Annotated in this window: 217 protein-coding genes, 1 tRNA gene, 1 other RNA gene and 1 pseudogene (2 of these 220 running past the window's edge); 74 read left to right on the top strand and 146 right to left on the bottom strand. The window is 46.4% G+C overall.

Annotated elements, in window-relative coordinates:
• Together flhA and sixA are read right to left on the bottom strand one after the other, a co-directional pair.
• On the bottom strand, nucleotides 1-872 hold the 5' end (the start) of the coding sequence (gene flhA, locus ViNHUV68_RS04340) for a flagellar biosynthesis protein FlhA (protein WP_038177026.1). The gene continues 1,222 nt to the left of window position 1, outside the view; only the first 872 of its 2,094 coding nucleotides appear in the window; the start codon lies at nucleotides 870-872; the stop codon falls past the left edge of the window.
• 236 nt (nucleotides 873-1,108) lie between these two features.
• The gene (gene sixA, locus ViNHUV68_RS04335) at nucleotides 1,109-1,573 is read right to left on the bottom strand and encodes a phosphohistidine phosphatase SixA (RefSeq protein ID WP_038177027.1); all 465 of its coding nucleotides are present in this window, start codon (nucleotides 1,571-1,573) and stop codon (nucleotides 1,109-1,111) included.
• A gap of 363 nt (nucleotides 1,574-1,936) precedes the next feature.
• On the opposite strand from sixA, the gene ViNHUV68_RS04330 reads away from it, so the two are divergent.
• Nucleotides 1,937-4,711 carry an insulinase family protein gene (locus ViNHUV68_RS04330; protein WP_391089518.1) on the top strand — a complete coding sequence of 925 codons (2,775 nt, stop codon included), beginning with the start codon at nucleotides 1,937-1,939 and terminating at the stop codon, nucleotides 4,709-4,711.
• Here the strand turns inward: ViNHUV68_RS04330 and ViNHUV68_RS04325 are convergent.
• Nucleotides 4,703-5,302, bottom strand: coding sequence for a VOC family protein (locus ViNHUV68_RS04325; RefSeq protein ID WP_391089516.1), 600 nt, complete (start codon nucleotides 5,300-5,302; stop codon nucleotides 4,703-4,705). The two genes, ViNHUV68_RS04330 and ViNHUV68_RS04325, sit on opposite strands and share 9 nt — an antisense overlap.
• Nucleotides 5,303-5,549: 247 nt before the next feature.
• On the opposite strand from ViNHUV68_RS04325, the gene argS reads away from it, so the two are divergent.
• A complete protein-coding gene (argS, locus tag ViNHUV68_RS04320; protein WP_391089514.1) occupies nucleotides 5,550-7,283 on the top strand; it encodes an arginine--tRNA ligase in 1,734 nt (577 codons plus the stop codon).
• A gap of 160 nt (nucleotides 7,284-7,443) precedes the next feature.
• Nucleotides 7,444-7,872 carry an HIT domain-containing protein gene (locus ViNHUV68_RS04315; protein WP_391089512.1) on the top strand — a complete coding sequence of 143 codons (429 nt, stop codon included), beginning with the start codon at nucleotides 7,444-7,446 and terminating at the stop codon, nucleotides 7,870-7,872.
• Nucleotides 7,873-7,909: 37 nt separating this feature from the next.
• Here ViNHUV68_RS04315 and ViNHUV68_RS04310 read toward each other — a convergent pair whose 3' ends face one another.
• The 5 genes from ViNHUV68_RS04310 to znuA form a co-directional block, all read right to left on the bottom strand.
• Nucleotides 7,910-8,140: a FeoC-like transcriptional regulator gene (locus ViNHUV68_RS04310; protein ID WP_038177036.1), complete on the bottom strand. Its 231-nt coding sequence runs from the start codon at nucleotides 8,138-8,140 to the stop codon at nucleotides 7,910-7,912.
• Nucleotides 8,137-10,413, bottom strand: a complete 2,277-nt coding sequence (gene feoB, locus ViNHUV68_RS04305; RefSeq protein ID WP_391089510.1) for a Fe(2+) transporter permease subunit FeoB — start codon at nucleotides 10,411-10,413, stop codon at nucleotides 8,137-8,139. The genes ViNHUV68_RS04310 and feoB overlap by 4 nt, the downstream gene beginning before the upstream one ends.
• Nucleotides 10,413-10,640 carry a FeoA family protein gene (locus tag ViNHUV68_RS04300; RefSeq protein ID WP_038177039.1) on the bottom strand — a complete coding sequence of 76 codons (228 nt, stop codon included), beginning with the start codon at nucleotides 10,638-10,640 and terminating at the stop codon, nucleotides 10,413-10,415. Before ViNHUV68_RS04300 ends, feoB begins: the two co-directional genes overlap by 1 nt.
• A gap of 499 nt (nucleotides 10,641-11,139) precedes the next feature.
• Nucleotides 11,140-14,445 carry a helix-turn-helix domain-containing protein gene (locus ViNHUV68_RS04295; RefSeq protein ID WP_391089508.1) on the bottom strand — a complete coding sequence of 1,102 codons (3,306 nt, stop codon included), beginning with the start codon at nucleotides 14,443-14,445 and terminating at the stop codon, nucleotides 11,140-11,142.
• Between the two features lie 201 nt (nucleotides 14,446-14,646).
• Complete coding sequence (gene znuA, locus ViNHUV68_RS04290; protein WP_391089506.1) at nucleotides 14,647-15,528, bottom strand: zinc ABC transporter substrate-binding protein ZnuA; 882 nt, start codon at nucleotides 15,526-15,528, stop codon at nucleotides 14,647-14,649.
• Nucleotides 15,529-15,607: 79 nt separating this feature from the next.
• On the opposite strand from znuA, the gene znuC reads away from it, so the two are divergent.
• Both znuC and znuB read left to right on the top strand, forming a co-directional pair.
• Nucleotides 15,608-16,393, top strand: a complete 786-nt coding sequence (gene znuC, locus ViNHUV68_RS04285; RefSeq protein ID WP_391089504.1) for a zinc ABC transporter ATP-binding protein ZnuC — start codon at nucleotides 15,608-15,610, stop codon at nucleotides 16,391-16,393.
• Nucleotides 16,386-17,171: a zinc ABC transporter permease subunit ZnuB gene (gene znuB, locus ViNHUV68_RS04280; RefSeq protein ID WP_391089502.1), complete on the top strand. Its 786-nt coding sequence runs from the start codon at nucleotides 16,386-16,388 to the stop codon at nucleotides 17,169-17,171. Before znuC ends, znuB begins: the two co-directional genes overlap by 8 nt.
• 72 nt (nucleotides 17,172-17,243) lie before the next feature.
• On the opposite strand, the gene purF is transcribed toward znuB, so the two are convergent.
• From purF to fabB, 10 genes are all read right to left on the bottom strand, one after another.
• Nucleotides 17,244-18,758: an amidophosphoribosyltransferase gene (gene purF, locus ViNHUV68_RS04275; protein WP_391089500.1), complete on the bottom strand. Its 1,515-nt coding sequence runs from the start codon at nucleotides 18,756-18,758 to the stop codon at nucleotides 17,244-17,246.
• Between the two features lie 35 nt (nucleotides 18,759-18,793).
• Complete coding sequence (locus ViNHUV68_RS04270) at nucleotides 18,794-19,285, bottom strand: CvpA family protein (RefSeq protein WP_038177049.1); 492 nt, start codon at nucleotides 19,283-19,285, stop codon at nucleotides 18,794-18,796.
• Between the two features lie 63 nt (nucleotides 19,286-19,348).
• On the bottom strand, nucleotides 19,349-19,888 hold the full coding sequence (locus ViNHUV68_RS04265) for an SPOR domain-containing protein (protein ID WP_038177051.1): 540 nt from the start codon (nucleotides 19,886-19,888) through the stop codon (nucleotides 19,349-19,351).
• Entirely contained in the window at nucleotides 19,889-21,154 is a 1,266-nt protein-coding gene (folC, locus tag ViNHUV68_RS04260; protein ID WP_391089498.1) for a bifunctional tetrahydrofolate synthase/dihydrofolate synthase, read from the bottom strand.
• 44 nt (nucleotides 21,155-21,198) lie between these two features.
• A complete protein-coding gene (accD, locus tag ViNHUV68_RS04255) occupies nucleotides 21,199-22,125 on the bottom strand; it encodes an acetyl-CoA carboxylase, carboxyltransferase subunit beta (RefSeq protein WP_038177053.1) in 927 nt (308 codons plus the stop codon).
• Nucleotides 22,126-22,300: 175 nt separating this feature from the next.
• A complete protein-coding gene (truA, locus tag ViNHUV68_RS04250) occupies nucleotides 22,301-23,095 on the bottom strand; it encodes a tRNA pseudouridine(38-40) synthase TruA (protein ID WP_038177055.1) in 795 nt (264 codons plus the stop codon).
• A 99-nt stretch (nucleotides 23,096-23,194) separates the two neighbouring features.
• A complete protein-coding gene (locus tag ViNHUV68_RS04245; protein ID WP_391089495.1) occupies nucleotides 23,195-28,498 on the bottom strand; it encodes a FimV/HubP family polar landmark protein in 5,304 nt (1,767 codons plus the stop codon).
• A 203-nt stretch (nucleotides 28,499-28,701) separates the two neighbouring features.
• Nucleotides 28,702-29,715, bottom strand: a complete 1,014-nt coding sequence (locus tag ViNHUV68_RS04240) for an aspartate-semialdehyde dehydrogenase (RefSeq protein WP_391089493.1) — start codon at nucleotides 29,713-29,715, stop codon at nucleotides 28,702-28,704.
• Nucleotides 29,712-30,845: a DUF3410 domain-containing protein gene (locus ViNHUV68_RS04235; RefSeq protein ID WP_391089491.1), complete on the bottom strand. Its 1,134-nt coding sequence runs from the start codon at nucleotides 30,843-30,845 to the stop codon at nucleotides 29,712-29,714. The genes ViNHUV68_RS04240 and ViNHUV68_RS04235 overlap by 4 nt, the downstream gene beginning before the upstream one ends.
• 251 nt (nucleotides 30,846-31,096) lie before the next feature.
• Nucleotides 31,097-32,308 (bottom strand): beta-ketoacyl-ACP synthase I, encoded by a 1,212-nt coding sequence (gene fabB / locus ViNHUV68_RS04230; protein WP_038177059.1) that lies wholly within the window; start codon nucleotides 32,306-32,308, stop codon nucleotides 31,097-31,099.
• 128 nt (nucleotides 32,309-32,436) lie between these two features.
• On the opposite strand from fabB, the gene mnmC reads away from it, so the two are divergent.
• Nucleotides 32,437-34,452, top strand: a complete 2,016-nt coding sequence (gene mnmC / locus ViNHUV68_RS04225) for a bifunctional tRNA (5-methylaminomethyl-2-thiouridine)(34)-methyltransferase MnmD/FAD-dependent 5-carboxymethylaminomethyl-2-thiouridine(34) oxidoreductase MnmC (RefSeq protein ID WP_391089489.1) — start codon at nucleotides 32,437-32,439, stop codon at nucleotides 34,450-34,452.
• 59 nt (nucleotides 34,453-34,511) lie between these two features.
• Here the strand turns inward: mnmC and ViNHUV68_RS04220 are convergent, their stop codons facing one another.
• Together ViNHUV68_RS04220 and ViNHUV68_RS04215 are read right to left on the bottom strand one after the other, a co-directional pair.
• On the bottom strand, nucleotides 34,512-34,775 hold the full coding sequence (locus ViNHUV68_RS04220; protein ID WP_038177062.1) for a YfcL family protein: 264 nt from the start codon (nucleotides 34,773-34,775) through the stop codon (nucleotides 34,512-34,514).
• Nucleotides 34,776-34,945: 170 nt separating this feature from the next.
• A complete protein-coding gene (locus tag ViNHUV68_RS04215; protein ID WP_038177064.1) occupies nucleotides 34,946-35,476 on the bottom strand; it encodes an elongation factor P hydroxylase in 531 nt (176 codons plus the stop codon).
• A gap of 219 nt (nucleotides 35,477-35,695) precedes the next feature.
• Between ViNHUV68_RS04215 and ViNHUV68_RS04210 the strand changes: the two genes are divergently transcribed.
• Nucleotides 35,696-36,319, top strand: a complete 624-nt coding sequence (locus ViNHUV68_RS04210; protein ID WP_391089487.1) for a TRIC cation channel family protein — start codon at nucleotides 35,696-35,698, stop codon at nucleotides 36,317-36,319.
• Between the two features lie 53 nt (nucleotides 36,320-36,372).
• Here the strand turns inward: ViNHUV68_RS04210 and aroC are convergent, their stop codons facing one another.
• Nucleotides 36,373-37,458, bottom strand: coding sequence for a chorismate synthase (aroC, locus tag ViNHUV68_RS04205; protein ID WP_038177068.1), 1,086 nt, complete (start codon nucleotides 37,456-37,458; stop codon nucleotides 36,373-36,375).
• A 196-nt stretch (nucleotides 37,459-37,654) separates the two neighbouring features.
• The gene (gene prmB, locus ViNHUV68_RS04200) at nucleotides 37,655-38,587 is read right to left on the bottom strand and encodes a 50S ribosomal protein L3 N(5)-glutamine methyltransferase (RefSeq protein ID WP_391089485.1); all 933 of its coding nucleotides are present in this window, start codon (nucleotides 38,585-38,587) and stop codon (nucleotides 37,655-37,657) included.
• Nucleotides 38,588-38,650: 63 nt separating this feature from the next.
• On the opposite strand from prmB, the gene smrB reads away from it, so the two are divergent.
• A complete protein-coding gene (gene smrB / locus ViNHUV68_RS04195) occupies nucleotides 38,651-39,181 on the top strand; it encodes an endonuclease SmrB (RefSeq protein WP_038177070.1) in 531 nt (176 codons plus the stop codon).
• A 24-nt stretch (nucleotides 39,182-39,205) separates the two neighbouring features.
• Here smrB and flhB read toward each other — a convergent pair whose 3' ends face one another.
• From flhB to nrfB, 33 genes are all read right to left on the bottom strand, one after another.
• Nucleotides 39,206-40,336: a flagellar biosynthesis protein FlhB gene (gene flhB / locus ViNHUV68_RS04190; protein ID WP_038177071.1), complete on the bottom strand. Its 1,131-nt coding sequence runs from the start codon at nucleotides 40,334-40,336 to the stop codon at nucleotides 39,206-39,208.
• Between the two features lie 8 nt (nucleotides 40,337-40,344).
• On the bottom strand, nucleotides 40,345-41,127 hold the full coding sequence (gene fliR, locus ViNHUV68_RS04185) for a flagellar biosynthetic protein FliR (protein ID WP_038177072.1): 783 nt from the start codon (nucleotides 41,125-41,127) through the stop codon (nucleotides 40,345-40,347).
• Between the two features lie 8 nt (nucleotides 41,128-41,135).
• A complete protein-coding gene (fliQ, locus tag ViNHUV68_RS04180; protein ID WP_038177074.1) occupies nucleotides 41,136-41,405 on the bottom strand; it encodes a flagellar biosynthesis protein FliQ in 270 nt (89 codons plus the stop codon).
• Nucleotides 41,406-41,418: 13 nt separating this feature from the next.
• A complete protein-coding gene (fliP, locus tag ViNHUV68_RS04175; protein ID WP_391089482.1) occupies nucleotides 41,419-42,294 on the bottom strand; it encodes a flagellar type III secretion system pore protein FliP in 876 nt (291 codons plus the stop codon).
• Nucleotides 42,278-42,682, bottom strand: coding sequence for a flagellar biosynthetic protein FliO (fliO, locus tag ViNHUV68_RS04170; RefSeq protein WP_038177076.1), 405 nt, complete (start codon nucleotides 42,680-42,682; stop codon nucleotides 42,278-42,280). Before fliO ends, fliP begins: the two co-directional genes overlap by 17 nt.
• A gap of 13 nt (nucleotides 42,683-42,695) precedes the next feature.
• Complete coding sequence (gene fliN / locus ViNHUV68_RS04165) at nucleotides 42,696-43,106, bottom strand: flagellar motor switch protein FliN (RefSeq protein ID WP_038177077.1); 411 nt, start codon at nucleotides 43,104-43,106, stop codon at nucleotides 42,696-42,698.
• 20 nt (nucleotides 43,107-43,126) lie between these two features.
• Nucleotides 43,127-44,176 (bottom strand): flagellar motor switch protein FliM, encoded by a 1,050-nt coding sequence (gene fliM, locus ViNHUV68_RS04160; RefSeq protein WP_038177078.1) that lies wholly within the window; start codon nucleotides 44,174-44,176, stop codon nucleotides 43,127-43,129.
• 7 nt (nucleotides 44,177-44,183) lie between these two features.
• The gene (gene fliL / locus ViNHUV68_RS04155) at nucleotides 44,184-44,684 is read right to left on the bottom strand and encodes a flagellar basal body-associated protein FliL (protein WP_038177079.1); all 501 of its coding nucleotides are present in this window, start codon (nucleotides 44,682-44,684) and stop codon (nucleotides 44,184-44,186) included.
• Nucleotides 44,685-44,718: 34 nt separating this feature from the next.
• Nucleotides 44,719-46,743, bottom strand: a complete 2,025-nt coding sequence (locus tag ViNHUV68_RS04150; protein WP_391089479.1) for a flagellar hook-length control protein FliK — start codon at nucleotides 46,741-46,743, stop codon at nucleotides 44,719-44,721.
• A 248-nt stretch (nucleotides 46,744-46,991) separates the two neighbouring features.
• Nucleotides 46,992-47,432: a flagellar export protein FliJ gene (fliJ, locus tag ViNHUV68_RS04145; protein WP_038177082.1), complete on the bottom strand. Its 441-nt coding sequence runs from the start codon at nucleotides 47,430-47,432 to the stop codon at nucleotides 46,992-46,994.
• Nucleotides 47,433-47,438: 6 nt separating this feature from the next.
• Nucleotides 47,439-48,761: a flagellar protein export ATPase FliI gene (gene fliI, locus ViNHUV68_RS04140; protein ID WP_038177084.1), complete on the bottom strand. Its 1,323-nt coding sequence runs from the start codon at nucleotides 48,759-48,761 to the stop codon at nucleotides 47,439-47,441.
• Nucleotides 48,761-49,561, bottom strand: coding sequence for a flagellar assembly protein FliH (gene fliH, locus ViNHUV68_RS04135; protein WP_038177086.1), 801 nt, complete (start codon nucleotides 49,559-49,561; stop codon nucleotides 48,761-48,763). The genes fliI and fliH overlap by 1 nt, the downstream gene beginning before the upstream one ends.
• Nucleotides 49,562-49,582: 21 nt before the next feature.
• Nucleotides 49,583-50,638, bottom strand: coding sequence for a flagellar motor switch protein FliG (gene fliG, locus ViNHUV68_RS04130; RefSeq protein WP_038177089.1), 1,056 nt, complete (start codon nucleotides 50,636-50,638; stop codon nucleotides 49,583-49,585).
• On the bottom strand, nucleotides 50,631-52,376 hold the full coding sequence (gene fliF / locus ViNHUV68_RS04125) for a flagellar basal-body MS-ring/collar protein FliF (RefSeq protein ID WP_038177091.1): 1,746 nt from the start codon (nucleotides 52,374-52,376) through the stop codon (nucleotides 50,631-50,633). The genes fliG and fliF overlap by 8 nt, the downstream gene beginning before the upstream one ends.
• Before the next feature lie 17 nt (nucleotides 52,377-52,393).
• Nucleotides 52,394-52,705 (bottom strand): flagellar hook-basal body complex protein FliE, encoded by a 312-nt coding sequence (gene fliE, locus ViNHUV68_RS04120; RefSeq protein WP_391089475.1) that lies wholly within the window; start codon nucleotides 52,703-52,705, stop codon nucleotides 52,394-52,396.
• 96 nt (nucleotides 52,706-52,801) lie between these two features.
• A complete protein-coding gene (locus tag ViNHUV68_RS04115) occupies nucleotides 52,802-54,205 on the bottom strand; it encodes a sigma 54-interacting transcriptional regulator (protein ID WP_391089473.1) in 1,404 nt (467 codons plus the stop codon).
• A 2-nt stretch (nucleotides 54,206-54,207) separates the two neighbouring features.
• Nucleotides 54,208-55,266, bottom strand: coding sequence for a PAS domain-containing sensor histidine kinase (locus ViNHUV68_RS04110; RefSeq protein WP_038177098.1), 1,059 nt, complete (start codon nucleotides 55,264-55,266; stop codon nucleotides 54,208-54,210).
• 121 nt (nucleotides 55,267-55,387) lie between these two features.
• Nucleotides 55,388-56,854, bottom strand: coding sequence for a sigma-54 dependent transcriptional regulator (locus ViNHUV68_RS04105; RefSeq protein WP_038177099.1), 1,467 nt, complete (start codon nucleotides 56,852-56,854; stop codon nucleotides 55,388-55,390).
• A 266-nt stretch (nucleotides 56,855-57,120) separates the two neighbouring features.
• Complete coding sequence (gene fliS / locus ViNHUV68_RS04100; RefSeq protein WP_038177100.1) at nucleotides 57,121-57,531, bottom strand: flagellar export chaperone FliS; 411 nt, start codon at nucleotides 57,529-57,531, stop codon at nucleotides 57,121-57,123.
• A gap of 15 nt (nucleotides 57,532-57,546) precedes the next feature.
• The gene (locus tag ViNHUV68_RS04095; RefSeq protein ID WP_391089470.1) at nucleotides 57,547-57,870 is read right to left on the bottom strand and encodes a flagellar protein FliT; all 324 of its coding nucleotides are present in this window, start codon (nucleotides 57,868-57,870) and stop codon (nucleotides 57,547-57,549) included.
• On the bottom strand, nucleotides 57,860-59,878 hold the full coding sequence (fliD, locus tag ViNHUV68_RS04090) for a flagellar filament capping protein FliD (RefSeq protein WP_391089468.1): 2,019 nt from the start codon (nucleotides 59,876-59,878) through the stop codon (nucleotides 57,860-57,862). The genes ViNHUV68_RS04095 and fliD overlap by 11 nt, the downstream gene beginning before the upstream one ends.
• Before the next feature lie 19 nt (nucleotides 59,879-59,897).
• Nucleotides 59,898-60,326, bottom strand: coding sequence for a flagellar protein FlaG (flaG, locus tag ViNHUV68_RS04085; RefSeq protein ID WP_038177103.1), 429 nt, complete (start codon nucleotides 60,324-60,326; stop codon nucleotides 59,898-59,900).
• A gap of 71 nt (nucleotides 60,327-60,397) precedes the next feature.
• A complete protein-coding gene (locus ViNHUV68_RS04080) occupies nucleotides 60,398-61,531 on the bottom strand; it encodes a flagellin (RefSeq protein WP_100753284.1) in 1,134 nt (377 codons plus the stop codon).
• A gap of 228 nt (nucleotides 61,532-61,759) precedes the next feature.
• Nucleotides 61,760-62,893: a flagellin gene (locus tag ViNHUV68_RS04075; RefSeq protein WP_038177105.1), complete on the bottom strand. Its 1,134-nt coding sequence runs from the start codon at nucleotides 62,891-62,893 to the stop codon at nucleotides 61,760-61,762.
• Nucleotides 62,894-63,139: 246 nt separating this feature from the next.
• Nucleotides 63,140-64,273 carry a flagellin gene (locus ViNHUV68_RS04070; RefSeq protein ID WP_391089465.1) on the bottom strand — a complete coding sequence of 378 codons (1,134 nt, stop codon included), beginning with the start codon at nucleotides 64,271-64,273 and terminating at the stop codon, nucleotides 63,140-63,142.
• Between the two features lie 123 nt (nucleotides 64,274-64,396).
• The gene (locus ViNHUV68_RS04065) at nucleotides 64,397-65,299 is read right to left on the bottom strand and encodes a Dyp-type peroxidase (RefSeq protein WP_391089463.1); all 903 of its coding nucleotides are present in this window, start codon (nucleotides 65,297-65,299) and stop codon (nucleotides 64,397-64,399) included.
• An 82-nt stretch (nucleotides 65,300-65,381) separates the two neighbouring features.
• Complete coding sequence (locus ViNHUV68_RS04060; protein ID WP_391089461.1) at nucleotides 65,382-65,840, bottom strand: DUF2919 family protein; 459 nt, start codon at nucleotides 65,838-65,840, stop codon at nucleotides 65,382-65,384.
• Nucleotides 65,841-65,935: 95 nt separating this feature from the next.
• Complete coding sequence (nrfF, locus tag ViNHUV68_RS04055; protein WP_391089459.1) at nucleotides 65,936-66,400, bottom strand: heme lyase NrfEFG subunit NrfF; 465 nt, start codon at nucleotides 66,398-66,400, stop codon at nucleotides 65,936-65,938.
• Nucleotides 66,397-66,942, bottom strand: a complete 546-nt coding sequence (locus tag ViNHUV68_RS04050) for a DsbE family thiol:disulfide interchange protein (protein ID WP_391089457.1) — start codon at nucleotides 66,940-66,942, stop codon at nucleotides 66,397-66,399. Before ViNHUV68_RS04050 ends, nrfF begins: the two co-directional genes overlap by 4 nt.
• A complete protein-coding gene (locus ViNHUV68_RS04045) occupies nucleotides 66,920-68,815 on the bottom strand; it encodes a heme lyase CcmF/NrfE family subunit (protein WP_391089455.1) in 1,896 nt (631 codons plus the stop codon). Before ViNHUV68_RS04045 ends, ViNHUV68_RS04050 begins: the two co-directional genes overlap by 23 nt.
• Nucleotides 68,816-68,817: 2 nt before the next feature.
• Nucleotides 68,818-69,789, bottom strand: coding sequence for a cytochrome c nitrite reductase subunit NrfD (gene nrfD / locus ViNHUV68_RS04040; RefSeq protein ID WP_038177256.1), 972 nt, complete (start codon nucleotides 69,787-69,789; stop codon nucleotides 68,818-68,820).
• A 2-nt stretch (nucleotides 69,790-69,791) separates the two neighbouring features.
• Complete coding sequence (gene nrfC, locus ViNHUV68_RS04035) at nucleotides 69,792-70,478, bottom strand: cytochrome c nitrite reductase Fe-S protein (protein ID WP_391089453.1); 687 nt, start codon at nucleotides 70,476-70,478, stop codon at nucleotides 69,792-69,794.
• Nucleotide 70,479: 1 nt separating this feature from the next.
• Complete coding sequence (gene nrfB, locus ViNHUV68_RS04030; protein WP_038177116.1) at nucleotides 70,480-71,067, bottom strand: cytochrome c nitrite reductase pentaheme subunit; 588 nt, start codon at nucleotides 71,065-71,067, stop codon at nucleotides 70,480-70,482.
• Between the two features lie 473 nt (nucleotides 71,068-71,540).
• On the opposite strand from nrfB, the gene nrfA reads away from it, so the two are divergent.
• Nucleotides 71,541-72,962 carry an ammonia-forming nitrite reductase cytochrome c552 subunit gene (gene nrfA, locus ViNHUV68_RS04025; protein ID WP_391089451.1) on the top strand — a complete coding sequence of 474 codons (1,422 nt, stop codon included), beginning with the start codon at nucleotides 71,541-71,543 and terminating at the stop codon, nucleotides 72,960-72,962.
• Nucleotides 72,963-73,024: 62 nt separating this feature from the next.
• Here the strand turns inward: nrfA and ViNHUV68_RS04020 are convergent, their stop codons facing one another.
• Complete coding sequence (locus tag ViNHUV68_RS04020; RefSeq protein WP_038177257.1) at nucleotides 73,025-73,567, bottom strand: nitrite reductase; 543 nt, start codon at nucleotides 73,565-73,567, stop codon at nucleotides 73,025-73,027.
• Nucleotides 73,568-73,651: 84 nt separating this feature from the next.
• Here ViNHUV68_RS04020 and ViNHUV68_RS04015 point away from each other — a divergent pair, with 84 nt between their 5' ends.
• Together ViNHUV68_RS04015 and ViNHUV68_RS04010 are read left to right on the top strand one after the other, a co-directional pair.
• Nucleotides 73,652-73,993 (top strand): DUF2956 family protein, encoded by a 342-nt coding sequence (locus ViNHUV68_RS04015; RefSeq protein ID WP_391089449.1) that lies wholly within the window; start codon nucleotides 73,652-73,654, stop codon nucleotides 73,991-73,993.
• On the top strand, nucleotides 73,977-74,324 hold the full coding sequence (locus ViNHUV68_RS04010) for a DUF4156 domain-containing protein (protein ID WP_391089447.1): 348 nt from the start codon (nucleotides 73,977-73,979) through the stop codon (nucleotides 74,322-74,324). Before ViNHUV68_RS04015 ends, ViNHUV68_RS04010 begins: the two co-directional genes overlap by 17 nt.
• Nucleotides 74,325-74,384: 60 nt before the next feature.
• Here the strand turns inward: ViNHUV68_RS04010 and ViNHUV68_RS04005 are convergent, their stop codons facing one another.
• Nucleotides 74,385-74,672: a helix-turn-helix domain-containing protein gene (locus ViNHUV68_RS04005; protein WP_038177123.1), complete on the bottom strand. Its 288-nt coding sequence runs from the start codon at nucleotides 74,670-74,672 to the stop codon at nucleotides 74,385-74,387.
• A 204-nt stretch (nucleotides 74,673-74,876) separates the two neighbouring features.
• On the opposite strand from ViNHUV68_RS04005, the gene ViNHUV68_RS04000 reads away from it, so the two are divergent.
• From ViNHUV68_RS04000 to ViNHUV68_RS03985, 4 genes are read left to right on the top strand one after another with little or no spacing between them, the layout of a single operon-like run.
• Nucleotides 74,877-75,224 (top strand): ArsC family reductase, encoded by a 348-nt coding sequence (locus ViNHUV68_RS04000; protein ID WP_391089445.1) that lies wholly within the window; start codon nucleotides 74,877-74,879, stop codon nucleotides 75,222-75,224.
• 22 nt (nucleotides 75,225-75,246) lie between these two features.
• Nucleotides 75,247-76,383 (top strand): succinyl-diaminopimelate desuccinylase, encoded by a 1,137-nt coding sequence (dapE, locus tag ViNHUV68_RS03995; protein ID WP_391089443.1) that lies wholly within the window; start codon nucleotides 75,247-75,249, stop codon nucleotides 76,381-76,383.
• Nucleotides 76,383-77,057, top strand: a complete 675-nt coding sequence (locus ViNHUV68_RS03990; RefSeq protein ID WP_391089441.1) for a D-alanyl-D-alanine carboxypeptidase family protein — start codon at nucleotides 76,383-76,385, stop codon at nucleotides 77,055-77,057. Before dapE ends, ViNHUV68_RS03990 begins: the two co-directional genes overlap by 1 nt.
• 11 nt (nucleotides 77,058-77,068) lie before the next feature.
• Nucleotides 77,069-77,248 carry a DUF2897 family protein gene (locus tag ViNHUV68_RS03985; protein WP_038177132.1) on the top strand — a complete coding sequence of 60 codons (180 nt, stop codon included), beginning with the start codon at nucleotides 77,069-77,071 and terminating at the stop codon, nucleotides 77,246-77,248.
• A 58-nt stretch (nucleotides 77,249-77,306) separates the two neighbouring features.
• On the opposite strand, the gene ViNHUV68_RS03980 is transcribed toward ViNHUV68_RS03985, so the two are convergent.
• Both ViNHUV68_RS03980 and syd read right to left on the bottom strand, forming a co-directional pair.
• On the bottom strand, nucleotides 77,307-78,083 hold the full coding sequence (locus ViNHUV68_RS03980) for a DUF2310 family Zn-ribbon-containing protein (protein WP_391089439.1): 777 nt from the start codon (nucleotides 78,081-78,083) through the stop codon (nucleotides 77,307-77,309).
• A complete protein-coding gene (gene syd, locus ViNHUV68_RS03975; protein WP_038177137.1) occupies nucleotides 78,083-78,631 on the bottom strand; it encodes a SecY-interacting protein in 549 nt (182 codons plus the stop codon). The genes ViNHUV68_RS03980 and syd overlap by 1 nt, the downstream gene beginning before the upstream one ends.
• An 83-nt stretch (nucleotides 78,632-78,714) precedes the next feature.
• On the opposite strand from syd, the gene queF reads away from it, so the two are divergent.
• From queF to xni, 5 genes are all read left to right on the top strand, one after another.
• Nucleotides 78,715-79,560 (top strand): NADPH-dependent 7-cyano-7-deazaguanine reductase QueF, encoded by an 846-nt coding sequence (gene queF / locus ViNHUV68_RS03970; RefSeq protein ID WP_038177140.1) that lies wholly within the window; start codon nucleotides 78,715-78,717, stop codon nucleotides 79,558-79,560.
• A gap of 13 nt (nucleotides 79,561-79,573) precedes the next feature.
• Nucleotides 79,574-81,844 carry a tetratricopeptide repeat protein gene (locus ViNHUV68_RS03965; RefSeq protein ID WP_391089436.1) on the top strand — a complete coding sequence of 757 codons (2,271 nt, stop codon included), beginning with the start codon at nucleotides 79,574-79,576 and terminating at the stop codon, nucleotides 81,842-81,844.
• Nucleotides 81,845-81,943: 99 nt separating this feature from the next.
• Nucleotides 81,944-83,509 carry a GGDEF domain-containing protein gene (locus ViNHUV68_RS03960; protein ID WP_038177144.1) on the top strand — a complete coding sequence of 522 codons (1,566 nt, stop codon included), beginning with the start codon at nucleotides 81,944-81,946 and terminating at the stop codon, nucleotides 83,507-83,509.
• A gap of 266 nt (nucleotides 83,510-83,775) precedes the next feature.
• Nucleotides 83,776-85,140 carry a nucleotide 5'-monophosphate nucleosidase PpnN gene (ppnN, locus tag ViNHUV68_RS03955; RefSeq protein WP_038177145.1) on the top strand — a complete coding sequence of 455 codons (1,365 nt, stop codon included), beginning with the start codon at nucleotides 83,776-83,778 and terminating at the stop codon, nucleotides 85,138-85,140.
• Between the two features lie 60 nt (nucleotides 85,141-85,200).
• Nucleotides 85,201-85,977, top strand: a complete 777-nt coding sequence (xni, locus tag ViNHUV68_RS03950; RefSeq protein WP_391089434.1) for a flap endonuclease Xni — start codon at nucleotides 85,201-85,203, stop codon at nucleotides 85,975-85,977.
• Between the two features lie 116 nt (nucleotides 85,978-86,093).
• Here the strand turns inward: xni and rlmM are convergent, their stop codons facing one another.
• From rlmM to pomA, 7 genes are all read right to left on the bottom strand, one after another.
• On the bottom strand, nucleotides 86,094-87,185 hold the full coding sequence (gene rlmM / locus ViNHUV68_RS03945) for a 23S rRNA (cytidine(2498)-2'-O)-methyltransferase RlmM (RefSeq protein WP_038177148.1): 1,092 nt from the start codon (nucleotides 87,183-87,185) through the stop codon (nucleotides 86,094-86,096).
• Complete coding sequence (locus ViNHUV68_RS03940) at nucleotides 87,182-87,580, bottom strand: DUF423 domain-containing protein (protein ID WP_038177149.1); 399 nt, start codon at nucleotides 87,578-87,580, stop codon at nucleotides 87,182-87,184. The genes rlmM and ViNHUV68_RS03940 overlap by 4 nt, the downstream gene beginning before the upstream one ends.
• On the bottom strand, nucleotides 87,570-88,199 hold the full coding sequence (locus ViNHUV68_RS03935) for an alpha/beta fold hydrolase (RefSeq protein ID WP_391089431.1): 630 nt from the start codon (nucleotides 88,197-88,199) through the stop codon (nucleotides 87,570-87,572). Before ViNHUV68_RS03935 ends, ViNHUV68_RS03940 begins: the two co-directional genes overlap by 11 nt.
• Nucleotides 88,192-89,100, bottom strand: a complete 909-nt coding sequence (locus tag ViNHUV68_RS03930; RefSeq protein WP_038177152.1) for a transcriptional regulator GcvA — start codon at nucleotides 89,098-89,100, stop codon at nucleotides 88,192-88,194. Before ViNHUV68_RS03930 ends, ViNHUV68_RS03935 begins: the two co-directional genes overlap by 8 nt.
• Before the next feature lie 420 nt (nucleotides 89,101-89,520).
• Complete coding sequence (gene thiI, locus ViNHUV68_RS03925; protein WP_038177153.1) at nucleotides 89,521-90,969, bottom strand: tRNA uracil 4-sulfurtransferase ThiI; 1,449 nt, start codon at nucleotides 90,967-90,969, stop codon at nucleotides 89,521-89,523.
• Nucleotides 90,970-91,135: 166 nt separating this feature from the next.
• On the bottom strand, nucleotides 91,136-92,086 hold the full coding sequence (locus ViNHUV68_RS03920; RefSeq protein WP_038177155.1) for a flagellar motor protein MotB: 951 nt from the start codon (nucleotides 92,084-92,086) through the stop codon (nucleotides 91,136-91,138).
• Between the two features lie 10 nt (nucleotides 92,087-92,096).
• Nucleotides 92,097-92,861: a flagellar motor protein PomA gene (pomA, locus tag ViNHUV68_RS03915; protein WP_038177156.1), complete on the bottom strand. Its 765-nt coding sequence runs from the start codon at nucleotides 92,859-92,861 to the stop codon at nucleotides 92,097-92,099.
• A gap of 262 nt (nucleotides 92,862-93,123) precedes the next feature.
• Here pomA and xseB point away from each other — a divergent pair, with 262 nt between their 5' ends.
• Genes xseB through dxs form a run of 3 tightly spaced genes read left to right on the top strand, consistent with a single transcriptional unit; the run spans nucleotide 93,124 to nucleotide 96,158 of the window.
• A complete protein-coding gene (xseB, locus tag ViNHUV68_RS03910; RefSeq protein WP_038177157.1) occupies nucleotides 93,124-93,366 on the top strand; it encodes an exodeoxyribonuclease VII small subunit in 243 nt (80 codons plus the stop codon).
• Nucleotides 93,367-93,387: 21 nt separating this feature from the next.
• Nucleotides 93,388-94,272 carry a (2E,6E)-farnesyl diphosphate synthase gene (gene ispA / locus ViNHUV68_RS03905; protein WP_038177258.1) on the top strand — a complete coding sequence of 295 codons (885 nt, stop codon included), beginning with the start codon at nucleotides 93,388-93,390 and terminating at the stop codon, nucleotides 94,270-94,272.
• A 20-nt stretch (nucleotides 94,273-94,292) separates the two neighbouring features.
• Nucleotides 94,293-96,158, top strand: a complete 1,866-nt coding sequence (gene dxs, locus ViNHUV68_RS03900; protein ID WP_391089426.1) for a 1-deoxy-D-xylulose-5-phosphate synthase — start codon at nucleotides 94,293-94,295, stop codon at nucleotides 96,156-96,158.
• Between the two features lie 87 nt (nucleotides 96,159-96,245).
• Here the strand turns inward: dxs and truC are convergent, their stop codons facing one another.
• Both truC and ViNHUV68_RS03890 read right to left on the bottom strand, forming a co-directional pair.
• Entirely contained in the window at nucleotides 96,246-96,968 is a 723-nt protein-coding gene (truC, locus tag ViNHUV68_RS03895) for a tRNA pseudouridine(65) synthase TruC (protein ID WP_391089424.1), read from the bottom strand.
• Nucleotides 96,968-97,282 (bottom strand): YqcC family protein, encoded by a 315-nt coding sequence (locus ViNHUV68_RS03890; protein ID WP_038177160.1) that lies wholly within the window; start codon nucleotides 97,280-97,282, stop codon nucleotides 96,968-96,970. The genes truC and ViNHUV68_RS03890 overlap by 1 nt, the downstream gene beginning before the upstream one ends.
• A 75-nt stretch (nucleotides 97,283-97,357) precedes the next feature.
• Here ViNHUV68_RS03890 and ViNHUV68_RS03885 point away from each other — a divergent pair, with 75 nt between their 5' ends.
• Both ViNHUV68_RS03885 and ViNHUV68_RS03880 read left to right on the top strand, forming a co-directional pair.
• The gene (locus ViNHUV68_RS03885) at nucleotides 97,358-98,395 is read left to right on the top strand and encodes a DUF3549 family protein (protein ID WP_391089422.1); all 1,038 of its coding nucleotides are present in this window, start codon (nucleotides 97,358-97,360) and stop codon (nucleotides 98,393-98,395) included.
• A 2-nt stretch (nucleotides 98,396-98,397) separates the two neighbouring features.
• On the top strand, nucleotides 98,398-98,697 hold the full coding sequence (locus ViNHUV68_RS03880; RefSeq protein WP_038177162.1) for a DUF3301 domain-containing protein: 300 nt from the start codon (nucleotides 98,398-98,400) through the stop codon (nucleotides 98,695-98,697).
• On the opposite strand, the gene ViNHUV68_RS03875 is transcribed toward ViNHUV68_RS03880, so the two are convergent.
• Complete coding sequence (locus tag ViNHUV68_RS03875; protein WP_391089420.1) at nucleotides 98,645-99,163, bottom strand: GNAT family N-acetyltransferase; 519 nt, start codon at nucleotides 99,161-99,163, stop codon at nucleotides 98,645-98,647. The genes ViNHUV68_RS03880 and ViNHUV68_RS03875 overlap by 53 nt on opposite strands.
• Before the next feature lie 784 nt (nucleotides 99,164-99,947).
• On the opposite strand from ViNHUV68_RS03875, the gene ViNHUV68_RS03870 reads away from it, so the two are divergent.
• A complete protein-coding gene (locus tag ViNHUV68_RS03870) occupies nucleotides 99,948-100,232 on the top strand; it encodes a hypothetical protein (protein WP_038177164.1) in 285 nt (94 codons plus the stop codon).
• 126 nt (nucleotides 100,233-100,358) lie between these two features.
• Here the strand turns inward: ViNHUV68_RS03870 and sucD are convergent, their stop codons facing one another.
• The 8 genes from sucD to sdhC form a co-directional block, all read right to left on the bottom strand.
• Complete coding sequence (gene sucD / locus ViNHUV68_RS03865; protein WP_038177165.1) at nucleotides 100,359-101,231, bottom strand: succinate--CoA ligase subunit alpha; 873 nt, start codon at nucleotides 101,229-101,231, stop codon at nucleotides 100,359-100,361.
• Nucleotides 101,231-102,397 carry an ADP-forming succinate--CoA ligase subunit beta gene (gene sucC, locus ViNHUV68_RS03860; protein WP_038177167.1) on the bottom strand — a complete coding sequence of 389 codons (1,167 nt, stop codon included), beginning with the start codon at nucleotides 102,395-102,397 and terminating at the stop codon, nucleotides 101,231-101,233. Before sucC ends, sucD begins: the two co-directional genes overlap by 1 nt.
• Before the next feature lie 209 nt (nucleotides 102,398-102,606).
• Entirely contained in the window at nucleotides 102,607-103,806 is a 1,200-nt protein-coding gene (gene odhB, locus ViNHUV68_RS03855; protein ID WP_038177169.1) for a 2-oxoglutarate dehydrogenase complex dihydrolipoyllysine-residue succinyltransferase, read from the bottom strand.
• 28 nt (nucleotides 103,807-103,834) lie between these two features.
• The gene (gene sucA, locus ViNHUV68_RS03850; protein ID WP_391089417.1) at nucleotides 103,835-106,660 is read right to left on the bottom strand and encodes a 2-oxoglutarate dehydrogenase E1 component; all 2,826 of its coding nucleotides are present in this window, start codon (nucleotides 106,658-106,660) and stop codon (nucleotides 103,835-103,837) included.
• 168 nt (nucleotides 106,661-106,828) lie between these two features.
• Nucleotides 106,829-107,539, bottom strand: coding sequence for a succinate dehydrogenase iron-sulfur subunit (locus ViNHUV68_RS03845; protein WP_038177171.1), 711 nt, complete (start codon nucleotides 107,537-107,539; stop codon nucleotides 106,829-106,831).
• Nucleotides 107,540-107,557: 18 nt separating this feature from the next.
• Nucleotides 107,558-109,324, bottom strand: a complete 1,767-nt coding sequence (gene sdhA, locus ViNHUV68_RS03840) for a succinate dehydrogenase flavoprotein subunit (RefSeq protein WP_038177172.1) — start codon at nucleotides 109,322-109,324, stop codon at nucleotides 107,558-107,560.
• Nucleotides 109,325-109,669: a succinate dehydrogenase, hydrophobic membrane anchor protein gene (sdhD, locus tag ViNHUV68_RS03835; protein ID WP_391089414.1), complete on the bottom strand. Its 345-nt coding sequence runs from the start codon at nucleotides 109,667-109,669 to the stop codon at nucleotides 109,325-109,327.
• Nucleotides 109,663-110,055, bottom strand: coding sequence for a succinate dehydrogenase cytochrome b556 subunit (sdhC, locus tag ViNHUV68_RS03830; RefSeq protein WP_038177174.1), 393 nt, complete (start codon nucleotides 110,053-110,055; stop codon nucleotides 109,663-109,665). Before sdhC ends, sdhD begins: the two co-directional genes overlap by 7 nt.
• A gap of 395 nt (nucleotides 110,056-110,450) precedes the next feature.
• On the opposite strand from sdhC, the gene ViNHUV68_RS03825 reads away from it, so the two are divergent.
• A complete protein-coding gene (locus ViNHUV68_RS03825; protein ID WP_038177175.1) occupies nucleotides 110,451-111,740 on the top strand; it encodes a citrate synthase in 1,290 nt (429 codons plus the stop codon).
• 129 nt (nucleotides 111,741-111,869) lie between these two features.
• On the opposite strand, the gene ViNHUV68_RS03820 is transcribed toward ViNHUV68_RS03825, so the two are convergent.
• Nucleotides 111,870-112,628, bottom strand: coding sequence for a Nif3-like dinuclear metal center hexameric protein (locus ViNHUV68_RS03820; protein WP_038177176.1), 759 nt, complete (start codon nucleotides 112,626-112,628; stop codon nucleotides 111,870-111,872).
• 125 nt (nucleotides 112,629-112,753) lie between these two features.
• On the opposite strand from ViNHUV68_RS03820, the gene ViNHUV68_RS03815 reads away from it, so the two are divergent.
• The gene (locus tag ViNHUV68_RS03815; protein ID WP_391089411.1) at nucleotides 112,754-113,509 is read left to right on the top strand and encodes a DUF1853 family protein; all 756 of its coding nucleotides are present in this window, start codon (nucleotides 112,754-112,756) and stop codon (nucleotides 113,507-113,509) included.
• Nucleotides 113,510-113,564: 55 nt separating this feature from the next.
• Here ViNHUV68_RS03815 and pgm read toward each other — a convergent pair whose 3' ends face one another.
• Both pgm and seqA read right to left on the bottom strand, forming a co-directional pair.
• Nucleotides 113,565-115,211 carry a phosphoglucomutase (alpha-D-glucose-1,6-bisphosphate-dependent) gene (gene pgm, locus ViNHUV68_RS03810; RefSeq protein WP_391089409.1) on the bottom strand — a complete coding sequence of 549 codons (1,647 nt, stop codon included), beginning with the start codon at nucleotides 115,209-115,211 and terminating at the stop codon, nucleotides 113,565-113,567.
• 87 nt (nucleotides 115,212-115,298) lie between these two features.
• Nucleotides 115,299-115,838, bottom strand: a complete 540-nt coding sequence (gene seqA, locus ViNHUV68_RS03805; protein ID WP_038177179.1) for a replication initiation negative regulator SeqA — start codon at nucleotides 115,836-115,838, stop codon at nucleotides 115,299-115,301.
• A gap of 93 nt (nucleotides 115,839-115,931) precedes the next feature.
• Between seqA and ViNHUV68_RS03800 the strand changes: the two genes are divergently transcribed.
• The 3 genes from ViNHUV68_RS03800 (at nucleotide 115,932) to fldA (ending at nucleotide 117,587) form a co-directional block, all read left to right on the top strand.
• Nucleotides 115,932-116,696 carry an alpha/beta fold hydrolase gene (locus ViNHUV68_RS03800; RefSeq protein ID WP_391089407.1) on the top strand — a complete coding sequence of 255 codons (765 nt, stop codon included), beginning with the start codon at nucleotides 115,932-115,934 and terminating at the stop codon, nucleotides 116,694-116,696.
• Nucleotides 116,697-116,789: 93 nt separating this feature from the next.
• A complete protein-coding gene (locus ViNHUV68_RS03795) occupies nucleotides 116,790-117,011 on the top strand; it encodes a DUF2788 domain-containing protein (protein WP_038177182.1) in 222 nt (73 codons plus the stop codon).
• 42 nt (nucleotides 117,012-117,053) lie between these two features.
• A complete protein-coding gene (fldA, locus tag ViNHUV68_RS03790) occupies nucleotides 117,054-117,587 on the top strand; it encodes a flavodoxin FldA (RefSeq protein ID WP_038177183.1) in 534 nt (177 codons plus the stop codon).
• A 37-nt stretch (nucleotides 117,588-117,624) separates the two neighbouring features.
• Here the strand turns inward: fldA and ViNHUV68_RS03785 are convergent, their stop codons facing one another.
• A complete protein-coding gene (locus ViNHUV68_RS03785) occupies nucleotides 117,625-118,125 on the bottom strand; it encodes a DUF4442 domain-containing protein (protein ID WP_038177185.1) in 501 nt (166 codons plus the stop codon).
• 203 nt (nucleotides 118,126-118,328) lie between these two features.
• Between ViNHUV68_RS03785 and fcrX the strand changes: the two genes are divergently transcribed.
• Nucleotides 118,329-118,775, top strand: a complete 447-nt coding sequence (gene fcrX / locus ViNHUV68_RS03780) for a ferric iron uptake transcriptional regulator FcrX (protein WP_038177186.1) — start codon at nucleotides 118,329-118,331, stop codon at nucleotides 118,773-118,775.
• An 83-nt stretch (nucleotides 118,776-118,858) separates the two neighbouring features.
• Here fcrX and glnS read toward each other — a convergent pair whose 3' ends face one another.
• Together glnS and nagE are read right to left on the bottom strand one after the other, a co-directional pair.
• Nucleotides 118,859-120,529, bottom strand: coding sequence for a glutamine--tRNA ligase (gene glnS / locus ViNHUV68_RS03775; protein WP_038177187.1), 1,671 nt, complete (start codon nucleotides 120,527-120,529; stop codon nucleotides 118,859-118,861).
• A 287-nt stretch (nucleotides 120,530-120,816) separates the two neighbouring features.
• Nucleotides 120,817-122,391, bottom strand: a complete 1,575-nt coding sequence (gene nagE, locus ViNHUV68_RS03770; RefSeq protein WP_038177188.1) for an N-acetylglucosamine-specific PTS transporter subunit IIBC — start codon at nucleotides 122,389-122,391, stop codon at nucleotides 120,817-120,819.
• 480 nt (nucleotides 122,392-122,871) lie between these two features.
• Between nagE and nagA the strand changes: the two genes are divergently transcribed.
• The 6 genes from nagA (at nucleotide 122,872) to ViNHUV68_RS03740 (ending at nucleotide 131,553) form a co-directional block, all read left to right on the top strand.
• Entirely contained in the window at nucleotides 122,872-124,008 is a 1,137-nt protein-coding gene (gene nagA, locus ViNHUV68_RS03765) for an N-acetylglucosamine-6-phosphate deacetylase (protein ID WP_038177191.1), read from the top strand.
• A 2-nt stretch (nucleotides 124,009-124,010) separates the two neighbouring features.
• Nucleotides 124,011-125,225, top strand: coding sequence for an ROK family protein (locus ViNHUV68_RS03760; protein WP_391089403.1), 1,215 nt, complete (start codon nucleotides 124,011-124,013; stop codon nucleotides 125,223-125,225).
• 85 nt (nucleotides 125,226-125,310) lie between these two features.
• Nucleotides 125,311-126,894: a cation:proton antiporter family protein gene (locus tag ViNHUV68_RS03755; RefSeq protein ID WP_038177197.1), complete on the top strand. Its 1,584-nt coding sequence runs from the start codon at nucleotides 125,311-125,313 to the stop codon at nucleotides 126,892-126,894.
• 214 nt (nucleotides 126,895-127,108) lie between these two features.
• The gene (gene asnB / locus ViNHUV68_RS03750) at nucleotides 127,109-128,773 is read left to right on the top strand and encodes an asparagine synthase B (RefSeq protein ID WP_038177198.1); all 1,665 of its coding nucleotides are present in this window, start codon (nucleotides 127,109-127,111) and stop codon (nucleotides 128,771-128,773) included.
• 251 nt (nucleotides 128,774-129,024) lie between these two features.
• Entirely contained in the window at nucleotides 129,025-130,416 is a 1,392-nt protein-coding gene (locus ViNHUV68_RS03745) for a peptide MFS transporter (protein WP_038177199.1), read from the top strand.
• Between the two features lie 267 nt (nucleotides 130,417-130,683).
• Nucleotides 130,684-131,553, top strand: a complete 870-nt coding sequence (locus ViNHUV68_RS03740) for a TraB/GumN family protein (RefSeq protein WP_038177200.1) — start codon at nucleotides 130,684-130,686, stop codon at nucleotides 131,551-131,553.
• 246 nt (nucleotides 131,554-131,799) lie between these two features.
• Here ViNHUV68_RS03740 and ViNHUV68_RS03735 read toward each other — a convergent pair.
• Nucleotides 131,800-131,876, bottom strand: a tRNA-Pro gene (locus tag ViNHUV68_RS03735).
• 358 nt (nucleotides 131,877-132,234) lie between these two features.
• Here ViNHUV68_RS03735 and ViNHUV68_RS03730 point away from each other — a divergent pair.
• The 3 genes from ViNHUV68_RS03730 (at nucleotide 132,235) to rluF (ending at nucleotide 134,232) form a co-directional block, all read left to right on the top strand.
• The gene (locus ViNHUV68_RS03730) at nucleotides 132,235-132,375 is read left to right on the top strand and encodes a DUF3149 domain-containing protein (protein WP_391089400.1); all 141 of its coding nucleotides are present in this window, start codon (nucleotides 132,235-132,237) and stop codon (nucleotides 132,373-132,375) included.
• A gap of 157 nt (nucleotides 132,376-132,532) precedes the next feature.
• Nucleotides 132,533-133,114, top strand: a complete 582-nt coding sequence (gene smrA, locus ViNHUV68_RS03725; protein WP_391089398.1) for a DNA endonuclease SmrA — start codon at nucleotides 132,533-132,535, stop codon at nucleotides 133,112-133,114.
• Nucleotides 133,115-133,209: 95 nt separating this feature from the next.
• Nucleotides 133,210-134,232 (top strand): 23S rRNA pseudouridine(2604) synthase RluF, encoded by a 1,023-nt coding sequence (gene rluF / locus ViNHUV68_RS03720; RefSeq protein WP_391089397.1) that lies wholly within the window; start codon nucleotides 133,210-133,212, stop codon nucleotides 134,230-134,232.
• 60 nt (nucleotides 134,233-134,292) lie between these two features.
• Here rluF and upp read toward each other — a convergent pair whose 3' ends face one another.
• Nucleotides 134,293-134,919, bottom strand: a complete 627-nt coding sequence (gene upp / locus ViNHUV68_RS03715) for a uracil phosphoribosyltransferase (RefSeq protein ID WP_038177204.1) — start codon at nucleotides 134,917-134,919, stop codon at nucleotides 134,293-134,295.
• Between the two features lie 177 nt (nucleotides 134,920-135,096).
• Between upp and purM the strand changes: the two genes are divergently transcribed.
• The 4 genes from purM to ViNHUV68_RS03695 all read left to right on the top strand — a co-directional run bounded on the left by purM (nucleotide 135,097) and on the right by ViNHUV68_RS03695 (nucleotide 137,401).
• Nucleotides 135,097-136,137 (top strand): phosphoribosylformylglycinamidine cyclo-ligase, encoded by a 1,041-nt coding sequence (gene purM, locus ViNHUV68_RS03710; protein WP_038177205.1) that lies wholly within the window; start codon nucleotides 135,097-135,099, stop codon nucleotides 136,135-136,137.
• A gap of 2 nt (nucleotides 136,138-136,139) precedes the next feature.
• Entirely contained in the window at nucleotides 136,140-136,781 is a 642-nt protein-coding gene (purN, locus tag ViNHUV68_RS03705; RefSeq protein ID WP_038177207.1) for a phosphoribosylglycinamide formyltransferase, read from the top strand.
• Between the two features lie 222 nt (nucleotides 136,782-137,003).
• Nucleotides 137,004-137,210: a YaeP family protein gene (locus tag ViNHUV68_RS03700; RefSeq protein ID WP_038177209.1), complete on the top strand. Its 207-nt coding sequence runs from the start codon at nucleotides 137,004-137,006 to the stop codon at nucleotides 137,208-137,210.
• On the top strand, nucleotides 137,210-137,401 hold the full coding sequence (locus tag ViNHUV68_RS03695; protein WP_038177210.1) for a DUF4250 domain-containing protein: 192 nt from the start codon (nucleotides 137,210-137,212) through the stop codon (nucleotides 137,399-137,401). The genes ViNHUV68_RS03700 and ViNHUV68_RS03695 overlap by 1 nt, the downstream gene beginning before the upstream one ends.
• Before the next feature lie 64 nt (nucleotides 137,402-137,465).
• Here the strand turns inward: ViNHUV68_RS03695 and ViNHUV68_RS03690 are convergent, their stop codons facing one another.
• The 3 genes from ViNHUV68_RS03690 to purL form a co-directional block, all read right to left on the bottom strand.
• The gene (locus ViNHUV68_RS03690) at nucleotides 137,466-137,813 is read right to left on the bottom strand and encodes a DUF3622 domain-containing protein (protein ID WP_038177211.1); all 348 of its coding nucleotides are present in this window, start codon (nucleotides 137,811-137,813) and stop codon (nucleotides 137,466-137,468) included.
• Nucleotides 137,814-137,967: 154 nt separating this feature from the next.
• Entirely contained in the window at nucleotides 137,968-138,507 is a 540-nt protein-coding gene (locus tag ViNHUV68_RS03685) for a DUF3332 family protein (RefSeq protein WP_391089393.1), read from the bottom strand.
• Nucleotides 138,508-138,650: 143 nt separating this feature from the next.
• A complete protein-coding gene (gene purL / locus ViNHUV68_RS03680; protein ID WP_391089391.1) occupies nucleotides 138,651-142,565 on the bottom strand; it encodes a phosphoribosylformylglycinamidine synthase in 3,915 nt (1,304 codons plus the stop codon).
• Between the two features lie 315 nt (nucleotides 142,566-142,880).
• Between purL and mltF the strand changes: the two genes are divergently transcribed.
• Nucleotides 142,881-144,425 carry a membrane-bound lytic murein transglycosylase MltF gene (gene mltF / locus ViNHUV68_RS03675; protein ID WP_391089389.1) on the top strand — a complete coding sequence of 515 codons (1,545 nt, stop codon included), beginning with the start codon at nucleotides 142,881-142,883 and terminating at the stop codon, nucleotides 144,423-144,425.
• Between the two features lie 212 nt (nucleotides 144,426-144,637).
• On the top strand, nucleotides 144,638-144,772 hold the full coding sequence (locus ViNHUV68_RS03670) for a hypothetical protein (RefSeq protein WP_281170151.1): 135 nt from the start codon (nucleotides 144,638-144,640) through the stop codon (nucleotides 144,770-144,772).
• Between the two features lie 82 nt (nucleotides 144,773-144,854).
• On the opposite strand, the gene tadA is transcribed toward ViNHUV68_RS03670, so the two are convergent.
• Together tadA and ViNHUV68_RS03660 are read right to left on the bottom strand one after the other, a co-directional pair.
• A complete protein-coding gene (gene tadA, locus ViNHUV68_RS03665; RefSeq protein WP_391089387.1) occupies nucleotides 144,855-145,385 on the bottom strand; it encodes a tRNA adenosine(34) deaminase TadA in 531 nt (176 codons plus the stop codon).
• Nucleotides 145,382-146,263 (bottom strand): LysR family transcriptional regulator, encoded by an 882-nt coding sequence (locus ViNHUV68_RS03660; RefSeq protein WP_038177217.1) that lies wholly within the window; start codon nucleotides 146,261-146,263, stop codon nucleotides 145,382-145,384. The genes tadA and ViNHUV68_RS03660 overlap by 4 nt, the downstream gene beginning before the upstream one ends.
• A 173-nt stretch (nucleotides 146,264-146,436) precedes the next feature.
• On the opposite strand from ViNHUV68_RS03660, the gene ViNHUV68_RS03655 reads away from it, so the two are divergent.
• Together ViNHUV68_RS03655 and fghA are read left to right on the top strand one after the other, a co-directional pair.
• On the top strand, nucleotides 146,437-147,561 hold the full coding sequence (locus tag ViNHUV68_RS03655; RefSeq protein ID WP_038177218.1) for an S-(hydroxymethyl)glutathione dehydrogenase/class III alcohol dehydrogenase: 1,125 nt from the start codon (nucleotides 146,437-146,439) through the stop codon (nucleotides 147,559-147,561).
• Nucleotides 147,562-147,616: 55 nt separating this feature from the next.
• Nucleotides 147,617-148,462: an S-formylglutathione hydrolase gene (fghA, locus tag ViNHUV68_RS03650; RefSeq protein ID WP_391089385.1), complete on the top strand. Its 846-nt coding sequence runs from the start codon at nucleotides 147,617-147,619 to the stop codon at nucleotides 148,460-148,462.
• A 66-nt stretch (nucleotides 148,463-148,528) separates the two neighbouring features.
• Here fghA and ViNHUV68_RS03645 read toward each other — a convergent pair whose 3' ends face one another.
• The 5 genes from ViNHUV68_RS03645 to ViNHUV68_RS03625 form a co-directional block, all read right to left on the bottom strand.
• Nucleotides 148,529-150,088, bottom strand: coding sequence for an AbgT family transporter (locus tag ViNHUV68_RS03645; protein WP_391089383.1), 1,560 nt, complete (start codon nucleotides 150,086-150,088; stop codon nucleotides 148,529-148,531).
• A gap of 263 nt (nucleotides 150,089-150,351) precedes the next feature.
• Nucleotides 150,352-150,780, bottom strand: a complete 429-nt coding sequence (locus ViNHUV68_RS03640) for a prepilin-type N-terminal cleavage/methylation domain-containing protein (RefSeq protein WP_038177222.1) — start codon at nucleotides 150,778-150,780, stop codon at nucleotides 150,352-150,354.
• Nucleotides 150,770-151,204 (bottom strand): hypothetical protein, encoded by a 435-nt coding sequence (locus ViNHUV68_RS03635; RefSeq protein ID WP_391089381.1) that lies wholly within the window; start codon nucleotides 151,202-151,204, stop codon nucleotides 150,770-150,772. The genes ViNHUV68_RS03640 and ViNHUV68_RS03635 overlap by 11 nt, the downstream gene beginning before the upstream one ends.
• Nucleotides 151,204-151,839 carry a pilus assembly protein PilW gene (locus ViNHUV68_RS03630; protein ID WP_391089379.1) on the bottom strand — a complete coding sequence of 212 codons (636 nt, stop codon included), beginning with the start codon at nucleotides 151,837-151,839 and terminating at the stop codon, nucleotides 151,204-151,206. Before ViNHUV68_RS03630 ends, ViNHUV68_RS03635 begins: the two co-directional genes overlap by 1 nt.
• The gene (locus tag ViNHUV68_RS03625; protein ID WP_391089378.1) at nucleotides 151,830-152,327 is read right to left on the bottom strand and encodes a GspH/FimT family pseudopilin; all 498 of its coding nucleotides are present in this window, start codon (nucleotides 152,325-152,327) and stop codon (nucleotides 151,830-151,832) included. The genes ViNHUV68_RS03630 and ViNHUV68_RS03625 overlap by 10 nt, the downstream gene beginning before the upstream one ends.
• A 151-nt stretch (nucleotides 152,328-152,478) precedes the next feature.
• Here ViNHUV68_RS03625 and ViNHUV68_RS03620 point away from each other — a divergent pair, with 151 nt between their 5' ends.
• Entirely contained in the window at nucleotides 152,479-152,862 is a 384-nt protein-coding gene (locus ViNHUV68_RS03620) for a type IV pilin protein (protein WP_391089377.1), read from the top strand.
• Nucleotides 152,863-152,921: 59 nt separating this feature from the next.
• On the opposite strand, the gene dnaJ is transcribed toward ViNHUV68_RS03620, so the two are convergent.
• From dnaJ to grpE, 4 genes are all read right to left on the bottom strand, one after another.
• Nucleotides 152,922-154,067, bottom strand: a complete 1,146-nt coding sequence (gene dnaJ, locus ViNHUV68_RS03615; protein ID WP_038177228.1) for a molecular chaperone DnaJ — start codon at nucleotides 154,065-154,067, stop codon at nucleotides 152,922-152,924.
• 213 nt (nucleotides 154,068-154,280) lie between these two features.
• Entirely contained in the window at nucleotides 154,281-156,191 is a 1,911-nt protein-coding gene (dnaK, locus tag ViNHUV68_RS03610) for a molecular chaperone DnaK (RefSeq protein WP_038177229.1), read from the bottom strand.
• Nucleotides 156,192-156,426: 235 nt separating this feature from the next.
• The gene (locus ViNHUV68_RS03605; protein ID WP_391090260.1) at nucleotides 156,427-157,701 is read right to left on the bottom strand and encodes a cation:dicarboxylate symporter family transporter; all 1,275 of its coding nucleotides are present in this window, start codon (nucleotides 157,699-157,701) and stop codon (nucleotides 156,427-156,429) included.
• A gap of 288 nt (nucleotides 157,702-157,989) precedes the next feature.
• Entirely contained in the window at nucleotides 157,990-158,592 is a 603-nt protein-coding gene (gene grpE / locus ViNHUV68_RS03600) for a nucleotide exchange factor GrpE (RefSeq protein ID WP_391089375.1), read from the bottom strand.
• 143 nt (nucleotides 158,593-158,735) lie between these two features.
• Between grpE and nadK the strand changes: the two genes are divergently transcribed.
• From nadK to bamE, 3 genes are all read left to right on the top strand, one after another.
• A complete protein-coding gene (gene nadK, locus ViNHUV68_RS03595) occupies nucleotides 158,736-159,620 on the top strand; it encodes an NAD(+) kinase (protein WP_038177232.1) in 885 nt (294 codons plus the stop codon).
• Between the two features lie 156 nt (nucleotides 159,621-159,776).
• On the top strand, nucleotides 159,777-161,441 hold the full coding sequence (gene recN, locus ViNHUV68_RS03590; RefSeq protein WP_391089373.1) for a DNA repair protein RecN: 1,665 nt from the start codon (nucleotides 159,777-159,779) through the stop codon (nucleotides 161,439-161,441).
• A gap of 172 nt (nucleotides 161,442-161,613) precedes the next feature.
• Nucleotides 161,614-161,973: an outer membrane protein assembly factor BamE gene (bamE, locus tag ViNHUV68_RS03585; protein ID WP_038177235.1), complete on the top strand. Its 360-nt coding sequence runs from the start codon at nucleotides 161,614-161,616 to the stop codon at nucleotides 161,971-161,973.
• A gap of 93 nt (nucleotides 161,974-162,066) precedes the next feature.
• Here bamE and ViNHUV68_RS03580 read toward each other — a convergent pair whose 3' ends face one another.
• Both ViNHUV68_RS03580 and ViNHUV68_RS03575 read right to left on the bottom strand, forming a co-directional pair.
• Nucleotides 162,067-162,414, bottom strand: a complete 348-nt coding sequence (locus ViNHUV68_RS03580; protein ID WP_391089371.1) for an RnfH family protein — start codon at nucleotides 162,412-162,414, stop codon at nucleotides 162,067-162,069.
• On the bottom strand, nucleotides 162,404-162,847 hold the full coding sequence (locus ViNHUV68_RS03575; protein WP_391089369.1) for an SRPBCC family protein: 444 nt from the start codon (nucleotides 162,845-162,847) through the stop codon (nucleotides 162,404-162,406). The genes ViNHUV68_RS03580 and ViNHUV68_RS03575 overlap by 11 nt, the downstream gene beginning before the upstream one ends.
• A gap of 117 nt (nucleotides 162,848-162,964) precedes the next feature.
• On the opposite strand from ViNHUV68_RS03575, the gene smpB reads away from it, so the two are divergent.
• A complete protein-coding gene (gene smpB, locus ViNHUV68_RS03570) occupies nucleotides 162,965-163,450 on the top strand; it encodes an SsrA-binding protein SmpB (protein WP_038177239.1) in 486 nt (161 codons plus the stop codon).
• Nucleotides 163,451-163,516: 66 nt separating this feature from the next.
• Nucleotides 163,517-163,883, top strand: a transfer-messenger RNA (tmRNA) gene (gene ssrA, locus ViNHUV68_RS03565).
• Nucleotides 163,884-164,119: 236 nt separating this feature from the next.
• Here the strand turns inward: ssrA and ViNHUV68_RS03560 are convergent.
• Entirely contained in the window at nucleotides 164,120-164,242 is a 123-nt protein-coding gene (locus tag ViNHUV68_RS03560) for a hypothetical protein (protein ID WP_391089367.1), read from the bottom strand.
• Nucleotides 164,243-164,716: 474 nt separating this feature from the next.
• Here ViNHUV68_RS03560 and ViNHUV68_RS03555 point away from each other — a divergent pair.
• The 3 genes and pseudogenes from ViNHUV68_RS03555 to ViNHUV68_RS03545 form a co-directional block, all read left to right on the top strand.
• Nucleotides 164,717-164,938: pseudogene (locus ViNHUV68_RS03555) on the top strand (serine/threonine protein phosphatase); the annotation flags it as partial.
• A gap of 475 nt (nucleotides 164,939-165,413) precedes the next feature.
• Complete coding sequence (locus ViNHUV68_RS03550; protein WP_391089365.1) at nucleotides 165,414-166,775, top strand: HipA domain-containing protein; 1,362 nt, start codon at nucleotides 165,414-165,416, stop codon at nucleotides 166,773-166,775.
• Entirely contained in the window at nucleotides 166,760-167,242 is a 483-nt protein-coding gene (locus tag ViNHUV68_RS03545; RefSeq protein WP_391089363.1) for a helix-turn-helix domain-containing protein, read from the top strand. Before ViNHUV68_RS03550 ends, ViNHUV68_RS03545 begins: the two co-directional genes overlap by 16 nt.
• A gap of 446 nt (nucleotides 167,243-167,688) precedes the next feature.
• Here the strand turns inward: ViNHUV68_RS03545 and ViNHUV68_RS03540 are convergent, their stop codons facing one another.
• Both ViNHUV68_RS03540 and ViNHUV68_RS03535 read right to left on the bottom strand, forming a co-directional pair.
• The gene (locus tag ViNHUV68_RS03540; protein ID WP_391089361.1) at nucleotides 167,689-167,811 is read right to left on the bottom strand and encodes a hypothetical protein; all 123 of its coding nucleotides are present in this window, start codon (nucleotides 167,809-167,811) and stop codon (nucleotides 167,689-167,691) included.
• A gap of 559 nt (nucleotides 167,812-168,370) precedes the next feature.
• Nucleotides 168,371-169,015 carry a methyltransferase domain-containing protein gene (locus ViNHUV68_RS03535; RefSeq protein ID WP_391089359.1) on the bottom strand — a complete coding sequence of 215 codons (645 nt, stop codon included), beginning with the start codon at nucleotides 169,013-169,015 and terminating at the stop codon, nucleotides 168,371-168,373.
• A gap of 141 nt (nucleotides 169,016-169,156) precedes the next feature.
• Between ViNHUV68_RS03535 and ViNHUV68_RS03530 the strand changes: the two genes are divergently transcribed.
• Together ViNHUV68_RS03530 and ViNHUV68_RS03525 are read left to right on the top strand one after the other, a co-directional pair.
• Nucleotides 169,157-170,056 (top strand): LysR substrate-binding domain-containing protein, encoded by a 900-nt coding sequence (locus ViNHUV68_RS03530; RefSeq protein WP_391089357.1) that lies wholly within the window; start codon nucleotides 169,157-169,159, stop codon nucleotides 170,054-170,056.
• Between the two features lie 219 nt (nucleotides 170,057-170,275).
• Nucleotides 170,276-170,770 (top strand): peptidylprolyl isomerase, encoded by a 495-nt coding sequence (locus ViNHUV68_RS03525; RefSeq protein ID WP_391089355.1) that lies wholly within the window; start codon nucleotides 170,276-170,278, stop codon nucleotides 170,768-170,770.
• Nucleotides 170,771-171,261: 491 nt separating this feature from the next.
• Here ViNHUV68_RS03525 and ViNHUV68_RS03520 read toward each other — a convergent pair whose 3' ends face one another.
• The 4 genes from ViNHUV68_RS03520 to ViNHUV68_RS03505 form a co-directional block, all read right to left on the bottom strand.
• Nucleotides 171,262-172,188, bottom strand: coding sequence for a methyl-accepting chemotaxis protein (locus ViNHUV68_RS03520; protein ID WP_391089353.1), 927 nt, complete (start codon nucleotides 172,186-172,188; stop codon nucleotides 171,262-171,264).
• Nucleotides 172,185-172,445, bottom strand: coding sequence for a nitrate/nitrite transporter NrtS (gene nrtS, locus ViNHUV68_RS03515; RefSeq protein WP_038174836.1), 261 nt, complete (start codon nucleotides 172,443-172,445; stop codon nucleotides 172,185-172,187). Before nrtS ends, ViNHUV68_RS03520 begins: the two co-directional genes overlap by 4 nt.
• Nucleotides 172,446-172,516: 71 nt before the next feature.
• Entirely contained in the window at nucleotides 172,517-172,939 is a 423-nt protein-coding gene (locus ViNHUV68_RS03510; RefSeq protein WP_038174838.1) for a DUF417 family protein, read from the bottom strand.
• Between the two features lie 15 nt (nucleotides 172,940-172,954).
• Nucleotides 172,955-173,488 (bottom strand): carboxymuconolactone decarboxylase family protein, encoded by a 534-nt coding sequence (locus tag ViNHUV68_RS03505; protein WP_391089351.1) that lies wholly within the window; start codon nucleotides 173,486-173,488, stop codon nucleotides 172,955-172,957.
• Nucleotides 173,489-173,595: 107 nt separating this feature from the next.
• Here ViNHUV68_RS03505 and ViNHUV68_RS03500 point away from each other — a divergent pair, with 107 nt between their 5' ends.
• The 4 genes from ViNHUV68_RS03500 (at nucleotide 173,596) to ViNHUV68_RS03485 (ending at nucleotide 178,165) form a co-directional block, all read left to right on the top strand.
• Complete coding sequence (locus ViNHUV68_RS03500) at nucleotides 173,596-174,405, top strand: AraC family transcriptional regulator (protein ID WP_038174841.1); 810 nt, start codon at nucleotides 173,596-173,598, stop codon at nucleotides 174,403-174,405.
• A 308-nt stretch (nucleotides 174,406-174,713) separates the two neighbouring features.
• Entirely contained in the window at nucleotides 174,714-176,324 is a 1,611-nt protein-coding gene (locus ViNHUV68_RS03495) for a BCCT family transporter (protein ID WP_038174843.1), read from the top strand.
• 163 nt (nucleotides 176,325-176,487) lie between these two features.
• Nucleotides 176,488-176,916, top strand: a complete 429-nt coding sequence (locus tag ViNHUV68_RS03490; RefSeq protein WP_038174844.1) for a VOC family protein — start codon at nucleotides 176,488-176,490, stop codon at nucleotides 176,914-176,916.
• 97 nt (nucleotides 176,917-177,013) lie between these two features.
• Nucleotides 177,014-178,165: an amidohydrolase gene (locus ViNHUV68_RS03485; protein WP_391089348.1), complete on the top strand. Its 1,152-nt coding sequence runs from the start codon at nucleotides 177,014-177,016 to the stop codon at nucleotides 178,163-178,165.
• Here the strand turns inward: ViNHUV68_RS03485 and lhgO are convergent, their stop codons facing one another.
• On the bottom strand, nucleotides 178,166-179,380 hold the full coding sequence (gene lhgO / locus ViNHUV68_RS03480) for an L-2-hydroxyglutarate oxidase (protein ID WP_391089346.1): 1,215 nt from the start codon (nucleotides 179,378-179,380) through the stop codon (nucleotides 178,166-178,168).
• Between the two features lie 219 nt (nucleotides 179,381-179,599).
• On the opposite strand from lhgO, the gene ViNHUV68_RS03475 reads away from it, so the two are divergent.
• Nucleotides 179,600-180,562 (top strand): L-threonylcarbamoyladenylate synthase, encoded by a 963-nt coding sequence (locus tag ViNHUV68_RS03475; protein WP_038174848.1) that lies wholly within the window; start codon nucleotides 179,600-179,602, stop codon nucleotides 180,560-180,562.
• A 17-nt stretch (nucleotides 180,563-180,579) separates the two neighbouring features.
• Here the strand turns inward: ViNHUV68_RS03475 and ViNHUV68_RS03470 are convergent, their stop codons facing one another.
• The 3 genes from ViNHUV68_RS03470 to ViNHUV68_RS03460 form a co-directional block, all read right to left on the bottom strand.
• A complete protein-coding gene (locus ViNHUV68_RS03470; protein ID WP_038174849.1) occupies nucleotides 180,580-181,296 on the bottom strand; it encodes a DUF429 domain-containing protein in 717 nt (238 codons plus the stop codon).
• 104 nt (nucleotides 181,297-181,400) lie between these two features.
• Nucleotides 181,401-181,739, bottom strand: coding sequence for a hypothetical protein (locus tag ViNHUV68_RS03465; RefSeq protein ID WP_038174850.1), 339 nt, complete (start codon nucleotides 181,737-181,739; stop codon nucleotides 181,401-181,403).
• Between the two features lie 9 nt (nucleotides 181,740-181,748).
• Entirely contained in the window at nucleotides 181,749-184,103 is a 2,355-nt protein-coding gene (locus tag ViNHUV68_RS03460) for a S8 family serine peptidase (protein WP_391089344.1), read from the bottom strand.
• Nucleotides 184,104-184,504: 401 nt separating this feature from the next.
• Here ViNHUV68_RS03460 and ViNHUV68_RS03455 point away from each other — a divergent pair, with 401 nt between their 5' ends.
• Entirely contained in the window at nucleotides 184,505-185,263 is a 759-nt protein-coding gene (locus ViNHUV68_RS03455; protein ID WP_391089342.1) for a 1-acylglycerol-3-phosphate O-acyltransferase, read from the top strand.
• 48 nt (nucleotides 185,264-185,311) lie between these two features.
• On the opposite strand, the gene ViNHUV68_RS03450 is transcribed toward ViNHUV68_RS03455, so the two are convergent.
• Nucleotides 185,312-186,169, bottom strand: coding sequence for an MBL fold metallo-hydrolase (locus ViNHUV68_RS03450; protein ID WP_391089340.1), 858 nt, complete (start codon nucleotides 186,167-186,169; stop codon nucleotides 185,312-185,314).
• Between the two features lie 111 nt (nucleotides 186,170-186,280).
• On the opposite strand from ViNHUV68_RS03450, the gene ViNHUV68_RS03445 reads away from it, so the two are divergent.
• Both ViNHUV68_RS03445 and ViNHUV68_RS03440 read left to right on the top strand, forming a co-directional pair.
• Nucleotides 186,281-187,162, top strand: a complete 882-nt coding sequence (locus ViNHUV68_RS03445) for a LysR substrate-binding domain-containing protein (protein WP_391089338.1) — start codon at nucleotides 186,281-186,283, stop codon at nucleotides 187,160-187,162.
• A gap of 57 nt (nucleotides 187,163-187,219) precedes the next feature.
• Complete coding sequence (locus ViNHUV68_RS03440; protein ID WP_038174857.1) at nucleotides 187,220-188,752, top strand: bifunctional GNAT family N-acetyltransferase/carbon-nitrogen hydrolase family protein; 1,533 nt, start codon at nucleotides 187,220-187,222, stop codon at nucleotides 188,750-188,752.
• 47 nt (nucleotides 188,753-188,799) lie between these two features.
• Here the strand turns inward: ViNHUV68_RS03440 and ViNHUV68_RS03435 are convergent, their stop codons facing one another.
• Nucleotides 188,800-190,068, bottom strand: a complete 1,269-nt coding sequence (locus ViNHUV68_RS03435) for an O-acetylhomoserine aminocarboxypropyltransferase/cysteine synthase family protein (protein ID WP_038174858.1) — start codon at nucleotides 190,066-190,068, stop codon at nucleotides 188,800-188,802.
• A gap of 256 nt (nucleotides 190,069-190,324) precedes the next feature.
• On the opposite strand from ViNHUV68_RS03435, the gene ViNHUV68_RS03430 reads away from it, so the two are divergent.
• Nucleotides 190,325-191,050 carry a DUF3581 family protein gene (locus ViNHUV68_RS03430; RefSeq protein WP_391089335.1) on the top strand — a complete coding sequence of 242 codons (726 nt, stop codon included), beginning with the start codon at nucleotides 190,325-190,327 and terminating at the stop codon, nucleotides 191,048-191,050.
• 122 nt (nucleotides 191,051-191,172) lie between these two features.
• Here ViNHUV68_RS03430 and ViNHUV68_RS03425 read toward each other — a convergent pair whose 3' ends face one another.
• The 18 genes from ViNHUV68_RS03425 to ViNHUV68_RS03340 all read right to left on the bottom strand — a co-directional run bounded on the left by ViNHUV68_RS03425 (nucleotide 191,173) and on the right by ViNHUV68_RS03340 (nucleotide 207,104).
• Nucleotides 191,173-192,042: a metal ABC transporter solute-binding protein, Zn/Mn family gene (locus ViNHUV68_RS03425; RefSeq protein WP_391089333.1), complete on the bottom strand. Its 870-nt coding sequence runs from the start codon at nucleotides 192,040-192,042 to the stop codon at nucleotides 191,173-191,175.
• Between the two features lie 16 nt (nucleotides 192,043-192,058).
• Nucleotides 192,059-192,934, bottom strand: coding sequence for an iron chelate uptake ABC transporter family permease subunit (locus ViNHUV68_RS03420; protein ID WP_391090258.1), 876 nt, complete (start codon nucleotides 192,932-192,934; stop codon nucleotides 192,059-192,061).
• Nucleotides 192,934-193,668 carry an ATP-binding cassette domain-containing protein gene (locus tag ViNHUV68_RS03415; RefSeq protein WP_391089331.1) on the bottom strand — a complete coding sequence of 245 codons (735 nt, stop codon included), beginning with the start codon at nucleotides 193,666-193,668 and terminating at the stop codon, nucleotides 192,934-192,936. Before ViNHUV68_RS03415 ends, ViNHUV68_RS03420 begins: the two co-directional genes overlap by 1 nt.
• Complete coding sequence (locus ViNHUV68_RS03410; protein WP_391089329.1) at nucleotides 193,668-194,594, bottom strand: metal ABC transporter solute-binding protein, Zn/Mn family; 927 nt, start codon at nucleotides 194,592-194,594, stop codon at nucleotides 193,668-193,670. Before ViNHUV68_RS03410 ends, ViNHUV68_RS03415 begins: the two co-directional genes overlap by 1 nt.
• Before the next feature lie 24 nt (nucleotides 194,595-194,618).
• Complete coding sequence (locus ViNHUV68_RS03405) at nucleotides 194,619-195,173, bottom strand: DUF6162 family protein (protein ID WP_391089327.1); 555 nt, start codon at nucleotides 195,171-195,173, stop codon at nucleotides 194,619-194,621.
• Nucleotides 195,170-195,490: a hypothetical protein gene (locus ViNHUV68_RS03400; RefSeq protein ID WP_391089325.1), complete on the bottom strand. Its 321-nt coding sequence runs from the start codon at nucleotides 195,488-195,490 to the stop codon at nucleotides 195,170-195,172. Before ViNHUV68_RS03400 ends, ViNHUV68_RS03405 begins: the two co-directional genes overlap by 4 nt.
• A 44-nt stretch (nucleotides 195,491-195,534) precedes the next feature.
• Nucleotides 195,535-196,365: a DUF4198 domain-containing protein gene (locus tag ViNHUV68_RS03395; protein ID WP_038174869.1), complete on the bottom strand. Its 831-nt coding sequence runs from the start codon at nucleotides 196,363-196,365 to the stop codon at nucleotides 195,535-195,537.
• Between the two features lie 14 nt (nucleotides 196,366-196,379).
• Nucleotides 196,380-196,919, bottom strand: a complete 540-nt coding sequence (locus tag ViNHUV68_RS03390) for a DUF2271 domain-containing protein (protein ID WP_391090257.1) — start codon at nucleotides 196,917-196,919, stop codon at nucleotides 196,380-196,382.
• Nucleotides 196,920-196,941: 22 nt separating this feature from the next.
• The gene (locus tag ViNHUV68_RS03385; protein ID WP_391089323.1) at nucleotides 196,942-197,571 is read right to left on the bottom strand and encodes a PepSY-associated TM helix domain-containing protein; all 630 of its coding nucleotides are present in this window, start codon (nucleotides 197,569-197,571) and stop codon (nucleotides 196,942-196,944) included.
• Nucleotides 197,572-197,779: 208 nt separating this feature from the next.
• On the bottom strand, nucleotides 197,780-198,952 hold the full coding sequence (locus tag ViNHUV68_RS03380; protein ID WP_391089322.1) for a tetratricopeptide repeat protein: 1,173 nt from the start codon (nucleotides 198,950-198,952) through the stop codon (nucleotides 197,780-197,782).
• The gene (locus ViNHUV68_RS03375) at nucleotides 198,949-199,569 is read right to left on the bottom strand and encodes a TonB family protein (protein WP_391089320.1); all 621 of its coding nucleotides are present in this window, start codon (nucleotides 199,567-199,569) and stop codon (nucleotides 198,949-198,951) included. Before ViNHUV68_RS03375 ends, ViNHUV68_RS03380 begins: the two co-directional genes overlap by 4 nt.
• Nucleotides 199,569-199,973, bottom strand: a complete 405-nt coding sequence (locus ViNHUV68_RS03370) for a biopolymer transporter ExbD (protein WP_038174877.1) — start codon at nucleotides 199,971-199,973, stop codon at nucleotides 199,569-199,571. Before ViNHUV68_RS03370 ends, ViNHUV68_RS03375 begins: the two co-directional genes overlap by 1 nt.
• Nucleotides 199,970-200,524 carry a MotA/TolQ/ExbB proton channel family protein gene (locus ViNHUV68_RS03365; protein ID WP_038174879.1) on the bottom strand — a complete coding sequence of 185 codons (555 nt, stop codon included), beginning with the start codon at nucleotides 200,522-200,524 and terminating at the stop codon, nucleotides 199,970-199,972. Before ViNHUV68_RS03365 ends, ViNHUV68_RS03370 begins: the two co-directional genes overlap by 4 nt.
• On the bottom strand, nucleotides 200,524-201,912 hold the full coding sequence (locus ViNHUV68_RS03360; protein ID WP_391089318.1) for a MotA/TolQ/ExbB proton channel family protein: 1,389 nt from the start codon (nucleotides 201,910-201,912) through the stop codon (nucleotides 200,524-200,526). Before ViNHUV68_RS03360 ends, ViNHUV68_RS03365 begins: the two co-directional genes overlap by 1 nt.
• On the bottom strand, nucleotides 201,913-202,680 hold the full coding sequence (locus tag ViNHUV68_RS03355; protein WP_391089316.1) for a DUF3450 family protein: 768 nt from the start codon (nucleotides 202,678-202,680) through the stop codon (nucleotides 201,913-201,915).
• 74 nt (nucleotides 202,681-202,754) lie between these two features.
• A complete protein-coding gene (locus ViNHUV68_RS03350; protein ID WP_391089314.1) occupies nucleotides 202,755-204,845 on the bottom strand; it encodes a TonB-dependent siderophore receptor in 2,091 nt (696 codons plus the stop codon).
• 220 nt (nucleotides 204,846-205,065) lie between these two features.
• Nucleotides 205,066-206,439: a histidine kinase sensor domain-containing protein gene (locus tag ViNHUV68_RS03345; RefSeq protein WP_391089312.1), complete on the bottom strand. Its 1,374-nt coding sequence runs from the start codon at nucleotides 206,437-206,439 to the stop codon at nucleotides 205,066-205,068.
• Nucleotides 206,436-207,104 carry a response regulator transcription factor gene (locus ViNHUV68_RS03340; RefSeq protein ID WP_038174886.1) on the bottom strand — a complete coding sequence of 223 codons (669 nt, stop codon included), beginning with the start codon at nucleotides 207,102-207,104 and terminating at the stop codon, nucleotides 206,436-206,438. Before ViNHUV68_RS03340 ends, ViNHUV68_RS03345 begins: the two co-directional genes overlap by 4 nt.
• A 223-nt stretch (nucleotides 207,105-207,327) precedes the next feature.
• Between ViNHUV68_RS03340 and ViNHUV68_RS03335 the strand changes: the two genes are divergently transcribed.
• Complete coding sequence (locus ViNHUV68_RS03335) at nucleotides 207,328-207,864, top strand: hypothetical protein (protein ID WP_391089310.1); 537 nt, start codon at nucleotides 207,328-207,330, stop codon at nucleotides 207,862-207,864.
• Nucleotides 207,865-207,899: 35 nt separating this feature from the next.
• Here the strand turns inward: ViNHUV68_RS03335 and ViNHUV68_RS03330 are convergent, their stop codons facing one another.
• Nucleotides 207,900-208,877, bottom strand: a complete 978-nt coding sequence (locus tag ViNHUV68_RS03330; protein WP_391089308.1) for an ion channel — start codon at nucleotides 208,875-208,877, stop codon at nucleotides 207,900-207,902.
• Between the two features lie 97 nt (nucleotides 208,878-208,974).
• Nucleotides 208,975-209,865 carry a LysR substrate-binding domain-containing protein gene (locus tag ViNHUV68_RS03325; protein ID WP_038174892.1) on the bottom strand — a complete coding sequence of 297 codons (891 nt, stop codon included), beginning with the start codon at nucleotides 209,863-209,865 and terminating at the stop codon, nucleotides 208,975-208,977.
• A gap of 105 nt (nucleotides 209,866-209,970) precedes the next feature.
• Here ViNHUV68_RS03325 and ViNHUV68_RS03320 point away from each other — a divergent pair, with 105 nt between their 5' ends.
• Nucleotides 209,971-211,221 (top strand): D-amino acid dehydrogenase, encoded by a 1,251-nt coding sequence (locus ViNHUV68_RS03320; protein ID WP_391089306.1) that lies wholly within the window; start codon nucleotides 209,971-209,973, stop codon nucleotides 211,219-211,221.
• Nucleotides 211,222-211,550: 329 nt separating this feature from the next.
• A complete protein-coding gene (locus ViNHUV68_RS03315) occupies nucleotides 211,551-213,092 on the top strand; it encodes a sodium:alanine symporter family protein (protein WP_038174895.1) in 1,542 nt (513 codons plus the stop codon).
• A 129-nt stretch (nucleotides 213,093-213,221) separates the two neighbouring features.
• Here the strand turns inward: ViNHUV68_RS03315 and ViNHUV68_RS03310 are convergent, their stop codons facing one another.
• From ViNHUV68_RS03310 to guaB, 4 genes are all read right to left on the bottom strand, one after another.
• The gene (locus tag ViNHUV68_RS03310; RefSeq protein WP_038174896.1) at nucleotides 213,222-213,818 is read right to left on the bottom strand and encodes an acetate uptake transporter; all 597 of its coding nucleotides are present in this window, start codon (nucleotides 213,816-213,818) and stop codon (nucleotides 213,222-213,224) included.
• A gap of 180 nt (nucleotides 213,819-213,998) precedes the next feature.
• Entirely contained in the window at nucleotides 213,999-215,678 is a 1,680-nt protein-coding gene (locus tag ViNHUV68_RS03305) for a glycoside hydrolase family 19 protein (RefSeq protein WP_391089304.1), read from the bottom strand.
• A 323-nt stretch (nucleotides 215,679-216,001) separates the two neighbouring features.
• Complete coding sequence (gene guaA, locus ViNHUV68_RS03300; protein ID WP_391089302.1) at nucleotides 216,002-217,555, bottom strand: glutamine-hydrolyzing GMP synthase; 1,554 nt, start codon at nucleotides 217,553-217,555, stop codon at nucleotides 216,002-216,004.
• A 125-nt stretch (nucleotides 217,556-217,680) separates the two neighbouring features.
• Complete coding sequence (gene guaB / locus ViNHUV68_RS03295; RefSeq protein WP_391089300.1) at nucleotides 217,681-219,144, bottom strand: IMP dehydrogenase; 1,464 nt, start codon at nucleotides 219,142-219,144, stop codon at nucleotides 217,681-217,683.
• A gap of 232 nt (nucleotides 219,145-219,376) precedes the next feature.
• On the opposite strand from guaB, the gene xseA reads away from it, so the two are divergent.
• Nucleotides 219,377-220,708 carry an exodeoxyribonuclease VII large subunit gene (xseA, locus tag ViNHUV68_RS03290; protein ID WP_391089298.1) on the top strand — a complete coding sequence of 444 codons (1,332 nt, stop codon included), beginning with the start codon at nucleotides 219,377-219,379 and terminating at the stop codon, nucleotides 220,706-220,708.
• Here the strand turns inward: xseA and ViNHUV68_RS03285 are convergent.
• The 4 genes from ViNHUV68_RS03285 to ViNHUV68_RS03270 all read right to left on the bottom strand — a co-directional run bounded on the left by ViNHUV68_RS03285 (nucleotide 220,705) and on the right by ViNHUV68_RS03270 (nucleotide 224,635).
• Entirely contained in the window at nucleotides 220,705-220,929 is a 225-nt protein-coding gene (locus ViNHUV68_RS03285) for a zinc ribbon domain-containing protein (protein ID WP_038174902.1), read from the bottom strand. The two genes, xseA and ViNHUV68_RS03285, sit on opposite strands and share 4 nt — an antisense overlap.
• 37 nt (nucleotides 220,930-220,966) lie before the next feature.
• The gene (locus tag ViNHUV68_RS03280) at nucleotides 220,967-221,995 is read right to left on the bottom strand and encodes a diguanylate cyclase (protein ID WP_391089296.1); all 1,029 of its coding nucleotides are present in this window, start codon (nucleotides 221,993-221,995) and stop codon (nucleotides 220,967-220,969) included.
• Nucleotides 221,996-222,375: 380 nt separating this feature from the next.
• A complete protein-coding gene (locus tag ViNHUV68_RS03275) occupies nucleotides 222,376-223,053 on the bottom strand; it encodes a response regulator (protein WP_038174905.1) in 678 nt (225 codons plus the stop codon).
• The gene (locus ViNHUV68_RS03270) at nucleotides 223,046-224,635 is read right to left on the bottom strand and encodes a GHKL domain-containing protein (RefSeq protein ID WP_038174906.1); all 1,590 of its coding nucleotides are present in this window, start codon (nucleotides 224,633-224,635) and stop codon (nucleotides 223,046-223,048) included. Before ViNHUV68_RS03270 ends, ViNHUV68_RS03275 begins: the two co-directional genes overlap by 8 nt.
• Nucleotides 224,636-224,905: 270 nt before the next feature.
• Here ViNHUV68_RS03270 and ViNHUV68_RS03265 point away from each other — a divergent pair, with 270 nt between their 5' ends.
• Nucleotides 224,906-226,312 (top strand): DASS family sodium-coupled anion symporter, encoded by a 1,407-nt coding sequence (locus ViNHUV68_RS03265; protein WP_391089294.1) that lies wholly within the window; start codon nucleotides 224,906-224,908, stop codon nucleotides 226,310-226,312.
• Nucleotides 226,313-226,392: 80 nt separating this feature from the next.
• Here the strand turns inward: ViNHUV68_RS03265 and der are convergent, their stop codons facing one another.
• The 4 genes from der to hisS all read right to left on the bottom strand — a co-directional run.
• Nucleotides 226,393-227,880: a ribosome biogenesis GTPase Der gene (gene der, locus ViNHUV68_RS03260; RefSeq protein WP_391089292.1), complete on the bottom strand. Its 1,488-nt coding sequence runs from the start codon at nucleotides 227,878-227,880 to the stop codon at nucleotides 226,393-226,395.
• Between the two features lie 166 nt (nucleotides 227,881-228,046).
• Complete coding sequence (bamB, locus tag ViNHUV68_RS03255) at nucleotides 228,047-229,207, bottom strand: outer membrane protein assembly factor BamB (RefSeq protein WP_038174911.1); 1,161 nt, start codon at nucleotides 229,205-229,207, stop codon at nucleotides 228,047-228,049.
• Nucleotides 229,208-229,216: 9 nt separating this feature from the next.
• Nucleotides 229,217-229,831 carry a YfgM family protein gene (locus ViNHUV68_RS03250; protein ID WP_038174912.1) on the bottom strand — a complete coding sequence of 205 codons (615 nt, stop codon included), beginning with the start codon at nucleotides 229,829-229,831 and terminating at the stop codon, nucleotides 229,217-229,219.
• 60 nt (nucleotides 229,832-229,891) lie between these two features.
• Nucleotides 229,892-230,686 carry the 3' portion of a histidine--tRNA ligase gene (hisS, locus tag ViNHUV68_RS03245; protein ID WP_038174914.1) on the bottom strand. 474 nt of this gene lie beyond the right edge of the window, so the window shows 795 of its 1,269 coding nt (coding positions 475-1,269); its start codon lies off the right edge, out of view; the stop codon is at nucleotides 229,892-229,894.

Genomic DNA, 230,686 nt, shown 5'->3' with positions numbered 1-230,686 from the left:
GCTTTCGGGTTATCAAACAGTTGGAACACCACCTGCTGTCCCATATCTTCATCTGTGTTTTGACGCGTGACCATGATCGCCGCACCAATCGAAAGCAACAGCGAAGGAATTTGTGCGACCAAGCCATCACCAATGGTTAGCAAGGTGTAGATTTCGACAGCTTCACCAAAACCAAGATCGTACTGAACCATACCGATGGAAAGACCACCGATGATGTTGATAAAGAGAATCAAAATACCGGCGATAGCATCGCCTTTAACAAATTTCGACGCACCGTCCATTGAACCGTAGAAGTCCGCTTCTTTGGTCACTTCCTGACGGCGGGTACGTGCTTGGTCTTGATCAATGAGGCCGGCATTCAAGTCGGCATCAATCGCCATTTGCTTACCAGGTAAAGCGTCGAGGGTAAAGCGCGCACTCACTTCAGAAATACGCCCTGCACCTTTGGTCACTACCATAAAGTTGATGATCATCAAGATGAGGAACACCACTAAACCGACGGCGTAATTACCACCAATCACCACGCTACCGAAAGCTTCAATTACGCTACCTGCAGCATTCGCGCCTTCATGACCATAGAGTAGAACCACACGCGTTGAAGCAACGTTCAATGCCAAGCGTAACAAAGTCGCAATCAACAGTACGGTAGGGAACGCCGCGAAATCTAGTGGACGACGTGTATAAACCGTTACCAGTAACACCACCATTGACAGCGCAATGTTGAAGGTGAAAAACAAGTCGAGCAAAAACGGCGGGATGGGCAAAATGACCATAGCCAACGTCGACAGCACCATAATAGGTGCGCCAATCGCTGGCATCGCGCGTTGCGGGATCGGCGGTAATTTATGTGCAAACGGCAGAGTAAACTTCATCGTTGAGCAGCTACAATATTGGGTAAAAAGAATGACTTGTCAGGCACATGCAATATCCAGTCCAGCCACAATGTCAATTTTATGGCTATCTAGAGGCAATAAGAGTCATGGTCAACGCCATGCTTACGAAGCCGCTATATGATTTAGTATTAATGGCAAAATGCATTGGTAATAATGGCAAAATGCATTGGTAATAATGGCAAAAAAATGGCACACCTGAAGTATGCCAACACTTTTTAAGGGTGGATATTAAACCGCACTTCTCCGGCTCGTGTTTGCGAGGAATAATCGATACAAATCAGCCCCGACGTCGGGAACATCGGTGGCACCATATCAATGACGAACTCAGCCGTCAGATAGCCGACCAATGGTAAGTGCGAAACAATGAGTAGATTTTGATAATGGTGCACATCGACCAGTGCCGAGACATATTCGGCGACTTGGCCTGCTTCTCCATATGGCGTAATGTCATCACATATCTCTACTTGATCAGCAGCAAAGTATTGTGAGATGGCTTTCCAAGTTTGCTGCGCTCGAACATAAGGGCTAACCAGCACTTTGTCGAATTTCGCAAACCCTTTCTCTGCACAAGCGCGCGCCACCGCCAGTGACGCACTTTGACCATGGTCTGTTAATGCTCGATCGGCATCACTTTGCGCAAAATGCTCGGCTTCCCCATGGCGCATGATGAAAATATTCATGGTGTATTCCTGATACTATCCCGCTTTTCGTCAGCAGCGGTTTATTATGTTTGTAATGACGTCAATGCAGTTTCAAACTTCGGTCGTCACTTTGACAACCGCACTTTATCTTGAACTATCAATAATTATATCAACTCTCAAGTGAAAGACTCAGACTTTCTTAACACTCTTTGATGCACAACTTAGATTGGCGCTGATCTATGTTTTGCTCATATTTCTCAAACAGATAGTTTGCAGTCAGCGTTATCCGAGTCATAATTACTTTATTATCTATAATCCCAACCACTTGCGCTTGTGCCTTTCTACTTGCGAGTAGGCTTTGATCCAAGCGTTTATTTATGATCATTTTTGGAGTACTCAAGCGTGCATATCAGCCCTAATGACACCAACCAGTATCGATACCTCACGCTTAGTAACGGTGTCAGGGTGTTGTTAATTCACGACCCAAGTGCACAGAAGTCTGCGGCCGCTTTAGCGGTCAATGTCGGTCATTTTGATGACCCTGACGATCGTGAAGGTATGGCACACTATTTAGAGCACATGTTGTTTTTAGGCACAGAAAAATACCCGAAAGTGGGTGAATTTCAAAGCTATATAAATCAACATGGTGGCGGTAATAATGCTTGGACCGGAACAGAACACACCTGTTTCTTTTTTGACGTTGCACCCAATGTCTTTGAGCAGAGCTTAGACCGCTTTAGCCAATTTTTTACCGCACCGCTGTTTAATCCAGAAGCGCTTGACAAAGAACGCCAAGCGGTCGAGTCAGAGTACAAACTCAAGCTTAGTGATGATTCTCGACGTCTGTATCAAGTCCACAAAGAATTAATTAATCCAGCCCACCCGTTCAGCAAGTTTTCCGTGGGAAATTTACAAACCCTCGGAGACAGAAACGGCGAGTCAATACGCGAAGAGATTGTCGAGTTTCACTACCAGAAATACTCAGCCGACTTAATGACGCTCTCTTTAGCCGGTGCGCACAGTCTTGATGAGATGGAAAACTGGTGCCAAGACATGTTCTCGGCTATCCCTAATCATCAGTTAGCAGGAAAGTCGGTTTTAACGCCTTATTGTGATAAAAACTCGACGTCGATCATGGTCAATGTTGAACCAGTCAAAGAGATTCGCAAGTTAATCCTCACCTTTCCAATGCCAAGCATGGATGAACACTATCGCTCAAAACCGCTTTCATACTTTGCTCATCTGCTCGGTTACGAGGGCGAAGGTAGTTTGATGTTGGCACTGAAAGACCAAGATTGGATTACGTCACTGTCGGCCGGTGGTGGCACCAGTGGCAGTAACTATCGTGAATTTACGATTAGTTGTGCCCTGACTCCGGTTGGGCTCGAACATATAGACGACATTACGCAAGCCATTTTTAGCTATATTGCACTCATTCAACAGCATGGGCTTGATGAGTGGCGCTACCTTGAAAAGCAAGCGGTGCTTGAATCTGCATTTCGCTTTCAAGAGCCCGCTAGACCACTCGATATGGTTAGCCACTTGGTGATTAACATGCAGCACTACGAGGAAAGTGATGTCATCTACGGCGATTTTATGATGACACATTACGACGAAGCATTGCTTAAGTCATTGTTAGGCTATTTTACTCCGGAAAATCTGCGCACCACGCTGATCGCCCATGGCTATCAATACGATCGCACCGCAAAGTGGTACTTCACGCCTTACTCTGTGACGCCTTTTTCATCCGAGCAAATCGAACGGTTCCGTCAACCTAGCTCTTTGCCCTTTGCTCTGCCGGAGACAAATCCATTTATTTGCTACGATCTCGACCCGAAAAAGCTAGAGATACCTCACGACACACCGCAAGTACTTGAAGAGTTACCGGGATTCAAATTATGGCACCTACAAGATACTGAATTTCGTGTCCCCAAGGGGGTGATCTATGTCGCGATTGATAGCCCTCACGCCGTGGCTAATCCGCGCAATATCGTCAAAACACGCCTGTGTGTAGAGATGTTTTTAGACAGCTTAGCCACCAGTACTTATCAAGCCGAAATCGCGGGTATGGGCTATAACATGTATGCCCATCAAGGCGGAGTTACGCTTACTCTTTCCGGCTTTAGTCAACAGCAACCGGAACTGATGAAGCTGATTCTCGACCGTTTTGCTCAACGAGATTTTAGCCAACAACGCTTTAGCACCATTAAACAGCAATTGCTGCGAAACTGGCGAAATTCAGCACAAGACAGGCCCATCTCCCAACTATTCAATGCACTAACGGGAGTTTTACAGCCCAACAATCCCCCCTACGCTGTGTTGTTAGATGCGTTAGAGTCGATTGAGGTCAATGAACTCGCCAGTTTCGTTGATAGCATTTTGGCTGAGCTGCATGTCGAAATGTTTGTTTATGGTGATTGGACCAAAGCGGATGCGCTGTCACTAGGCAATACAGTCAAAAATGCTTTGCGTGTCAAAGATCAGCAATATGAAGAGGCATTACGTCCGCTAATCATGCTTGGCAAAAGTGGGACTTTCCAACGCGAAGTGTTATGTGACCAAGAAGACTCTGCAATCTTAGTTTACTACCAATGTGACGATTCCAGCGCACGCAACATCGCACTTTATTCGCTCGCGAACCATTTAATGTCCGCAACGTTTTTTCATGAAATACGCACCAAACAACAACTCGGCTACATGGTCGGTACTGGTAACCTACCGCTCAATCGTCACCCTGGTATTGTTCTGTATGTTCAATCTCCCAATGCCGCGCCGGTCGACCTGATTCGATCGATTGATGAGTTTCTCAACGCCTTCTATATGGTGCTACTTGAGCTCAATGAGTACCAATGGCACAGCAGTAAACGCGGACTATGGAATCAAATCGCTACGCCAGATAGCACCTTACGCGGACGTGCTCAGCGCCTTTGGGTTGCCATTGGCAATAAGGACAGTGAATTTAACCAAAAAGAAGTGGTACTCGCCGAACTGAAAAAGCTCACCCGCACCGATATGATTCGTTTCGTGGTTAACGAGCTTAAGCCCAGAATGGCCAATCGACTGATCATGCATGCTCAAGGTAATGCTCATCACGAGTCAGAGCCACTCGACCTTGGCCAAGAGATAGGCTCAATTGAAGAGTTTCAATTGAGACCTAAAGATATCGAGTTAGGCTGATTGCTCAGACTCAACAATACGTTTTAATGAATGAGGATGGAGCTTGATACAAACCCCCTGATACTTAAACGCAACGGTCGGGTTATTCAAGCGCTCTCCTTCGCCTTTCGGACTCGAGAGCTTGATCTTTACGCCCAAGGCAGAGAGTTTGTCCCAGCGCTTACCCAAAGAAGGAAAACGCGAGATCAGGTCGGTTAGGTAATCTTGCGTGGTCTGAGCTGGCGAAGGTACAACAAATTCTACGTGCTCCCAGCCCTGCACTGGGTAGTGTTTACCTGCAGCTGGATAAGGTAGCTCTAAGCACTCAATCGTCCATCCACCAGCTTTGAGCGGACAGTCAAACAACAGTACGATAATCGGACGGCCATTGATTTGTGCTTGTGAAATCACTTTAGCTTGCTTTTGCCATTGATGATGCGCTTGTTTCGCCAATTCGACATCATTGATTCGCAACGCGATATGATCGGCTTGAAAGTCAGTAAGATTAATATCCAAAATCTCGCTTAGACTTTGAATTTTATGCATAAAGTCATCGAGATTAGCGATCATTTGATCTGGCATTAGTTGAGCATTTATCAGCTGTTGAGACATTTTTATCTATCCAAAATGTTGATTTCTCCGCAATAGTATCAAGATCGCTAGTAAAAGTAGAAAATTTCCCAGTTAACTCCCTATGTGCGCGCCGATAAAATTGCTATTATGTGCGCCAAATTTATCAACTAAATCCAGGTATGCATTGATTCCACTCCGTGGATAATATTCAGCACTTATCCCTGTAAGAGCCTGAGTAAATCAGAATGCACACCTAGCCAATTCCCAAGAATTGAAGGAACCGCGTGTGAATATCCAAGCACTTATTAATGACAAAGTATCTCAGGCTTTAGAAGCCGCTGGCGCACCTGCAGGCAGCCCTGCTGCTGTTCGCCAATCAGCAAAACCACAGTTTGGTGACTACCAAGCCAACGGTGTGATGGGCGTTGCGAAAAAACTAGGTACTAACCCACGTGAGTTTGCCCAAAAAGTACTGGATGTTCTTGACCTTGATGGAATCGCAAGCAAAACAGAAATTGCAGGCCCTGGCTTCATCAATATTTTTCTTAGTGAAGAATTCTTAGCAAAACAAGCCGAAGTGGCACTGCAAGATGCCCGTTTAGGGGTGAGTGCGGCTGAGCAACAAACCATCGTCGCAGACTACTCGGCACCTAACGTTGCTAAAGAGATGCACGTTGGCCACTTACGCTCAACCATCATCGGTGATGCGGTTGTCCGTACGCTTGAGTTTTTAGGCCACAAAGTGATTCGTGCCAACCACATCGGTGACTGGGGTACTCAGTTTGGTATGTTAATTGCCAACCTTGAACGCGTTCAGCAAGAGTCAGGCGAAGTTTCAATGGAGCTTTCAGACCTTGAGGCTTTCTACCGTGAATCGAAAACACTTTACGATGAAGATCAAGAGTTCGCGGCAAAAGCACGTAGCTATGTGGTTAAACTTCAAAGTGGCGATCAGTACTGCGCAGATATGTGGAAGAAGCTGGTTGACGTGACGATGATCCAAAACCAACGCAACTACGACCGTCTCAATGTCTCTCTAACTCGCGATGACGTCATGGGCGAAAGCATGTACAACGATATGCTGCCGGGTATTGTTGCGGATCTAAAAGAGAAAGGCATCGCTCAAGAAGACGATGGTGCTCAAGTCGTCTTCCTTGAAGAGTACAAGAACAAAGATGGTGAGCCAATGGGCGTTATCATCCAAAAACGTGACGGTGGCTACCTATACACCACCACAGATATCGCGTGTGCCAAATACCGTTACGAAACGTTAGGCGCGGATCGCGTACTTTACTTCATCGACTCTCGCCAACATCAGCATCTAATGCAAGCTTGGAGCATCGTTCGTAAAGCAGGTTATGTGCCTGAAGAAGTGACTTTAGAGCACCACGCGTTTGGTATGATGCTAGGTAAAGATGGTCGTCCATTTAAAACTCGCGCAGGCGGCACGGTTCGCTTGGCTGATTTGTTGGACGAAGCGCAAGAGCGCGCGATCAAACTGATCGAGTCGAAGAACCCACAACTGGATGCCGATGAAAAAACCAACATTGCGACCACTGTTGCAATGGCTGCGGTTAAATATGCCGACCTTTCTAAGCACCGTACTACCGACTATGTTTTCGACTGGGACAACATGCTTGCTTTTGAGGGCAACACAGCACCATACATGCAGTATGCTTACACTCGTGTTGCGTCTATTTTCGCTAAAGCTGGCATCGCGATGGATGATCTGCAAGGCAGCATCAAAGTAACTGAAGAGAAAGAAAAGGCCTTGATTGCTAAATTGCTTCAGTTCGAAGAGGCCGTACAGTCTGTTGCACGCGAAGGTCAGCCACATATTATGTGTAGCTACCTGTTTGAGCTTGCAGGTCAGTTCTCAAGCTTCTACGAAGCATGCCCTATTTTGAGCAGCGAAGACGAGTCAATCAAACTAAGTCGTTTGAAGCTTGCAGCACTCACAGCGAAAACCATTAAACAAGGTCTATCGCTACTGGGTATTGAAACCCTTGAACGTATGTAAGTAATTCGAGATTCGAGATTCGAGATTCGAGATTCGAGATTCGAGATTCGAGATTCGAGATTCGAGATTCGAGATAAATTAAGAGGTTGGCGTGAGAGCGTCAACCTTTTGTTTTATTTGGCGTATACTCTCCACATTACTCTCTAATTGGAACATTATCATGAGCTTTGAACTTCACCCTCAACTCGCGCAAGATACGACCGTGATCGGGCACTTCCCGCTTTGTGTCGCTCTGCTGCACAAAGACAATGCCGTGCCTTGGGTAATACTGGTACCTAAACGCGAACAGCTCAAAGAGTTACATCACCTGCCAATGCAAGAGCAGCAGCAATTTTTGTACGAGTCACAAGCGGTTAGCCAAGCGCTTGAAGCAACGTTTCGTCCTGATAAGTTGAACCTTGGCGCACTAGGTAATATGGTGCCACAACTGCATATCCATCATATTGCGCGCTTTAAGGACGACATCGCCTGGCCTAGCCCAGTGTGGGGCAACACTCGTGGTGAACAGCGTAACGAGCAAGAACAAGCACAGCTGCAGACTCGTATTCGCAATGTTCTGTCACTCAGTTCTCTGTTTACTCCCAGTTAAACAAAACCGCTCATCAAGAGCGGCTTTTTAATCCTTATTACATGGTGACGGTCAACGAGATCGCATTGCTATCAATACAAGTGTAGCGCACCCTAATCACTTTCTGTTTCTCATTGGTATCGACCAAACGAGAAATTCGCCCCTTTCTTATCCATACCGAAAGCATCGCATCAACGCCATCTTCACTAAGGTGAAACTGTTTCGCTAGCTCTTTTCGGCTGACACTCGCGTGTTGATCCAGATACGCTTTCAATTGAGCAAGAATCATAGTGCAGCAACCTCTATCAGCTCAGACTGACGAGCACCACGAGATTTAAGCATGCGGTAAGTTATCAGCCCAATAGCGACAATCGCCACAATCCAACCAACACTTGAGAGCGGATGGTCCATAAAGTGGGTGACCTGATAGAACAGGGTCGCTCCACCATACGCTAAGCCCATCGTCCAGAGAGCAATAAATCTGGCATAAGTCGAACCAAACTCGCGCACATAGGCTCCCATTGCTGCGACACACGGTGTGTAGAGTAAGATAAAAATCAGATAAGCGAATGCGGCACTGCTTGAAGCGAAGTAACCTTTAAGATTGCCAAAGATCGAACTGTCGACATCTTGTTCCGCTGCCACGGTTTGACTATCAGAAAGATCGCCAACTTCAATCCCGAGCGGATCGGAGTAGCTTAGATTGGCTAAGTTGTCAGGAATTGACATCACAGCTTGTTCTAGACTTGCCAGTAAATCATATTCTTCTGCTTCACCTTCACTAGGTGCGTACAGGCTATTTAGTGTGCCCACTACCGCCTCTTTGGCAAAAATACCAGTAATGATACCAACCGTAGCAGGCCAGTTGTCTTCTTTAATCCCCATAGGAGCAAACACAGGTGTGACCATTTGCGATGCTTTGGATAAGACAGAATTCTCGCTGTCTTCATTACCGAAGCTACCATCGGTACCTACTGAGTTTAAAAAACTCAAGATAGTAACAACCACAACTATGGTTTTACCCGCACCAAGAACGAATCGCTTAAGTTTTTGCCAGGTTTTGAGCACGACATTACGCAGAGTTGGTAGCTCATAATCCGGCATTTCCATCACTAAGCTATCACTTGAACCCGGATACAAGGTTTTCTTCAGTACAAACCCGGTAAATACAGCGGCGGCAATACCCAATAAATACAAAGCAAATACGATATTTTGACCACTTTGTGGAAAGAAAGCCGCAGCGAATAAAGCATAAACAGGTAAACGTGCACCACACGACATAAAGGGAGCCATAGAAGCGGCAAGTTTACGCTCACGCTCTTGATCTAGGGTTCGCGTCGCCATAATAGATGGCACATTACAACCAAACCCAAGAACCAACGGCACAAATGCTTTACCAGGTAAACCAATCTTTTGCATCACTTTGTCGAGAACGAAAGCCGCGCGCGACATGTAACCTGAACTTTCCAATACCGCTAAAAATAGGTACAGACAAGCAATCACAGGAATAAAGGTTGCGACTGTTTGTACACCGCCGCCTACACCGTTAGCAATCAGCGTAACTAACCAAACAGGCAAATGGTCATCGAGTAGATAATGACCGCCATCAACCAAAATGGCCCCGACACCAATATCGAAGAAATCGATAAATGCACTACCAATATTGATTGAAAACATGAACATGCAGTACATAACAATAAAAAAGAAGGGAACGCCAACCCATTTGTTAAGGATGACATTATCGACTTTTTCGGTAAAGCTATGACTCAACTTACCTTGTGACCGACGTAAACGTTGACATAACTGATGCAAAAAAGTGTATTTAACATCGGCCACCAACAGGTCGATATCAATCCCTACTCGATTTTGGGTTGCTTGAATCGTTTCACGTTGTGGCTGGGTCAAGCGATTTAAAACCAATAAATCGTTTTCCAACGCTCGAATCGCTAATGCGCGCTGCGCCACTTGCGTCGGCTGATCAAAACTCGTTTCCACTTGTGCGATGGCGGATTCAAACTCGTGACCATAGTCGAGCTGCAATTCGTCCAAGGCCACACCAAGAACAAGCGCTTTATGCAAACGCTCTTTAAAATACGCCACTTGCGACTTGTTGTTGGCTGAAATCGCCACCACTGGACAGCCCAAGGCTTTTTCTAGCGCTTTAACATCGATGCTTTGACGCTCGCGCTTGAGCGCATCCATCTTATTTAAAACCACCATCATTGGTCGTCCAAGCTCACGCAGTTGCAATGTCATATACAGGCTGCGTTCTAAGCAAGTCGCGTCGACAACGTTAATAATCAGGTCGGCCGGATGCGTTAATACCGCGCGTGATGCGATCGATTCATCGATACTATTGCCATCATTACCACTATCGAGAGCATAGATACCCGGCAGATCCGTCAATGAAAATTCGTCTCCCGCATGAGTATAACGCCCGGTTTTTTTCTCGACCGTAACCCCCGCCCAGTTCCCCACTTGTTGTTTAGCGCCCGTTAAACCGTTAAATAGGGTCGTTTTACCACTATTCGGGTTACCTACGGTTAAAATTGAATATTGCATCAGCTCATCTCCACAACAATTGAATCGGCGATATTGGTGCGTACTGCAAGTGAAATACCACGTACTTCAACTTGAAGCGGATCTCCCATTGGAGCCCGACGGACTAATCTCACTGGCGTTTGTGGCAATAAGCCCATTACCATCAATTTCTTTCTGACATCATTTGACAGTTGTTCAAAGCCAATGATCGTCGCTTTTTGCCCTTGCTGTAGCTGTGATAGTTTCATAAACAAGCCATTTAGATATAAATGAGAAGTATTTCTATTATTGATTGCAATAATAGCGATATACCTAGCGAATAATCTTGTCTGAAATCAATGTTTGCAGGTATAGAAGGGTAAAAAACGTCAAAAAAATCTCCGTTAATTACGTCAAAGACACGCTAATCTAGGTGGTTTCTTTACTTGGAGTGATATTGATGAAGAGAAATATAGAAATAAAACATTAAAAATCAGAAACTTAAAATGATGTCGTTTTTCTTATACTAACTTGGCGTTAATTTTATAAATAAAAAAAGTAAGTCCGATTATAGTTAATCCCGTCGAGAGGCTACAACCTTAAGGCAACAACATTTAAATTCCAGAGGTGGTGCAAACAGCACCACTCCGGCAGCAAGCGAAGGTGTCATTGGCACCCGTGGTATGGTCCCCCCGGCTGTACCACGAAATTTTTTTTCTTCTCTCTCCTACTTTTCGATTAATTCCACTAACCACACTAACTCACGCATTAAACATCATCTTGTTGCTCGACAAACTGTGTGGGTGACATTCCAAACCGATGCTTGAAACGTTGGCTAAAGTAAGAAGGATCATTAAACCCGCACTCAAATGCGACATCCGAAACCTTACCGCCAGCTAATAATCTGCGGCAAGCGTGATCTAAACGCGTATCGTTGAGGTGTTCAGTAAAGGTTTTATCAAAAGCCGACTTGACCCGACGTTGCAGACTGCGTTCTGAGATGTAGAGCATTTTAGCTGCAACGGAAGTACTGAACTCAGGGTCCGTGTACTGCTTTTCAACCAAGTCGACCAATTTGTCTAACCACGGGTCGTGCTGCAGTCGGCTATCTTTTGGCACATCCTGCTGTGTAGTGGCCGTCGATTTCTCTTCAAATACTTCGCTGGTTGGCCAAGATAACTCAAGCAAGTTGCGTTCTGCTGAAGAGTGGCTATAGATTTTACCGCCGCTTTGCGCCACCAAGTCCACTAAGCCGTAGGTATTGGTTGACTCGCTTTGCTCGAGTGCGGCGCCTTGGTCGAGCATAGAAAACGTGACCCAATCATCTCTTCGGTTCAACTGTATCACTACAGTTTGGTTGCGATAGCAACGCTTGACGATGCCATCGAAGATAAGATTAAACATCTCATCAAGGTTGAAGACTTTAAGACTGATATAGAAGCCATCACTCACTTCTAGATCGACATGGACGCCCGCTCTATCGAGCTCTTTTTGCCAGCCACGCAGTACCGATTGAACGATCAAACTGAGATTATACACAGGTAACGCCTGACCATTAGTCGAACGTATGTTGACCAACAGATCAAGTTGTTTAACCAAGTAGTCTACCGCAGCTTGACTGATCTCTTGTCTATCAGTTTGATTCAACAACTTGTCACGCAACGCATGGATAGACTCGATATAAATTAAGCCTCGCACCTGCAGTTGTTTACGTAACTGTTGATTGTTATCGACCAGAACACGGCTTTGATGGCGAAGCTGATTGGTTTTCAGTGCCACTTGTGCTCGCAAATCACGATTTGACTTAGCCATAATACGTGAACGCCAAAAGGCGATGGCAGAAACAATAACCATCGTGAGTAACACATACATCAACCCAGCATAAGATGACGTATACCATGGCTCATTAACCGTAAAATCAAAATGCTTAATGTCACTCTGTTCAAGCCCATTGCGCAGTGCGCGCACTTCGAGGGTGTAACGACCAGGCTTTAAGTGCTCAATCGAGAGTGTTGCCCCATCAAGCATCGTCCATGTTTCATCACGAACGAGTCGGTACTCAAGATCGAGATTACTTGAACTCGGTACAATACCAAATTGGAAAAATAACGACTCTCCATAGCTTATTTCTAACGGAGATTGAACGGTGTTACCGAGTGAATACAACTGTTGATTTTGTTTAATTTGACTAAAGATAACTTCGGCTTTTGGCAGCACGCTGTCACTAAGTTGGCGGGTATCAATTTCGACGAATGTGTTGCGGGCACCCAACAATAATGTCTCTTTACTGCCACTACTGTAGCTACACAGCGCTGAAATAAACTCATTGTTAATCAGGCCTAGAGGTTCGCCGTAATGACCTTCAAGTCTCCCTGAGTCTGAGTATCTAGATAAGCCACTCGACGAGGTTAACCACACTCCCGTCTCGTTCTTTAGTAAACACTTGGGGGTAACATGCCCATCCACCATAGTTAGCGGTTGGGTCTGCTGGCTGTCGATGTCGAACCTGTAAGCACCATAACGACCGACAACCCACAACTCACTCTCCGAGATCTGTTCAATATCAATCACCTCACCATAGGTCACACTTTCTCCGACAAATCGCACCTCACCATCACGCAATAGGTAGATACCGTGTTCAGTTCCCAGCGTCAGATAGCCTTGATGGGTGACAAACATATGCGTCAATTGCGCAGGTAAGTATTGGTCGATCATCCACTCCGAGCCAAATGAGGTGTATTGTCTACTCGTCAGGTGATAGCTCCATAACTGGTTATTGCTTGCTCCCCACAATAGATTCTGCTCATCGAACTCAATAAAGCGCACATCGCTCTGTTGTAGTGTTTTAGGTAAATCAGTGTCGACCCTCTCTCCGGTAATGGCATCAATACCGACAATACCCTGCCCGGTGGCGAGCCATAAAACCCCGTCACGCTGCTCAAAGTCATTCACTTTACCTTGGTAAACTAATTTTCTAGGTTCAAGGTCAGTGGCCCCAAGACGATAGATGCCACGATTGGTCAACATCCAATAGCCGTCTTGCGTCGAGGCGCTTTGTAGTTTTATCGCCACTTCACTATTTCGGCCATAACTGCTGGGCAAGTATGCATAGCGTACAAAGTGACGTGAAAAGGTCGAGAAATAACGAACTCCCCGATCCGTGGCTATCCATATCCCACCACGATGATCATTGAGCAACGCATAGATTTTCTCACCAGTGAGTTTATTTCCAGCCCAAAAACCTTGATCAAATTGACGAGTTTCATCGCGACTAAAGGTATAGATGAACAAGCCTTTCTCGGTACCAATCCAATACTCTTGTTCGGTTTCAGTAATACTCAATACATGGTTATTGGAAATACGCTTGACTGGTTTATGTGGGTTATAAATATCGAATACCAGCGCACCATTTAAGCTTCCTACCACCAGTTCATTGCGCGCTGAAGAAAAATAGAGTGTCTCGGCGTAATGACTGCCAGAGCTAGTGACATGTTTAAACGTCTGCTGCTGAGAAAGAAACACGCCAGAATTGGTCGCTAGCACCCACTTTGAATGGACAAGTTTGGCATCGTTTATCGTAATTTTCGCAGACTGATTATATTGATAGAGCTCAGTGAGTGAGTATTGGGTTAGTTCACCAGTATCAATAAGATAGGTATAAAAATTGTGCTGATCGGAGAGCCAAATAAAGCGTTGTGAGGCGCCAATAGAAAGGATTTCCGTTCCAGGAGTCAGGTTTAGAACCAGCTGCTTTTCCTGATTAGGTACCGTTCGATAGAGTTCGTTTTGAAAAAAGGTCCAAAAAGCATTATCAGCAAAGGCGATCTGCTCTGCTTCGTGCTCAAGGGCTGACCCCCACTCCGGCATGATATGCTGGCCATCAAAAAACAGCACTTGATTACGTACATCCTGCAACCAGATGCCGCCGCCATCGGCACGAAACAAGTTTTTAGCCGCAAAGACTTTTCCCTCTGCCAAACTGGGGAGGGGATAAAAAACTTTGGGCGAGGTATTCAATGCCTGAACCTCTACACTAAATAGCAACATGTAGAGTATCAGCAATAGTTTCTTCACTTATTTCCGTCCTGGGCTACAACCAAAGGGCGATGATAGCGCGACCAAAGGTAACAAAGTAGCTTAGTGTTATTTTGTGACGATAAATTACCTAAGAAATAAGTCGATTAACAAGTGATGTGAAGCAATTAGTGCCGACTTTCTCGGTAGCTTCACAGATAGTGAATCAACCGAGAAAGTAAAGCTATCTTTGGTCGTCAATCAGTCAGAACTCAAACAGTGGCTAAAGCTATCTGCCAATTGCTGTTTAAACGTAAAATAACCACCTGGTTTTACTTCAATATCACTCCCAATAGGATCCAATACGCCGATATTGGTGTCGCTACCTCGAGTAACAGACTGGACAACAGCAGGTGTAAACTGAGGCTCAGTGAACAAGCAGTAAACGTCATTACCAGAGAGCGCTTTGCGAATCGAAATCAATGTTTTAGCCCCTGGTTTTCGGTCTGGGCTAATGGTGAAGTAACCAAGATGGTTGAGGCCATAATCTTGCTCGAAATAACCATATGCGTCATGGAAAACATAGTAACCACGGGCTTTTATTGGCGCGAGTTGCTGCTTGATAGCTTGATGCTGCTGTTCTAGCTGACGGTTAAATGAGGCTAAATTGGTCAAGTATTGCGAGCGATGTTGAGGGTCTGCATCAGCCATAGCCAGCGCAATAGCTTGCGCGACTTGTTTTGTCGGTAGATAACCAAGCCAAAAATGCGAATCATAACTTCCGTGATCATGGCCCTCATGGCTGTGGTTACCCTGCACATATTCACGTAGGGCTAAATCTGGAATCTGGCTTAATGTCAGTACCTTTGCTCGCCCATCAAGGATTTTACCCAAAAACGGTTCAAGATCTTGTCCATACCATATGACCAAGTCTGCAGATTGGATGCGTTTGACATCAGACGGGCGTAATGCGTAATCATGTGGTGAAGTATTTGAGGACAACAACACATCAGGTGTATTAATGCCCTGAGCGATTTCAGTCGCAATCAACTGAATGGGTTTAATACTGGTTAACACCGTAGCGGCTTGGGCGGTACTTATCGTGGCCAAAAAAATGGCACACGCCGAGAAAAATTGTTTCATGACGAAGGACTACTGACTGGTTTAAGTGAGGAACAAATGTTACATTATAACAATAAACAATTGCAAATGAGTTCCATTCATGTCGACTCTAGTCGAACTAAATGATATCTGCGTTCACTTCGACCAACGTAAAGTGCTTGATAACGTCAGCTTACGTCTAAACCGTGGTGAAATTACCACCTTGATTGGCCCGAATGGTGCTGGAAAGTCGACCTTAGTCAAAGTTCTACTTGGACTGCAACGTCAATTTAGCGGTCAAGTGACAAAAACAAAAGGGTTAAAGATAGGTTACGTTCCGCAAAAGCTTAAACTGAACGACTCTCTACCGCTTAACGTTGACCGATTTTTACAGCTGGCAGGGAAATACAGTCGTCAGGAAATCAACGATGCGCTCAAACTCGTCGGCGCAGAGCACTTAACCCATAGCAATATGCATTCGCTGTCTGGTGGAGAGACTCAACGTGTACTTCTTTCGCGTGCACTTTTGCAACGTCCCGATCTGCTTGTCCTTGATGAACCTGCTCAAGGGGTCGATGTACAGGGGCAAATCGACTTGTATGATCTGATCGATACCATACGTCATCGCTTCAATTGCGCGGTATTCATGGTGTCACACGACCTACACCTAGTGATGGCTAAAACCGATGATGTGGTTTGTCTCCATCATCATATCTGTTGCTCTGGTGCCCCCGCAGATATTGCTCAGCATCCGAGTTATATTGCTCTGTTTGGTCACAATCATCAACAATCACTGGCTTTTTATCATCACCAACATGATCATCACCACCACGACTTGGCAGGCCAACCAGTGACTGGCGAAGCCACTGACTGTTCACATCATTCTCACGGGCATCATCATGATTGAGTTTCTCTTGCCTTCAATTTTTGCTGGTTTGGGTATCGCCGCCATTGCCGGCCCGCTAGGTTCATTTGTTGTCTGGCGCCGTATGGCTTACTTTGGCGACACACTGGCGCACGCCTCTTTAATGGGCTTAGCACTTGGTTTCCTACTCGATATTAACTTATACCTAGCTCTGACGGTTTGCTGCCTTGCATTAGCTATCTTGTTGGTCACGTTACAAAAGCAGCAACTTGTCGCGACAGATACCCTGCTTGGCATATTGGCCCATAGCTCACTTTCACTCGGACTTGTTGCCGTTAGCTTTCTCGATAATGTGCGTATTGATTTGATGAGTTACTTATTTGGTGACTTGTTAGCGGTTTCACCAAGCGATCTGATCTACATCTATTCTGGTGTGGTTTTAGTTGGCTTAGTACTTTTTGCCTTCTGGCGCCCGCTTCTATCAACCACGGTTAACGAAGAACTTGCTGCCGTTGAAGGGCATAACATTGATTTAATGCGATTAATTTTAATGCTGTTGGTTGGCTTAGTGATCGCCATCGGCATGAAGTTTGTTGGCGCACTGATCATGACCTCGCTACTGATCATTCCCGCTGCGACCGCACGTCGACTTGCTCGAACGCCTGAACAGATGGCGATGTTTGCCGCACTGATTGGTGCAATCGCGGTTCTGATTGGCTTATCGATGTCATGGCACTATGACACCCCAGCAGGGCCTTCGGTTGTATTGAGTGCAACGGCCATGTTTATGCTGTCACAAATGACCAAGTCGAGAAGTTAAGCGACCAAAAAACAAATAAAAGGGGCGGATTCACATCCGCCCCTTTTATTATTGTTACTTACTATTGGCCACTTAAGCGCCTTCGTTATGCAGCTCAAGGTTGGCTAAATCTTGTTGTATTTCACGTTGAACCTTTGCGTCATCACTACGCAGCGACTCTAGAAAGTCGAGGTAGTTTTGATCAATGTCACCCGTAACATACTCGCCATTAAATACCGAGGTTTCGAACTTCGCAATATCGGTATTACCGCAGCCTACCGCCTGAACTAAGTCTTCTAACGTCTGGAAGATAAGCTCGTCAGCACCAATCTGCTTACAGATGGCGTCGTTGTCACGGCCATGAGCAATCAACTCGACAGCACTTGGCATATCGATACCATACACGTTAGGGAAACGAATTTCCGGCGCGGCTGACACCATGAAGACTTTCTTCGCCCCAGAGTCACGTGCCATCTCGATGATTTGTTCAGAGGTGGTACCGCGCACAATAGAGTCATCTACCAGTAATACATTCTTATCTTTAAACTCAGATCGAATCGCATTCAGTTTGCGGCGTACCGATTTTTTACGCTGCTGTTGACCCGGCATAATAAACGTACGACCGACATAGCGGTTCTTAACGAACCCCTGGCGGTATGGTTTGTCGATCGCTTGTGCAATCTGCAGCGCGATATCGCATGAAGTTTCAGGAATTGGAATAACAACGTCGATATCAAGGTGACTGTACTCATCACGAATACGCTCACCGAGTTTTTTACCCATTTCAACACGTGCACTATAAACCGAGATTTTATCGATGAAAGAGTCCGGACGTGAGAAGTAAACGAACTCGAAAATACATGGGTTAAGGCTTGGATTATCAGCACATTGCTTAGTATGCAGCTGACCGTCAAAGGTCGCATAGATAGCTTCACCAGGTGCCACATCACGAATGAAATCAAAACCAACGGCATCTAAAGCAACAGACTCAGAGGCAACCATATATTCGGTTGCTCCATTTATTTCACGCTTACCAAGACAAAGAGGACGAATACCATTTGGATCGCGAAACGCCACCATGCCATGGCCGATAATCATCGCAGTGACCGCATAGGCACCACGAATCGTACGATGAACATTGGTTACCGCACGAAATACATCGTCGGTAGTGACATTGCCTTTAACCGTATCAATTTCATGTGCAAGGACATTGAGAAGCACTTCTGAATCAGACGTCGTGTTGATGTGGCGACGATCTTTTTCGAACAGTTTTTGGCGAACCTCAGCGGCATTGGTTAAGTTACCGTTGTGAGCAAGCGTGATACCAAATGGTGAGTTCACATAGAAAGGCTGGGCTTCAGAAGAACTTGAGCTACCCGCAGTAGGGTAACGTACATGACCAATGCCGACGTGACCTTGAAGGCGTTGCATGTGCTTCGCTTCAAATACATCCTTGACTAAACCGTTCGCCTTACGCAGACGAAAACGATTGCTATCTATGGTACAAATGCCCGCGGCATCTTGGCCACGGTGCTGCAATACCGTCAACGCATCATAGATAGACTGGTTTACAGGCGAAGTGCCCACGACTCCAACAATACCACACATGTCTTAACCCTCGATTTTCGACAATAGCTGGCGCGTTATAGCGCGCCAGATAAGAAACTTGATGTTGCTTGCAAATGTTCAAAGAAAGGTGCAATCACACGGCTAAACTCCGGGACCAATTGCGAACCTCTCCACCATTGCGAATCAGGAAACGTTGTAAACGCGTCCATGAAAAAGAGTGCAGCTGAAACAATCAAAACACCGCGTAAGCCACCAAAGACCACACCCAATACTCTGTCTGTTCCAGACAAACCCGTTTTTTGCACCAGTTGCGCTATGACGTAGTTGATCACAGCCCCTACAATTAGAGTAGCAATAAACAAGGCTGCAATCGCGGCGCCATTTCGAATCATGTCATCTTGAATACGCGTAAAATAGACCGCTAATTTAGCGTAATACTGGCTGGCGATAAAAAAAGCACCAAACCAAATAACAAGTGACAAGGCTTCTTTAGTGAAACCACGAACTAAACTGATCAAAGCCGACAGGCCTATCACACCTAAAATGACAATATCTAACGGATTCATTTTGTACTTACATCTTAAGTTGGCGCGCATTTTAACAGAAAAAACGCTGACGCAAACGTTTTCTTATGGGTTTAGTGGTTTAAATTTGAGCAATTGACCTTTTGAACCAGTAATTTTTTCTAGCTCAATGATCTGGCGCTCGAGTTTACTCTTTGATACATCTGGGCCAATGATCACTCGAGTAAAACCATTTTCTGGTTTTGTATGGGCTTGATAACCGCGTTTTTGCAGATCCTTAACTAGGTTCTTCGCATTCTCGGCATTTTTGAGCGCCATCAATTGTACAATCCAACCACTTTCTTGGTATTCATTACGCTCGGGGACCGCTTTAATTTCAACCGTCAGCGGCGCATCTTGAGCCTGATTCGATTCAGCATTTTCGACAACTTCAACGGGCGTTGGCGGAAGGCTTTGTGAATCATCAACAGGGTCGAGAATTTCAAAGCTCTCGAGTTCACTATCAAGTTCAGGTTTAAGGGGAATACTTGCTATCTCTTCTTGATAGTGCGCCTTTTTACCATCGAGTAGATCAGGTAAAACGATGACACCAATAGCAACCAATATAATGGTGCCAACAAGACGGTTTTGAAACTTGCTCGCCATTTACTCTCCTTTGCTCTGCCAATGCTCTAGTACTTCACCCACCGTGTGGAATGAACCGACGACAAGAATGACATCGTCTTTAGTCGCGTTTGTCATCGCTGCTTTAAAAGCACTGACAGGGTTATCGTATTGTTGCGTTTGTTGGGCCAAATGTTGGGTCAACTCGTGCGCTTTAGCCGCACGTGGACCAGACAAGGAGGCCGGATACCAGTGCTCAGCAATCCGCGCTAAAACTTCCAATGTCGCTGCAATATCTTTGTCGTGTAGCATCGCAACCACTGTGTGAATCGTTTGAGTTGGATAGTGCTGTTTTATGCGCTCGACCAAATATTGGGCAGAATGAGGATTATGCGCCACATCCAGTAAAACAGTTGGCTGTTGCGATATCACCTGCATACGCCCAGGTAAAGTAGCTCGCTCTAAGCCATTAACGATATTAACATCCGACAGGTCTAGATTCGCCGTGGCTAATGCCATTAACGCCGTGGCAGCGTTGGGCAAAGGTAAACTAGGCAATGGGAGTTGCTCTAAACAGTAGCTGCCATGCGTCCATTGCCACTGCGTGTCACTGGTTTGCTCAAAGCGGTACTGAATATCGACTTGATAAAACTCCGCGCCTATGTCGTCGGCGTGGGCTGCGACTGTCACGGGAGCTTTAGGCTGACCACAAATTGCTGGTCTACCACTACGGTAGATACCCGCTTTTTCAAAACCAATTACGTTAATGTCATCACCGAGCCAATCTACATGGTCAATCGCTAAACTGGTGATAACCGAAACATCGTGATCGACAACATTAGTGGCATCTAAACGTCCGCCAAGGCCAACTTCGAGCAGCACGACATCGACATTCTCAGTTTGGAACAGGCGCAAGGCGGCCAATGTGCCATATTCAAAAAAGCTTAGACTGATCTCACCGCGCTGTTTCTCAATGAAATCGAACGATTGGGCGATTTTATCATCGGCCATATCTTGGCCATTAATGCGCACGCGTTCGTTATAACGAATCAGGTGTGGCGAACTATAAACGCCGACAGAATACCCTGCATCAAGCAGTATCGCCTCCATTAAAGCGCAGGTAGACCCTTTGCCATTGGTACCAGCGACAGTAATAACAGTAGGGGCGGGTTTGGTCAGGTTGGCTGACTGAGCGACGGCTTGAACGCGTTCAAGACCGAGGTCGATTGCTGAAGTGTGGATGTTAGTTAAATAATCAAGCCACATCGATAGAGGTGATGTGGCTTGAGGAATTTGGTGTTGACTCATCTAACTTTAACCAATTGATTGTGGTTGCTTGTTAGTGAGTTACTTTACCCTTTTTCGTCCGCTTCTGGTACAGAATAAGCAGCTTGATTTGGTGAATCGTTAACAGAAACCACCAAAGGTGATGATTTATTGTTCATCTTCGCCATTAGGCTACCAATACGCTGACGCATTTCACGGCGATCAACGATCATGTCGATAGCACCATGATCCAATAGGAACTCACTGCGCTGGAAGCCTTCAGGGAGATCTTCACGTACTGTTTGCTCAATAACACGACGACCAGCAAAACCGATTAGGGCTTTAGGCTCGCCAATGTTGATGTCACCAAGCATTGCCAGACTTGCCGATACACCACCCATAGTTGGGTCAGTCATTACCGAGATAAACGGTAGACCTTTAGCCGACAAACGCTCAAGTGCTGCACTGGTTTTTGCCATCTGCATCAATGACATCAGCGCTTCTTGCATACGCGCGCCGCCACTGGCCGAGAAACAAACCAAACCACACTCGTTTTCGATGGCCGCTTCTACCGCACGCACAAATCGAGCGCCGACTACCGACCCCATAGAGCCACCCATAAATGAGAACTCAAAGGCACAGGCAACGATCGGCTGGCTAAGAAGCTCGCCTTTCATTACGATCAAGGCGTCTTTCTCTCCACTATTTTTCTGTGCAGCTGAGAGACGATCTTTGTACTTTTTCGAATCACGGAACTTAAGCTTATCTTGTGGCTCAAGCTCACTAGCAAGTTCGACACGATTTCCCTCATCAAGGAAAGTCTCGAGACGACGACGTGCTCTCATTCGCATGTGATGGTCACATTTCGGACACACTTCTAGGTTACGCTCAAGTTCAGCGTGGTAAAGCACCTGTTCACATGAAGTACATTTAGTCCAAACCCCTTCAGGGATAGACGCTTTACGAGAAGTAACGATGTTGCTTTTTTCTAAAATCTTTTCAAGCCAACTCATGGAAGACCTTTTCTATCTACTCCCGCGCTAAATGCGCAGGATACAAATTCTGAATTTACGCGTGAGGATTAAAGCATATTAAATGCCAAGTGTAGACAAAAAACTGGTTGTACCTATTTTTTGACTGCAAATCTCACACACTAAAGCTCTGATTATTTGAACAATTTATCACGATTTAGTTCAGGTTGTTTGGCAAAAATAGTGGCCCAATCGGCACTCTTGGCAATTCAAACTCAGTAGGATAATCGACATCCACTAAGTAAAGCCCTTCCGCTTTCGCAGTTGCACCAGCCAATTTACGGTCTTTAGCCTTTAACAACCACTCAATCCACTCTGGCTGTTGTTCACCACGTCCAACACAAATCAAGCTACCAGTGATATTGCGCACCATATGATGAACGAAAGCGTTGGCCTTGATGTCAATAACAACATACTGACCATGACGAGTAACATCAAGGTGGATAAGGTTTCGCCACGGACTTCGCGATTGACAGTGCGTTGCCCGAAAGGACGTAAAATCATTTTCACCGAGCAAATATTGCCCTGCTTGATGCATTTTCTGTTCGTCAAGCTCACCGTGATAATGGCTCACCCCAGAAGAGAGGATCCCAGGACGCAGTGCGCTATTAAATATAATATAACGATAACGACGTGCCGTCGCAGAGAACCGAGCATGAAACTCTTCAGGAACCTCTTTGGCCCATCGCACCGTGATGTCATTAGGTAAGTTAGCGTTAGCGCCCATTGTCCAAGCTACCATTTTACGTGTCGCGGTGGTATCAAAGTGCACCACTTGACCTGTGCCATGTACACCGGCATCAGTTCGTCCGGCACACTGAACTTCAATCGGATGGTTCGCGACAACGCTTAACGCGCGTTCTACTTTCTCTTGAACGCTCTTAACCTCTTTTTGGCGCTGCCAGCCATAGTATTGAGTACCATTGTATTCGATACATAAAGCTATTCTCATCAACTTGTTCTCGCTGGATTGATTGACCTAAAATGGGGCCGGAAGTATATACCAAAAAACAAAGGGGCTAAACCGCCCCTTTGTTTACTTGATGAAGCTTCAACCTCGGTTGATCGCATCAATCAGATTTTTTGCCTCACGACGAATATCATCACTGCCATCAACAATCGCTTCTTCAAGCAGCTTTATCGCACCTTGTGAGTCATTCATTTCAATATAGATTTTGGCTAAATCAAGCTTACCAGCCGCTTCTGAGTTTGCATCAATATCCGTTGCATCACCAATGTCACCAATAACATCTGGGAAGTCATTCAAGCCAACATCGAGCTTAAGTTCGTCATTAACCTCTTGCTGCTCTTCCGATTCAACCTCGGCCATCAGTTCATCAATAGTGCGGTATTGGCTTTGTGTTGGGTCAAACTCTTCAAGTTCGGGTTGATCGCCCCAGTTCTCATTCAACACCTGAGCTTGCTCGGGCAAGTTGTCTTGTGCCCAAATGGCTTGCTCATCTTCAGGAATATCATCGCTTATCTGAGCTTGTTGCTCGGGAGACAGGCTGAAACCGTTCCAATCTTCACCCATCTCCAACATGGCCTCAATATCCATGCCTGCACTATCCGATGTCACACTATCAATAGGGCCATCGAAAGAGAATCCACTCGACTGCACTTCGTCTTCTGCTAACAATTCATCGAAGGCTTGTTGGTCAAACTCTTGATGAGCCATAGCAATTTGCTCTGCACTCACCTTGCTTTCTGATGGGATCTCTTCAAGCTCTGGTAGATCCATTGCATCTAAGCCAAAGTCTTCATCTCCAGGCAAATCGTTGTCCGATGAAGGTTCGGCATCCGCTAGGGCGTCCTCTTCGCCATACTCTGGCAGCTCAAGCTCATCAAACTCTACTGACTCGTCTTGCTCAGCCACCGGCGCTTCAGCTTGTTCAGCAGGCTCGGCATCCGCTAGAGCGTCTTCTTCGCCATACTCTGGCAACTCAAGCTCATCGAGCTCTACTGGCTCGTCTTGCTCAGCAATCGGCGCTTCAGCTTGTTCAGCAGGCTCGGCATCCGCTAGGGCGTCTTCTTCGCCATACTCTGGCAACTCAAGCTCATCGAGCTCTACCGGCTCGTCTTGCTCAGCCACTGGCGCTTCAGCTTGTTCAGCAGGCTCGGCATCCGCTAGGGCGTCTTCTTCGCCATACTCTGGCAACTCAAGATCATCCAGCTCGACCGGCTCGTCTTGCTCAGCCACTGGCGCTTCAGCTTGTTCAGCAGGCTCGGCATCGGCGAGTGCGTCCTCTTCGCCATACTCTGGCAACTCAAGCTCATCAAGCTCTACTGGCTCGTCTTGCTCAGCCACTGACGCTTCAGCTTGTTCAGCAGGCTCGGCATCCGCTAGGGCGTCTTCTTCGCCATACTCTGGCAACTCAAGCTCATCAAGCTCTACTGACTCGTCTTGCTCAGCCACTGGCGCTTCAGCTTGTTCAGCAGGCTCGGCATCGGCGAGTGCGTCTTCTTCGCCATACTCTGGCAACTCAAGCTCATCGAGCTCTACTGGCTCGTCTTGCTCAGCCACCGGCGCTTCAGCTTGTTCAGCAGGCTCGGCATCGGCGAGTGCGTCTTCTTCGCCATACTCTGGCAACTCAAGCTCATCGAGCTCTACTGCCTCGTCTTGCTCAGCAATCGGCGCTTCAGCTTGTTCAGCTTGTTCAGCAGGCTCAGCATCGGCGAGTGCATCTTCTTCGCCATACTCTGGCAGCTCAAGCTCATCAAACTCTACTGGCTCGTCTTGCTCAGCCACCGGCGCTTCAGCTTGTTCAGCAGGCTCGGCATCGGCGAGTGCATCTTCTTCGCCATACTCTGGCGACTCAAACTCATCGAGCTCTACTGGCTCGTCTTGCTCAGCCACCGACGCTTCAACTTGTTCAGCGGGCTCGGCATCCGCTAGGGCGTCTTCTTCGCTATACTCTGGCAACTCAAGCTCATCCAGCTCTACTGGCTCGTCTTGCTCAGCCACTGGCGCTTCAGCTTGTTCAGCTTGTTCAGCGGGCTCGGCATCCGCTAGGGCGTCTTCTTCGCCATACTCTGGCAACTCAAGCTCATCCAGCTCTACTGGCTCATCTTGCTCAGCCACCGGTGCTTCAGCTTGTTCAGCAGGCTCGGCATCCGCTAGGGCGTCTTCTTCGCTATACTCTGGCAACTCAAGCTCATCGAGCGCTACTGACTCGTCTTGCTCAGCCACTGGCGCTTCAGCTTGTTCAGCAGGCTCGGCATCGGCGAGTGCGTCTTCTTCGCCATACTCTGGCAACTCAAGCTCATCCAGCTCTACCGGCTCATCTTGCTCAGCCACCGGTGCTTCAGCTTGTTCAGCAGGCTCGGCATCGTCTAGTGCGTCTTCTTCGCTCTGCTCTAGATCATCAACAAGCCAATCATCATCCTGAGGAACACCAAATTCATTGGCAATCGGCTCCGGCATTGGAGGCGGTTCAACGGCTGGTACTTCAGGAGTCTCTGGAGTCTCTGGAGTCTCTGGAGTCTCTGGAGTCTCTGGAGTCTCTGGAGTCTCTGGAGTCTCTGGAGTCTCTGGAGTCTCTGGAGTCTCTGGAGTCTCTGGAGTCTCTGGAGTCTCTGGAGTCTCTTCTAGTGTGGTTTGTCGCTCTTGTTGAGCAAGCAAATCTTCTTCAACAATCGTTGGTTGTTCCGCACCAGATTCAGGGCGAGCCTGATCTAATGGTGATTGCGCAGCCTCTTCAACCTGAGCTGGCTGCTCATCAACAGCGGATCCATTTTCGACTTCATCAATTGCTGACTGGAGCCAATCATCCTCATCATCGTCATCACTCTCAGGCAAAGGCGGTGACACCAACTCCTCATCCACCTGCGAGGATTGCTCGTCAGGCGTCTCTGGCAGCTCATCGACTTCACTGTCGAATGAATCGCTCTGAGGGTTCTCAACTTCATCGATCGCCGCACTTAACCAGTCATCATCTTCATCATCTTCTGGCTCTGGCTCTAGCTCTGGCTCTGGCTCTGGCTCTGGCTCTGGCTCTGGCTCTGGCTCTGGCTCTGGCTCTGGCTCTGGCTCTGGCTCTGGCTCTGGCTCTGGCTCTGGCTCTGGCTCTGGCTCTGGCTCTGGCTCTGGCTCTGGCTCTGGCTCTGGCTCTGCAAGCTGAGTATCTGAGTCTTGCGTTGTCGGCGCAACCTCTTGCTCAAAGGTCTCTTCTTGTAAGTCATCTAAATCAAGTTCATCGAGCAGCGGGTCGCCATCTGGTGCCGCGCTCAACATATCATCGATAAAGTCTTCGCTAACAAAGTCTTTATCTTCAATTTTTTGTGTTTCCTGCTCTGGTTGCTCTGCAATGGGTTCGTCGCTTTGACTTTCAATTTCAAGCAGTTCTTCAAACAAGTCCGTTGCGTCATCACCTAAATCTTGTTCAGGGTCAGTTTCAACCACCTCTTCGAGTAAATCTGTGCTCTGTTCAAGCGAGATGTCAGGTTCAATATCAACACTATCTGAAAGCAACTCATCAAGCTCAGCATCAAGGTCGAACTCATCCTCATCTTCAACACCGACTACATCATCAAGCAGATCGGTGCTGTCCGCGTCGATTTCCTCGTCAGCAGCAATTAATTCATCAAAAACATCGTCGATTGGCTGACTAGAAGGCGTATCCGCGACTTTATTCTCTTCGAGAAGTTCATCAAGTAGTTCGGTGCTATCCGAGCTGAACTCAACATCGTCTTCCTCAAGCAGCTCATCCAGTAGTGCGGTATCATCGACCGCATTCGCTTCCAACGTTTCCAGATCAGCTTGTGCTTCCATCTGGGCAAAAATGTCATCTATATCGCTGTCTGAAGCAAAACCCGGTTCGGCAATGGGTTCACTGGGGTCATCACTTAAATCGAACGAGTCTTCGCTATCGTCTTGAGCTTGATTGAACAAATCATCCAGTAAAGACTGATCCAGTTCATCACTGCCAAGATCTTCCGCATCATCATCGCCAGCAAGCAAAGAATCGAAATCATCTTGAGAGAAGCCACCCTCATCAGAAAGGTCGAAGCCCTCTTCTTCGTCGTTATCATCGATAACCACTTCATCAAGCGCACGTTCCATCTCTTCAAGGCCAAGCGCTTTATCTTCACTATTAACGCTGATGCCATTTGAGCTCAGGTCACCATCAGCTAACGCTTCATCCAACTCGCCATCATCACCGATGCCAGCGAATGGGTCATCGTCATCTTCGCCCTCTAAATTGAAGTCAAGATCATCATCATCTAAACCAGCGAAGACATCATCTTGATCGGATTCACCGATGTCATCTAACTCGCTATCATCGCCAAACAATAATTCACTGTCTTTATCTGACTCACCAAACAGGTCGTCATCTAACAACAAGTCATCGTCAATATCGTTATTGAGTGCTTCTGGTGCTATTGGCACGACAGGCTGAACAGGCGCTTGCTCTTGCGGAGCTTGAGGTGCAGTGGTCTCTTTAGAGCGGCGACCAAGCAACATCACCACCATTAAGCCAATTAACAGGCCGGGGATAATCGCTAATGCTGCCAACAACCAAGTGTTAGAGAAAAGTTTATCCAGTTCTGATGGTGCGAGTTTTTGCTCTTCAGCCAAACGACGACGTTCCTCTTCGAGAAGCTTCTCAACTTCGCGGCGAACACGATCTTCGTCACTCAAGTCGTCTTTCAACACATCAACTTCAGACTGAACTTCCGCCAACATTAAACGTAATTTATGGTTTTTCTCTTCAAGTGCCATCAATTCACTTTCAGAGCTCTCCAATTGGTTTTCCAACGTTCGAACTTGTTGCTTTTTCTCACTATCAACGAGCGCTTTTAGATCATTGGCCACCGGAGGAGTGATGGTTTGCGGCGCTGGCGTCTCGCTTTGGGACGACGTTGATTGAGGCCGTGGTTTGACAGTCGGTGCCAAAGTTTGCGTCGTCGTCGGTTGAACCGGTTGTTTTCCTAACCGCGCCTGGTGAGCTGCCATGACGTTAACAGCGTCTTGGGTTGAAACGCCACGCACTTGCTCTAACGACGGAATACGTAAATTGCTTTGCGGGATCAGTTCGTGAATATTTTGGTTGTCAAACGCCTGAGGATTGAGTTGAAAAATGGCATAAAGCGTTTGTTGAACCGTGACTGAGTTAGCAGGTCGAAGCTTGGACGCAATGGCCCATAAGGTTTCTTGTTCGGTCGTTGGTCCGTAGAAACGAGAAGGTTCTGCTGTAGCACGCGCGTTGCGGGAAACTGGCTCTGAGAATTGGGGAGCCGTTTGGATTTCGCCATTCGGCCCTTTAAGGCGAATGCTCTCCGCATTAACAACAGATGTTTGAGTCACGGCAACCATTGCTAAAGGCAATAGTAGACGCTGTAGAAGTCGACGCATATAAGGCTCAGCTATGTGCTCAATTAATTAAAAATACAATGATCTGTTAAATATATCGGATAAACCCATCAAAACTATAGGTGTAGAGGTAAAAAATGTGTGTCCAACGCCATATTCGCATTAATCTCACACAATTTTTCTGAATTCGATTAAAAAAGCCTCACACTAAGGTGAGGCTCTACAGACTAAATCATTCGTTGTGATCAGTAGTAATCACGAATAAGAATTTCGGCAATCTGAACCGCGTTGGTTGCCGCGCCTTTACGAACGTTGTCTGCAACCACCCATAAGTTAATGCCACTGTGATGGCTGATGTCGTTACGAATGCGTCCAACCATCACGTTGTCTTTGCCACCAGCATCGCGCACTTGGGTCGGGTAGTCATCATTCTCGAACACTTGTATTCCATCGGTCTGCTCAAGAAGAGTTGTCACTTCTTGTGCATCGATTGGTGCACAGGTTTCTACGTGAATGGCCTCAGCGTGGCCGTAGAAAACCGGAACGCGAACACAAGTCGGGTTAACGGTAATACCAGGATCGTTCAAGATTTTTTGCGTTTCCCATACCATTTTCATCTCTTCACGGGTGTAGCCGTTTTCCATGAATTGGTCGATCTGTGGAATACAGTTAAATGCGATCTGTTGCGAGAAGTGTTCAGTGTCTGCCGGCATACCATTGAGCAACTTAGCCGTTTGACCCGCCAGTTCATCAATACCAGCTTTACCCGCCCCAGACACAGATTGGTAAGTAGAGACGTTAATACGCTCGATCCCCACTGCATCATGAATCGGTTTCAACGCCACCAGCATTTGAATCGTTGAGCAGTTCGGGTTGGCGATGATATTGCGGTTACGAAATTCGCCAATCGCTTCTGGATTGACTTCTGGAACCACTAATGGAATGTCAAATTCGTAGCGAAATTGTGAAGTGTTATCAATCACGATTACGCCTTCATCCGCCGCGATAGGTGCCCATTTAGCCGACAATTCACCACCAGCGGAGAACAGCGCAATGTGCACTTGCGACCAATCGAAATCTTCAACACTTTGTACTTGGATAGTTTTACCGTTGAAACGGTAAGCCTTACCTTCGCTGCGCTCACTGGCAAGCAAGAACAGTTCACCGACAGGAAATTCGCGCTCTTTCAGCACTTCTAAAATCGTCTCACCGACTGCACCTGTCGCACCTAAAATCGCAACATTATATTGTTGGCTCATTGACTTACCTCAATCTGAAAACCTAGTTTTTCTAGTGGCGACAAACGACATGTATGATCACCCACTATTGTGACAGCGCTGTACTCACGGCGATCCCAGTAATTTTTTCGCATCAGGTCAAAGGCGCCTGGCTTACTGATTTCACGACGAAACATCGCATCGTCTCTACGCACATCATAGACAAGCTGCGTGATATTATGCAGTGTTGCTTCATCCCAATTACGATCCAGTTCCACACGTGGCACGGGCGCAGTTGGTAGCAACTCACTGGCATGCGCAAATAAATCTTTATCTAAAAACTCGCAGTAATGATTAAATATCATCGTCGTCCCGCGCGCTTTACCCTCCAGACCATAGCCTGCAACATGAGGGGTGGCGAATGCTAGCAGAGGCAAGAGCTCCATATCAACCTCTGGTTCAAATTCAAACACATCGAGCGCGGCGGTAAAGCCATCGTTTTTCGCCAATCGAGCTTTTAACGCCTGATTATCAACAATCGGCCCACGAGCCGCATTGATTAATATTTGGTCACCGCGTAACGTATTCAGAACCTTTTCGTCCACTAAGTGATGGGTTGGATACTCACCATCTCGCGTGATTGGGGTATGCAAAGTAATAATATCCGCTTGTGAAAGAAGTTCATTCAGCGGAGTAAAACTTCGTTTGTCACCTTGAGCTTGCTTAGGTGGATCATTAATCAACACCTTAATGCCGATACCTTGTAAACACTTTTGCAGATAACTGCCCACCTGACCAGCGCCGATAATGCCCACTGTTTTATCAAATACAGAAAACCCATGCTGCTGCGCCAACACCATCATCACGCTAAATACGTATTCAGCCACACCGACCTTATTGCAGCCCGGGGCCGCGGTGAAATAGATGCCTTTTTGCGCCATTAAAGTTTGGTCAACATGGTCCATACCCGCTGTCGCGGTACCAACAAATTTGAGTTTGTTGGCTTTGGATATCAGTTGCGCATTCACTTTGGTTACTGAGCGAATCATTAACGCATCAACATCAATAAGGTCATCGGCGGTTAATGTACGACCAGATTTTAAAATCACCTCACCGAGCTGGCTGAAAAGCTGCTCAGCATACGGCATGTTTTCATCTATCAGGATTTTCATCACAATATCGGCTTGAGTTTGAATTGGTTTGATTGTGCAGAAAAGCGCACTGGGTGTCGAGGACTAATCTGCCTTGCTCAGCGCAGTTAGAAAAATGCCCGACATAGCGCCGGGCAATAGTCCAGAACAAAAGGATCTTAACCCGCTCTCCAGGAGTTAAAGTCTGCGTCTGTTTGATTGCTCTTTAATACTAAAGAACAATCAGCTCTGGAAAACGGGACTGCAGAGTTCGTTGAACACTGCATAATCCATTAGCCTTGGTATTTTTTGATCACAAGCGTGGCGTTTGTGCCACCAAAGCCAAAACTGTTTGACATAACAGTCGTTAACTCGGCATCGCGCATTTCAGTCACAATATCAAGACCTTGCGCCGCTTCGTCGAGGTTTTCAACGTTAATACTTGGGGCAACAAAGTTGTTCTCTAGCATGAGGGTTGAGTAAATTGCTTCGTGAACACCGGCCGCACCTAATGCGTGACCTGTCATCGCTTTCGTCGCAGAAATTGCCGGGCTGTTACCACCAAAGACTTCTTGAATCGCACCAAGCTCTTTAACATCACCGACAGGTGTTGAAGTACCGTGAGTGTTCACGTAATCAACGCCATCAACATTTTGCATCGCCATCTTCATACAACGCACCGCGCCTTCACCTGAAGGAGCAACCATGTCGTAGCCATCAGACGTTGCGCCATAGCCAACGATTTCGCCGTAAATTTTTGCACCACGGGCAAGCGCATGCTCAAGCTCTTCGACAACTAACATACCGCCACCACCAGAGATGACAAAACCGTCACGAGCCGCATCATAAGTGCGTGATGCTTTTTCTGGGGTTTCGTTGTATTTGGTTGATAGCGCGCCCATTGCATCAAACATCATGGTTTGAGACCAATCAAGCTCTTCACCACCACCGGCAAATACGATGTCTTGTTTACCCAATTGGATAAGTTCCATCGCATGGCCGATACAGTGTGCAGAAGTCGCACAAGCTGAACTCATTGAGTAGTTCACGCCACGAATTTTAAATGGTGTTGCCAGACACGCAGAGACAGTTGAAGACATAGTACGTGGCACCATGTAAGGACCGACACGTTTTACCCCTTTCGCACGCATCGTATCAGTTGCTACGGTTTGGTTTAATGCTGATGCACCACCAGAGCCTGCAACAATACCTGTGCGATCGTTTGAAACTTGGTCTTCAGCCAGACCTGCATCTTCAATCGCTTGCTGCATCGATAGGTATGCATAAGCGGCCGCATCACCCATAAAGCGCATCTGTTTACGGTCAATGTGCTCTGCTGGGTTAATCTTTAAATCACCCCAAACCTGTGAACGAAGACCGTGTTCTTTAAACTGCTCAGAGGCAGTAATACCAGATTTACCTGCTTTTAGAGACGCTAAAACTTCTTCGACGTTGTTACCGATACTTGAAACAATACCCATACCGGTGATTACGACTCGTTTCATTATGACATTCCTATAATTCAAAAATCCGCTAGATGATAACGAAGATAACGGGGAAAAGTGGTCAGCTTTCCTTTAAATCCGTACAATTGCAATCATAATATCGTTTCTTTACACACAAATCCGACACTATGACCTCGATAACCAATGCCCAACTAGGCTGGAATGAAGCAGGTACCCCTGTTTCTGACCAGTTCGATGACGTTTATTTCTCTAACGTTAACGGCCTCGAAGAGACACGTTATGTGTTTCTTGAGCAAAATCATCTGCCACAAAGGTGGCAACATTATGACCATAGACGTTTTGTCATCGCTGAAACAGGGTTTGGAACCGGTCTCAATTTCCTAGCTGCATGGCAATGGTTTGATCAATTTAGGCAGCAACACCCCGAAGCGCCACTAAAAGAGCTTCATTTCGTGAGCTTTGAAAAGTACCCACTGAGTAAAGAGGACTTGATCAAAGCGCATCAAGCGTGGCCCGAGTTGGCTGACTATGCTGATAAACTACAGCAATACTACCCTATTGCCGTCCCTGAGTGTCATCGGATTATTTTAGCAGACGGTGCCATTACCTTAGATTTATGGTTTGGTGACATTAAAGATTGTCTGCCCAAGGTGCCTGTCACTGAGCAGGGCTTCGTCGATGCATGGTTTTTAGATGGCTTCGCGCCAAGCAAAAACCCTGAAATGTGGAATCAAGATCTGTTCAATGGTATGGCTCAATTAGCCAAACAAGAGTGCACTTGCGCCACTTTCACGGCCGCTGGCTTTGTTCGTCGAGGACTGATAGAAGCAGGCTTTAGTATGAAAAAGGTCAAAGGCTTTGGTACCAAACGCGAGATGATTGCTGGCTCACTCGATGATAAACAAGCCTACAGCAATATCGCGCCATGGTTCTACCGCCCGGCAAGTCAGTCGAGTGAATCGATCGCGATTATTGGTGGCGGCATCGCCAGTGCCGCACTGGCCAAAGCGCTGCGAAATCGACAAAAGAAAGTCACGCTATACTGCCAAGATGAACAAGCAGCCCAAGGGGCATCGGGTAATCGTCAAGGCGCAGTGTATCCATTACTCAACAGCGAACATAGCGGCATATCACGCCTATTCGCTCCGGCGTTTTTGTTTGCTCGTCAGTTTGCCGATCAAATCGCACAGCACGTCGAGTTCGATCATGATTGGTGTGGCGTGACCCAACTGATGTGGAATCAAGACGCACAAACTAAACTCGACAGAATGCTGAAAGGCAATTTTGACCCGCAGTTAATTCATCGTTTGGATGCCCAGCAAACCAGTAACGTAATTGGATTACCGCTTGATATGGCCAGTGTCCACTACCCGCTTGGCGGCTGGACCTGCCCTGCTCAGTTAACTCAAGGGTTAATCTCGACATTGAGTGAACATGAAGGGTTTAGCGCCAAATTTTCGACCAAGATTGAACGCCTTAGCTGGAATGAAAGTGAAAAACACTGGACGCTGCATAGCGCCAATGACACCTTTGTCCATGATGCGGTCATTGTCGCTAATGGCCATCAGTTCGCCGAACTCGCCCAGTGTGCTGATGTTCCGCTGGGGCAAGTAAAAGGCCAAGTCAGCCATGTTCCGACCACTGCCGAGCTCGAAAAGCTCAAAACGGTGCTGTGTTACGATGGCTATATGACGCCAGTCAACCCAAGTAACCAGCATCACTGTATCGGTGCGAGCTACGATAGGAACAACATCGATAATCATTTTGATGCCAATGCTCAGCAAGAAAATGGTGACAGACTACGTCGCTGTGTTGCCAACCAACCATGGCCAAAACAAGTCGATACTTCGACGAATCAATCACGCCAAGGAGTACGTTGTGTCAGTCGCGATCATCTGCCTTTCGTCGGCAGTGTTGGCGACTTGGCCAAAACAAAAGTGGTCTATCAATCACTGCAGAAGACTCGCGCCGAAGACGCTGAGCAAGTGCCTAGCTATCCGAACCTGTTTTGCTTGCTAGGGTTAGGCTCTCGGGGTTTAAGCTCTGCTCCGCTCGCAGCAGAGCTATTGGCATCGCAGATTTGCAATGACCCGCTGCCGCTGCCGACCGATGTTTTAGAAACCCTACACCCAAGTAGAATGTGGGTACGTAAACTGCGCAAAGGCAAAGCGATCACTCAATAACCAAATCGAAAAAAGGGTTGCCGAAGCAACCCTTTTCTTTGCGATAACGCTGTTTGTTCTTAGACGTTATTGACTAACTCTAACCATAAATCATTGACGATGGTGCGATCGGCAGGCGTTAGCTCCGAACGAGCGACATCTAAGCTGTGCTGAATACGCGCTTTAAACTGTTCGATATCATTGATGCCTTCTTCTTCACATGCGGCAGCAGAAAGAGAGATATGACCACGTAAATAGCCACCTGCAAATAACTCATCATCCGATGCGGCTTCAATCCGTGCATCAATTAGTTCAAGTAGCTGTTCTTCAAATTCAATAATCATGTTGCGTTAGTGCCTAATCAGTTTGCATCTCAAAAAGAAAGCCAAGCTTCTCACATCAAGAAAAGCAACGCAAACCCTGTAACAACAAGGGGTAGATGCATATCATACAAAGTCATTCATCAAGATAATAAACGTACGTATTGTGCGTAACTGTAACCAATTTTGTTGTTTTACTTAACTTCAAACATTGAGTATTCGAGCTCAGGTGTTTGATAATATTCCCTTAATGCCTGCGATAACATCGCAACGCGGAGAGGAAGTCCCTTTGCTAAAATAGTGCCGACTTCTTGATGAACCTTAGTCATAAAGGCCAAACGATCCGGTTCAAAATCTCCATTGAGATTGTCGCAACTGACCGTAAACGCAAAGCCCGCACTCATGGATAAAATCCACTCATACGCTTGAGGTCGAATCTCAACCTGTTCAAATTGCGCTTGGACGGCTTCGGTACGGCCATCTGGCTGATACCAATAGCCAAAATCTTCCAATAAACGGCGCTCTGGCCCGGCAACACACCAATGACTGATCTCATGTAACGCCGAAGCGTAAAATCCACGAGCAAAAATAATTCGATGATGGTCGACGTTGTCATCAGCCGGCAGATAAATAGGCTCATCAGCACCAAGCTCTAACTTGGTATTGTAGCCCGAATAGAAGGTATGATTAAAAATACCAATTAAGTCTTGATATGCGTGGATCATGGTCAATTCGTTGAGAGTGAAATATCGCGCTCGGCATTCTCGCATTTTTACTCTCATTTGCAAATCCATACTGGCTGCATTGACATTAGATATTGTTATCCAACAAACGTTTTCGTCTTCACAAAATCTCATTCGTCACTGGTAATATTTCCGACTACACTCTCGGCTTAAAATTTGTCGTACCTGTGGGTCGTTAAACGCGTTTCTTGAGGATTCATCATGCTGCTCAGTGTCTTGTATATTATTGGTATTACAGCGGAAGCGATGACAGGAGCCCTAAGTGCTGGTCGTCGTAAAATGGACTGGTTTGGCGTTATGTTAGTCGCAAGTGCCACCGCGATTGGTGGCGGCACTGTGCGCGATATATTGCTCGGTCACTATCCCTTAGGCTGGGTAAAGAATCCGGAGTTTTTAGTCATCACGTGCATCGCGGGTGTACTGACGACTGGTCTTGCAAAATGGGTCATCAAACTGAAAGGGCTATTTATTCGCCTTGATGCACTTGGCCTGATCGTCTTTAGTATCATCGGCACCAAAATTGCGATGGCAATGGGCCACCATGCGCTTATTTGTATGGTGTCAGCTTTAGTGACAGGAGTATTCGGTGGTCTGCTGCGCGATCTAATTTGTCGTCAGGCGCCGTTAGTGCTTCATCAAGAGCTATACGCTTCGGTCGCACTTGCCTCGTCAGGGCTTTACTTAGCTTTGCTAGAGCTAGGTATCAACGATGTAACCGCGACGGTTTCAACGCTGATCTTCGGCTATCTACTGCGCATGGCCGCCGTGCGCTTCAAATGGCGACTTCCTTCGTTCCAGTTAGAGGCAGAAAGTTCCGTTCACTAAATGCAAAACGGCTTCCGATGGGAAGCCGTTTGATTTTACATCACCGATTACGATTAAATGTGCGGTGTTTCTGTTGTCACGCCATGGTTTTGACCACGATGACGCAACAAATGATCAAGCACTACAATAGCCAGCATCGCTTCTGCAATTGGCACCGCTCGAATACCGACACAGGGGTCGTGGCGACCTTTTGTGATCAGTTGAGTTGACTCACCTTGTCGAGTAATGGTGGCACCTGGCACAGTGATGCTGGATGTTGGCTTTAACGCAATGTTAGCCACAATATCTTGGCCGGTTGAAATGCCACCCAAAATACCACCAGCGTGATTGCTAGCGAAACCATCTGGTGTCAGTTCATCACGATGTTGGCTACCTTTCTGGCTCACAACATCAAACCCATCACCAATTTCAACGCCTTTAACGGCGTTAATACTCATCAATGCATGAGCAATATCGGCATCCAGGCGATCGAATACAGGCTCACCTAAACCGACAGGTACTTTAGTCGCCACCACTTGCAGTTTAGCGCCAACTGAATCACCTTGCTTTTTCAAGTCACGAATCAGTTGATCAAAGGCGTCCACTTTGTCGACATCTGGACAGAAAAACGGGTTATTTTCAATCTCATTCCAATCAACTTTATCGATCGCTACGTCGCCCATTTGTGACAAATAAGCGCGAATTTCAACGCCAAACTCTTGCTTGAGGTATTTCTTAGCAATCGACCCCGCAGCAACGCGCATCGCCGTTTCGCGAGCAGAAGAACGGCCACCACCTCGATAATCACGGACACCATACTTCTGATGATAGGTGTAGTCAGCATGACCTGGACGGAATTTATCTTTTATTTCTGAGTAGTCTTTTGAACGTTGATCGGTATTTTCAATCAACAATCCAATAGAAGTTCCGGTGGTTTTCCCTTCGAATACCCCTGAGAGAATTTTTACCTCATCGGGTTCGCGACGCGCAGTGGTATAACGAGAAGTACCCGGACGACGGCGATCAAGATCGATTTGAATATCTTCAGCGGTGATCTCAAGACCCGGAGGACATCCGTCGACAATACATCCTAGTGCGATACCATGACTCTCTCCGAATGTCGTCACCCGAAAATGTTGTCCGATACTGTTTCCTGCCATTACTTCCTCAAACTTTGTTCGCTCAAGCATACCTATCACATGTATACAGAGCTTTACACTTCAATTATTGGTAAATTCATAGTCGCTTTATTGCGGTTTGATGTAAACCCCTAAACACCATTTTACTCGCATAAAAAAGCCAAGCCCAACATCGAGTCGGGCTTGGCGATTATCTGCGCATTGAGAGACGTTGTGATTAGTCTACATACAAAGAGAACTCATCTTTATATTCAATCAGCTGCTCTCGGGTCAACATGAATACGCCATGCCCGCCATTTTCAAACTCAATCCAAGTAAATGGAATCTGTGGGTACTGCTCTATCATATGCACCATAGAGTTACCCACTTCACAAATTAGAATACCGTTGTCAGTCAGATAATCCGCAGCATTGGCTAAAATACGGCGTACCAGTTTCAGACCATCCGTACCTGCCGCCAAACCGAGTTCAGGTTCATGAGTGAACTCGTCGGGCAAACTGTTCATATCTTCTTGATCCACATAAGGTGGGTTCGATACGATCAGGTTGTATTTCTCTTTCGGTAGATCACGGAACAGATCAGAACGAATAGGGAAAACTTGCTGTTCCATTCCGTGGTCTTGAACATTTTGCTCGGCAACTTGCAGTGCGTCGGTAGAGATATCAATCGCGTCCACCTCTGCATCAGGGAACGCGTAAGCACAAGCAATCGCAATACAGCCACTACCGGTACAAAGATCCATAATTCGTGTTGGTTCTTCGACTAGCCAAGGTTGGAATTCGGCTTGAATCATTTCACCAATCGGTGAACGTGGCACCAAAACACGCTCATCGACAAAAAACTCAAGACCGCAAAACCAAGCGCGGTTGGTCAAGTAAGCCACGGGGGTACGATCATTAATACGCTTAACAACGCGCTCAACAATACGCATACGCTCGCTGGTTGTCAGACGAGAATTCAATACATGTGGAGGCACATCGATTGGAAGGTATAGCGTTGGCAGTACCAGCTGAACGGCTTCATCCCAAGAATTATCCGTACCATGGCCGTAAAAAAGGTTCGCGGCGTTGAAACGGCTCACGGTCCAACGAATCATATCTTGAAGCGTGTGAAGTTCTGAAACTGCTTCTTCTACAAAAATCTTATCCAAAATTGCCTCCGAAAAGCGCTACAATACTGCTTATTATATTGTTCAATATTAATGAATAATCCCATGAGCAAAAAAGACACCGAGATGAATGATGACTTCGCCCTGTTTAGGGATGCAGTACAAGGCGTTAAAAAGTTGGCACAGGATACCATAGTCCGACAGCCAAAAAGAAACAGTAAGCAAAAAGAAATTCGCCGCGACGCCCGTGAAGCAAGCGATACAGAGTTCTATTTTTCTGATGAGTTTGTGCCATTGCTCAGCCAAGATGGGCCAACACGTTATGCGCGCGACGGTGTCTCTCATTATGAAGTCAAACGTCTACGTCGCGGTGTTTATGTTCCGGATGTGTTTTTAGATATGCACGGCATGACTCAGCAAGAAGCCAAGCGTGAACTCGGGGCAATGATCGCTTACTGCATTAAAAACGAAGTCAGTTGTGCGTGCGTACAGCACGGCATTGGCAAACACATCCTTAAGCAAAAAGCGCCACTATGGCTGGCCCAACACCCTGATGTAATGGCCTTTCACCAAGCGCCGTTAGAATATGGTGGCAACGGTGCTTTATTGGTTTTACTGTCTATTCCAGACAAATAAAGCACCAACCAGACAGGTAATAATCTAACTGCGAAAATCTGGAGGAATCGGTAGATCTGACGTTTTCAGATTTGGCCGTTGTCCACCGCGCTTACGATATTGCTTAAGCTGGAAAACATACGCAAGAATCTGTGCGACGGCAGTAAAGAGGCCATCTGGAATCTCTTGTTCGAGCTCAGTGGAGTGGTATAGCGCTCGAGCTAATGGCGGCGCCGGAACGATGTAGATATCGTGTTCACGAGCAACTTCACGGATTTTAAGTGCCATATGATCAGTGCCTTTGGCGACCACAATCGGCGCACGATCACTGTCTTGTTTATAACGAAGGGCGACCGAAAAGTGCTCTGGGTTGGTTACAATCACGTCGGCTTGTGGGACTTCCGCCATCATGCGGCGCTGCGCAGCTTCACGTTGCAACATGCGGATACGCCCTTTGACTTCAGGCTTACCTTCGGTCTCTTTGTATTCGTCTTTGAGCTCTTGTTTGGTCATTTTTAACTGATCGGCGTGTTGCCAAATCTGAAATGGAATATCGATTGCGGCAACAATCAACAAGGTACAACTAATCAATAAAATAAAGTCGAGCAAAATATCAAGGGCGTGGAAAATGTTTTGCGGATAGACATCCATGCTGAGCTGAAACAGATCTTCTTTAGCAGCATTGATCAAATAGAACGCCATGCCCGACACCAAGGCAACTTTTAGTATCGATTTAAGCAGTTCGACCCAACTTTGCAACCCCACCATACGTTTGAGGCCACTAAGTGGGTTCATCTTCGACCATTTAGGCATCGCCGCTTGCGCTGAAAAGCTAACGCCACCCACGCCCGCAGCCCCAACCAAAGCCGCAACAAACAAAGTGATCAGAATCAGTAGCAGCGGTAACAGTAAGCTGCCTAACGAGCCGAGAGCAATATCATACAACTTAACTTGATCAAAGATTTCCTCACGCGACAGACTAAATAGCCGTCCCATCGCGTCAAAAAGTGCGCGTGCCAGCCCCTCACCAAACCACATTAATGCGATGGAACCGACCACTAATACCGACACCGACGCGAGTTCCTTAGACCTTGCAACCTGCCCTTTTTCACGAGCCTGTTGCAAGCGCTTGGGCGTCGCGTCTTCGGTACGTTCTTGACCATCTGACTCTGCCATTGCGCCTCCTAGCAGTTAAGCCTGATTAAGCGGCAAATCTGTTGCTCGCCTTGAACCCAAAACAGCTCATAATGACTATATAGACCACTAATGATGTACCAACAAATCAGCAAGCCAACCATAAGCGCAAACGCGAAACCGAGTGAGAAAATATTTAACTGCGGCGCTGCACGAGTCATCACACCAAAAGAAAGGTTTATCGTCAGTAGCGCGATAATGCCGGATAACGACATACTGAGCGCGACTTTAAACATAATTCCAAGCCAAAGCGCTAACTCACGAAAATCGACAGTTGTTAGCGAGCCCGAACCAATCGGTAGCGATTTGAAACTCATCACCACCAGCATGATCATTTTTAGATGGCCGTCGGTGGCAAGAAAAAACATCGTCGCCAAGAACATAAACAATTGACCGAGCAAAGGCGTATTCTGGCCATTAGCTGGGTCGACCATCGAGGCAAAACCCAAGCTCGCTTGCATACCGAGTATTTGACCAAGGATAACAAAAGTTTGGATCATAAATTGGGTGACGGTCCCCATCGCAACGCCAATGATTACCTGCTCAAGCAAGGTCATGAAACCTGCAAAAGAGAGCAGCTCAATGGTGTCGGGTACCGCAGGAATAGCAGGCATGACCGCAAAGGTAATTGCTAAACCTAAATAGAGTCGCACTCGGGTTGAAACAAAACGCGCGCCCGTCACCGACATAACCATTAACATCGCCGCGATGCGTGTATATGGCCAAAAGTAGTTGGCAATCCAATCGAGTACAATGCTAGCAGGATACTCCATAATAAGACCTAATAGAGAACCTGAGGTAAGCGTTCGACCATGCTAAAGAAAAATTCCATCAACATTTGTGTCATCCAGTGACCAAACATCATTAACGCCAGTAAGGTGACAATTAAACGTGGCAAGAAACTTAGCGTTTGTTCGTTGATCGAGGTAGCGGCTTGGAAAATCGCCACCACTAGACCGATCATTAAACTGGGAATAATAATCGCGCAGACCATGATAAGCACCATCCACAGTGCTTCACGAAACAGCTCGACAAACATCTCAGGAGTCATAGATTTTCTCCCGTCACAAGGCAAAGCTGCCGGCTAAGGTCGACAAGATTAAGTTCCAACCATCAACCAGAACAAACAACATTAGTTTAAAAGGCAGAGAAACGATCATCGGCGACAACATCATCATACCCATCGCCATCAGAACCGAGGCAACCACCAAATCGATAATCAAAAACGGTAAGAACAACATAAAGCCAATCTGGAAAGCCGTTTTTAGCTCAGAGGTGATAAAAGCAGGAATTAATACCGCCATTGAGACATCTTCTGGTGCGGTTGCGGTTGAGCCAGAAATATTGACAAAGGTCTCGAGGTCTTTGACTCGAGTCTGCTTGAGCATAAAGTCTTTCATTGGTACTTGAGCAACATCAAAGGCCTGCCTAGCGCTTATTTGCTCGTTGATGTAGGGCTGGATTGCGTCATCGTTGATTTTGTTCAGGACCGGCGACATGATGAAAAAGGTTAAGAAAATGGCGATACCGATAATGACCTGATTAGATGGCGTCTGTTGTAAACCCATCGCTTGGCGCAATATCGACATCACCACCACAATACGTGTAAATGACGTCATCAAAATGACCATGGCAGGCAAAAAGCCGAGCATGGTCATGAGCGCTAAGATCTGCAGATTAATCGAGTAATCTTCGGTGCCGTCTGGATTGGTTGTCATGGTAAACGCAGGAATACCCGATCCACTGCCAGCAACAACACTGCTCGACGTGGTTCTTGATGCGCCCTGATCACGCTCCATCGCCGCCACCGTTACCGAATCAGCCGGAGCAATATTTGCCGGAACTGGCGTCTCTAGCTCTTGCTGCGCCGATGACATGGTTGCAAACAGAACGAAGGCTAACGCTAGCAACAGCGTTACAAAATTAGTGGTTTTTATCATTCTTCTTTAACAGCTGAGTCAGTTGACTTGAAAACGGACTGGCAGCCAGCTCCTCCTGAGACAGTGGTTTTTCCAGCTTTGAAATCAGTTGAATCGACTGGGCAGTGACACCAACTAAGAACTGCTCTTCTCCCGCCTGGACAATCATGATTCTTTCTCGATGCCCAACGGGCATTTGACGAACAACATGTAGCCCTTTCTGGTTGATCAAAGCTGGCACGCGCATCCGCTTAAGTAACCAAGCCAAAAACAAAATAAAGGCAATAACGAACAAGAGCGACCCAAAAGTGGTCGCCCAGTCTAACTGGCTACCTGTCGAGGTAGCCATTGCGGTTGGTGAAAGTAGGAAAAGCGCTAAAGGTAAGTACTTCCTAACTTTTAAAGTCATACAAAACCTTATTTTATCTGAGTTTCTTAATCCGCTCAGTTTGACTGATCACATCAGTAAGACGAATACCAAACTTATCGTTGACCACCACCACTTCACCGTGAGCAATCAAGGTTCCATTGACCAACACGTCAAGCGACTCACCCGCTAAACGCTCAAGCTCGACCACTGAACCTTGGTTAAGTTGTAGTAAGTTACGGATACTAATTTGCGAACGACCCACTTCCATCGAAATGGTGACCGGGATATCCAAAATCGTATCAAGTTTACGACGCTCATCATCAGTAATTGGCGATCCAGTGTCTTTTAATTCATCAAGTTGCGCCGACATCACTTCATCAACATCAATCTCTGGCGCTGATGGGTCTTCGCCAAGAGCCGCAGCCCATTCATCCGCTAATTTTTGGTCGTCACTCGGTTCCATACCAGTTACCTATTTTTGTTTTATTCATCCATATCACCTTCATCGTCTTCGAGGTCAGAAATGACGTCTTTACCGAGGAAAGCAATATCGGTTTTAACGACATCGGGACGCTTAATCTTTTCAGAAACTTGCACTGCGAGCTTTTCTCCCGAACGACCCATTTTCACTCGGTAGGTCGGCAGCTCTTCGACAAACATTACCGCATGCTCTGGCATATTAATCGGAATAATGTCTCCCGGGCGCAATTCCATCAAATCACGTAACGAAATATCTTGTTCAAGTAAATCGACGCGGAAGTTAACTGGCACATCCATGATTTCCTCACGTAGCGCCGAACTCCAACGAACGTCGGTTTCCATCTTGTCTGATTGAACACCGGCATCCAACAGTTCACGAATTGGTTCAACCATCGAATAAGGCATCACCACGTGAAAGTCGCCACCTCCCCCATCGACTTCGATGTGGAATGAGCTGACAACAATAACCTCTGTCGGGCTAACAATGTTGGCCATACTCGGGTTGACTTCAGAGTCTAAGTATTCAAACTCAACCCCCATCACCGGAGACCAAGCTTCTTTATAATCTTCAAATACAATTTTTAGTAGCAACTGTACGATTCGACGTTCCGTTGGGGTAAATTCACGCCCCTCGATACGGGCGTGGAACCGACCATCACCACCAAAGAAGTTTTCCACCAAGATAAAGACCAAACGCGCCTCCATCGTGACAAGGGCGGTTCCTTTTAACGGTCGAAAGCGCACCATATTCAAACTAGTTGGTACGTAGAGCGTATTTTGGTACTCACCAAACTTCATCATCTGTACGCCGTTAATCGATACTTCGGCGGTTTTTCGCAGCATATTGAATAAGCTGATGCGTAAATGACGTGCGAAACGCTCGTTGATAAGCTCGAGCGTTGGCATCCGACCACGGACAATGCGGTCTTGGGACGAGAAGTCAAACTCAACGGCACTGGTGTCCGTGCCAACATCATCATCTTCTACCTCATCGACATCATCGACACCATGCAAAAGCGCATCGATTTCGTCTTGGCTTAGTAGATCAGTCACAGGTCACCTATTGCATTACAAAATCAGTAAACAAAACACGTTCGATCACTGGTTGACCAACGGCACGATTCAAGCTGGATTTTATGTCGTCTGTCGCCTTGTCACGCAATTCAACACGACCATTGGCGGTTCTTAACTGATCAACACTAGCCGAAGCAAACGTGCTCAGTAACGAACTTTCAATCAATGGCGAGTGGTAACGGGCCAAGTTTTCATTTTCACTGCCTCGCACCATGAGCTGCACTTTAATCTGGACTAAGCGATCTTTATTATCGCCAGCAACGTTAAACAGAAACGGCTGCGGAATATTTACATACGCCACAGGATCGATCGGTGTCGCCGATTGTTGTGACGCAGTTTGGGCGCCTTGCGACGCGTCATCCGACCCGAGCAAGAAAAAGGCAGCGCCACCACCACCGACGAGCAACACCACCACCGCAATAATGATGATCAGTAATTTGCTTTTTCCCTTGGGGGCTTCTTCTGTTTCGATTTCTTCAACTGCCATAGCTTAACGTTCTCTATTTGTTCATTTTTATAGTTTAAGCGTAATAACTAATTCCATCACGCTTTGCCGCGACATTCAAATCAAGATTGATGTCTGGTTCAAGGTTTTCCTCACCTTGGAAGCCACGACCGCTGCCTCCTTGAGCAGAATTCCCCTGCCCACTGTCAGCATAGCGCTTTTGTTGCTGACCTGAGGCTTGTTGCTGAACCGAACTGTCCCCTAATTGTACACCTTGCTGAGCAAGCATTTCGCGCAATCTTGGCATTGATTGTTCAATCACGTCTCGGGCTTGCTGATTCGCCACGGTAAAGTGTACCGTTGCGCCATCACCATTCATGCTCATTCGAATCTGCATTCGACCTAACTCTGGTGGATCAAGGCGGATATCAATGTTCTTTAAGTTCTTCGACATCATCATTTGTACACGCTCTGCCATCTGCTCACCCGCGAGATCTCGACTGAGTTGTAGCGGAGCTTGCGCCGCTTGCTCTGCACGTGCTTGAGTCAGTGAGTTCATCCCTTGCTGGCCTGCGGCCTGAGAGAGTTGTTGAGCAAAACCACTACTGCTATTTTCACTGCCTGGCTGCGCTCCCTCTTTGCTCCCTGAGGCTAATTTACCGAGCGTGCCTACCGCCTTAGCACCCAACGCCGCTTTTAATAACGCTTGGTCTTGGTTTATTGGTGTCGTGGTTGCTGCAGCAAGTTGTTGTAACTGGCTCGCGGCCAATTCATTAGACATTGAAGTAACTTGAGTATTTGATGCTTGCTGAGCTTGTTGGACCATTTGCGCTTGCGACTGCTGATTAACCAACGCCTGATGGACTGATTGCGCTACTGCCGCTTGTTGCGATTTTGGTTGGTGTTCAAGTTTGACTTTACCTTCATCAGTGATGACTTGCTCAGAAGCCCCCCATGGTATCGCCGCAGACACGGTGGCTGAGGTAACATCTGGGGAGGCATCAGCCAGCTCTTGGCCTTCGATCTTAATGCTGCCAATGGTCGCTGTGACTGGCGCCAACACGGCTTCAGCAGCCTCTTCACCAGCCTGAGTTGCAACCGTTGACGTTGTAGCGCCTCCAGTGGCAAGGCTAGCTGTCGCTGCCGCAGTCAGTGCCACGGCGGCGGCCTCTTCACCAAGCTGCTCCTCAATAATGGCATGTTCGCCTTGAGTGACAACCATTTTGGGCTCATCCACTGCGCTACTACGTTGCTGCGCTGAAGCGGCGGCTAATTTTTGCGACTGCGCGTCAATGGCTTGGTTTTCACTCTGATTGTGTTTGATGGCAGCGGCGGCAACGATCGCTTGTTCCGTCAGCGGTTGCGACGCTGAAGATTCGCTCTCACTTTGACTTTGCTGAATAAAACGCTGCGCCGATGGTGGAATCACTGGCTGGTCGCTTTCAGCGCTTGGTGTCTCGCTCACGTTCTGTTGACTATTAACTATTAACGCTTCAGCTTCTTTAGGCGTCAACTTTTGCTCTGCTCCCGCGCCAAGCTTAGTGTCCGAAAGGGTTGTGCTAGTCTGAGTATTCTCACTGCCTGCTGACTTATCATCTGTTAATTGCTCACTCGAAACCGACTTGGCACTATCTTCTGCAAGCACTCTCGGTTGTTGTGGCAACTCTTTGCCGTCTTTTAGTGGTAACGCTTTATTCGATTCATCTAAGCGCTGCAATACTTGATCACTGTCAGAAACAATTTTCGATGCATCAGGCGCGGGTGACGATTCACCACCTTTGCTAACAGCTTTAGCCTCATTGCTTTCGAGCGCTTCGGCCTCGCTCTCTTCAAGTAAGCTATCAGTTGATTGGTTACCACTGGCTTGCTTAGCTGCTTCGGGCTCGACTTCGCCTTCTCCGGTCACTTCAATATCGACGTCAGACGTGACGGACGTGGCTTTCTCACCACTGACTTCCTTACCCGTTTCGCCTTTGATTAGCGCCGTAAGCTTGGCAAAAAAACCACCTGACTCAGAAGCTTCCGTCGCCGCTTCACCACCCTCGGGGTTGGACTGGGTCACTTTTTGGCTGTCAGATACCGATGACAAGTTAATATTCATACGAGCTTCACTCACTGTAATACGCACTGTTAGGCGATAGATGGCGGAGACGCGGCTAATAACCAACGCTGTTGATTTCTATTGCGTGCTATGTCGTTTCTGTTAGATACAATCCAATGACTGCAAATAACGCTTTGTAAGAAATAAGCTGCAAGAAATAAGCCAAAGACTGTAAGAAGTAGCTAAAGGCCACCAGAAGTGAGCCAAAATGCAAGTGAGGCGCGCAACACAAACGATGCGAGATGAAATTAATTGAAACGACGACGATTGAATTGCAGTGTGGAAAATTCGTCCATCTGCTTTTGCTCACGCTGATGCTGTACGCGTTGCTTTTCATTGTGTTTCTTTTCAATCAACCATTCGTAAGAACGGCGATTTTTGCGACTCTCAAACCAGTTTTGCTCGCAATTAGTCACCTGATCTTTGAAGTGTGACTCGGCTTGTTTTTGCTTAGACAGCGTTTCGTCGAGCGTGGTCAAGAAGCGATTTAAATGGGCGTATTGACTGGCATTTAACCCTTTTTGACCACGGTCTACCAACTGATGACAATAATCAAGCCGATATTTTTCGATTTGTTCGAGCTGCTGGTAATATCCTTCAAGCTCACTACGAGCTTGGCCGAGCGCTAAAGCGGCTTGGTTTTCGCGCTCTTTCGCTTGTTCTAATAGAAACTCTAATGCATTTTCCATCGCAGGTTACTCCCCTTGCAATAAGTTACGCAGCATGTTGACGCACATATCGTAAGGCACGGTCTCTTTCATACTCTGTTGCAAGTAAGTGTCTAACTTAGGTTTGAGGGTAAAAGCACCATCAATCGCAGCATCGGTTCCGGGCTTATAAGCCCCGATTGAGACTAAATCTTGATTCTTACGGCAAATCGACAATACCTGACGAACCGCTTTAGACATCAACATATGTTCATCTGACGTAATTTGCGGCATGACACGGCTGACCGATTTTTCGACGTCAATCGCAGGGTAGTGACCAGCATCGGCCATTTCGCGCGACAACACCACATGTCCATCAAGAATCGCGCGTGATGCATCGGCTATCGGATCTTGCAGATCATCACCTTCGGTCAAGACAGTAAAGAAAGCCGTAATTGAACCTTGTTCAGAGCTGCCATTCCCTGCACGCTCTACCAATGCAGGCAGCTTTGCAAACACTGAAGGTGGATAACCTTTGGTTGCGGGAGGCTCACCGACCGACAGGGCAATCTCACGTTGCGCTTGAGCAAAACGAGTTAAAGAGTCCATTAACAGCAGTACATCAAGCCCTTGGTCGCGAAAATACTCCGCGACGGTCAGGGCGGTTTGACACCCTTTTAAGCGCATTAACGGCGAGGAGTCAGCAGGCGCCGCAACCACAACCGAGCGTTGACGGCCATCGACACCTAAGATCTCTTCAATAAATTCTTTGACTTCGCGACCACGCTCACCGATCAGCCCGACAACAACAACTTGAGCCGTTGTGCCTCGCGTCATCATCCCTAAGGTGACCGATTTACCGACACCAGAGCCCGCAAATAGACCAATACGCTGGCCTTTGCCCACCGTAAGCAGACCATTGATCGCTTTGATGCCAACATCAAGTGGCTCAGAGATCGGTTTTCGGGCAAGTGGGTTAATCGGCTCTGCGTTAAACGGGGCGCGCTGGTCGGTATAAATAGTACCAAGTCCATCAAGTGGGTTACCAACCCCATCAATCACACGGCCCAGTAACTCCATCCCGACCGCTAAACCCGTTTCACTGGTCAATGGGGTGACTTTGGCGCCCGGTAAGACACCCGTGATCTGTTCACTTGGCATTAGGTAGAGATTGTCACCAGAGAAACCGACCACTTCGGCTTCCATTTCGCCTTGCATGGTTTCCACACTACATAAGCTACCGATTGGCGCTCGACATCCTGTCGCTTCAAGCGTCAAACCAACAACCCGGACTAATTTGCCAGATGCAACGGGACGGCAGGTCAACCCTTGGGTTTTGTACTGCGTGAGGCGTTGTGCTAAAGCAAGCACTATTCACCACCTTGGTGACGATTCACCCCACAAAAGCTCTGAATAACACTACGAATGCGATCTTCCATGCGGTAGTTGACGCTCGACTCACCAGCTTCAATCTGAACATCACCACGGTTTAATGCCGGTTCACTCATCAAGGTCCAGTTACGAAAATCCAGCTGTTCTTCACCATAGGAAGAGCGAATGATCTCAACATCATCAGGATGAAGCTTCAAAGTGATGGCATGGCCTGAAATAGGCAGCGATTCAACCGATTGTTTGATGGTATCAAGGATGACTTGAGGGTTGGTTTGAACTTCGACATGTACCACCTCTTTGACCAAAGTCAGTACCATGTCGACGAGTTGTTTCTCGACCTGAGCATTCATCAACTCAAGTGGTTGGGCAAATTGATTGGCTAAATTGACAAAGGTTTGTACTTGCTGCTGGATAAACTCTTGTCCAGCGGCCACGCCTTCGACTTTGCCCGTTTCAAGCCCCTCGGCATGACCTTCTTCTAGGCCTTGTTGTTTGCCTTTTTCGTAGCCTTGCTTGAAGCCCGCTTCCTGACCTTGATGCAAACCTTCCTGATGCGCTTGCTGCTTGATCAGTTCGATTTCTTCTTTAGTCAGTTCTTTAGGCGCTTCTTCTTTAACGGGTTCCGCAACAGGAATCCAACTTGGGTCGTAGTTCAGCGCCGTTTCTTTTGCTTGCTTGTGGCTCTCTGCCGTGTAATCAGGCATCCCCCAACGCTCTGGTTTTTCGACCAGTTCATCATCGTCAAGACGCAAAAAACCGCGTTTTCTTTCCCCAGACATAGACACCTTTACTTAATTGACTTATAGGAATTCGTCAGCGCCGCCAGCCAGCATCAACTCACCAGAGTCAGCCATGCGCCTTGCAATTGCCAAGACTTCTTTTTGTGCAGCTTCTACGTCAGAAACCTTAATCGGCGGCATCGCCTCAAGGTCATCACGCATCATTTCAGCAGCACGTTTGGACATGTTCTTGAAGATCTTGTCACGCAATGCATCGTCGGCCCCTTTCAAGGCACGTTGCAATGCGTCTTGTGGAACATCGCGTAGCAGTTTTTGAATACCTTGATCGTCGACTTCGATAAGGTTCTCGAACACGAACATAAGATCTTGGATCTGTGTCGCCATGTCTTCGTCTTGATCGCGAATTTGCTCCATCAAGATACCTTCGACGTTGTTGTCCATGTAGTTCATGATTTCGGCCGCCGCTTTCAGGCCACCAATCTTGGCCGCTTGTGCCCCCGCTTGACCCGCGAACTGTTTCTCCATGATTTCATTCAGCTCTGCTAATGCAGAAGGTTGAACTTCTTCTAGGTTCGCAATACGCATCATCAAGTCAAGGCGATCACGCTCAGCAAACTGAGATAAAATCTCTGCCGATTGGTCAGGCTCAAGGTATGAAAGTACGATGGTTTGAATCTGGGGGTGCTCGTTGATAATAATGCTGGCAACCTGACGAGGATCCATCCATTTGAGCGAGTCGAGGCCTTTAGAGCCCGTTCCCAATAGGATTTGATCAACAAGATTACTTGCTTTGTCTTCACCCAGAGCCGCAACCAAGGCGTTGCGCATAAAGTCTTCACTGCCCATACCAATATTGGTGTACTTCTGAATGTCTTCTAAGAAGGCTCGATGTACTGCACCGACTTTATCTTGACTTAAGTCGGTAGCACGCGCCATGGCGCTACCCACTCGTTGAACTTGTTTAGGTTCGAGATGGCGAATAATGCCTGCGGCATCTTCTTCATTTAAACTAAGAAGAAGAATAGCCGCGCGCTCTTCACCCGGAATGGTTGATATATCCACGGTGTTATCTACTACCTCACCGCCCTCTCCTTGAGGCACTATTTCGTTAGGCATCCTGCATCCAATTCTTCACAACTTGTGCTGCCAGCTCAGGTTCGTTAGCCACCAGTGCACGAACCGCTTTCAACACATCTTCGTCTTTATGTAAGTTAGGCAAGTCAATACTTGAGCCAAACTCAAATAACTCACCACCATCTAAATCGCCACCAATTAGGCTTGTTTCACCATCAGCACCGATTGGCAGGCCATCTGGGCCATACAACTGATCTTCATCATCCGATGCAGGGTTGAGCAGTTTCTTCATGGCTGGACGGACCAATACCACAATCACGACAATGATAACCAGCGCACTGGCAAACCAACGAATCCAATCGTTGAAGTTCGGATGTTCCCAAATAGGGACGTCTGCAACGACTTCCATTTCTGGAGTAGCAAACTGCATACTTAGTACATTGAGTAAATCACCACGCGCTTCGCTAAAACCAACCGTGCCGATCAACATCTGTTTAATAGAGTTTAGCTCAGCATCAGAAATTGGCTCGTAGCTGGTTTCACCCGTCTCTGGATTAACTATCGCACGATTTTTCACCGCCACTGCCACCGTCTGACGATTCACAATACCGGTTTGTCGACGTTCATGACTGATGGTGGTATCAATTTCAAAGTTTCGTGTTGCTTCTTTGTGCACAGAACCTTGGCCCAATAGACTGCCGTCTTTCATCTGCGCCACATCTTGTGGAATTGAGGCATCCGCTGGAGGCTGATTACTTAACGCGCCGGGGACGCCAGCAACAACGTTGCCATTGTTGTAATCTTCGAGCGTATATTCACTGCGAGTCGCTGGGGTGTTAGGGTCAAAACTTTTGCGTGTCTGCTCAATAGCGCTGAAATCGAGTTCGATATCGACTTGGGCTGTGTAATTACCAAAGCCCAAAATAGGGATCAGGACAGAGTCAATTTTTTCACGCAGTGCTTGTTCTTGCTTACGTTCAAGCTCGTGTTCTTTGCGGCGCGCTGTAGAAGCTGCGTCTTGAGAGCCAGAGCTCAACAGGCGACCATGCTGGTCCGTTACCGTAATACGGTTTGGCTTCATACCTGGCACGGCGCTGGCGACCATGTCAACGACCGAATCGACCTCTTCTTGTTTAAGATTGGCACCCGTTTTTAGAGTCAAGAAAACCGATGCTGACGCTTCTTGGTTATGGCGAACAAACACGCTCTGTTTTGGCAATGCCAACAACACACGTGCTTTACGTACTTGCTTCATCTCTTCGATGGCTTTAGATAACTGACGCTCACGGCTGAGTTTTAAGCGCTCTTGCTCAAGACGCTGAGAAACACCAAAGCCCATGTCTTGCAATAAGATTTCATCGCCTGCTTGCTTCTCTTGATTAAGGCCAGCACGGACCATATTGAGCTTTAAGCTGTTGTATTCATTGGCTGGAACAAGGATGGTATTACCATCAAGTTTATAATCGAGTTTTTGCTGATCGAGGTAATCTAGGACAGGGATCAGCTCTTCAGTTTCATACGCGCCTAACGGACGCATTTCTGGCTCTTTAACCCAGAAGAACAACATGACAATCAAGGCAACACAGATAGAAATGGACAGGACTAACACCACCTGACGCAGCAAATCGAGGTCACCGACTGCCATATCAAATTTTGAACTGCTCTTCTCATCCAAATCAGGATTTTGCGAACTGGTATCGAGATCGGTTGCAGTTAGCATTGCGCTGTCTGCGCCGCCATCTGCAATTGCCAGATCCGTTGATTGATTTTGCTCTGCCACAGACTGTACCTAACTACTTAAACCGGCATATTCATCAATTCTTTATACGCTTCAACTAACTTGTTACGTACTTGAATTGTTGCTTCAAAAGCGACGCTGGATTTGTTTCGGGCGATCATTACATCAGAAAGAGAGACATCGGCATCACCGCGATCAAAGCGCATCTGCATATTACTCGATGTTTTAGAGAGACTATTAACGTTGTTGATAGCGCTGTTGAGTAGCTGGCCAAAATCTGCGCCAACAGATTGACCGGTTGCTCCAGGCTTAGTTCCCGTAGCTTCGAACATCATCGCTTGCATTTCGCCTTGAAAACCATCAACTCTCATCAAAACCTCGGTTGTCAACTCTTTGACATAAACATGTGCTGGACTTATGACGCTGCAATCCTTGTGCCACGTCGCTCGTTACAGGAAAATAACACGTTAGTTGGGAATATCAATCCCGGCATCACGCATTTTTGCTAACTTGTAGCGCAAAGTACGCGGGCTTATGCCCAATTTTTCCGCCATCTCTTTGCGACGGCCGTGACACTCTTCCAACGTTTCAAGAATAATCGCAAACTCTTGATCTCTAAGCTCGCCACCCAAACCGATGCTCGACGTCAAATTTTTCGTCATTTCAGCAACTGGCTTAATGTCTGGAGCCACCATGCTATCACTGCTTTCAACCGCAACTTGTAAACTTGAAGCATCTTGCCAATCTAGCCCCTCGAGCAGAATATGCTCGCCACCAATATTGTCATTTTCACTTAAAATTAACGCGCGTTGTATAACGTTATCAAGCTCACGGACATTACCTGGCCACGAGTAAGACAAAAGTTTATTCACGGCCTGAGCCGACACGCTTGGTACTGGCATTCCCAGTTTTTGACAATGGCGTTCAACGAGATGATTCGCCAGTGGTTCAATGTCGCCTTGGCGCTCGCAAAGTGCAGGCCAAGCTATTGGAAATACATTAAGGCGATAATATAAATCTTCGCGGAAGTTACCTTGATTGACGTACTGTTTTAGGTCACGGTTACTGGTCGCGAGTACGCGAACATCTAGTTTAATACTCTTGCGACTGCCAAGACGTTCCACTTCGCGCTCTTGCAGTACGCGCAGGAGTTTAGCTTGCAGATTCAAATCCATCTCACTGATTTCATCAAGCAAAATAGTTCCGCCTTGCGCCTGTTCAAACTTGCCTGGGCACCCTTGTACCGCTCCGGTAAAGGCTCCTTTTTCATAACCAAACAAGGTCGCTTCTAACATGTTGTCAGGAATCGCAGCGCAGTTAATTGCGACAAATGGTCCATCTTTACGATTAGACGCATTGTGAATATAGCGAGACATCACCTCTTTACCTGAACCACTCGGCCCAAGCACCATGACACTGGCGTCGGTTTTGGCAACTTTCTCTGCCAAGGCAAGTAGCTTAATACTCTTTTCATCAGCGACCACAGCGTCGCCATTATCGTCCGACTTAACCGGAGCATAACGGCTGACCATATTGAGCAAGACTTCAGGCGCAAAAGGCTTAGCCATGTAATCAATCGCCCCGTCTTTCATCGCCGATACCGCATCTTCAATATTGGCGTACGCGGTCATTAGCAATACCGGAAGATTTGGCCAGTGCTGTTTAATGTTACGCAGTAAGGCTAAACCGCCCATACCGGCCATTTGCACATCAGATACCACAATATCGACACTGTTTGACTTAAGCTTGACCAAAGCGTCTTCTGCGCTATCTGCTTCGAGCCACTCGTAGCCTGCCAACGCTAACGTATCGACGAGAGCCTCGCGTAGACCTTCATCATCTTCTACTATCAGGACCTTGCTTTGAGCCATTGTCATTCTCCAGTCATTGGTTCTTGGTCAACATCAGGGCGACGTTCAAGCGGAATACACATCGTAAAGCACGCCCCTTCCCCCTGCGGTGAAATAAGTTCTAACCTTCCGTCATGCGCGCGACATACCATCTGTACCACGGCCAGTCCTAGCCCAGTACCTTGCGAACGTGTAGTGAAAAAAGGTTCCATAATCTTGTTTTGCAGTTCAACTGGAACGCCTGGCCCACTGTCTTGCACCGATATTTTTAATTCGCCATTAACGGCACGACAGAAAATATCCAATTGTGACCCTTTACCTGCAATTTGAATCGCATTTAACGCGAGGTTGCTCAGGGCTGATGCTATCGCATTGGCGTTGCCTAATAACTGAGTCTGTTGCTGCTCAACTTCGAGATGGTAATCAATTTGGTTGGTTTTTACCGCCGTTTCAATCATCGGTGAGAACTCTGCCATTAACTCTTCGACGGTGAATGGTTTAACGACTTTATTGTCGCCACCTTTGGCAAACAACAACATATCATTGACCTGCTTTTCTAGATCGTGCAGACGATCCATCAGCTTAGTCTGAAAACGGTCTTTAGTCGCAGGAGGTAAGTTCGGCGCACCAAGGTTCGAGGCATATAGCATCGCGCTAGAGAGCGGGGTTCTGACCTGATGCGCCAACGAGGCCACCATCCGACCCAATGAAGATAAACGTTGCAAGTCACTGATACGTGATTGCAATAAGCGCGTTTCGGTTAGGTCGGTAATCAAAATTAGCTGACCCGTTGCTGACGCAGAAATCGCCAAACGAACTTTACGACCATTGCGCAGCGATATTTCGTGGCCGTCATCTTCACGTGGTGAAAACGCTTGTTGAATCACCTCAAACCACTTTTCACCGACCAGTGGCACTTCAAGTAAACGCCGCGCTTCTGGGTTGGCTTCTTGCACCATACCTTGAGTATCAAGCAGTATTACTCCTGCTGGCATCACATCGAGCACTTGTTGATAACGAACGACTTGTTGTTCAAGTGTGCCGAGCGGATTTGGGCTATCTATCGGTGGTGTTGAATGCATGACGTATTTCTGCCTTAAAAACTACAATAGCCTGTAATGCAAAAAGCACGCCAGGCTATTTATTATATTTTTCAAAAACTTAACAATAAGTCGAAAAATTGACAGTCAATATTTGAGCACTTTATCGTTGCAAATTGTACTTTCGCATCTTCTCTACCAGCGTGGTACGACGCATACCAAGCATATCTGCAGCTCTTGCAACCACGCCACCTTGAGCGTCTAAGGCTTGGTTGATCATATTGACTTCCAAATCAGCGAGCATCTCTTTCAAGTTGACCCCTTCCGGTGGCAAACTTTGCGGCGCATTGTCATGCTGCTGGAAAATATCATTGGACTCGATACTAAAGTCTTCTGAGAAAATATCCTGCAGAGCATCGCGTTCTTGCTCTTCGACTGAGCCACGGTGATTATATTCTGGTTGGAACTCAGGAATATCACTGTAACGATATTTGGTCGGTAAATGATTCACATCCACCAGACTATTAGGGTAAAGAATGATCATACGCTCGACTAAGTTAGCCAACTCGCGCACGTTACCATGCCATTCATGTTCCATTAACGAATTAATCGAACGTGGAGTAAAGCAGATCGGCAGTGCCCCTTCCGCCTCCATACGCGTCATTAATTCCTGCAGTAGCAATGGGATGTCATCTTTACGATCGCGCAGCGCTGGCATTTCAATCGGAAACACGTTCAGACGGTAGTAAAGGTCTTCACGGAAGGATTGATCCTCAATCATCGATTCTAAATCACGGTGGGTTGCCGCGATCACGCGCACATTGACGCGAATCGTGGTATTGCCACCCACCCGCTCAAAACTGCGCTCTTGCAACACGCGCAGAAGCTTAACTTGCATCGGCATTGGCATGTCACCAATTTCGTCCAAGAAAAGTGTGCCACCTTCAGCCAATTCAAAACGACCTTTGCGTGAGGTTATCGCTCCGGTAAAGGCGCCTTTCTCATGACCAAACAGTTCACTTTCCAACAGATCCGGCGGAATAGCCCCACAGTTGATCGGCACAAAAGGACCATTACGGCGCGCCGAATGATAGTGAATATTACGTGCAACGACCTCTTTACCAGTACCTGACTCGCCCAAAATCAATACATTGGCTTCTGTGCCAGAGACTTGCTCAATTAAATGACGGACATCTTTAATGCCCATGCTCTGGCCAACTAAACTTCTAAACAGGGTGTTTTTACGTGACGACGCAGCAACGTTAACCCCTTTACGTCCCAAAAAGTCTTTGCAGTGACGTAGAGCCTCACTCAACTGCGGATAGTTAAGAGGGTATTCGAGCTCACCAACATAGTTAGTTAACTCATCAACAGGGTATGAATGCTTGCCAGCGATTAATAGCGGAATATGGTTAGCTTGGGATAATTTGCTACTCAGCTCAGCAGAAAATTGATTGCTGTCCAAAGAACCCAGAATACAGCCAGCCCACACCTGAGACCAATCTAGATCGTCAAGCTGATGCGAAGATATCGCCTCACACTGTTCTCCAACAAATTCTAAAATATTACTGAGACTGGTCCGCGCCTGCGCATCATCATCAATCACGAGTAGTTTTGCTAAACCTTGCATAGGTGAGAATGTTTGCCTTTATTATGAAACGTTGTGGCTGGATTATGTTTCTAACGATTGATATTGATAACTATAGTTCAGATAGCTCGCTAGACAATGTAGAAATTTCAGCAACAAAAAAAGCCACTAGGCTAGTTAGTGGCTTCTATTCTATTTGATAAAAAAAATATGGCAACCAAGCAATTACTTGATGTGATGTTAGCCCAAAGCAATTTGGCTCACACTTAGTATATTGCTTATTAATCAATCACTTTATTGGCGATTGGTTATAAACCTACATCTTCCGCAGTCAAATTGTGGTATTCATTTGGAATCTGATCCCACGCGGATTTAATTTCTCGGATGATCTCGATCACATCATCAATCGGTTGAGGGTTATTTTGATGATTGGCTTCTGTGATCTGAGTGATCATAAATTCATACAATTGATCGAGATTTTGTGCGATATCTCCACCATCATCCATTGAAAGACAGCTACGCAAGCTGATTATAATATCTAGTGCTTTGCCAAAACGTTCACCTTTGACAGGAATATTTCCCGCCATCATCGCCGCTTTACCTTGAATCAAACGTTCAATAGCACCGGCCATTAACATTTGAACAATTTTATGCGGGGAGGCCGCACTGAGCTGGCTATCAACCGATACCTTCTTGTAAGCCTGAAGTGAACCACGCATAACAAACCTCTTTATTTATAAAAACTTCTGATACTGCTGAACCGAGCGTTTACCACGACGGTATTTTTGTAGTGCTTGGCCAAACTCAGCAGTTTTATCTTGCATTAATTGCACAACATTGACGGTTCGTTTTACCGCATCTTGCCACTGTTGTGATGTTTTAAGCTCTGGTTGAGCTTCAATTGCACTAAGTAAACTTTGCAATATCTGTTCCCTTGTATCGACAAGTTGTGCAATATCTTCAACACTTAGTTCTTCGCCGACGATAGCCTGAGTTATTTTGTGATCTAGATCACCAAGAAGAGCTAAATCACGCGTAAATTGGTTATCAAAGGGCATTCATCATCCCTGCCAACTGAGACTGCATTTTACTGGTGGCGTCTTGCATCGCCGTAAATTTGGCGTGAGTTCGATTTTCTAAGCTCTCCATGCGGCGATCCAGTGCCGCCTGATCATCTTGAAGTCGATAATTACGCTCAATCATGCTCCGTTCACGGTTACGGATCGAACCCGTTACCCCTGTAAGACCTTGGATTGCATCTTCAACCTTTTTAGCAAAACCTTGATTGCCCCCAAAAAAATCAGCTAACTTGTTGAAGTTATTGTTGAGCTGTTTATCGAGCATGTCATAGTTGATTTCTAAGTCGCCTTGTCGAGTTGTGGTAACTCCAAACTCAGTTAATGACTTTAAGTCTTCAGGTGCAGGCTCTACGCGAGAAGAAAATACCGATTTTAAGCGAGAATCTGCACTGCGAACAATGCTATCGCCCGAAAGCGGCCCCGCCATCCCTGTGGTTGGATCGACACTCGAGAGCTCTTTTGTCACTCGATAAAACTGATTATAGGCTGCCACGAACTGTTCGATGTCTTCTCGCACACCCTGACGGTCATATTCGATATCAATTTCTGATGGGGCTTTACCCGGCTGAGAACGGCCTTTGAGGGTCAAGTCGACGCCATCAATAGCATCTTCAATAATATTATTGCTACTCGATAACTGGGCGACCCCATCGAGCAGCACTTTGGCATCTTGTGCTGACTGCACTTCGGTCATACCATGATAGGTATCAAACGACTGTTGAGCAGCATCGAGATCGCGCTGAGCTTGATCGATGCGCTCTAAATATTCACGTTCTTTTTGCGGTAATTTAGCCCGCTCCATTTGCTTGGCCTGTTCAGGCGTAAGCTCACCCGCTTCAACTCGCTGAGCCAAGCGCGCTTTTTCGTCCGCGACTTGCTGCTCAAGGTTGGCTTTTGCAGCCTCCAACTTAGCTTGGGCTTCTTTAGGTGTTACGTAAGAATCGGTCAGCGTTCCCGAAGCGGTATTGCTCCAGCCAGGCACATCAGATGATTTTTCCAAAGCTTTGTTATCGAGCTCAGGGTCTGGTTCCCAGTATGAGTCGAGTAAGGTCCCCGACGCCGTCTCACTCCAACCCGGAATACGTTCTTCAGGCTTGAGGTATTTATTGGCTTGTATTCCCGCATTAGCGGCTGCCGCTGTCGCTGCATTAGACAGTTCATTACCAGGCGTCGCCTCTTTAACGGCGTTAGGATCGGCATTAATCGCCGCCTGTTTTGAGGTTTCGGCAATCTCTTGATCGACAACTTTTGCCGCATCGATGATTGTTTGCGCGATTTTATCGGCAACTTTCTTTTCTGCCGGGTTTAGCGGAGAAATCAACTCTTGAGCGGCCGCACGGGCGCGTTCGAGATCTTTCACTCGTTGCTCAAGGGTTTTGTATTCGAGTTTTTTGAGTGAGTCGCCTGGCTGCGCCTCGACGCGCATCGAGATATCGTTGTCTCCTCCAGATACATTGGAAGCAACGATCAAACGCGGCCCCTCGACGTCGTTAATAACGGCGGCGCGAACTCCCGGATTGGATTTACTGTTGTTGATACCTCGAACGATATCAACCAGTTTCGAGTCTTGCTGCAAGTTGATGGAAAAGTTTTTATCACCCAGCGAAATCTGCAGCTTGCCCGGGCCAAATTTTGCGTCTTGCGGAAGAACATCCGACGCAATTTTGTGGCTTTGGGCAAGCTGCAACACATCGATAGCATATCGACCAGCGATAGCTTCAGTGGTTGCCGTCGCGGATACAACCGCTTCATCCGTAGAATCCACGGTTCTTGCGGCGAATGCTTTCTCTTGACGAAAGCTCGCCATCAAGTTTTTCATCGTATCCAGCGACTCTCTGAGTCGACCATAGGCACTGATACTAGAATCAATCTCGGCCCGCTCATTCTCAATGCGTTGCTGTTTAGGAACACGCTCCGCATCAACAATTTTGCTGACCATAGAATTGATATCCATGCCAGAATTCATGCCTATAGGCCCAAAACTCATCTAACTACTCCAAGTACGATTACACCATTTGGTTTACAAGACCTGACGAATAGCGAGCGGTTTGCTCCCTTAAACGCCGTAAAATCTCCAACATTTCCTCATCGGGTATCTGACGAATTATATCGCCAGTATCCGCTTCGTATATCGTCACAACATCTCTGCCCGATTCTTCGTCAACACGAAATGACAAGCCTTTATTGATCGACGAGATGAAATCATTCATCTGTTGAACAATCCTTTCACGCTCAGCTCGATTTAGCTTTTCACGCTCTTGCGAGGCTTCTATCGCTTTTTCTATCGACTGACTCGTTTTCTCACTTATCTCAGCGGTAGAGACTTGCTCCTTGGGTGAGGAAACTTGCTGTACACCATCGTACTTTGAAGCAAGTTTAGTGCCACTTTCTGAGCCATAAGGCTGGATGTTCGATGTGTAGGATGGTATTTCCATAACGATCTCCCTTCCACCTTAGCAGGTCACAACATAACGTTGTACCAATAAGCTCCAATCGAACCTATCGATTAACCTAATAAGCTAAGAGCTGCCGACGGAGACTGCTTAGCTTGCGCTAGGACAGAGGTACTCGCTTGCTGAAGAATCTGCGACTTAGTCATCGCCGTCGTTTCTTTGGCATAGTCCGTATCAACAATCCGGCTACGAGACGCATTAACATTTTCGTTAATGTTGTCTAGGTTACTGATTGCATGGCCAAAACGGTTTTGGAAAGCACCCAGTTCTGCGCGCTGACTATCCACCGATTTCAGCGCACCATCAATGACAGAGACTGCCAACTGAGAGCCCGCAACCGAAGTAACGTCGACATCCGCCACGGTTCTGTCTTGCGCAGCGCCGAAACCGATTTCACCACCTAATCCACCACCAATAGTGACGTCTGTTGCAACCTTGTTTGTAGATGCAAACAGTTGCAATTTACCTTCCTCACCCACAGACGCTTTCACGTCCTCACTTTGACCGTTAATGTAAGTGGCAAGTTGCTCCATATCATCGCCAGCTTTAGCGTTGATCGTTAGCTCCTTAGCATCACCATTAACATCAGTATAGTTGAGAGTTAAGTCGGTTGTCCCTTCTGATACCACCCAATCAGCCGCTTTACTTTCTTGAGCAACATACGCTTTACCACCCATATCCATGGTGTCAGAACGCATACTTCCCATTGAAAGCTGAACCGCCTCACCAGAACTTGCACCAATCTGGAAAGACTGACTACCAAAGGTCCCGTTGAGTAGCTTGTTACCACCAAAAGATGTGGTTTCCGCAATACGGTTTAATTCGTCATTCAGTGCCGTCACTTCCTCTTGGATAGCAACACGCTCTGAACGAGAGTTAGAACCATTTGAAGATTGCAACGCCAAATCACGCATACGTTGCAGAATGTTGGTGGTCTCATTCATCGCACCCTCAGCGGTTTGAGCGATAGAAATACCATCATTGGCATTTTTTACCGCCATGTCTAAACCACGGCTTTGTGAGTTCAAGCGATTTGAGATTTGAAGGCCAGCTGCGTCATCTCGGGCACTGTTGATCTTGTACCCCGAGGATAGACGCTCCATCGATTTCTGCATGCCATCAGTCGCACCGTTAAGGTAACGCTGAGCAGTCATCGCAGACACGTTTGTGTTTACGTTAATTGCCATATTTGATCTCCTTAGGCATTAGGGCGATGTGTATCAGCGTCTCTCACCTCACTTCAACACATCTCATTTCTCTCAATCCTTTAACGGCCCTGTAGAAAATACCTTTAGAAAAAAATAGTTCTTTTTTGCGCTTTTTTTGACTTGATGGATATTTAGACAATAAGATCAATTAGTTAGCAGAAACAAAAAAATCCAGCCGAAGCTGGATTTTTTTCGATAGACGGTTAATTAACCGAGTAGGCTGAGTGCCGAGTTTGGTGCCTGCTTCGCTTGAGCAAGAATTGAGCTTGAAGCTTGAGAAAGAATTTGCGTTTTGGTTAGCGCGGTTGTTTCTTTCGCGAAGTCGGTATCTTTGATACGGCTCTTCGAAGCGTTCACGTTCTCATTGATGTTGTCCAAGTTGCTGATAGCGTGGCTGAAGCGGTTTTGGAAAGCACCGAGTTCTGCACGGTGGCTATCTACATATTGTAGTGCTGCATCAACAATCGCTACCGATTCTTGCGCGCCACCAACCGACGTTACGTCAATCACATCAACGGTTACGGCTTTACCTTCACCCATGTTTAGCTCGCCCGCTAAGCCACCAGCAAAAGAAACGGCGCCGTCAACTTTGTTTGCACCAGCAAACACTTGTAGCTGACCATCTTCGTTTACAGACGCTTTAACCATGTCTGTTTGACCGTTGATGTATGTGGCAAGTTCTTCAATATCATCGCCTTGTTTTGCATTGATATTAATGGTTTGCTCTTGACCGCTTTTGTCAGTCAAAGTGATGGCAAGGTCGTTTGCACCTGTTGCAACTGTCCAGTTTTTATCTTTACCTTCTGTTGCTTGGTAGCTAGTACCACCCATGCCAACGTTGTCTGAGCGCATGTCATTCAGGGTCAGCATTACTGCTTCACCGTTGTCGGCACCAATTTGCATAGACTTGGTTGTGAACGTACCGTTAAGTAGCTTGTTACCACCAAATGATGTGGTTTCGGCGATACGGTTAAGCTCATCATTTAGCGCTGTGACTTCTTCTTGAATCGCAACACGCTCAGACTTAGAGTTTGAACCGTTTGCAGATTGTAGCGATAGGTCACGCATACGTTGAAGAATATTGGTTGTCTCATTCATCGCGCCTTCAGCAGTTTGCGCGATAGAGATACCGTCGTTCGCGTTACGTACTGCAACGTCAAGACCACGGCTTTGTACGTTTAAGCGGTTCGAAATTTGTAGACCCGCTGCATCGTCTTTTGCACTGTTGATCTTGAAGCCTGATGACAAACGCTCCATTGATGCTTGTTGAGCGTTGTTCGCACCGTTTAGGTAACGTTGTGCTGTCATTGCTGCTACGTTTGTATTTACATTAACTGCCATGGTGATTTCTCCGTTTGATTTTCCGATATTTCCGGTTTCCGACGTCTCGGAAAACCAAAGTAGTTCTCTCAAAAGTTACATTTATTAACGGCACGCTTTGCGAAACCTTGAGTAATTTTTTGAGAATTTTTTAAAAAAAGTTCGTTTGGAAGAGAAAGCGTGACCAACAAGGAAAAACATTTAAAAAAGCGTATTTTTCGCTAAAGATTTATTTTTTCCTGTCGATACCATTCTCTTTTTTGAGAATTACCCCAATAAGGTCAAAGCTAAGTTAGGTTGCTGCTTGGCCTGCGCAAGAATAGAAGTACTGACTTGCTGAAGAATTTGCTGCTTGACCATTTGCGTGGTCTCTTTGGCATAGTCGGTATCTTTAATCCGACTATTCGATGCCGACAAATTCTCATTAACGTTCGACAAATTGTTGATCGCATGATTAAAGCGATTTTGCATCGCCCCCAGTTCTGCGCGATGACTATCAACATACTTGAGCGCGGTATCAATAACCGACACCGCTCTCTGAGCCCCACCTACTTTAGAAATATCTAAGTTATCAACCGCTTCATAACCTGATAGGTTGAGATTCAGCTGGTTGGCGAGGTTGCCTGAAAACGAAATCGTGCCCGAGGTTTGCTCACCAGCCATGAACAGTTGCAGCTGCCCCTCTTCATTGACCGAAGCCGACACTTTATCGGTTTGGCCATTGATGTAAGTCGCCAACTGTTCAATATCGTCGCCGATTTTGGCCGTGATATTGATGCTTTCTTGCTGCCCCTGAGCATTGGTGTATTGCATCACCAATTTATGACTGCCCTGCGTGACTTGCCAATTGCTGTCGGTCTTAGCCGCCGCAACATAACTGAATCCCCCCATGGCTACACTGTCTGAACGCATATTTTTCAGCGCCACTTGGACCGCTTCGCCAGAACTTGCCCCAATTTGAAAAGATGAGGAAGCAAATGAACCATTGAGCAATTTTCGACCACCAAAAGAGGTGGTTTCAGCAATTCTGTTCAATTCATCATTTAAAGCTGTCATTTCTTCTTGTAGGGCATCACGTTCAGCACGACTATTTGAGCCGTTTGCCGATTGCAACGAGAGATCACGCATCCGTTGTAAGATATTTGTGCTCTCATGCATCGCGCCTTCAGCGGTCTGCATGATCGAAATACCATCGTTGGCATTTCTCATCGCAACATCTAGACCACTCATTTGCGACTCAAGCCGATTAGATATTTGTAACCCGGCAGCATCATCTTTGGCACTATTAATGCGATTCCCTGAAGAGAGCCTCTCCAGAGATTGGTTCAACAAATCGGTCGCATTGGTCAAGTGACGCTGCGCAGTCATTGCAGAAACATTAGTATTCACAGTAATGGCCATAACAAATGCTTTCCTCCATGGGGTACTCTCTGTATCGGCTCAAGCTGAATTTCTTTAGTCGAAAAACAAAAAAGCCGAGCGGTTAGGCTCGGCTGGCTATTTGTTCATTTACGACACGCGTGATTAACTCACTTGCAAAGCGCGCAGCATCTCACTTGACGGCGCAAAGAAATACGCCCCCGTCACCGCTCGCGTAAAGCGCAATAACTGATCGGTTTTACTGTCGGTGTCACCATACATACTCTCAAGCATGGTTTTAAAATTGTGCAGTCGATTGCAGTAAGCGATAAATAACAGACCGTGATCACCTGATACGCTGCCATACGGTAAGCTGTGGCGAAGGATTTTCAGCCCCTTACCGTCTTGTTTAATGTCGACACGGCCCACGTGGGACGCAGCAGGCACATCGTCTAATTCAACCGAATCCAGTTTAGTGCGGCCAATCACTTTTTCTTGCGCCGATACATTGAGTCGATTCCACGCTGGTAGGTTATGAATAAAGCGTTGCACCATAACATAGCTGCCACCAGCAAACTCACCTTCTGGAATGATCGCCACTTCTTCACGCTGCGCCGCTTTCGGGTTTTCCGTCCCATCGACAAACTCGGTCATATCGCGAGAATCAAGATAACGATAGCCATAAGTTTCATCTACAACCGTAACGTTGTCGCTGATGTGTTCAAACAGCTTACGCAGTAAGTAGAAATGGAGGTCATGACGATTAGAGTGACAGTGAATTAACACATCAACTTCTGTACTTGGTGCCACGACGTCCCCTTCACCTAACGCTGGAAAATCAATCAACTCATCTGGGATTGGTTGATTGAGCTGCTGCCAAAAGGTTTTACTGAACGCGAGTGATAACGTTAGTTGCGCGCCAGGTTGCTGGGCATTAAGATCTTCGACCAAGGTTGGCAATGCTTGCAATTGCTCTAGCACTGCTTGCGGATTTTGCTTGACCTTAAGTAAGGTATATTGAGCAAAAGGCCCCGATTCAGGAAGAATGGCGCTTTGAGACTGTGACATGATTACTCCTCACTATTATTATTTTGGCTCAGTGTATTGGGTTTTACTTACCATGCATTGACACCGATCATCGCTACTTTGATCACTGTGTAGGGGGCGCAACAAAACTGTCTTTCACACTGCGGCTATTGGCAACATAAAGAATAAACCACAGTAAGAGCAACATCACGACGCCATTAGTCCAACTGAATGCACCATGAAGCAAATAGACGTGATAGATAGATTGAGAGAGTTGCGCTAACGCGGTGACCAGTGTAATGGGTTTTCCCCACGCCACTATGTGGTTTACCCAGCGCCTCTCTGGGCTGCGCAGGCCGAAAAGCCACAACAGTAAAATACTGGGGACGCCCATCGCTAAACCGAGATATAGCATGGTATGATCCGGATAGACTATCGCAAGAATCTTACTGCCACTCTCTCGACTGGCACCTGCCACGACAAAAACGACCCAAGCTTTGGCTAACAATAACCAACCTAACCAAAGTAGCTTTGGGGCTTTTAAAAAGCCATGTTTATCATATTGATCTATTGCGTAACGCACTGATATCTAACTACTGTCTGTTATCAATCCATTACTTTAACCCAATAAGCACAATTTTCTATCAGAATATTGTCATCTTGTCTGAGACTAGCAGGCTAAGTTAGCGGCTGATTGCGCTGACGAATCCGCCATACAGAAAAAGTAACAAAAACAACTAACAATATAATCGGAGCCAACCAGAGTAATGAGTTAGCCAAGCTAAACTCCGGCTTATAACGAACAAACTCGCCATAGCGTTGCGTCATGAAATCAATAACCGCTTGGTCACTCTGTCCTTGGTCAATCATTTGATAAACAATAAGCCGCAAGTCTTTGGCAATCGGCGAATTGGACTCAACTAAGTTTTGATTTTGACATTGTGGGCAGCGTAATGATTTCGCCAGTTCGATGGCTTGCTGCTGCTTCTGTGGTGACTGAAACTCAAATAACTCCACCTGCACCTGTTGTTCATTGGTGGCCGCAACGAACAAAGTCTGCTCGGCAGCATTAAGCTGAGTCGCCATTAAACCAGCCACAAAAAAACTTAGAACTAAGGTCACCAACGATCTATTCGTTTTCATCCATTAGCTCCCTTAACGAAGTAAGCCGCAAAATGTTGTTGCCATACCCGTTCATCAAGTGCACCTAAGTGCTTATATATTATCTCGCCAGCTTGGTTTACTAAGTAGGTTTCAGGGGTACCAACGACACCCAAATCGAGGGCTAGTTTTCCTTTTGGATCAAATACGATATGTTGATATGGGCTGCCTAAGTTGGCGATATAGTTGAGAGCGGCAGAGCGTGTGTCGCGATAGTTAAGACCGATAATCGTCACCTGCTGCTCAGCCAGCAGGTTAAGATAAGCATGTTCTTGACGGCAAATACCACACCACGAGGCCCACACATTGACCAACTGATATTGCTGTGTAAACAATTCACCGCTTGACTGATGGCTAGCATTATCGGGTTCTAGCAATTCAACTGAAGTGATGGGGAATTGGCGCACCACTAACTGTGATTGTGGCCCCATTTGTTGGGTCTTTAAGCTGACGACAAGGATAACGACAAAACAGAGTAAACCAATAACAAACAACGTAATTTTAAACTTGCTCGACTGTAACATAACGGCCTCTACTTACTTGCCACTTAACCAAAGACATCAGCGCGCCGAGAATTGCAACAATCGCCCCACCCCAAACCCAGCTCATGTAGGATTTATATTGTATTTTAACTGCATACGAGTGTGTATCGACTTTACTGCCCAATGTGATGTAGTAGTCACCGTGCCAAAAGGTCTGTATTGCCGGTTCACTCATATTCATCACTCGAACCGGATAATGGCGTCGCTCGGGGGTAAACTGATAGCTTTTGTTCGCTTGTTGAAGCGTTAACACTGCTCGCTCGGCAGTATAATTGGGACCAATCACCCAATCAGTACGCTGATAATTTATTTGACCATCAGTAAGTTCCACCACTGAACCCGGTGACATCTTCCGGTTCAATTCAAACGAATGCTCGGCATGCATCATGGCGCCAACCGCGCTGATGGCAAGCCCAATATGAGCCGCCACCATAAAAGATAACCGAGTTTGACGAAGAGCGAGTAAACTATGGCTCCCCAAAACCCAGATTGCTAACCCCCAAGTGAGCGCAACCGACAGTGAGAAGTTTGCGACTTGGAACCAATACAGTAGCGCACCGATTGATAGACAAACGGCAAACAATGCAGCCATTTTTATCGTGCTAAAATAGTTTCCATGCTGCCATTTAAGGAAAGGAACCGCTCCCATTAAGCTTAAAGCTATCAGCGTCAGTGGCGTAAACAGGGTATTAAAATATGGCGCACCAACAGAAATTGCCCCCAAGCCGAACAGCTCGTATAACATAGGATAGAAAGTGCCCAGAAAGACAGTAAAACTGGCAACGACCAACAACCCAACCGCACTTAAAGTCAAATAATTTCGACTTACAATCGAGACAATTGGTCGGCTAATGATTTGTTCAGCGCGCATAAACAGTAAACTAAACCCTGCAATCAAAGTTACCACCATGATCGCAAGCAAGGTAATACCCTTACCCGGGTCAACCGCAAAGGCATGCACCGAGGTCAATACACCAGAACGAACAATAAAAGTGCCGAGAATACTCAGGCTAAAAGTTACCAAGGCTAATACCAAGGCACAGAACCTCTGTTGTTGTTGATGATTTGCAGCGACTAACGCATGAAGCAAAGCGGTTCCAGTAAGCCAAGGTAATAACGACGCGTTTTCAACCGGGTCCCAAAACCACCACCCGCCCCAGCCTAGCTCATTGTATGCCCACCATGCACCCACCAATATACCTAAGGTCAAAAATGCCCAAGCCGATACTGCCCACGGCCTAGCTAACGCGACCCAATGCTGATTGATTTGAGGCTGCATTAACGCCGCTAGGGCAAAGGCTAATACCGTTGAAAAACCAATGTACCCAAGATAAAGCAGTGGTGGATGAAATATCAAACCAACATCCTGCAACATTGGATTGAGATCGCGCCCCTGCTCTAGCCAAACTTGAGAGTAAGTAAACGGGTTAGAGGTGACTAAAGTAAACCAAGCAAACACACCAACAAAGAGCCCCATGATCCAGAGTACATCTTGTAAGTAGGCTTTTTTAGTCCGATGAAGACAGCTAATAAAAGCGGACCACAATGCTAAGGTAAACACCCAAAACAACATCGAACCTTCATGCCCTCCCCAAACAGCAGCAATTTTGAAGGCCAATGGCAAGGCTGAATTAGAGTGCGAGGCAACATATTGAAAGTGGAACTGATCAGAGATAAACAGATAAGCGAGAAGCACCAAACTCAACAGCGCAACGGCACCATTGAGTTTAGCGAGAAAAGAAAGCGAGAATGGGCGTTGACGAATATGCCACTTTTGCCAAGCGTACAAGGTCGAGCTAATACTGCTCGATATCGCAATCCACACCAGTGCAAAATGCCCTATCTCTCCGAACATAATTATATAACCGTCATCTGTCCGGCATAGAGGATAAAGGTACGCAACATCAATACGCCAACTAAACTTAAACTTGTCACCATAAAGATATAACCACCATTATGACGTGTCTCTTTTGAAGTCAAAGCATTAAGCGTAAGTGGAAGCACCATCCCTATCAGTACGACACCGAACCAGAACCAGTTGGACCAAAAGCCCCCACCGATGGCATTCCAAGCCGCAACTTCATTTTGTCCGCCACTAAAAATCAGCCCGGTAAAGAAGGTGACTAAGACAAACAACTCAAACATCACAACAGGTCGTTCAAAGCTATGTACCCAAGCTACGCTTGGACTGGATGCTGGCTCTTTAAACACTAAAATACCAAACATCAAGCACGCCGCTGCACCCGAGGACAAACTTGAGAACAAAAATAGTATCGGAAGCACTGGATTATTGAGCATTGGGTAGGTTTTCAAAGCCGAAAGTAGAAATCCTGTATAAGCAGCCAGCACAATGGCAAGAAAGCCCAAGAATAACTCAATCGCGTTGGTGAACTTGCCGGATTTAAGTAACACACTGTCGATAAAATCAAGCAACTTGCTTGGCAACAAACCTTCGCCAAACTTAGTGATTTGATGGCGGAATAAAATACCAATCCAGACAAACAGTACCAGCATGTAAACTTGGAACAAAATGACCCCCATCGACATCACTGAACTCGGGTTGAAATAGATCATTATTTTCCAAAATTCCAACGGTTTGGTTAAGTGAAAAATCAATATCGTCAAGCCCGAGATAATGCCAAATGGTGCCAGCCATGCCATCGCCTTCAAAATTCCATTGTTGGCAGGATCTCCCTCAATAACTTTACGTTTCAAGTACAATGCTATCATTACCGCACCAGCAGACATCCCAGCCAAAAACAGATAAATAGCGATTATCCAGTCCCATACCAAAGCGTCGAAGTGAAATGCAGATTCAAAACCATTCATGATCATATCTCCCCTTTTTGGTGAGGTACTTTATACAACTTAGGCTTGGTGCCAAGGTGCGCTTTGTCTCGATAAACCACCTCGGTTTTAAGGACCTGATTTATCTCACTGCTGGGATCGTTCAGATCACCAAAAATCAGTGCTTTAGTTGGACAGGATTCAACACAGGCAGGAAGCTTACCTTGCGCTAAATTGGTATCACGACAGAAGTTACATTTGTCGGCAGAGTGATCTTCCGGATGGAAAAAGCGCACTTGGTAAGGACACGCAGCTAGGCAATAGCCACAACCAACACACTTTTCTTTGTGCACATCGATAATGCCGGTTTTCTCATCTTTATAAGCCGCTCCCGTCGGACAAACATAAACGCAAGGTGGGTTTTCACAATGTTGACAAGATTTGCGAGTAAAACGGTAATCAACATCCGGAAACTCACCTTGAGGTTCACTGCGAATAATTTCTAGGCGTGAAACGCCCTCTGGCACGTTATTGACTTCACGGCACGCCTCAGTACAAGCCGTACAACCAATACAAGCGGTTTCATCGTGGATCATGCCATATAACTTATTGCCATCTTGCTCTATATTTGCCAAGGATTTACGACTGTTGAGCATAGCTGTCCCTGCTACACCAGTGGTAAAAATCACGGCACCAGCACCAGTTAAGAAGTTTCGTCTTGAGCAACTCATGCTACTTCTCCTTTTTTAGGTGGTTAAAGTCAGAGTGACAATCAACACAGAGCTTAATACGCTGCTTGTGCTCTAACCCAAGAACCTTGGTTTTGCTCGCGTGGACATCATGACAGTTAGAGCAAGTTAGATTTTTGGCATGAACATCATGTGTCCAGCTACTTTCACGCAGGGGTTGTGGTTGGTGACAATCGACACACTGACTATTGGCCTTGAGAATCGCTTGGGGATCGAGGAACACTTTATCGGTCCCCAATTGCGACTGGGCGCTTGAGTATTTGGTGACGATTGACGCACCTTCTCGATGGTCTGGGCCGATATTGTTATGACATTCAGTACAATTGACTTCACGACCAAGAGCTTTGTGAGCCTCTTCACCATGAGAACCTGCGAGGGTTTGTTTGGCATCCTTATGACATTGAATACATTTGTAATCCTTGTCACGGATAAATGTGACTTCATGACGCGCTAACGGTTCTTCAGACTGCAGTGTTGAAGTATCGGCAACGGCATGAAGAGAATAACCATAGAGGCAAAATGCTAGAAGAGATTTCAGCATTATGACCATGGCCAACTTTATATTGCCCATATTATCCTTTCCTTATACTCGCCCTCATTATCGAATTAACAACAAATAAAGGACGGTTAAAAATTAAAACCCTTTGATATGTAAACAACAGATCAAATGAGATCAATTCTTATTCTGGATAAGCCACAACGCTATTGGTTAAATATTACTCCTGTTACACTTAGGGAGTAGCTCATGATGGTTAAATTTCGATCTCCATCACCTTATTTTTCGTCAGGTAAATAATCCTAACTCATTGATGATAATAAGTTTCATTATGAAAAAAACACACAAACTAATACCCCTAAAGGGGTATATGCAAATGAACATGAACTAGATCACCTAGTAAAATTGATCTAAAACAATTAAGACTTATTGCTAAGTTATTTATTTTATTTCTATTTACTACAATATATTTCAGTTTCTCCAATTCTTAGTTTGGAATACGCCAGTTCACAACGCTGCTTATAAAAACAGAATACGGAGATAACACTGTGAATACACTTCATTGGATAGCAAAATCTGCGGTAGCGGTCGTGGCCAGCTCGTTATTGAGCACCACAAGCTTTGCTGCTTCTGAAACCAAAGAGTTGATAGACCCGCGTAATCAGGCCTATGAACAACAACACCCTGACCAATACCATTCATGGCAAGCAACCTCTGAGAGTGAACATATTGAAGATGCCTTAGCAGAAGATCCCAATATGGTGATCATGTGGGCTGGGTATGGCTTCGCTAAGGACTACAACAAGGCTCGCGGCCACTTCTTCGCACTTGATGATGTGCGTCAAACTCTACGTACAGGCGCGCCTCAAGACGAAAACTCTGGTCCTATGCCTATGGCGTGTTGGAGCTGTAAAAGCCCCGATGTTGGTCGTGTCATTGAAGAACGTGGTGAAGATGGCTATTTTCAAGGCAAATGGGCGCGTTTAGGCAACCAAATTGCCAACCCGATTGGCTGCGCAGATTGTCACGATACGCGCAGTGAAGGTTTCAAAAATGGTGAGCCTGCATTAGCGCTGACCAAGCCCTATGTTGAGCGTGCTTTCCAAGCCATCGATAAGCCTTTTGAAAAACAATCTCGTCTTGATAAACAAGCCTCAGTCTGTGGTCAATGTCACGTCGAGTATTACTTTACTGGGCCAAACAAATCGGTCAAGTTCCCGTGGGACATGGGCACCACCGTTAACGATATGGAAGCCTATTATGATGCGCTTGGCTTTAAAGACTGGACACACAAGGTATCAAAAGCGCCCATGCTTAAAGCTCAGCACCCTGGTTATGAAACTTGGCGCGATGGTATTCACGGCAAAAACAAAGTCTCTTGCGTAGACTGCCACATGCCAAAAGTAGCCAAAGAAGATGGTACGGTTTACACCGACCATAAAGTAGGTAACCCATTTGATCGCTTTGAAGATACTTGTGCAAACTGCCACACACAATCCAAAGACCAACTTAGAGATATTGTCTCCACTCGAAAAGCTCAGGTCCTAAATATGAAGCTAACGGCTGAGAAACAGATCGTTGCCGCGCATTTTGAAGCCGGTGCAGCTTGGGATGCAGGGGCAACTGAACAAGAAATGAAAGACATTCTGCAAGATATTCGTCACGCTCAATGGCGTTGGGACTACGCTATCGCGTCACACGGTGTCCATATGCATGCTCCTGAAGTGGCATTGGAAGTACTCGGTACCGCGGTCGATAGAGCTGCAGACGCTCGAACTAAAATTGTCCGCTTGCTCGCGAAAAAAGGCATCACAGAACCAATTGAAATCCCAGACATTTCTACCAAAGCGGCGGCGCAAAAAGCCCTCGGTATGGACATGGACAAGATGAATGCTGATAAAGCGCAATTCCTCAAAACCGTAGTACCAAAATGGGAAAAAGAGGCGCAAAAACGCGAATCGACATACTAGTCTGTTACGTTTAAAACCAGTCTAATAAGTTAAAAAATCGGCACTCAATGTGCTGATTTTTCTTACTGATTACTAGGTAACATTGCTTTGGCTTGATTAAGGGAATGAATAACCGCTGCACGGTCGAGTTCGCTGTTTGCTGAATTAAGTATTTGCGTCCAAGTATCAATTGCCTGTTGATAACGAAAACTAATAAAGTGATCACTGGCAAGTAAAGACAGTGCCGTTAAATTATTGGGTTCAATGCGTAACGCACGATCTAAAAGCGCTTGTACGGGCGTGGTCATACGCTGTTTTTCGACATAATAGAGCGCCGTCGCCTTCGCCGCCAACTGATTCGCCGAAGGAACATCAGTTAAACGCTGAGCATAGTCAAAACAAGTCAAGGCAGAGGAAAAATCCTGCAGGTCTAGATAACCCTGACCCAATTGGAACCACAGCTCGGCTTGATTCGGGTCTTGCGTCAATTGCTGCTGAATTGATTCCATCCACTGTGCGTGTGTTGGCGGAGTATCAAGTAGTGCGCTTGGTTGTGGCTTCTGACCTTGGAACCAGAAGTAAACTGGCACCGCCAGCACTAAACTAGCGAGTAGCGTTCGTTTCATCACCATACCTAGGTTAATGTCCATCTTTAAACGATTATATCGTGTTAGGATATTGGCATCTTTGATTTAACAAAACTTTTTATTATGAAGAATAAAGTCGTTTCCTCCCCAGAAACTCAACAAGAAGCGATGAAAATTGCCAAGGCGACACAAAAGCCGGCTCAAACCAAAGAGCAAACTAAACTCATTGCCCAAGGAATCGAAAAAGGCATTGCGCTGTACAAAAAGCAGCAAAAAGAACGCGCGAGACAGACTGACAAAGCAAAGAAAAAAGCGCAAAAGAGCAAGCACGTGGTGCAGACACCTGTTGACATCAACAACGAGTCTCCTGCGGTTGCTGAACGCTCCACCAAGGCGCCGGTTCTACCTTGGATATTACTCATCACAAGTTGGATAGGATTTATCGTTTATGTTAGCCAAAGTTAATCGCCTATTTACTATCGCTATCACCATTAGTCTCGTTGGCTGCACGTCACCCTATACCAAGGTTGACCCTGACGCGACTAACGTCCATCTCAGAATGGATGCTCAATTCGATGCTAACGATTGCCAATGGTTAGGCGAAGTGACTGGCAGCGAGGGCCATTGGTACAGCTATTTGTTGTTTCCTAATGATGTGATGGTACGTGGAGCATTTAACGACATCAAAAATCAAACCCACACTCGGGGGGGCAATACCGTATTTTTGGTCCACCCACAAGATTTTGTCACTTCATTCACTGTGATGGGCAATGCGTACCTTTGCAGTACTAAGTAGAGCCGAGCGCATAAAAAAACCTAGCGATAAACGCTAGGTTTTATGCTCTGTTGCCTTGCGCTATGCGCTAAAGCCTAAACTGGCGGCGATCGCGGTTTTTCTCTCGATAACCCACTGGCTATCAAAAGGCCCCCAATCTGACAATTGATAGTAGCCATCATTATGACGTCGACCATCTTGAACAAACATCAGCTCAATACCGATTCCCGGCAAGGCCTTAATGACGTCTTGAATCGTGCGACGGGGCCAACCCGTCTGCTCGATAAGTTTTGGCACATTTGGTCTTTCTAAATTTTCAACAAGCAGTGCAAGATACAAGCGCCTCGCAAAAACAGGACTCAATTCCATTGATACCTCCTATAAATTTCTAGGGTCATTATTTCTGTTTTGCACAGCTATGTGTTGCGTTTGATCAAAAACTCTACAATCGCTATGGTTTGATAGCGATTTTTTTTACTCGTTGAAATATATACATCACACTTTTGTCTCGTTGTTCACTTCCTGCTAGGATGCAAAAAACAGAAATAAAAAGTCACTTGTAAAGGTTTCACTATGACAATCACCATGTACGGTATTCCCAACTGCGACACGATTAAGAAGGCCAAGAAATGGCTTGATGCGCAGAGCATCGACTACCAATTTCATGATTACCGCAAACAGGGTATCGACACTAAATTGGTCGAAACTTTCTGCCAACAGCTTGGGTGGGAAAACGTACTTAACAAACGCGGCACAACCTATCGCCAACTGCCACAAGAGCAAAAAGACAATCTTACCCAAGACAATGTCATCGCGCTCTTGGTTGAGCAGCCTGCAATGATCAAACGCCCGATTCTCGTATCAGGTGACGAGTACCATATTGGTTTTAAAGCGGATCAATACGCCGCTCTTTTTTCATAAATTTTTCGTAAGGATTTCAAGGATGACAGACAGCCCTACTCTGGCTCTGGCAAAAGATTTAATTAGCCGCCAATCGGTAACCCCTGAAGACGCGGGTTGCCAGCAGGTGATGATTGAGCGATTGAAAGCGCTTGGTTTTGAGATAGAAGTCATGGTGTTTGAAGATACCACCAACTTTTGGGCACGACGCGGCAGCGAATCGCCACTGTTTGCTTTTGCAGGTCACACCGATGTAGTTCCTGCTGGAAACTTAGATCATTGGCACACCGCTCCTTTTGAACCCACCATTGTCGATGGTTTTCTCTACGGACGTGGCGCCGCTGATATGAAAGGCTCATTAGCCAGTATGGTGGTTGCGGTAGAGCAGTTCATTACTGATCACCCAAATCACAAAGGTTCGATTGGCTTTTTGATCACCTCGGATGAAGAAGGTCCATTTATCAACGGCACAGTGCGTGTGGTTGAAGCATTAATGGCACGCGGTGAAAACATCGACATGTGTATTGTCGGTGAACCTTCCAGTACCGAAGTGGTTGGTGATGTTGTCAAAAATGGCCGCAGAGGTTCGATCACAGGTGATTTGACCGTGAAAGGAATTCAGGGCCATGTCGCCTATCCGCATCTGGCAAAAAATCCGGTTCACCAGTCACTGCTCGCGATACATGAACTGGCAACAACCGAGTGGGATCAAGGCAACGATTATTTCCCGCCGACCAGTTTCCAAATTCCAAACGTGCACGCTGGCACGGGGGCCTCTAACGTGATTCCGGGCGAATTTAAGGTTCAGTTCAACCTACGATTCAGCACAGAGCTCAATAACGAGACCATCATGGCGCGTATCAACGACATTTTGGCTAAGCACGATCTTGACTATGATCTGCACTGGACTTTTAATGGCGACCCATTCTTAACCGATACAGGCGCTTTGCTTGATGCCGTTGTTGGTGCAGTCGATAACGTTAACCAAACCAAACCTGCGTTGCTTACCACCGGCGGTACGTCTGACGGTCGCTTTATTGCTCGTATGGGGGGTCAAGTTGTCGAACTTGGACCTGTCAACGCGACCATCCATAAAGTGAATGAGTGCGTCAAGGTTGCCGACCTGGAGAAGCTCACTGCTATGTACCAAAAAACCCTTGAGAACTTGTTGGCGCAGTAATGACTCCAGAGCAGCTTACCGGCCAAGTCACCAGCCACTTAGTTGACACTGTGGTGGGGCAAAAAGCATTTTTGGTTCACCCTAGTGTGAGCCAAGATCTGCTGATGCTAAAACAAGCCGCAGCCGAGGCTGGCTTTACTCTTAATATCGCCAGTGGCTTTCGCGATTTTGAACGTCAAGCGACGATTTGGAATAATAAAATGGCGGGACGCAGTGTGATACTCGACAGCCACAGCCAAGCGTTAGCAAGTGACACCCTCAGTGACGAACAGAAGGTTGAGGCGATATTGCGTTGGTCAGCGCTTCCGGGAGCCAGTCGCCACCATTGGGGAACGGACTTCGACATTTTTGCTCGAGATCGTTTGCCTGAAGGCGACACACTAAAACTTGAGCCATGGGAGTACTTAACGGGCCATCAGCATGAGTTTTATCTGTGGTTACAGACCCACCTGAGTGAATTCGGGTTCTTTTTTCCCTATGCGCAAGATTTAGGTGGCGTCGCTCCCGAGCCTTGGCATATCAGCCACAAGCAGGTCAGCCAAGGTTGTTCAGAACAACTCACTTTGCCAGTTTTGCGACAAGTCCTGCAGCGCTCGCCTATTTTAGGTCAACAAGTGATATTAGCTAAGCTCGAAACGATCTACAATCAATTTATACATAATATTTACCAGTAGGTATCGTCATGATGGACTTTCTAACCAACCCTTGGGTGATTATCGCGATTGTCCTTAGTGTCGTTATCGGCAACATCGCCGCCTTAAAGTACACCGCCAATATGAAATTTGGTCGGACCGATAAAAAAACGCCATCGGCTCAAGACAACGACAAAAATCCCTCAGACCAAAACGACAAAGACCCGCAATAGTGCGAGTCTTTGTCTTTGTTATCTCGGTGTAAACCAGGAATCCATCGCGACATCTGCCTTACTTAAGGTGATCCCACGAAATATTCGACACAATTCGGCATGGTTCGCACTTAAAATAGAAGATATCGTGGACAGGCTCATCAAGTAACCAATCACCACCACATTTAGGGCACTTTCGCGCTTTTTCGGCGGCTAAATTCTGGCCACCAACCCGATATTGGTAGTAGTAAGTGGGGATCTGGCTAATGTACTCAATACGTCCACGCAAATCCCACCCTCGTTTAAAAAGTACACTGTCGACATCACAAATTTCATGCAGCGCCGCATGCTCGGCGCGACAACCGCCAGCCATCTGAATTTCATCACACGCTTGCCACTCTGTTTGCCATTTGATCACCGCCTTATGATCCCCGTTGAGCGTCGGTCCATTTCGATACAGTGGAATCGGTAATAAGGTTTCACCGCTGCGCAGCGGAGAGCAAGTATGAACATACGTGGTGTACAACACTTGCCAACTTGGCGACGTTGGCTCTGCGGCCTCTTCTGAATTGAGGTCTAGCCCAAGCAAACGCATTTTAGGTGCCAATAGACTGGCATCGGCTAAGCGGTTTAAGCACACGTTGACAAAGTCGGAGTGATAACTTGGATGAAGACTGTCTTGCTCGGGGCACACGACGCGAACAAAAAATTCACCATCGCCCATAACAATAGGAAACTCACGCCCCAAAACCTGACCGTTATAACGTAAAGCGTCCATCAAACCGTTGATCGCTTTGTCTACCGCAGAGACGGTGGTGTTATCGAAACATTCAAATTGCAGTTCAACAACGTACATTATTGCACCACGACGTCAAGTTGGTTGATAAACTGGCCGAGATTGTCCGCCAATACGTCACGCTTATCGGTACCAAGACGTTCTAACACAACGTTACCAGTTAAATTACAGATAGAGATAACATCCATCTCTGTATCTGTCGCGGCGATAAAGACCGTCGGTTTTAATTTCAAACGACGCTGAGTCACTAAGTGACCAAGAATGTTCTCTTGCAAACGAACAAAGTCCTCATCACTCCATACTTGCAGCAACGACAGTGGGTTACCTTGCCAAGTCGCTTCCATATCGGCGCTATACTGGGTGCCGTAAAAGAGTTTGATATCATCATGGAGCACGAGTTCAATCCCGTTCTCAACGTTGGTAAAATCGGCGGCAACCTCACGTTGGCAGGCTTGCCATTCGACCGCTTGATCGGTCTTTTTCTCCACACATGGAGAGACAAGATCAACCAACTCTGCGCTTTTCGGTAAGTGTCCCAAAGCATCTAAGTGTGCTTGGCGGTATTTTGCACTGAATGAGAGCAACGCTTGTAAGGCATTATCAGTCATTAGATTCTCCAACATGAGTAGTCGCTTTTAATGGCAGGATTGCGTAAAATTCTCGACATTCTAATAGAAAACGAACAAAAAGTATGAGCAAATATTCTGATGCGAAAGAGTTAACTGGCCTAACCTTGGGGCAGAAGACCGAGTATGCAAACCAATATGACCCAAGCCTGCTGCAACCTGTACCTCGTAGCCTCAACCGCGACGACCTCAATTTAGGCCAAGATCTGCCTTTCGTAGGTTGCGATATTTGGACTTTATATGAGCTATCTTGGCTAAATGACAAAGGTTTGCCACAGGTGGCGATTGGTGAAGTGTCAATTCCAGCCACCAGCGCCAACTTAATCGAATCAAAATCATTTAAGCTCTATCTCAACAGTTTTAACCAAACCCGTTTTTCAGGCTGGGATGACGTTGAAAAGAGACTGATCAAGGATCTGTCAGCCTGCGCGGGTGAAACAGTCGATGTGACCTTGCGCTCAGTTGACGACTATACCGATAGCGTGATCGTCACGATGGACGGTGACTGTATTGATGCTCAAGATATCGAAATCACCAGTTATGATTTTGATCGTAATCTATTAGCGGGCGCCGCAAGCGGTGAGTGGGTCACAGAAAGTCTTCATAGCCATCTGCTAAAATCCAACTGTCTTATCACTAACCAGCCTGATTGGGGTAGTGTTGAGATTCACTACACGGGTAAACAGCTCGATCGTGAAGCGCTACTGCGTTATATCGTCTCTTTCCGCGAACACAATGAATTCCACGAACAGTGTGTGGAACGCATCTTTACGGACATTACGCAGTTCTGCCAACCTCAATCCTTAACCGTTTATGCGCGTTATACACGTCGTGGTGGACTCGATATTAATCCATATCGCTCAAACATCAGCAGTCAGCCTAACCACAACCAACGTATGGCTCGTCAATAAGGAACACATCTCTATGGTGAAAGTACGCTGCAAGCGCATTGTTGGCGCATTGTTGTTACTGCTCGCTTGGCCATTGATGGCCAACACGATTTACGCATCAGCAAGCTTAAGTGAAGCGAACAACTTGGTTAATGTCGTACCGCATCAGGCCAAACAACTGGTCAGCGACTACCTCGAGCAGCGTACTATTTCGGATAAGACCGAGCAAAGCCCATCGGCGATGTCACGTGATGAAGCCGATAGCCGTATTCGTACTCCCGGCAGTACCATAGATGCTCTGCGCATTCTTGCTCAAGCAGAATATAACTTAGGCAACACCCTTCAAGCGTTGAAGCATTTACGTGAAGCGCACATTATCGCTGAAAGTTATCATCTTCCATATCTGTCTATTAGTGTCGATTTGCAGCAAACCGAATTAATTTGGCTTATCGATCACGACAGTGATAAAGCACGTAACAAATTGGCTCAACTAGAAAATAGTTTCTCTAGCATTGAAAACCCGCAACAATTGTTACGTGGACTCGGCTATCGGATGTTGATGTTTAAAGCGCGTATTGCATCAAAACAAGGCAACATTGCTTTGGCAGACGAGCTTTATTTACAAGCCAAAGACTATGTTGACAGTACCGATACCACTTCTATCTTTATCGACTACCACACCACGGTCGGCCAACACCTACTGGCGAACAAACAATACAACCGCGCTTTGTCTGAATTACTGATCAGTTATTGGAAGGCGATAGAGAAAGACTCCGCCAATCAACTAGCACAAGTCAACCGCCTACTCGGTCAGCTTTTTTACGAACGTAAGGTGTTAGACAAGGCCAATGACCACTACTCTCAAGCCGCCGACTACTACGATAATTATCAGGGCTCACCTGCGCTGCCACCAATACTAAAAAGTATGGGCGACATTTATTACCATCAAGGCAAATACAATCTCGCCTTGGTCCATTACTTCAATGCCATGGATCACGACCGGCTCAACAACAATATCGACAATATTATCGAATTGCATATCGCTCTTGCCTCAACTTACCTTAAGCTGGTCAACTACCCTTTGGCCGAACAATATCTAGAGCGTGCCCAAGAGCTACTCCAATTCGCCAACATTCCGCGCTTAAAGTCTTATGCGCTATTACTTGAAGCTGAGTTAGCCCAATATCAAAGCCAACCACAGCAAGCAATCGACCGAGCCAAACAAGCCCTTAACATTGCGCGTGAAGAGCAAGATGTGAGCCTCGAAAAGATGGCCTACAAGATGCTCTACTTGGGCTATGAATTAGACAACCAGTATCAACTGGCTCTTGAGAGCCTAAAGCAGTACGACTCACTAGCAACCATTGAGCAACAAGAACTCGACTTGATCAGTGAAGATGCTTTTCGTCAGCAGAAAGAGTTTGTCGAGCAAACGCTGCACTTAAATAGTCAAAGACAAGAACTTGAGCAGACACAAAGCGACCACCGTAAGTTTCAAAATATTACCTTAACGCTGTTTATCCTCAGTGCGATTTTATTTCTTTTCCTGATGAGACGCGGCCATATCATCGGCTTGCAAAATGAAGAACTCGACGCACTCAATGAAGATCTTTACACTCACTCGCGTTCAGGCTTAAAGAACTTACGCATGCTGAACGCGCGTTTGCCCGCTTCACTCGAAGAGAGTAATCACAAGTTTGAAAAATGGCATGTGGGTGAACTTATTCATGAGCCGCTCAACGATCGATTACGTTTTGTGATGATCGATATCCCTTTCTTACGCAACATGTACTTGCAACATGGCTATCAAGAAGGGCTAAAACTGGAACGTGCTTTTGGTGATTTTCTAAAAGAGCGAGTGACGCACCCGGCGCGAATCTACCACTTCTCAGATGCTAATTTGCTTTATATCGAACCGAACAGTGAACAGAACACACAACCTGAGCAAGTGTTTGAAAAAATCCAACAATGGATCTTAGAGTTTGAACCTGAGCGTCACATCAATCGAATTATTCGTATCGGCATGGCGGACTACCCATTCCTACCCAGAGCTTACACCGCGGTCAATGATAAGGAACTGATTGATGTGCTACTTATGTCGACAAGCACTGCACGCACACTCAGTATGAAAGAACATTGCAGTCAGTGGGTCTATTTACGGGCGATTGAAAACGCTCCAGCCGCCAGTTTAGCCACCGGAAATATCCGCAAAGCATGTAAACATTCGATAAATCAAGGCTTGATCAAAGTCCACTCTTCGTTCAAGAATGAGGACAGTATCAAAAAACTATTAAAAGATGAGTAAAAGCTCGGCAATCGCACTCACTAAGTCGTGACGGCCCCGATTTATTTGATATTATCGACAGATTAATAAATAGCATTAGAATCCAACTTAAGTTTATTCATGGGTGTTCTTGAGCAAGATCTTCAGTCACAGCTGCACAAGCTGAAATCTCAATTGGAACAAGTCCGATTGACACAGCGGGACACCTCGTTCAAATTTAAAAGAGAACAGAAGGTCCTTCAGCGCATCATTGCGTCGCTAAGTTGTGCCTATAAAACTGAAAACCCGCGTTTAAACGCAGGGTTAACTGAGCTCAAACAAGCTATCGAGCAACAGCAAGACGTCAGTACTCTAATTCCAAAACTAGCCGTTTTGGAGCGTTTGCTTAAACAACAAGGCTTGGCTATGGATAAACACACCGATCATCTTGACTCGCAAATAAAACACAGCGGTGAAACCTTGTTGAGGCTGACGGGTTTACCGGCCAAGGTCAAACGCGATTTACGCGATTTGCTGAGCTATTCTAATGGCCTTAAGCACCCAAAGGCTGAACAGGCCGTGCGTTTACTGAGCCTGTATGAGCGTTCTGTTAAAATTATCACTGCCAACCCTGAACACACCATCAATCAAATCGCAAATAGCTCAGACCGAGAATTACTACTGAGACTTTCTGATGAGCTTCAGCACTTAATCACTGAACTTGATTTCGAAGGTGAGTCGGGAGAGTTGTTGTCCGATATTCGTGCCAAGCTTCTGATTGGAGTTAATAGCCATGTGCTGCTTGAATTAACTCTACAAACTCTGAAACTGGTCATTGATGGCACAAATTATGAGCGTAAAACCTCAGAGCAGTTCTTAGAACAAGTCAACGCAAGCCTCTCTTCGTCTTTAAAAAGCTCAACGCAAAACGTACAGCAGTCGCACAGTTATTTTCAGCATAGACAAGAGATGAGCGGTGAACTCGCCGATCTGATTGACAGTACCCAATCAAAAGTAACGCAAGCCACATCACTAGATGGACTCAAAGCTGAAGTTAACCCTTTACTCACCCAACTGAATTCGCTTTCAGAACGTTTGAAGCACGCAGAGCAACGTGAGCAATCTCTGCTTGAACGGATGAGTTATGGCAAAAACCAACTTGAAGCCCTCTTTGAAGTAACCCAAGATTATCGCCGTCGTCTTGAAGATCAAGCGCAACGCATGTTGTTGGATCCACTGACTAAGGTTTACAACCGCGCCGCATTTGGTGACCGTTTAGAGCTAGAGTATCGACGCTGGATTCGTGCTCAGCACCCTTTACGCGTTGTGATACTGGACATTGATGGTTTTAAATCGATTAACGATAGTTTTGGTTACACTGCTGGTGACAAAGCGCTGAAGATTATTGCGCGTACGATTAAAAAAGAGCTGCAAGATACCGATACTGTGGCTCGTTTTTCTGGTGAAGAGTTTATTTTACTGCTCCCAGAGGTCAGTGATAACGATGCGTTTAATGTCATTCAAGCCATTCAAAAACAAGTGGCTAAACTGCCATTCAAGTTCCGCGATCGCCACCTCACCATTACTCTTTCGGCAGCCAGTACCGCCTTTAAAGACTCCGACACACCAGAAGAGATACTCGAACGTTTGAATTTGTGTCTCAACGAAGCTAAAACACTCGGTAACAGCCAACTGGTTTGGCGTTAAAAGCCATTATCCCACCTCGCCCACACTTTGCCTGTCTGCGTCCTCTCTGCATTGACCTATATATATCAATAATTTAACTTTATTATTTGCGATTAACTGCTAAGCTTAAGCTATCTTTGCTCGTCGAATGCTCACGTTAAGCAACTTAAAACAGTACCAATGCAAAGCGATAACAATAACGCAGAAGAATAAAAACAGTATAAAACGATAACAATAAATAATAACAGCGATGAAGCTCGATTCCGTTCATCGCCTAAGGGGTCCCCATGATTACTCATATCAGTCCAGCGGGTAGTATGGACTTACTTTCTCAACTTGAAGTTGAGCGTCTTAAGAAAACCGCTACCAGTGATCTGTATCAACTCTACCGCAACTGTACTCTCGCGGTGCTCAACTCTGGTGCGCATACTGACAACTCCAAAGAACTATTAGACAAATATCAAGATTTTGATGTCAATGTGATGCGCCGTGAACGTGGCATCAAATTAGAACTCATCAATGCCCCTGATCACGCTTTTGTCGACGGAGAGATCATCAAAGGGATCCAAGAACATCTCTTTTCGGTCCTGCGTGACATTGTCTACGTCAATATGCACCTGGCCGACAATCAGCGCCTTAACTTAACTAACCCAAGCCATATCACTAACTTGGTGTTTGGTATATTGCGCAATGCCGGTGCCCTGACGCCAAGGATTGAGCCAAATCTTGTTGTCTGTTGGGGCGGTCACTCCATTAACGCCACCGAATACCAATATACCCGTGAAGTCGGCAATGAGCTTGGGTTACGTGAAATGAACATCTGTACTGGCTGTGGACCTGGTGCAATGGAAGGGCCAATGAAAGGGGCCGCGATTGGTCACGCTAAGCAGCGCTACTATGATCAGCGTTATCTTGGCTTAACCGAACCCTCCATCATTGCTGCTGAGCCGCCCAACCCTATCGTCAATGAACTGGTGATCATGCCTGATATTGAGAAGCGACTCGAAGCGTTTGTTCGCATGGCGCACGGTATTGTCATCTTCCCTGGCGGTGCAGGTACAGCCGAAGAGCTGCTCTACATTCTCGGCATTATGATGCACCCAGAGAATGCCGAACAGCCACTCAGAATTGTTCTCACCGGACCAAAGGAAAGTGAAGAGTATTTCTTTTCGATTGACCAGTTCATTGGTGAGACACTAGGCAGTGAAGCGCAAAAACACTATCAAATTGTTATCGATGATCCTGCCAAAGTAGCGCAAATTATGAAGCAAGGTATGGTCGATGTACGCCAACACCGCAAAGACCATGGCGATGCCTACAGCTTTAGTTGGTCGCTCAATATTGAACCTGAATTCCAGATGCCATTTGAACCGACCCACGCCAATATGGCGAGCCTTGACTTGCATCTCGATCAACCACCGGAAGCGTTAGCCGCAGCGCTGCGACGCGCTTTCTCAGGTATTGTTGCAGGTAACGTAAAATCAGAGGGTATTCTAGAGATCGAACAGCATGGTCCATATCAATTAGATGGCGATCCTCGCTTAATGGCTAAGATGGACAAATTGCTCAAAGATTTTGTTGCTCAAGATAGAATGAAGCTGCCCGGCGGCACGGCATACGACCCTTGCTATAGAATCAAAACCAGCAACTAGTGGTAATCTATCACTCATCCGATACAATAAGGGCTTGATGCCCTTATTTTTTTGCTTGCTATGTCTATTCACTTGGTCATTATTGACGCTTTAAACCTGATTCGCCGAGTTCACTCAGCACAACCCGACCCGACCGATATAGCCAGAACGATCACCACGACTTCGCGCACCTTGCAACGAATTCTTAATGAGGCGCAACCGACGCATATCATCGCCGTCTTCGATCATCACCTGCAAGAGCGCGGCTGGCGAGCGGAAATCTTGCCTGAATACAAACAAAACCGTAAACCTATGCCGGAGCCACTGCTTAATGGCCTTGAAGCGATACAAGACGCCTGGTGGAAAATGGGGATTGACTCGCTGCTTTCTGAAGGTGATGAGGCTGATGATTTAGTCGCGACACTGGCCATCAAGGTGGCAGAGCATCATGAGAAAGTCACTATTATCTCGACCGACAAAGGTTATTGTCAGTTGTTGTCACCAACTTTGCAGATCCGTGACTACTTCCAGCATCGTTGGCTAGATGAACCCTTTATTGCCAAAGAGTTTGGCGTTAAACCGCATCAATTGGCTGATTACTGGGGACTCACTGGCATTAGCTCGAGTCAAGTACCTGGCGTGGCGGGAATTGGGCCTAAAGCGGCCAAAGAAATATTAACTCAGTTTAATGATATTGAGCAGGCATACGCGAGTGATGAATTAGCCGCTAAATATCGAAAAAAACTTGATCAACACATCGAGTCGGCTCGGCGATGTAAGCAAATAGCCGCCTTAAAGACCGACATAGAGCTCGGCTTTAATTTGCAAGATTTACGCTTTAATGGGCCAAATGAGTAACAAGAAGGTTTGCAGCGTTGCCAGTTGTGATCGCGTGCTTTGAGCAAGGCAGCGCTTAAGATTGTACAATGTGTAGTAGCAGCGCTCTTGTCTCCAAGAGCGCAACATTTACCGGTTTAGTGCGGCGATATGTTAGACAGACATTGAATGTGTACAGTAATTTCCTCACGGTCGTGATAAAGGTGTTTAGCTTGTAGCTTAAACTTAACCCCGTTTTCCTTAAGGAAGATTTTCAGGTTATCAATATCTTCTAGCACTTCGTCATAGCGCCCTTTCATCGGCAATTTCAGGTTAAAGATCGCTTCTTTTGCCCAACCACTAATGATCCATTCACCCATCAACTGAGCCACGCGTGACGGCTTTTCAATCATGTCACATATCAGCCAAGTGATGTTCTTACGTGCAGGTTCAAACTTAAAACCATCTTCTTGATGGTGTTTAACCTGACCCGTTTCCATCAAACTGTCGGCCATCATGCCGTTATCGACCGAGTGTACAAACATCGAACGCTTCACCAGTTGATAAGTCCAACCACCAGGACAAGCACCTAAGTCAACGCCCCACATCCCCGGCGCTAAACGTTCATCCCACTCTTCACGAGGAATAAAGACATGGAAAGCCTCTTCTAGCTTTAACGTCGAACGACTCGGCGCATCAGACGGAAATTTAAGACGCGGAATGCCCATGAAGAACTGTGAGTTATTTGTCGTCAGCGAGTAACCTATATAGCAATGTCCTGGCTCGACAAAGCACAAGTGCAGAACCGGTTTTTTCGGGCTATCTTTGGCAAACAAAATCTCTTTACCGCGAAGCGCCTGACGCATAGGTACCGTGAACTTACGACAGAACTTAAGCAGCTCTTTCGCTTCGTTAGTATCTGGGGTTTCAATGCGAAGATCGCCACAACGCGGTAAACCGTCAATATCGGCGAGCTGCTGCAAGATAGGAGAAATACGATCTTCACGAGGTAGATCATCAATTTCCACCGCAACGGCAAACATTTGGCGGGCAAAAATTAACGATTTAAAATCGATCTCTTTGACCAGTTTTTGCGCATCGCCCTCTTGATAGCACTCAAAGATAACAAAACCACTGTTCTTTTTAAGGCGAGGGAAACCAAATACTTCTAGCTGAGTGGCACGATCTTGAATTTCACCGGCACACTCTTTCTCAAAGCCACTGCGGCAGTAGAGCATTAACTGTTTCACTGTTTCACCTCTTTAATTTGCAATGCTGCGTAGACAAACAGTCCCCAACCCACCATAAAGCTCAAACCACCTAATGGCGTAATTGGCCCAAACCACTTAATGCTGGTCAACGCGAGTGCGTAGAGACTGCCGCTAAAACAAAAGACGCCGATGATAAAGCAAATTGCCGCAAGGGCGAAATATTTTTGTGACTTAGACGATAATTTTAGCTGGAGCAACAGCCCACAAAGTAAAATCGCCAGCGCATGAATTAATTGATACAACACACCAGTGTTAAACACCTCGATAAGATAGGGTGACAACAGCGTTTTTAATCCATGAGCACCAAGGGCCCCAAGAGCAACGCCTAGCCCACTTAATAGTCCGCCAATAGCGAGTAATTGCCTACTTTGCATCGCAATAAACCTCAAAAATAAACGCCGCCAATGCATCGACTGCCAGCGCGATGTTGCCAAGTTCAGTATGACCTGAGACTTTACGCGGCTTAAAGCTGTGATCACCATCGGGAATAAACGTCGCAGTCACACTTTCCGCTAGGGCAAACTCGCTAAATTCTTCGCGCTTACCAAACGTATCTCGCTCACCTTGCAAAATAAGGCAAGGTTTGCTCAGTTTAGCAAGATGAGCACCTTTGTAGTTCTCCGGCTTACCGGGCGGATGGAAGGGAAAACCGAGACAGGCCACACCAGCAACCAAGGAGTCGTCAGCAAGTAAGCTCGCCATGCGTCCCCCCATCGATTTACCACCAATAACCACAGGTTGCCCTTGAGCGACATCCTGAATCACCGCTTGGAACGCCTCAAGCAGTTTTGGCGCTCTGTCTGGTGGGCGCTTTTTGCCATCTTCAGCACGTTTGACCATATACGGAAAATTAAAACGCACCACTTGAATGCCCTTGTCGACTAAACCGGTTGCCACCGCCTGCATAAAAGCGTGATCCATACCCGCTCCAGCGCCATGGGCAAAAACAAACACCGGATTACCTGCTTGACCTTCTATCAGATAACTACTCATCAAGCAGATCCTCTTGTTCGCTTTGCGCTTTAGCAAGCATCCAATCACGGAAAGTGGCAATGCGTCCCATATCCGCTTGCTTCTCATGACACACGACGTAAAAAGCATTCTTGGATAGCAGCACTTCATCAAACGGTGCAATCAATCGTCCCGCCTCTAACTCTGGCTGAGCCAATACATTGTTGCCGAGCGCTACACCCTGACCATGCGCTGCAGCCTGCAGTACCATGGTTGAGTGACTGAAGATTGGTCCATGATTGACATTTAATCCCTCGATTCCGGTCTGTTTGGCAAACTGTTTCCAGTCTTTACGTGAGGTGTCGTGCAGCAGGGTATGTTGTTTCAAATCACTTAGAGTTTCTAATGGTTTGTTACCTAAAAGTAATGAAGGTGAACAAAGTGGGATTAAAAATTCTTGGTATAACTTATCGGCGCGCAGTCCCGGCCAATTGCCTCGCCCATAATAAATCGCCACATCAACATCATCGGTTAATGATCCCTCATCCATATCGACCGCCTTGATGCGCACATCAATATCAGGCTCTTGCTGATTAAAATCCGCCAGCCGCGGCACTAACCACTGGATAGCAAAACTAGGTGGCAAACTTATCGTTAGCGCCCCTTTTTCACTACGCTCTAGAACTTTATCAGTAGCTTCTGCTAGTGATGAAAAAATATCCTTGATATCGAGAAAGTAGCTTTGACCCTCTTCGGTTAATAACAAGGAGCGATTTCGGCGACGAAATAGCTTTAAGCCGAGAAATTCTTCTAGCGCTTTTATCTGATGACTGACCGCAGCTTGCGTCACAAACAGTTCCTCTGCTGCGCGAGTAAAGCTCAAATGGCGCGCCGCAGCTTCAAACACTTTTAAAGAGTTTAATGGAGGCAATCTTCTGGACATGGTGGCCTTCTATATATTGGATTAGTTTTTTTTATCTGAAACATTATAAAATGTCCATTGCCTGACGACCAGAGAAATTCTATATTTCACCCCGCAAAGAGAAGTCAGAACGGCTTGATTCCTTTGGGAATCAATTGACTACTCTTTGCGATGTTGTGTTTGCAAACTCGTATTTCGAGTTCGGTAGGTTTCTACCAGTTTTGTTTCAAGCAGAAACGAAACATATACTTCCTGTATTTATTTTGACCTGTCTGTCAATTTTTTTAGCACCGCCTCTATGGCGGTGTTTTTTTATGTCGCTAAGGTAATAATGCCACTTATTGCCGATCGCTAAATCCAATAACCTCACCTAGTTTTTGCAAAAAAAAAGCACAAATCGAATCAACGATTTGCGCTTTCTAATCAGATTAACGTCTTGTTTTAAGGGCGGTAAACTTTGACGTTACTAAAACCTTGTTCTTGCAGATATAGCGCCTGCAGACGACTCATTACCCCACGATCACAGTAGAGCAGGTACATTTTAGACTGGTCTAGGTCACCAAACTGAGTGCCAAGTTTGAAGAAAGGCAAGTGTTTCACTTCGACATCATCAATCACTAGTGGGTTATCGTCTTGCTCTTCAGCGCTGCGAATATCGAGCACGATGGCATCTTGTTCCACCGCTTGAACTTGCTCCACCTCTGGCGCCGCTTGCTCTGTCTCTTTAGCAATATCGCGAATATCCATCACGCGCGCATCATTGACCACTTGCTCAAGCAGAGCAAAGTCGAATTTGGCTTCTTCCGCTTCTAGTTTCGCTTTTACTGCTTTGACCGTTGGCTTTTTAGAAATGACACCACAATACTCAGGCATGGTTTTCGCAAAATCTTCAGTACCGATATCACGCGCAAGATTAATGATGTCTTCCTTGTCCCAGTTAATCAGTGGACGCAAGATTAATGCATCGGTGACACCATCGATATGACGCAAGTTGGTCAGTGTCTGGCTTGAAACTTGGCCAATCGCCTCACCCGTCACTAACGCTTGAATACCAAACTTATCTGCCACCATGCCAGCGGCGCGCATAAACATACGTTTTAGTACCACACCCATCTGACCGTCATCGACTTTTTCTAAAATTTCAGCCACGACGGGTTCAAAGTCAACCGAGATAAAACGTACCTTGGCCGATGAACCATATTTATTCCACAGGTAGTGCGAGACCTGCTTTACGCCGATTTCATGTGCTGGGCCACCAAGGTTAAAGAAACAGTAATGTACTTTTGAACCACGTTTGATGTGCAAGTAGCTAGAAACGCCAGAGTCAAAACCGCCAGAAATAAGGCTCAGTACATCTTCTTGAGTACCTAAAGGGAAACCGCCCAAACCTTTATAACGTGCGATCACTTGGTTCAGCTTTTCATTGACCACTTCAAGATTAACCGTGACATCAGGGCGACGCAGTTTAACGCTGGCGCTTTCAATCGATTGGTTAATACCACCGCCAACATAACGTTCAAGTTCAATCGAGGTAAAGTCATGCTTACCACGGCGCTTAGCACGAACAACAAAGGTTTTACCTTCGATTCGAGGACGATTTAGCTCTAACACCTGCTCAAAAATATCATGCAAGTCGGTAAATTCAGACTGCTGAACTTCCAGCACATGGTGAATGCCAGACGTGTGAGTCAAAACGTCTAGCACTTCTTGATGGTATTGAGAAGACTCTGATGTCACCTCAATGTGGTCTCGACGGTTAAAAACAGCAACAGACTCTGTACGACTCTTGATGATGTTACGGATATTACATTCAAGAATCTTTGTGAAGCGCTTACGCACAGACTCACTTTTTACAAAAATTTCTGGATGGGGCTTGACGATAAATTTCATAATTCACTTCACAAGTTAACTGTTTCGCTGATTTTGCTGCTCTAGAGAGCGTAGCAGTTAGTTTTAACACTAAGCTGCCGCTAAGGGCGCAAGATTATACATGAAGCAATGACCATAAAAAAGACGAGCGTTTAAAGCTCGTCTTAGTCTTTGGTTTGATTGACTTTTATTCAGGCTGTAATACCGGCACCTCATCACTGAGCAGCGCTTCGCCTTGCATAATGCTGATTTCAACTCGGCGATTGCGCGAGCGTTGTGCTTCGGTATCATTTGGGCCTAACGGCACCGTATCCGCCATGCCCCGAACCTGTAGCCGTTCGTGATTAAAGCCGCGTACTTTTTCCATCTCTTGCGCCACCGAGACCGCGCGCTGTGCGGACAGATCCCAGTTCGAGCGGTATAACTGCGAGTCTAGGCGCTGATTATCGGTGTGCCCTGATACTCGGACTACACCCGGAATATCTTTGACTAAATCGGCAATCTGGCGCACTAATGGGCGGAACTTAGGTTGTAAGAACGCTGAGCCTTCAGGGAACGCGCCTTTTTCACGAATACGAATATCAATTTGTTGACCAAGATTTTCCACCTCAATGGCACCTTGTTCAATTTCGCGCTCAAGCGCTTTCTTAATACTTTCAACCAGCGTTTCAAGCTCTTCAGACATCTGCGCTGCTTGCTGCTGTTGATTATCCGATTCACTATTTTGGTTGTTTTGGGTTGATGTCTCGGGCGATTGGCCCCCATTCAACGTACCTTGGTCGCGTTGGGTTCCCCCTGCGCGATCCGACTCGCCTTCATGAAATTCTAAGGTTTGCTGAGTAATATCAATCGTCTGTTGCATGATGACATCAATCGGCGTCGGCTCTGGTCTGCCCGGCCTAAACTCTTGGGCAATAATACTAGTGCCTTTGGGAATATCTTTGACCTCTAGGCGATTTTGTACACCAAAGGCAAACTTCATCGAACCGGCAATCTGCTTGAACTTAAGCACGTCCATTTCAGAAAACGACAACAAAAGAACAAAGAAACACATCAACAGAGACATCAAGTCAGCAAACGTCCCCATCCATAACGGAAGACCCGGGGGCGGACATTTGCACTCATTTTCTTCTTCCATTGTCATTTCCCTACTCGTTATCTACGTCAAGTGCGCGCTTACCTTCATTGAGATAATTTTTCAGATAGCTGTCAATGACACGCGGGTTTTGACCATCTTGAATAGCAAGCACACCATCCATAATCAAACGACGATTGAGTTTTTCTTGTTCACGGCGTAGTGACAGTTTGTCAGCAATGGGGAAAAACACCATGTTAGACAAAATCGCACCATACAAGGTTGTCAAAAGAGCCACCGCCATGGCCGGGCCGATAGCCTTAGGGTCATCCATGTTAGATAGCATGGCGACAAGACCGACCAAAGTACCAATCATTCCCATTGCGGGGGCAACGTCACCAAACGCACGAAACACTGCACCACCAAACTCGTGACGCTCATCGGTCAGGGCGATATCTTTTTGTAGCGCAGCGCGCACGACGTCCGCGTCATGACCATCCACCAGCAAATCGATACCTTTTTGCATAAAACTGTTGGTGATTTCCATCTCTTCTAGCGCTAAAAAACCCCCTTTACGGGCGGCATCGGCCATTTCAACAACTTTAGCGATCAAATCCTCTGGCTCGTCAGACTTGAACATGAAGGCTTTTCCCGCGATCTTTGCGGCGCCAAAAAATTGCCCAATTGTGAACTTCATCAGCACCACGAATGTCGAGCCGCCAACCACGATAAGAATCGACGTGACGTCGACAAACATCATGATGCTTCCGCCAAGTATCATCGCCATGACAACGAAAGCCAATCCGCCAATCAGTCCCAGCAGCGTCGCTAAATCCACAAAGCACTCCTCATGCTATCTATAAGCTTCTATCAAATTATATCGGCAACATCTTCAGATCTTTAGTCTTTTATTGATACCGCTTTCACATAACTATAGATGTTTGGCACGTAACACATAACTAGACTTTAGCGTTATCACTTACCGACACACAACCATAGACCGCTTTATCTCGATTTTTCTAACAAATTTACTCGGTTAAATTTGACCATCATTATCGGCTAAGGTAACTTTCGTCCATCTTTGTCAAAGTAGAACCGTTATGGCGAGCAAGAAACCAGAAAACATGACTTTCGAGGCAACCATTGAAGAACTCGATGTGATTGTCGAAAACCTTGAAAATGGTGATTTAGCACTAGACGACGCCCTAAAGAAATTTGAGCGTGGTATTACCCTCGCACGTGCAGGTCAGGCTAAACTCAATGATGCCGAGCAACGCGTCAGCATCCTACTTCAAAATGATGACAACTCTGCTCTCAGCGACTTTGATACCACGACGGATTAATTAATTATACCTATGGCTGTTATGCATGAGGCCTTGTCCTCACTTCAACAACGAAATAATGCTCAATTAGAACTGTGGTTACAGTCTCTACCTCATCAGAACCTGCCTCTGATCGAGGCGATGCGTTACGGTTTGCTACTCGGTGGCAAACGTGCACGTCCATTCTTGGTGTACATTACTGGCCAAATGCTCGGTTGTGAACTCGAAGAGCTCGACACTCCTGCCAGTGCAGTAGAGTGTATTCATGCTTATTCTTTGATTCATGACGACCTGCCAGCCATGGACGACGACGAGTTACGTCGTGGTCAACCAACATGCCACATTAAGTTTGATGAAGCGACCGCGATTCTTACTGGTGATGCACTGCAAACTCTAGCATTTACTATTTTAGCTGACGGGCCATTGAACCCACGAGCAGAAATTAACCGTATAAAAATGGTAAAAGTGCTCGCACAAGCGTCAGGTGCCAATGGGATGTGTATGGGTCAAGCTCTCGATCTTGCTGCAGAAAACAGACAAGTCACCTTAGATGAACTCAAAGAAATTCATCGCAATAAAACGGGTGCTCTGATCAAGGCCGCCATACGTTTGGGAGCCCTTGCCGCAGGTAGCAAAGGGGTGGAGGTGATGCCTCACCTAGACAAGTATGCTGACGCCATTGGCCTTGCATTTCAGGTTCAAGATGACATTCTGGACATCATTAGTGACACCGAAACCTTAGGCAAGCCGCAAGGTTCTGACCAACAAGCCAATAAAAGCACCTATCCAGCACTACTCGGATTAGACGGCGCTATTAACAAAGCTCACACTCTGTTAAATGAAGCACTTCAAGCATTGCAAGCAATCCCATACAATACAGAGTTACTCGAAGAGTTCGCCCGATATGTCATCGAGCGCAAGAACTAACACAATAAGCGCGCAAAAATATGACTCTTGATATTTCAAAGTACCCAACACTGGCTCTCGCAGACACCCCTGAGGAGCTGCGTAGTCTCCCAAGAGAGATACTGCCGAAACTGTGTGATGAGTTACGCACCTATTTACTCAATTCAGTTAGCCAGTCGAGTGGTCACCTAGCCTCTGGATTGGGCACTGTTGAGCTGACTGTTGCTCTACACTACGTCTATAACACACCCTTTGATCAGTTGGTGTGGGATGTTGGCCACCAAGCGTACCCACATAAAATTTTAACTGGTCGTCGCGATCAAATGCCAACCATTCGCCAAAAAGGCGGACTGCACCCTTTTCCTTGGCGTGGCGAGAGTGAATACGACACCTTATCGGTCGGCCATTCATCAACCTCAATCAGTGCCGCACTTGGAATGGCGATTAGTGCCGCACAAGAAGCGCAAGATCGTAAAGTGGTCAGTGTCATCGGCGATGGCGCGATAACCGCAGGGATGGCGTTTGAAGCGATGAACCACGCTGGTGATGTCCATCCTGATATGCTGGTGATTTTGAACGACAATGAAATGTCGATATCAGAGAACGTTGGCGCGCTAAACAACCACCTTGCTCAATTGCTTTCAGGCAATCTATACACCTCTATTCGTGAAGGTGGCAAGAAAGTACTTTCAGGCGTTCCGCCGATTAAAGAATTAGTTCGTCGCACCGAAGAGCATCTAAAAGGGATGGTGGTTCCAGGGACATTATTTGAAGAACTCGGCTTTAACTATATCGGTCCTGTGGATGGCCATGATGTCAATGAGTTGGTAAAAACGCTCAAAAACATGCGTGAGTTGAAAGGCCCACAGTTTTTGCACATCATGACCAAGAAAGGCAAAGGCTACGAGCCAGCCGAAAAAGATCCGATTGGTTATCATGGCGTGCCAAAATTCGATCCAAGCCATAATTCGCTACCAAAAAGCAGCGGCGGCAAACCAAGCTTCTCCAAAATCTTCGGTGACTTCTTATGTGATATGGCCGCGCAAGATCCGAAGTTAATGGCGATTACGCCAGCGATGCGCGAAGGCTCTGGGATGGTGCGTTTTTCTAAAGAATACCCACAGCAATACTTCGATGTGGCGATTGCTGAGCAGCATGCGGTAACACTGGCGGCGGGAATGGCCATCTCCGGTAACCACCCCATTGTGGCGATTTATTCGACCTTCTTACAGCGTGGCTACGATCAGTTAATTCACGATGTGGCGATCATGAATCTGCCAGTGATGTTCGCCATTGATCGCGCCGGACTGGTCGGTGCCGATGGTCAAACCCACCAAGGGGCGTTTGACCTGAGCTTTATGCGCTGTATTCCGAATATGATGATCATGGCGCCAAGCGACGAAAATGAGTGTCGCCAAATGCTCTATACCGGTCACATACATAATGGTCCAAGCGCCGTTCGTTATCCTCGTGGTAATGGCATGGGTACCGATATTCAAGCTGAATTTACCGCCCTCGAAATCGGCAAAGGCCGCTTGGTTCGTCAAGGCGAAAAAGTCGCAATTTTAAGTTTTGGTACCTTCTTAGCGAACGCGCTTGAGGCTGCAGAGTCCCTCAATGCGACGGTCGCTGACATGCGTTTTGTTAAGCCGCTCGATGAAGCCTTAATCAAACAACTTGTCGCAGAGCATGACGTTATTGTCACGCTAGAAGAAAATGCTATTGCGGGTGGCGCGGGAGCTGGGATTATTGAATTTATGATGCAAGAAAAACAGGTTAAACCTGTCCTCACTTTAGGGCTGCCTGACAAGTTCATTGCTCAAGGTACACAAGAGGAACTGCATCAAGAACTCGGTTTAGACGCCAAAGGAATCGAAGCAGCGATTCGTCAGTACCTTAAAAAATAGCCTCAGTGTCAATGCTAATAAAAATGCTAATAAAAAAGCCCTCATTTTTGAGGGCTTTTTTGTTTCAATCCATTTTTTCAGTCGATATTACTGAGGTACTTGCCAGTCAAACTCAGCGCACAGTGCTTGCCACGTTGGGTCGACACTAGCGCTGATCAACACGTTCTGGCCAGTAAACGGATGGACAAAGGCTAAACGCGATGCATGCAACAACAGCCGATGTGAGTCATATACGTCTCTAAACAGTTTGTTATGTTTTCCGTCACCATGAGTCGTATCACCGACAATGGGATGCCTGAGGTGCGCCATATGCCGCCTCAATTGATGCTTACGGCCAGTCAGTGGTTTCATTTCGATTAAACCATAGCGCGTGGTTGGAAACTTACCCGTTGAGTGCGCAACTTCAACCTGAGCCAATGGCTGGTAGTCCGTCACTGCTTCCTGCGCTTCTTTCTCTTGACTGACATGCTTATCGGCGATTTTATCTAACTCAACCTTGAGCGCATAATCGAGTCGGCCGGGTTGCAAAATCCAACCACGTACAATCGCATGATAGGTTTTTTCCATTTCATGATTGGCAAACATCGGCATCACTTGCGACGCGACTTCACTCGACAGGGCAAAGATCAATACCCCAGAGGTCGGTCTGTCAAGCCGATGAAGCGGAAACACATGCTGGCCAATCTGATCACGCAATGTCTGCATCACAAACTGAGTCTCGTGTTTATCAAGCCAACTGCGATGGACTAACATTCCTGCAGGCTTATTGACCGCAACAAAATACTCATCTTGGAAAACAATCTCTAACATCAAGCACACACCTCATCAATTACTGCCAATCGCGCCAACAATGGTGTGTAATCTGGGTATTGCTGCCAACATTGTTCAAAATACGGAGCAATCGCGAAACCACTTGGTAGTGGTTGCTTAGCATCAATCATGTTGCGCATGCGGCCAATAAAAACCCATTGCAGCCACTGCTCTGGTGCCAGAGTATCAACGGCAAATGGCTGTTCACTTTGCAGTGCCAGCGAACTTGGCGGCTGCTGTTGCCAAAGTTCAAGCGCTTGCATGTCGGCTTGAAGCTGATCAAGCAATTCAATTAATTGGTTCTGTTTCAACATTAATCTTGTTTCTGACCTTGAAAATGGGCTCAAGAATACCATTTATAGAGGAAAGAAAGTTAGGACAAATCGCTAATGGAAACCATTCATACCCTTACCCAATTGCTCACCAACAGTGATTGCCAATACCAAGTCTATGATCTGGGAAGAAAAATCAAGAAAATCGACGCGAAGATGTTTGCCGACACCGAACAGGGGCAAGTGGCCTACCCCTACCCGATGCAGCGCAAAGCTCATCTAGCGATCGTCTATTGGAATCAAGATCAGCAACCTTGGATCTGGTTTCTTAAATTTGACCTTGATGAACGTGGCTTGTTGAAACAAGCCGATGTCGGTAACTTTATCAAGTATGTACTTGAAGCAATGGGCACGCGACTCAATCAAGAGATGACTGAAGAGCAACAACATAAGCTCGCGAATAATCCCTACACTTTTAAGCCTGCTGAAGACAAAATGGCGGTCTTTCATAGTCAAGTTCGTGCAGAGCTAAACTTAGCCTGCAGCCAATACTATGAGCACGCACAACACTATTTTTCTGGCGGGCTTGACTGGGACAAATGGCATAGCGTTGGCTTACAAGGTGTTACCGACATCTGTGCCCGACTCGGCCAAGAGCAAAATGGTGTTAATCTGCGTAAAGCACTAAAACACCTGCCTAGTGAACCTCTCTATGCCCTACTTGGTGCGCTAGAACATACCGAATTATCAGACAAACTCGCACAACGTATCGCCCAAATGGCGCAGGTCGAAATTGACAGCGGCGAGCCTGATCTTTTCTTACTTTCGGCATTAACGCGCGCACTCTCTGGTGCTTCTACACCTATTGCACAATCGATTTATGGTGTGATTTTAGCCAGCCCGAGACTGAGCCATCAAGAAGTGCTGATCGGGATTGCTGGTCGTTGCTGGCATTGGTTAAGCGATGCAAGTACAGCCGAGCAATTCTTGCTGCGCTTAGCTCAAACTGGTGACCAAGCGCTATTCAACCAATTGTTTGCTGACTTAGTCATGCTACCTGAACTGCGGATGGTATTACTGCCGCTATTGCACTCCAGCCCATCACCAGAGTTAGCCGCTGCGCTGATTCGCCTGCAACAATCAGCCAAGGCCTAACTATGATCAGTGACCTTTTCGCCATCCTCGGTTTGGTATGCCTGTGCTTACTCTTTTGGCAACAACGTCGCCAAGCGGAGTTAGTCAAAACGATTGCCGCCCGCCAGTGTAAACAACTGGATTTGCAACTTATTAGCGTTGCTTTAAAAGGTCACAAATTAAAAACGCCAGACGGAGTCTGGCGTTGGCATTCTGTTTATCAATTTGAATTTTCATCACTCGGCGATGATTGCTATCAAGGCAACATCATCATGCAAGGATTTCAGCTAGCGAAGGTTGATCTACCGCCACATCGGATGTAAATCGATATTCGTTATATGGACCGAACGCGTCTTGCTTGCGGACCATAAACTGAAAGCCCAATTTTTGCAGAATTCGTATTGACGGCTGATGGTCAATATTAGCCGTGGCAACGACATGTGTTAAATTTAAGTCTCTGACTGCTTTTGGAAAAAATGCCTGTAGGGCTTCACTGGCAAAGCCGATTCCCCAATATAACTTATCAAAGATAAAACCTAACTCAGGCTCGCTATCAAGATCACAAATAAAAATATGCCCCACATAATCACGGCTACGACTATCTAAAACAGCCATCGCATAAAGGTTAGGGTCATTGAGCGTTTTCTCAAATAATTGTTTTGCCGACGAAACGGTATGGGCACCATTCATTTGGGCACGATTAATACTACAACAGTTAAGCATGAGAAATTCTGATTGTAGTGATTCGTTATAAGGTACTAATAACGAACGGCGAGTCACAATAGTCATGACACATCCTTGTTAGCAGCTAAAATTGTTTTGAAAAACAAAGCCGAAAAATTAAACCAACGGGCAACAACCGGTATTGATCTGGGTTGTAATTATTGGGATGTTATGAGTCTTTTTTCCCAAGGTGAGATCTAAGAAAGCCCCGACACGTGAGTATCGGGGCTATAGTCTTACTCGCAGCAGTCCGGCTACAAAAGGTGCTCCATGCATCTTCCTTAATAGTTACTGAATCCTTCAGCAATATCCTTACTTCGCCGTCCTAGCGGTGTCCTATTCATCCTGATAGCCAACTATCCTAGTTAGCGCGCATCACTTGTTCCTTGAGCGGTGTCCCTAGTATCATCCTGATACTGTCCTTCCTCAATCTAGAGGTGTCCATTGCTTTCCTTAGTCACTCACATCCTGTCAGTGAATGTATCCTTACAATGTCCTTTCGCTCCATGCTTGACTGACTTTCCTCGTCAACCAATCTTCATCCTGAAGTTTTCCTATCCTTGGTATTTCCTGTTCCGTGTCAGTATCCTTCCGACAACTATTAATTTACGCTTTTGGCGATTGAAGACAATATACAGCAGAAAAAAAACGCTCGAAACAAGTGTGCAACAATTCAACTTTTCTTTATAAAACAGCAACCTAAGGTGTTTTTACTGATATTTCTGCGCAAAAAGAATCTATTCTCGCACACTTGGTGTAAGAGATATCTCACAACCAAATGCCTAATTTACCATTCGCCTATTGGCTCGCTGAGCAGTAAAATACCAATATCAAAGCAAAAGGAGGTTATATGCTGACCCAAGATGTTAGCCAAGAGCTAAAACAGGTACTTGAACAATTACAACATGAAGGCAAAGAGCCAAGCATCGCTTTGGTTAAAGCTCGCTTATCAACATCAGTGCCAATGCCTGCTTTGATCACGACGATAAAAAGTTGGAAAAGTGCCCAACGCGTACCGAAAATAGAAATCGCGGCGCCTGAACAAGCGAATGACAGTGATAAAATCGCTCAGCTCGAAAAACAAGTAAAAGCATTAACCGCGCGATTGACCGTATTGGAAGAGAAACTACGCTAAATCGCCCCCTCGAACCCGTCGCTTAGTCAGCAGGTGACGATTAATGCTTAGCCTATTGATGAATAAAAGCAATACATAAAAAAAGCTTGGCAAATCAGCCAAGCTTTTTTTCATTTCAATCGATACTTACCAGCCAGTGACTTCACGTAGGCCTTTACCGATATCAGCAAGAGATTTGACGGTTTTAACGCCAGCCGCTTCTAGTGCCGCAAATTTGTCTTCCGCCGTACCTTTACCACCAGAAATGATAGCGCCGGCGTGGCCCATACGCTTCCCTGGAGGAGCAGTTACACCTGCAATGTAAGAAACAACTGGCTTAGTCACGTTTTCTTTAATAAACGCAGCCGCTTCTTCTTCTGCGGTACCACCGATTTCACCGATCATGACGATCGCTTCTGTTTCAGGGTCTTCTTGGAACAATTTCAAAATATCAATGAAGTTTGAACCTGGGATTGGGTCACCGCCGATACCAACACACGTAGACTGGCCGAAACCTTCGTCAGTGGTCTGCTTAACAGCTTCGTACGTTAACGTTCCTGAGCGAGAGACGATACCGACTTTACCTTTCTTATGGATATGACCAGGCATGATACCGATCTTACACTCATCCGGAGTGATAACACCCGGACAGTTAGGACCAATCATGCGAACACCCGTTTCTTCTAGCTTCACTTTTACATCGATCATATCGATAGTAGGAATGCCTTCAGTGATGGTCACAATCAGTTTGATGCCTGCGTCAATCGCTTCTAAGATCGCATCTTTACAGAAAGGTGCTGGTACATAGATAACTGTTGCTGTCGCGCCAGTCACTTCAACGGCTTCACGTACTGTATTGAAAACGGGTAGACCAAGATGCGTTTGACCGCCTTTACCCGGAGAAACACCACCCACCATCTGCGTACCGTATGCGATCGCTTGCTCTGAGTGGAACGTACCTTGACCACCAGTGAAGCCCTGACAGATTACCTTGGTGTCTTTATTAATTAGTACAGACATTATTTGCCCTCCGCAGCAGCAACAACTTTCTGAGCTGCGTCAGTTAATGACTCAGCAGCAATGATATCAACATCAGAATTAGCAAGAACTTCGCGACCTAGGTCTGCGTTAGTCCCTTCTAGACGAACAACAACAGGAACAGCAACACCCACTTCTTTCACTGCGCCGATGATGCCTTCTGCAATCATGTCACAGCGAACAATACCGCCGAAGATGTTAACAAGAACCGCTTTCACATTGTCGTCAGATAGGATGATCTTAAATGCTTCTGCTACACGCTCTTTAGTTGCGCCGCCGCCAACATCAAGGAAGTTAGCTGGCTTACCGCCATGAAGGTTGACGATGTCCATAGTACCCATCGCAAGACCAGCACCGTTAACCATACAACCAACATTTCCGTCTAATGCTACGTAGTTCAGTTCCCACTGAGCAGCGTGTGCTTCGCGCTCATCTTCTTGCGAAGGATCGTGCATCTCACGTAACTTAGGTTGACGGTATAGAGCATTTGAGTCGATGTTGATTTTACCATCAAGACAAAGCAGGTTGCCTTCGGCTGTTACAACCAGTGGGTTAATCTCAAGTAGCGCAAGGTCATACTGAGAGAACATAGTGCCAAGACCCATGAAGATCTTAACAAACTGCTTAATTTGATCGCCAGCTAAACCTAGTTTAAATGCGAGTTCACGGCCTTGATAAGCTTGAGGACCAACCAATGGATCGATCGCTGCTTTATGAATCAACTCTGGCGTTTCTTCAGCAACTTTTTCGATTTCAACACCACCCTCGGTTGATGCCATGAATACAATCTTGCGTGTTGCACGGTCTACCACTGCACCTAGGTACAGTTCGTTTGCAATGTTTGATGCTTCTTCAACTAAGATTTTAGTTACAGGCTGACCATTTGCGTCAGTTTGGTAAGTCACTAGGTTCTTACCTAGCCACTTTTGTGCAAACTCTCTCACGCCATCTTTAGTATCGTGTAGCTCGACGCCACCCGCTTTACCACGTCCACCTGCGTGAACCTGACATTTAACGACTTTCTTCTCCGTTGAGATACGACCTGCTGCTTCAACCGCTTCATGAGGTGTATCACACGCGTAACCTTCCGGTACAGGCAAACCGAATTCTGCAAACAGCTGTTTGGCTTGATATTCATGCAAATTCATTTTGATATTCCGTTTATTTTCCCTTAAGGGATTATTATTTCCATAACGCAGCAGAGCTCTGCAAAACGTCTGTAGGGTCTTCTCAAATAAATCGCTACTTGCTCAATGACACAGCAGCGATTTAGGTGAAGGCCAAACCGTTGAGCTAGTCTAGCCATTGAAACTATCAAACGTCTAGCAGCCTAAGGCAACTAGACGTTTCAGCGATATTAAACGTCTAATAGCAGACGTGCTGGATCTTCAAGTAACTCTTTAATGGTTACAAGGAAGCCGACAGACTCACGACCATCGATCAGACGGTGGTCATAAGAAAGTGCCAGGTACATCATAGGTAGGATTTCTACCTTGCCATCCACTGCCATTGGGCGATCTTGAATCTTATGCATACCCAAGATAGCTGACTGTGGTGGGTTAATGATTGGTGTTGACATTAGCGATCCAAATACACCACCGTTTGTAATAGTGAAGTTGCCGCCCATCAGCTCATCAACCGTCAGCTTGCCATCACGGCCTTTAATCGCTAACTCTTTAATGCCTTTTTCGATATCAGCAAAGCCTAACGTGTCACAGTCTTTAAGAACTGGAGTCACGAGACCACGCGGCGTTGAAACCGCCATGCTAATGTCGAAATAGTTGTGGTAAACGATTTCCTCACCATCAATAGACGCATTGACTTCTGGGAAACGTTTTAGTGCTTCGGTCACCGCTTTAACGTAGAAAGACATAAAGCCTAGACGCGTACCGTGACGCTCTTCGAACTGGTCTTTGTACTGCTTACGAAGATCCATGATTGGCTTCATGTTAACTTCATTAAACGTCGTCAACATGGCGGTGTTATTTTTTGCTTCAAGTAGGCGGTTAGCCACTGTCTTACGTAAACGCGTCATCGGAACACGTTTCTGACTGCGAGCCGCTACTGGCGCTTCTACTGCTGCCGCTTGCGGTGCAGCTTTTGCATTGGCAAGGTGTGCATCAATATCTTCACGAGTGATACGACCACCAACACCTGTGCCTTTGACTTGGTTCGCTTCAAGGCCGTGCTCAGCAAGAAGACGACGTACTGCCGGGCTGAGCGCATCATTGCTCTCTTCTGTTAGCGACGCTTTATGGCGCTTATCTGGCGATGCTTGTGACTCGTCTGTTTTGTCTGTCGTTGGTTCACCAGCAACAGCGCCAGGCTTGAGTTTAGCGAGCAGCTGTTTAGAAAGTACTGTGGCACCTTCTACTTCAAGGATAGCTTCTAGTACACCCGCTTCTGGAGCAGGAACTTCTAGAACAACTTTGTCAGTTTCAATGTCAACCAACACTTCGTCACGTTCAACGACGTCACCTGGTTGTTTGTGCCATGTTGCCACTGTAGCGTCAGCGACGGATTCAGGTAAATCTGGAACCAGAATTTCAATTGTCATATCTGTTTCTTCCTTTAACTTCTAGTTCTTAGTTCGAAGTTTTTTTATTCACGGTAAGTGCGTCTTCTACCAACGCTTTCTGTTGTTTCAAGTGTACTGACATGTAACCAACGGCAGGTGATGCTGATGCTGGGCGACCAGCGTACTTAAGATCTGCACCTGCAGGGATTGCAGCACGGAAGTTGTGTTGGCTACAGTACCAAGCGCCTTGGTTCTGTGGCTCTTCCTGACACCAAACAAAGTCTTCAATATTGGTGTATTGCTCGATGGCAGCGGTCACTTCATCCATTGGGAACGGGTAAAGCTGCTCAATACGAACAATGGCGACATCGTCTTGTTCATTGTTACGACGCTGTTCTAGCAAGTCGAAGTAGACTTTGCCTGAACAGAAGACAACACGTTTGACCTTCGCAGGTTCAAGATTATCCACTTCACCAATCGCCGCTTGGAACGTTCCTTGTGCAAGATCTTCAATTGAAGAGGTACACAGTGGGTGACGTAGCAATGACTTCGGTGACATAACGATCAGTGGGCGGCGCATTGGTCGCACAACCTGACGTCGAATCATGTGGTAAACCTGAGCTGGTGTTGAAGGAACAACCACTTGCATGTTTTGCTCAGCACACAGCTGAAGGTAACGCTCAAGACGCGCTGATGAGTGCTCAGGGCCTTGACCTTCGTAACCATGAGGGAGAAGCATAGTAAGGCCACATAAACGCGCCCACTTCTGCTCACCAGATGAAATAAATTGGTCAATAACTACCTGCGCGCCGTTGGCAAAGTCACCAAACTGTGCTTCCCAAAGCGTCAAGCCACCAGGTTCAGCAGTCGCGTAACCGTATTCAAACGCAAGTACGGCTTCTTCAGATAACACCGAATCAAAGACTTCAAACGGCCCTTGCTTATCATGAACATTCGCTAAAGGAACATACGTGCTGGCATCATTTTGATTATGTAGTACAGAGTGACGGTGGAAGAAAGTACCGCGACCTGAATCTTGGCCTGAGATACGAATACGTTTACCGTCATCAACTAGGGTTGCATAAGCGAGAGTCTCAGCCATTCCCCAGTCAATCGCTTTTTCACCGCTCAACATCGACATACGATCGTTATATAACTTGTTGACTCGGCTTTGTAACTTATGGCTCTCAGGGTACTGACAGATACGGTGACCCAATTCAATCAAACGCTCTTGGTTGAACTCATTGTCCCAATCGACATCCCAGTCGTGACCTAAATAAGGTGACCAATCGACCGAATGCAGTGCCATTGGACGCCACTCTTTGACGACTACATCGCCGCGATCTAGTGCATCGCGATACTCGTTGACGAACTGAGTAGCAGTATCAATACCGAAATCACCGCGCTCCATTAGTACGTCAGCGTATAGCTTACGTGGTGTTGGATGCTTTTTGATTTTCTGATACATCAAAGGCTGAGTCGCATTTGGCTCATCGGCCTCATTGTGACCATGACGACGGTAACAAACTAAGTCGATAACCACATCACGTTTAAATTCGTTACGGTAATCAAGCGCGATACGAGTAACAAACGCAACCGCTTCAGGGTCGTCAGCGTTAACGTGGAAAATCGGTGCCTGTACCATCTTGGCAATGTCAGTACAGTACATAGTTGAACGCGTATCGCTAGGGTTTGACGTAGTGAAGCCAACTTGGTTGTTAACCACAATACGGACAGTACCACCAACACGGAAACCGCGTGCCTGCGACATATTAAACGTTTCCGCAACCACACCCTGACCAGCAATCGCTGAATCACCATGGATGGTAATAGGTAGAACGGTCGCACCATCTTGGTCGCCTAGACGATCTTGACGGGCGCGAACAGAACCAATAACAACAGGGTTAACGATCTCAAGGTGAGATGGGTTAAATGCCAAAGCAAGGTGAACATCACCACCAGGTGTGGCAAAGTCAGCCGAGAAACCTTGGTGATATTTTACGTCACCAGTACCCCATGACTCGCCGTGCTTACCTGCAAACTCATCAAACAAGTCTTGAGGCTTTTTACCCAGCACGTTGACGAGCATATTGAGACGGCCACGGTGCGCCATACCAATAACCACTTCGCGCATACCGCTCTTACCAGCATGACGAATCAACTCTTTAGTCATCGGTATCAGTGCATCACCACCTTCCAATGAAAAGCGCTTAGCACCCGGGAACTTAGCCCCTAGGTAACGCTCAAGGCCTTCTGCCGCCGTCAACTCTTCAAGGAATTCTCGTTTCTCTTCTTGACTGAACGATGGTTGGCCAACCACTGATTCTAAACGTTGTTGAATCCAACGTTTTTGCTCAGTGTCTGTCATGTGCATGTATTCAGCACCGATAGAGCCACAGTAGATTTTGTTCAATGAAGAGTGAATATCTTTCAGTTTCATGGTTTCTTTGCCAATGGCAAACGAACCCACGTTGAAAGTTTCTTCTAAATCGTCTTGAGTGAGATTGTGAAATGCAGGGTCTAGCTCCGCCACCGTTGGACGTTGCCATAAACCGAGAGGGTCAAGCTGCGCCGCTTCATGACCGCGGAAGCGGTAAGCGTTAATTAATTGAAGTACTTTTACCTGTTTAACGTCGACATCAGGATCACTAACTTGGACATTGTAATGCTTCGTTTCTTTAGCGAGTCGTCGGAAGTAGTCACGGACACGTGAATGAGGCTGTTCAACCACCTCTTGTGAAGACTTAGGCAAGCCCTCAAAAACACGTTTCCACTCCTCACTTACCAGATCGGGGTCACTTAGATACAGTTCGTAGAGGTCCTCTACATACGTTGCATTGGCGCCAGCCAAGTGTGAAGACTCGAGCCACGCCTTCATCACGCCGTTGTGCATATTTTCCCTTAACCAGTAGTTTTCACGTTTGCTTCGGTCTATGCCGAGCTATTAAGAGCCGACCCAGAATAGGTCGGCAATTTTACTATTCTTTTACTCTATCTTTGTCGAGTTGCGGCTCGGCGATACATGACCGCCAGAGCCGTCTCTATTTAGATACCGAGTAACTTAAACCGAGCGATTGACTAACATGGTCTTAATGTGACCAATCGCTTTGGTCGGATTCAATCCCTTAGGACAAACACTGACACAGTTCATGATGCCATGGCAACGGAAAACGCTGAATGCATCATCAAGATTTGACAAGCGTTCGTCTGTGGCAGTATCACGGCTATCAATTAACCAACGATAAGCCGCTAAAAGACCTGCAGGACCGATAAATTTATCAGGATTCCACCAGAATGACGGACAAGACGTTGTACAACATGCACACATGATACATTCGTACAATCCATCAAGATGAGCCCGATCTTCTGGCGATTGTAAGTTTTCACGAGATGGTGGCAAGGCGCCATCATCAATCAAGAAAGGCTTAACTTTCGTGTAGTTATCGTAGAATTGTGTCATATCAACGATAAGGTCACGCACAACAGGCAGACCAGGTAGTGGGCGAATCACAATCTTGTCACCTTTCAGCGCTGAAAGGGGTGTGATACACGCCAAACCATTTTTACCGTTCATGTTCACACCGTCAGAACCACAAACACCTTCACGACAAGAACGACGGAAAGAGATGCTAGGATCTTGCTCTTTAAGCAGAATCAACGCATCAAGAAGCATCATGTCAGATCCTTCTTCCACTTCTAATGTGTAGTCCTTCATGTACGGCTTTTGGTCGACATCAGGATTGTAGCGGTACAAAGAGAAATTCAGTTTCATAATATTACCCTCCTTTCCTTAGTACGTACGTGCTTTTGGCGGAAATGCTTCACGATGGACGGGTTCCATGTTGACACCACGCTTAGCCATTGACTCTGTTTCCGGATTGTAGACCGAGTGACATAGCCACTGCTCATCGTTACGATCTGGGAAGTCAAAACGGGCGTGAGCACCACGGCTCTCAGTACGGTAGTTCGCCGCAACGGCCGTCGCAAAAGCAGTTTCCATCAAGTTTTCAAGTTCTAGACACTCAATACGTTGCGTGTTGAACTCGGTCGACTTATCCGACAGGTGAGCATTTTTCAGGCGCTCACGGATAACTTTCAGCTCTTCTAGGCCTTTTGCCATTGCATCACCTTCACGGAAAACCGAGAAGTTGTTCTGCATACATTGCTGAAGGTCTTTACGAATCTGAGCAGGATCTTCACCGTCAGTGCTGTTTTCCCAACGGTTGTAACGCTCTAGTGAACGCTCAATATCAGCTTCAGTTGCTGGCTTAGCTTCAGCTTGTTTCAGCAGTGTTTCGCCAAGATGCAGGCCTGTCGCACGACCAAATACCACTAAATCGAGCAGTGAGTTACCACCCAAGCGGTTAGCGCCGTGAACCGATACTGATGCAATCTCACCACATGCGAATAGGCCTTGTACTTCAACATCGCTGCCATCTGCAGTTTGCTTAATCGCCTGGCCAGAAACTTGAGTGGGAATACCACCCATCATGTAGTGACAAGTTGGAATAACTGGAATTGGCTCTTTGACTGGATCAACGTGTGCGAAGGTACGAGACAGTTCACAAACGCCTGGTAGACGTGACTCTAGAGTCTCTTTACCTAGGTGATCGAGTTTCAGTTTAATGTGAGGACCCCATGGGCCATCGCAACCGCGACCTTCGCGGATTTCGATCATCATTGAACGAGCAACCACATCACGGCCAGCTAAGTCTTTAGCATTCGGCGCGTAGCGCTCCATGAATCGTTCACCATCTTTATTAAGAAGGTAACCACCTTCACCACGACAACCTTCCGTGACAAGAACACCTGCGCCAGCAATACCCGTTGGGTGGAACTGCCACATTTCCATGTCTTGCATTGGAACGCCCGCACGCAGCGCCATACCAACACCATCACCTGTATTGATGTGAGCGTTAGTTGTCGATGCGTAAATACGGCCAGCGCCACCAGTAGCTAAGATGGTTGCTTTCGATTTGAAGTAGCATACTTCGCCCGTTTCCATACAAAGCGCAGTACAACCTAAAACGACATCGTCTTCATTTTTAACGATGTCGAGTGCATACCACTCAGAGAATATGGTTGTCTTGTGCTTGATGTTTTGCTGGTAAAGCGTGTGAAGAAGAGCATGACCAGTACGGTCAGCTGCTGCTGCAGTACGTGCCGCTTGCTCGCCACCGAAATTCTTCGATTGGCCGCCAAACGGACGTTGGTAGATACTACCATTATCAAAACGAGAAAACGGAAGGCCCATTTTCTCTAACTCAATCACGGATTCAGGGCCGTTTTTACACATGTATTCGATCGCGTCTTGGTCACCAATATAGTCGGAACCTTTGACCGTATCGTACATATGCTGCTCCCAATGATCTTCGTGCGCATTACCTAGCGCAACCGTAATACCACCTTGAGCAGAAACAGTGTGAGAACGTGTTGGGAACACTTTCGAAAGCAATGCACATGAAAGGCCTTGCTCAGATATTTGCAGTGCAGCGCGCATGCCTGCACCACCAGCGCCGATTACTACGGCATCAAATTCACGAACTGGAATAGACACTTACGCACCCCACAGAATAAATAGACCAGAGAAGAAGTAACCAAATAGCACAGCGATAACGCCGAGCTGCAGGCAACCACGAAGCTTGGCGCACTTAATATAGTCAGTCAGTACTTGCCATAAGCCGATCCATGCGTGAATCAATACCGACATTAGCGCGAGCATAGTGAAAACCTTGGTGAACGTGCCACCAAAGAACTGGGTCCAAGAGAGGTAAGAAATATCTGTGAAAGCACAGAAGCTAACCAGATAGACAGTGTAGAGCGTCATAATGATAGCGGTAGCACGAATCAATAAATAATCATGCACACCATTACGACCAAAAGATGAAATGTGTTTTACCATACCATTACCCCCGCCAGTAGAGACAGAACGGCTGTTGCTGCGAATGCAACCTTAGCGCTCATTGCGCCAGATTCCAGCTCTTCAAAATGACCCATATCCATCAGAAGGTGACGGATACCACCAGCAATGTGGTAGGCCAATGCCGTTAGGATGCCCCATAAAATGAACTTCACGAAGAAGCCATCGACAAGGTCAACCGCTTGCGCGTAACCCACTGGGGACGATAACGAAATGGATAACAACCAAAGTAGTATTCCGACCGCGACGAACGTAATTACACCAGAAACACGGTGTAAGATTGATGCGATAGCAGTGATCGGAAAGCTAATGGTCTGTAAATCTAGATTAACAGGTCTTGACTTTCTTTCTTTCACGGGCTTGCTCACTCAGCTCCATTGAGCATTTATAGTTATGAACGAATTTTGATTGCAAACCTACAAAAGTTAACATTTATTTAACACTTACCTGCAACAATTCGCCGAGTATTTTGTAAAATATTTGTTAACAACAAGGATTAAAACTTCACCTCACATTTGTTTCAAGCCTTGAATTTATAAGGTTTTCACCAAAATTTACTGCGCCACTATACGGCTGGCAACATTCTAATACAATTGGTGTAACAATTTTTGCTACACAGACCAGATTTTTAACCTTATACGTTCAAAAAACCATAACAAGTGCACACATCGGAGGAGAAAAATTGACTTTGATAACGAACACACGTACAAAAATGTCACACAAACATCCTGGACGGATTAAATAATAAACAAAGGAGATTGTTATGGCAGATAAGAAAGCTACCCTTCATGTCGAAGGTCAAGCGCCTATCGAGCTGCCGATTATGGAAGGTGCGCTAGGTACCCCTGTAATTGATGTTCGTAAACTGGGAGCAAATGGTTACTTTACGTTTGACCCAGGTTTTCTTGCCACTGCATCCTGTGAATCTCAAATCACCTATATCGATGGCGGCAAAGGGATTCTTTTGCACCGCGGTTACCCTATTGATCAGCTAGCGAACAACGCTGATTATTTAGAAGTATGTTATATCCTTCTTTATGGTGAAGCCCCAACACGTGAACAATACGAGAAATTTAAGACAACCGTCACTCGTCACACTATGGTCCATGAGCAAATTGCCAGTTTCTTCCACGGTTTCCGCCGTGATGCTCACCCTATGGCCGTTATGTGTGGTGTCGTTGGCGCTCTTGCAGCGTTCTATCACGATTCACTCGACATTAATAACGACACTCACCGCGAGATTACCGCATACCGACTACTGTCGAAAATGCCAACGCTTGCCGCGATGTGTTACAAATATTCTATCGGTCAGCCGTTTATCTACCCACGCAATGATCTAAGCTACGCAGAAAACTTCCTACACATGATGTTCGCTAATCCATGTGAAGAATATGAAGTGAATCCTGTCGTCGCACGTGCGATGGATAAGATTTTCACTCTACACGCAGACCACGAACAAAACGCATCTACCTCTACCGTGCGTCTTGCAGGTTCTTCAGGCGCTAACCCATTCGCATGTATCGCAGCGGGTATCGCGTCACTTTGGGGCCCTGCTCACGGCGGCGCTAACGAAGCATGTTTGAAGATGCTAGAAGAGATTGGCAGCGTTGAAAACATTCCTGAGTACGTTGAACGTGCGAAAGACAAAGACGATCCATTCCGCCTGATGGGCTTTGGTCACCGTGTCTACAAGAACTACGATCCGCGCGCGACAGTGATGCGCGAAACGTGTCACGATGTACTTAAAGAACTCAATATCCAAGACCCACTGCTTGACGTTGCAATGGAGCTAGAGCGGATTGCATTATCAGACGAATACTTCGTGTCGAAGAAACTCTACCCTAACGTAGATTTCTACTCAGGTATCATCTTGAAAGCGATTGGTATTCCGGTTTCAATGTTTACCGTAATCTTTGCCTTATCACGTACTATTGGCTGGATTGCACACTGGAACGAAATGCATAGCGACCCACTTAACCGTATCGGTCGCCCTCGTCAGCTTTATACTGGTGAAGCTCAACGTGAATTTTCGCCAATGCATGAGCGTGAGTAACTAGAAGCTAGAAGCTAGAAGCTAGAAGCTAGAAGCTAGAAGCTAGAAAGAATAAGGGTTGATGTGTAAGCATCAACCCTTTGTTTTTATATCAAATTGACAATGTAGGTACCAAATAGCATTGCTGATTTAAACCGGGTTATCAATATCGATAAACTCAACCTCTAGACCATGTTCACTGGCCAACCATTCCCCCAACGCTTTTACCCCATAACGCTCGGTAGCGTGATGACCAGCGGCAAAATAGTGAATGGCTTGCTCTCGAGCTGAATAGGTCGTACGTTCTGAAATTTCACCCGAAATAAAGGCATCAAGGCCATGTTTTACTGCCAACTCTATGTAGTCTTGACCGCCACCAGTGCACCAACCGACCGTTTCGATCAACTTATCCGCATTGTCTGGCGCAATATGCAGTGGTGCTCGATTGAGCACACGATTGATTTTGGCGCTTAATTCAGCGCCTGTGATTGGTTTGTCTAGTCGGCCATACATGGCAACAGATTGAGGATGCCCTTCTAAACCACCTTCAACTTGGATATCCAGTAAACGAGCCAATTGCGCGTTGTTACCCAACTGTGGGTGGATATCAAGCGGCAAATGATAACCGAACAAATTGAGATCGTTTTTGATTAACGTGCGAATACGTTGACCTTTCATACCGCGAATCGGCTCAGGTTCACCTTTCCAGAAATAACCATGGTGAACTAGCAGCGCGTCAGCGTTAAGTTCAACGGCTTTATCAATCAACGCTTGTGAAGCCGTCACACCAGTAACAATACGCTTAATCGTTGGTTTACCTTCAACCTGTAAGCCATTCGGTGCATAGTCTTTAATCAACTGAGGCGATAGTTTCTCATTTAATATTTTTTCTAATTGTAAGATGTTCATTTTAGCTTCCAATCACTTATGAGCGTCTCGCTCTTTGATTCTATGTCGCAAAGTGTATTCCAACCATAGCAGTGATGCTAGGGTCTGGTTACAATAGTGATAACTGGTTTTACTAAGGTAAAAGGATGAGCCCTTACCAACGCTTCTATCACTGGATCGCAACGACACCCCCTCTATTCGAGTGCATTGCCCCGTTTGAGTCTCTACAAGAGCTGGCGTTTTCCCCTACCGACACCAGCGACTACTCCGGAAACCCAAGGCTTGGCTTTCTCTATCAGCATTTATGTACCGAGCTGCTCACCAATACCTCGAGCTATTCTGTTGAACTAGAAGAAGTGCAAATCAATAAAGACAACGGTCAGACCTTAGGGGCGATCGACTTGATCCTCAATAACCATCAAACTCGCCGCCAAGAACATTGGGAAGTCGCGATAAAGTTCTACCTGCTTCATCAAGGAACCTGGTTCGGACCTAACGCACATGATCAGCTCGACAAAAAGCTTAAGCGGATGTTAACCCACCAACTTAAAATGAGCACCACACCCGAGTTCTTAGCTCAGTATCCACAACTAACGGAGTTATCTGAACACCTGTTGCTGCAAGGCAGACTCTATACCAACCCGTTTTCACCAGAACCTGTCCCAGACAAGTGTTTAGGTCTCAAACTCAACCAAAGTCAGATTTCAGGCCATTGGTGTTATCAACATCAGTGGGAGCAAATTGGCGAACCACTATACGAGCTCGATAAACCTTTGTGGGCGATAGGACAGACTGAGATCGGTAACCTCGTCGAAAAACCCAATGGTCGCTTTATTCACGCACAGACCGCAAGTGGCCAGTTTTGGTTTGTGGTGCCAGATAGTTGGCCGGGAAAGACATAAAAACCACAAGGGCCGACACATGGTCAGCCCTTGAAATTATTATGAGTGAACGGTATTAAAGACCTGCGGCTGCAAATACTTGATTAACGATCTCTTGCGCTTCAGCTTCAATCTGCTTCAAGTGCTCCGCACCTTTAAAGCTTTCACAGTAGATCTTATAGATATCTTCGGTACCTGAAGGTCGAGCGGCGAACCAGCCGTTTTGTGTTGTCACCTTAAGGCCACCAATCGCGGCCCCATTACCTGGAGCATGCGTTAAGCGCGCCGTGATCGCCTCTCCGGCAAGGGTTTGCGCCGTCACCATATCAGCAGAAAGCTTTTTCAATACCTCTTTCTGCGCGCCATTAGCCACCGCCTGAATACGATTGTACTCAGACGCACCATGTTTGGCCGCCAACTCTTCGTAGTACTGTTGCGGATTCTTACCAGTGACAGCGGTAATTTCAGCCGCAAGTAGGCAAAGCAAGATACCGTCTTTATCCGTAGACCAAGGCGTGCCATCTTTACGCAGGAACGACGCCCCTGCACTCTCTTCGCCACCAAAGCCAAACTTGCCTTGATAGAGTCCATCGACAAACCATTTAAAACCAACCGGAACTTCACAAAGCTCACGACCAAGGTCGGCGACCACACGGTCAATTAACGCACTCGATACCAGTGTTTTACCGACGGCAACCTCTTTGCCCCAACCTTGGCGATGACGGTACAAGTAATCAATGCACACAGCCAAGAAGTGATTCGGGTTCATTAACCCTTTTGGTGTCACAATGCCGTGGCGATCGTAATCAGGGTCATTACCAAACGCTAAATCGTATTGGTCTTTTAGCGCCAGTAGACCAGCCATCGCATAAGGAGACGAGCAGTCCATACGCACGACGCCGTCCTTGTCGAGAGACATAAATTGGAATGATGGGTCAATCGCTTCACTGACAAGCGTCAAATCTAAATGGTAAGCTGCGCCAATCTGACGCCAGTAATCAATGCCACTGCCTCCGAGCGGATCAACGCCCAGTTTCAAGTTCGCTTTCTGAATCGCTTCCATATCAATGACGTTAACCAGATCATCAACATACGGTTTAACCAAATCCATTTCAACGAATAGCTCACTGGCCTTTGCCTGGTCGAGCGGCATGCGTTTGACACCCACTAAACCGGCTGCGATCAACGCATTGGCACGATCTTGAATCGCTTCTGTCAGCTCACCTTCTGCCGGACCACCATGCGTTGGATTGTATTTAATCCCCCCATCTTGCGGCGGATTGTGCGACGGTGTTATCACAATCCCATCGGCCTTCGCATCATGTTGCAAGTTGTAAGTCAAAATAGCGTGCGAAATCCCTGGCGTTGGTGTGTAGCCATTGTTTTGTTGAACAATCACGGTCACGCCATTCGCAATCAAAACTTCAACCACAGTCGAAAAAGCAGGCTCTGAGAGTGCGTGGGTATCTTTGCCAACAAATAGCGGCCCTGTAGTGCCCTTTTCAGCACGAACTTCTGCCACCGCCTGAGCAATCGCTAAAATATGATGCTCATTAAAGGTCGACTTATCTGAGCTACCACGGTGTCCAGAAGTACCAAATTCAACTTTATGCTCTAACTTGGTTGGATTTGGTTGGAGAAGGAAGTAATTAGAAACTAGGGCTGGAATATTATGAAGATCTTGTTGCTGAGCTTTTTGTCCCGCTCGTGGGTGCATCGCCATGTTGACATCCTTTCTTAAATTACAAAAACAAAAAACCTCATAATACGATAATCAAATCACGCATTATGAGGTTTCAATCAGAATTATTTAAATTGAGTTCGTCACTTTCTCAATTAAATCTGCTGGGAAATTCATTCTTGCCATCAACTGATCAACCATCTGTCTTTTACGACTGGTATTGTTATTGGTGATTACCCAGAAAGGTGAAGCAGGAATAGCCTTTGGCTTGGTGGTGTTGCCATTCGCTAGCAAAATTTGCTCGTTGTCAGCGAAGTAAACGCGTTTACGACCTTTCACTTGAGTCGCTTCAGAAAAGCTATTTGGGTCAATGCGATGCAGCGTGGATAAAACCAACATAAAGCGATCAATCGCTTTCTTAAGACCAGCAAATTCATCGGAAATCAGTAACGAACGCATTTCCTTAACGCCGTCGAACGTTTCTTCTTTTATTGCGTCTTTACTCACCACCACACCTTTAGCTTGTGTCATCTCCTGCGGCTGAGCAACTGGGGCAGGTGCGTCTGTCATCAATAAACGACGCAAAATGTCCGAGGCACTTTCACCAATATGCTGGGTTTGACTTGCGATGTAACGGTATAGATCCTCATCAACCTCAATTGTTTTCATTCGCTTTTCACAATCTCTATGTTTAAACTCTGAGGGATTATAGCGAGATCTTTAAAGAGACTCTACGGTTAACCTGTCACGAATAAAATAAAAATGTCACAACTGCTCAACTATAAAGAAGAAGGTCAGGGTCGACCTATCATTCTGATCCATGGATTATTTGGTAATTTGGACAACCTTGGCCTACTTGCTCGCGATCTTAAAGCCGATCACCGCGTGATCAGCTTAGATCTTCGCAATCATGGCGCATCGTTCCATTCGCCGCAACACGACTACGCCTCGATGGCTCTGGATGTACAACGGCTACTTAAACACCTCGAACTTACCGATACCATAGTGATTGGTCACTCGATGGGGGGCAAAGTTGCAATGAAATTAGCTGAGATTGCAGGTGAGCAGATCGGCAAATTATTGGTGTTGGACATGGCACCTGTTAAATACAGCCAAAGCCGCCATGATAATGTATTTGATGGCCTGCATGCGGTCATCGAGCGCAAGCCAAGCAGCCGTAAAGATGCGCTCGAGATTTTGGCCGAGCACATTGAACTTGAAGGTGTGCGCCAATTTCTCAGTAAATCGCTCTATAACTCAGGTCAACACTTAGCGTGGCGATTTAATGCCGAGAGCTTAGCTAAAAACTACTGGAATATTCTCGACTGGCAACCGATAAAAGCGACTGCCATTGAGACCCTGTTCATCAAAGGAGGCGATTCTGACTACCTAACTGCAGAGCACCAACCAGAGGTTCAAAAGCAGTTTAGTCGCGCCAAAGCGCACGTCATTGCCAATACGGGTCATTGGTTACACGCCGAAAAACCCGCGGAAGTACTGCGTGCGATCCGTAAATTCATTGTGTAAAACAGAATGAGATATCCGTAGTGCTCTGATCGTTAACTTTATCTAGCAACAATGGTATAGTTCGGCCCAAGTAATTTGGCACAAAGGGATTGCATGCTTTACGACTACATGAATATGCTCGAGTCTATCGGTCTCGATCTACTTTTTGCGTCTATCTTTTTCTTAATAGGGATGGCGATAAAAGATGTATTAAAAGCGGGAAATGTCCCCCCTTTCGGTCGTCGCATTGTGTGGTTAGTCCTATTCCTAGGCTGCGCTGGATTTATTGCCAAAGGCATTATTCAGATGAGCTGGGAAGGTGGTGGCATAGGCTGACGCGCCACAGTCACAACATAATTGAGTAAAGGTAACGAATTTATGGCAAGTGTAGGCATCTTCTTTGGTAGCGATACAGGTAATACTGAAGCTGTAGCAAAGATGATTCAAAAGCAACTGGGTAAACAACTGGTTCACGTTCAAGATATTGCCAAAAGCAGCAAAGAAGATATCGACAACTTTGATCTTCTGCTACTTGGCATCCCGACTTGGTATTACGGTGAAGCACAATGTGACTGGGATGATTTCTTCCCTGAGCTTGAGCAAATCGACTTTTCGACCAAGCTAGTGGCAATTTTTGGTTGTGGTGATCAAGAAGACTACGCAGAGTACTTCTGTGACGCAATGGGTACTGTACGCGATATCGTTGAAGCGAAAGGCGGTACAATCCTAGGTTACACATCAACCGAAGGCTATGAATTCGAAGCTTCTAAAGGTCTGGTTGAAAGTGATGATAGCCAGTTCGTTGGTCTATGTATCGATGAAGACCGTCAACCAGAACTCACCGAAGAACGCGTGAAAAACTGGTGTAAGCAAATTTATGATGAGATGTGTCTAGCTGAACTAGAAGGCTAATGCCTCATCGATTAAAAACCTCCGCTGGGAGGTTTTTTTATGCCGTTTGTTGCTGTTCTTCTTCTCTAAACTGCGGTTTTTTGCGCACATACAATTTACGCTGCACTTCGGAAACTACGCTGCCGTGTTTATCTTTGACATAGATAATAAATTCAGGGAAACACTTATCTCCTTCGGCGGTTTTGGCCAAGATATCTTGCAATTGATCTTGAGTGACACAGAACTCGGCATACAAGTCACTTTGTCCTGGCTTGATAAAGTTAATACTTGCCTCTTTATCCCACACGTAATAGCGCTCACCTAGTATCCCCATTAGCATTAACGAGTACACGGGATCTGTGAGTGAGAAAATGCTTCCTCCATATTGGGTTCGATTGGCATTTTTATTCCACCAACGTAACTTAAGCTGCATTTTCACTTGACGAAAATCATCACTAATCGAAAGGATTTTGATTCCTGAGCCCCAAAATGGTGGCCACGAATTGAGCGCAAACTTAACCACGCCAGGCTTGTAGACTTTTGCCAATGATTTATTCATCGTTCATTCCTAAAGATGATTTACTCAATAAATGTTGCATAATTGTAACTGGTCGGATGTCGTTTATCAGTGACCTCACACTAGTTTATAAAAAAAGAGTAGTAACCCCTTGAAGTTCGTGGTTTATTGTTAGTAGCTACTGCCCTATAATGATAGCAATATTGAATTCTGTTAATTACTGCAGATCATCAACAGGAAAGTATATGTCAGACAATAACCAAGCGCTAAAGGATGCTGGTCTTAAGGTTACTCTACCAAGACTCAAGATTTTAGAAGTACTACAGCAACCAGAATGCCAACATATTAGCGCTGAAGATTTATATAAGAAGCTGATTGATCTAGGAGAAGAGATCGGTCTTGCTACCGTTTACCGTGTCTTAAACCAATTTGATGACGCCGGTATCGTGACACGCCATCACTTTGAAGGTGGTAAGTCAGTATTCGAACTATCAACCCAGCACCATCATGACCACCTTGTCTGCCTAGATTGTGGTGAGGTCATTGAGTTTTCAGACGACGTAATTGAAGAGCGTCAAAAAGAGATCGCGGCAAGATACAACGTAACTCTAACCAACCATAGCCTCTATTTGTACGGCAAGTGTATTGATGGTAGTTGTAAAAACGATCCTAACGCTCACAAAGCAAGATAATAAAAAAGGCGCTCATCAGCGCCTTTTTTGACTAGTTTGATCGAATAAATGCCAGCTCTACGCTGGCATTTATCTTTTTAACGTTATTTAGACTCGATTTTAGCCCAAGTATCACGTAGACCAACCGTGCGGTTGAAGACTAATGCTTGTGGCTTAGAATCTTTACCATCAGCACAGAAATAGCCCATACGCTCAAACTGATAGCCTTTTTCCGCTTGCGCACTGGCTAAACTCGGTTCTACATAACCCTTAACTGCGAGCAGCGATTCTGGGTTAATCGTGTCGGCAAAGTTATCTGCTGCCGCTGGATTTGGCACAGTAAACAGACGATCATAGAGACGAATTTCTGCCGGTAGACCTTTATCAGCCGATACCCAGTGAATCACGCCTTTTACTTTACGACCATCTTCTGGGTTCTTGCCCAAAGTGTCAGCATCGTAACTACAGAAGATCGTTGTGATGTTGCCTTGGTCGTCTTTCTCGATACGCTCAGCTTTAATCACATACGCACCACGAAGACGTACTTCTTTACCTAGAACAAGGCGTTTGTATTTCTTGTTTGCTTCTTCACGGAAATCTTCACGCTCGATCCATACCTCGCGAGTGAACGGAACTTGACGCTCACCCATCTCAGGCTTATTCGGATGATTAGCAACCGTTAGCGTTTCAACACTATCTTGAGCAAAGTTTTCAATCACAACTTTGACCGGATCTAGCACAGCCATAGCGCGAGGAGCGTTTTCGTTCAAGTCATCACGAATGCACGATTCTAATGAACTAAACTCGATCATGTTCTCTTGCTTGGTGACACCAATTCGCTTACAAAACTCACGAATAGACGCCGGTGTGAAACCACGACGACGAAGACCTGAAATGGTCGGCATACGTGGATCATCCCAACCATTAACCAAATTTTCAGTCACGAGTTGGTTTAGCTTGCGCTTTGACATCACGGTATATTCAAGATTCAGGCGGCTAAACTCGTATTGACGAGGCTGGCAGTCAATCGTGATATTTTCTAACACCCAGTCGTACAAACGGCGGTTATCTTGGAACTCTAGAGTACACAGTGAGTGTGTAATCCCTTCAAGTGCATCCGAAATACAATGAGTAAAGTCGTACATAGGATAAATGCACCACTTGTCACCAGTTTGGTGGTGAGTTGCAAAACGCACACGGTAGATCACAGGATCACGCATCACCATGAACGAAGAGCTCATATCAACCTTAGCGCGCAAACACGCTTTGCCCTCTTCAAATCCACCATCACGCATTTTTTCAAATAGTGCTAGGTTTTCTTCAGGCGTACGATCGCGATATGGGCTTGGTTTGCCCGGTTGTGTCAACGTACCACGGTATTCGCGGATCTGCTCTGGACTTAGCTCTTCAACGTACGCTAAGCCTTTGTTAATTAATTCCACTGCATAGCCGTACAACTTATCGAAGTAGTTTGATGAGTAACAGATCTCACCATCCCATTCGAAGCCTAACCAGCTTACATCATTCTTAATTGACTCAACGTATTCAACGTCTTCTTTTTCTGGGTTTGTGTCATCAAAACGAAGGTTACACTTACCCTGATAGTCCTGAGCAATACCAAAGTTCAAGCAAATTGACTTAGCGTGACCAATGTGTAGATAGCCGTTTGGCTCTGGGGGGAAACGAGTATGCACGCTTGTGTGTTTACCATCCGCTAGATCTTTATCGATGATTTGGCGAATGAAATTCGATGGACGAGCTTCAGCTTCACTCATCTATAGCACCTCAATTATTTTAGTATTGTCAGATAAATTCCGCTCTGAGGGCGTTAAAAATGCTCAGAGCACATAGCGACTAATGATCCACAATTCTTTAGTAATACACAACTACAACCGCACGTTAAAGCGTAAATAATCCATCAATTACTATGATAAGGCGCAAAACTAACTCGACTAAGCCTCTCCAGCGAATGCTGCAACCAATTTATGCAAAGTTTTACCACTAAAAATAACAAAGCCTCCCGAAGGAGGCTTTGGTGACTACCGAATTCGCAATGAAACGATTATGGTAGTTTTACATCAGACAGGTCATCGTTCGCACCAATGGCTTTCATTTCGCCAGCGACGATTTCTGCTAGAGGACCAAGGATAACTTGAAGGTTATTTTCACCCAGTTTCACTACCCCTTTAGCGCCAAGTTTCTTAAGTACCGCTTCATCAGCAACAGAGCGATCTTTAAGTGTTAGACGTAAGCGAGTGATACAAGCATCAATCGAAGTCAGGTTATCATGACCACCAAGAGCTTTAAGGTATTGACGCGCTAGGTCGCCTTTCTTCGCGTCAGCAGCTGGGGCTACAGATGTCTCTTCGTCATCATCTTCACGGCCTGGCGATTTCAAGTTGAAAGCGCGGATTGCGAAGGTAAAGGTGAAGAAGTATAGAGCACCAAATGCTAGACCGATAATAAGTAGCGTAACTGGTTTAGTTGCTAGACCCCAGTTCAATACGAAGTCGATAAGACCTGCAGAGAAACCAAAGCCGTGTAGCGTACCAAACATGTTAGCAACCACTAGAGCAAGACCTGTAAATACCGCGTGCATCGCGTATAGGGCTGGAGCTAGGAATACAAACATGAATTCTAGCGGCTCTGTGATACCTGTTAGGAATGAACAGAAAGCCACTGAGAACAATGCGCCACCAACTTGGCTGCGTTTTTCAGCAGGCGCTGCTAGGTACATTGCAAGAGCGGCACCTGGTAGACCAAACATCATCACAGGGAAGAAGCCGTTCATGAATACGCCAGCAGATTTATCACCACCGAAGTAACGGTGCAAGTCGCCAGATTTAACAGTTTCAGTCACTTCTTTTACAGTCGCAGTGATTTCTGGGTTCACAGCGTTAGCGAATTCAAATGTATGAGTTTGACCAGCAACTAATGTCTTCGCTAGTGCAGGGTCTACACACAATTGTTGAAGTGCAGGAAGTGCATTACCCGCCGCTTGCGCGCCAGTGACTAGAACTTCTTGACAGGTACCCATACCGAACCAGAAATATGAGTTCAGAACGTGGTGAAGGCCGACAGGGATAAGCGCACGGTTTAGCGTACCATAAACAAACTGACCAACAGAGCCAGACGTTGATACTGCATGTGCAAGTGCATCAAGGCCACCTTGGATAGAAGGCCAAACCACACCAGCTATCGCACCAGCTACTAACGCAAACAGACCGGCCATAATAGGAACGAGACGTTTGCCAGAGAAGAATGCGAGCCACTCAGGAAGACGAGTTGCATGGAAAGCATTGTAAGAGTGACCAGCAATGATACCAGCGATGATACCGCCAAAGAATGACATGTTGATGTCAGCGTTAATTGTTGTTGCTGTGGCGGTTAATACAAAGTAAGCAACCGCACCGGCTAGGCCAGCAGCACCTTGACCGTCTTTAGAAAGACCAATCGCGATACCAAGACCAAACAGAAGTGGAAGTTCACCGAAGATCGCACCACCAGCTTGCGCCATAAATGGAATGTCAAGCAAGTCGCCTTGACCTAAACGTAGTAAGAGCGCCGCAACGGGAAGCGTTGCAATAGGTAGCATAAGAGCTTTACCTAACTTCTGCGCATATCCGAGAATATTCACCTTAAGTTCCCCCTATAGGATTTTTTGTAGTTTGCAGAGCTACTTTTTTTAGTCGCTCAATTTAGTCCTGTTCAGTTTATGACATTAATTTTGCTCCGCAAATTAAAACCTTATCATTTGTGATCATAATCACCAGAAATGGCCAATATTCAAGGTTTTTGCTAGCGAGATCATAAAACTTATTTTACAATACAAAAAAATAGCAATATATCAGTCAAATTCGCGTTACTCTTGTCCTATATACAAGAGCCTTTAACGTTGTTAGCCAAGGTATTACATGACAATATAAGTCATCAGTAATTCATTTACCAAGCTTACAGCTATTGGGTTTTATAACGATTTTTTACGACTTTTTTTTTCGTTTGCTAGCAATATTTTGCGATCTAATTGATGCTTACAAATAAAGTACATTAATGTTACTTAAATGCTTCAGTTAGATGACTAAAAGTATTATGAATCTAATATAAGGATTAGCTAACCATGTATGCGCTAACTAACTGTAAAATATATACTGGTAGTGATGTTCTCAGCGAGCACGCTATCATCATCAATAACGGCCTTATCGATGCGATTTGCCCACAATCTGAGCTGTCAGATGACGTTGAGACTCGTGACCTAAATGGCGCAAATGTAAGTCCTGGCTTTATCGACCTACAGTTAAATGGTTGTGGTGGTGTCATGCTTAATGATGAAATCACCGCAGAAACCATGCACATCATGCATCAAGCAAATCTTAAATCTGGCTGTACCAGTTTTTTACCGACTTTAATTACCTCTTCTGATGACGATATGCGCCAAGCCGTCACGGCTGCGCGTGACTATCACAGTAAATACCAAAATCAATCGCTGGGTTTGCATCTTGAAGGTCCCTACCTCAACGTGATGAAGAAAGGTATCCATAGTGTCGATTACATCCGCCCATCCGATGACAGTATGATTGACTTCATCTGTGACAATGCCGATGTGATCGCTAAAGTTACCCTAGCGCCTGAACACAATGATCAAGCACATATCGCGCGCTTAAAAGCGGCAGGTATTGTAGTATCGATTGGCCACACTAATGCGACATACACAGAAGCGCGTAAAGGCTTTGAAGCGGGCATCACTTTTGCCACGCACTTATTCAACGCTATGACGCCAATGGTAGGTCGTGAACCGGGTGTGGTTGGTGCCATTTACGATACCTCCGATGTCTATGCGGGTATCATCGCCGATGGCTTCCACGTCGACTATGCCAATATCAGAATTGCGCACAAAATTAAGGGCGAAAAATTAGTATTAGTGACCGATGCCACAGCTCCTGCAGGCGCTGACATGGATTACTTTATTTTTGTTGGTAAGAAAGTATATTACCGAGAGGGTAAGTGTGTTGATGAAAATGGCACACTAGGCGGCTCAGCCCTCACTATGATTGAGGCAGTACAAAACACTGTCGAGCACGTCGGTATCGCTCTGGACGAAGCACTCCGCATGGCTACTTTGTATCCTGCGAAAGCAATCGGTGTTGACCACCAACTTGGCCGTGTTAAGAAAGGCTTAGTTGCAAACCTCACTGTTTTTGATCGTGACTTCAACGTCCAAGCGACTGTTGTTAACGGACAATACGAGCAAAATTAAGCATGAATGGCGGACAAATAGGTAACGTAGATTTAGTAAAACAACTAAATAGTGCAGCAGTGTACAGACTGATCGATCAACAAGGTCCAATTTCAAGGATTCAAGTTGCCGACGTCAGTCAACTGGCTCCTGCCAGTGTTACAAAAATCACCCGCCAACTACTTGAGCGCGGCCTAATTAAAGAAGTCGCGCAACAAGCATCAACGGGCGGTCGACGTGCTATTTCACTCACGACCGAAGTTGAGCCGTTTCATTCGGTTGCTATCCGTATTGGTCGTGATTACATTCAGTTCAGTCTATACGACTTGGGCGGCAAAGCGCTGGCTGAAGATTACACTGAATTTTTCTATACCACTCAAGAAGAGTTGGTTGACGGTCTTCTGTCTCAACTCAAACACTTTATTCACGCCAACCAAACCATGATCAACCAGTTAATCGCGATCGGAATCTCGCTACCTGGTTTGGTTAATCCCGAAACGGGTGTGGTTGAGTACATGCCAAATATCTCGATTGATAATCTTGAACTGGCGGGCATTATCCAAAAAAGTTTCCACGTCGAGTGTTTTGTTGGTAATGACGTACGCGGCATGGCGTTAGCTGAACACTATTTCGGTGCTAGCAAAGATTGCCAAGATTCTATTTTAGTCAGTGTTCACCGTGGTACGGGAGCAGGGATTATCGTCAATGGTCAGGTATTTCTTGGTTTTAATCGCAACGTTGGTGAAATCGGCCATATCCAAATCGATCCACTTGGCGAGCAATGTCAATGTGGTAACTTTGGGTGCCTTGAAACCGTTGCCGCTAACCCCGCCATTATCGAGCGCGTCAATAAACTGATCAACCAAGGGTACCAGTCGAGTTTATCCGAGTTAGACACTATTAGCATTGCCGATGTCTGTGAGCACGCCAATCTCGGTGATGAGCTCGCCAAACAGAGCCTTGTGCGCGTTGGCAACCAACTTGGTAAAGCGATAGCGATTACGATTAACTTATTCAATCCACAAAAAGTCGTCATCGCTGGTGATATTACTCAATGTGAAGATATTCTCTTCCCTGCTATTCGCCGTAATGTTGAAAATCAATCACTCACGACCTTCCACAGTGGCTTACCTATCGTCGCTTCAAAGATCGATAAGCAACCGACTCTTGGCGCTTTTGCCATGATTAAGCGTGCTATGCTCAATGGTGTTTTGTTACAAAAATTGTTAGAAGATTAATCTTCTTAACCAGTAAGCAACTAATTGAGTTAGAATAACGGGCTACACATGTGGCCCGTTTTTTGTAGGACGAAACATCATCAATATGGAACTGATCTTAATTTCAGCGGCATTTCTCGCTGGTTTCATCGCACTTAAATGCAACCTTCCGCCACTGGTTGGCTTCCTATTGGCAGGCTTTGGTTTACATGCCGTCGGATTGCAAACCAACCAGACCATCATCACGTTAGCCGATCTCGGTGTCACCCTGCTGCTGTTCACTATCGGTTTGAAGCTTGATATCAAGACCTTGTTGTCTAAAGAGATCTGGGCAGGCGCGACCTTACACAACCTGCTTTCGACGATACTCTTTAGTGCCGTCCTGATGTGCTTCAAGTTCTTAGGGGTCAGTTCACTGGCAGCGATGTCGATTGATCAAGTGGTGCTACTTAGCTTCGCCCTCTCCTTCTCAAGCACGGTATTTGCCGTTAAGTCACTGCAAGAAAAAGGCGAACTGAACGCCACTTACGGTACCATCGCTATCGGTATTTTGGTCATGCAAGATATCTTTGCCGTGGTATTCTTAACCGCCTCAACGGGCAAATTACCTGAATGGTACGCGATCGGTTTATTCGCCTTGCCATTAGTGCGCCCACTACTGTACAAATTGCTCGACTGGGTTGGCCACGGGGAAATGTTAGTATTACTAGGCATTTTCTTTGCTCTAGTGGTTGGCGCGGGGTTATTTGAGCTTGTGGGCATGAAACCCGATCTTGGCGCCCTAATCCTCGGAATGTTGTTAGCGGCTCATAAAAAAGCCTCGGAGCTCTCCAAATCTTTATTTAATCTCAAAGAACTCTTTTTGGTCTGCTTCTTCTTAAATATTGGTTTATCCGCCCAGCCAACTCTGTCTGGTTTTGCCATGGCACTGCTGTTTTTACTATTGCTACCAATCAAGGGCGTGCTCTATTTCGCTGTGCTCAACGGATTTAAATTCCGCGTTCGCACTTCTCTATTAGCTTCATTAAGTCTGTTTAACTTCAGCGAGTTTGGCTTAATTGTCGGTGGTCTAGCATTTAAAATGGGGTGGATGAGTGGCGATATCTTGGTCGCTCTTGCAATGGCGGTATCCATTTCCTTTATCGTCTCGGCCCCGCTTAACCGTCACGGACATGCGCTTTATCAACGTTCTGGCCGTTGGCTACGAGAACATGCCGCAGAGAAGCTCAATACGCGCGATCAGTTAATCAACCCAGGTCATGCTCAAGTACTCATTTTAGGTATGGGTCGAATAGGAACTGGCGCTTATGACGAGCTACGACATCGTTATGGAAAAATCAGCTTGGGTATTGAAGTACGCGAAGATGCAGCGCACGAACACAAAGCGCTCGGGCGTAATGTGATTGCTGGCGATGCAACCGACCCAGACTTCTGGGAGCGAATTTTAGATACCGCGAATGTTAAGTTGGTTTTATTAGCAATGCCACATCACCAAGGTAACCAGATCGCATTGCAACAGTTAAAGAGCCGAAACTTCCAAGGCCAAATTGCCGCTATTGCTGAATATCCAGATCAAATGGATACGTTAATTGAAGGAGGTGTCGACGCCGCCTTTAACATTTATCGTGAGGCAGGTAGTGGTTTTGCTCGCCATGTTTGCGACCAACTGCAACCGAAGTTTTCTAAATAGTCACTTTTATTTAGGTAGCGTTTCGCTACCTTTTTTGCCAAAGTGAACAAAAAAAGAACACAACCTAGCTTTCATTCATTAAAACAGCCATTTTGATAAATAATATTTAACGACTAGGCCTTTCTTTAATTCTTTTTATTAATTACGGTTGATTTTTTTAATCAGAATGGCAAATTGAACTCAACAGATTGATATTTATTTAAAGGGAAGTGGTATGTGTTCGATTTTCGGTATTCTTGACATAAAGAGCGATGCTGAGGCATTGCGACCTGTTGCGTTAGAAATGTCTAAGATGCTTCGCCATCGTGGCCCAGACTGGTCAGGCATTTATTCATCTCAGAAAGCGATCCTCGCACACGAACGCTTAGCCATTGTTGGTCTTAATAGTGGTGCCCAGCCTTTATACAGCCCCGATAAAAAACACATCCTTGCGGTTAACGGCGAAATTTACAACCATAAAGAGCTGCGTGCGCGTTACGAAGGCAAATACGACTTCCAAACTGATTCTGACTGTGAAGTGATTCTTGCACTTTATCAAGAGATGGGTGCCGACCTACTTGAAGAGCTCAACGGTATCTTTGCTTTCGTGCTTTATGACGAAGAGAAAGATCAATACTTAGTTGGTCGTGACCACATCGGCATAATCCCGCTTTATCAAGGCCATGATGAGCATGGTAACTACTATGTTGCATCAGAGATGAAGGCACTGGTACCAGTTTGTAAAACAGTCAGCGAGTTTCCTCCTGGCAGCTACCTCAGCTCAACGGATGGCAAACCACAACGTTACTATATCCGCGATTGGAATGAGTACGCCGCGGTTCAAGGTAACAGTACCAGCAAAGAAGAGTTGACCGAGGCACTAGAAGCGGCGGTTAAACGCCAACTAATGACCGATGTTCCATACGGCGTCTTATTGTCTGGAGGCCTAGATTCGTCAATTACCTCTGCCGTTGCTAAACGTTTTGCAGCGATGCGAATTGAAGATGATGAGCAATCAGAAGCATGGTGGCCACAGTTGCACTCGTTTGCTGTTGGTTTAGAGGGCGCGCCGGATCTAAAAGCGGCCCGTGAAGTCGCAGACCAAATTGGTACCGTTCACCACGAAATGACTTACACGATCCAAGAAGGTCTTGATGCCATTCGTGACGTGATTTATCACATCGAAACGTACGATGTCACTACCATTCGCGCCTCAACGCCAATGTTCCTAATGGGACGTAAGATCAAAGCAATGGGCATCAAAATGGTTCTTTCTGGTGAAGGCGCTGACGAAATCTTCGGTGGCTATCTCTACTTCCATAAAGCACCAAATGCCAAAGAATTCCACGAAGAGACGGTACGCAAATTACTCGCACTCAACATGTTTGACTGTGCTCGCGCTAATAAATCATTGGCGGCATGGGGTGTCGAAGGTCGTGTACCTTTCCTAGACAAAGAATTTATTGATGTAGCAATGCGTCTAAACCCTGAAGATAAAATGTGTGGCAACGGCAAGATGGAAAAACATATCCTGCGTGAATGTTTTGAACATTACTTGCCAGAATCTATCGCATGGCGTCAAAAAGAGCAGTTCTCTGACGGTGTAGGCTACAACTGGATTGATACCTTAAAAGAAGTTGCAGAAGCAAAAGTGACGGATCAACAGATGGAAACAGCGCAATTCCGTTTCCCATACAACACACCAACAACCAAAGAGGGTTACGCGTACCGTGAGATCTTCGAAGAGTTGTTCCCGCTACCATCAGCGGCCGAGTGTGTTCCTGGAGGCCCATCTGTAGCTTGCTCATCAGCAAAAGCGATTGAGTGGGACGAGTCATTCAAGAACATGGCCGATCCATCAGGTCGTGCCGTTAAGAGTGTTCATAACGACGCTTATTAACATGGTTAAATAACCAAGATTACAAGAGGTGCCAGTGGCGCCTCTTTTTTTGCCCACAGACCGCTCTTTTTTGCAAACTTAGTTTGTAGCACGCCACTTATCTGATTACATAAATAACTTCCCTACTCTTTTCAGACAGTTATACGCAATTTATTTAAAGAGCTAAATTTTGCCACCATTGCAGTTAATTACTCTAAGTAGTATATCTAATTACATATAAAAAACTTTAATTGACAACATTAATAAAACTTATGGCAAACCAACAACATCAAATCTTAGGCCATCCTCGCGGTCTATTTCTCTTATTCGGTACAGAACTCTGGGAGCGCTTCTCGTATTATGCAATGCGAGCGATCTTGGTTCTTTATCTCACTGACACCACACTTAACGGCGGCTTAGGCTGGACAACCAAAGAGGCACTCGATCTCTACGGTATCTATACCGGTTTGGTTTATATCACGCCAATGCTCGGTGGATGGCTGGCTGACAACTATCTTGGTCAACGCCGTTCGATCATGATTGGTGGTGCTCTGATGGCCATTGGTCAGTTTACCTTGGCACTACCGGCAGATATGCTCGGCTTGGGCACTGTACATAGTTTTTACCTTGGTTTGGCTCTGCTAATAACAGGTAATGGTCTTTTTAAACCGAACATCTCGACTATGGTGGGTGACTTATACTCAGAAGGTGACAACCGCCGCGATGGTGCCTTTACGATTTTCTATATGGGGATCAATATTGGTGCGCTACTCGCTGGCGTGGTGGCAGGCTCAGCGACCGATTCGTTTGGTTGGAAAGCCGGTTTTGCCGTCGCCGGTATCGGTATGATTATCAGCCTGATCATGCAAATGACGCTTGCTAAGTCTTGGTTAGGTGATATCGGTGTGGTTCCAGCAGCGACACTCGCTCGAGAAAAGCAGCAATCGGCTGACAAGCAGCCGTTAACCAAGCAAGAAGTCGATCGCTTAAAAGTCGTGTTACTAATGGGCTTATTTGTGATCGTGTTCTGGGCCGGTTTCGAACAAGCAGGCGGCCTAATGAACATTTACACTCAGCAATACACTGACCGTATGATCGGTGGATTTGAGGTTCCTGCGGCTTGGTTCCAATCACTTAACCCATTCTTTATTATCACACTCGCGCCAGTACTAGCAGCGCTGTGGGTAAAACTGGGGCCTAAAGAACCGAACTCTCCGGTAAAGTTTGCCTTGGCTCTGTTTTTCCTCGCTCTCGGTTTCTTATGTATGATTGGTGCAGTACTTGAGCAAGGTGGTGACACCGGCGTAAAAACATCAATGCTATGGCTTGTTGGCGCCTTTTTCTTCCATACCCTTGGTGAACTGTGCTTATCGCCTATCGGTTTATCGCTCGTGACTAAGCTAGCACCGCTTCGCCTAGCATCGCTGATGATGGGTGCATGGTTTGGCTTCAACGCGATTGCTAACTATGTCGCAGGCCTGATTGGTTCACACGTTGGCGAACTAGGAGCACTGCCTATCTTCGGTGGTATTGCCATCGCGGCCACGGTATCTGGTGTGATTCTATTGATGTTCTCAAACACACTAGTTGGTTGGATGCACGGTGCAGAAACACCGATTTCCAACTCACAGCAGATAGAAGAGCAACAAGTCCAGGTTGCTTAACTGCCATAATAATTGCCGATTTGCTAAAAAAAACGCCCGAACATCATTGTCGGGCGTTCTTTTAGACACATGAGAGCTAGCTGACATCCGTCACGCGGCTTGATCTGGTTGACAAAATGTTCACTAAAGATCACATTTCAAATTCAGGTAGCATAGAATCAAAAGGCCTAATGGGTAATTCACCTACTCAAAATCACGAAATCATCTTCGTCAAAATCCGTTGAAATAAGGCGATTCAACGTTTTTACGCAAATCAGAGGAAGCCTTATGCGTAGACTTATCACCAGTTGCCTGTTACTGCTTTTTGCGCAATCGTCTCACGCAGAGCCTCTCTACTGGCAGGTACAAAAAGGAGGATTGAAATACATTGTCATCGGTTCAGTACACGTCGGTGATGAAAGCATGTACCCACTGCCACAACCTGTATTCAATAACCTTAAAAATAGTCGAGGTCTGATCGTCGAAACTGACATCAGAGAAAACCGTGGGGTAGTTTATCCGCAAGTGACCATCTCCACTCAAGATGTCCTTAACCAGGCCCAGCAGAAAAACATTCTTGGGCTGGCCAATTTGCTTGAGCTTAACGGCAAAGACTTACTGAAGATGCCTCCTTGGGCAGCCGCTCTAACCATTCAGATGCGGCAAATTGATTATCTCGGTTATTCCGCAGCGGATGGGGTCGATTCTCGATTGATGTATAAAGCGGCTCTTTGGGATGTTCCCACTCTAAGTCTGGAATCGGTGCAATTTCAAATTGACTTGTTAACGGGTCAATCGCAAGCAGGTAAAGAGATGTTGGTCAGTATTCTTGATGAGTTTGATCATTCAGAAGACGCGATGCGTTGTTTGATTACCAGCTGGAAAAGCGGTGATATCGAAAAGCTCAACGAATTTGCCAGCCTAACCAAGATGTCACCTGAATTTGAGCACGCGTTTCTAACAACACGAAATGTCGATTGGGCAAAAAAATTATCAGATCCACAATGGCTACCCGAGCAAACAGGCACTTACGTGGTCGTTGTCGGTACTTTACATCTTATTGGTCAACAAAGTGTCTTAGCGCTATTGGCCGCAGACGGCTTCAAGGTGAAGCAATTATCTAACAGCGAACCGGCCCGCTGTGAATTCAAGTTTTGATCACTAAGTCAACTTGTCGTTATACGTAGCCTATTAATCTACGTTTACGTGACCTGTTAATCTACATAACCCTGAAACGACGAAAGCCTGCTTTGTGCAAGCAGGCTTTCTAAATATGGTCGCTGAAGAGACATTCCTGAGCATCAGACGAACCCCACTCGGGTTCGGGGTCATATACGTAGCCTATTAATCTACATAGCCCTAAAACGACGAAAGCCTGCTTTGTGCAAGCAGGCTTTCTAAATATGGTCGGTGAAGAGGGATTCGAACCCCCGACCCTCTGGTCCCAAACCAGATGCGCTACCAAGCTGCGCTATTCACCGACATGTTGACTACAGGATTGACGTTAATTAGAGGTTAGCCTCTGATCCGCTATTCCTAAACCTCACAGCACGTTACTAAGTACGCGCTTTACTGAGATGTTTAACTGAGGAGTTTTCCTCGTCAACGGATGGGTATATTACGGATTCTCAATTTGAACGCAAGCCATTTTAGATAACTTTTTTTAACTTTAAGTTCGTTTGACTAAAACATCATCGACGGGCGACAAAGTGTGAGCAAAAACACACCACCACACACAAAGTCGCAACTTAATAACAACATTTGATCCAGATCAGTGTTGCATATTTAACCTGAGATTACTTTAACCCCTGTCATCTCACTTTGTCTGACGGAGGAATTATGGACTTTTGGCTTGATCTCCTATTTGGTAATGCGGTAGGTCTGTCTTCGATGATTGTGATCTTTAGTGCCCTAGGTCTTATGCTGTTCTACGGCGGTTTCATCGTTTACAAAGTGATGAACGACAAATCTCCTCACTAGAATCGCTTAGCCCTATTCTGAGAATAGATATTCGCTATGCACCGAAGTAGATACTTTTTCTGCTTCGGTTTTTTCTTTTTGTTACTTCCTCTCTTGATCACTCCCTTGGTCTATTAGGTATAATAGCAGTATTGTATTTCTACTCTGATATGACGTTATGTCTGACGATGATGACTTCGCGCTATTCCAAGCAATGATGGGCGACGTAAAGCCTATCGAGCAAAATACTGCCGAACACCAAAAACAGCACCAAGTCACCGAGGCGCAATTAGCTAAACGTGAAGCGGCTATTTGGCTTACCGACCATGATCCAGAGTATTTATCGCTCGACCATGCAACGATGCTAAAACCCGACGACATGATTGAATTTAAACGCGATGGTGTTCAAGAAGGTGTCTACCGGAAACTGCGTTTGGGAAAATACCCCATTCAAGCACGCCTAGACCTGCATAGGAAAACGCTCAAAGAGGCGCGTGACGAAGTACTTAAATTCCTTAAGCAGTGTATGAGCATGGACATTCGCACTGTGGTGATCGTTCATGGTCGTGGTGAGCGTTCAAATCCACCAGCATTGATGAAAAGTTATGTCGCTCAATGGCTAATGCAAATTCGCGATGTGCAATGTGTTCACAGTGCCCAGCGGTTCCATGGCGGAACCGGAGCGGTTTACGTCATGCTACGTAAAAGTGCCGATATGAAACTCGAAACACGCGAACGACATCAAAAGCGCTTGGGATAATTCAACCAGCAGTGCTAAACTTACCTTTGCAGCCTAAGGGGCTGCTTTTTCTTTTTCTAACGCCGTTGTGAAACGTAACTTAAGGCAACAATAACATGTCACAAGATTCCGCTAAGCGCTTAAATAAATTCATCAGTGAAACTGGCTTTTGTTCACGCCGAGAGGCCGACAAATTAATCGAACAAGGTCGCGTCACTATTAACGGCCAAGTGCCTGAAATGGGAACCAAAGTGGTACCTGGTGATGATGTCTGCATTGATGACAAACCAGTCAGCAATAAAGAGAAGCTCATCTACATTGCACTGAACAAACCAACCGGTATCACCTGTACTACCGAGCGCGATATCGCGGGTAATATCGTCGATTTTATTGGTCATCAAAAACGCATCTTCCCTATTGGTCGTCTCGACAAACCTTCTGATGGTCTAATCTTTCTGACCAATGATGGCGATATCGTCAATAAAATCTTACGTGCAGGTAACAACCACGAAAAAGAGTATGTGGTTCGTGTTGATAAACCGATCAGCGATGACTTCATTAAGAAAATGGGGAATGGGGTCAATATCCTCGATACGGTGACGCTGCCTTGCAAAGTGAGCAAAGAGACCAAATACTCATTTCGCATTGTGCTGACTCAGGGGTTAAACCGTCAGATCCGTCGGATGTGCGAGGCCCTGGGTTATGAAGTGTTCAAGCTGCGTCGAGTTCGCATCATGAACATCACCTTAGATGGCATTCCCAACGGCCAATGGCGCTACTTGAGTGACAACGAAGTTGCCGAGATTCTGGCGATGTGCGAAGGTTCGGTGAGCACCGAAGAAGCCTCTAAGATCAATGCTAAAGGGCAACGAATTCGTCGAGCCACCGATGCTAAATTGTTTGACAGTCGTGAAGAAAACCACGATTCAAAAGCACGCCGTAACCAACAACAGCGAACCTTTAAAGGTCAAAATGCTGATGAGTTCCGCCACGCCCCAAACTCAAAAAAAGGTCGCAGTGGAGAAGCAAAAAGCAAACCAAACACTGGTAAAAGCTTTTTTAAGTCTGACACAAATAAAGCGCCATCACGTCCAACCAACAAACCACGCAGTGGCGGGACGTTAAGTTTAAAAAAATAGCCGTGATGCTTAAAACGAAAAAGGGAGCCGAGGCCCCCTTTTTTAATCAATTCGGTTAAATTACTGAGTACCGAAGATCTTATCACCTGCGTCACCAAGACCAGGAACAATGTAGCCTTTATCGTTCAGCTTCTCATCAATAGCTGCCGTGTATAGCTCAACATCTGGGTGCGCTTTTTCGAGTGCTTCAATACCTTCTGGCGCAGCAACTAACACTAACACCTTGATTGACTGACACCCTTGCTCTTTTAGCAAGTCGATGGTTGCGATCATCGAGCCACCCGTAGCAAGCATTGGGTCAACAACTAACGCAATACGTTCATCAATGTTTGACGCTAATTTGTTGAAGTAAGGCACTGGCTCAAGTGTCTCTTCATCACGGTAAATACCAACAACACTGATACGTGCACTTGGCATATGCTCAAGTACGCCGTCCATCATGCCAAGACCTGCACGCAGAATAGGGACAACCGTTACTTTCTTACCTTTAATTTGGTCAACTTGTACCGGACCATTCCAACCTTCAATGGTTACTTTTTCCGTTTCAAAGTCCGCTGTTGCTTCATAAGTTAGCAGGCTACCGACTTCAGTAGCGAGCTCACGAAAGCGCTTAGTGCTGATGTCACCTTCTCTCATTAGACCAAGTTTGTGCTTAACAAGAGGATGTTTTACTTCAACAACTTTCATTTCGATCTCCGGATCTAAGGTAAAATTTTATTAAACTTGCAGATTATAAACGATTTCGTCAAAAAATTCTGCTTCTATCGGCAACAAAAAAAGTTACGCAAACGTTTGCTCTTTGTCTTTAACCACTGTTAGAATAGCGCCGTTTTCATATCCAACTTTAAAACAGAGGACTTCCCTGTGAGTGCTGATAACACATCTCTTAGCTATAAAGACGCTGGCGTTGATATCGATGCAGGCAACGCGCTTGTTGACCGTATAAAAGGTGCTGTAAAACGTACACGTCGCCCTGAAGTAATGGGTGGTATTGGTGGCTTTGGCGCGCTCTGCGAACTGCCAACTAAATATAAGCAACCTGTGCTGGTCTCGGGCACCGACGGTGTGGGCACTAAACTGCGTCTTGCATTGGATATGAAAAAACACGACACCATAGGCATCGACCTTGTGGCGATGTGTGTTAACGATTTAATTGTTCAAGGCGGAGAGCCGCTGTTCTTCCTTGATTACTACGCCACTGGCAAACTTGACGTTGATACCGCAGCTGACGTGGTTTCTGGTATTGCTGACGGCTGTGTTCAGGCTGGCTGTGCACTTATTGGTGGTGAAACAGCAGAAATGCCGGGCATGTACGAAGGCGAAGACTACGACGTCGCTGGCTTTTGTGTCGGTGTGGTAGAGAAAGAGCAAATTATTGATGGTACTAAAGTAGCCGCGGGCGATGCGCTTATCGCTGTAGGTTCTAGCGGTCCACATTCAAATGGTTACTCGTTAATCCGTAAGATCCTTGAAGTTTCTGGCGCTGATAAAAACGAACTGTTAGCTGGCCGCACCATCGGTGAGCACTTACTAGAACCAACCCGCATTTATATTAAATCAGCCCTTAAAATGATTGCAGAGCACGATATCCACGCGATCTCGCACATTACTGGTGGTGGTTTTTGGGAAAACATTCCTCGCGTACTGCCACAAGGCACTAAAGCTGTCGTCGATGGAAACAGCTGGGAGTGGCCTGTCATTTTCAATTGGCTACAAGAGAAAGGCAACGTCACCACACACGAAATGTACCGCACCTTTAACTGTGGCGTTGGTCTTGTGATTGCCCTACCAAAAGATCAAGCAGATGCTGCCGTTGCACTATTAAAAGCGGAAGGCGAAAATGCATGGGTCATCGGCGAAATCGCAACAGCTCAAGCCGGCGAAGAACAAGTAGAGATCAAATAAGCATGAAGAGTATCGTTGTTTTAGTTTCCGGAAATGGCACCAACTTACAGGCGATCATTGATGCCTGTAACAGCAATATCACCAACGGCCGTGTCACCGCTGTCTTTTCAAATAAAGCCAACGTTTATGCGCTAGAACGCGCAGAAAAAGCCGGTGCAGGTGCGCACTTCCTCGATTCTAAAGCATTCGATACTCGTGATGCTTTTGACCACGAGTTAATGAAGCAGATCGATGAGTATCATCCCGATGTCATCGTCTTAGCTGGTTATATGCGAATTTTGAGTGGCGAATTTGTCCGTCATTACATGGGCCGAATGATCAATATTCATCCGTCACTGCTGCCCAAGTATCCTGGTCTTAACACTTATCAACGTGCTATTCACGCGGGTGATGAAGAGCATGGTACCAGCGTTCACTTTGTCACAGAACAACTTGATGGTGGGCCGGTTATCTTGCAAGCCAAGGTGCCAATTTTTGACGAAGACACGGTTGAAACACTCACAGAGCGCGTGCAAAACCAAGAACACCGAATTTACCCTATGGTGGTAAAATGGTTGGTTGAAGAGCGTTTGACAATGAAAGACGGCAAAGAAGCCTACCTTGATGGCGAACGACTCGGAATGCACGGTTACGCGCAAGAGTAGTCGCAAAAAATTCCGACCCGAGGCGAGCGTTTGCTCGCCTTTTTTGTCTCTATTACTACAGCGCTTGATTGAGCCGCAACCTGTGCAACTCGAACGTCAGGTAAATTGGTTAGATTAACATCAGATCAAGCTAAGCCTTGCGCTAGGACAAGTGAACACTTTGAGTTTCCAACACAGGGTGTGTATATTTGAGAGCAGTTATCATTTATTGGAGTGGAAGTGATGCAAGTATATGACTGTTGTGGACTCGTTCGCGAACTTTATGCACAAATTGGCAGTGGCGATCAAGGCTACATCCCACAAGCAATCACATGTGCGGTAAAAACGCTCAACGATATTGCTGCGGATGAATCTCTAACGAAAGAGACTCGCGAAAGAGCAGCTTTCGCGGCGGCAAACTTACTGATTTCCGACTTCGAGGACAAGTAATGAACCTAGCAAACTTCGAGTCTATGGATCCGGTGATGCTAATGAGCATCGTCAATATGAAGTTACGCGATGACTTTAACGGTGACTTAGACCAACTGGCGACGTTCTTTGACATAGACCGAGACGCCTTAGAGAGAAAACTCGCAACCGCAGGGTTCGACTTTCTTGTCGAGGTTGGCCAGTTTCGTTAATTGTGCACTTGCCTAATCAATATAAAAAAACCGCCATTCCGGCGGTTTTTTTATGATTATCGGCTTACTCTTCGTCGAAGAAGTCGTCTTCTTCAGTCAATTCGGTTTCGCTTGCCGCTTTTGATTCGGCAATACGGCGCGCTTTTTTCTCAGCGGCTTGCTTAGCCAAACTCTCTTCACGTTCAACACGAACTTTACGCGCTTCACCTTTGCGCTCGTTGCGCGTCGCTTGGTTTTGCACAAAGCCCGCTAGTTCTGTTTCAGCCCAAACTTGCGCCTCGGCTTCCGTAGCAAAGCCCGTTTCACGTTTTGATACAGCGGTTTTACGCGACGTCACTTGACGGGTGATCTCTGCACACCATCCATTGCGCTTTTCGGTCACACGGATAGCAAATTTTTTATTGTTCGACATAGTTATTTCCTAAGGGATTGTTGAGGGATATAGCCATCCCTTGGCAAGCGCGGTATTAGAGCATAATTACATCAACAATACTGCAAAAAATTTAATAAAAAAGCACTGAATTTCGTCAGTGCTTTTAGTCAATTGAGTCGCGCGTTAATCTCGCTTACGAATGCGACTTCACATAGGCTTGCAACTCAGAAATCGATGTCTCGGAAACAAGTTCCCCATCAAGATAGTAGCGAACGTCCTCTCCTTCCTTGGTACCCACTAATGTGCCTTGCTCGCCATTGTTGTACGTAATAGCCATTTTCAGAGTATTGCTATCAATAGATTCAAACGTACCTTGTTCAATGACTTTATGTTGCGTTAATGGTGAGATGGGGGCATCCGTGAGTGTAGGATCGAGTTTGTGGTTAATCTCTAAATACGTATCAACGTCCGAGTCAAAAATGTGCGGCTTGCCGTTAAGAGGGTTTTTACCCGTCCAAAACTCTACTGAGTTGAAAACGATATAATCTGCAGCAATTGTCAGGCCATAAGCTGGTGACATCAGTATGTTGAGTCCACCTCGAGCATATCGGTTATCGACGGCTTTTAAGTTAACTTCCATTAATTTGCCGGTCACTGCATTGCTACCAACACATCCAGACAGTGCTGCGACTGCTGCCACCACAAGCGCTAGTTTTTGCGTTTTATTGTTCAATTTTAAATCCTACTTAATTAAATCAGCGAGATAATAGTAAGAAAAGCAAAATGATTGTTATCGCTGTGTCAGTTATAGCCTTGCCAATAAAAAAAGCGCCGATTATTTAATCGACGCTTTTAATTGGTGGCAACTTTTTAGTCTCAGCCTAGGTTCTTACGCGCGTTTTGGAACATGCGCATCCAAGCACCGTTTTCACCCCAACCTTCTGGAGCCCAAGAGTTAGCAACCGTACGGAATACTCGCTCTGGGTGAGGCATCATAATCGTCACACGACCATCAGTGGTGGTTAGACCGGTAATTGCGTTTGGTGAACCATTAGGGTTATTTGGGTATTGCTGCGTTGGGTTGCCGTGATTATCGACATAACGCAGTGCTACCGTGCCCGAGCTTTCGATAGCGTTTAAGTGCTCGTTATCACGAACCTCTACGCGACCTTCACCGTGAGAAACCGCGATTGGCATACGAGAGCCTTCCATACCATTGAAAAATACAGAATCTGACTTCTGCACTTCTACTAGGCTAAAGCGAGCCTCAAAGCGCTCCGATTCATTACGAACAAAACGTGGCCAATATTCTGCACCCGGAATAAGCTCGCGCAAGTTCGACAGCATCTGACAACCGTTACATACACCGAGAGAGAAAGTATCTTCACGCTTGAAGAAGCCTTCAAACTGGTTACGTGCCTCTTCATTAAACAAAACAGACTTCGCCCAACCTTCACCAGCACCGAGTACGTCACCGTAAGAGAAACCACCACACGCTACCAGGCCGTTGTACTCTTCGAGAACTGCTTGACCCGTTAAGATGTCGCTCATGTGAATATCGGTTGCTTCAAAACCTGCACGGTCAAACGCAGCTGCCATTTCAACGTGAGAGTTAACCCCCTGCTCACGCAGAATTGCCATCTTAGGTTTCGCCCCTGTATTGATATAAGGTGCAGCAATGTCTTGGTTAACATCAAAGCTTAGTTTCACGTTCAGACCTGGGTCTGTGTTGTCTTTCTTCGCTTCAAACTCTTGGTCTGCACATGCTGGGTTGTCACGCAGGCCTTGCATCTTATGCGTTGTCTCAGCCCAGATAGTACGTAGTTCGGTACGATTACGCTCAATCACTACAGACTCGCCAGACTTAATCACTAGCTCATCAGAGTCTGAAACGCTGCCGATAACGTGTGAACAGGCGGCTAACCCGTTTGCCGCTAGAGTAGAAAGCACTGCATCTAAGTCGTCGTTACGAACTTGGATTACCGCGCCTAGCTCTTCGTTGAAGAGTGCCGCTAGCGTATCTTCACTGTTCTCAGATGCAGATAAAAGCGCTTCAATGTTGGCGTTAACACCACAATGACCTGCGAATGCCATCTCAGCCAGAGTCACCAATAGACCACCATCGCCTTTATCGTGGTAAGCGATAACTTGATCGTTTGCAACTAGGGCTTGAACCCCCTGATAGAAACCTTTGAGCTGCGCTGCGTTGTCTACGTCTGCTGGCTTATCACCAAGCTGCTTGTACACTTGGGCTAGTGCCGTTGCACCAAGGCGGTTCTTACCGTTACCTAGGTCAATCAGTACCAGTGATGAAGCACCTTTGTCTGTGCGAAGCTGAGGTGTGATTGTCTTACGCACATCTTCAACACGCGCAAATGCAGTAATCACGAGAGAGAGCGGTGATGTGACTTCTTTCTGCTCACCGTTATCGACCCACTTCGTCTTCATCGACATTGAGTCTTTACCCACTGGAATCGTTAGACCCAGCGCAGGACAGAGCTCTTCACCGACCGCTTTCACCGCTTCGTAAAGACCTGCATCTTCGCCCGGGTGACCTGCTGGAGACATCCAGTTAGCCGATAGTTTAATGTGTTTGATATCGCCAATGTTGGTTGCTGCGATGTTAGTGATTGCCTCACCTACCGCAAGGCGTGCTGACGCGCCGAAATCAAGAAGAGCAACTGGCGTACGCTCACCCATCGACATCGCTTCACCGTGGTACGTATCGTAGCTTGCTGCCGTTACCGCGCAGTTTGCCACGGGCACCTGCCATGGGCCAACCATTTGATCACGAGCCACAAGGCCTGTCACCGTGCGGTCACCAATGGTAATAAGGAAGGTTTTCTCAGCAACAGTTGGCAAACGCAGTACGCGGTCTACCGCTTCGTTTAGCTCAATACCGCTACGGTCAATGGCCGGGTTATTGGCTTTGAGTGTTTTCGCGTCACGATGCATCTTCGGCGTTTTGCCCAATAAGATGTCCATTGGCATGTCGATTGGCGTATTGTCGAAGTGTGAATCTTCCAGTTTCAGATTGCGCTCTTCTGTCGCCACACCGACGACGGCGTATGGTGCACGCTCACGCTTACAAATTGCGTCAAATACTTCCATATTTTCTGGCGCAACAGCCATTACGTAACGCTCTTGAGATTCGTTACACCAGATCTCTAATGGGCTCATACCCGGTTCGTCGTTTGGTACATCACGTAGCTGGAAAATACCGCCACGTTCGCCATCATCGACAAGCTCTGGTAATGCATTCGAGATACCGCCGGCACCGACATCGTGGATAAACGCGATTGGGTTCGCATCACCTAACTGCCAACAACGGTCAATCACTTCCTGACAACGGCGTTCCATCTCGGGGTTTTCACGCTGTACTGAAGCAAAATCAAGATCTTCAGCAGACTGACCAGAGGCCATTGAAGAAGCGGCACCGCCACCAAGGCCGATATTCATGGCAGGGCCACCAAGAACAATAAGACTTGCTCCTACTGGGATCTCTTTCTTTTGTACGTGCTCGTCACGGATATTCCCCATACCACCAGCAATCATAATTGGCTTGTGGTAACCACGCACTTCAACACCGGCGTGAGAATTGACTTTTTCTTCGTATGTACGGAAATAACCTAGTAAGTTTGGACGACCAAATTCGTTGTTGAACGCCGCGCCACCAAGAGGGCCTTCTAGCATGATGTCTAGCGCATTAACAATGCGACCCGGCTTACCAAAATCGGTTTCCCATGGCTGTTCAAAACCTGGAATACGCAGGTTAGAGGTTGTGAAACCAACCAAACCGGCTTTTGGCTTACCACCAATACCGGTTGCGCCTTCGTCACGTATTTCACCACCAGAACCTGTTGAAGCACCCGGCCAAGGAGAGATCGCGGTTGGGTGGTTGTGGGTTTCCACCTTCATTAAGATGTGCGCTTTCTCTTGGTTGTAACCATATTGGCGCGTTTCAGGATTAGGGAAGAAACGACCCACATCCGATCCAACCATTACCGCTGCGTTATCTTTGTACGCAGACAGAACGTAGTCTGGAGTGGTTTCAAATGTGTTCTTGATCATCTTAAACAGAGACTTCTCTTGTTTAACACCATCGATAGTCCAATCAGCATTGAAGATCTTGTGACGGCAGTGCTCTGAGTTCGCCTGGGCAAACATCATCAGTTCGATGTCTGTCGGGTTACGCTCAAGTTTGGTGACAAAGCTTTCTAGTAGATAATCAATCTCGTCCTCTGCCAGAGCCAGACCTAAGGTAATGTTGGCATTTTCAAGCGCTTTACGTCCACCGCAAAGCAGATCCACGTCAGCCACTGGTGCCGGCTCTGCGACTTGGAATAGTGCTTGCGCTGAATCGAAATCAGTAAAGATCACTTCCATCATGCGGTCATGTAAGATCGCTTTAAGCTCAACCAATTGAAGCTCAGAAAGTTCTGTTGATGATTCGATGTAATAGGCAGTGCCGCGCTCAAGACGGACGACTTTGGTTAACCCGCAGTTGTGCGCAATGTCGGTTGACTTAGAAGACCAAGGAGAAATCGTGCCCGGACGTGGCGTTGCCAGCAGCAGCAAACCCGTTGGTTCGTGCTCTTCAATTGTCGGACCGTAAGTTAACAGTTTTTCCAATTTTTGCTCTTCCGACGCATCAAGGTCGGCAGACAGATCGGCAAAGTGGGTAAACTCAGCGTAAACGCCCGTTACAGGCAGGCTTAATTCACGACAAAGCTCTAGAAGCTTACTAACACGAAACTCAGATAGAGCTGGGGAGCCACGCAAAATTCTCATGTGCTTAGGTCTCTTATGCAATTGATTAAGGTGATATTGGAATAAATTCAGTGAGTTACTGTTTTTTCTTCGAAGCTATTGCCGAAGGTTTACAAACCTATGCCGATTCCACCTCTTCACTTGCGAGCGCATTATAAAGCAATTACTTTTGTGATGTAACACCAAAAGCAACCGTTTGCGTCATTTTTTTTGTCAAATTTGAAATACAACCAACATCTAAAATTAAGCGCCCTTATCTCGAACAAGTACGGATTGACTTGCCTTGTTATACCACTTTGATATAAATGCCCTACTGAATGCATGAGAATGTCGTTAATGAAAAAGCATTGCCTAAAACAACTGACATCCTTCAGCACACTGATCTTTTCCGTGTTACTGATGGCAGGTTGTCAAATTGAGTCTGAGCCAAAGAGTGAATTAGAACTTATCAAAGAGCGCGGCGTCTTGCGCGTCGGCACACTCAACAATCAACTCTCTTACTATATTGGTCCTGACGGCCCGGCGGGTCTTGACTATGAACTGGCACGTGAGTTTGCCAACGAACTCGGTGTGCAGCTCGAAATGAAGCCCGCTTATCGTATCTCGAGTCTTTACCCTGCCTTACAACATGGTGAAATCGACATTATTGCCGCAGGTCTAACCCAGTCACCGGAACGCCTAAAAGCTTTTCGCCCTAGTCCTTCTTATTACTATGTCAGCCAGCAAGTGGTGTATAAAAAAGGTCATTGGCGGCCACGAACACTCGAACAGTTACTTAAAAAACAGGCGCAACTCATCGAAGAAAATAATGGCGAAGATGTACTGCGAATTGTGAGTGACTCGCATTTCAATCAGAGCCTGGCCGAGATCCAAGCCGAGCATCCTGAATTTTCTTATGACATCGACCCAAATGCTGACGTCAATGATCTGCTCAAAGCGGTCTCTGACGGCGACTTACTCTTTACTGTGGCTGACTCGGTCGAAGTGTCCCTGTCCCAGCGAATCTACCCCGATATCGCCCTTGCCTTTGAGCTCACCGAAGATCAACCGATTTCTTGGCTTTTGCGCCGCTCTCAAGATGAAAGCTTATATGGTTTGCTGATTGAATTCTTTGGCGCCATCAAGCAGTCAGGTCATCTAGCTTCATTGGAAGAAAAATACATCGGACATGTCAGTAGTTTTGACTATGTCGATACCCGTGCTTTCATTCGCGCTCTTGATTCCAAGTTGCCGAAGTGGTCACCGCTGTTTAAAAAATATTCTGACGAGTTTGATTGGCGGCTAGTTGCTGCATTAGCGTACCAAGAATCTCATTGGAATCCGCTCGCCAAATCGCCAACCGGTGTCCGTGGCATGATGATGCTGACCTTGCCAACGGCGAAAAGCGTTGGCGTAACCAATCGATTAGATCCAGAACAATCAGTGCGTGGCGGCGTCGAATATCTACGTCGCATTGTCACCCGCATTCCTGACTCGATTGAAGATCACGAGAAAATTTGGTTCGCTTTGGCCTCTTACAATGTTGGTTACGGCCACATGATGGATGCGCGGCGCTTAACCAAAAAGCAAGGGGCTAATCCAGATGCTTGGTCTGATGTCAAAGATCGCTTGCCTCTACTAAGACAGAAAAAGTACTACAGTCAGACTCGTTACGGCTTTGCCCGTGGTGATGAGGCGCGTAACTACGTTGAGAATATTCGTCGCTATTACCAAAGCATCATTGGTCATGTTGAGCAGCAAACGGCCAACGATGAAGACAATGATATCAGTGATTTAGCTGTAATTGAGTTTGCAGAAGAGACACTCGCAACGACTGACGTTGATGAAGACAATGCAAATGATGGTGAAGAAGAAATTGAACAAGATGTTATTGAAAAATAACGCCCTGTTCCAAGTGTGTCTTTCAAGTAACGAATTGACATACTTGACTTCTTGGCATTAAAACCATAAATAGTAAAAGTATTGACCATCTTGTGCGGTTGTTCTTAACACTGTCACAAAGCTTCGGTACAACGGAGCGACAAAGACGGTTTCAGTGCGTTTGAAGCCGCAGCGCATTTGTTCTTACTTTAATTACAATAGGAGGTTGTTTTATGCAAAAACGTAGAATGCAGTCAAAACGCCTTAATAAAACGGTTACCGCAACTCGACGCAAGCGTATGCTCAGCAACAACAAGAAAAAAGTCATTGCACGTCACCGAGCGTTTATGCAGTTGATCACCGAGTAACTTAAACCCACAAGCGCCTTATTTAAGGCGTTTGTCTTATCTGATGAGCACTTACTCGTGAGGCTGCTGCGGGTCGTCTTGCTCACTCCCCCTGCTCTACTTGTTTCGCCTGCTTCCTTTGCGCTTTTTGTTCTTTGCGTCGGCGTTTAAAAAAGCTCTGCAACTGAGCTCGGCACTCTTGCTCTAACAGTCCGCTTTCTACATCGGCATAATGGTACGCCGCTTGATGCTCAAACAAATTCAGTACCGTTCCGGCCGCTCCCGCTTTAAGATCTGGCGCTCCAAATACAATACGTTTAACTCGGCTGTGCAATAGTGCTCCTGCGCACATTGGGCATGGCTCTAACGTCACATATAACGTGGTATCAAGTAAGCGATAATTGCCTAACACTTGGCCGGCTTTACGCAGCGTTTGTATTTCAGCATGTGCCGTCGCGTCATGTTCGCTGATGGATAAGTTCCATCCCTCGGCAATAATTTGACCGTCTTTAACTAATACCGCGCCGACCGGCACTTCGCCCTGTTGCTCAGCGAACTCTGCCAGCTGCATCGCTCGACGCATAAACTGGTGATCTTGCTGACTAAATGGGCTTAATTGTATGTTATCGCTCATGATTGTTCTCGGTTTAGCGCTGTAGATAAATAGTCAATCAGGGTGCGGACTTTTGATGTCAACATTCGGTTTTGCGGATAGAGAGCCCAAATGCCTTCCTGATTGCCTCGATAAGGCGTCAGAACCTCGACCAAATCGCCCGCCTCTAAGTAAGGTTGCACATAATAATCGGGAAGCTGCACAATACCCAACCCTTTTAGCGCCGCATCAACTAAAGCATAGCCACTATTGCACTGCAGACGCCCCTCGACATGAATCAACCGCTCGGCGCCGTTGTCATCGAAGCGCCAGTACTTAGTCGAGCCGCGCAAACATTGGTGTTGTTTAAGCTCTGACAGCGTATACGGCTCGCCGCAACGCGAAAGATAACCAGGGCTGGCGCAGACAAACACATGTCGTTCAAGCAGCTTACGCGCCATCATGCTGGAATCTTCCAGCTTACCTAAACGAATCGCTAAATCGTAACCCTCTTGAACTAAATCCATGCGTTGATTCGACAAGACTAAATCGAGCTCAATTTGAGGATGCTGCAACAAAAACCGATGCATTAACGGCGCAAGTACTTGCTCACCAAACGTCACTGGCGCCGTCATTTTTATTTTTCCTGTCGGCGTGGCTTGCAACTGTGTAACCGCAAGCTCTGCCAACATCAGCCCCTCAACCAAAGGTTTACAATGTTGATAGTAAGTCTCGCCAACTTCAGTCACCGAGACTTTACGTGTGGTTCGTAGCAATAACTTAACCGCCAGCTTTGCCTCTAACGCCGTAATGCGTCGACTGATATTGGCAACCGAGGTCGATAATTTTTCCGCGGCCGCTGTAAAACTCTGGGTTTCAACCACTGCCACAAACTCATTGACCCCTTCCCAATTCGCCATACTCTGCCTTTATTATTACGTTATCGTAATAGTTTATTTCAGATTAAGGTAATTATCATTAATTAAGAAACAAATATACTAGGCTTATCGAATGCAAATGGTTTGATGTGAACTAATCTTAGTGAAACTAACCGGATGCAAACACGCTGACTTAGCGAACTATAGGAACCATCATGACTGAACAATTTATTAAATCACGCGCGGCAGTGGCTTGGGGGCCGAATCAACCACTGAAAATCGAAGAAGTCGACGTTATGCTCCCAAAAGCAGGCGAAGTTCTCGTACGTATTGTCGCAACGGGCGTGTGTCACACAGATGCATTTACCCTTTCGGGTGAAGATCCAGAAGGGATATTCCCTAGTATTCTCGGCCATGAAGGCGGCGGTATCGTCGAAATGATCGGTGAAGGAGTTACCAGCGTTGAAGTCGGCGATCATGTCATTCCACTCTATACCGCTGAATGTGGTGAATGTAAATTCTGTCAATCAGGCAAAACCAATCTATGCCAGGCTGTTCGCGAAACCCAAGGTAAAGGCCTAATGCCAGACGGCACCACTCGCTTTTACAAAGATGGTCAGCCCATTTATCACTACATGGGCTGCTCGACTTTCTCTGAATACACGGTACTGCCTGAAATCTCACTGGCGAAAGTGAGCAAAGAAGCGCCACTAGAAGAAGTGTGCTTGCTAGGTTGCGGTGTGACTACTGGTATGGGCGCGGTGCTTAATACCGCCAAAGTTGAGCAAGGCGATACCGTTGCTATTTTCGGTCTCGGCGGCATCGGCCTTTCAGCAATCATCGGCGCTCGTATGGCTGGTGCAAGTCGCATCATTGGTATCGACATCAACGAAAGCAAGTTTGAACTGGCTCAGCAATTGGGCGCTACCGATGTAATTAACCCGCAATCGTGCGATAAACCAATTCAAGATGTGATTATCGAGATGACTGACGGCGGCGTTGATTACTCGTTCGAATGTATCGGTAACGTCAACGTCATGCGTCAAGCGCTTGAGTGCTGTCATAAAGGTTGGGGCGAGTCGGTGATCATTGGTGTTGCTGGCGCGGGGCAAGAGATCTCTACCCGTCCATTCCAATTGGTCACAGGGCGTGTATGGCGTGGTAGCGCATTTGGCGGCGTCAAAGGTCGCAGTGAACTGCCAGAAATTGTCAATCGTTACATGGCGGGAGAGTTTGGCCTGCAAGAGTTCATTACTCACACCATGGGGCTAGAAGATATCAACCAAGCGTTTGAGTTAATGCACAACGGTGAAAGCATCCGCAGCGTAATCCATTACTAATCTCTCCAAGGGCGGCGTTCAATCACGCCGCCCTTTGTTGTAACTAGGAGCCCCAATGACCATTGAAAACATCAGCCAAGCCAAAGTTTTTTCTGGCTGGCACAAACAGTATCAACACCATTCCGACGTACTAAACTGCCAAATGCGCTTCGCCATTTTCCTGCCTCCGCAAGCCAGTAACACCAACCCGGTGCCTGTGCTTTATTGGTTGTCTGGCCTTACTTGCAGTGACGAAAATTTCATGCAAAAAGCCGCGGCCTTCCGCATCGCTGCCAAACTCGGTATTGCTATCGTTGCTCCTGACACCAGCCCACGCGGTGACACAGTGGCCGATGCTGATGATGGTGCTTATGATCTTGGCCTTGGCGCAGGTTTCTATGTCAATGCCACTCAGGCACCTTGGAATAAGCACTATCAAATGTACAGCTACGTCGTCGATGAACTGCCGAAATTAGTTGAACAGCACTTCCCTGTTACGCCAGTGCGCTCGATCTCCGGCCACAGCATGGGCGGCCATGGCGCGTTAATGATTGGTTTACGCAATAGCGACAAATACCGTTCTATCTCGGCGTTTAGCCCTATTACTCATCCAATCAACTGCCCTTGGGGACAAAAAGCATTTAGCCATTACCTGGGCAATGATAGCCAAACGTGGAAAGAGTATGACAGTGTTGAACTGCTCAAATCGCGCCAAGCCAGTGTGCCGATTTTGGTCGACCAAGGCGAAGACGACAGCTTTTTACAGCAGCAGTTAAAACCTGAGTTACTGCTTGCTGCGGCAGAGGCATCGCAGAGCAATGTTAAACTGCGTATGCAACCGGGCTATGATCACAGCTACTTCTTTATTCAAAGCTTTATTGATGATCATTTAAGATTCCATGCCAGTTATCTAAAAGATTAAACCTATATTAGCGTCGAAAACAACAAAGCCCGTCATGTGACGGGCTTTGTTGTTTTAACCTTTCGCTTACATAGTGTAAGTGTATGGTGCTTGAATACCTAGTGGGATGCCTAACATCCAGTAGGCCACAAGGAAGATAGACCAACCGATTAACATCGCAATCGAGAATGGCATCATCAATGAAGCAAGTGTACCGATACCCGTTGACTTCACGTAACGCTGACAGTAAACCACCACTAGCGGGAAGAACACCATCAGAGGTGAAATGATGTTCGAAACTGAATCACCAACACGGTAGGCCGCTTGCGATAGCTCAGGAGAGATACCCACAGCCATTAACATAGGCACTAGAATCGGGCCAATCAGCGCCCACTTGGCCGATGCAGAGCCGATCAACAAGTTGACACACGCCGTCAGCAAAATCATACCCACAATCGTCGCTTCACCCGGCAAGTTCATCGCTTTCAAACCTTCAGCACCGTACAACGCAAGCATAGTACCGATGTTTGACTGAGCAAATGCTGATAGGAACTGTGCACAGAAGAATGACATCACGATATAGGCACCCATGGTTGACATGGTATCCGCCATCGCCTTGATGATATCGTTGCTGGTTTTGAATGTGCCTGACACTTTACCGTAGACATAACCAGGGATGATAAACAGAATGAAGATCAATGGAACGATAGACTTCATTATCGGCGCAGAAAAGGCGGTGATTTCACCTTCAGGCGAACGCAAGGCTGAGTTTTCAGGCACAAGCGCAGCAACGAGAATCGCAATACCCGCCATCATCGCCCAACCGGCATAACGGAATGCTTTTGATTCGATCTCGGTAAACGTACCAAGGTTAGGCGCTGTTTCTGCGTCTTCATCGATAGGCGTATTCGCTAGACGTGGTTCAATGATTTTTTCGGTTACATACCAACCAATCGCCACGATAATAACCGACGACATGCCAGTGAAGAAAATATTCGCCAGTGGGTTTACCACATATTCTGGGTCAAGCACGTTCGCGGCTGTTTGAGTAAAACCAGCTAAAAGCGGATCGATACCTGAAGGAATGAAGTTGGCCGAGAAACCGCCCGAAACGCCAGCGAACGCCGCGGCAATACCAGCAAGAGGGTGACGACCTGCCGCATGGAAAATGATACCACCTAGCGGGATAACCAGCACGTAGCCCGCATCCGCTGCTGTGTGTGACACAATAGCCACCAGAATAAGCATTGGCGTAAGCAGCTTGGCAGGTGTGAAGTTAAGCATTTTCTTCAGACCAGTGGTAATAAAGCCTGAAGAGTCGGCCACACCGACACCAAGCATCGCGACCAGCACAATACCTAGCGGAGCAAATCCAGTAAACGTTGTGACCATGTTAGCGAGGAAGCTTGCTAGAGATTCGCCAGTTAAAAGGTTATTGATCGCAAGCGCTTCGCCCGAACGAGGATTAATCAGATCAAAGCTAAAGTTTGATAGCAGCGCCGACGTACCCCAAGTAATCATCAGTGCCCAAAAGAACAAAATAGCAGGATCGGGAATCTTATTACCTGCACGTTCGATAAAGTTTAAAAAGCGATCCATCCCACTCGGCTGTGATGACGGTGCATTATTGATTGTTTCGTTACTCATGGTAACTCCATATGTGATGTTGTAGCCGAAGACCTTTATGCGGTTATTATGTTGGCCTATTTTTCACTAAGCATTCTATAAAAGCTGACTACAAAAAGCACAGTATTCTGATGGTTTTTCCATAATTGGAGACATATTTTGCAAAAACGCTATTGACGTGCAACATTATAAAAACACAACCTCCCTGCAGTATGAAACAAGTTTGAAACCAAATTGCAAAACATATCGTACGCTGGTAGATAACCACGATTCATTGCGCTAAATTATTCACTCAAGTGGTAGCCGTGTTGAGCCGAAAGCAGGGTTAAAATAGAAATCGATTGCCTATTACCGTTTCTCTGCGGCCAACTGACGTTAATTTGCACTTGTTGCAGGCCATTGCTGTCCCAACCTGGCACCGACGATAAGTGCCAGCGAATTTGATAGGGTGCATACAGATCCAACTCTGCCCCTGACTGCAATAACGCAAAATCCGCAACCTCACTGGCGGAATATTCGCTGACCGCTCCGCGTGTCCCAAACCACTCCAGTTGTTGTTCTGCTAAGTTAAGCGCTACAACACTGTTAACCGCAAAATCAGCTCTTTGCTCGATACTGACTTGCAGCTTGGTTAGCCCAAGAGACGCAAGACTGATCATCGCCAGCGCAACCAACACCTCGATCAAACTGAATCCTTGCCGACTACTCAACATACCAACCTCCACGTACCCAACGAAATCGCGTTTGACCGCTGTTTTCTGCATGACTCGCAAGAAAGTGAAAACGGCGACGAATTTGATGCAGACCAAATGTGGCAGTAATAACAAATTGTCCGGCAGGCAGAGCTTCAACTGCCAAACTATCAATAGTCACAATTGCCGCACAGCGATCCAGTTGTGAGGCGTGATTAAGTACAACAGCAAGGTTGGATTGATGCGCAACCACATTCGCGGCAGCACACTCAATTCCACCTTCAAGACGCCAGTGAATTTGCCGCACTTTCACCTCATTTTGCGCTCGTTTGATTTGATACATGACCGTTTTCATCGAAGCCAAGTTCATCATCAATGCGGCCGCTAGCAACACTGATGTCATTAACAAGGTGATCGCGCCGCACTGATCTTGATAGTGCTGCATTAGAAATTTCTCAGCAGCGTGGTTAACTCAAGTTGATGAGCAATGGTCGGGTCGGTCATCAAGCGACCAGAGAGGCGAATCGTTATACTTTGATTCTCAGCCCCTTCGCCAACTATCGCAGTATCCGTAACGCTAAATTCAGTCACCGATATTTGCTCAGGGTTAAATAAGTTAAAACAGGGACCATTCCAACCTGATAGCGAGGCATGATAAAACGACACCGAGCCAGTCAATTGCTTTTCGCACAACAGTAAACCGTGGCCAACCGCTGCGTCTAAAGAGGGCTGATGTTTCACCACCACAGTGCGAAATGCGTCTTGCCCCGTTGCAGCAATACGATAAACGTAGCCAAGCGCACTGGGCGATGATTCAAGGTGAACGACTTGCGAACTGGAGGTAAGAGAAACCGGCGACGCGGCTGTGGGGTCATAACCCGCGCGTTGCAGATCTTGTTTGATTTGCAAGGCAGCGCTGGCAAGGTTTTGGATTAAAAGTAACTGTTTTGAACGTTGGGTAGCTAGCTTTTGACCACTAATGAATATCGCCCCGACAATACTCAGCGCCATCACACCGAGTAGAGTCGCCGCGAGCAGTTCCATCAAACTCACGCCGCGTTGAGCGCACTTTAACGGCATGGCGAATATCCGTAATATGACCCATCAATGCCGCACAACATCACTCGATTACCGCCAAAAGAGCTGCTCAGTTTCAGCTTGGCTTGTGGTTTGTGATGGCTATAAAAGGTGATGCTCCCGGCTTTAATTCGTCCACGATCAGCCGCGAATTTAATTTTGTCTGCGGAGTAGGTCCAACTCATGGCGATGCTAGTAAACCACTCCCCTTGTAATACCAATAAGGTCTTGCCACTATTTGCCGCACTCGCATCCGTCAGAGTCAATTGCCAAACCGCCGCACTCGGATAACTAAAGTGCGCCCATAAATCCTGATTACGCCAAATCGCCTCAGATCGAGCATGAACCATGAAGCCACTAAGCTCATCAGCTAAACGGCGCATTTGTCCATTGTGGCTAAGCCCGCTCACTTGAGGCGCGGCGCTAACCAGTAAAACACTGAGTATGGCGATCACAACAACCAGTTCAAAGAGTGTAAAGCCGCGAAACATTTCTCAAATTCCCATGTAATACGTTATGACGATGGTTTTTCATCTTGTTGAGATGCTAACAGCTCTCAACAATAGGCGAACAATCATCCATAAAAGCTGGGAAACAATGAAAACGAATCACTGCAAACAGAGCACAACAAGAGTAATTGGCATGACATTGATCGAGTTAGTGATCGTTGTGGCTATCATCAGTCTACTGGCGGCCATCGCCTACCCTAACTATCAACGCTACCTACTGCGCGGCCAGCGCACCGCGGCTTTAGCAGACTTGGCGTTAATTCAGCTCGAAGTAGAACGAAATTATCAAACCAGTTATCTCCAAGCTAGTGAGGGCGTCATAACCCAAGGCCACTGCAATGGGTGTCAAAGTTCACCTCGGCAATACACATTGTCACTCTCGGCAACTGAAGACGACTACACCATCTCGGCCACCCCAATCGGCAACCAACGTAACGATCGCTGCGCCGAACTCAGTTATCAACAACTGTCGCTCGATCACGCAGGCAATCAACAACCGGCGAAATGTTGGAAATAGCCGATACAAAAAAGCCTGCACGAGGCAGGCTTTTGGGTTTTATATGCGTTGATACTTAGTTAGCTAGTAAGGTCATCAAAGAACTTTTTTACGCCATTGAAGAAGCCTTCCGCTTTTGGCTTATGCTTAGTTGCCGCATCGCCACCACATGACTCTTCAAATTCTTTCAGCAGCTCTTTTTGACGTGAGCTTAAGTTCACTGGTGTTTCTACCACTAACTTAACAATCAGATCGCCAACACCGCCACCGCGAACCCCTTTAACACCTTTACCACGCATACGGAACATACGGCCCGTTTGTGTTTCAGTCGGCACTTTTAGGTTCACGCGACCATCTAGCGTTGGGACTTCGACTTCACCGCCTAATGCGGCCATAGCGAAGCTCACTGGCACTTCACAGTACAAGTTGTTGCCATCACGTTCAAAGATATTGTGTTCTTTGACGTGAACTTGCACATACAAGTCACCTGCTGGTGCGCCCATTTCGCCAGCTTCACCTTCGCCTGAAAGACGAATGCGATCACCAGTGTCAACGCCTGCTGGGATCTTAACGTTTAGCGTCTTACTCTTTTGCGAACGGCCTTGACCATGACACACATTACATGGGTCTTTAATGATCTTGCCTTTACCATGACAGGTAGGACAGGTCTGTTGAACCGCAAAGAAACCTTGACGCATTTGTACTTGGCCGTGGCCATGACAGGTTCCACAGGTTTCTGGCGATGAGCCTTTCTTCGCACCACTACCTTCACAGCTGTCGCAATGAACTAATGTTGGTACTTCGATCTCTTTAGAAACACCACGTACCGCTTCTTCAAGCGTGAGTTCCATGTTGTAACGTAGATCGGCACCACGTTGGGCACGATGTCCGCCGCCGCCGCGACGACCACCACCAAAGATGTCACCGAATACGTCGCCAAAGATGTCGCCAAAGTCGGCCTGACCGCCACCAAAGCCGCCGCCACCGCCCATACCACCTTGTTCAAAGGCTGCATGGCCGTACTGATCATAAGCGGCTTTCTTTTGCGGATCGAGTAAGACTTCGTACGCTTCTTTTACTTCTTTAAACTTATCTGACGAGGTGTCATCACCCTGATTGCGATCAGGGTGAAATTTCATCGCTAAGCGCTTGTACGCTTTCTTAATATCGCGCTCTGATGCATCGCGGCTTACGCCTAATACTTCGTAAAAATCACGTTTCGACATTTTCTTCGTCACCAATGTAGTACTGCAAGCAATGTGTCTTCCCATGCTTACTGTTAGCAGGGGCATCACTTGATGGTTGTATCATTCTAGATAAAGACTCGAGAGTTAACGTTCAAGAACCGTTATCTAGAATGACAACTAAGTTACAAACATACGGGCGTATGAGTTTCCTCAAACGCCCGCATTAAAGTTAAGTGCAGTTAGAATCAAGAATTATTTCTTGTCTTCCTTCACTTCTTCGAACTCAGCATCAACAACATCGTCGTCTTGCTTAGGCTGTTCGCCCGCTTCCGCACCTTGTTGAGCTTGAGCTTGCTGCTGAGCGATTTCCATCAGCTTTTGAGCCGCTGTCATAAGTGCTTGGACTTTAGCGTCGATCGCTTCTTTGTCTTCGCCTTTACGTGCGTCTTCTAGCTCCGAGATAGCTGCTTCAATCTTCTCTTTCTCGTCAGCTGGAAGAGCGTCACCCGCTTCTTCAACTTGCTTACGAGTACCGTGAATCATTTGGTCAGCTTGGTTACGTGCAGTGGCTAACTCTTCGAACTTCTTGTCCGCTTCTTTGTTAGCTTCTGCTTCTTGTACCATTTTCTCGATGTCTTCATCGCTTAGACCGCCAGAAGCTTGGATAGTAATCTTCTGCTCTTTACCAGTCTGCTTGTCTTTCGCCGATACGTGAAGGATACCATCCGCATCTAGGTCGAAAGTTACTTCGATTTGTGGCATGCCGCGTGGTGCAGGCTGAATACCTTCTAGGTTAAATTGACCTAGAGACTTGTTGTACATTGCCTGCTTACGCTCACCCTGTAGAACATGGATAGTTACCGCGTTCTGGTTGTCTTCTGCTGTAGAGAAGACTTGGTTCGCTTTTGTTGGGATAGTGGTGTTCTTCTCAACTAGCTTAGTCATTACGCCGCCCATAGTCTCGATACCTAGAGACAGAGGAGTAACGTCTAGCAGAAGAACATCTTTCACTTCACCCGCAAGGACACCACCTTGAACCGCAGCACCCATCGCTACCGCTTCATCAGGGTTCACGTCGCGACGTGCTTCTTTACCGAAGAATTCTGCTACTTTCGCTTGAACCATAGGCATACGAGTCTGACCACCTACTAGGATTACATCATTGATGTCACCCACAGATAGGTCTGCGTCAGCTAGAGCAACTTTCAATGGCTCTAGAGAACGTTGCACTAAGTCTTCAACGAGCGATTCTAGCTTCGCACGTGTCACTTTGATGTTCATGTGCTTAGGACCCGTCGCATCAGCAGTCACGTATGGCAGATTCACATCTGTTTGCGTTGTAGAAGAAAGCTCAATTTTCGCTTTTTCTGCTGCTTCTTTCACACGCTGCATCGCAAGCGGATCAGTTTTTAGGTTGATACCTTGTTCTTTTTTGAACTCGTCAACCAAGTAGTTGATTAGACGGTTATCAAAGTCTTCACCACCTAGGTGTGTGTCACCGTTAGTTGCAAGTACTTCGAATGTTTTCTCGCCTTCAACTTCATCAATTTCGATAATTGAGATATCGAATGTACCACCACCAAGGTCGTATACCGCGATTGTGCGGTCGCCGCCTTTCTTATCAAGACCGTAAGCAAGCGCTGCTGCTGTTGGTTCGTTGATGATACGTTTAACCTCTAGACCTGCAATACGGCCAGCATCTTTAGTTGCTTGACGCTGAGCATCGTTAAAGTATGCAGGTACTGTGATAACCGCACCTGTTACTTCTTCACCAAGAAAGTCTTCAGCCGTTTTCTTCATTTTCTTAAGAACTTCAGCAGAAACCTGAGGCGCTGCCATTTTTTGGCCTTTCGCTTCTACCCAAGCGTCACCGTTATCAGCCTTAACAATTTTGTATGGCATGATTTCGATATCGCGCTGAACTTCTTCATCTTCAAAGCGACGACCGATTAGACGCTTGATTGCAAATAGCGTGTTTTCAGGGTTTGTAACTGCTTGACGTTTTGCTGGCTGACCGACTAACGTCTCACCGTCTGTGTATGCAATTACCGATGCGGTGGTGCGCTCACCCTCTGCGTTTTCAATTACGCGTGGTTTGTCGCCGTCTAATACAGCAACACATGAGTTAGTAGTACCTAAGTCAATACCAATGATTTTACCCATCAGGCTATCTCCGAATAAATGTCTATTTTCGTTTTGCTCTACCCCCTATGTGGGGGACGTAGGATCGGGTTTCAACCCTTGCTCACAAACAAAAATAATGATGTTTGCTTCTCTATGCACAATAGATAAGGGCGACAAATGGCTTTTCAAGGGACAAAGCAAAAAAAAATGTGCTTTTTTGCTGAAAAACAAAAGCGAGGCACTCGGCCTCGCTTGATAAAAACGTTGTCGCTGATTACGCGTTTGCTTGAGCGGGCTCAGCTTCAACCTTTTCAGGTTTACCGATTTCACCTTCTGATTTTGCGACAATCGTGTTGACCGCAGTATCGCCAACCACGTTTGAAGACGTACAGAACATATCATTGATACGGTCAACAGCGGCAATAATTGCTAAACCTTCTGGCGGTAAACCCAGTTGGTGAAGCAGAACCCCAACCATAACCACACCACCACCAGGAACACCACCAGCACCAATGGACAGTAGCAAGATAGTTAGACCCAAAGTGAATAGGTCCGCACTGTTGATTGGCTGACCAAATGCGTTGGCAACAAAGATAGTCGCCAGCGCAATATAGATAGACACCCCTGACATGTTCATTGTCGCGCCTAGTGGTACACCAAAACCTGCCACTGATTTAGATACGTTCAGCTTTTCAGTCAGAGTACGCATAGTCACTGGAATCGTTGCGTTCGAGCTTGCTGTTGATAGTGAGAACAAGATCTGCTCACGTGTCGCACGCAAGAAAGCTTTTGGTGACGTGCCTGTCGCAATGCCTACCGCCATTGGGTAGAAGAAGAAAATCCAGAACACTAGCATGGCAACAACAAGTGCTACATAACCGGCAACAGACATTAGCGTGTTTGCATCTAGCGTTGCACCTAGCTGGATCATCAGCGCAAAGACACCGTATGGCGCAAGGCTCATGACAAGGCCAACTAACTTCATCATGATTTCGTTCGCCATTTTGAACGTACGGATAGCAGGGCCACCACGTGAATCAAGCGCTTGAATCGCCAGACCAGTCAAAATCGCCATGAAGATAATTTGCAGCATGTCACCGTTAGCAAACGCCTGAACAGGGTTGCTTGGTACAATGTTAACCACTAATGAGAAAATATCCGGCGTTTCAGTCGTGGTTAATTTAACGGTTTCTGAAATCGTACCCGCAAGGTTTGCATCCGCGCCCGGTTGGAAAATCATCCCAACGGTCAGGGCTGCCGTAATCGCAATGATGGTATTGATAATGTAAAGAGCAAAAGTTTTACCACCAAGGCGACCAAAAGCAGTGATGTCTTTAAGGTCAACGATACCGCACACAATTGAAACATAGACCAAAGGTACAACAAGCAATTTGATCAAGGATACAAACATACCGCCGGCACCTTCAGCTGTACCTAAAAGGTAAGTGTCAAAAATTGCTACACCGCTAAATAAGTACTGGATGGCGGTACCAATCACAAGACCAGCAAACAAGCCTACAAAAATCTTGCTTGAAAGGGATTTATCCATCATTCATCTCCAGAATGTTGTGTTTATAATTTATGATTTTATAGTTTATTCCGCCATTTTTCTTAGCGGAGTTCGCACATAGTACACATTGAGTTTACAAAATAAAGACTTTGTTTACGATAATGTTACAAGTTTCAAATCAGAAATTAATTTTATTACAAACTAAAAATCAAGAATGATTCACCAAATCAGATAGTTGCAAGACCGTACGGAATCTGGTCTGACAGGATAAAAAAAGAGAGGCTAAGCCTCTCTTTTATCAATTAAACCAATTGATTCATATGCAGATTATTTGGCAACCATCACCATGGCTGGACGAATCAAACGACCGTTTAACTCATAGCCTTTCTGCATAACAAACATCACGGTGTTTGCTTCATGATCTGGGCTTTCTTGAATTGACATTGCTTGGTGCAACTCTGGATTGAATGTCTCACCCTCTGGATTGATCTCTTTAAGACCGAACTTAGACACAACATCAGCAAACGTTTTGTGCGTCAGCTCGACACCTTCAAGTAACGGTTTAATCGCTTCATTTTCGGTATCAGCTGCTTGAATGGCACGCTCTAGGTTATCGATCACTGGCAATAGCTCTTCTGCGAACTTGTTCAGTGCGAATTTGCGCGCTTTATCAATTTCTTGCTCAGAGCGGCGACGCATATTTTCTACTTCAGCTTTTGCACGTAGAACGCTGTCTTGTTGCTCTTGAACTTTTGCTTCGCTTGAAAGCAGCGCTGCTTCTAATTGAGCAATCTTCGCCTCTTTCTCATCTAGCTCAGTTTCCTCGTTCCATTCGATATCAGCATCAGTACCCACAACTTCTGCTTCTTGCTCAACTTCCTGCTGTTGTTGTAGCTCTTCTTCTTTGATCTTGTTTTCTTCGTTGCTCATGATATCTCCAGAATTCATATCAACCGACCTCAATACATCACGTTTATTATATTGAGATACACAAAAATTCGCATAAATAGTTAACTTGCCATTATTATGGGGATGAAGATTGTCGATTCAAGCCTATTTGGTGCGGAAAACCTATGAAAAAACCTTTTGAAGTGATCGCCATCATTGGAAAACCTAGAGATCAGCAAGCGATAGCGACCCATAGAGAGCTATACATCTGGCTTCAAGACCAAGGTTACAAGGTCTATATCGATGATCGTTTGAGCGAGATTTTAGATGATATTCCAAGCGATGATTTTGCCAGCTTAATTCAATTAGGCCAAATGGCCGATCTCGCCATCGTGGTCGGCGGTGATGGAAACATGCTTGGCGCGGCGCGTGTACTATCGAGATTTGATATCTCGGTCATTGGTGTCAACCGTGGCAACTTGGGCTTTTTGACCGACCTCAATCCTGAAGACTTCCACGCTACACTGTCTGCGGTTCTTGGTGGTGATTACATCGAAGAAGAGCGTTTTTTACTTGAGGCCGAAATACATCGCCACGGTCAGGTAAAAAGCCATAATGCTGCCCTCAATGAAGCAGTGCTCCACCCAGGCCAAGTCGCGCGAATGATTGAGTTTGAAGTCTACATCGATGACAGCTTTGCTTTCTCGCTGCGTGCCGATGGCTTAATTGTTTCAACGCCGACCGGCTCAACCGCTTACTCTCTCTCTGGCGGAGGCCCGATTTTATCTCCTAGCCTTAACGCAATCTCTTTGGTGCCTATGTTCCCACATACCCTGTCGAGCCGACCATTGGTTGTCGATAGTAAGCGCCACATCAAACTTATCGTTTCACCGGATAACCGTGGGGCGCAAGAAGTCAGTTGCGATGGCCAAGTTTCGCTGCCGGTCTCTCCTGGTGATGAAGTGCATATTTATCAAAGCCCTAATGGCCTCAAGCTGATTCATCCTAAGGACTACAGCTACTATCACGTCTTGCGTAATAAGTTAGGCTGGTCGAGTAAGTTATTTTAATGCCGCGTGCGCAAGACAAACCCGCAGCTTCGGATTGACGCCGCCGAACACTTTAGAACCTGATCACAAAATTTTTGGCCTGGAACTTTACTGTATAAAGAAACAGTATATACTGTTTTCTTATACAGTATTGTTCATTAAAACAGGTACAACAAAATGCTGGCTCATCTAAGTGTTAATAATTTTGCAATTGTTAAGTCTCTACAGCTAGAGCTATCCACCGGTATGACAACCATCACTGGCGAAACAGGTGCGGGTAAATCAATCGCTATCGATGCCCTTGGGCTTTGTCTAGGCGGACGCGCGGAAGCCAGCATGGTAAGACAAGGCGAAGAAAAAACCGAAGTTAGTGCGGCTTTTTCGCTTGAGAACAACCTTAACGCCACTCGATGGTTAGAAGACAATGACTTACTCGATGGTAGTGACTGCATTTTACGTCGCATAATCAGTAAAGAAGGTCGTTCACGCGCCTTTATTAACGGCAGTCCAGTTCCCCTTTCTCAATTAAAATCACTTGGACAACTGCTGATCAACATCCACGGCCAACATGCACACCATCAACTGATGAAGAGCGAGTATCAAATGGCGATGCTTGATCAGTACGCAGGCCATAGCAACTTGCTGAAAAGTACACGTAACGCCTATCAGTCGTGGCGTCAGGCCGATAACCAACTTAAGCAACTTAAAGAAAACAGTGCCGCTAACATGGCTCAGAAACAGTTGCTTGAATACCAAATCAAAGAACTTAATGAACTTTCTCTTGGCGAGGATGAATATGAAGAACTCGAACAAGAACACAAACGCCTATCCAATAGCGGTGAACTTGCCTCTACCTGTCAGCACGCCATCGAACTTATTTACGAAGGTGAAGAAGTTAATGCGCTTGGTATTTTGCAATCGGCCAATCACGCCCTAATTCAGTTAGCTGAACTTGATGATCACTTAGCCGAACTACCGAACATGGTTGCTGAAGCGATCATTCAAATTGAAGAGGTTAACAGTGAATTACGTAACTACTTAGATAATATCGACGTTGACCCAGCGCGCATGGCTTTTGTCGAAGAACGTTTTTCTAAAGTGATGTCTATCTCCAGAAAACATCATGTCATGCCAAACGAGCTCTATCCACATCAGCAAGATTTGCTCGCCCAGATTGAACAACTCGACTGCTCGGAAGAACGTATCGAAGAGCGACAACAAGAGGTTGAAGCCAAGTATCAAGCGTTCTTAACTGCATCAGAAAAACTGCACAAATCACGCTTACGTTACGCCAAAGAATTAAACAAGCTTATTACCGCTAGCATGCACGAACTGAGCATGGAAAAAGCGAAATTTAGTATTGAGGTATGTAACGAAGGCGCACACCCCTCTCCGCTCGGGATGGACAGCGTCTGCTTTGTGGTTTCTACCAACCCAGGTCAACCAATGCAGCCCATCGCTAAAGTGGCATCAGGGGGAGAGCTTTCACGTATTTCACTCGCTATTCAGGTGATTACCGCGCAGAAAGTCGAAACGCCGAGCCTAATCTTCGATGAAGTTGATGTCGGCATCAGTGGCCCGACGGCTGCGGTAGTTGGTAAAATGTTGCGTAAACTCGGACAGTCAACTCAGGTAATGTGTGTCACGCACTTGCCTCAAGTGGCTGGATGTGGTCATCAGCAGTTGTTTGTTGCTAAGCAAACTAAAGCAGGTAAAACAGAAACCCAAATGCACCGTCTTGATGATGATCAGCGCGTAACCGAGCTCGCTCGCCTGCTCGGTGGCAGCGAAATCACAGACTCAACACTAGCCAATGCCAAAGAGCTATTGATTGCCGCTTAGTCTAACTCTACGAGTCAAAGCTGTTTTTATGGGCAATTTTGGCTCTACTTTGCAACCAAATTCAAAAATCATGGTCTCAAACTACGCAAAACGCGTTCAGCTTTTTACTTTGGCCGCTAGCTTGTTTATTATCGGCTGAGTTTGATCATTATCCGTTACAAAGAATTTAAGTATGCAATTTAAAAAGTGGCTTATCGCTGTACCACTCGCAATGACAATGCTGACAGGCTGCTCTTTACTAGAAAAGCTTGTGTACCGCATTGATATAAACCAGGGCAACTATGTTGAACAAAGCGCAGTCGAACGACTCAAGTTCGGAATGACCAAAGAGCAAGTTCGTTATGTTCTGGGCTCGCCGATGCTCGTCGAAAATGGTTACCCAGACATTTGGTACTACATTTACCACCATACTGAAGGCCACAACGACTCGATTCAAAAGAACCTGATTGTTGATTTCAATGATAACGGTCAGTTAGTTAGTATTTCTGGTGACTTCACGCCAAGTAATGATTTCTTCGAAAGCATTAACTAAGCGAGTAGCGAGAAATTAAAAAGGGTTGACGTTTTGCGTCAACCCTTTCTTTTTGGACGAGATATCTCTGTTTAACAACCAAAGCGTCTTGCTTTAAGTCTCTTTCTTTGACGGTGATTTCTTACTGACAGCGTCAGCATCACTTGCCGCCTTAGCTTGCTCGGCACGCTTACGACGAATTTCTTTTGGGTCAGCCAACAACGGGCGATAAATCTCTATCCGGTCTCGATCATTTACTGTCGCATCGAGCTTAATATTACGGCTAAACACGCCTACCTTATTCTTGGTTAAGTCTATTTCAGGGTATAACTCAAGCACACCCGATTGAGCGATGATCTCTTCAACGCTCATCTCTTTATTAACCACTAGCGTAAAAACACGCTGCTCGTGAGGCAGTGCGTACACCACCTCAACATGAATCATATTCGACTCAATACTCATAAACTGGGTACACCTGCTTTGCGCGCTTAGTGAAAGCATTGACCATATTGCTGGTCAATTCGTTGAAAATTTTGCCAAACGCCATTTCTATCATCTTACTTGAAAATTCGAACTCGAGTTTTAGCTCAACTTTGCACGCCTGTTCATCAAGTGGGGTAAAAAACCAACCGCCTTTTAGCGTCTTAAAGGGGCCATCAACCAAATTCATGATGATCGCTTCACCATGAATCAGCTCATTGGCTGTGGTAAACGTTTTGCTGATCCCAGCTTTAGCCACATCAACCGAAGCCACCATCGCATTTGAGCTCGACTCAATCACACGTGAACCCGAACACCCCGGCAAGAACTCCGGATAACGGTCTACATCGTTCACTAGATTGAACATCTGCTGTGCACTAAACGACACCAATGCAGAACGGCTAACTTGCTTCATATCGACTCCTCGTAATACAGCCTGAACCTCAAGCATGAGCTAATTTTACTTTTATTTGCACCAAGCGCAAATAAAGGGATTTCATAACCTCACTCGTACCCGTATAATGCACCCATTATGGTAAAGAAAAAATCCAAACAAAAAGCGGGTAGCAATACCATCGCTGTCAATAAGAAAGCTCGCCACGAATATTTTATCGATGATGAAATTGAAGCAGGCTTAGAGCTACAAGGCTGGGAAGTCAAGTCACTTCGTGAAGGCAAAGCCAATATCGCAGAAAGCTACGTCTTTATGCGTGACGGAGAAGCCTTTGTCAGTGGCATGACTATTACTCCATTAAACCAAGCATCAACACACGTTGTGGCTAACCCAACGCGTGTTCGTAAGCTACTTTTAAGTCGTCGTGAACTCGATAACTTACTGGGCCGCGTCAACCGCGAGGGTATGACATTAGCAGCGCTATCGCTCTATTGGTCTCGCTCTTGGGTGAAGATGAAAATCGGTGTTGCCAAAGGTAAGAAGCTGCACGACAAACGTACTGATCTTAAAGAAAAAGATTGGGCTCGAGAAAAAGCACGGGTAATGAAGAGCTCGCTGCGTTAATATTGAGCACTTAAACGCATTAAGCTAGACAGGTAACACTTTTCTGGTACTATGCGTACAACACTTGGGGCTGATTTAGGATTCGACAGGAATTTTGAAGTCTGAGGTGCATGCCGTGGGGCGGTTTGCCACGTAAAAAGCCGCAAAAAAATAGTCGCAAACGACGAAAACTACGCACTAGCAGCTTAATAACCTGCTCAGAGCTCTCTCGCCCTAGCTTCCGCACGTAAGACGGGGAATAACGAGGGATCAAATCCAAACGCGCTAGCCCGGATTCTCCCGCCTGAGAGGTGAACGGCGAATTTTAATTCAGGATAGCTTTTGACTGGCGTGTCGGTTCGCAGGTCACTGGTGAAATTAAAGATCGACTAAGCATGTAGTACCAATGATGAATGGTTCTTGGACGCGGGTTCAAATCCCGCCAGCTCCACCAAACGTTTGGAAAAGGCCACCTTCGGGTGGCCTTTTTTTGTGTCTTATATATTTCAAAATCAACAACTTAGCATTTAAGGCTATTCAACTACTACCGCCCTACCAATGGTAAACGGCCAATCTCAATTTAGGCCGACTCCCTGATGTTTCTCTTGTTCAAGCATATAAAGCCTCTTTGTAGCGAGTTCAATAGGCACGCTACCCAATCAAAGAACAGGAGGTCGATTTTCAATTGTGTTACGCAACGACCCTATTTCGCTCTTGTGATTTTGCATCATAAAGGTTGGCACCTGCTTGACGATTGATTTCATCGATGAAGCTCGCCGCATGCGCATCAGCCAAGCCAATACTGACCGTCACAGAGATCGCTCTCTCTTGATAGCCTGATTAACTTAATGATAACAACGATATCAATACGTATGTGCATACGCATATTCAATAACTTAAACGCCAGGTTTCCAGTGACAGCGCGCAACATGGACTGGTATTGGCCCATCAATACTTACTTCTACGCCTTCCTTTGCTCAACCCGCCAATAAGCGACGTGAAGCAGTGTATCGACACCCAGCCTATCTCATGATCAAAAACTAACTGTCCAAAAGCACCTGCTCGGAGTGCGACAACTTCCATCACCATGTCTACGATTTTGATTTACTTGATCACGATTAGGAGTTGGATTGTGGTGTGGGATAGCAGGCTTATTTTTGGACAAAAATGTGTTTTGGAAAATCAAACATTAGCAAGTGATTAATAACTTCAGGTATGACAAATAGCTAAACCTGATAGAAAAACTGCCACCAAAAAGCAAAAGACAAGACCTGACCCTATTGGTTTGCTTTCGCCGTAGAAGCAAATGCCAACAGTGTTTATGCTCCTTACTACCATGCAGGGTTGAGTAATGAGTTGATCTCAAGAGCTAGGTATTGGGTAGCAGGGCATCAACATGATGCTGTAGAGAAAGTCATTGCTAGCGGTAAGACCACATTTGTTTGTAACCCCAAGGGTTCTGTCCGCTTAACCAGTGGAATACTTACTAATAAAGCTTATTACCTATAAGAGCAACTTCGGCATCTGAAAGTCGGTTAGGGCTTTCTAGCTGCGCTCATTGATCATCTTGTCAAGCAACCAATCAGAAATGATGCATAGGTTCATCACCTCCCTTCATAATCCCAGCACTATCATTCGCACACACAAATAACACTTTTACGCGCATTAAAGTGTATTAACTGTATTTTTGTATGTAGCAGCCATTCTTAATCTCCTCATTCACTTTGTTCATTTAAGGCAACTGTTCATTTATTATGAACAACCTGCATAACTGAACAAATAATTAACGCCCCACTCTCTATCGCAGCTTTCATAGCTAAAATAATCCATTCTGCTCATCAACAATTTTGACTTACAAGCTATGCGTAATCATTTACTCATAAAGAGTCTCGCCACACATTAATGTGTAATATTTTACTCATAACTTGAAAAAAAATAACTTTAAGAGTAAAGTTTTACTCATTGATAAGTAGAGGTGTTGTCGATGGAAGAACTAACCGTACAAGCTTTTATCAGAGGTGAATGGATAGATATTGGTATCATCTCATTCCCTAAAAGTAGCCAACATAATTTCCGAGTGACTGAACTCAACTACCTCAGCGACTATGCGCTAGAACATCACGATAAAGATGACTTTCACGCTGTTTCACTAAACCACCCTGTCTCATTCTTTTTTGATAACATGGGTAAACCTGGATGGTTAAAGTTTCTAGACGATATTATGCCTAGTGGCGCTAGTAGACGATACTGGGTCAAACACCTAGATATTGAAGACCTTAGTTCTGATGAACAAGACTATGTTTTGCTCAAGTTTGGTACAATGTCGCCTATTGGTAACTTAAGAATAAAAGACTCTCTTCCTGAGCGCTACGAAGTAGCAGACAACCTCTACTTCTCTGTTGATGATGTTAAAAATCGAGCAGGTGATTTCCTCGACTATGCACAGCAAAGAGGGGCAGCCGCAGGTGGTGCAACAGGGGCTGGAGGTGAGGCGCCAAAGCTGATCCTCCGATGTGGTTTCGATCATGGATCTGGCAGCGAAAAAATATGGATTGATCCATACCAAGATGACAATAGTAACCACGACTTGCATTACTTAGTAAAGTACCCTAGAGGATCAAGAAGCACCATCGACTGTAATATTCTAAGAGCTGAGTTCTACTTCTACCACGAGCTAACTGAAATGGGAGTTGAAACGATCTCCACCGACGGTATGCGCTTGGAGGAAGGATTAAACTACCCTTCCTTGTGGCTTCCTCGATTTGATGTTCAAATTAATGAGCAACAAATAGAGAGATTCGGCATGGAATCTGTGTATTCCATTTTGAACAAAGGCGCTGGGGTCACTCTTGATCACGAAACAACAATCCGAACTCTCATAGAAAAAATTACTGAAAGCAATATGGTTAAACACCAAGGGTATAGGTTTGATACCCAAGCTTTCGTCATTGAATGGGTGAAGAGAGATCTACTCAACATCTTGTTTGGTAATAGTGATAACCATGGCAGAAACACTTCATTCTTAAAAGGTGATGGAGTCATAAAGCTTGCTCCCGTTTACGACTTCGCACCAATGAAAGCTGATCCTGAAGGCATTCCAAGAACAACAAAATGGAAAGCCCCACTAGAGGTTGGCGGAACTTACGACTTCGTAGGAATAGCGGACACCTTATCTGATCTCGTGCCAAAAGAAGTGTTATTACAAGAGCTAGAGGTTACTGCAAGTAAATGCATTGATTTAAAGCAGAGACTAGCATTACGAGGAGTACCAGAACAAATCTTAGAGATGCCAGCCGTTGGACTTAATCATATATCAGAAAAGCTCACTAAATGGGGGCTACTATGAATAAGCCAAGCAATAAAGAGTCCGTACAAGATACCGTTGCTCGTCTAAGAGCAAACCGAAATCAACATCAGCCCAAGACTGGGACGGATGCAACTCATTCGACCAAAGAACGATCGCAACTTAATACTCCGACTAGATCGAAAACCTCAAAAAACGCCAAAGCAGTAAGTGCAACAGAACGCAAAACAGAGGCAAACAAAATCATCAAACACTTATTGCTTGGAGAGCTAACACAAGGCCAAGCGTTAAAAAGTTTACGCATTAATATACTGGGACTCAAACAGGATGTGTTCGCAAGACTTGTCGATGTCTCAAGAAAAACACTCTCAGATATAGAGAATGATCGGGGCAGCTACAATACAGAGATTCTCAACAAGGTATTCAAACCATTTGGCTTAAAAGTCGGAATGCTACCGTCTTCTCCCGATGTGTTAAAATCGCTACTAATAGATGGTGAGGCTGGGTAAAATACTCAATATCAGCGCTATTGCTTTAGATTAAATTGCTATAACAAGCTAGCATTTTTAAATGATTTAGTAATACATGGACGCGGGTTCAGTTCCTTTTGAAGTAGGAAATTGATGTAACATTTGATGCAACACCAAATTGGTAACATCGATATAAGTTAGTGAATTTATGAAAAGTGAGAAACCATTTCAACTCCCGCCAGCCCACCAAACGTTTGGAAAAGGCCACCTTCGGGTGGCCTTTTTTTGTGTCTTATATATTTCAAAATCAGAAACTTAGCATTAAAGGCTATTCAACTACTACCGCCCTACCAATGGTAAACGGCCAATCTCAATTTAGGCCGACTCCCTGATGTTTCTCTTGTTCAAGCATATAAAGCCTCTTTGTAGCGAGTTCAATAGGCACGCTACCCAATCAAAGAACAGGAGGTCGATTTTCAATTGCGTTAAGCAACGACCCTATTTCGCCCTTGTGATTTTGCATCATAAAGGTTGGCATCTGCTTGACGATTGATTTCATCGATGAAGCTCGCCGCATGCGCATCAGCCAAGCCAATACTGACCGTCACAGAGATCGCTCTCTCTTGATAGCCTGATTAACTTAATGATAACAACGATATCAATACGTATGTGCATACGCATATTCAATAACTTAAACGCCAGGTTTCCAGTGACAGCGCGCAACATGGACTGGTATTGGCCCATCAATACTTACTTCTACGCCTTCCTTTGCTCAACCCGCCAATAAGCGACGTGAAGCAGTGTATCGACACCCAGCCTATCTCATGATCAAAAACTAACTGTCCAAAAGCACCTGCTCGGAGTGCGACAACTTCCATCACCATGTCTGCGATTTTGATTTACTTGATCACGATTAGGAGTTGGATTGTGGTGTGGGATTGCAGGCTTATTTTTGGACAGAACCTTCTTAGCCGCTTCGGACGAAATCTACCCTTCGGATAAATTTTGGCATCTCAAAATACAGAACGGTACCACTTCAGGTGATGCCGTTCATGACAGAAAATGGACATAAACTTCCAATCTACACCTGTAATGGCGAGCTAATTTTATTCAGACAGCTTACATAAAAACTCACTCAAGCCTGACTAGTTCTATTGAATATAACTCCTACTGAGATGATTTTTTTGCAACAATAAAATAACTAGACGCACCTCTGTATATCTCCTCAGTTGCAACTGTCTGAAATTCGCTTTTTCCTATCAATTTGTCCAAATCAGAATTTTTATATCGCCTGATATGTATAGGAATTATTGCAAGTTTGGATAATAACCTAACTAGATAAATCTGCATGCTAACTATAAGAGACTTTTTTCCTTCCAAACAAGGTGTAGCAGAGATCAGTAAACCGTTAGGTTTTAGCAACTCATACATTCTTTTAATGACCTCTTTAGGACGATCTACAGTATGTAACACATTGAAAGCTAGGATCACATCAAACGTTTCATTCTGATACCTTTTGTCGAAAATAGTTGTTTGTTCAAAGCTAATGTTTTCTATATTGGCGTTAGCTGCTTTGCTCTTCGCTATTTGAATCATTTCTGACGATATATCAATAGCACGTATTTCTTTAACCTTGCTTGCAAGCCCACATGAATTTGTACCTGTTCCGCACCCGTAGTCCAATACAACATTGCTGGGGTCAAGGTATTTTCTAGTATTTTCTCTAGTTCTGTTATGAATATATTCGAAACGTTTTTCAGATTTATCATAGTCCTTTGAAGCTTTATCCCAGAAAATTTTGGTTTTGCTCATTGTTTGTACCTTATAAATGTTGATGAAGTTCTTCCACTGCGTGTTCGGACTAAAATGCAATGTTCTAAATAGATGGACTATCAGAATTGTATCAATGCTATTATGAATAGATACAAGCATAAGTGCATAACTGGTATTCATATGGGAATAGATTGGAAGGCGGTAGACTTTGATTGGAACTACGCCAGAGCTTTTTTGGCGACCGCTGAGCTAGGTTCCTTATCAGCAGCAGCGAAGGCGTTAAACAGCTCTCAACCTACATTGAGTAGACAAGTCAGTGCATTAGAGAAGCAGCTTAAGGTTGCTTTATTTGAACGTGTCGGGAAAGGGTTAGAGTTAACACCTAGCGGAGTCGAGTTGGTTGAATGCGTAAAAAACATGGGCAATGCGGCCTCACATTTATCCCTCATAGCTTCAGGGAAATCAGAGTCGCTAGAAGGCGCGGTTTGCATTAGCGCATCAGAAATTATGACGGTTTATGAGTTACCAGCCCTCATTTCAAAACTACGAAATATTGAGCCCAAAATCACTATTGAGCTCGTTGCATCTAACGAGACTAGTGACTTAAAAAAAAGAGAAGCGGATATCGCTCTAAGATCTTACAGACCAACTCAGCCAGATTTAATTGCCAAGAAAATTAGGAATGATGAATTTTTTCTCTTCGCATCAGCTAGTTATCTGAAGTCTGTTGGAAATCCTTCATCTGTGGCTGATTTTAATAATGTGGATTTTGTAGGAACACCAGATTCTCACGACATCATGTCTGTGCTAAATCATCGTGGTTTACAACTGACATTAAAAAACTTCCCTGTTATAACGGGTAATCATACGGTTTATTGGGAACTAGTTAAGCGGGGGGCTGGTGTTGGATTTATTCAAGAAAAACTTGTTACAACAGAAGATAAGGTAAAAAAAGTGCTACCTGAATTAGGTGCATTTTCTAGTGAACTTTGGCTTGTTACCCATCGCGAACTTAGGACGAGTAGGCGAATACAATACGTATTTGATTTTTTAAGTAAAGAGCTGTCATTGCATAATTAGGCATAAATAGGTCTCTCTATTGAAACATAACTTTTGCTTAAAAATGGGAGAAACCTTGCACCGCACCTTAGCTTCCATTTGCACAGATAGTGCCGATAAATCAAGGACGAAATTTATCGGCTTAAAATCTCGCTGAATGATAATGGGGCAGAAACTTGTTATTTGTCGCTACCACTCCCTATAATTGCGGCCATCATTCCAATGAGATTGCAATATACAATGATTACGCTTCACACCAACTTTGGTGACATCCAAATCGAACTCAACAAAGACAAAGCTCCTGTGTCTTCGCGTAACTTTAAAAAGTACTGTGAAGATGGTTTCTACAACGGCACTATCTTCCACCGCGTGATAAAAGGCTTTATGATTCAAGGTGGTGGCCTAACAGAATTGATGGACGAAAAGGAAACACGCGATCCTATTACCAATGAGGCTAATCGCGGTCTAAAGAACGTTGCCGGCACCATCGCTATGGCACGAACCGATGCCCCACACTCTGCAACCGCGCAGTTCTTTATCAATCTTGATGACAATCATTTCCTTGATCACACAGCGAAAACCAACAACGGCTGGGGTTATGCTGTGTTTGGCAAAGTGACTATGGGGATGGATATCGTATATAAGATTGCCGAGGTACATACGCTATCACGGATGGGGCATGATGATGTGCCAGCAGAGACGGTTATGATTGAACGGGTGACCATAGAAGCATAAGAAGACGTTGGATAACACTGTCGATAATGTAATCCCTATAAAATCAGGATGTAAGGTGAGGTTCATAGTAAGAACGAAAGTTAAGGCCTCTACTACCACATTAGTTCTTGTATGATGAAAGACTGTGAACTGAGGCTAGCTGAAATGAATACTTATACATTTTGGGGCACAAATAAGTGAGCTTCCCCCCCTAGCTCACTTGTTCCAATGCCTTTTGGTCTAAGCGTTAGTCTAATACCGTCCTCATCGAATATGCGAAACTCATTGCTCGGCAATAATAGATCACCTATTGATAAATCGTAGTGGCAGCTAGTTTTAAGATTATTTTGCTATGAGTGCAGTGACGTTTAATCGTAACAGGTTATATTCGGGCGAGCGTTCAGTTGCTTTTTAAGTAGCGTTTTCATGTAACATTCAATGTAACTCCAAAATCATAAAGCCGATTTAATCGGTTGAATTTTAAAGAACTAATACAATCAACCAGTCTTGAATTAGCGCTCACCACTACTATGCTCATCGGTCTTTAGTACCGTCAGTGCTTGAGTGATCACCTTGGCTAACTCGTGATTAGAATTAGACAGAGATAACGCAGTGCGCGTATCAGAGACGAGCTGCTGCATGTTACTTTGAATAATGTGCGAACCTTCAAGCTGCATGCTGACGCGTTGAATCACTTGCTGTGCGGTGGTTTGGCTTTGATTAGCCATTGCGATTAGCTTTTCGGTACTGATGACCGTTTCATCGGCGATCTCTGAGCTAAAGTTAATCACGTTCGAAACCTCTTTTTGCTTATCGATGATCTGTGATGAGGTCTCCATAATAGTATTCATCTCTTTATTGATGCTTTCTGCCGACAGGGTGGCAGTGTTAGCAAGTAAGCGTACTTCATCTGCGACAACAGCGAATCCGCGCCCATGCTCCCCTGCCCGCGCCGCTTCTATCGCCGCATTAAGTGCTAGTAAATTGGTTTGCGCTGCAATACCTTTAATTGAATCAACCAGTTGGCCTATGTTGTGATTATTTTGCTCTAACGAGATAAGTAACTGAGTAAACTCAATCAATTGATTTTTTGCATGGTTGATCTGATCTAATAAACCGTACAGTTTTTCAATCGATTGAGAAGCTGTGCTGACGGTATCACTAGTGGCAGCAAAAGAGTGCTGCGACAAAGTTTCAATGTCATTCGACTGATTAATAAAATCTTCAACCATCTCAGAGCTGTGGCTAATAGCATTCATTCGATTTGACGAAGAGCGATAAACATTACCCGCATTCACAACGATTTGTTCAGCGTGGGGTAAAGGGTTGTCTTGCAGCAATTGCTGATACTTGATTTCTATCTGCTGTAACTCTTGGTAACGCGCAGTATCGAGCACGACCTGATCTACTGCAGGGGTTCGGTTAAAAAACTTTATCATCCGTTACTCCCTAGCGCTTTTTTTGCAGCAAGCGTTGCACTGACGCTCGCGTGAGTAGAAACACAAAACGGGACTAAGTAAGTCAGCAAGATTTTACTCACCCGCGTCAAATCAACCTCTCCCCTCAAGATGGCATCACCGTGATTAATCATCATCAAAACTGTGCCAACGATCAGCGCGACTTTCACTGAGCGATGCAAAATGACGGCTGAGGCTGCTGTCTGGATAAATTCTTTGTAGCGATAACTACGACTCATCTTTTCACCATCAATTTAGAAAAAGTAGGGAGATTAGAGGCAGTGTGGAAACTAACCTCCCCAAGAGACATTTAAAGATATTGACGGCTGCGCTCGACACTCAACCAAGCGACACCTAAAAATACCAAGTCTTTGAAAATAAAGAATTCAGTGACAATGACTCCGTCGACCACCTTCCACACATTAGGGACGGTGAGCAAAAAGCTGAGAGTCATGACAAAGATCACCACCGCCGCTAAACCACTCCAATAGCCAATTTTTGGCTTCCAAATGCCGACAATCATGCCAATTGCTACGATGATCTCGGTAATACCTATCAGGTTAGAGACCCCTTGCACCGAGAAGATCGCATAGAGCCAATTCATCAAAGGATGGCTCTCTACTAACGGGCGAATCACTTCAGCCTCGGTTGGCGTAAATTTAAAAATGCCAATCCAAACTAAGGTCAAAATCACACCACTCAGCGCGATCAGGTAACCTTTTTCATGCTTCATTGATACTACCTCGCGTTATACAGATAGGCTGACAACGGGGAAATCAATCTCCGTTTGCACAACATGGTTGGTGTAGTTTGTGAATGTGTTGGCAGTAATTTGCGCCAAGACCTCGATCATCAGTTCATCGTCAATGCCGCCTTGACGAGCCGCATCAAATTGCTCATCACTGATCGCGCCGCGTTGCTCAACCACTTGCATTGCAAACGTCACAAGCGCTTGATCAAGTGCATCTTCTGCTTTGCCTTGGCGAGCGGCGAGCACTTGCGCTTTATCAATACCAGCATTACCTGCCAGTAACGTATGTGCCGAAAGGCAGTATTGGCACTGATTAGCCTGACCAACGGCTAACGCGATCAACTCGCGCTGCTTGGCGGTTAAACGGCCGAGTGACAAAGCTTGATTGAAAACCAAAAAGGCGTTGAGCACGTTCGGTGAATGAGCAACTGAAGCATACAGATTTGGCACCATTCCAAGCTGTTGACGCATCGCGCTAAGAGTAGCTGCCGCTTCATTTTGTGGTTGGGAGACAGGAAGAATACGATTCATAACAAGATCCTTAGTTAAGTTTATTTAATGGACGCTTGTTATATTTCCACATCCAGTGATACGATTTATCACTAATAGTCCAAATAAACACACCAAGAGTCTCAAACATGGATGCACTGTCAGCCTTACTCTCTAATGCAGCGCCTCAAGCTAACTATTTCTTTTCAGGTAATTTATGTGGTAGCTCAAGTAGTGATGAGCATCCCGGAGAGGGGCAACTGCATTTGGTACGCAGCGGCCGATTAGCGCTCTATGAGCAAAACAGTCTCACTCATACCATCACCGAACCGACATTGATTATCTTCCCTAGTGGTAAAAAGCATCGCCTGCAATCGCTTACTTTAGAGGGTTGCGATATTGTTTGTGCCAGTTTGAGCTTTAAGGACTCTCCGCTCTATCGTGCTCTGCCAAGTGCCATCGTGATCCCGCTTAGCAAACTGCCGACGCTAAATTCAGTCGTCAGCCTGCTGTTTGACGAAGCCTTCGAGCCACGTTACGCGCAGATCTCTGTCGTATCGACTCTACTTGAATTGATTTTACTGCTCTTGATCCGTTATCTGGTCGACAACAAAATCTGCCAAGAGGGGATCTTGGCAGCGCTCTCTGATCCTAAGCTCGCAAAAGCGATCGAAGTGATTCACTCACAACCCGATCAGCCATGGACAATCGAGAGCTTAGCGCAACATGTGGGGATGTCTCGCGCCCGCTTTGCCGCCCTATTCCATCAAGTGATCGGTCAACCGCCATTGCGCTATCTCACGGAGTCACGTTTACTGTTGGCACAACAACTGCTGTTGGCTGGCAATCCAATGAAATCCGTTTGTTTGGATGTTGGTTACAGTAGCAGCGTCGCCTTTTCACGCGCGTTTCAACGCCAATTTGAGCAAACGCCCGGTCAGTGGTTGAAACAACAATAACGGTTGAAACAACAATAACGGTTGAAACACCAATAACAAGACTAATGTAATTTGGAATCGGATGATTTACAGCTAAGCCATGGCGAGCCAAAGCTAACTTCACACAACAAAAATTTACACATCAAACCTTTAGACACCCAAGCATTTCCTGCTATTAAATCGTCTCATATACGCTAAATTTGCACAAAAAATGCCATTTAGTTATACTTCCGTCACAAATTTTAGTTTGAACTCAAAATAATGGAGGGCGGTTTTAGTGTTTTTCTTGCAAGAGATGAACATATATTAAAAACGTTTAATTTGTATTTATGGAAAATGCATCAAAAAAATATAGTATCGAAACCACTGATTATCAGGTCGGCCAAGACAACGTACAAAAGTGGGGGTTCGATATCCACAATCCAGTGTTTGGGATTAGCGCTGGTCTTGTGATTCTCTGTCTTATTTCTCTTCTTATTGTTGAACCCGCAACGGCTCGTGATGCGTTAAACGGACTAAGAAACGGCATCATCGCCGACTTCGATCTGTTCTTTATGTGGTCAACAAACTTTTTCATCGTGTTCGCCATTGCCCTACTTTTGTCACCACTGGGCAAGATTCGTATTGGTGGTAAAGAAGCACGCGCTGAACACTCAACCCTATCTTGGCTATCAATGTTATTTGCCGCTGGCATGGGGATTGGTTTGCTGTTCTGGAGTGTCGCCGAGCCAACGGCTTACTTTACCGATTGGTGGGGCACACCATTGAACGCGCAGCCTTACAGCGAAGAAGCAAAATCGCTCGCGATGGGCGCCACCATGTTCCATTGGGGCATTCACGGCTGGGCTATTTATGCCATCGTCGCCCTGTCGTTGGCTTTCTTCACCTTCAATAAAGGATTACCACTTTCTCTTCGTTCTGCTTTTTATCCTTTAGTCGGTGATAGAGCTTGGGGCTGGCTTGGTCATATCATTGATATTCTTGCTGTTCTCTCGACGCTTTTCGGTTTAGCGACCTCACTCGGCCTTGGCGCACAACAAGCCACCAGTGGTATTAACCATGTATTTGGTTTAGAGGGTGGTATTGGCATGCAGATGGTGGTCATCGTCTTCGTTACCTTTATCGCCATACTGTCTGTGATCCGCGGTATTGATGGTGGTGTAAAGCTATTGAGTAACGTCAATATGGTCATTGCCTTTGCACTGCTCGCCTTTGTCATGATGATTAGCTACGACACTGCTTTTGCTTCTATTTGGGACAGCACGGTTGCTTACGCACAAAACATTGTTGCTTTAAGTAATCCACATGGTCGTGAAGATACCGACTGGATGCATGGTTGGACGGTGTTCTACTGGGCTTGGTGGGTTTCTTGGTCACCGTTTGTGGGTATGTTTATCGCACGGGTTTCTAAAGGTCGTACTGTACGTGAGTTCATCTTCGCCGTGATTGTGATTCCAACGGTCGTGACCCTGATCTGGATGTCGGTTTTTGGTGGCATCGCCCTTGATCAAGTCGTCAATAAAGTCGGTGAGTTAGGCACCAATGGACTAACCGATATCTCACTGACTCTGTTCCATGTCTATGATGCGCTGCCGTACAGCTCGATTATTTCAGTGCTTTCTATCGTGTTGATTCTGGTGTTTTTTATCACTTCATCAGATTCGGGCTCGCTGGTTATCGACAGTATTACTGCTGGCGGTAAGATTGATGCGCCTGTACCACAACGAATTTTCTGGGCATGTATTGAAGGCTCAATCGCCGCGGTCATGTTATGGATTGGTGGTAAAGAAGCGCTGCAAGCCTTGCAATCAGGTGTAGTCGCAACCGGCCTGCCGTTTACTTTAGTACTACTGGTGATGTGTTTCAGCCTGATCAAAGGGTTGCGAAGTGAACTGCCTGAGTACCAAGGTTCGGTGGCTAAAGTGGCCTCGGCCAGCTAATTCAGTTCGCTGTGATTAATCAATGAGCACTCTATGTGCTCATTTTTTTGGCGATTATTTCCATTGAGATAATGGTCATCGATAAATCGCCACTCTCACCAAGCGATCCTCGCAAATCCTGCGTCGTATACTAAAGTTACACTTTTAATCAAGAGGAGCCGTTATGCCAAATCGCAATCCGATTCATGTGGTGGCACTTGACCATGTGGTACTGCGAACCACCCAGCTTGAAGCGATGATTCATTTTTATCAGACCATTTTGGGCTGCCAGGTTGAACGCGAAAAACAAGATATTGGTTTGATTCAGTGCCGAGCGGGCAGTGCCTTAATTGATATCGTGCCACTAGATGGTGAACTAGGAAAAATGGGCGGTAAAGCCCCACAACAAGACGGACGCAACGTCGACCATTTTTGTCTACAAATTGAAGACTTTGATGAAGAGGAACTGCTTGATTATCTTGCTAAACACCAAGTCAAAACCTCTGAGTTTGCCAAACGCTATGGCGCGCAAGGCTTTGGTCGCTCGGTGTACCTTGAAGATCCCGAAGGCAACGTTGTAGAGCTCAAACCTCATGTCCGATTTGAGCGCTAGCTTTTGATATTTCGACCATTTACATCTCTCAATAAGCAAGCGTATAGTGGTCAAATTACCGTCAAACTTGCGCCTAATCTCTCGGACCGGATACCTTATGCTGACCACTTCTCAACTCACTCAACTGCGTAAAAATCTCCATCAATATCCTGAACTTTCACAACAGGAACGAGAAACCGCCGAGCGTATTGTCAGGCAGTTTGAACACTTTCACGCCGATGAGGTTCATCGTAACCTCGGCGGACATGGCCTCGCTTTTGTGTTTAGTGGCACTCTCCCTGGGCCGAGCACCTTGATTCGTTGTGAGCTAGACGCGCTGCCGATAGAAGAGACGAATGACTTTGCGCATCGCTCTAACGTGAGTGGTGTTTCACACAAATGTGGTCACGATGGCCATATGGCGATCATCACCGCGTTAGGGGCAACGCTTGCCGAGCATCGTCCGCAGCATGGACGAGTCATTCTCTGTTTTCAACCCGCAGAAGAGACTGGCACAGGTGCTATCGACATGGTGACAGACGATAAATTCAGTCAGCTAGTCCCCGATTACGCTTTCGCGCTGCACAACTATCCGGGGTTAGCGCTTGGCCATGTTGCGGTGCGCGCTGGCACATTTAATTGCGCCTCGCGCGGGATGATTATCGAGTTGCGCGGTAAAACCTCTCACGCCGCTCATCCAGAAGATGGTCTTAGCCCTGCCCTCGCCATGTGCCAGATCATTGAGCAGCTTAGTCAACTTCCTCAAACCCTTGTAGAGCAAGACTTAGCCGGGAAGCATTGGCTAACGGTGATTCACGCTAAGCTAGGAGAAATCGCCTTTGGTACCGCGCCAGGTGATGCGGTTGTGATGGCCACATTGCGCAGTGAAACCAATCAAGGGATGAACGCGCTAGTTGAACAGGCCGAACTGCTGGCCTCGCGCTGCGCACAACAAGCTGGGCTTGAATTTAATTGCCGTTATGACGATGTGTTTCAAGCCAGTGTGAACAGCGAAGAAGGTTGTCAGCGCGTGGTTAACGCGTGTGAGAAAACCACTATTCCCTATCACTTAATGGACCAACCGATGCGCTGGTCAGAAGATTTTGGTCAGTTTACTGCGGTTGCAAAGCAAGGCGCGATGTTTGCCCTCGGCGCAGGCGTAAAGTCACCGCAGTTACATAATCCAGATTACGATTTTGCCGATGAACTGATCCCCATCGGGCGCGACATCTTTGTCAGCATTATCGAAGATATTAACGGGTTAAGTTAATCAACGCTGTTTTTGGGCGACTTTTTGGCAAATATACTCGCCGATAGGAATGGCCGAGGTCGCCGCCGGAGAGGGCGCATTGCACACATGCAGACTGCGCGCACTTTCGGCGAACAAGAAATCATGCACTAGCGTTCCATCCTTGAGCACCGCTTGCGCACGAATGCCTGCCGGATAAGGCGTTAAGTCTTGCAATGTCACCATTGGGCAGTACTTATTGACCAACGTTAAGTAGCCTGCTTTCCACCACGAGTTTTTGGCCTCGACTAATCCGGTTTTGAAATGTTTCGCGGTGACTTTCCAAAAACCACTAAAGCAAACCATCTCGGCCACATCTCGCCAACTGAAATTAAATCGTCCATAGCCTTCGCGCTTAAATCCTTGCACTGCATTCGGTCCAACGGTCACTGATCCATCAATCATTTTGGTGAGATGGACACCTAAAAAAGGCAAGTCTGGATCAGGGATCGGATATATAAGATGGTTGATCTTTTGGTTGTAATGACCAGGAAGCCGATAGTATTCGCCGCGATAAGGGACGATTTGAAAATCGCTGGCAATGTTCATCATCCGGGTCATGCGATCAGCCATTAAACCAGAGCACACCACCAGAAACTGAGTTCGATAATGGCAAACGTTGTGATCAGTATTGGCCATTACGTCGACATGATCTTGCTGTTCGCTCAGTGCGGTCACTTGCGCACCAAGTGCAAGCTCGCCCCCCGCTTGCTGAAATTCATCGGCCATCGCTTGGGTCACTTGTCGATAATCAACAATGCTAGTGCTGCTGACAAACAAAGCCCCTAAACCGACAATATTTGGCTCGCGCAGTTTGAGTTGCGCTTGATCGAGGCGCTCGACGGGTAAACCATTGTCCACGCAGCGCTGATAAAGCGTATTCATACGCTCGATCTCAAGATCGGTGGTCGCGACCAGCAATTTGCCGCAATTCTCAAGCTTAATGCCATGCTTATGACAAAACTCGCTCGTTGCTCGCGCGCCTTGTTGGCAGAACTTAGCTTTAAGGCTGCCGGGCGGATAATAAACGCCCGCATGAATAACACCGCTGTTATGACCGGTTTGATGCGCCGCAAGTTGAGGCTCTTTTTCAAGCACCAATACCGACTTATGCGGATAACGGCTTTGCAGCTGCCAAGCGGTCGATATGCCAACGATGCCGCCACCAATCACAATGTAATCGTAAATCTTATCCAATCCTTGGCTCCTTGACGTCTGTTGATCGTGCCGCTGCGCTTCAAGCGAAGACACTGTCATCTTAATCTTCGGCTTAACCAATTGAAAGTAGTGCGTATCACCCAAAAAGATCATCAATCGATAACATGGAACTGCAATTAATCATCGAAAGTTTGAAAAACATGGTTAAAATAGCCGACCTAGATTTTGAAACCAACCAGCTCCGTCGAGGAACAGACATTGAACACGCAACACCTATTTGCTAACGACAGCCAAGATATTGAACAAGCTAAACAGATATTAGCCCGTGGTGAGCTGGTTGCGATTCCGACCGAGACGGTCTATGGCCTCGCGGCTGATGCATCGAATCCAGATGCGGTAAAAAAGATCTTTGCCGCCAAAGGTCGCCCTGCCAACCATCCCTTGATTGTTCATATTGGTGATGTCGAGCAATTGACCGACTGGGCAGTGGATATCCCGCCAGAAGCCTACACGATTGCCGCCGCTTATTGGCCTGGCCCTGTGACCTTATTATTGAAAAAAGCGCCGCAAGCGACCTCGGTGGTGACAGGCGGGTTAGACTCGATCGGTCTGCGCATGCCTGCGCATGATGTCTTTAGTACTTTACTCAAATCATCAGGTATGGCCGTCGCGGCGCCCTCTGCCAACCCATACAAAAAGCTCAGCCCAACGTCGGCTAAACATGTTCTGAACTCGCTCGGCGGTAAAATAGCCGCCGTACTCGATGGCGGTGATTGCGCTCACGGACTGGAATCGACCATCATTGATCTGACCGAAAAACCGTTTCGAATTTTACGCAGCGGACCAATTAGCGCCGCCCAACTATCACAAACACTGAATATGCCAGTCGAGGCGCCCAAAGCCCACTCGGTAGCGGTTCCGGGGAATGTCACTAGCCATTATCAGCCGAATACCAAAGTGCGCTTAGTCAGCATTGAAGAGATTGAACAAGCCGACGGTGGCAATATCGCTTGTCTCCACTACTCGCCTTTAAACAAGGCCACGTTGTTTAAGTCGAAGCCGATGTCAAGTGATGTTAGTCAGTACTCACATGACCTGTATCGCGCTTTAGATGAGGCCGATCAATGGGGCTGTGATGAAATCTGGGTTGAGCGACCACCGATGAACGAAGCGTGGTACGCCGTGCATGACCGCCTTAATCGCGCGCAGTCAAAACTCTAACCGCGAAAAACGAGCGCTTATTGGCACTGGTTTTCATTATGCCAATAGACTATCTCACGCACACGCCCCTGTGGATCAATATCCGGCATTGCGGGCAACGTCCTGAGCTGGTGCCAATGCTGAGCAATCAACATCAGCACAAATGCATCAATTAAATCATCGCTACTGGCGTGTTTTTTGGGCGTTGTGTCGAGCTGTGTGATTAATCGATTTGACCATGGCTGATCAAGGGTGTTGATCAGCGCTAAACGCTCTTGTACACCTTGGGGCGTTTTCTTACTGTGCTGTAAAGGCGCAGCGTTGATGGCAGCAAACACCACCTCTGGGTGAGACTCACGTATCATTAAGTCAGGCTGTTGATTTAACAGCGCATCCACTTGTTTGACCTTAGGCAGAATAAACCAACTCTGTTTAGACAGCCTTTTGCCCAGTTGTTGAGCGTTGATCTCACACGCTTGCCCATAACTGTCGGCATAAACCGCGTCGCGACAAGGCACCGGAAACACTGAAGCACTACGTTTGATGGTCAAAAACTGACGGGCAGCTTTATCACACAATCGATCGGGAGTTTGTTGATCACTAAAGCCAATCGGAATATCGATTAAGCTGTGCGCACCGGCAAGCAATGGTTCGGCGTGTTCCAGTTGATCAACAATATGACACTCGGGGCCATGGGCGCCCAAATGCCAGATAACCCAGCCTGCTTTACAACCATCAATACCGTTTACTCTCATTTTCTCTCGTACTCCCCCATTGCCGACACTATGATAAAGCCTTTGGTGACAATAAAAAACGCCCCAAAGATGAGGCGTTTGTACTTAGTTACGTCAGCTAATGGTTACTGAGCGTAGAAACTTCGGATAGGTTCTGGCTCGACGTAGTCAATCAATTCGCTTTGGCTTAGCTTATTGATTTGCTCTTCACGGCCAGAAACCACCAGCACTTGCTGTTTTTCGAGTGTTTCCACCACCTCAAGTTGATGAAGGCGAAGAAGCTCTCTGGTTTGTTGTTCAGCCCCGGAATGATACTTGACAAAAAATCGACTCGGTTGCTGCTTAGCCTGTTCGGTTCGGTTGTCTATTGGCGGAAAAGCAGGATTATCTGCGTAGCTCCAAGCACCAATGCCGCTGCACAATAAAGCAACGAAACCAAGACTGGTGTAGATTCGCTTCTTCATCGCAACTCCTTATTGAAACGTCAGTGACCAGCTATTGAGGCGACCACTATCTTGGCGAACACTATCAACCGCTTTTAATCTCCACTCACCTTGAGCTTCAAAGCCGCTGAAGTCAACTTGGTAACTGGTACGAATATCCGTTCCTGCACCACCTGCATTATCATGCAGCACCACCTCACCACCACTTGCTGATGTCAGCGTTACTTTTAGATCACCAATGTAGCTGTGCGTAATGTCCAGTTCAACCGTCACCACACCAGCGTCGCCTGAACGATCAACGACGATCTCACTGCTTACGCCTTCGGCGCTATTGTCTGGAATGGCTAGCGCATTGGTGTTGCTGTAGCTCGACGCTGGTTGAGTGTCAGTGTCTGAGCCGTTATGCGTCGCAACCAATGTCGCACCAGCGTAGGCTTTGTAACCATTAATCAATACTTGGAACGTGCCTTGTCCGGTCACATCTAAGGTACAAGTCTCTTGGTTGCCACTTTGCCATGAACGACAGTCGTAGTTGTTCTTTGTAGGTTCGCCGTTAAAGAGTACGTACATATCAGCATCACCGCTGCCACCATTGAGGTTGAAGGTTGCACGGGTCGTATCGGCAGGAACGTCAAAGGTAAACAGCTGAGTGGAGTTTGCCTCGCCCGACAGTAATGCCGTTGCTACGCCATTTTTTAACACGTTGCCTTTGATTTCATCACCATTACAGCCTTTATCGAGGTAGGCTTTCGCTGCATCAGCGTTTATCAGGCCATAACCAGTACGGTTGTCACGCCCCGCGACATCAATATCGGTCGCCGTTGCCGTTAACGCCTTACGAATTTGCTGGGCGCTACAAGTTGGGTGGTAACTCCAAACAAGGCCAGCCACTCCGGTCACATGCGGTGTCGCCATCGATGTGCCATTGTAATACTCGTAATCTTCTCCACTTGTGGTCGAGACGGTCACTTCTTGACCCGATTGAGCCGATAGCTCTTGACCAAATGCGCGATCAACCGTCACTGAAACCATGCGATAGCGGTCGTTATCATCTAACACAAATGGGTTTTGTAACCCTGGAAGCGCTTGATTACTGTAGACAATCGCCGCTTTCGCCCCGGCATCATGACACGCTTTTACCGGATCAATTTCCGGACGCACCCCCGTTCTTTGGTTTTCAATACGCTCGGTTAAACACACCTTCTCTGTCATATCGCCACAGTTGTAGCGGCCTGATGAGATATCACACTCTGCTAAAGCGGCGGTGATGCTGCCCGCGACAGGCGCCGAAGTGTAGGACCCTGATTGAAGGATCTTACGATTGTGCGGTACGACTCCGCGATCAAAACTGCTGATGCCATTGATGGTGATATCAGACAAAACCCCTTCGCCAACCGTCACCGTAGAGAGCACGGCGACACCCGGAGCGGCAATATCGACCTGATCGGTGGCTTGAGAAAACGCAGCATGATCACGATTAGTATCGACCGCAGCAACCGACATCACTGCGTCATAAGAAGCAGGATAACTATGAGCGGTATTCCCCGAGTTACCAGCTGCCGCAATCAATAACACACCTTGATCGTACAGCGATTGCAACGCGTTTTGTTCGGTGCGGCTTGATTGGCTACCACCGAGACTCATATTCACCACGTCTGCCCCGTTCTCAGCACAGGTTTGAATGGCTTTAACTAAGCTTGAAGAGTAACCCCACCCCGATTCATTAAAGACTTTAACGATATGAAGGTTAACATTTTGGTTGGGCATCACCCCTTTAATACCTTCGCTGTTAGCAATCGCCGCGATGGTACCGGCCACATGAGTCCCGTGAGCGTTATTGTTGCCAGGCGAACTCCATGACCCTGTACCACTGTCATTGGTTCCGTCAACACGGTTGCCACTTAAATCGTTGTGGCTCAGATCATACCCCGAGTCGATGATACATACCGTGCGATTGCCTGCGTTGGCATCATCAAGCAACTGGGCATTAACCGCATTAAAGCCCCATGGCGTAGTTTCACTGAGCAGAAAACGCGGGGGATCGACCTCGACATACTCTACTTGGCTGTTACTGCGTAACGATGAGAGCTGTTGGTCATCCATCTCAACACTATAAATCGGTTTCGCGCCGAGCTTTTCAATCTTACGTGCTTTTACCTGTTCAAGTACCGACGCGCTAACTTCGCTCGCCGTCATCACAGGCTCTCCAGAGCGGGAAAATGGCGCGGGTGCATTTTGTTTAAATTTAACGATGTATTTGGTCGGTAAGTCTGCTTCATTAAAGCCCAAACCGGGTGCGGCATTTGCAATAGAAATGCCGCCCATAGCCACTGCGATCGTTGATAGGGTAAACAAACCCTTGGTTTTACTAATAATGTTGTGCATCTGCTCTATTCCTTATGGAGCTAATTTTTATTGGTTTTACGCTTGGTCTCATCGTGTTGTACAACTTGACTCAAGTGCACTAGCTATAAGGCATGAATAGAAAACAACCAAAAGGTAACTAGAGTGAATATACTAATTCTTAGCAAAGCATCACCAATCCTACTAAAAAAGTGAACTCTCAATAGTGATAATAAAAAACCTTTAAAAGCAATCACTTATTTAGTGAATCAACGTATTAAAGGTCAGCTTATCGCGCTCTTAAACAAAGGCACATGCAAACAGTGATATATGGCTAAGGATGGCGAAAAGTTGTTGCAATTTGGTTAAATGGAGTGAAGACTCTAGTATTAAGGCCATGGTTGACCGCCTAGGTTCATTACCTCCAACCAAAGGAGTCTGTTTTGCTCGCTTTATTACGCCTATTATTGGCTGGGATATTCATTATTATTACCACGCTATTTGCTAGCGTTTATTGCTTATTTAGCCCACGTAATCCAAAACACGTTTACTTTTTTTGTCGCTGGTTTAATCAGTTACATAAGTTGGTTGGCATTAAACTTATCCAACGAGGCTTAAACAACGCCCCAACGCCGAAAAATAGTGTCTATATTTCTAACCACCAGAGTGTCTACGACTTTGTCACGGACCCGGGTATGCTCAGACCACGCACGGTCACCCTAGGTAAGAAAGAGTTAATTTGGGTGCCATTTTTTGGCTTTTTGTATTGGATTACTGGCAATATCATGATTGACCGTCAAGATAAGTCCAAAGCGCGCGATACCATCAAACAGGTCGCTGACGCGATTCATCAGCGCAATTTGTCAGTTTGGGCGTATCCAGAGGGCACTCGCAGTAAAGGACGTGGTTTACTGCCTTTCAAGACGGGGGCATTTCGCATGGCGATTGAAGCGGGTGTGCCGATAACGCCAATGGTGGTCAGCAGTACCCACAATAAGTTCGATCTTAACCGCAGCAATAACGGCATCGTCATTACTGAAATGCTTGAGCCAATTGATGTCTCAAATTATAAGCTGAGTGATGCCAGAGCACTGGCCGAACACTGTCACACTTTAATGGCGAAAAAGATTGCCCAGCTTGACGCCGAAGTCGCCGAGCTTGAGCAGCAAAATGGCACAAGTCAAATAGCGACAGGTCAATAATCAACAACGCGGTACCAACATTAATGCTAGTACCGCGTTCATTTACTGTTACCAACTGGCCTCTTTCATATGAACCTGCGCTCCCAGCTCTAAGCTAAAATCGGTAGTGAGGTTTGGGTAGTGCTGCGCCATGGCATCAATGACTTGTTGACTGTTTTCACTGCGCTTTTCAGCGGCAACAAAACGTTCAATCCAAGTGTGGGTAAAAGCAATGCTACTGGCGTCTAACTTGCCACCTTGCTGCATGTGGCCAGGTACGACAAACTTAGGCTCAAGCGCTTGCATCTCTTCAAGCTGAGCTAACCATGCATTGACCTCTTGATCCGATTGCGTATCGGCCATCCATACATGCATGCCTTCAACGATCCCAACGTTACCTAAAATTGCCTTTTCACTCGGTATCCATAAATATGGACGATGAGCGAGCACCCCTTGCGTACCACGGATCTCAATTTTCGCCCCATCAAGAGTCAGTTGATTGCTATCAACAAGTTCGGGTAACTGAGGGTTACTCGGTGCATTGAACCCCATTTTTGGCCCCCAAAACGAGACTTTTCTCTCTAATTTTTTCGCGATCGCCTCTCGCACTGCCGCGGTGGTCACTACGTTCGCTTGTGGAAACAGTTTAAGCAACTCAGAAGCGCCAAAATAGTAGTCAGGATCAGCTTGGCTAATGAAAATTGTTTTCAACGGTTTACCCGCATCAAGCACTTTCGCTGCAATACGTAGTGCGTCTGCACGCGTGAAACCGGTATCGATCAACAAGCTTTGTGTCTCACCGATGACTAAGGTTGAAGTGACATTAAAACTGTTGTGGTCGGCGTTATAAACATCAAAAGTTAGTTCGGTATCAGCGACCGCTGCGCTGGTGGTCATCAGTAGTGCAAGTGTGGTTAAGGCTTTCATCGTTAGCTCCAAATCGGTTGGTTTTTTTTGTCGCTAAGGATAGTAACGCCTAGTTTTATTTCTAAATAGAGCCTATTATTTGCATTATTGTTTCGCAAAACGTGCAGATAAATGGATAGACTCACCGCCGTACAAGTGCTTCTCGACGTTGCACAGACACAAAGCTTTACCGCCACTTCCGATCGTTTAGCGATGTCTCGGCCTATGGTGACTCGCCATGTCGAAGCGGTCGAAAACTGGCTTGGTGCACGACTGCTTCAGCGCACCACGCGCAAAGTCTCCTTAACCAGCGCTGGCGAACAAGTACTGCCAGACTTGCAGCGCTGGGTTGAGCAAGCCAGTCAGTTGGAAGAACAACTAATGCCCAGCCAGGCACTGCGCGGTTTAGTGCGGATTTCAGTGAGTATGTCATTTGGCTTTTCAATGTTGATGCCTGCACTGCAAGCATTCCGACAACAGTACCCCGGGATAAAAATTGATGTTGACGCTCAAGATCGTACAGTCGATATGGTCAGTGAACGGGTCGATTTAGCCATTCGTACCACCAATACGCCAAACGCGAACTTGATTGGTCGCGAGTTTGCTTTGTGTCACTCTAAATTGGTCGCCTCACCCGCCTACTTAACCAAGTTTCCAGTGATTGCGAAACCCCAAGATCTGGTCACACATGCGTGTTTAGGCTATAAAAATTTCGGCCGCCATATCTGGCATTTTCGTCGTGGCGAACAACAACAAGAAGTCGAAGTGAGTTGCGATATTACGGCCAACGAAGCCACCGTGTTGTTGCATGGCTCAATGGCGGGATTAGGCATTTCAATGCAACCTGATTATCTGACTGACGAAAAGATAGCCAATGGCGAGTTAGTGTGGGTATTACCCGAATGGCAGTTAACCACGTTAAAAATGTACTTACTCTATCCGTCAAGAAAGCACGTTTCTCATCCAGTAAGAGCCTTAATCGACTTTCTATTACAATACTTTAAGAACCATTAAGAATCGCACCTGATTATGTTAGGCTAGTTTTCTGCCGTAAAAAAATGGAACCATGTTATGGACAACATCACGACGAGACTTTCGCTTAGAACGATTGAAAAAGCGGACTACCCTGAAATCGCTCAACTAATGAATTTGGTTTTCCCCGATGTCGGCGGCGCTTGGCCGCGCAGTACCATAATGGATCTGATCCGTCAGTTTCCTGATGGCCAAATCTGTATTGAAGACAATGGTAAAATCGTTGGGGCGGCTCTGACGATTAAAGTTGATTACAACCGTTTCTCGCTGCCACACGTCTACACTGACATCATCAATGCAAACGACGTCATTCAGAATAACCCCAAAGGTGACGCCATGTATGGATTGGATGTGTTTGTCCACCCAGACTATCGTGGCTTACGCTTAGGTCGTCGCTTATATGATGCACGCAAAGAGCTGTGTCGCAGCAAAAACTTTAAAGCCATTTTAACTGGCGGACGGATTCCAAACTATCAAGAGCATGCCGATGAGCTCTCGGTGACTGAATACATCGATAAAATTAAACGTCGAGAATTACACGACCCTATTTTGTCCTTCCAGCTCGCCAACGATTTTGACGTTAAGCGTTTGATGCGAAACTATCTACCTGAAGACGATGCATCACAAGGCTACGCGACCTTGCTTGAGTGGGATAACTTCTTTTACGAGGAAGACATCCACTCAGTGCACGATATTGAAAAAACCTTAGTTCGCATTGGTGTGGTGCAATGGCAGATGCGTGCGATGCGCGATCTCGATGACTTAATGGATCAAGCCGAGTTTTTTGTCTCATCGCTGTCTAACTACAAAGCGGATTTCGCACTGTTCCCTGAGTTTTTTAACGCGCCGCTAATGGGTCTGCAAGAGGGGCAAAACTCGGTTGAAGCGATTCGTTTTCTCGCCAGCTTCAGTGAAGACATTAAACATCGATTTTCACAAATGGCGGTGACTTACAACATCAACATCATCGCTGGCAGCGTGCCGGTATTGGAAGACGAAAAACTGTACAACGTCTCTTACCTGCTTCAGCGTGATGGCCATATTGAAGCGCAGTACAAGGTCCACATCACCCCGCATGAAGAGAAAGATTGGGTGATCGATGGCGGCGATGAGGTCAAAGTATTTGAAACCGATGCAGGTCGTATCGGCATATTGATCTGTTATGACAGTGAGTTTCCAGAGCTGGGCCGGATGATGGCAGAACAAGGGGTACAAATTATCTTTGTGCCGTTTTGGACCGACACTAAAAACGGTTATCAACGAGTACGAATTTGCTCACAGGCGCGAGCGATTGAAAACGAATGTTATGTTGCTATCGGCGGCAGTGTCGGCAACCTGCCACGGGTCGATAACGTCGATATTCAGTACGCTCAATCGGCCGTCTTTTCGCCATCGGATATCTACTTTCCACACGATGCGACCTTAACCGAGGCCAGCGCCAATACTGAAATGATCATCTTTGCCGATGTTGATCTGACCAAACTTAAGCAGCTCAACACTGAGGGCTCGGTGACTAACCTTAAACACCGTCGTCACGATATTTACGGCTCGTTCATTACCCCTGATGAATAAAAAAAACGGCGCGGGACAACCTGCGCCGTTTTCGTTTTAAGCTTTATTTAAGCATTTAGAGCTTGCTCTAAGTCAGCCAAAATATCGTCGATATGTTCAATGCCGACAGACAGACGAATCATCTCTGGTGCAACCCCTGCTTGTTTCTGCTCTTGCTCGCTGAGTTGTCGATGCGTGGTTGAGGCTGGGTGACAAGCTAACGACTTCGCATCACCAATGTTCACTAGGCGCTTGAAGATTTGCAGCGCATCGTAAAAGCGCACCCCTGCCTCATAACCATCTTTCAAACCAAAGGATAAAATCGCTGAAGGTTTACCACCCATGTATTTTTGTGCGAGCGGATAGTATTGAGATTCAGGCAAACCAGCGTAGCTGACCCAACTCACTTTATCGTGCTGCTCAAGATATTCGGCGACTTTGAGCGCATTCTCGGTATGGCGCTCCATTCGTAGTGACAGCGTTTCCAACCCTTGTAACAACATAAAAGCATTCATCGGTGACAATGCCGCGCCAGTATTACGCAGTGGCACGGTTCGAGCACGGCCAATAAACGCCGCATCACCGAACGCTTCGCTGTATACCACACCATGATAAGACGGCTCTGGTTGATTGAAGACTGGGAATCGATCTTTGTGCTGCGCCCATGGGAATCGACCAGAATCAATAATCACGCCCCCAAGCGTCGTGCCATGGCCGCCAACATATTTAGTCAAAGAGTGCACCACAATATCAGCGCCAAATTCAATCGGCTTGCACAGCACTGGGGTCGCAACGGTATTATCGACAATAACCGGCACCCCTTGTTGATGGGCTAACTCGGCGATACGCTCAAGGTCAATGATGTTCCCTGCAGGGTTACCAATGCTCTCGCAATAGACCGCTTTGGTGTTCTCATCGATAAGTTCAGCCAAACTCTCTGGTTTATCGTCTTTGGCAAACTTCACGTTTATACCTTGGTTTGGCAACATATGAGCAAACAAGGTATAGGTGCCACCATATAGCTGCGGCGTAGAAACAATATTGTCGCCAGCTTGAGCCAAGGTCAAAATCGCATAGTTGATTGCCGCGCTGCCAGCACTCACCACCAAACCAGCAATGCCCCCTTCAAGAGCCGCCATGCGTTTTTCTAGCACATCGTTGGTCGGGTTCATGATACGGGTATAGATATTACCAGGGACTTCTAAATTGAATAAGTCTGCACCGTGTTGAGCGCTATCAAATTCATACGCCACCGTTTGGTAAATCGGCGTAGCAACTGATTTGGTGGTTGGGTCGGTTTCATAACCAAAATGAATGGATAAGGTTTCGTCTTTCATCGTCCTTCCTTGGGTAAATAGTGTTTTCTGTCTGCTACTGTGATATCAGCATTTATCGACGATTTGTTGAACAGTGGTGCAAATATGTGGGTTATTTCACACTGATTTTGATCATCTTGTTATGCCAGCGATTACAGCAACGGCGGAGCAAAACTTGCTCACAATCAAGACAAAGGCAACAAACTAGCTGATTAGACCATTTAGACCCGATCCTTGTTGTATACTTCGCCGCAGTTATAGCCACATGAATATAAGTATGTTTCTGACACCGTATTTTTCACACGATAACCACCAATTTCAGTTTACGCGCCAGCAAGCAAGTCACTTTGCTAAAAAGGTTGCGGAAGACTTTAACCCTATCCATGACGAAGACAGTAAACGCTTCTGCGTGCCTGGCGATCTTCTGTTTGCCGTTTTGCTGAGCAAAGAAGGCATTAGCCAAAAGATGCGTTTTGACTTCTCAGGTATGGTCAGTGAGGATATCTCGTTGTCGATTGACAACAAGTGTGACAAAGAGAGTGCGGTTGTCGATCATAATGGCAAAGAGTACCTCCACATGTCACGTCAAGGTGACGTAAGCCATAACCCTGAGTTTATTCAGCACGTGGTCACCAACTATGTGCAGTTTTCCGGCATGAACTTTCCACATATCATGGTACCACTGATGGAACAGCAGCAGATGATGATCAACTGCCAGCGCCCATTAGTGATCTATGAAAGCATGGAAATCGAATTTACTCGCCTTGACCTTACTCAGCCAGAAGTTGAGTTTGCGAACGCCACCTTCGATGTCGAAGGGAAACGTGGCTTAGTAACGCTTAACTTTACGTTTAAAGAGAACGGTCAAGTGGTTGGTAAAGGCCTCAAACGCATGGTAGCAAGTGGCTTAAAACCTTATGATCAAGAGGCTGTGGACGACTTAGTTGAACGCTTCAACGAACGTAAAGAGGCATTTTTGGCCGAGTTCGCCAACGCTGCCTAAAATGCCAAAGGGCTACCTCATCAGGTAGCCCTTGTTGTTTAAGTTCGCGCTAAAATACGTCTTCTGGCTCTCGCTCACCCGGTGCTAGAGTTATCAAGCGAGTCATTACACCAAGCTAATAATTACAGCTGCCAACGTGCCAAAGGCGCTTGTACTGAAATTCCTTGGCTGCCCCAACGATCAATCACATCAACCTGCAAAATTCGTTCGCTGGGCACTAACGAGGTAAGCTCTGTCGACAGACGTTTATCCGTCACCAGCCATAACGTTGGGTCTTGTTCAAACCGATCTTTGAGCTTCTGCTTATCGCTCTCAGTCCACTCTAATTGAGGCTTAAATTGACGCTCAACCACAAACAATTGATTACCCACAGCAAAATCTTCTAACGCTTGACTAAGCAACACCACAGAATCCATCTGTCTGGCAAAAATGGCGGCTTGCTGCTGATTCATTAACGTTCGCATCGCGAGCAGTAATGCTTGCTGATTGGTGTCGATGGTCGCTTGGTGTTGCGGATATACTTTTTGCAGATCATCGCCGACGATCGCTGCCATTCGAATTAAATTGGTCGGATTCATCCAAACGTATTTTGATATCTCTCCCTGATCTAAGGTTAATGCTGCGACCCCTTGGGCGCGTGGAGAAATAGCTTGTGAAGCATCAATCTCAATCAGGTGAATATTTCCCTGTCGCGCATAGACATAAGTCGGGTCTTGAGGCCAGATGGCCCGCAACGTAATCGCCACTGTGGCTTGTTTTCCCGCTTCAACAACGTGTTGCTGGCCTTTATTGGCAAACCAGTTGGTCAGCCGCTCAATGCCGTAACGTTTGGGCGGCAAGTAGCTAACGTCGATATCCGTCCCTTTTAGCAACTGCTGTGACAACATATAGGTCACTGGGGTACTGGTAACAATATCGTTGGCATAACTAAAAGGAGCCAATGCGCTGGCAACTCCACAACACGCGATCATGATCAGTGTTTTCATATTCATATTTAACTACTCAGATTTAAGCTTTATTGACGATTCGATAAATCGTTGCCATTAAAAATAATATCGCAGAGACGATGATGATCGATGCCCCCGACGGCACTGGTAATTCAAGCTCCATCGGCAGTAGCGTCCCTATCAGACAAGCCAAAGTGGCCAGCAAAGAAGAGAGCAAGACAAAACTGCCAATGCGTTTGGTCAGTAATCTCGCGGTTGCGCCCGGAATAAGCAGCAGCGCCCCCACCAGCACCGCGCCAATAATCTTTACCGCGGCGATGGTCACAAGGGTGATCATCACGACAAACAAGTAGTCATAAAAACGGGTGTTAAACCCGCGAACACGGGCAATATCTGGGCTAATACTGGTGAGTAAAATTCGGTTAAAGGTCGGAATAAGTACCAATAAAATAACCAAACAGCTCAAGGCTAAAATGGCAATATCCCCATCAGTCACGGTCAAAATAGAGCCAAATAAGACATTCTCAAGCATGTGGATATTGATCTTACGAGCCACATACATCAGCAGCGCCGCCCCCACCGCAAGCGCCAAGGCGAGGAAAACGCCGACCAGAGTGTCATAGGGTACATTGGTGCGATTACGCACGAAATGCAGCAATAATGCGAATATCATGCAAAAGCTGAACAGGCCAATAAATGGGTTTTGTGCGGGTTCACCAAGCAATACTCCGATGGCAATCCCCGTCAGAGCGGCGTGCCCGACAGCTTCAGAAAAGAACGCCAAGCGCTTAGCGATAACCAGTGTGCCTAACCCGCCGAGTAGTGGCCCCAATATCAGTGCCGCCACAAGCGCATTGACCATAAAGGCATAAGCAAAGCTGTCACTCAACCAACCCGCTTCAACTCCACTTAAGGCTTGTTGTCTTAACCAATCCATCATGCTGCCTCCACTTTGGCGCTGTAATGCTTAAACAACGTTTCAATCCGGTCGGGGCTTAACACCTCCGAATGATGGCCTGAGGTCACAATATGACGATTCACCACATGCACTTGAGCATCTAAACGGCGCACAGCCGTCACATCGTGATGTACCGCCAGCACCGTTTTGCCCTCGGCGACCACTTGATGAATCAGCGCTTCTAGGTAACGCACGCCTTGCTCATCCATCCCGGTCGTTGGTTCATCTAATACCAGTAAGTCGGGTTCATCGAGCAGAGCCTGAGCAAACAACACTCGTTGCTGCTCTCCACCCGAGAGCTGCCCCATACGACGATCACAACGCCCAGCCATGCCAACTCGTTCTAGCTGAGCTAACGCGCGTTGAGTCTGCGAAGTTTTACGTCGCCAAAACAGCGGAATTCGAGTTTGATTGAGCAGCACAAAGTCACTGACCGTCAGCGGTAAGCTCGCTTCAAACGTGGCTTTTTGCGGTACATAGCCCACTCTACCCGCTTGCTGAGTCTGGCTTGGATCTGGCCAGTGAATCGCTATCTCGCCAGTAAATGGCGTTAACCCCAATACCGAACGCAGCAGAGAAGTCTTGCCTCCACCATTGGGCCCCATGAGCACGTGACACTGACCGGCTTCGAACTGAGTTTGGATCTGTTGCAAAATTAGGTTATCGCCGTATCGCAGAGTAACCCCATCAAGAGAAATCGATGGACCGGACATTACGCCTTCTCCTGCGCAGATTGGCTCGCAACAAACTTCATCGCTTCAATCAGTGTTGCGACATTTGCGCGCATTTCGACTTCTACTTTGTCGGCTTGGTATTCACCGTGTGTCATGTGTGAGAAGCGGTATAACTGAACCCCCGTCGCCGCTTCAATGGTATCGACAAAGCGATTGGGCATATTCAATTCATAAAACAGCACGTCAATACCAGCAGCGCGGATCTTCTCGATAGTCGCTTGCAACTGACTTGCACTTGGCTCGACGCCATGGGCAGGCTCTATCACGGTCGCCACATCAACACCGAACTCTTGCAAAATATAACCGTAAGCATTGTGCGTGGTCGCCACTTTCATGCCTGCGGTATTGAGCTCACCTAAAGACAACATCGCGTCACGCTTGAGTTGGCGAAATGTTTTGGCGTAACGACGGGCATTATGGCGATAAAAAGTCGCGTTATCCGGATCAAGCTTACTCAGCTCGCTGGCAATGGTGTAAACCTTCTGAATCGTGGTCGACAATCCGACAAAGGTGTGCGGATTGACGGCGCCTTTGCCGACCGATTGCCCCATAGCAGGCAGTAGCGGCACCTCTTTATTGGCGTAAATCACCACAAGGTCATCACGCTGAGCTGCCTCAATGACCTTAATGGCAAAATCATCGTGACCGACACCATTGACCACTATCACATCCATTTGATTAAGTCTTTTCAAATCATTTGGTTGCGGTAAGTAGTTGTGAGGGTTGAATCCCGCATCGACAAGGGGAATTATCTCGGCTTTGTCACCCACTACCGCTTTGACGTAGCTGTAATAAGGTTGCAAAGTAACGCCAATGCTGAGCTTATCGGTGGCAAAACTGCTAAAAGAGACCATCAATAAAGCGTTAAAAGTGAAAATATAATGGAATAGAGCGCGCTTGAGCATAGTAACTATCATCTCTGTTGACGCTTAATCAGCGTGAGAATGGGAAGGCGAAGATGGCGAAAGGACGACCTGCTGCCAGCCTTGCAACTGACGATTTTGTGGCTTGATTGGCACGCTTTTTTTCAGCGTCAATGACGCAGGTGCTAGCCAAATGTCGGCCTGTTGATCACGGCTATCCAGCAGCATCGACGCTGAACCTTGTCGGTCTTGTTTCACCCCAAGATACAGTCCTGCTTCAAGTTGCTGCCATTGATGTGAGCCTTTGCGCTGCCAGCTTTGGTCTGGCACAAACGGCGCAATCCAGTTGCGCTGTAACTCGCTGACATCTGGCCACTCGCCCGACTCCAGATAAAGATCGCGGATCTCTTCATGCGCAAGTTTAAGCTCGACCAGCATTGCTAAATCGTCTTGCTCAAGAGTGGTGATCAACACTTGATGAGCCAAAGTCGAAGTCTGCTGCGACTGCGCTTGATGGTGCGGTAACAACAGCAGTGAAACCGCTAAGATAGTCGCGACCGTCAACGCCACCCATTTGCCTTCACGACTGCCATTGTCGGCTCGAACCTTGTCAATAATCATCGTGGTTTCAACTCGACCACATCCACTTCCACTGGGTTTTCATGGCCAGCATCAAACACCAGATAGAAGTCAGTATTAGGGTGGGTAAATTGCGCAATCGAACGCTTATCGGTGGTGACTTTGGCAAGGAGATTGTCATCATAATCGTACATGTTGACATCGTAGCCTACCGCCGTTGAACCATCAGAGTAGCCGGCTTCACAAATCACTTGGTCTTGCGCTAAGTGACAGCTCATCAACGGAAAATGTGCCGCTGATTGAAACGATGTCAAACCAATCATCAAGCCTAAAATGTTAACTAAGAGCGTGTTGTTCATGATGCATCCAAAATGGCTCAGTCAGGCACTGAGCCAAGGTTTGATTAGTTAAGTTGGGTTTCAAACGTCAGGTGAACGTTGATGCTGACTTTGTCGGCTAACGGATCATTTTTCAGTTCGCCTTTGTAGTTGGCTTTCATCAGGTAACGCCCTGCGAGGTCGGGCGTAAAGGTCACTTTACCGTCGTTATCACTGACCACATCGATCTGCTCTTGGTGATTGCGATACAGTGTACCTTCGCGAGTAATTTCAGCGGTCACGCCTGACTGCGGTTGACCATTAAAGAAAAATTGAAAAGTCACCGCTTCACCTTCAATGATATCGGAAGGGTGCGTGAGCGGTTTCATCTCAAGAAATTTGCCTTCAATCTCTAACACTTTTTCCGTTGGTTTACCGACGGTGATGTAACTTTCTGCGCGTGTGTAACTGAGCTGAGTGACCACATCACGGGCTTGCTCTGGGATCACACTGTCGCGTTCAATCTTGCTTGCTTTGGCCCATTTAACCGTGTCACGACGGCCGGCTTTATATTGGGTGTAGTAACTGGGTTGGTTGTTGACTGCCACTTTGTGCGTCCCTTCTTCAACGAAGTAGAAATCAAACATCGAACGACGTTTACCTCGCACTACAAAATTTGGACGTTCAGAACGACCATCAGGCATCATCACAAACGCTTGTTCACTGCCGGCAGGTTTATCAAAGACAAACGTTCCATGCGATGCGGTTACATCAAATGTCAGCCAATCACCGCCCTCTTTAGAGACGGTAAAGTGAGACGGGAGAACCCAGCGAGGATGTGCTTGCACTGTCGTTGCGGTGGCAAAGCCGATTGCCATGACACTGGCTAACGCCACTGCTTTGATATTGGTTTTCATTGTTGTTCCTTTTGTCACTTCACTAGGTAATTGACGGTGATCGTTCCCGTCTCTTCGGTTGGTTGGAGTTGGTAGCGCACGTCATGCTCAGCCAAATGTATTTTTTGGCGCAGGTAATTACGCCCACCATGTTCGCGTACCACCTCGACTAACAAGGTGTAATCACCTTGCGCTAGTCGTTGCCCATTATCGTCCGTACCATCCCAGCTAAAGCGATAGTGACCAGCAGGACGAGTGGCGGAAGTAACGGCATCAACTCGTTGGCGGTCATAACGCCCTACTTTGCGCCACCAACTGCGCAAGTCTTTAAGCCATTCATCTTTACCCACCCAAAGCTGAAGGGTTTTCACCGATTGACGCTGTTGATCTTCAACCCACACGGCAACGTACGGGCGGGCATACATTGAGGTCTCGATGGTGGGAAGCTCGAGTTCAATATCGATTTTTGCCTTATCAGGCAACGGCGTTGCAAGTAGTGGTAACGGTGTCAGTAACGCGATAAGGAGCAATCGACTCAAAGGATTACGGCGCAAAAATTGGCCTGTGTTCAACATGGTTTTTCTCTTCATTAAGCCGCTATGGCACAGCAAAAAAATAAATAGTCAGTGATAACGCAGTACCAAAAGTCATCCACTGCATTGAGGTCTTCAATGTCTTTTTCTTCGGTAACAGCAAACACACCCCAGTGACAACAAACAACACCATCAACAATGCGGTGATATCGATAAACCACTTCCAGACTTCACCACTATTTCGCCCTTTATGCAGATCATTAAGTCGCGCAATCAAGCCGTAGTCTGTGGTTTCAATTTCTGCTTCACCACTCGTCATATCGACAAAAACTGTCGCGTTATAGCCAGGACCTTTAAAGTCGAGAGAGAGTTCACCGACCAGCAAGCGCCCCTGTTCAACCTCGGTATAAACATCCAAGGCAGAAGGTGTGCCACGTAATTGGCTTTGTTGCGTGAGAAAAGCGATCAACGCAACGCGATTTGGCTCAAAGCTGCGTTCGTTGGCAAACAGATGCTGAGGTGGAACGTTCAGTGTGTGGTGGTCAATCATCGCTTCGCTGCGCTCAAACCACTGCGGACGATTTAAGGTAATGCCAGTTAGGGCGAAAAATAGCGTGACCAATAGCAACGCCATTGAAACGTAAATGTGCAGGCGACGAGCCCAACTTTGAACGCCCTTACTCTTGAGCAACATATAACAGTCATCATCAGTTAATCCGCGCTCAATTTAGATGATAATAGTTCTTATTGGCATTCAATTTACATTATTTACGTTTCGAAGCAGAGTAAGAGTGAGGACGGAGACGAACAGAACACAGAACGGGTCAAATCAAACACAGTCGCGGCCAAATAAAAAAGGCCGGAGCGTTCACTCAGGCCTTTGATGCAATTCAATCATTCGCTTAGCTATTTTGACTGGCCTTAACACTGCGCAGTTGCGACAGGTATTTCACCCAGCTTTGCGCTTGTTTGGAAGGCGAAATTTCATTGGCTCGCTTTGCGTTGGCCAAGGCATCTTCAATACGTTGCAACTTGTAATAAGCACGCGCCTTGATCAAAGCGACCTCGGCGTGACGACCAGCAACCTTATCCAAAGCCGTCAGTCCCTGTTGGTAATGGCCTTCTTGAACCAACAACTGCGATAAATTCCAGTAGTATTGGCCATCTAGCTTAGCGGCAACGCGCCAACTCGCGATCGATTTCTGCCACTCTTTGGCGCTTTGCCAGTAACTGGCTTGTTGCGCTTTGAGCTTGCTATCAGCGTCGATCTGCTCCAACTGCGCCAATACCATCGCCGCACGCTCTGGAACCCCGCGTTTGGCATACAACTGAGCCAATAATTTTAGGTCATCTTGGCTAAGCGCTATACCATCGAGCTTGGCCAGCGCCATCGCGTCTAATGCGCCCTTTTCATCACCAACACGCAGATATAACGCCACCAGTTGGCGCCACCATTCCATGCGCGCAGGCTCAATGGCAATCAAACGTTTAATGGTTTTGATCGCAGGCGACCACTGTTTAAGCTCAAGTTGAGCCGATAGTTTGAGTGACAATGGGCTCAGCTGATCGGGCTGTGGATAGTGCTCATAGCGTGCTATCGCCGTCAGTACTTTGCTCCACTGCTGCAACTGGTAATGCGATTGAGCGATACGAAGCCATATTTCAGGCACGGTGTGCCGATCAGACGCCGACTCGCTCAAATTGTAGTAATGTGGCAAGGCTTGGCTGTACTGTTGTTCGTTGAGCAACATGTCGGCTAACATTTTTCGAGTTTGCCAAGCTTGCTCATCTTGCAATAAACCGCTGGTGACTGCGAGATCCAACTGTTGAATCGCTGGCGTCACTTGATCATTCTGCCAGTACAAAATGCCCAACATACGCGCGACAAACGCTTGGTCATAGCCGCGAGCAAGATCAAGCGCTTCTAGGGTCGAAATCGCCTGCTCAAGCTTATCTTGTTGCGCCAAGTTGTGTGCATGTTGTACACGCGTCGCGGTGTATTGACCAAGTTGATTAGCAACGGCGACACAAGCACTTAAGCTCAGTAGCAAACCGATTAGGCAGTTTTTAATCATTGGGCTAATTTGAACTCCACTCTAGCGGTTTGTCCGATCTGTTCGACTGACACACCCTGGTCAATTTTGGGTTGATATTTCCACTTTTTCAACGCACTAATGGCTTCTTTTTCAAACATGCGTTTGGGTTGTGCCTCGACCACTTGGATGTCTTTTGGCCGACCAGCTGCATCAATGGTAAAGCGCATCACCACATACCCTTCTACTTTGCGTTTTATCGCTTTGCTTGGGTAGCGCGGCTCAACACGATAAAGAGGTAGCGCTTGTTGGTTGCCCATCGCGCCCTGCAAGTTTGGCGCTTGGATCGCAATGCCATCTAACACGGTGTTCAACCCTAAGGCACTGGTTGGTGTCACGGGGCTGATCGGCGTCACTTGCGTTTGCGCTCGCGACACATCGATAGGCTCAGGGGCGCTCGGTGGCGTTGGCGGCTCTGGTACAGAACGTTGACGACGTTGAACATCGCTATCATTTTCTATCATCACCATATCAAAACGCACCGCCTGTGATGGTTTCTGCGCGCGCTGATTGCCATTATCAACCATCCAGGCCATGAAGCTAAATAAACTTACCGCAATCATCAACGCAGCCGGAAGTGCAAGCAGTAATCGCCCCATTAAGGTTTCTCCGCCGCCAAAGCTATGCGCGTCACACCCGCACCTTTTGCAGCATCCATCACTTTCACCACCGTACCGTTGTAAGCATGTTCATCGGCTTGAATAACTAATGATGCATCTGGCTGATCAAGCAGCAAGTGCTCAATGGTCGCCTCAACACGTTCAATATCGACCACACGCTTATCGATATAAACATCGTTCGCGGCAGTCACCGCAATAAATATCCCCGCCTCTTTTTGACTGACGACGTTCGAGGCTTGAGGGCGATTCACTTCCACCCCTGACTCGCGTACAAACGAGCTTGTGACAATAAAAAAAATCAACATGATGAACACGATATCGAGCATCGACGTTAAATCGATCTGCGCTTCATCTTGACGATGGGGTCTACGTCCGAGTCTCACTTTTGACTCCTTAAAGATTGTTCTAACTGGATGGCTTTTCGCTCGCACATTTTGCTTAAGCGAGCATGAATAAACATCCCCGCAAGCGCGGCGACCATACCGGCCATGGTGGGCAGCGTGGCCAAAGAAATGCCGGATGCCATTAATTTCGGATTACTACTGCCCTGTGTTGCCATCACATCAAACACCGTGATCATCCCCGTCACAGTGCCCAGCAAACCAAGCATAGGGAAAATTGCCACCAACACTTTGATCATCGAAAGATTTTTGCGCAGTTGTGTATCTGCTTGAGCTAGCCATCCTTGACGAATTTGATGCGCATACCAAGAGTGATGATCGTCTCTTGCTTGCCACTGCGCCCCCAATTGAGCCTTCACTTTAGGAAACTCGATGGTGATATACAGCACTCGCTCGATAATCAACAGCCAACACACGACAACGGCCGCAGCCAGCCACCACAAAATAGGGCCGCCTTGATGCATAAAACTAACCAAAGTCGAGGCCCAATCTTCACTGATCAAACCCAATGCATTGAGTAGGACCTGCTCCATTACGCTGCGCTCTCGGCTGTGTAGTTAGGGGTATCTTTACTGTGCGATGGTTCGCGTTCAGCTTGCTCTGCCACCAGACCAATACCTTGTTTTTCAAGAATATTGCGTACATTTTCCGCTTGAGAATTCAAGATGGTATGCGCCAAAAGCAGTGGCATTGCTGCGATCAGGCCAAGCACGGTTGTCACTAGCGCCATCGAGATACCGCCCGCCATCACTTTCGGGTCGCCGTTACCAAACTGAGTGATCACTTGGAAAGTCTCGATCATTCCCGTCACGGTGCCCAGCAGTCCGAGCATTGGAGCAAGCGCTGCGAGCAACTTGAGCATCGACAAGCCTTTTTCCAGATGGGTTTGTTCATCGACCACCGCTTCAAGCAGACGTAACTCAAGGGCTTCCACACTGCGATGCTTATCTTGATGATAGACCGCCAAAATACGCCCAAGCGGGTTATCGCCTGGTTGAGTCGGCTGCTTCAATTGCTGGATGATTTTTTGTCGAATCACTAACAAAGCGACGCCACGAACCAAGGCTATCCCCAAGCCAATCGCTAACAAGCCGATGATAATTTGGCCAACCACGCCACCAGCATTAAGACGATCGAACAAGGTCGGTGAATGGGCTAATTGCTCAAGTAACATACCACGCGATGGGTCAATAACTAGCGATTCAATTTCTGCTGAGTTGATTAGCTTTGCCGTCGGGCCATTATCTGGCTGACGCAGATAGCTCACCGCTAAACCACGTTGACCATTCCATTTGACGTAGCCCGACTCGTCGAGCAGCGCCAATGAACCAAGTCGCACCCCGTTAACGGTTTGCTCACGACCGTCGCCATTTAATCGGGTGAATGACACATTGGCCATCTCACCACTGGCTTGGATTTGCTGCTGCATACTGCGCCACATCGCCTGCAATTGTGGTAGCGTTGGCAAAGACTGAGCCGCAACAATCGCGGCGACGTCTTTGTGGTAAGTATTGGCATCAACACTGGTCACCGACTGCTTGAGTTCAGCGTCGAGCGTTTTGGCATTTTGGCGCACAACGCCAAATAACTCACCCAAACTGCCGGTTTCCAAACGCAGTTTCTCTTCGAGTTCAGCAAGCTGTGACTCATTGTTACTAAATGTGGTACTTAAGCTATCGACTTGCGCTTGCAGTGCGCTTCGCTCGGCAGATAGGTTATTTTTAATCGCTTGCAGCTCTTGCTCGGTTTGCTTAAAGCCTGACTCGCGATTGCCATCGTGTCGCTGTTGGGTACGTTTCTCTTGCTGCGCTTTTTGCAACAAGGTTGAATCGCTCGCAGCTTGCGTGTCACTGGCCCAAGTCGTTGGAGTCACAAGGGCTGAGAGAGTCAGCACTGCAACCGATAACCATTTATTTATCATCTAGTTGCCCTCCACGACATTAAGAGAAACCGGCAAAGTCAGCATACTTGGAGCAATCTGTTTTTGCGCCATTGCAAACGCTTTATCCAATTGCGCTTGCTGCTGGGAACCTATGATTTGCCACACCTTTTGTTGCGAAGACCAACGCCAGAAAACATCCCCTGACAAGCTACGTGCGATCAAGGAAACCCGGCCAAGATATAAAATATCAGCTTCCACTTGCTCATTGGTGTTGAGCGCAATCTTGCCTTGGTAAACCCCCAACTTGGTGCCGTAATCGATTTCGATTTGGTACGCCTCTAGAATTCGTCGAAACTTCTCTGCATCAGCGACATCTGCCCGCGTCATCATCGAATCGAGCTTAGCAATACGCGCCTCACGCTGGGCTTTGCGGATCGGTTTGTCGTTTGCCACGATCGTCTTTAGTCCGTCTAGCATGTGATACATCAAGGGCACCACACCTTGGCGGGTTTGAGCAATCTGTTCAATCTGTTGATTAAGGCTTGATACCTCTTGATCTTGACTTGTAACAAGGCTGGCAAGATGATCGCGATAAATCTTCAAGTTACTGACTTCTTCTTGCAGCTGTTCGATTTCTGCCTCTAAAGTCAGCGCTTTCTCTGCACTGACATCAACGCGTTTTTGGCTTTGTGCCGATGCTTGATTGGTTTTACTCAGCAGCGCTTGTGCATCGTTAAGATCGTCCGCGTGAACGGGAATCAGGGTCGATGACAGCAACAGAGCGATACTTGATTTGATTAGATTCATACGAGTTATATTTTCTGTTTTCCAAAAACGACTAAAGGGGAAGACGTCGCCTCCCCTTGCCAATCCGATTGTTATCAGTACTTGAACTGAACGGTTGCCATGTAGTTTCGGCCTTCGCCAATCACCACATTACTTGCTCCCTGTTGTTGACTGTTGGTACTACCGCCACCAGCGAGGTAATCGGTATCGAACACGTTTTCAACATTGAAGCGAGCGACAATATCTAAGTTCTCATCGTACTTATGTGTATAAGCTACGCCCATATCAACGCGTGCATAGCCATCTTTCTTAAAGGTGTTCGCAGCGTCGCCGTAACGAGCACCTTGGTAAATCAAACCTAAGTTGACGTTGGTGTTATGGTAAGCCTGATAGCTCGACCAAACACTGGCAGAAAACTCTGGCACATCAGCCGGACGGTTGCCCTTATACTCTGCACTTTGGCTAATTTCTGCATCAAGATACATCGCTGAGGCTGTTAGTGAAAAATCATCCGTCACAAAGCCTTGAGCCAAAATTTCCGCACCACGGTGTACTTGCTCGCCATCTTGTGTCTTTTTGTACATGATATCGTTACCAGCGTTGACACCATCTTCAACATCTAGCGAGATGTTTTCTAGCGTGATATCAAACAGTGCGCCAGTCAGGTACAAACGCTGATCAAACAGCTCCCACTTAGTGCCCATTTCATAAGAGACGCCACGCTCTGCATCAAGCTCTTCACCATCATTGGTGTAGTCAGTGCCGCTTACCGTTCCCTGAGGCATAAAGCTTTCAGAGTACTGAAGGTAAATTGAGCCATTGCTTGCCGGATGAAAAATAACACCAAGCTTTGGTGACACCTGACTTTCTGTCAGCTCATCACTGCGTTTTTCATCATAACGAACACCCGCTAATACTTGCCAGTAATCGTTAATGGTCATCATATTTTGCGCATAAAAGCCCAAGGTATCATATTGACTTGTTGGCCATCTTCTCGAGCTAGTCGGTTGAGGCTTTGTCACCGTCTCACCCGCAGATACATACTCGCCATCATGGAAGGCCATAAAACGATCGTAACTGTAATCTAGGTAGTTTGCGCCGACTAACAAAGTATTATCGGTTCCAAACAAAGAGAAATCCGTGGTCACGTCAACGTAGGCGGTATCAAATACCCAGTGATCCGAACGCTCGTTACCTTTGTGCTTAATGGTACCATTTTGATCGTACTTATCGAATTTCGGGTAAGATTCAACATCAAAGCGCTTAAAGTCTTGGCGATTGTAACCCGCTTTTACGTTTACCTTATCGGTCACTTGAGCATTAATGTTGATGCCGTAGTTCTCGACATCGTTATCAATGTTCGACCACTGCGCATCCCAGATAGTCTGGTCACCTCGGGCTGCAGAACCGTCGACAATATAAGCACCAGAATCGACGCTGCCATTATCTTGAGTACGGTCATAGTGCGCAGACAGCATGATCGCATCAGTCAGGTCGTATTCGACAACCAAACCGCCCACTGCACGTTCGGTTTGCGGCGAAGTCCCATCTGCGTACTTGCGCCATGAGCTGTCACTTTGCTTCGACACAATCGCACGAGCACGCAACGTCTGTTCTTCATTCAATGCGCCACTGACGTCAAGCACAGTTCGTGAATAATCGTTTGAACCAATATCTTGGCTCAGGCCGATTTGAGTTTCTGTTGTTGGCTTCTTAGACACCATATTCACTAAGCCGCCAGGTTCAGACTTACCGTAAAGTAGGCCTGATGGCCCTTTTAGTACTTCAACACGCTCTAACAGCTCAATAGGCTGACGGTAGTGTGACCAGTGCTGATGACCATCGCGCAAGAAGCCATCAGAGCTACTTAGCTCAAAACCACGCAGTGAGAAACGCTCACGGTTACGACTTGTACCGCCTGCGCTGACACTGGCGTCGTTTTGTAGTACTTCACCGAGAGTGCTGGCACGCTGTTCATCGATAACGGTTTCATCAATGACGGCCACCTGCCCTGGGGTTTCGAGTTGCGTCATTTCCATCCGCATCGCGGTGCTGTTGGTGTCGGCTTTATAACCAAACTCGCGCCCTTCAACGACTACGTGTTCATCCGCTTTTTGTACTTCGGCCACTGCAGGTGCCGCTAACACCGCACCGATCACTAATGCCAACTGGCTCTTAGTAAACATATTGTCTAACTCCGATTATGTTCGGACACACATAGTTACTATGTGATGCCACTTAATTATTTCGGAGGTGAATATAAGTGATAACCATTACCATTTGCATTTAATTTACATTCTTTGCATTTGTTTGGCTATGTAAATTTTTTCTAGTGTGCCATTTATCATCAAAAAGACCCGTTATCACTAAAGAGGCCGTCAGCGATCAAGGGGGGGCGCGGGTTGGTTACTGCTTGAATAACAAGGTCACGGCTAAGCCACCATTGGATCGATTGGATGCGATCGCTTGGCCTCCCATCATGCGCATCGATTCTTTGACAATCGCCAGCCCAAGGCCGTATCCACCACGTTTTTTATCTCGAGAAACATCTAATCGAGTAAAGGGATCAAAAATATCCTGTAGCTTATCTGGGTGAATCCCCGCGCCGTTGTCGGCAATCGTCAGGGCTAAATAACGGTGTTTGTCGGTCAATTTGTTGGTCAGCGAGACCTCAATTGTGGCAGTCTCTCCGGCGTACTTAATTGCGTTAGTGACTAGGTTATTCAAACAGCGTAGCACTAAGGTGTCATCACATTGTGCTTTGGTTTGGCTTGCCAGCGAGTCAAATGTTAAGCTCTGACTCGCTTTTAAATCGAACTTACAACGCTCAATTTGTGGCGCGAGAAGCTCAGCTAAATCACGCCATTTCAGCTCGCTGTCATAGCGAGCGTTCTCTAAACGACTAAACTGCAAAATCTCATCAATTAAATGATTGAGCTCATTCGCTTGCTGCTCCATTTGCGTCACTAGGTGTTGTTCGCTGTCACCCACTCGCTTGCGCAGCAGATGCAATACTAAGTTTTGCCGCGCCAGTGGCGTACGTAGCTCGTGAGAAACGTCACGAATCAGCCGACGCTGCTTTTTTGCCAACGAATGAATCTCGATGGTCATATGATCAAAATCTTGCGCAAGTTCGTTAAACTCACGCGTATTAGATTTGAGCTCATTGACCACACTGACATTAAAATCTCCGTTAGATAATTTTTTACTCGCCTCTCGTAATCGGTCCAGTGGCTGTTGGAGCCGCCTTGCCAGCAACCAGGAAAAGAGCGCCAAAATAACAACCGCGATCACCACCTTCAATATCGAGAAGTAATAGATAAAGTCATGCGCCGGGTGCAATTGATGAGGAAGTTGGATCATTAAACTGTTGTTCTGCTCTAAAGGAATACTAATGATCGGTCGACTGACTCTTCCCTCTAGCTGCTGATCTAAGTCTCGTTTGAATTTTAGTTTGAATTCAAAGTGCGGATGCATCATTCGGTGAGTCAGCGGTTTTTGCTCTTGGTCTAAAACAAATAAGTAAAAACGCTGGGCGTTGGCCCAATCGGCTAACTCATCCATGTCACCATATTCGATCAATTGATTGGCTTGATCGGCCAAATCGAGCATTTCTACCTTGATACTCTCTGGCACTTTGAGCATCGCCTTGATCAAAGCTTGCTCGACCAATACCTGAACCAACAAAATACTGATAACAATGGCGGTCATGTAGCTAAAAAGCTGAAAAGCGAGACTATCTTTACGCTTAGCAATATAGGGTGGGCAGACCAATTTCATGAGTCTGCAAATGCCTCTTGGTAGCTGTACCCTTTGCCACGAAACGTTTTGATATGTTGTTTCGATAAACCCGCTTCAACCAGCTTACGACGAATGTTGCTAATGTGCATATCGAGGTTGCGATCATAAGGACTGAGCTCTTTTTTAAGCACTTCTGTTTGCAACTCTGCCTTCGAGATCACCATGCCTGGGCTTTTGACTAAGTAGCACAGCAGCTCTGCTTCCGTCCCCGTTAAGGGTAAACTCTCGAGTTGGTCACTGATATTTTGCACCGTGCTGCACATGGTTTGTCTATGGCGCTCTAGACCCACGCGGCGCAAAATCGCTTTAATCCGCATCAGAAGTTCAGCAACATTAAACGGTTTGCCGATATACTGGTCTGCCCCTGCTTGATAACCTTCTAGCATTGAGTTGTCATCATTAAGCGCCGTTAACATCAAAATCGGCGTGGCAAAACGCTGACAGATACGCCGAGCGACTTGCATACCATTTAAGTTTGGCAGCATCACATCAAGCAATACCAGATCAACGGATGTTTTTTCCATGGTGTGCAATGCACTTTCGCCACAATGAACACAAGTGACGGTATACCCCTCTTCTTGCAATACCGTTTCTAACAATTGACACAACAGAGTGTCATCATCGACGACTAGCACTCGTGACATTATTTACTACCATACAAATAAAAACGATTCGCATTCTAATCTTGATCGATAATTTAGACAACAGTGTTATCGATATCCAGCTCAATACGGTTATTTTTCCTGCATGAGTTGATGCGACGGGCGATTTCAGCTCAAAGTTTACGCTTGGCGTGTCTGTGTATACTGGTATTAAATCGAGTTATTGGTTAGCCTCTACCTAACTCAAACTCACACCACGATAGCAATGACTGTATCCGCTTATTACTCCGCTTCAATCTTTGATTTCGTTACTGCCGACTCGGCCTCTATTGCCGATCAGTTGCCCGGTGAGCGCACACAATGGCGAGCGAAAATTGCATTGCTTAAACAGCAGTTCAATCTGCTGCCGCATCTGGCGGGGGACGTAATTCTTTCATTGAACCATCAAGCTCAGACACTCGACACGGTTGTTCTTTATCGTGGTTTGGTCTTTATCGTCGCGATCGAACTTGATCAGCGCACTTATTGCCAACAGAAAATCGACGCACTATTGCAGCAAGCCAGATGGTTGAAGCGCAGTCACAATGGCAGCGCCAGTAGATTTATAATTCCGCTTTATTTAGCCGTCAACGCACCGCCTCAGGGAGGCAATATTGTCGTCAGTGAAGAATTAGTGGCCAATACCATGTGTGACAATGGCGCGCATTTAGCGGCGTTAATCGAGCACTTTGCCAATCAGTACAAAGACGATCAGATCATTCTCTGTGACTGGTTGGCAAGTGGCTATACAACAGCTGAATAAAAAGACAACGGTGTAGAAATTAGACTACCTAGCCATTAACGGGTCATTTTCTTTACAAAAACCACCACAAACAATGCCATAGTAAAACTCCCGAGAAATGCCTCACAAGCGGCGATAAACCGCGCCATCCCAACAGGAGAAATATCACCATACCCCAGAGTGGTGAAGGTCACGACACTAAAATAGAGCGAGTTTAAAAACTCGAGTAGATAAAATTGCCAACCTGTCACGCCTTCATAGATAGGATGCGCCCCCGTGGTGTCGAGGAAGAAATACGCCAATGCGCAAACCACAATCAGGAAAATAGAAAAGCCGACAACACGCACCGGATCTTCCCCGTAGCCACAAAATATGTCGACGAGCTTAGAAATGACCCGTTTGTTACTAAAGCGTGGCATTTGATAGCGACGATAGCGCATTTCACGCTTAAAAAAATCGCCCGCCATTTCAAACAGCCCCTGTTTTTCACACTGCTTACGAATATTACGACATACCTCTTCGGCTTCTTGGCATAACTGTAACGAGTGTTTCTTGTCACGTTTACGCAGCGCCTGCTTAGCTTCTAACTCTTGTTTAAGATGAATTCCCCACTCAATGTTCTCCAATTTAGCCCGAGCTAAGTCAGCGCCTAATAAGTTACATCCGTCTAACTTGGCACAATGAAGATTGGCCCCTATCAGGCGAGCTTTCATCATTGAAGAGCCACGTAAGTCTAAGCCAAAAAAGTGTGCGTCTTTAAGATTGGCACGATAGAAATCGGCGCCTCGACACTGGTATCCCGCTTTACAGCCACGGTTGACCAAATCGATATCTTCAAGCTCGGTTCTCGCCAACTGAAATCCGTCTAAAGGTTTACCTGCTGCGGCCCATTGCTCAACCTCGTCTTTAATATTGTCATTGCTTTTGTCGACGTTGGGATCATGCCAGTAACACAGTCCTGACTCACCACTTGGTTGATCGCAGCACCAGCCATCAGGGTTTTGATAGCTGCATCGGCCTAGTTGAGATTCCATATGCGCTGCCCCTTACCGTTCCTGCCTAACGATGATATTGGGCAGAACTACTGATAAGTGTAGTGGCTGATTGTCGACGCGCCACGCTATTTACATATCAATCACTATCAACTTCTTGCTTAAGCCACTGCTTGAACAGTCGCGTGTAGGGATCTTCGGTATGGGTGATGACAAAGTAACCTGCGTTAGCGCTTATTGGCTCAAATGGCGCGACTAAACGCTGCTGTTCAATTTCACTCCCCAGCAAAGCAACTCGTGCTAAAGCGATACCAACCCCTGCTTCCGCCGCCGACATCGCCATATCGGTACGATTAAAAAAGTGGCCTTGATGGGTTGGAAAGTTGAACCGCTGCGCCGCAGACCAAAAGCGCCACTCTTGATCTTTTTGCGCGCCTTGCCACGGCATCATGTCATGCAGCAAGGTGACCTGATGCCAAGCTTCACTGCCGTGTACAATGTGCTGATGCTGGCTCAAGTACTCTTGGCTCATGACCGGCAGCAAGGACTCCGCCATCAAAAGTTCAGCGTCGGGGTACTTGTAAGGCAGCGGACCATAATCAATCGCAAGATCAAAGTTACGCTTATCACTGTCAACCAATGCACCTTCTGCAATGGTATGAATTTGTACCTCTGGATACTGACGGTGAAATCTCTCTAATCTCGGCACCAACCACTTAAACGCAAACGAGGGCGTCAGTTTCAAGCGTATCTGTTTGCGCTCTGACACTTGGGTCAATTGAAAAATATTGTCTTCGATCGCCACAATGTGATGACTGGTCGCCTCAACCAACTTGGTTCCTTGTTCAGTCAAGCGCACACCACGCGCGTGACGTTCAAAAACACTAAAACCTAACCGCTGTTCAATCTGTTGCAACTGCTGGCTAATTGCTCCTACTGTCAAGTTGAGGTCCTTAGCAGCACTGGTTAAGCTTTGATGGCGGGCAACGGTGCAGATCAAATTTACTCCATGTAACAACGCCGATTTCATTTTTTAGCCTTTAGTTTTTCTAAACCCTACTATCAATTCTTATCGATTGTTAAATCAATGTAAACAACCGATTCTTGGCAAAATTCAATCGTGTGAGAAGAAGACGTGGAAGTCGTTGTATTAGGAAGTGGCGTAGTGGGTTTAACCAGCGCCTGGTATTTATCACAAGCCGGTTTTAGCGTGACCGTGATTGATAGACAAGCGCGTGCAGCCGAAGAGACAAGCTTCGCCAACGCGGGGCAAATATCCTATGGTTACTCCTCACCTTGGGCTGCACCAGGTATTCCAGCTAAAGCGATTAAGTGGTTGTTTGAACAACACGCGCCACTAAAAATCAAACCATCGATTAGCCCAGAGCTGATGCAGTGGGCGGGAAAAATGCTGCTTAACTGTCAACTCGATAAATACCGCATTAACAAGGCGCGTATGTTAACCGTTGCCAATCGCAGTCGAGACTGTTTAGCCAAGTTAAATCAGCAGTATCAGCTCGACTATCAAGGTCGTAGTCAGGGTACCTTGCAGATTTTTCGCACCGCCGCTCAACTCACTGCGGTCGAAAAAGACATCAAATTGCTCGAAGAGAGTGGTACGCGCTTTGAGTTAATGGATAGCAAACAGTGTCTGGCTCAAGAGCCCGGATTACATCACATGCAAGGAGAGCTCGTCGGCGGGTTATATTTACCCGATGATCAGACTGGTGACTGTTACCTCTTTTGCCAACAGTTACAGCAAATGGCGCAGCAAGCAGGCGTTAAGTTTCTGTTTAACACCCATATCGATGCATTACTCACTGAGAAAAACCGCGTTGTCGGTATCACTACCAATCAGGGCACCATCAGCGGTGATCACTATGTTGTCGCGATGGGCAGTTATTCCAAACACCTCTTGGCGCCATTTGGCATCGATTTGCCAGTTTATCCTGTCAAGGGGTACTCGCTAACCTTACCCGTGATTGATGAGCAACATGCACCAAATTCGACCATTATGGACGAGACCTACAAAGTCGCGGTCACGCGCTTTAATGAACGAATTCGCGTTGCAGGTACCGCTGAGCTGGCCGGATTTGATACTGCGTTACCGGACAAGCGCTTAGCGACACTCAATCATGTGGTCAGTCAGTTGTTCCCACATGGGGTCGACTTTAATCAGGCCGAGTACTGGAGCGGCTTTCGTCCGATGACGCCTGATGGCACGCCGATTATTGGCCAAACATCGCTGGCAAACCTCTATACCAATACTGGTCATGGGACCTTAGGTTGGACGATGGCCTGTGGCTCGGCCGACATCTTAACCGAGATCATCGCTGCACAAGGGAAACCAACTCAGCCCGAGTTAAGTGTTGCCCGTTATGGCTAGTAACTGACTCTGTCAAAGCTTCACCACACAACCAGCTTTAACCATATAAAAAGCTAGACTGCGCCAAATTGATAAAATAATCGACAGCGCAGTTTAGCAATGTTTTAAACATCCTCCCTACCAAACGTAATATCCACGCCATCTATATAGATGATAATTTTCATTAAGTAAGCGCAACCTCTCGCGATGATTTAACACTTTTTTAGCACTTTGTGTTTGGTATCACGCTAATTAACACTGATAGATAAATAAATTAACAATTGCGTTACAGAAAGGGTAATATCCTGTTCAGAAAACAACCATTACAAAACAGAACAGGGAAAATTCTTATGCAGTCATTTGTTGATTTTCTGAATGGAATCATCTGGAGTCCGGTACTAATTTATTTGTGCCTGGGCGCTGGTTTGTTCTACTCAATCTTGACTCGTTTCGTGCAAATTCGTCACTTTACGGAAATGTGGCGTCTACTACTTTCAGGTAAAAGCTCATCGAAAGGTATCTCATCTTTCCAAGCATTAGCCGTGTCACTTTCAGGACGTGTCGGTACTGGTAACATCGCGGGTGTCGCTGCTGCGATTGGCTTCGGTGGCCCTGGCGCAGTTTTCTGGATGTGGGTTGTCGCCTTCTTTGGCGCTGCAACAGCCTACGCCGAGTCAACACTGGCGCAAATCTATAAAGAGGAAGACAACGGAGAGTTCCGTGGTGGCCCTGCTTACTACATCGAAAAAGCGATGGGACAAAAATGGTACGCATGGATTTTTGCTGTCGCGACCATCTTTGCTTGTGGCTTCCTACTTCCGGGCGTTCAATCAAACAGTATTGGTAATGCCGTTGAAGCCGCCTTTGGTTCTGGTGCAATGATCGAGACTGCCATCGGCACGTTCAGCTTTGCTAAAATCCTAACCGGTACGATTATCTCTGTGATTCTGGCGTTCATCATCTTTGGTGGTGTTAAACGTATCGCAAACTTCACACAGATCGTTGTTCCTTTCATGGCATTGGCATACATCATCACCGCTTTCGTTATCATCTTACTTAACATCGGTGAAGTACCACGCGTATTTGCCATGATTTTAGGTGATGCATTTACACCTATGGCTGGCATGGGTGCTGCGATTGGTTGGGGCGTCAAACGAGGCGTTTACTCTAACGAAGCTGGTCAAGGTACCGGGCCTCACGCCGCCGCGGCCGCGAACGTAGATCACCCAGCGCAGCAAGGCTTAGTTCAGTCGTTCTCAATCTACATTGATACGCTGCTAGTTTGTTCTGCAACCGCGTTTATGATCATCATCACGGGAGCGTACAACGTCCATGGCGCTGAAGGGTTCCTAGTGCAAAACATTGCCACTGACATTGCTGCAAACGGCCCAGTCTTTACCCAAATGGCGATTGAAAGTGCACTGCCTGGCATTGGTAAGCCATTTATCGCGATTGCGCTGTTCTTCTTCGCTTTCACTACCATCTTAGCTTACTACTACATTGCAGAAACTAACGTGGCTTATATTCGTCGTACTGTGAAAGTGAATGGCGTAATGTTCCTGCTAAAGATCGCGCTGATTGCTGTCGTGTTCTACGGTACCGTCAAAACGGCTAATCTTGCGTGGGCATTGGGTGATGTAGGTGTTGGCCTGATGGCTTGGCTCAACATCGTCGGTATTTTGATTATCTTCTTTATGTCTAAACCTGCGTTGAAAGCGTTAAGAGACTACGAAGAACAACAGAAACAAGGCGTAACAGAATATACCTTTAATCCGGTTAAACTGGGCATCAAAGGCGCTGACTACTGGGAAGATAAATATCGTCGTAAGACAGGAAAAGAGCCGCAAGCAGAAGCGGAAGACACCAAACCTGTTGAACAACCGTCAACTTAATCTAAATAATATCGCTTGAGAAAAGCAGTGGTAAAAAAAGGGGTTAGCCAGTGGCTAACCCCTTTATCATTCCTGTTTCCCATAGTTCAGCATTGCTATTTCAGGCAAATACCAACACCGAATATTTTTTTACGCCGCGACTTGCTCTAGTTCAACCTGTTCAGCCGATTTCTTCTCACCAATCGGTAAAATGGTGCGACCATATTCGTTGTTAAGTACTTGAGCCATCGCAAAATAGATCGCGCTCGCACCACAGAAGATACCTTCAAAACCGGCAATCGTGCCAATCAGCTCACTACCGGTAAAATCACGTGCAGCGAGTAGGAAGAATAAGATGGTCAGTGAGCCAAACACCACTTGTTTCGCCACAGGGTAGCAAAGAGAGCCAATAAACATAAAGCCGGTGAATACACCCCAAAGCAATAGGTACCAACCCATAAAGCTGGCCGGACTTGCTGGCAGCCCCATGTATGGCATAACAATTACCCCCACAAGCGTCAGCCAAAACAGACCGTACGAAGTAAACGCCGTGGTACCAAACGTATCACCACGCTTAAAGCACATCATGCCAACCAACACTTGGCTTAGACCACCATAGAAAATACCCATTGCTAGGATCATAGAATCAATGGGGAAAAAACCTGCATTATGGATGTTAAGCAGGATGGTTGTCATACCGAAACCCATCAGGCCAAGTGGAGCTGGGTTTGCCAGTTTTGTTGACATTTTGCACACCTTTAAAAAAAGTTAATAAAAATTACGCGCGAATTTTAATCCCGTTCAATAAAAAAGCCAGAGGCAGACAGTGCAATCTAAGATTGCGCAAATAACTCACAAACAACAGCGGCGAGTCAATTGACTCGCCGCGGTGTTACTTGGTCGCTTAAATTATGGTGAATTAGCCCTCTATTGGCATGATATTTCATCCCAGAACCAGTTTGACTGGATTGGAGATTCCCACACACCTGGGCCGTTTTTGGCCACAAAACACTTGCCTTGATACGTTACTTTATCGCCATCGGCCACTTGGGACGTTCCTGGCTGCCACTGGATAAAAGCATCTGGTACGGGCGTTGGTTCTGGGGTCGGAGTTGGGTCAGGCTCTGGTGTAGGCTCTGGATCTGGGGTCGGCGTTGGCTCTGGAGTCGTTGGAGTCCCCGATACAAGCTCCCATGGTCCACCTTGTGAAGGATCATCACCTTGTGTCCACCATTTTGCCTGATAGGTTGCGCCATTATGCGTCACTTGCTCACCCGCGTTATACACTTTATTGATATCCCAACCATTCCCACCGGGATCGGTTCCTGGGTCTACTGGGTCAAGTTGCTCAACCACTCGTACTTCAGGCCAGCTTGAGTGTGAACCATAAAGGTTAGTCACACATTTTTCGTAATCACCTGCCACCAAGGCTGAGTAAGCCGTTTGAAAACCAACCAGTTCACACTCAAATGAGTAGCCCCCAGGGCGATCAGCATAGTACTTCCAGTTACCATCCCAATTGGTGTACAGCACGTCGGTTGCGCCATTTAAGTTCAAACTTCCGTAAGGCGTTTGCTGCCAACACGTGCTCTTTTCGTCTGTTTCAAGCGGGATTTGATAGTGATTAGATAAGCCTTCCCAATAACGAATGCGGTTAACTGGCTGACCTTTGTCTTTGTTTTGTTCACCACACTCAATACCACCGTTAATGATATTAATAGTGGTACCAAACCCATAACCGATACCTGCATCAATCTCTCGTTGAGAGGGAGTCCAAGTTTTATCGATCACATGCAGCATGGCTGGTTTAGGGGCTTGCGGGGTGAGAAAAAACCAAATCGCGGAGGCCAGATTCAGCCAAGAGTCAGCCACCAGCCCCGGATTGTTGAGTAACACCGATGCGTCACCGTCAAACATGACTTCTGAGAAAGCGCCGTAGTTAAAATGGTAAGAAAGTTGTTTGGCACCGCGACCAAAATAGCCTTGTCCGACGGCACACGGCCACTTTTTATTTTGCCAATCGTTCTGTCCACAACCCGTGGTATAGCCTTCTTGTCCTTCTGACCACCCCATTTCACGCACGTGAACTAATGCTTGTTGCCACTCTTCTAGTCCAAGTGGGTTATCCGACGTATTATCTATCGCGATATGCCCCCCTGTCTCTTGAGCGAAGTGAGCAAATGCCGTCACGATAGAACGCTTACAAATAGCATCTGAATCTCGTCCATCAGTGTATTCAGCACAGAAGGCCGGAAATTTACCGATAGCTCGTAAAAATCGTGTATACGTGTATTCTGGCGCCGCCATATAGGTCAGAAAATCCCATTCAGCTTGAGGGAAAACACGCTCAGCACGCTTGACGTTGTCAGGGTTAGACATAAGCCCGGCATCAATGGCTTCAACCACTGTGTTAGGCGCAGTACTCAGCGCCTGAGACCAAATTTGGTACATCGGGTCAGCCGTTTTCTGCATTTCTGCGGCCTCGATATCGCTGCGTGCAACAACATAACCGGTTGGATTATCTGGGTCTGGCTGAATGTTCATTGCAGCCCAAGTGGGAGTCGTGGCCAAAATAGCCAATGCCGTTAGGTAACGTGTTTTGTTCATCGAACCAATCCTTGTATGAATAGCTTGTGTGAATAGCTCACCCAAGATTAGAAAAGTCCGAGCCTTGCTGCACGTGAAGTCTCTGTCACCAAAGTCAAGTTGCGAGGCAGTGTTCAATTACAACAAAAGCCGTCACTCTGCGTTAACTAAAACTGTCTAATCGATTCAAAAAATCAATTTAAACAAACGTTTTCACTGCCTATGGGTTGTCGACTCACAGAGTCATCAGCGTACAGTAATGTGGTTAAACTCGGCGATAACAAAACAAAAAAACTAGCCCGAGAGCTAGTTTTTGTTAACGTTTCATGGTCAATCGAGAGTGGTTATTCCCACTCGATCGTCGCTGGCGGTTTACCTGAAATGTCATAAACGACACGGGAAATACCTTCAACTTCGTTGATAATGCGGTTAGATACCTTACCTAAGAAGTCATATGGCAGGTGTGCCCAATGCGCGGTCATAAAGTCGATGGTTTCAACTGCACGCAGTGATACAACCCAATCGTACTTACGGCCATCGCCCATCACACCCACAGAGCGAACGGGTAGGAATACCGTGAACGCTTGAGAGACTTTGTTGTATAGGTCTGCAGCGTGTAGCTCTTCAATAAAGATAGCATCAGCGCGACGTAACAAGTCACAGTACTCTTTCTTCACCTCACCCAGAACACGAACACCAAGGCCTGGACCTGGGAACGGATGGCGATAAAGCATATTGTATGGCAGGCCAAGCTCGAGACCAATCTTACGCACTTCATCTTTGAACAGCTCACGCAGCGGCTCAACCAGCCCCATATCCATATCATCAGGCAGGCCGCCGACATTATGGTGTGATTTGATCACGTGCGCTTTACCTGTTTTAGAGGCTGCAGATTCAATAACGTCTGGGTAGATGGTTCCCTGAGCTAGCCATTTCGCATTCTTCAGTTTCTTCGACTCTTCATCGAAGACATCAACAAAAACGTGACCGATAGTCTTACGTTTCTGTTCTGGATCCGATTGGCCTTCTAGCGCATCAAGGAAACGATCTTCGGCATCAATTTTAATAATCTTCAAGCCAAACTTGTCACCAAACATATCCATAACTTGCTCACCTTCGTTGAGACGAAGTAAGCCGTTATCAACAAAGACACAAGTCAGATTATCGCCGATAGCACGGTGAACGAGCATTGCAACGACAGATGAGTCAACACCACCAGACAGACCTAGAATGACTTCATCATCACCGACTTGCTCTTTAATACGAGCAACCGCATCTTCGATGATTGATTCAGAAGTCCATAGGCGCTCACAGCCACACACACCAAGAACAAAGTTCTCTAGCATCTGCAGACCTTGCTTAGTATGAGTTACTTCTGGGTGGAACTGTACGCCGTAGTATTTCTTCTCTTCATTGGCCATTGCAGCGTAAGGACAGGTGTCTGTCTGGGCTACTTTGACGAAATCGGCTGGAATTTCGACCACTTTATCGCCGTGGCTCATCCAAACATCTTGAGTCGCTTCAAGATCTTTAAATAATGCAGATTCACCTGACACTTTAACTTGAGCGTAGCCGAACTCACGTTCGTTAGAGCCCGCAACTTTACCACCGAGCTGCTCTGCCATGGTTTGCATGCCGTAACACACACCCAGTACAGGAACACCTGAGTCAAAAACATATTGAGGTGCACGTGGAGAGTTGTGTTCTGTTACGCTTTCAGGGCCACCAGAAAGGATGATGCCGTCAGGATTGAATTCACGAATATCCGCTTCTTCAACATCCCAGCTCCAAAGTTCACAGTAAACGCCGATTTCACGTACGCGGCGCGCTACTAATTGAGTGTACTGAGAACCGAAGTCCAAAATCAGAATACGTTGGTCATGAATATTTTTAGTCATTTTGAGCAGTCTTTTTAGGCTAAGTGATTAAAACGGAGGCGAGTTTACTCGCCTCTTCTTAATGCTTCAAGGAAAAGCAAACGTTTACGTAAAGTTATTGCATAGCAAAAACTCGTCAACGCTGATTAACCCAAACGGTAGTTTGGCGCTTCCTTAGTGATTTGGACGTCGTGTACGTGAGACTCTTTCATACCAGCACCAGAGATGCGGACAAATTCAGCTTTAGTGCGCATTTCTTCGATCGTTGGTGAACCTGTAAGGCCCATACTTGAACGAAGACCACCCATTTGTTGATGAACGATCTCTTTTAGGCGACCTTTGTAAGCGATACGGCCTTCGATGCCTTCAGGAACAAGTTTGTCTGCAGCATTGTCAGACTGGAAGTAACGATCAGATGAACCTTGAGACATTGCACCTAGTGAGCCCATACCACGGTAAGACTTGTATGAACGACCGTTATATAGAATGACTTCGCCCGGCGCTTCTTCAGTACCGGCAAACATCGAACCGACCATAACGCATGATGCGCCAGCGGCAATCGCTTTACAGATATCACCTGAGAAACGGATACCACCATCAGCAATCACTGGGATGCCGTGTTGGTTGGCCACTTCAGCCGCATCGGCGATAGCCGTAACTTGAGGAACGCCAACACCAGTTACAATACGAGTAGTACAAATAGAACCAGGGCCGATACCCACTTTGACTGCGCTAACACCAGCATCGATAAGCGCTTTAGCGCCTGCGCCAGTTGCAACGTTACCACCGATGATGTCGAGATCTGGGTAAGCAGCACGAGTTTCACGAATGCGGTTTAGTACCCCTTCAGAATGACCATGTGAAGAGTCAATCAGCAGTACGTCAACACCCGCTTCAACCAAAGCCGCAACACGCTCTTCGTTTCCGGCACCTGCACCAACGGCGGCACCGACGCGCAAGCTGCCACGCTCATCTTTACAAGCGTTTGGTTTACTTTCTGCTTTGTGGAAGTCTTTCGCTGTGATCATACCGGTCAGTTGGAACTCATCGTTCACTACCAATACTTTCTCTACGCGCGCTTTGTGCATTTTCTCTTGAACTTCTTCACGAGTAGCCCCTTCTTTCACGGCGGCAAGACGCTCTTTTGGCGTCATCACAACATCAACTTTCTTAGAAAGATCAGTGACAAAGCGAACATCACGGCCGGTGATAATACCAACCAGCTCGTTAGTATCAGTGACGACAGGGAAACCGGCAAAACCGTGCTTTTCAGTTAGAGCGATAACATCAGCGATAGTGGCATCAGGATTTATGGTTACTGGGTGAGAAACCACACCCGCTTCATAAATCTTAACTTGGTGAACCATTTGAGCCTGCTGCTCGATAGACATGTTTTTATGAATAAAACCAATGCCGCCTTCCTGCGCAAGAGCGATAGCGAGACGAGCTTCCGTCACGGTATCCATAGATGCAGAAACCATTGGAATATTTAAAGTGATATTTTTCGTCAACTGAGTGCGAAGATCAGCTGTGTTTGGGAGAACGGTGGAGTGTGCTGGCACAAGCAGTACGTCGTCGAATGTCAGCGCTTCTTTGGCAATTCTTAGCATTTGCAATATCTCACAATTAGAGGAGTAAAAAGAATAATCCGGTCTCATCGTTTCGCATAATGAGGGCAGTAAGCTTGGGAAACTCAGCTGCATTTGGATTAGATATTGCGGACGGATTATACGGCCTGAGCAATCGCTTGGCTACACATTTTTATATTTTTAATTTGCATTTACCCCCTTGCTATGTATTATATTGCCGCTAATTTCCATAATCACGCCCAAGAGATTAGCTGTGTCTTCTCTGACCAATCAAAATATCTTCACTGTTTCTCGTCTCAATGCCGAAGTGCGTTTACTCCTTGAAAACGAAATGGGGATTGTTTGGTTAGTGGGTGAGATCTCAAACTTCTCAGCCCCCGTTTCAGGGCACTGGTATCTGACGCTGAAAGACTCACGTGCTCAAGTCAAATGTGCCATGTTCCGAGGCAACAATCGTCGTGTTACCTTCAAGCCTCAAAACGGCAATCAAGTGCTAGTTAAAGCCCGCCTCTCATTGTATGAGCCTCGTGGTGACTATCAGTTGATCATTGACAGTATGCAGCCTGAAGGAGACGGTCGACTGCAGCAGCAGTTTGAAGAACTCAAGATGAAACTGGCTGCTGAAGGGCTGTTTGCTCAAACGAGTAAGCGACCACTACCAGAACATCCTCAAACCGTCGGTATCATTACTTCAAAAACTGGCGCGGCGCTGTTTGATATTCTTGATGTGTTGAAACGTCGCGACCCATCGCTGCCGGTGGTGATTTATCCAACCATGGTTCAAGGCGAAGAGGCGGCAATCCAAATAGCCCAAGCGATTGGCCGAGCCAATAGTCGTAATGAGTGTGATGTATTAATTGTTGGTCGCGGTGGTGGTTCGTTAGAAGACTTGTGGTGTTTTAACAATGAAGTGTTAGCCCGGACCATTGCAGCCAGCCAGATCCCGATTATTAGTGCCGTGGGCCATGAAGTGGATGTAACCATCGCTGACTTCGTTGCTGATATGCGCGCGCCTACCCCCTCTGCCGCCGCCGAGTTAGTCAGTCGTGACAACAGTCATAAAGATCAAGCATTCAACGCTCGCCAACATAAGCTCATCAGTGCGATGCGCCACTATCTGAGTGAGCAAAAGCAGCAAACCACCTCGTTACTGCATCGCTTAGATCGCCAACACCCGAATAATCAACTGCAACGCCAGAGCCAACAGTTAGATGAATTAAATGCGCGTTTGCAGCGTGCAATAACTCAGTTACTGAGTTCTCATCAACACAAAATTGAGCGCCAACAGCACAAAATTGCCCTTTATTCTCCGGTAAAACGCTTAGCGGCCCAACAAGCGAGTTTGCAAAGACTAGAGCAAAAACTGCTGGATGCCATGGATAGAAAATTGCTCAACACGCGTCATCAACTGGCATTGGCGGCTGAGAAACTTGATACCGTTAGCCCACTTGCAACATTAAAGCGCGGTTATTCGATTACGCAAAACCAATCCGGTCAAGTCATTAGCCAAGTGTCACAAACCAAAACGGGCGACACTTTGGTCACCCGCTTATCTGATGGCGAAATCCGCTCGACGGTTAATTAGTCTAAAAGCTGAAACTCAAACTTCACCCGAGATTTAGATTTAAGTTCATTACAACTATTGCAAAAATAGTTGGCGGCGCCACACGCTTGAAGCTTTTCTAGCTCAGCATTGCAATCGGGACAAAAACCGACTTTCTTATAATCACTTTGACAAGCAGTACAATGATATTGCCCTGTCCATTCAAGCGCCTGATTGCAACTTGGGCAGTCGTTTTCGTTCATAGTAGCTCTCAATTAAATACTTCTGTTGTCACTTAATTTAACGGCTAACGCTGTAAGTGTCTTGATCAGGATCACATCTATTGGCGTGTTTTATTTGATACATCTTTTTATCTGCTTGTTGTATCAGTTGCTGCAATGATACCAAACGGCCCACTTCACACACTGACTTACCAAGACTGACATGCACTTTTAGCCCTTCAACCAGCACCAAATCTTGGAGTGATTGGGTAAATTGCTTTTCTAAACGGCTAAAGGTTTTCTTGTCGTCAGAAAAAGCAAAAGCGACAAATTCATCGCCGCCATAACGACCATTCAAGCTCAAGCCATCAAAAGTTTGATTGAACACTCCTCCCACTTGCGCTAGCACACGGTCTCCTACCTCATGGCCATAGCGGTCATTGATTTGTTTAAATCTGTCGATATCGGCAAAAAAACACGCCACATAGTCTAAATCGGTATTTAAACAATCGCTGGCTTGTTGCAACAAAGCGCGACGATTTAAACAGCCGGTTAAAGAGTCATAGCGAGCGTGGTAATGGAGTTGATCTTCTAATTCATACTTTTCCCATGCCACCGCATATAGTGACGCAAGCATTTGCAAAACTTCTAACTCATATGGCTGAGGAGATGAAGGCTCATGACTGTAAATGGCAAACGTCCCCATTGCCGCATCTGTACTGGAAAGAATCGGAACAGACCAACAGGCATGTAAATTTGCTTGTTGGGTGATAGCGCTAAAAAAGTTCCAGTTAGGGTGTTGATTGATATCTTCAACCACCACAATTGTCTTTGAATAGGCGGCCGCGCCGCATGATCCAACAGTGGGTCCTATTGCGACACCTTCCACCGCTTGATTATAAAAATCGGGTAAACTCGGCGCGTATTCGACATAGAGCTGTTCACTTTGCCTATCAAGGCGAAGAATCGACGCTCTACGCTCACCAAACCAGTTTTCAGAAAGATCGACAACCCGCCGATTGAGCTCTTCCTTACCCATTCCTAATGCTAGTTTTGTGAGCAATTTATTGACTTCTCTGTGAGCGGTGAGAAGCTTGAGGTAACTCATTATGACTGACTCAATTTTTTTTATTATTACCACACACGGTAGCATATAACATCATTTCATACGCTGATCATTACCTCAGTTACGTAATCATTGATAAAGATGACAATGTTTGCACCAAATTGAGAGAGTAACGATCAAACTCAGATCGTCGGCTAAATCCAACTTGATCAGCGATCTACCCTTTAAAGAACATTTATATAACCACACACCGAAAGCATAAGTTACATGTGCTGCATTTGAATTTAAAGAAGCACAATATTTCAATATCTAGTAATTTAAAACCATAAATCAACATTTAATAAAAAGATCAACTTCATCAAGTTTGCAATTACATGGGTGTGTTTTTCCAATGTATTGCTCGCTAGGCTCTGTCTAATCAACTAGCAATGATGAATATGACTCGGTCGACGGTAAATTCTTGTCGGCCTCCCCACCTTGCCGTGAGCCAGGAATGCTTCAAGAGTGTTGTTATCGACCGCCTGATCTAAATAACGTCTAGCGGTACTTTTACTGATAGCAAAACGTTCTGCGATGGTGCTGACACTCAACTCAACATTAGCGTGGTTAAATTGGTCGACAATCTGCTTTAGTGTATAGGCATCGGTACAATTATGCTTACGTGTCGTGTCACCATGTTGAAACAACGCGTCCAACTCGCCTTGAGCCAAACTCTGACCATGGGTGAGTGTATGCTGGATCAAACAATATTTGTCTAAACTGTGTGCTAAGCGCTGATAATCGAGTGGCTTAACTAAATAATCAAACGCGCCATAACGCAACGCTTTTTGCACGGTTTCAACATCATTTGCCGCCGTCACTAGAATGCTTTCTGGGCGGTGAGCCAGTGCGTTTAACTCAGGTAAAAAATTGATCCCCAAGCCATCGGGTAAATAGTTGTCAACAATCACTAAATCAAACGCTGTCTGTGCTAAGAGCCCCCTTGCCTGCGCAAGATGCCCAGCCGTACCGAGAACCTGAAATCGTTTGTCACGAATAATAAATTGACGATGCAATGCGGCAATATTCGGATCATCTTCAATCACTAAAACGTTATACATGACTTTCCTCCGGAAAATAGATTGTAAACAGCGTTTCATCCTGATCACTGTCTAGCTCAGCATAGCCATTCGCCGCTTCAACAATTGACTGAACTAGGTGCATACCAATACCACGTTCATGAAAATCGCCTTTCGTAGTAAAACCGAGCTGACAAAGTGCGTCTAAACTGACATTGATGATCGGTCCATTGTTAGCCACCGCGAGGACTCTTTCAGAGCTTGTCTGGTACATCACGACTCGAATCCTTGCTTGGTCAATGCCCTCTAGCGCTTCTATGCTATTACTAATTAGATTACCTAATAATGAGCTTAAGGCTTGTTCATCAAGTTTTTTCGGTAAGTCACGCCAACCATTTAATTCGCTTAAATCGACCTGAATATTTTTTTCTGCTGCTTTGCCTAAATGCGCCAGTAATAATCCGGAGATAAGCGGCAATGACTGCAACTGAGCGACACTGTCCATATTGGCTTGATTCTCCTGTGCTTGCGTCAAGAGTACCCCGAGTGCTTGTTCAACATTGCCTAATTGCAACAGCCCAGTAACGGTAGAGAGTTTATTTTGATACTCATGTCGAGTAACACGGATAGATTCTAAATAGCTGCTAACCTGGCTAATTTTGTTCGACAATAGCTGTAGCTCTTTTTGCGCTCTGAGGCTAAACACCGCTCCACGTTGCGTGTCGGGAGTCGCGGTCAATGTCACACGAGTTAGCACTAAGTTTCGGCCACTGATGCGCACCAAGCGATCGATAAAGTCTTCGCCTTGTAAAGAGAAGTGGTGTGACTCGCTGAATAAGGTTTGCAGTGGCTGAGGTAAATCTTCTTTGGCTTCGATACCCAATAAGGCATGAGCCGATTCATTTAATAAATACACCTCTTGCTGAGCGTTAACGGCCATTAACCCTTCATGCGCCGCTTGCAACACACCTTGGCTAGTTTGTAACGTTTGGTGAAGTTGCCACGGTTCTAAGTGTTGCATCTTGTCGCGTACATATTCGGAAAAACGCCAAGCCACTAAACCAGACACCAACATGCTCAAAACAGCAAATAAAATCAGCGGGGATAATGTCTCATTATTGAATACCGCGATCGACTGTTTAAGATAACCCACTTTAATCATGCCGATAATGTCGCCTTGATCGTTAATTAAAGGCGAGATGTAACGCAGTGAAGGCCCTAACGAGCCAACACTGTGTGATAAATAGGATTCTCCACTGGTTAGCGCATGCTCAATATCACCACCGACCACAGGTAAACCAATACGACTGGAAACAGGATGTGCGAGACGTATTCCTTGCGCATCACTTACGGTAATAAAGTCAGCATCCGTTGCTTGCTGCAAGCGGGTAATAATCTCACTGACCTCCTGACTGTTGCGACGCTCAACGGCTGATAACAAAGTCGGGATCAGAGCCAATTGCTGAGATTGAACCTGGGCTCGCAACGCAATTTGGTCAGCCAGCACTTGGTTGAGGCGCTCCGTTGTCACCAACCACCAGCCAACCGAACCAAGCATGAGCGCACCACACAAGAGTAAAGTGAGGTGCATGGTAAAAGAACGGGGAAATATTCGCGGTGCCATGATCTTATTCATCCATTTAATTGAGAGTAAGAATACGTGGTTATAAATCGAACTTCAGCGCTAATGAGCACTAAGTTGAGAAAGATCTCGTTGATGACGTTTATTGATTTTATTAATTTAATGCAGCTTATCTCACTTTTATTGCAACGAGGATTTGCGTTGGTTTGAAGAGTAGTGTCCTGCGCTAATATGTTCAGTGAGTTTTTGATTTATAACAGGTTTATCAAAGACATTAGTCACTAAGTTAGTAAAAAACTAAAGGAGAGTTTTATGCTAACTTCAAGCAACATGCGGCTACTCATGCTCGCAATTATTGGGGGAATACTATGGTTTAGCCCCATTCCACAAGGACTGACTGAGCAAGCTTGGCAAATGATGACTGTGTTTGTCATTACCGTACTTAGCCTGATCATTGCACCATTACCACTAGGTGCGATGGCATTGATCGGCCTGACAGCCGCCACTTTACTTGATGTGCTGCCGATTAAAACCGCACTAACAGGATTCGCTCATCCAACCATATGGATGATTGCGGCCGCATTTTTCATTTCACGCGGTTTTATTAGCACCGGATTTGGTAGTCGTGTTGGATATTGGTTTATTGCTAAGTTGGGCAATAGCTCCCTCGGACTCGCCTACGGTCTTGTTTTGACCGATCTTCTCTTTGCTCCCGCCACACCGAGTACGACAGCTCGCTGTGGTGGGATTATCTCGCCACTGTTCCGCTCAGTTGCCAATGCGTACGACTCGGATCCAGAGAAAGGAACCGAGAATAAAATCGGCGCGTTTTTGGTCCAGTGTATTTTCCAATGTAACGCCATTACTTGTGCCATGTTCCTCACCTCGATGGCTGGCAACCCACTGGCCGCTAACTTTGCGAAAGAGCAAGGGGTTGAAATTACTTGGGCAGGTTGGGCATTGGCGGCCATCGTCCCCGGCATTGTCTGCCTATTCTTAATCCCACTGGTGATGTACTTTGTCTTTCCACCCGAATTGAAAAAAACCCCTGAGATGCGGCTGATTGCACGCCAAAAACTGGCCGAGATGGGCGCGATGACACGCAATGAGTGGATGGTTTGTATTACTTTTATTGGCATGATAAGCCTTTGGGTGCTGGGGCCAACCTTAGGGATTCATTCGACCGTCACCGCACTACTCGGTTTAGTTTTCCTACTTATCACACGCACGATTACTTGGGATGCGGTATTACAAGAGAAAGAGGCTTGGCATACCATCACCTGGTTTGCGGTATTGGTAATGATGGCAGCGCAGCTTAATAAACTCGGTTTTATCGCTTGGTTTGGTGACATGATCGGTAGCTCGTTATCCGGTTATGGCTGGCTGTCGACTTTGGCTATCTTATTGTTAGTCTATTACTACAGTCACTATTTAATGGCGAGCGCGATGGCGCATATCAGCGCGATGTACTCAGCCTTTCTTGCCATTGCAATTTCAGCCGGTGCACCACCGATGCTAGCGGCGATTGTGCTTGGTATCTTCAGTAACCTTTATATGTCAACCACTCACTACTCTTCGGGCCCCGCGCCGATTTTATTCGGTGCTGGTTTCCTCAACCTGCAAAGTTGGTGGAAGATTGGTTTTGTTTTCTCGCTGATCGTTATTCCGGTATTTTTCTTTATTGGCGGCGCTTGGTGGAAGATATTGGGGATGTGGTAATTGAGATGGCTTGATGCTTAAAAAAAAGCGCCGAGGTGAAGTCGGCGCTTTTTTGTTGTTATTCTAATCGCAGAGTTAGATTACTTCTTACGACTATTCATCATGCTCATCAAGCGTTTACGTTTACGCTCTTGAGACAATGTCATTTTGTTTGATTTACCTTCAAACGGGTTTTCGCTGCTCTGGAACTGGATGCGAATTGGCGTCCCCATAATTTCCAAAGACTTGCGGAAGTAGTTCATCAAGAAGCGCTTGTATGAATCTGGCAGCTCGTTAACCTGGTTACCATGGATAACCACGATCGGTGGGTTATAGCCCCCTGCGTGAGCATACTTCAACTTAACACGACGACCACGAACCAATGGTGGCTGGTGATCTTCGGTTGCCATCTTCATGATACGCGTTAATACCGACGTACCAACACGCGTTGTGGCGGATTTGTAAGCTTCTTGCACAGACTCAAACAAGTGGCCAACACCAGTACCGTGTAGCGCTGAAATAAAGTGGATACGCGCAAAGTCAACAAAACCAAGACGGCGATCAAGCTCTTTCTTCACGTGCTCTTTGACGTCCATATCAAGACCATCCCACTTGTTTACCGCAATCACGATAGAACGACCCGCGTTCAACGCAAAACCAAGTAAGCTTAAGTCTTGATCAGAGATGTTTTCGCGTGCATCAATAACCAATAGCACAACGTTAGCGTCTTCTACGGCTTTTAGTGTCTTGACTACAGAGAACTTTTCAACCGTTTCGTTAATACGCTTACGGCGACGAACACCTGCGGTATCAATCAGCACATATTCACGACCATCACGTTCCATTGGAATATAGATCGAGTCACGCGTGGTGCCCGGCATATCGTAAACCACGACACGCTCTTCACCCAAAATACGGTTAGTTAGTGTTGATTTACCGACGTTTGGACGGCCGATAATCGCCAGCTTGATCGGCTGATCTTGCAGACGCTGAAATTCCGCTTCCGCTTCTTCTTCTGTGTAATCGAGCTTCTCTTCTTCTTGGTCTTCAAAACCAGTCAGGTCTTCGATCTCACCTTTTGCTTCTTCAATCATTTTCTCAGCAAATGGATTAAGCGCGCGATCAATAAGAGCACCAACACCACGACCATGTGCTGCCGCGATTTGGTACATCTGCTCGACACCAAGTTGCCAAAAATCCGCTGACGCAGCATCGGCATCAATACCGTCAACTTTGTTGACCACTAGCATCGAAGGCTTTTCAAGCTTACGTAAGTGGTTAGCAATCGCGATATCCGCTGGCGTAAGACCTGCACGGCCATCGACCATAAATAGCACGACATCGGCTTCATCAATCGCGGCAAGCGACTGCTGAGCCATTTTGGTTTCAACACCTTCTTCGGTGCCATCAATACCACCCGTATCGATCACGATAAACTCGTGCTCACCAAGCTTCGCCTGACCATATTTTCGGTCGCGAGTTAAGCCAGGGAAATCCGCAACCAATGCGTCACGCGTACGAGTCAATCGGTTAAACAACGTTGACTTACCAACGTTTGGACGCCCTACAAGAGCAACAACAGGTACCATAATAACCTCTACAATATTTTCTTTATGTAGTTATAGGTAATAACTCAGCACAATCCACTGTCATGAGCACTTTACCTATAACCACATCAAACTTTGGGTATCTAAAACAAACAAACGGCTCCCAACTGTTACCAGCGAGGAGCCGAATGTGAATTGTATCACACGATTAGTCGTTGATCGTTAGTTTCTTTACATCGCCATCACGAGTCACTATCACGTAACCGTCTTCAAGTGCCGTCGGTCCAACCGCAAAACCACTTGAATCAACATGCTGCATAGAAACAAAATCACCGCTATCGCGATCAATCCAATATAAGTAGCCTTCACTGTCACCGACAACGATATAAGAATCGATAATCACTGGAGCGGTGACCAAGCGATGTTCAAGCTGTTCATTGCTCCACAGTTCAGTACCACTGCGAGCATCAACCGCGACCAGGTGATCTTTTTCAGTCACCAAATATAACCGACTGGCATCACTGGCTAAATCAGAAGCCGATGAATAGTTACGCTTCCAAGCCGGTTTGCCAGAGCGTAAATCAATCGAGGTCAGTTGACCGTTATAACCGATGATGTACAGCGAGCTGCCCAAGATAAGCGGCGATGCATCGACATCAACTAAGCGATCGATTTCTGTCGCGCCTTGCGGTTTACCAATTGGTTGTTGCCAAATCAATTGACCACGTTCCACGATCGCAGCGGCCAAGCGGCCATTGCCCGTACCCCAGAACACACCACCAGAGGCTGTCACTGGCGCACTATTGCCACGTAAAGTCAGGTTCGGCACTTCGCTACTGATGGTCCACTTTGACTCACCGGTAACTTGATCAAGCGCCAATAAAATACCTTTATTGGTATGCACAATGACAAAGTTGCTGTCGGTTGCTGGCGCAGCTAATACTTCACCATCAACATCAACACGCCAGTTGAGTTCGCCAGTTTCTTGATCAAAAGCGAACACTCGGCCATTTTCGCTACCGATGAATATTTGCCCATAACCGGCGGTAATACCCCCCGATAAACGTGCAGAAACATCACCTTCAACGTCAACTTCCCATAGCGTCTTGCCATTGTCAGGATCAAGCGCTTTGACTAAGCCATCACGGCTAGCAACAAAGACTTTGTCGTAAGCGTATTCAGCCGAGAGCTTTGAGTAGTATTGTTCAACACCACCACCAATAGAGGCACTCCATAGACTTGATGGCGTGAACTCGTTATTCACCTGTGGAACCGGTGACATAATGATGATGTCTTCTTCACTTGCACAGCCAGCGAGAGCGCCAACACACAACGCTGTCGCAAGCGCTTTTTTCAGCATATTCTTCATGCAATGCCCTTACTTGGCTAGATCATCCAACTTCAGTTGAAGGGTTTGGCTTGCATCACCAGATTGCTGCGCTTCAGTATAAGCGGCATAAGCGCCTTCAGCGTCGCCTTTACGAAGCAGAATATCGCCCTTTAGCTCAGCCACACGGCTAGCCCAACTTTGATCATCAATGTTCGCAAGTTGCGCAACAGCAGCATCGAACTCGCCTTGTTCAGCTTTCACACGTGCAAGACGGTAATTGATCACCGCAGAGAGCGCAGCATCTTGAGTCGAGCTGATCGCCCACTCTAACTGAGCAATCGCTTCATCCAGATTACCGGCTTCAGCTTGCACTTTAGCCAGCTGCAGTGCCGCTAGAGTCGCGTATTCTGTCTCTTTGTTGCTGTCGATAAAAGTTTGCATATCGGCTTGAGCATCAACACCTTGCTCTGCGAGCGTTTGAACGACTTTAGTGTAGCTTTGAGAGGCTGCTTCTTGAGCCGCTGTCACAGAATCTTGGTAGTAACGCCAGCCAAATAGGCCACCTAAACCGATAACGGCACCAAAGATCACCGCTTTGCCGTTCTCTTTCCACCAATCTTTGATCGCTTCTACTTGTTGTTCTTCAGTATCGTAGAGTTCCACTTCCTGTCCTCTTAAGCCAAAGTGGTGACCTTCATCACCACTGAGATATTTGATAATTAATTAAACGAGCTCTGAGAGCTTAGCAATAACGTCGCTTTGACTGAGCGTGTCTTGACTACCACCGATAAGGTCTTTAAGTACGACAGTGCCGTCAGCCACTTCGTTCTCACCCAGCACGAGGGCAACCGCCGCGCCGACTTTATCTGCGCGTTTAAACTGCTTCTTAAAGTTGCCGCCGCCGAAATGGTTCATGACTCGCAGGCCCGGCACTTGTTCACGCAATAATTCAGCCAGTTTCATCCCCGCCATCATGGTGCCTTCGCCCGCGGTGACCATGTAAACATCGACACTGCGACGTACATCGGTAAGCTCTAACGTTTCTAACATCAGAACCAAACGTTCTAAGCCCATCGCAAAGCCTACCGCAGGGGTCGCTTTGCCACCAAGCTGCTCAACTAAGCCATCATAGCGACCGCCGCCACACACGGTGCCTTGAGCCCCTAAGCTTTCCGTAATCCATTCGAAAACGGTACGGTTGTAGTAGTCCAAACCACGCACTAAACGCTCGTTAACTGTGTATTCGATGCCTGCGGCGTCAAGAAGTTCACATAAGCCCGCGAAATGTTGCTTAGAGTCATCGTCCAGATAGTCAGATAAACGCGGAGCATCACCTAAAACAGCTTGAACGTCAGGGTTTTTGGTATCCAAAACGCGCAGTGGATTGGTGTGCATACGGCGCTTACAATCTTCATCAAGAATATCGAGATGCTGTTCTAAAAATTCAATCAACGCCGTACGATAATTAGCACGTGCGTCAAGTGAACCGATAGAGTTCAGCTCTAAGCGAACATGTTG

Origin of the sequence: Vibrio sp. NH-UV-68, from assembly GCF_042940635.1 — a bacterium.
Classification (GTDB): Bacteria; Pseudomonadota; Gammaproteobacteria; order Enterobacterales; family Vibrionaceae; genus Vibrio; species Vibrio pacinii.
The sequence above is the reverse complement of the archived record's forward strand: the minus strand, read 5'-3'. Positions and strand labels throughout refer to the sequence as shown.

Coding starts and splice junctions, on each gene's coding strand:
- sixA (WP_038177027.1), bottom strand. CDS start 1,573: ATGAATATTTTCATCATGCGCCATGGGGAAGCCGAGCATTTTGCGCAA.
- ViNHUV68_RS04325 (WP_391089516.1), bottom strand. CDS start 5,302: ATGTCTCAACAGCTGATAAATGCTCAACTAATGCCAGATCAAATGATC.
- ViNHUV68_RS04315 (WP_391089512.1), top strand. CDS start 7,444: ATGAGCTTTGAACTTCACCCTCAACTCGCGCAAGATACGACCGTGATC.
- ViNHUV68_RS04310 (WP_038177036.1), bottom strand. CDS start 8,140: ATGATTCTTGCTCAATTGAAAGCGTATCTGGATCAACACGCGAGTGTC.
- feoB (WP_391089510.1), bottom strand. CDS start 10,413: ATGCAATATTCAATTTTAACCGTAGGTAACCCGAATAGTGGTAAAACG.
- ViNHUV68_RS04300 (WP_038177039.1), bottom strand. CDS start 10,640: ATGAAACTATCACAGCTACAGCAAGGGCAAAAAGCGACGATCATTGGC.
- znuA (WP_391089506.1), bottom strand. CDS start 15,528: ATGAAACAATTTTTCTCGGCGTGTGCCATTTTTTTGGCCACGATAAGT.
- znuC (WP_391089504.1), top strand. CDS start 15,608: ATGTCGACTCTAGTCGAACTAAATGATATCTGCGTTCACTTCGACCAA.
- znuB (WP_391089502.1), top strand. CDS start 16,386: ATGATTGAGTTTCTCTTGCCTTCAATTTTTGCTGGTTTGGGTATCGCC.
- purF (WP_391089500.1), bottom strand. CDS start 18,758: ATGTGTGGTATTGTTGGAGTCGTGGGCACTTCGCCTGTAAACCAGTCT.
- ViNHUV68_RS04270 (WP_038177049.1), bottom strand. CDS start 19,285: ATGAATCCGTTAGATATTGTCATTTTAGGTGTGATAGGCCTGTCGGCT.
- ViNHUV68_RS04265 (WP_038177051.1), bottom strand. CDS start 19,888: ATGGCGAGCAAGTTTCAAAACCGTCTTGTTGGCACCATTATATTGGTT.
- folC (WP_391089498.1), bottom strand. CDS start 21,154: ATGAGTCAACACCAAATTCCTCAAGCCACATCACCTCTATCGATGTGG.
- accD (WP_038177053.1), bottom strand. CDS start 22,125: ATGAGTTGGCTTGAAAAGATTTTAGAAAAAAGCAACATCGTTACTTCT.
- truA (WP_038177055.1), bottom strand. CDS start 23,095: ATGAGAATAGCTTTATGTATCGAATACAATGGTACTCAATACTATGGC.
- ViNHUV68_RS04245 (WP_391089495.1), bottom strand. CDS start 28,498: ATGCGTCGACTTCTACAGCGTCTACTATTGCCTTTAGCAATGGTTGCC.
- ViNHUV68_RS04240 (WP_391089493.1), bottom strand. CDS start 29,715: ATGAGCCAACAATATAATGTTGCGATTTTAGGTGCGACAGGTGCAGTC.
- ViNHUV68_RS04235 (WP_391089491.1), bottom strand. CDS start 30,845: ATGAAAATCCTGATAGATGAAAACATGCCGTATGCTGAGCAGCTTTTC.
- fabB (WP_038177059.1), bottom strand. CDS start 32,308: ATGAAACGAGTCGTAATCACCGGTATGGGTATTGTTTCAAGTATCGGT.
- mnmC (WP_391089489.1), top strand. CDS start 32,437: ATGACCTCGATAACCAATGCCCAACTAGGCTGGAATGAAGCAGGTACC.
- ViNHUV68_RS04220 (WP_038177062.1), bottom strand. CDS start 34,775: ATGATTATTGAATTTGAAGAACAGCTACTTGAACTAATTGATGCACGG.
- ViNHUV68_RS04215 (WP_038177064.1), bottom strand. CDS start 35,476: ATGATCCACGCATATCAAGACTTAATTGGTATTTTTAATCATACCTTC.
- ViNHUV68_RS04210 (WP_391089487.1), top strand. CDS start 35,696: ATGCTGCTCAGTGTCTTGTATATTATTGGTATTACAGCGGAAGCGATG.
- aroC (WP_038177068.1), bottom strand. CDS start 37,458: ATGGCAGGAAACAGTATCGGACAACATTTTCGGGTGACGACATTCGGA.
- smrB (WP_038177070.1), top strand. CDS start 38,651: ATGAGCAAAAAAGACACCGAGATGAATGATGACTTCGCCCTGTTTAGG.
- flhB (WP_038177071.1), bottom strand. CDS start 40,336: ATGGCAGAGTCAGATGGTCAAGAACGTACCGAAGACGCGACGCCCAAG.
- fliR (WP_038177072.1), bottom strand. CDS start 41,127: ATGGAGTATCCTGCTAGCATTGTACTCGATTGGATTGCCAACTACTTT.
- fliQ (WP_038177074.1), bottom strand. CDS start 41,405: ATGACTCCTGAGATGTTTGTCGAGCTGTTTCGTGAAGCACTGTGGATG.
- fliP (WP_391089482.1), bottom strand. CDS start 42,294: ATGATAAAAACCACTAATTTTGTAACGCTGTTGCTAGCGTTAGCCTTC.
- fliO (WP_038177076.1), bottom strand. CDS start 42,682: ATGACTTTAAAAGTTAGGAAGTACTTACCTTTAGCGCTTTTCCTACTT.
- fliN (WP_038177077.1), bottom strand. CDS start 43,106: ATGGAACCGAGTGACGACCAAAAATTAGCGGATGAATGGGCTGCGGCT.
- fliL (WP_038177079.1), bottom strand. CDS start 44,684: ATGGCAGTTGAAGAAATCGAAACAGAAGAAGCCCCCAAGGGAAAAAGC.
- ViNHUV68_RS04150 (WP_391089479.1), bottom strand. CDS start 46,743: ATGAATATTAACTTGTCATCGGTATCTGACAGCCAAAAAGTGACCCAG.
- fliJ (WP_038177082.1), bottom strand. CDS start 47,432: ATGGAAAATGCATTAGAGTTTCTATTAGAACAAGCGAAAGAGCGCGAA.
- fliH (WP_038177086.1), bottom strand. CDS start 49,561: ATGTCTGGGGAAAGAAAACGCGGTTTTTTGCGTCTTGACGATGATGAA.
- fliG (WP_038177089.1), bottom strand. CDS start 50,638: ATGCCTAACGAAATAGTGCCTCAAGGAGAGGGCGGTGAGGTAGTAGAT.
- fliE (WP_391089475.1), bottom strand. CDS start 52,705: ATGAGAGTTGATGGTTTTCAAGGCGAAATGCAAGCGATGATGTTCGAA.
- ViNHUV68_RS04115 (WP_391089473.1), bottom strand. CDS start 54,205: ATGGCTCAAAGCAAGGTCCTGATAGTAGAAGATGATGAAGGTCTACGC.
- ViNHUV68_RS04110 (WP_038177098.1), bottom strand. CDS start 55,266: ATGCATTCAACACCACCGATAGATAGCCCAAATCCGCTCGGCACACTT.
- ViNHUV68_RS04105 (WP_038177099.1), bottom strand. CDS start 56,854: ATGCAAGGTTTAGCAAAACTACTCGTGATTGATGATGATGCGCAGGCG.
- fliS (WP_038177100.1), bottom strand. CDS start 57,531: ATGCGTGGTTCACTTCAGGCTTACAAGAAGGTATCGGTTGATAGCCAG.
- ViNHUV68_RS04095 (WP_391089470.1), bottom strand. CDS start 57,870: ATGCCCTTTGATAACCAATTTACGCGTGATTTAGCTCTTCTTGGTGAT.
- fliD (WP_391089468.1), bottom strand. CDS start 59,878: ATGAGTTTTGGGCCTATAGGCATGAATTCTGGCATGGATATCAATTCT.
- flaG (WP_038177103.1), bottom strand. CDS start 60,326: ATGGAAATACCATCCTACACATCGAACATCCAGCCTTATGGCTCAGAA.
- ViNHUV68_RS04080 (WP_100753284.1), bottom strand. CDS start 61,531: ATGGCAATTAACGTAAACACAAACGTGTCTGCGATGACTGCTCAGCGT.
- ViNHUV68_RS04075 (WP_038177105.1), bottom strand. CDS start 62,893: ATGGCAGTTAATGTAAATACAAACGTAGCAGCAATGACAGCACAACGT.
- ViNHUV68_RS04070 (WP_391089465.1), bottom strand. CDS start 64,273: ATGGCCATTACTGTGAATACTAATGTTTCTGCAATGACTGCGCAGCGT.
- ViNHUV68_RS04065 (WP_391089463.1), bottom strand. CDS start 65,299: ATGTCACAGTCTCAAAGCGCCATTCTTCCTGAATCGGGGCCTTTTGCT.
- nrfF (WP_391089459.1), bottom strand. CDS start 66,400: ATGAAAACGAATAGATCGTTGGTGACCTTAGTTCTAAGTTTTTTTGTG.
- ViNHUV68_RS04050 (WP_391089457.1), bottom strand. CDS start 66,942: ATGTTACAGTCGAGCAAGTTTAAAATTACGTTGTTTGTTATTGGTTTA.
- ViNHUV68_RS04045 (WP_391089455.1), bottom strand. CDS start 68,815: ATGTTCGGAGAGATAGGGCATTTTGCACTGGTGTGGATTGCGATATCG.
- nrfD (WP_038177256.1), bottom strand. CDS start 69,789: ATGAATGGTTTTGAATCTGCATTTCACTTCGACGCTTTGGTATGGGAC.
- nrfC (WP_391089453.1), bottom strand. CDS start 70,478: ATGAGTTGCTCAAGACGAAACTTCTTAACTGGTGCTGGTGCCGTGATT.
- nrfB (WP_038177116.1), bottom strand. CDS start 71,067: ATGGGCAATATAAAGTTGGCCATGGTCATAATGCTGAAATCTCTTCTA.
- ViNHUV68_RS04020 (WP_038177257.1), bottom strand. CDS start 73,567: ATGAAACGAACGCTACTCGCTAGTTTAGTGCTGGCGGTGCCAGTTTAC.
- ViNHUV68_RS04015 (WP_391089449.1), top strand. CDS start 73,652: ATGAAGAATAAAGTCGTTTCCTCCCCAGAAACTCAACAAGAAGCGATG.
- ViNHUV68_RS04010 (WP_391089447.1), top strand. CDS start 73,977: ATGTTAGCCAAAGTTAATCGCCTATTTACTATCGCTATCACCATTAGT.
- ViNHUV68_RS04005 (WP_038177123.1), bottom strand. CDS start 74,672: ATGGAATTGAGTCCTGTTTTTGCGAGGCGCTTGTATCTTGCACTGCTT.
- ViNHUV68_RS04000 (WP_391089445.1), top strand. CDS start 74,877: ATGACAATCACCATGTACGGTATTCCCAACTGCGACACGATTAAGAAG.
- dapE (WP_391089443.1), top strand. CDS start 75,247: ATGACAGACAGCCCTACTCTGGCTCTGGCAAAAGATTTAATTAGCCGC.
- ViNHUV68_RS03990 (WP_391089441.1), top strand. CDS start 76,383: ATGACTCCAGAGCAGCTTACCGGCCAAGTCACCAGCCACTTAGTTGAC.
- ViNHUV68_RS03985 (WP_038177132.1), top strand. CDS start 77,069: ATGGACTTTCTAACCAACCCTTGGGTGATTATCGCGATTGTCCTTAGT.
- ViNHUV68_RS03980 (WP_391089439.1), bottom strand. CDS start 78,083: ATGTACGTTGTTGAACTGCAATTTGAATGTTTCGATAACACCACCGTC.
- syd (WP_038177137.1), bottom strand. CDS start 78,631: ATGACTGATAATGCCTTACAAGCGTTGCTCTCATTCAGTGCAAAATAC.
- queF (WP_038177140.1), top strand. CDS start 78,715: ATGAGCAAATATTCTGATGCGAAAGAGTTAACTGGCCTAACCTTGGGG.
- ViNHUV68_RS03965 (WP_391089436.1), top strand. CDS start 79,574: ATGGTGAAAGTACGCTGCAAGCGCATTGTTGGCGCATTGTTGTTACTG.
- ViNHUV68_RS03960 (WP_038177144.1), top strand. CDS start 81,944: ATGGGTGTTCTTGAGCAAGATCTTCAGTCACAGCTGCACAAGCTGAAA.
- ppnN (WP_038177145.1), top strand. CDS start 83,776: ATGATTACTCATATCAGTCCAGCGGGTAGTATGGACTTACTTTCTCAA.
- xni (WP_391089434.1), top strand. CDS start 85,201: ATGTCTATTCACTTGGTCATTATTGACGCTTTAAACCTGATTCGCCGA.
- ViNHUV68_RS03940 (WP_038177149.1), bottom strand. CDS start 87,580: ATGCAAAGTAGGCAATTACTCGCTATTGGCGGACTATTAAGTGGGCTA.
- ViNHUV68_RS03935 (WP_391089431.1), bottom strand. CDS start 88,199: ATGAGTAGTTATCTGATAGAAGGTCAAGCAGGTAATCCGGTGTTTGTT.
- ViNHUV68_RS03930 (WP_038177152.1), bottom strand. CDS start 89,100: ATGTCCAGAAGATTGCCTCCATTAAACTCTTTAAAAGTGTTTGAAGCT.
- thiI (WP_038177153.1), bottom strand. CDS start 90,969: ATGAAATTTATCGTCAAGCCCCATCCAGAAATTTTTGTAAAAAGTGAG.
- ViNHUV68_RS03920 (WP_038177155.1), bottom strand. CDS start 92,086: ATGGAAGAAGAAAATGAGTGCAAATGTCCGCCCCCGGGTCTTCCGTTA.
- xseB (WP_038177157.1), top strand. CDS start 93,124: ATGGCGAGCAAGAAACCAGAAAACATGACTTTCGAGGCAACCATTGAA.
- ispA (WP_038177258.1), top strand. CDS start 93,388: ATGCATGAGGCCTTGTCCTCACTTCAACAACGAAATAATGCTCAATTA.
- dxs (WP_391089426.1), top strand. CDS start 94,293: ATGACTCTTGATATTTCAAAGTACCCAACACTGGCTCTCGCAGACACC.
- truC (WP_391089424.1), bottom strand. CDS start 96,968: ATGTTAGAGATTGTTTTCCAAGATGAGTATTTTGTTGCGGTCAATAAG.
- ViNHUV68_RS03890 (WP_038177160.1), bottom strand. CDS start 97,282: ATGTTGAAACAGAACCAATTAATTGAATTGCTTGATCAGCTTCAAGCC.
- ViNHUV68_RS03885 (WP_391089422.1), top strand. CDS start 97,358: ATGGAAACCATTCATACCCTTACCCAATTGCTCACCAACAGTGATTGC.
- ViNHUV68_RS03880 (WP_038177162.1), top strand. CDS start 98,398: ATGATCAGTGACCTTTTCGCCATCCTCGGTTTGGTATGCCTGTGCTTA.
- ViNHUV68_RS03875 (WP_391089420.1), bottom strand. CDS start 99,163: ATGACTATTGTGACTCGCCGTTCGTTATTAGTACCTTATAACGAATCA.
- ViNHUV68_RS03870 (WP_038177164.1), top strand. CDS start 99,948: ATGCTGACCCAAGATGTTAGCCAAGAGCTAAAACAGGTACTTGAACAA.
- sucD (WP_038177165.1), bottom strand. CDS start 101,231: ATGTCTGTACTAATTAATAAAGACACCAAGGTAATCTGTCAGGGCTTC.
- sucC (WP_038177167.1), bottom strand. CDS start 102,397: ATGAATTTGCATGAATATCAAGCCAAACAGCTGTTTGCAGAATTCGGT.
- odhB (WP_038177169.1), bottom strand. CDS start 103,806: ATGACAATTGAAATTCTGGTTCCAGATTTACCTGAATCCGTCGCTGAC.
- sucA (WP_391089417.1), bottom strand. CDS start 106,660: ATGCACAACGGCGTGATGAAGGCGTGGCTCGAGTCTTCACACTTGGCT.
- ViNHUV68_RS03845 (WP_038177171.1), bottom strand. CDS start 107,539: ATGAAACTGAATTTCTCTTTGTACCGCTACAATCCTGATGTCGACCAA.
- sdhD (WP_391089414.1), bottom strand. CDS start 109,669: ATGGTAAAACACATTTCATCTTTTGGTCGTAATGGTGTGCATGATTAT.
- ViNHUV68_RS03825 (WP_038177175.1), top strand. CDS start 110,451: ATGGCAGATAAGAAAGCTACCCTTCATGTCGAAGGTCAAGCGCCTATC.
- ViNHUV68_RS03820 (WP_038177176.1), bottom strand. CDS start 112,628: ATGAACATCTTACAATTAGAAAAAATATTAAATGAGAAACTATCGCCT.
- ViNHUV68_RS03815 (WP_391089411.1), top strand. CDS start 112,754: ATGAGCCCTTACCAACGCTTCTATCACTGGATCGCAACGACACCCCCT.
- pgm (WP_391089409.1), bottom strand. CDS start 115,211: ATGGCGATGCACCCACGAGCGGGACAAAAAGCTCAGCAACAAGATCTT.
- seqA (WP_038177179.1), bottom strand. CDS start 115,838: ATGAAAACAATTGAGGTTGATGAGGATCTATACCGTTACATCGCAAGT.
- ViNHUV68_RS03800 (WP_391089407.1), top strand. CDS start 115,932: ATGTCACAACTGCTCAACTATAAAGAAGAAGGTCAGGGTCGACCTATC.
- ViNHUV68_RS03795 (WP_038177182.1), top strand. CDS start 116,790: ATGCTTTACGACTACATGAATATGCTCGAGTCTATCGGTCTCGATCTA.
- fldA (WP_038177183.1), top strand. CDS start 117,054: ATGGCAAGTGTAGGCATCTTCTTTGGTAGCGATACAGGTAATACTGAA.
- ViNHUV68_RS03785 (WP_038177185.1), bottom strand. CDS start 118,125: ATGAATAAATCATTGGCAAAAGTCTACAAGCCTGGCGTGGTTAAGTTT.
- fcrX (WP_038177186.1), top strand. CDS start 118,329: ATGTCAGACAATAACCAAGCGCTAAAGGATGCTGGTCTTAAGGTTACT.
- glnS (WP_038177187.1), bottom strand. CDS start 120,529: ATGAGTGAAGCTGAAGCTCGTCCATCGAATTTCATTCGCCAAATCATC.
- nagA (WP_038177191.1), top strand. CDS start 122,872: ATGTATGCGCTAACTAACTGTAAAATATATACTGGTAGTGATGTTCTC.
- ViNHUV68_RS03760 (WP_391089403.1), top strand. CDS start 124,011: ATGAATGGCGGACAAATAGGTAACGTAGATTTAGTAAAACAACTAAAT.
- ViNHUV68_RS03755 (WP_038177197.1), top strand. CDS start 125,311: ATGGAACTGATCTTAATTTCAGCGGCATTTCTCGCTGGTTTCATCGCA.
- asnB (WP_038177198.1), top strand. CDS start 127,109: ATGTGTTCGATTTTCGGTATTCTTGACATAAAGAGCGATGCTGAGGCA.
- ViNHUV68_RS03745 (WP_038177199.1), top strand. CDS start 129,025: ATGGCAAACCAACAACATCAAATCTTAGGCCATCCTCGCGGTCTATTT.
- ViNHUV68_RS03740 (WP_038177200.1), top strand. CDS start 130,684: ATGCGTAGACTTATCACCAGTTGCCTGTTACTGCTTTTTGCGCAATCG.
- ViNHUV68_RS03730 (WP_391089400.1), top strand. CDS start 132,235: ATGGACTTTTGGCTTGATCTCCTATTTGGTAATGCGGTAGGTCTGTCT.
- smrA (WP_391089398.1), top strand. CDS start 132,533: ATGTCTGACGATGATGACTTCGCGCTATTCCAAGCAATGATGGGCGAC.
- rluF (WP_391089397.1), top strand. CDS start 133,210: ATGTCACAAGATTCCGCTAAGCGCTTAAATAAATTCATCAGTGAAACT.
- upp (WP_038177204.1), bottom strand. CDS start 134,919: ATGAAAGTTGTTGAAGTAAAACATCCTCTTGTTAAGCACAAACTTGGT.
- purN (WP_038177207.1), top strand. CDS start 136,140: ATGAAGAGTATCGTTGTTTTAGTTTCCGGAAATGGCACCAACTTACAG.
- ViNHUV68_RS03700 (WP_038177209.1), top strand. CDS start 137,004: ATGCAAGTATATGACTGTTGTGGACTCGTTCGCGAACTTTATGCACAA.
- ViNHUV68_RS03695 (WP_038177210.1), top strand. CDS start 137,210: ATGAACCTAGCAAACTTCGAGTCTATGGATCCGGTGATGCTAATGAGC.
- ViNHUV68_RS03690 (WP_038177211.1), bottom strand. CDS start 137,813: ATGTCGAACAATAAAAAATTTGCTATCCGTGTGACCGAAAAGCGCAAT.
- purL (WP_391089391.1), bottom strand. CDS start 142,565: ATGAGAATTTTGCGTGGCTCCCCAGCTCTATCTGAGTTTCGTGTTAGT.
- mltF (WP_391089389.1), top strand. CDS start 142,881: ATGAAAAAGCATTGCCTAAAACAACTGACATCCTTCAGCACACTGATC.
- ViNHUV68_RS03670 (WP_281170151.1), top strand. CDS start 144,638: ATGCAAAAACGTAGAATGCAGTCAAAACGCCTTAATAAAACGGTTACC.
- tadA (WP_391089387.1), bottom strand. CDS start 145,385: ATGAGCGATAACATACAATTAAGCCCATTTAGTCAGCAAGATCACCAG.
- ViNHUV68_RS03660 (WP_038177217.1), bottom strand. CDS start 146,263: ATGGCGAATTGGGAAGGGGTCAATGAGTTTGTGGCAGTGGTTGAAACC.
- ViNHUV68_RS03655 (WP_038177218.1), top strand. CDS start 146,437: ATGACTGAACAATTTATTAAATCACGCGCGGCAGTGGCTTGGGGGCCG.
- fghA (WP_391089385.1), top strand. CDS start 147,617: ATGACCATTGAAAACATCAGCCAAGCCAAAGTTTTTTCTGGCTGGCAC.
- ViNHUV68_RS03645 (WP_391089383.1), bottom strand. CDS start 150,088: ATGAGTAACGAAACAATCAATAATGCACCGTCATCACAGCCGAGTGGG.
- ViNHUV68_RS03640 (WP_038177222.1), bottom strand. CDS start 150,780: ATGTTGAGTAGTCGGCAAGGATTCAGTTTGATCGAGGTGTTGGTTGCG.
- ViNHUV68_RS03635 (WP_391089381.1), bottom strand. CDS start 151,204: ATGCAGCACTATCAAGATCAGTGCGGCGCGATCACCTTGTTAATGACA.
- ViNHUV68_RS03630 (WP_391089379.1), bottom strand. CDS start 151,839: ATGCCGTTAAAGTGCGCTCAACGCGGCGTGAGTTTGATGGAACTGCTC.
- ViNHUV68_RS03625 (WP_391089378.1), bottom strand. CDS start 152,327: ATGTTTCGCGGCTTTACACTCTTTGAACTGGTTGTTGTGATCGCCATA.
- ViNHUV68_RS03620 (WP_391089377.1), top strand. CDS start 152,479: ATGACATTGATCGAGTTAGTGATCGTTGTGGCTATCATCAGTCTACTG.
- dnaJ (WP_038177228.1), bottom strand. CDS start 154,067: ATGTCGAAACGTGATTTTTACGAAGTATTAGGCGTAAGCCGCGATGCA.
- dnaK (WP_038177229.1), bottom strand. CDS start 156,191: ATGGGTAAAATCATTGGTATTGACTTAGGTACTACTAACTCATGTGTT.
- ViNHUV68_RS03605 (WP_391090260.1), bottom strand. CDS start 157,701: ATGGATAAATCCCTTTCAAGCAAGATTTTTGTAGGCTTGTTTGCTGGT.
- grpE (WP_391089375.1), bottom strand. CDS start 158,592: ATGAGCAACGAAGAAAACAAGATCAAAGAAGAAGAGCTACAACAACAG.
- nadK (WP_038177232.1), top strand. CDS start 158,736: ATGAAAAAACCTTTTGAAGTGATCGCCATCATTGGAAAACCTAGAGAT.
- recN (WP_391089373.1), top strand. CDS start 159,777: ATGCTGGCTCATCTAAGTGTTAATAATTTTGCAATTGTTAAGTCTCTA.
- bamE (WP_038177235.1), top strand. CDS start 161,614: ATGCAATTTAAAAAGTGGCTTATCGCTGTACCACTCGCAATGACAATG.
- ViNHUV68_RS03580 (WP_391089371.1), bottom strand. CDS start 162,414: ATGAGTATTGAGTCGAATATGATTCATGTTGAGGTGGTGTACGCACTG.
- ViNHUV68_RS03575 (WP_391089369.1), bottom strand. CDS start 162,847: ATGAAGCAAGTTAGCCGTTCTGCATTGGTGTCGTTTAGTGCACAGCAG.
- smpB (WP_038177239.1), top strand. CDS start 162,965: ATGGTAAAGAAAAAATCCAAACAAAAAGCGGGTAGCAATACCATCGCT.
- ViNHUV68_RS03550 (WP_391089365.1), top strand. CDS start 165,414: ATGGAAGAACTAACCGTACAAGCTTTTATCAGAGGTGAATGGATAGAT.
- ViNHUV68_RS03545 (WP_391089363.1), top strand. CDS start 166,760: ATGGGGGCTACTATGAATAAGCCAAGCAATAAAGAGTCCGTACAAGAT.
- ViNHUV68_RS03535 (WP_391089359.1), bottom strand. CDS start 169,015: ATGAGCAAAACCAAAATTTTCTGGGATAAAGCTTCAAAGGACTATGAT.
- ViNHUV68_RS03530 (WP_391089357.1), top strand. CDS start 169,157: ATGGGAATAGATTGGAAGGCGGTAGACTTTGATTGGAACTACGCCAGA.
- ViNHUV68_RS03525 (WP_391089355.1), top strand. CDS start 170,276: ATGATTACGCTTCACACCAACTTTGGTGACATCCAAATCGAACTCAAC.
- ViNHUV68_RS03520 (WP_391089353.1), bottom strand. CDS start 172,188: ATGATAAAGTTTTTTAACCGAACCCCTGCAGTAGATCAGGTCGTGCTC.
- nrtS (WP_038174836.1), bottom strand. CDS start 172,445: ATGAGTCGTAGTTATCGCTACAAAGAATTTATCCAGACAGCAGCCTCA.
- ViNHUV68_RS03510 (WP_038174838.1), bottom strand. CDS start 172,939: ATGAAGCATGAAAAAGGTTACCTGATCGCGCTGAGTGGTGTGATTTTG.
- ViNHUV68_RS03505 (WP_391089351.1), bottom strand. CDS start 173,488: ATGAATCGTATTCTTCCTGTCTCCCAACCACAAAATGAAGCGGCAGCT.
- ViNHUV68_RS03500 (WP_038174841.1), top strand. CDS start 173,596: ATGGATGCACTGTCAGCCTTACTCTCTAATGCAGCGCCTCAAGCTAAC.
- ViNHUV68_RS03495 (WP_038174843.1), top strand. CDS start 174,714: ATGGAAAATGCATCAAAAAAATATAGTATCGAAACCACTGATTATCAG.
- ViNHUV68_RS03490 (WP_038174844.1), top strand. CDS start 176,488: ATGCCAAATCGCAATCCGATTCATGTGGTGGCACTTGACCATGTGGTA.
- ViNHUV68_RS03485 (WP_391089348.1), top strand. CDS start 177,014: ATGCTGACCACTTCTCAACTCACTCAACTGCGTAAAAATCTCCATCAA.
- ViNHUV68_RS03470 (WP_038174849.1), bottom strand. CDS start 181,296: ATGAGAGTAAACGGTATTGATGGTTGTAAAGCAGGCTGGGTTATCTGG.
- ViNHUV68_RS03465 (WP_038174850.1), bottom strand. CDS start 181,739: ATGAAGAAGCGAATCTACACCAGTCTTGGTTTCGTTGCTTTATTGTGC.
- ViNHUV68_RS03460 (WP_391089344.1), bottom strand. CDS start 184,103: ATGCACAACATTATTAGTAAAACCAAGGGTTTGTTTACCCTATCAACG.
- ViNHUV68_RS03450 (WP_391089340.1), bottom strand. CDS start 186,169: ATGAAAGCCTTAACCACACTTGCACTACTGATGACCACCAGCGCAGCG.
- ViNHUV68_RS03445 (WP_391089338.1), top strand. CDS start 186,281: ATGGATAGACTCACCGCCGTACAAGTGCTTCTCGACGTTGCACAGACA.
- ViNHUV68_RS03440 (WP_038174857.1), top strand. CDS start 187,220: ATGGACAACATCACGACGAGACTTTCGCTTAGAACGATTGAAAAAGCG.
- ViNHUV68_RS03435 (WP_038174858.1), bottom strand. CDS start 190,068: ATGAAAGACGAAACCTTATCCATTCATTTTGGTTATGAAACCGACCCA.
- ViNHUV68_RS03430 (WP_391089335.1), top strand. CDS start 190,325: ATGTTTCTGACACCGTATTTTTCACACGATAACCACCAATTTCAGTTT.
- ViNHUV68_RS03425 (WP_391089333.1), bottom strand. CDS start 192,042: ATGAATATGAAAACACTGATCATGATCGCGTGTTGTGGAGTTGCCAGC.
- ViNHUV68_RS03420 (WP_391090258.1), bottom strand. CDS start 192,934: ATGGATTGGTTAAGACAACAAGCCTTAAGTGGAGTTGAAGCGGGTTGG.
- ViNHUV68_RS03415 (WP_391089331.1), bottom strand. CDS start 193,668: ATGTCCGGTCCATCGATTTCTCTTGATGGGGTTACTCTGCGATACGGC.
- ViNHUV68_RS03410 (WP_391089329.1), bottom strand. CDS start 194,594: ATGCTCAAGCGCGCTCTATTCCATTATATTTTCACTTTTAACGCTTTA.
- ViNHUV68_RS03405 (WP_391089327.1), bottom strand. CDS start 195,173: ATGATTATTGACAAGGTTCGAGCCGACAATGGCAGTCGTGAAGGCAAA.
- ViNHUV68_RS03400 (WP_391089325.1), bottom strand. CDS start 195,490: ATGAACAACACGCTCTTAGTTAACATTTTAGGCTTGATGATTGGTTTG.
- ViNHUV68_RS03395 (WP_038174869.1), bottom strand. CDS start 196,365: ATGAAAACCAATATCAAAGCAGTGGCGTTAGCCAGTGTCATGGCAATC.
- ViNHUV68_RS03390 (WP_391090257.1), bottom strand. CDS start 196,919: ATGTTGAACACAGGCCAATTTTTGCGCCGTAATCCTTTGAGTCGATTG.
- ViNHUV68_RS03385 (WP_391089323.1), bottom strand. CDS start 197,571: ATGTTGCTCAAGAGTAAGGGCGTTCAAAGTTGGGCTCGTCGCCTGCAC.
- ViNHUV68_RS03380 (WP_391089322.1), bottom strand. CDS start 198,952: ATGATTAAAAACTGCCTAATCGGTTTGCTACTGAGCTTAAGTGCTTGT.
- ViNHUV68_RS03375 (WP_391089320.1), bottom strand. CDS start 199,569: ATGGGGCGATTACTGCTTGCACTTCCGGCTGCGTTGATGATTGCGGTA.
- ViNHUV68_RS03365 (WP_038174879.1), bottom strand. CDS start 200,524: ATGGAGCAGGTCCTACTCAATGCATTGGGTTTGATCAGTGAAGATTGG.
- ViNHUV68_RS03360 (WP_391089318.1), bottom strand. CDS start 201,912: ATGATAAATAAATGGTTATCGGTTGCAGTGCTGACTCTCTCAGCCCTT.
- ViNHUV68_RS03355 (WP_391089316.1), bottom strand. CDS start 202,680: ATGAATCTAATCAAATCAAGTATCGCTCTGTTGCTGTCATCGACCCTG.
- ViNHUV68_RS03350 (WP_391089314.1), bottom strand. CDS start 204,845: ATGTTTACTAAGAGCCAGTTGGCATTAGTGATCGGTGCGGTGTTAGCG.
- ViNHUV68_RS03345 (WP_391089312.1), bottom strand. CDS start 206,439: ATGAAATTGGTCTGCCCACCCTATATTGCTAAGCGTAAAGATAGTCTC.
- ViNHUV68_RS03340 (WP_038174886.1), bottom strand. CDS start 207,104: ATGTCACGAGTGCTAGTCGTCGATGATGACACTCTGTTGTGTCAATTG.
- ViNHUV68_RS03335 (WP_391089310.1), top strand. CDS start 207,328: ATGACTGTATCCGCTTATTACTCCGCTTCAATCTTTGATTTCGTTACT.
- ViNHUV68_RS03330 (WP_391089308.1), bottom strand. CDS start 208,877: ATGGAATCTCAACTAGGCCGATGCAGCTATCAAAACCCTGATGGCTGG.
- ViNHUV68_RS03325 (WP_038174892.1), bottom strand. CDS start 209,865: ATGAAATCGGCGTTGTTACATGGAGTAAATTTGATCTGCACCGTTGCC.
- ViNHUV68_RS03315 (WP_038174895.1), top strand. CDS start 211,551: ATGCAGTCATTTGTTGATTTTCTGAATGGAATCATCTGGAGTCCGGTA.
- ViNHUV68_RS03310 (WP_038174896.1), bottom strand. CDS start 213,818: ATGTCAACAAAACTGGCAAACCCAGCTCCACTTGGCCTGATGGGTTTC.
- ViNHUV68_RS03305 (WP_391089304.1), bottom strand. CDS start 215,678: ATGAACAAAACACGTTACCTAACGGCATTGGCTATTTTGGCCACGACT.
- guaA (WP_391089302.1), bottom strand. CDS start 217,555: ATGACTAAAAATATTCATGACCAACGTATTCTGATTTTGGACTTCGGT.
- guaB (WP_391089300.1), bottom strand. CDS start 219,144: ATGCTAAGAATTGCCAAAGAAGCGCTGACATTCGACGACGTACTGCTT.
- ViNHUV68_RS03285 (WP_038174902.1), bottom strand. CDS start 220,929: ATGAACGAAAACGACTGCCCAAGTTGCAATCAGGCGCTTGAATGGACA.
- ViNHUV68_RS03280 (WP_391089296.1), bottom strand. CDS start 221,995: ATGAGTTACCTCAAGCTTCTCACCGCTCACAGAGAAGTCAATAAATTG.
- ViNHUV68_RS03275 (WP_038174905.1), bottom strand. CDS start 223,053: ATGTATAACGTTTTAGTGATTGAAGATGATCCGAATATTGCCGCATTG.
- ViNHUV68_RS03270 (WP_038174906.1), bottom strand. CDS start 224,635: ATGGCACCGCGAATATTTCCCCGTTCTTTTACCATGCACCTCACTTTA.
- ViNHUV68_RS03265 (WP_391089294.1), top strand. CDS start 224,906: ATGCTAACTTCAAGCAACATGCGGCTACTCATGCTCGCAATTATTGGG.
- der (WP_391089292.1), bottom strand. CDS start 227,880: ATGGTACCTGTTGTTGCTCTTGTAGGGCGTCCAAACGTTGGTAAGTCA.
- bamB (WP_038174911.1), bottom strand. CDS start 229,207: ATGAAGAATATGCTGAAAAAAGCGCTTGCGACAGCGTTGTGTGTTGGC.